This window comes from Caulobacter ginsengisoli (genome assembly GCF_030814835.1).
In the GTDB taxonomy this organism is placed as follows: Bacteria; Pseudomonadota; Alphaproteobacteria; order Caulobacterales; family Caulobacteraceae; genus Caulobacter; species Caulobacter ginsengisoli.
The window spans coordinates 115,344-310,000 of the sequence record NZ_JAUSVS010000001.1; the positions used below are offsets into that span (position 1 = coordinate 115,344).

Below are 194,657 nucleotides of genomic sequence, written 5' to 3' on the forward strand. Positions count from 1 at the left end.
CGGCGGAGCGTCGGCGGCCAGGGCCGGGCCGTACAGCAGCGCGACCGCCGCCATGGCTGCGAGAGACCGAAGAACGCGCATGAAAGCTCCCCCAAATACTGAAACGCGAGGTTGGGCGATCGGGCCGCCGCCGTCCACCCCTCAGGGCGCATCAGCCGCCGGTGGTCCAGGTCTTGTCGCCATCGATGGCCAGGGCCAGGGCGCCGATGATGGCGTCCAGCCAGACAACGTCGCTGACGATTTCGGTCGTCTGCACCTGGTCGCCTGGCCCGGTGGCGTCCAGGGTCAGCACCCAGCGGCCGTCGATGATGATCATGCCGGCGCGATGCAAATCGCCGTCCTTGCGGCTCCAGCGGTTGAAGCTGCGCTTGAGAATGGCCCGCTGCTTGGCGTCCATCATGGTCCGGGTCAGGTCCGGCTGCAGCATGAAGCCCGGATAGGCCGCGATGTCGGCCGCGGTGAAGGCCTTGTAGGCGTCCTTGACCTCGCCCTCGAGGCGGCGGGCGGAGACCGTGACCGTCACCTTGTAGCGCGCGTCATAGCTGCGGCAGGTGGCGACCTCGCCGGCCGTCCCGGCGGCGTCCAGCACGATGCTGTTGGTCTGGGTCTTCACGAACCGGCAGCCCATGCCGCTGGCCCTGTGCCGGGGCATCAGGGTCCGGTCATCGGCCGTCTCGTTGACGAAAAACCCCTGACCGCCGGCCTGGGCGATCAGCCGGTCGGTCTCGGCCCTGGCCGCCGCGATGGCCTCGGGCGAGGCCTTGGGCTCTTCGGCCAGGGCCGAGGCGGCGCTGGTCAGCAGGGCCAGTCCGACCGCCAGGCAAGCAGCAACTCTCACGAGGGCCCCCTATGGCAAGGAGGGGCAAGGTTGAGCGATCTTCCAGGAGCCGTCCAGTCTCAACCCCGCCGCAGGATGAACTCCTGGTCCCGGATCCGCCCGACGGGAAACTCGTATTCGCCAACCTTCTCAAAGCCATAGCGCTGATAGAGCCGCTGAGCCCCCAGGTTCTGCGACCACACCCCGATCCACAGCCGCCGGGGGCCGTCCTTCTCCAGCCAGGCCAGCACCTCGCGCATCAGCCGCGAGCCGGTCCCGTCGCCCTGCAGCTTCCTGAGGACGTAGATGCGTTTCAGCTCACCGCAGTCCGGCGTCACCTCGGGGTGGGGCAGGTCGCAGGGACCGGCCAGGGCGTGGCCGACCACCTCGCCGTCCCGCTCGACGATCCACAGGGCCTTGCGGGGATCGGTCAGGTCGCGGCGGGTCTTGTCCAGGGCGTAGGCGTCGTCGAGGAAGGCCGCCAGGTCTTCGGGCGGATAGAGGTGGGCGAAGGTTTCCTTGAAGGTTTCCGCGCCGATGGCGGCGAGGGCCTCGGCGTCGGCGGGGGTGGCTCTGCGGATCACAGGTGCGGTCATCGTTTCATGCGGCTAGAGTTGGGTCATGAGCCTTGCCCTCTACACGCATCCGGACATGTTCGACCACCACCCGCCGGAGGGTCACGCCGAGCGCTCCGAGCGCCTGGGCGCGGTGCTGGACGCCCTGAACGACGCCGACGCCCTGGACCTGGCGAAGCTGGAGGCGCCGCTGGCCCAGCTTGACGACCTGCGGCTGGTGCACCCGGAGACCTACATCCAGGCCATGCTGGCCGCCGGACCGGTTTCGGGCCGGGTCAAGCTGGACCCCGACACCTTCCTCTCCAGCGGCAGCCTCAACGCCGCGCTGCGGGCGGCCGGAGCGACCACCGCCGCCGTCCGCGCCGTGGCGGCGGGGGAGGCGGAGCGAGCCTTCTGCGCCGTGCGGCCGCCGGGCCATCACGCTGAGCCGGACCGGGCCATGGGCTTCTGCGTCTTCTCCAACGTCGCCATCGCGGCGCGGGCGGCGCAGGCGGCGGGCCTGGCCAGGGTCGCGGTGGTGGATTTCGACGTCCACCACGGCAACGGCACCCAGGCGGCCTTCGAGACCGATCCGACGCTGTTCTTCGCCTCGATCCACCAGCGGCCGCTCTACCCGGGCACGGGCGACGCCTCCGAGACCGGGGTCGGCAATATCGTCAACGGCGTGGTCGGGCCCCACGCCCCGCGTGAGCGCTGGCGCAAGGTCTTCGAAGGCCTGATGAGCCAGGTCGACGCCTTCGCGCCCGACCTGATTCTGATCTCGGCCGGATTCGACGCCCACCGGGCCGATCCGCTGGCCAGCCAGTCGCTGGAGGCCGAGGATTTCGCCTGGGCGACACGCGCGATTGTCTCTGTGGCGAACACACGTGCGAGAGGCCGTATTGTGTCCTCGCTTGAGGGTGGCTACGACTTGGCGGCGCTGGGCCAATCGGCCACAGCGCATGTGCGGGCGTTGCAAGGGGTATAAGGGGAATGGCGAGACGGTTTCAGCTCGCCGCTATCAACCTGGATTCATGGCTGACGTTTTGACCGCCGACCATGCCATCGCCGCCACCGCCGCCACCCGGGTCGGCGCGGTCGTTCTGGCGCGCCATGGCGAACCCGATCTGTCGCGCAAGACCCGGCTGACCGCCGAGGGCTACCGCCAGTGGTGGGACCTTTATGAAACCAAGGGCTTGCGGGGCGGCCAGGCCGCGCCCGACTGCCTCAAGGCCATCGCCGCCAGGGCCGGGGCGGTGATCGCCTCGACCCGCCCGCGCTCGGTCGAGACCGCCGTCGCCTGCACGGCCGGCAAGGCCTTTGCCCAGGACCCGCTGTTTATCGAGGCGCCCCTGCCGCCGCCGCCCTGGCCCAAGTGGGTCAAGCTCTCGCCGCGCATGTGGGGGTTCTGGTCGCGGTTCTGGTGGTGGTTCTTCGACAATCACCAGGGCCAGGAAAGCCGGGCCCAGGCCCAGGCCCGCGCCGACGCCGCCGCCCGCATGCTGGCCGACCTCGCCGCTGGGGGACAGGACGTGCTGGTCGTCGCCCACGGGTTCTTCAACACGATGATCGGTGAGGCGCTGAAGAAGCAGGGCTGGCGCTGCACCGAGGACCAGGGCTTCAAATACTGGCGAGCCCGGACCTTCCAGCGGGGATAGCGCCCTGCCACGCCGCCGCGCGCTTCTCCGCCGCCTGGATCCAGGCCGACTTGGCGTCGTTGTAGGCCATGCTGTTGTCGGGATGCAGGGCGGCGGCGCGGCGTTTCTCGGCCTCGTAGCCGGCGGCCTGGTCCGGATGGGCGCGCATGTAGTCGCGATAGACCAGGTGGCGTTCGATCTCCGGCGAATCCGCCTGGTAGCAATGGGCCTGGATCAGGCGCTTGCCCGTCTCGTCCGCACGGACGCAATAGCGGCGGCCCGCCAGGCCGAATTCGCCGCGCCAGACATAGCCCAGCGCCTCGACCGCCGGTCGGCTGGCGTCCAGCGCCGCCAGGTCGGCCACCACCGGCAACAGGTCGATGACCGGCTTGGCGGCGATGCCGGGAATGGCGGTCGAGCCGATGTGGTGGACGACCAACAGGTTGGCGCCCAGCGCGGCCTTCAGCCGCGCCGCCTCGGCGTCCGCCATGTCCGCCCAGTGCGGATTGTGCGGGACCAGCTCGACTTCTATGCGGTCCTGTGCGGCTTTCGCCCGATCCATCCGCTTCCTCCGCCGTTGCCCCGACGGCGCCCGGCCACTAGGGTGTCGTCAATCCCCGGGGAGCTCAATGACCGAAACCGCCGACATCGCCAACCTCAGCTTCGAGGACGCCCTGAAGGAGCTCGAGGGCATCGTTCAGCGCCTGGAGTCCGGCCAGACCCCGCTGGAGGAATCGATCGGCATCTATGAGCGCGGCGCGGCCCTGAAGGCCCATTGCGAGAAACGGCTCGAGGCTGCCCGCCTGCGGGTCGAGAAGGTGGTGCTTGGCCAGGGCGGTCCCACCGGCGTGGAACCGGCCGAGTTCAATTGATGGCCCCAGACGACGGTTTCGGAGAGCAGAGCCTCTCACAGCGCATCGCCGAAGCGGCCGACCTGGTCACTGTGGCGCTCGATGCGCTGCTGCCGCGCGCCGAGGGGCCCGAATCGCGGCTGACCGAGGCCATGCGCTATGCGGCGCTGGGGCCTGGCAAGCGCCTGCGGCCCTTCTTCGCCATCGAGACCGGCAAGATGTTCGACCTGCCCGAGCGGCCGGTGCTGCGGGCCGCCTGCGCGCTGGAATGCATCCACGCCTACAGCCTGGTGCATGACGACCTGCCCTGCATGGACGACGACGATGTCCGCCGCGGCCGGCCCACCGTGCACCGCCAGTATGACGAGGCGACCGCCGTCCTGGCCGGCGACGCCCTGCAGTCGGCCGCCTTCGAGATCCTGGCCCATCCCGACACCAACCAGGACGGCAACGTCCGCGCCGAGCTGATCCGCAAGCTGGCCATCGCCTCGGGCGCGGCCGGCATGGCCGGCGGCCAGATGATCGACCTGATCGGGGTGCGCGATGACCTGGGGGCCGTGGCCCGCATGCAGCGGCTGAAGACCGGGGCCCTGATCGCCTACGCCTTCGAAATCCCCCTGGTCCTGGCCCACGCCCAGGACGGCGAGCGCCACGCCCTGATGGCCTTCGCCCAGGACCTGGGCCTGGCCTACCAGATCGTCGACGACGTGCTGGACGCCGAGGGCGATCCCGACGTGCTGGGCAAGGCCGCCGGGGCCAAGGACGCGGCCAAGGGCAAGGCCAACTATGTCACCCTGCTGGGGCTGGAGGCGGCCAAGGAGCGGATTCGTCTGCTGGCCGACCAGACCCGGGCCCATCTCGATCCGTTTGGCGAGCGCGCCGCCTTCCTGCGCGCCAGCGTCGATTTGGTGCTGGACCGGCGCAGCTAACCGCGCTTTCGTTACAACTCTTTGGACTCACACGGTCATTTCATGTCCCACCCGACGCCGCTCCTCGACAAGATCGCCTCGCCCGCCGATACGCGGGGCCTCTCCGTAGAAGAGCTGAAGCAGCTGGCCGCCGAAGTCCGGGCCGAAACCATCAGCGCCGTTTCCGTGACCGGGGGCCATCTTGGGGCCGGGCTGGGGGTGGTCGAGCTGACCGTCGCCCTGCACCACGTCTTCGAGACGCCCAGGGACATCCTGATCTGGGACGTTGGCCACCAGGCCTATCCGCACAAGATCCTCACCGGCCGGCGCGACCGCATCCGCACCCTGCGCCAGGGCGGCGGGCTGTCAGGGTTCACCAAGCGGGCCGAGAGCCCCTACGACGCCTTCGGGGCCGCCCATGCGGCGACCTCGATCTCGGCGGCGCTGGGCTTCTGCGCGGCCCGCGACGCCAAGGGCGAGACCAACAAGGTGATCGCCGTCATCGGCGACGGCTCGATGAGCGCGGGCATGGCCTACGAGGCCATGAACAAGGCCGACGAGACCACCAAGCAGCTGATCGTCATCCTCAACGACAACGACATGTCCATCGCTCCGCCGGTCGGCGGGATGAGCGCCTACATGGCCCGCCTGGTCTCCAGCGCCGGCTACACCTCGCTGCGCAAGCTGGGCAAGCAGATGGCCGGCGCCCTGCCCAAGCCGCTGCAGAAGGCCGCCCGCAAGGCCGAGGAATACGCCCGCGGCATGGTCACCGGCGGGACGCTGTTCGAGGAGCTGGGCTTCTACTACGTCGGGCCGATCGACGGTCATGACCTCGACGCCCTGGTGCCGGTGCTGGAAAACGTCCGCGATTTCAGCGGCAAGCCGGTGCTGGTTCACGTGGTGACTCAGAAGGGCAAGGGCTATGCGCCCGCCGAGAACGCGGCTGACAAGTATCACGGCGTGGTCAAGTTCGACGTGGTCACCGGCCAGCAGGTCAAGGCCGCCGCCGGCCCTCCCGGCTACACCAAGATTTTCGCCCAGGAGCTGGTCAAGCAGGCCCGCCTCGACGATCGCATCGTCGCCATCACCGCCGCCATGCCCTCGGGCACGGGGCTGGACATCTTCGCCAAGGAATTTCCCAGCCGCATGTTCGACGTCGGCATCGCCGAGCAGCATGCGGTGACCTTCGCCGCCGGCATGGCCGCCGACGGTATGAAGCCCTTCGCGGCCATCTATTCGACCTTCCTGCAGCGCGGCTATGACCAGGTGGTCCACGACGTGGCCATCCAGCGCCTGCCGGTCCGCTTCGCCATCGACCGGGCCGGCCTGGTCGGGGCCGACGGGCCGACCCACGCCGGCAGCTTCGATGTCGGCTATATGGGCGCGCTGCCGGGCATGGTGGTAATGGCCGCCGCCGACGAGGTGGAGCTGGCCGCCATGGTCGCCACCGCCGCCGCCATCGACGATCGGCCCAGCTGTTTCCGCTATCCGCGCGGCGAGGGCCTGGGCCTGGAGATGCCCGAGATCAGCCAGCCGCTGGAGATCGGCAAGGGCCGTATCGTCCGCGAGGGGACCAGTGTCGCCATCGTCTCGTTCGGCACGCGCCTGGGCGAAAGCCTGAAGGCCGCCGACCTGCTGGCCGCCCGCGGTCTCTCGGCTACCGTCGCCGACGCCCGCTTCGCCAAGCCGCTCGACATCGACCTGCTGCTGCGGCTGGCCCGCGAGCATGAGGCGCTGATCACGGTGGAGGAGGGGGCGATGGGCGGCTTCGGCGCCTTCGTCCTGCAGGCGCTCGCGGCGCATGGCGCCCTGGACCGTGGCCTGAAGGTCCGCACCCTGGTGCTGCCCGACGTCTTCCAGGACCAGGACAAGCCCGACATCATGTACGCCCAGGCCGGCCTCGACGCCGAAGGCATCCTGGCCGGGGCGCTGTCGGCCCTGGGCATGGACAATGTCAGCGCGGCCGGGCGGCGCGCCTGACCGCGATCTGGCCCGATCCCTGCTGTTAAGGTCTCGTTAGGCCTGCGAAGGGACCAGAATGAACCGCCCCCGCCTGTGGACGGTCGACAATGTCGCGCCGCTGATGACCATCGGCGTGGTGCTGGCGCTCGACGTCTTCGTGGTCGCGCGCACGGGGCTGGCGCGGTGGCTGAACCTGCCGCTGGACCCCAACCTGCTGATCGGCGTGGCGGCGTTCAGCGTCGCGGTCCTGCTGCCCAACTGGGTGGTGGTCGAGATGAACATGCTGGAAGCGCGGGTGGCTAAACGGGCGCGGGCGGTCGAGGATTTCCGGGGCCTGCCCTAGGAAATCACCCCCGCCAGGGGTCTCGCACTATTTCGAGCACACCGACACGAACCGCCGCGCCAGGCCTCGGGGAGCCGGCGGGTTCTTCGACTTTTCGCCATAGGCCTCCATGACGATCTTCCCCGTCTGCCCGAAGGCCTGCAGCACCGGCGACTGGGTGGAGACCCGGGCCACCAGGCTGGAGCCGCCGTTCATCTCGTCGGCGTCGACGTCGGCGGTCAGGGTCTCGGTGACCTTGCCGGAGGTGATGGTCAGCTTGGTGGTCCAGGGGCCGGGCTCGCCCTTGGCGTCGAGCCAGCGGCCGGCCTCGTCCTGCTTCACCGCCTCGCGGTGCTCGACGAAGAAGTAGATATCGACATCGCCGCCGCCCGGGCAGCTGAAGCCGGGGCCGGAATCGTCGCTGTCGGGGATGGCGTAGGTCAGGATGGCCCCATCGCCATTGACGGTCAGGGTCCACTTGGTGTCCTCGCTCGGTCCCGCGGCGGGATCGGCCATCACGGGTGTGGCGAGGACCAGGGCGAGGGCGGCGAGCAGAAGGGCGGGTTTCATCCCGCCCTTTTAGCACTGTTCTGCAAGACTGGGACTAGGCGCGGCAGTCGGCGAAGAAGCGGCTCACGCCGGCCTTCTCGCCGCCCTGGGCCGACAGCTGCACCGACCGGCCGCGGTCGATCAGGGTCAGTTCGCCGGTCCTGGCGAACTGGGTCAGGCTGGGGGCGTTGGCCGGGACCTCGACCTGGACGACCTGGCCGCCGCTCATCGGGTCGGTCTGGGCCTGGCCGCCGAAGCTGTCGCGGGCGCCGTTCGAGGCCAGCACCACGCCTTCGCGCTCCGAACCGCCCAGCATGGAGACCTGCACCCGGTTGCTGTCGGGGGCGCAGCTCATCATCAGCAGCACCGCGTCGGACTGCGGCGCGCCATAGGCCAGCTTGGCGCCTTCGCCGTCGTTCTGCTGGTAGTTCCAGGCGAAGCCGCCGACCCCGGCCGGCGGGGTGGCGCAGCTGCCGAGCGCCATGCCCAGCATGGCGAACAGGATCGAGAACGAGAACAGGCGGAACATCGGCGCCTCCTTGGACGGGAGAACGCGGCGGCTCGGCAGGAGTTGCCGGGATGGCGGAGAGACGCGCCCGGGCGTGTCTCTCCTGCATCACTCAGAACGGCGAGTATTTCTCGACCAGAGACTGCCCCGGCGGGGTCTTCTGGACGCGGCTGACATCGCCGCGGCCGCCGTAGCTGATGCGGGCCTCGGCGATCTGGGTGTGATTGATGGTGTTGGCGGCGCTGATGTCCTCGGGGCGGACGATGCCGGTCACCGTCAGCTGGCGGACCTCGTTGTTGGTCCGCACCTCCTGGGTGCCCTGGATGACCAGGTTGCCGTTGGGCAGCACGTTGGTGACGATGACGGCGACGGTCAGGTTGATCTTCTCGGCCCGGGTCACCGCCCCCGCCCCCTGGCTGGAGGTCGTGGAGTTGGTCTCGATCGAACTGGCCGGATCGAAGGCGCCGGGCAGGAACCGGCCCAGGGCGGTTTCCAGGCCGAACAGGTGGGGAATGCCCGCCTTCATGCCGGCGGTGCGCGAGGTGGCGGTGGTGTTCTGGGTGCGGGCGCTGTCGTCGATGCTGATCATCACGGTCAGGATGTCGCCCACCTTGCCGGCCCGCGGGTCCTTGAAGAAGGTGCGCGAGCCGACCTGCCACAGGCTGTTGGCCGAGGCCGCCGGCGGCTGCGGGCCGGCGGGCGGCAGCTGGGCGGGGCTGGCCAGGGCGGCGGGGTAGCTGACGGGGCTCAACTGGGGACCCTTGGCGGCCTCCGAAACGCCGGCGCAGGCGATCAGCGGGGCGGCGAGGAGGAGGGCCAGCGGCAGGGAAAGGGCGCGCATGATGAAGGTCCTAGCGTAACGCAATCTGGGAGGAGCGGGCGGCCTTCAGCCGCTGCGCCTCGGGACCGACCACGGCTTCGCCGGGACCGGATGCGACCGCTTCGATGACCTTCTTCGAAGCGGGATTGATGACATTGAAGGCGTCGCCCACGGCGGCGGCGCCCAGAGCCTTGGCCTGCAGCTTGAGGGTCATGCCCCCGTCGCTCCAGGTGACATTGACGGTGTCGCCGATCTTGATGACCTGCGGGGCCGAGACATCGCGCAGCGAGACGACCGCGCCCTCGCGCAGCGGCCGCTTGGCCGCCATGCCGATGACGACGTCGGAGTCGCGGGGGGCGTCGGCCGGAGCCGCCGCCGCCTTGGCCCAGATCAGGTCGGTGGGCTGGACGATCTCGCCGGCCGACAGGCTGCGGGCATAGACCAGCACCTCGACATTGCCCCGGGAAGCGACGGGGGCGGAACCCCCGGCGTCGCCGGCCCGCACCACGATGCGGCGCAGGCCCTGCGGGTTAGCCCAGGAAAGGCCAGAGCGGGCGGCGAAGGCCTGCACGAGGGCGGCGTCCAGCACCACGCTGGGGCCCTGGCGGGTGGCGACCACGACGCCGGCAGCGCCGCCGGCCCCGTCGAACAGGTCGCCCAGCGTGACCTTGCCGTCGGCGTCGGCGATGTCGGGTTTCAGGGTAACCGTGCCCGCGAGGGCAGGGGTGGCGACGGCGAGCAGGGCCAGGACGGCGAGGAAGCGGCGCATCAGCTTATGACTTCAGCGCCGAGGCGGCCTGCAGCATGTCGTCGGCCGTGGTGATGACCTTGGAATTCATCTCGTAGGCCCGCTGGGCGATGATCAGGGCGGTGATTTCGCTGACCGCATCGACGTTGGAGGCTTCGGTATAGCCCTGCAGCAGGTTGCCGAACCCGGTCGAGCCGGGATTGCCGGTGATGGCCGGGCCCGAGGCGCCGCTTTCCATGAACAGGTTGTCGCCGATGGCTTCCAGGCCGGCTTCGTTGATGAAGTTGGCCAGTTCGATCTGCCCCGCGACGGCCGGCGTCGGCGAGCCGGAGGTGGTCACCTGCACCTGGCCGGTCTTGGAAATGCTCACGTCGGTGGCGTCGCTGGGAATGGTGACGGCCGGCTGGATCAGATAGCCGTCCTCGGTGACCAGCTGGCCCTGGTCGTTGACCGACAGGTTGCCGGCGCGGGTGTAGCTGGTCTCGCCCGAGGGCATCAGCACCTGCAGGTAGCCGCGCCCCTCGATGGCCAGGTCGTAGCGGTTGCCGGTCTGGGTCATGGCCCCCTGCGAGGTGATGCGATAGGTGCTGCCGGCCTTGACGCCGCCGCCGATCTGCACGCCGGTCGGCACCACCGTCCCCTGGTCCGACGACTGGGCGCCGGCCCGTTCCAGGGTCTGGTAGAGCAGGTCCTGGAACTCGGCCCGTTGGCGCTTGAAGCCGACGGTGTTCATGTTGGCGATGTTGTTCGAGATGACCTCGACGTTCAGCTGCTGGGCAGCCATGCCGGTGGCAGCGGTGCGAAGCGCCTGCATGCGATACTACTCCCTTACGCGACCCGCCCCAGCCGCTCGACAGCGCGGCGGGAGAGGTCGGATGTGTTGTCTATGGATTTCGCCATGCTCTCGTAGCTGCGCGAGATTTCGATCAGCCGGGTGACCTGCAGGATCGAGTTGACGTTGCTGCCCTCCAGCATGCCCTGCCGCACCTGAGCGGCGGTGGCGGTGGTGGGCTGCAGGTTGGAGACATTGCGGAACAGGTTGTCGCCGTCCTTGCGCAGGACGGAGAGGTCGGAAAAGTCGACGACCGCGACCTTGCCCACCCTCTGGGGCCCCTGGCTGATCGAGCCGTCCGGGGCGATGTTCACCGGGCCCTGGGCCGGGTCCAGCACGATCTCGCCGCCATCGCCCATGACCGGATCGCCATCCTGGGTGGTCAGCTTGCCTTCGGGCGAGAGGGTGAAGCGGCCGTCGCGGGTGTAGCGCTCGCCATCGGCCGTCTGGATCTTGAAGAAGCCGCGGCCGTCGATCCCCAGGTCGAACGTGCCGCCGGTCTGCTGCATCGAGCCCTGGGTGAAGTCGCGGACGACCTCGTCATCCAGCACGAACTTCAGCGTCTTGGGGCCGTCGGCCATGCGGGCCGGGGCCTGGGTGTCGGTCCTGACCTGCAGGGCCTCGACCTTGAAGCCGGTGGTGTCGGCGTTGGCCAGGTTGTTGGCCACCACGTCCAGTTCGCGCCGCAGGGTCATCTGACGCGACAGCACGACATACATCGCATTGTCCATTTCGACCTCCCTTCAGCCTAAGACCTGCGCCAAATCGCGCACCCATTCCCCTGCAACCTTCGGGCCAACCCAAAAGCTCAATGAAATCAGTAAAAACCTTGGTTAACGCCGACCTCCCGGCGGAGTTTGCCGGGTGAGAATTGCAGCGGCTTCACCCCTCAGAAAAACCGGTCCTTAACCAATGCGGCTCAGTGAGGAGGGGACATAGAATCTAAGGAATCGCGCGCGTGGCCAAGGACAAGGTCAAGGAAGCCGAGGAGGCCCCCCTCGAGGAGGGCGCCGAAGGCGATGTGCCGGCCAAGAAGAAGCTGCCGCTGAAGCTGATCATCATCGGCGCGGTGGCGGCCGTGCTGGTGCTGGGCGGCGGCGGCACGGCGGCGATGTTCCTGCTCAAGCCCAAGCCGGGAAGCGAACAGGTCGCCAAGAACGAGAAGCCGAAAAAGAAGAAGGCCGAAAAGAAGGAGGGCGGCAAGCCCGACCCCAACGCCGCCCAGGTCTCCGATGGCCCGGACGGGGTGGTCTACTACTCGATGCCCGCCCTGACGGTGAACATGCAGTCCTCGGACGGCCGGCCCACGGTGATGAAGCTGAAGCTGACCCTGGAGCTGCCCGACGACGCCCAGGTTGAGGTGCTGAACGAGAACGGCCCGCGCATCCAGGACATGTTCCAGGGCTTCCTCCGCGAACTTCGGCCCGAGGACCTGAACGGCAGCCAGGGCGGCTACCAGCTGCGCATGGAGATCCAGCGGCGGGTCAACCTGGTCATCGCCCCCGCCAAGATCAATTCCGTCCTCATCGAGGAGATGCTGATCCACTAGGGCCCCGTTAGGGTCGTAGTGGGGCTTTTTGCATGGCAGACGAGACCGAAGATCAGGCCGCGATGGCCCAGTGGGCCTCCGAGAACCCGGACAATGCCGACGCCTGGGGTCTCGACGACGGCGGCGACGGCATGCTGGGCGCCGAGCGCATCCTCAACCAGGATGAAATCGACAGCCTGCTGGGCTTCGACCTGTCGGACGACGGCGACGGCGATTCCACCGGCATTCGCGCCATCATCAACTCCGCGCTCGTCAGCTACGAGCGCCTGCCGATGCTGGAGATCGTCTTCGACCGCCTGGTGCGGTTGATGACCACCTCCTTGCGGAACTTCACCAGCGACAACGTCGAGGTCAGCCTCGACAACATCTCCTCGATCCGGTTCGGCGACTACCTCAACTCCATCCCGCTGCCGGCCATCCTGTCGGTGTTCCGGGCTGAGGAGCTGGACAATTACGGCCTGCTGACGGTCGACTCCAACCTGATCTATTCGATCGTCGACGTGCTGCTGGGCGGGCGCCGCGGCACCGCCGCCATGCGCATCGAGGGCCGGCCCTACACCACCATCGAGCGGGTGCTGGTCCAGCGGATGGTCGAGGTCGTGCTGGCCGACGCCAAGCAGGCCTTCGAGCCCCTGACCCCGGTCAACTTCACCCTCGACCGGCTGGAGACCAACCCGCGCTTCGCCGCCATCGCCCGGCCGGCCAATGCGGCCATCCTGGTCAAGCTGCGCATCGACATGGAAGACCGGGGCGGGCGCATCGAACTGCTGCTGCCCTACGCGACGCTCGAACCCATCCGCAAGATGCTGCTGCAGCAGTTCATGGGCGAGAAGTTCGGCCGCGACAACATCTGGGAAAGCCACCTGGCCACCGAGCTGTGGACCACCCAGATGGAAGTCCGCGCCGTGCTGGACGAACAGCAGGTGCCGCTCTCGCGGGTCATCGACCTGAAGGTCGGCGACACCCTGATCCTCAACGCCACCCCCGACAGCCAGGTCGAACTGCGCGCCGGCTCGATCCCCCTGACCCGCGGCCGCATGGGCCGCCGCAACCACAACATCGCCGTCCGCTGCGACGCTCCCCTGAGCCAAGCCGCGAAGAAGGCTGTGCAGAGGCTCAGATGACCCTTCCCGTCCTCGTCATGAATGGACTGCTGACCGTGCTGCTGCTGGCGGCGCTCGCCTTCGGCTGGCGGCTGGATCGCCGGCTCAAGGCGCTGAAGGCCAGCCATGAGAGCTTCGCCAAGGCCGTCGCCGATCTCGACACGGCCGCCGCCCGGGCCGAGCAGGGCCTGGCCGACCTGCGGGGCGCCACCGAGGAGGCTTCCGAAGTCCTGCGCGAGCGGATCGAGACCGCCCGCCGCCTGGCCGGCCGGCTGGACGCCGCCTTCCACGCCACGCCCGAGACCGAAGCCGCGCCCGTTAAGCGAGCCGAGCCCCGCGCCGACCTGCGTCCGGAACTACGTCCCGAGCCGCTGTTCGAGCGCCGCCCCGCCGCCTCCGCCGCCCGTCCGACCCCCGCCGAGCCGACCCGCTCGCGCGCCCGGGTCGACGATGACCTGTTCGAGCCGGACGCCGGCACAAGACTGACCGCCATTCTGGGAGGCCGTCGATGAGCCGCATGCCCCGCATCCTGCCCCTGGCCGGGGTCGCCGTCGTCGGCGTCCTGGCCATCAATGTCGCCTCGGGCGCCAAGACCATCCCCGACATGTTCAGCGGGGCCAAGGCCTGGGCCGAGGGCGTCGCGGGGGCGCCGGCCGTCCCGCCGGTCACCGGCGCCAAGCCCGCGCCGGTCTGCGCCCCGACCGCCGCCGAACTGGCCAAGGAAGCGGGCCTGTCGCCCGCCGAACTGCAGATCCTGCAGAGCCTGGGCGTGCGCCGGGGCGAGCTGGACGCCCAGGCCCAGACCATCGAGACCAACCAGCAGCTGCTGGCCGCCGCCGCCGGCAAGCTGGATGAGCGGGTCAAGGCGCTGGCCCAGCTGAAGACCGACATCCAGGCCCTGCTGGTGCAGTCCGACGCCCAGCAGAAGGCCGAGAACCTGCGGCTGATCACCGTCTATTCGAACATGAAGCCCAAGGACGCCGCCCTGCGCATGTCGCTGCTGGACGATTCCGTCCTGGTTCCCATCGCCGCCGGCATGAAGGAGCGGATCCTGGCCGCCATCATCGCCAAGATGGATGGCCCCGTCGCCAAGAAGCTGACCGAGAACCTGGCCCGCCGCTACGCCGCCGCCCAGGTGATCAAGGACGGTCAGGCCGCCGTCGCCCCCACCCCCATCGCCCAGATGGCCACGGCGCCGCCGCCGACCCCCGCACCGGCCGCGCCTGCCCTGGCCGGCGCCAAGGCCGCCCTCATCCCGCCGCCCGCCGCCGCGCCGGCCGCCAAGGCGCCGGTCCCGACCACCGAAGCGCCCGCCGCGACGACCGCGCCCAAGGCCAAGCCGCCCGCCGCCAAGAAGCCGGTCGTCCGCAAGCCCAAGCCCAAACCGGCGGCCAAGCCAACCACCACGGCCGCCGTCTCGCCGGGCCCGCAGCCCTACAAAGCGCCCGAGAAACCCGCCGACAAACCGACTCCCGCCACCACCGCCGCGGCCGGCGACACCACCAAGCCGCCGCCGCTAATTCCGGCCAAATAGTCCGATGAGCCTGCGCGCCAGTCTCAGGTCCGGGGTCGCGGCGGTCTGTATCGCCAGCGTCGTCGCGCCCGCCGGCATGGCGGCGCCGGCGGCGGCCGCGCGTCCGGTGCTGGACGTGCGCGTCGCCCAGGCCAAGGACTTCTCGCGCCTGGAATTCCACTGGGCCGCGCCGGCCACCGTCACCAGCCGCCGCGAGGGCGATCAGCTGGTGCTGCGCTTCAGTCGCGACGCCAGGCCCGACATCGCCCAGCTGAAGATCGCCCCGCCGCCGCGCATCCAGAAGGTGGAGGCCAGGCACGTCGGCGGCCGGCTGGAACTTTGGCTGACGCTCAGCCCCGACGCCGATTTCAAGCTGGGCTCGGCCGACGGCGCCAGCTTCCTCAACGTCTTCGCCAAGGCCGCCCCCCCGCCGCCGGCCCCGGCCCCGCCGCCGCCGGAAGCGCCGCCCCCGCCGCCGCGCCCCAACCCCGTGCCGGCCAGCGGCGTCGTCGCCCTGCGCCCCGAGGTGGTCGGCGGCCAGGTCAAGCTGCATTTCGACTGGAAGAACCCGCTGGGCGCCGCCGTATTCAGGCGCGGCGAGGCGCTCTGGGTGGTGTTCGACGCCTCCGCCAAGCTCGATATTTCCAAGGCCCCCAAGGGCGTTGGCCAGTACAGCGCCATCCAGGCCCTGCGCGGCTCCAACTGGTCGGCCGTCCGCATCGTTTCGCCCCGCACCACCCCGGTCGCCATCGTCGGCGAGGGCGGCAGCTGGACCCTGCTGCTGGGCCCCGGCCCGATGGGCGCGCGCGGGGGGGCCATCACGGTCAGCCGCGACGAGGAAAGCGCCGAGGCTGGCCTCAGCGCCGTGCTGGCCGGCGCCGGCATCCCGGTCTGGGTCGACGACCCCGCGGTCGGCGACCGCATCGGTGTGGTGCCGGCCCTGGCGCCGGCCAAGGCCCTGGGCTCGCGCCGGGAATATGTCGACCTGGCCCTGCTGCCGACCATCCAGGGCCTGGCGGTCGAGACCTATGCCAGCGACGTGGTGATCAGCGTCGACGGCGACCTGGTCCATATCGGCCGGCCCACGGGTCTGGCTCTGTCGCCCAGCTCCGCCACCGGCCTGCGCCTGGCCGCCCGCGACGGCGCCCCCAAGGCCGCCACCATGCCCGGCCTGATCGGCGAGGACTGGGCCCATACCCGCTCGGGCGGCTTCATCGCCCGCTACAACGCCCTGGAGGCCGCCGCCGCCGCCGAGGACGCCAAGGGGCAGGGCGGCCAGGCGCCATCCACCGAGGCCCGCATGGCCCTGGCCCGCTTCCTGGTCGGCAACGAACTGGCCTTCGAGGCCATCGGCGTGCTCGACGCCGCCGCCAAGGCGCGCGAGACCCTCAAGGGCGAAGCCGAGTTCCGCGGCCTGCGCGGCATCGCCAATGTCATGGCCGGCCGCCTGAAGGAGGCCGAGGCCGATTTCGCCTCGCCCGTGCTGGGCGACGATCCGGCCAGCGCCAACTGGCGCGGCTATATCGCCGACCGCCTGGGCCAGTATTCCGACGCCCGCCAGAAGTTCGACGCCGGCACCCAGGCGCTGAGCCAGTTCCCGACCGTCTGGCGCGTCCGCTTTGCTCGCGCCAACGCCGAGGCCGCCCTGGCCCTGGGCGACATGACCACCGCCAACGCCCATATCTCCGAGGCCCTCAACGAGCGGGTCTCGCCGCTGGAAGAGCTGCAGTCGCGGCTGATCCAGGCCCGGCTGATGGAGGCCCTGGGCGACAAGGGCCGGGCGCTGGGCGTCTATCAGGCGATCAGCCGGGCCGGCAGCCAGCAGGTCGCGGCTCCCGCCCTGCTGCGCGCCACCCAGATCAAGCTGGACGCCGGCCAGATCTCGCCGACCGAGGCGGCCAGCGTCTTCGACGGCCTGCGCTACCGCTGGCGCGGCGACGCCACCGAGCTGGAGACCATCCGCCTGCTGGGCCAGCTCTACCTGCAACAGGGCCGCTACCGCGAGGCGCTGGAAGCCCTGCGCTCCGCCGGCCAGCGCCAGCCGGACTCGCCCCAGGCCATCCAGCTGTCGGCCGACCTCAACGCCGCCTTCCGCGGCCTCTTCCTCGACGGCCTGGCCGACGGGTTGCAGCCGATCCAGGCGCTCGGCCTGTTCGACGACTTCCGTGACCTGACCCCCATCGGCGCCGACGGCGACCTGATGGTGCGCAAGATGGTGCGCCGACTGATCGACGTCGACCTGCTGGACCGCGCCGCCGAGCTTTTGCAGTACCAGGTCGACAACCGCCTGGATGGCGTGCCCAAGGCCCAGGTCTCCACGGACCTGGCCACCGTCTATCTGATGAACCGCCAGCCCGAGAAGGCGCTGGACGCCATCAACGCCAGCCGCACCACCCTGCTGCCGACCGCCCTCAACGCCGAGCGCCGGATCATCACCGCCCGGGCCCTGATGAGCCTGGGCCGCCTCGACGCCGCCGCCGAAATCCTCGAACCCGACAGCTCGCCCGAGGCCCAGGAGGCAAAGGCCGAGATCGCCTGGAAGGGCCACGCCTGGCCCCTGGCCGGCCAGCTGTTCGAAAAGGGCCTGGGCGAGCGCTGGAAAGACGCCAACCCCCTGACCCTCGACGAGGAAGGCCGCCTCCTACGGGCCGGGGTGGCCTACAGCCTGGCCGGCGACGACGCCTCGCTGACCCGCCTGCGCGGCCAGTACCAGGGCTTCTTCCAGCGCGCCCGCAACCCCGACGCCCTGCGCGTGGCCTTCACCGAGGTCCAGACCGGAACCTACAACGCCAACGACTTCAGCCGCGCCGTCGCCGATGACGCCACCTTCACCGGCTGGGTGGTGAAGATGAAGCAGCGGTTCCGGGATCGGCCGGCGCCGGTGGGGCCGGCGACGACCAAGCAGGCGGTCGGCGCCATGAGCAGCGGGGCTAAGGGGTAGGACCTCGACAACCGGCTGCTGAGGGACCTACCGTCTGGCGATGAAGCGTTTCACCGTCAGCCTCGCCGCCTTGATTGCCCTGGTGGCGGTTCAGCACTCCATGGCGGCTCAGCCGCCCCAACCCGGCGCCGCCGTCTCTCCGCCGCCGACGGCCGAGCGGCTGGAGGTCAGGCGGCGGGTGATCGAGGACTCCCTGGCGCTGCACAGCCGGTTACGAGGGGACGCAGGCCTGGTCGTCGATCCGCCGGGGGACAGCGTCATCCGCATCGCTCGAATGCCTGCCGGCGTCGCCGTCGCCACCGCGACCAGCCTGGTGGCCGTGCGTTCGCCGTCGGGGTGGCGGCTGGAGGCTATCTCTGTCGATGAAATGTGCTTCGCATGCGCGAGCCAAGCGCCCCGCATCGTGGCCGTGCCGGACGACGATGGCCGGCGGATCGACGCCCTGCTGGCCGAGCGGGACTTCTACGCCCAGCCCGTCGACATCACCCACCCCGGCGCCTACGACGGCGAGGTCGTGTATGTCGAGGTGCGGACGCCCGCGGGGCGATGGAACGGTATGCAGTTCAAAGGCCTGGAGGGTCAGGCCGGCGCCCTGGCCGAAATCCTCTTCCGATTGGTCGGCTAGTTCTGGGCGCGCTCGACGCCGGGACGCAGGCCGGCCTATCGTCAGGGCATGCATCGCCTCCTTGTCGGACTCTTCGCCTCGCAGATCGTCTGGCTCGCCACCGTGGCGGCGGCGGCTTGCCCGACCCTGGCCAGTTTCGATACCGGCGCCGCTACGGGCCAGTTCGGTTCGGTCGTCCTTGGTCCGTCCCGGGCGCCCGCGCCAGCCCGCCCCTCCGCGCCGATGCCCGAAGGCCGACTGGAGGAAACGGTCGTTAGCCTTGAGCGCTCAGCCTGCTACGGCCGCTGTCCAACCTATCGTGTCGAACTGAGGGGCGATGGCACCGCCCGCTTCGAAGGCGAGCGCGACGTCCTGCTGATCGGCGAGCGCGTCATGCCCCTGGACCCGTCGGCCTTCGCCTGTCTGCTGGATCACCTGCGCGAGGCCGACTTCTGGTCGCTGCCCGACGAGTATGTCGCCAACGTCACGGACGGGCCGACCTATATGCTGACGGTGTCGATCGGCGGTCGCGCCAAGACCGTGAAGGACTACAGAGGTCGCATCGTCGGCATGCCGCGCGCGGTATCGCAGATCGAGGCCGAGATCGACGCTCTGGGGGCCGCGCCCTGGATCAACGGCAACGACCGCACCTTGCCGCTGCTGGAGGCGGCCGGTTTCGATTTCCGCTCACCAGCAGGCGGGAAACTGCTGGCTGGGGCGGTTCTGCGCCACAATGACGCCCTGGCGCTGGCCTTGCTGGCGAGGGGGGCGCCCGCCTGGGGAGATGCGCCTCTGGTGGCGGCCGACAGTGGTAACGCGGTCCTCCTCAAGGCTCTGATCGAGGCAGGCGCCGTGGGGCCGGGCGCCCCGGCCGACATGAAGGAGCGCATCCTGCTCGCCGCGGCGGATTCAGGCGACCTGGAGGTGCTCAAGCTGGCTTTGAGCGTCGGTCCCGATGTCAATGCAAGGAGCGCGCGGGGCACGGCGCTGGTGGAGGTCGTTGATCCCTATTGGTCACGCAGCTCCGGGGCGGGAACTCGGGGTCAGGATCAGGCGACGGCGGTAAAGCTGCTGCTGGACGCCGGCGCCGACGTCAACGCTCACGACGAGGATGGCGGCACCGCGCTTCACCGGGCTGACTATCCGGAGGTTGTCCGGTTGCTCATAGCGGCCGGCGCGAACGTCAACGCGCGCGACAATGAAGGCAGCGCGCCCCTCCACAAGACCTGGAACGCCGAGATTGCGCGGCTGCTCATCGAAGCCGGCGCCGAGGTGGACGCCCGGGACAATCTGGACCGAACGCCGCTTCTGGTCATCGACGACGATGGCGTGGCCCTGCAGCTCCTGCAGGCGGGGGCCGACCCCAGGGCGGCCGACAAGTTCGGGGAGACGGTCCTCAAGCGCGCCCGCTACCATCGATGGAAACAGGCCCTGGCCCTGTTGAAGGCCAAGGGCATTCGCTAACGGCTAGGATTTCGCCCGCGGCGCATAGCTCACCCGCCCGACCTCGCTGACCCGGCCGCCCGCCACCCGGCCCTCGACCAGCTCATAGCCCATCAGGGCGAACACCCGGCCCTTCCAGAAGATCGGCCGGGCGTTGCCGTACCAGTCGACGCAGGAGGCGACGCAACTATCGTCCCTTATGTCGGTGTCACCGGCGGCCAGTTCGCCCAGGCCCGACAGCCTGCGGTCCTGGCGGCGGACGAAGACCATGGCCGTCGAGTTTTCGAACAGCTGGCGATAGACCGGCCGGGCCGGGCGGGCGACCGGCAGGCCCATGATGCCCGAGGCGCCGTCGGGCGAGTCGTCATCGGCGCGGTAGAAGAAGGCGTGACTGCGGCTCTCGGCCTCGCTGGCCTCGGCCCGCACGTAGCGATCACCGACGCGTGGGGCCGCCCCCCGAGGCAGTTCGATGGTGGTGAACACCACCCCGCCCTTCTCGCCGCCGATGACGATGGCGTCGCCGCCCAGGAGGTCGAGGCGGTCGATGCTCTGGCCCAGGGCCAGCTGGGTGACCGGGCCGCCGCGCACCGGGACGACGGTCAGGGTCGAGTCGCCGGCCTGCGGCGAACCCCAGCCGCGTCCCAGGCCATAGAGCAGGTAGTCGCCGGCGAAGCGGTTCTGGAAGGCCCAGGCGTTGCCCTTGGGCTTAGGCAGCAGGCGGTAGCGTTCACGCCGCGCCTCGTAGCGGCCATCGCCGAAGGCGCTGATCGGCAGGCGCAGCAGCGCTACGGTCCCGTTGCTGAACTCGGGCCGCCACATGGCGTCGCCATAGCCCTCGCTGCGGACCAGGACGTTCAGCACGCCCTCGGCGGCGTCCTCGCGGAACGAGAACTGATCGACCGGCGCTCCCCGCGCCTTCACGGCCGACGGCCGGCCGCCGTCCAGGGGCAGGCGGTAGAGGCGCGAACTGGGCGGGCCGCCGCTCCGCCGGTAGTAGTAGCTCTGCTCGATGGTCCACAGATAGATGGCCGAGCCGGAGACATAGAAGTTCCGCGAGGATGAGCCCAGGACGCCGATGGCCTTGCAGTCCATCACCGGGGTGGTGACGTCGCAGGTAGTGACGCTGTGCAGGACCTCGATCTGGGCGCTCGTGTCGTCGCGAAGGTCGCGCGGGATGTAGATCTGCCGCCCACCGGCGATGCGCTTGAAGCCGCTGTTTCCCGTCTGGCCCGACCAGCGGCGCAGGGCCGGCATGACCTCCATCGGGTCCTTGCTCCAGCCCAGCCACAGGGGCGTGTAGAAGACCAGTTTGCGGCCGATCAGCCGCGAGGCGTAGTTGCGGTCGCTGTAATAGTCGTTGGACTTGAGCTGGTACGCGTCAAGGAAGGTCAGGCCGCCGGCGTCGTCGATCCTGAACCGGTTGATCTCGGTCCCGCTCCGCGCATAGCTGTAGCCGATCACCACGACCAGATCGTCGCTGACCAGCATCTCATCATACCAGCTGCCCCGGCCGTCGACGCCCGGCGGATAGGCGTTGATCGCCGCGACCGGCGTCATGGTCCCTCTGGCCACCGAGACCGTGAACAGCCGGCCGCGCCGCAGGATGACCAGGTGATCGCCATGCGTCTTGACGATGTCGCCCTCGTCGACATTGGCCTCCTGGTTGTTGGTGATGCCCGGCGCGGCGACCTTGCTGGCGAGGGCCGGCGCGTCGGCGGCCGGCGCCGCCGCGGCGGACGGCATCACCGCCGGTGGCGGAGGCGGGGCCACGGCGGCCGTTACGACGAGGTCGGCCGGCGCCGACTCGACGTTGGAATAGCGCGCCTCGTCGGCCTTGCGGCGCTTGATCAGGAACTGTCGAAACTCTGCGTCCGAGGCGAAGGCGATCAGGCCGCCCGACGGCGTCGCAGCCGAGGCGCTGAAGTCCTGCGACAGGCCGGCGACCGTGACGAACAGGCCGAGCATCGCGCCGATCAGGACCCGCCTTATTGTCCGCCGTCCGGTAGCCGCCATGGCGCTTCCCCTGATTTCAACCGACGATCCGCGCGGTGCGAGGCGCTGTCAATCGGGCGGCGGTGACAGAAGGGCGGAGCGGCGATACCAATGGCTCCTTCCTGGAGGGGCCAGCATGCGCTCAATCGCGATGATCGCCGCTGTGATGTCGCTGGCCGCCTGCCAGCCCGCCGCCGGGCCGCGCCCCAAAGATCCGCCGCCGCCTCTGACGGCCGAAACCCAGGCGGAACTGGAACGCCAGATTCAGGGCGCCAACGCCTTGGACGCCGACCTGCGCGGCAAGGTCGGCCTTCCCGCCGAGCCGGCCGGCGACACGGTTATCCGCATCGTGCAGGGTTCGTTCATGAACCGCAGCCAGGAAAGCCTGGTCGCGGCCCGGACTTCCGCCGGCTGGCGGCTGGAGTGGGTGGACGGCAAATTCGCCACGGATTCCGACAAAGCCACGCCGGCGCGGCTGCGCGTCATCGCCGTGCCGCCAGCGGATGGCCAACGTCTCGACGCACTGCTGGCCGATCCGGCCCTGTTCAGGCAGTCAACCTACGAGACCCGCCCTGGCTGCATGGATGGCGGCGCCGCCGTGATCGATATCCGCACCCCCACGGCCCGTTGGACCGGCTACCGGCAATGTGGCGGCGATCCGCCGGTCTCGAAGGTGACGGACATCCTGTTCGAACTACGGCCGCCTGAGTGAGGCCTAGCCGCTTGGCGCCCCGCGGTGGAAACTCTCCACCAGGCTCCCCGCCACCAGCCGCCAGCCGTCCACGAGGACGAAGAAGATCAGCTTGAACGGCAGGCTGACCACGACCGGGGGCAGCATCATCATCCCCATGCTCATCAGGACGCTGGCCACCACCAGGTCGATGACCAGGAAGGGGACGAAGAGCAAAAAGCCGATTTCGAAGGCGCGCTTCAGTTCCGAGATCATGAAGGCCGGGGTGACCACCTGGAGGGGCAGGGTCTGCAGGTTGGTGGTCTTGGGGGTCTTGGAGAGGCGGATGAACAGGGCCAGGTCGTCGCGATCCACCTGTTTGAGCATGAAGGTCTTCACCGGACCGCCGGCCGCGTTGAAGGCCGCCGGCAGCTCCATAGTGTGGTTGAGCAGCGGCTTGACCCCCTGGTCGTAGCTCTGCTGGAAGGTCGGGCCCATGACGATGGCGGTGAGGAACAGCGACAGGCTGATGATCACCGCGTTGGGCGGGCTCTGCTGCAGGCCCAGAGCCGTGCGCAGCAGCGACAGCACCACCACGATGCGCACGAAGCTGGTGGTCATGATGACGATCGAGGGCGCCAGGCTGAGCACCGTCATCAGCCCGATCAGCTGCACGACCCGGTCGGTCAGCCCGGCCCCGGTGCCCAGGTCGATGTTCACCGCCTGGGCCGCGGCGGCGGCCGGCCAGATCAGGCTGGCCAGGGTGCAGACCAGGGCCAGCATCGCCGCTCGCCGGGCTTCGGCGGGAGGCAGGCCGGTGACCTTTGCCCAGAGCTTGGCGACAGCGCGCATCATGCGGCGGGCTCCACGGTCTTTCGCGCCGGACGTTTTGTCCGGCCTGTTTCTTGCAACGCGGTGTCGATGAGTAATTGGCCTTCGCCCAGCAGGATCAGCCGCTCGCGGCCGTCCAGGCTGACCAGCACCAGCCGACGGGCGGGATCCAGCGGCAGGCTCTCGATCAGGGTCAGGCGACGCTCGCGCTTGAGCATCGACATCCGGGCGATGGTCTCGGGGCCGTATTTGCGCATCACCACGGCGGCCAGGCCGATCAGGCCCAGCGTCACGGCCAGGGCGAAGACAGCCCGCAGGAGCAGCACGAAATCCATCGCACATGCTGTGCCCGGCAAACCTTAAGTCGCGATTAACCCTGTTCGTTCACGAATGCAGACCATGGACATAGGCGAAATCCCGCTCTTTGCGATGCTGCGCCAGCGCCTGGGCTATCTGGGCGAGCGTCAGCGGGTCATCGGCCAGAATGTCGCCAACGCCGACACGCCCAACTACCGGCCTGTCGACCTCAAGCCCTTCTCCTTCAAGGCCGCGCTCGATGGTCAGACGCAGGGGGGGCGGACGTGGGGCGGCCAGACGCAGGACGGCATGGGACAGGCCCCGCCTCTCACGGGCGGAGCCCTGGTCCTGCAACAAACCGAGCCCGGCCAAATGCCGGGCTTTGCGCCATTGAAGCCCGGCACGACCTTCAAGTCGAAGACCGCCGACGATTCCGAGACCACGCTCGACGGCAATTCCGTCAATCTCGAAGACCAGATGATCAAGATGAGCGACGCCCGCACTCAGTACGACGCGGCGATCGGTTTCTATCAGAAGTCACTCGGACTGCTGCGCATGGCCGCGCGGCGGCCCGGCGGCTAGGAAAGAGTAGGCTATGAGTTCGATCAAAGGGCCCGCCGATACCGCCATGTCGGTCGCCGCCTCGGGGCTGCGCGCCCAGCAGGCGCGGATGCGGATCATCGCCGAGAACCTGGCCAACGCCAATTCCACCGCCCGCACGCCCGGCGGCGATCCCTATCGCCGGCAGATCCCGATCTTCGAGGCCAAGGCGGTCAATGGCGGCCAGGGGGTCAAGATGACCCGGGTCGCGCCGGACACGGCGGACTTCAAGTCGACCTACGATCCCGGCAATCCTTCGGCCGACGCCAAGGGCTATGTGAAGCTGCCCAATGTCGATCCGCTGATCGAGGCGCTGGACATGAAGGAGGCCCAGCGGGCCTACGAGGCCAACCTCAACGTCATCGAGACGGCGCGCGCCATGGAAGCGCGCACCCTCGATCTGCTGCGCAAGTAGGCCGCTAGATGATCACCCCCTTCGCCGCCGCCAAGGCCTATTCCGCCCTGCAGGGCCAGGCCATGGGCGGCATCACCGACACCATGGGCGGCGCGGCCAAGACCGGGCCGGACTTCGGCGACCTGGTCAAATCGGCCATGACCGACGCGGTGCAGTCCTCCAAGACCGCCGAAAGCCAGATCGCCAAGCAGGTGGCCGGCAAGGCCGACCTGATCGATGTAGTGACCTCGATCTCCTCCGCCGAGGCCAGTCTCGAAACCGTGATGGCCGTGAGAGATCAGGTGATCTCGGCCTATCAAGAGATCATGCGGATGCCTATCTAGCTATACGCTAGCTTTCCATAGGCAGCCGAACAGACGTCGACGCACGCTACCGCTCCGGTTGCTGATGACGTTCAGCAACATGAACCCAAGATAACGGCGCGGCTCGGGATCGTTTCAGGCTCGCTGGTGTTTATTTCCAATCATCGCAACCCCTCAAAGGGTCGCGACCCTGAAAGGAGAAGCACCATGAAGAAAATCATCCTTGGTCTTGCCGCCACCGCCGCTCTCGCCGCCGCCATGCCGGCCGCCGCCCAGAGCTTTGCGCCCTCGCTGCGCCAGGTGAACTATCGCGAAGCCCAGCTCAATCAGCAGATTCGCTATGGCGCCCAGCGCGGGGCCCTGACCGGCTATGAGGTGCGCGACCTGCGCATCAAGCTGGCCGAGGTCGACCGGCTGGAACGCTACTACGTCCGCAGCGGCGGCTATGCCAGCTATCAGGAGATCGCCGTCCTGAACCGCAAGCTGGACAACATCGCCTATCTGCTGCGGGTCAACATGCGCGACGACCAGCGGCGTGGCGACGGCTGGCGCGACCGCTACGGCCGCTGGCACGACGGCTATGACCGCAACAACGATGGCTATCCGGACAACGACTGGAACCGGGACGGCTATCCCGACCGTGGCTGGTAAATCAGTCCCGGAAAACTGAAGGAGAGGGCGGTCTTCGGGCCGCCCTTTTCTTCGAGCGCCCGGTTATTCGCCAGATGAACCCAAGATAACGAGCGCCTCAGGATCGTTTCATCCGCCGGGGTGTTTAGTGCAGTCATCGTCTGACCCCACCGGGAAGGACCTGTAAGGAGTTAGACCATGAACAAGTTTCTGCTGACCATCGCCGCCAGCGCCGCCGTCCTGGCCGCCATGCCCGCCGCCGCGCAATCCTACGGCGGCGGCTATCCGCAGCGCCCGACCCCCGCCCCCAACTATGACCGCGGCAACGACAACCGCGGTGATGACCGTGGCGACTATCGTGGCGAGCGCGGTGACCGGGGCGGCTGGGGCCAAGGCCAGGCGATCAACGCCCGTCAGGCCCAGATCCAACGCCAGATCGATATGGGCGTTCGTCGGGGTTCGCTGAACCGCATGGAAGTCCGCGACCTGCGCTTCCGCCTCAACGAGGTCTCCAACCTGGAGCGCCAGTACCGCTTCCGCGGCGGTTCGCTGAGCCGCCAGGAGGCCGCCGTGCTCAGCCGCAAGCTGGACTTCGTCGAGCAGCTGCTGCGCCGCGACCTGCGCGACGGCGATCGCCGTGGCGGTCCGCGCCGGGGCTACTAGTCCCAGCGATCCGAACAAGAGAAAGGGCGGTCTTCGGGCCGCCCTTTTTCATGAACCGAACATAACGGCGACCTCAGCAGCCTGTCAGGCTGGCCAGTGTCTAACGGGGTCAACGTCCGATCCCCCCAACCCACCCCACTGGGACGGCGAGCTGAAGGAGTAACGACCATGAAGAAGATTCTGCTGACCCTGGCCGCCGGCGCCGCCGTCCTGGCCGCCATGCCCGCCACCGCCGCCCCCAGCGTGGGTCCCGGCCCGCGTCCGCGCCCGCCCGTCTCCTCGCCGCCCTTCATCGACGCCAGCCGCGCCATCGACGCCCGCCGCATGGAAATCGGCCGCCGTATCGACATGGGCGCCCGGCGCAGGACCCTGACCCGTCGCGAGGTCCGCGACCTGCGCTACCGGATGAACGACATCGCCATGCTGGAGCGGCAGTATCTGCGCAGCAACAACTTCATGAGCGTGCAGGAAGCCCGCGTCCTGGACCGCAGGCTGGACTTCGTCGAGCAGATGCTGCGCAACAGCCTGCGCGACGGCGACCGCCGCGGCGGGCCGCGCCGGGGCTGGTAAGGCTCAGCGACAGAATGGTGGAAAGGGCGGTCCTCGGGCCGCCCTTTTCATATCGGGCGGCGGGCCTCGTCGAGGTGGAAGGTCAGGTCCGCCCGGCAGCCGCCGGCCAGCATGTGGCGGGTGATGCGCTCGAAATGTTGGATGAAGCGGGCAAGCTCGGCCCGCCGGCCGGGCGGCAGTGGCCCGCCCAGCAGGCCCTCCTCCTGCTCACAGCGCCAGTCGAGCACGGTCTCGAAGCCCGGCGCGGCGAGGTGGACGATCAGATCGAAGCTGTCGAACAGCGCCGCATAACCGGTGGCCAGCCGGTCGTTGATCCAGGTCCGCCAGCGGCCGTCGCCATCGTTATCGCGCTCCAGATCGTTGATGGGCGCCGCGAGGGCTGTCGCATCCTGCGCCGTCGCGCCCAGGCACCAGCCGTCGATGACGATGACGCCGGGCCGAATCTCGAACATCGGACCGGGGGTCCGGTCATCGGCCAGCTTGTCGAAGGCGGGGAGGGCGGTGCGGCCACCCTGGTTCAGGCTGGTGACCGTGGATTGGAGCAGGGCCAGGTCATGCGTCCCCGGTGGCCCGCGCACGGCCAGCAGCGGGTGGACGTGCGCGGCGAGATCGGCCCGCTCGGTCTTGGTCAGATAGACGTCATCCAGCGAGAACTGCACGCCGCCGAGCCGCTCGCTTACGGCCCGGGCCAGGGTGGTCTTGCCCGATCCCTGCGCGCCAGCGATGCCGACGAGCGGTGGACGGCCGCGCCAAGGCAGGGTGGCGATGGCTTCCAGGACGGGGTCGAGAAGCGGCAGGTCCATGCCGCTTCTTCCGCTCTCCCCCGCTTGGCGTCTAGTGCGCCGGCGCCGCTTCCGCTTCGGCCCGCCATCCGGACGGTACCACCAGCGAGCCGATCACCGCCAATACGAACGCCGCCACCAGGGTGACGACGATGGCCGCGCCGGTGGGGAGGTCGAACAGCGAGGAGACCAGCAGGCCGGCCACATAGCCGACCACGCCCACGCCATAGCCGACCCACAGCCTCAGCTTCCCGGCGAACCGTCGCGAGGCCAGGGCCGGGACGATCAGGCTGGCGAACACCAGGTAGACCCCGACCAGCTGCACCGACTGGGTGACCACCAGGGCGAACAGCACATAGAAGCCGATCTGGCCCAGCTTCTGGCGAGCCAGGAACCAGACCGCCAGGGCGACGGCGTAGAAGATGGCGATGGGGATCAGGGTGGAGACCTGGACCCAGAGGATCTGGCCGACCAGCAGGTCCTTCAGATGCTCGCCGCCATGCGGGTTGTTGGCCAGCAGCAGCAGCTCCACGCAGGCGGCCAGCACGAACAGCACCCCGATCAGGGCCTCCTGCACGGCCGGCCAGGCCTTCTCGGTCCAGGTCAGGGCCAGGGCGCCGACCAGGGCGGCGACGCAGGCGGCGACCTGCACGTGCCAGCCCTGCGGCTCGGCCCCGAAGCTGGAGGCGATGGTCACCCCCAGCCCCGCCACCTGGGCGATGGCCAGGTCGATGAAGACGATGCCCCGGCTCAGCACCTGCTGGCCCATGGGGACGTGGGTGGCCAGCACCAGCAGCCCGGCCAGGAAGGCCGGCAGCAGGATGGAAAGCTCGATGGCGTTGTCGGTCATGGGTCTCTTACTTCAGCGCCGCCAGCAGGCGGGTGATGGTGTCGTCGTAAAGCGAATAGAGGTCCTTGGCGCCCGGCGTGCCGCCGATGGTGTAGGGCAGGACCACGGCGGGCTTGCCGGTCCGCTGGGCGATGAAGCTCGAGGAGCGGTCGTCCTCATAGGCCGAGCGAATGATCATCTTGACCGGCGTCTTCTGCAGGATGCCCAGCACCTGGGCCAGATAGCCGCTGGAGGCCGGCACGCCCGGCTTGGGTTCGAGCGCCACGACCCGGCGCAGGCCCAGCCAGTTCTCCAGATAGACCCAGGTCTTGTGCTGCACGGCGATGGGCTGGCCGCGCAGCGGGGCGGCCCGGGCCTGCCAGCGGTTGAGCGCCGCTTGCCATTTGACGGCGAAGGCGGCGTAGCGCTGCTGGTAGAGGGCCGCGTTGGCCGGGTCGATCTGGGCGAAGCGGGCGGCCAGGGCCTTGCCGACCGGCAGCATGACGCGCGGATCGCTCTGGATGTGCGGGTTGCCGGCCGCGTGGATGTCGCCGCCGGCCCGGTCCAGGCTGGTGGGCTTTTCCAGCAGGACGACATAGCGCGTCGCCTCGAAACTGCCGGGGGAGCCGGGGGCGATCTTCTTGTTGGCCGCCTGGGCCAGGATCTGCGGCAGCCAGCCGATCTCCAGTTCCGCGCCGGTGCAGACGGTGATGTCGGCGGCCCGGGCCTTGGCGATCAGGCTGGGGCGGGCCTGGATCTGGTGGGGGTCCTGCAGGGCGGTGGTGGCGGTGTAGGTGGTGACCTTCGGCCCGCCGATCTCGACCGACAGGGCGGCCCATTCCGGCTCGCAGGCAAAGACGCTGATCGCCCAGCTGGGGCTGGAGACCCCGATGGCCATCAGCAGGGCCAGGCCCAGTATTTTCAGAGGCTTACGCATGGGGGGATCCTTAGTAACGGTGGGCGCCGTGGGGGCCGTAGACGACGGTGTACTGCAGCCAGAGCTGGTCGCCGGCGTTCAGGTCGCCCTCGTCGCGGGTGTATTCCAGGCGGAAGCGGCCGAACTCGCTGGAGTCGTATTCGACGAGGGCGCTGGCGTTCCAGGCATTGTGGCCCAGGTCATCCAGGGTCGAGCCGGCCAGCGCGAACGGGACATCGCCGGCGCTCATCCGCGAATAGCGCAGGCCGGCGCTCCAGCGCGGGCGGAACTGGTAGACGGCCTGGGCATACCAGCCGCTGCGGTCGAGATCGGCGTTCAGGCCGTTGAACTGGCCCTTCTCATTGCCGAAGAAATACTCGCCGCTGAGCACCAGGTTGCGCTGCACGACATTGCCGCCGGGCGCCCATTTGAGGACACCGGAAACGATGCCCAGCTTGGTGTCGCCGGTGAAGCTGTCCAGCCCGTTGATGGGATCGAAGGTCTCGCGTCCGTCCGATTTGGCCCGGACATAGGACAGCGCGCCCAGCCAGCTCCAGCTGTCGTTGAAATCGCCGCCGGTGTGGACGAAGACGGTCTGGGTCCCCGCCCCGCGGCTGGCCGCGCCGCCGGCCGGGAAGCTGTCGCCGCGATAGGCTTCAGCGCCGAACTCCAGGAACATGCCGACCGGGGCCAGCCAGCGGATCTGCACCCCGTCATCGCCCAGCTGACCGCCCAACAGGGCGCGGTAGGGCAGGGGCATGTCGATGAATGACCAGTTGTGGGCGTGGCGCTCGTTCAGATAGCCGATGCCGGAGAAGAACCGCCCGCCCTTGAGGGTGAAACCGCCGGGGAGGGCGGTCGACTGGATGTAGGCCTCCTCGACATCGGCCGCGCCCTGGCCATCGAAGCTGACCGTCAGGTTGGCCGACATGTAGGGGTCGACGTTGGCGGCCAGGGTGATTTCCGACTCCGCCAGCGAGAAGCCGCGCACCGGCGGGCCGGCCTCGTCGCCCAGCGGGAAGCCGGCGATGCGCGACGCAGCGGGGTCGCGGGAGTCGGCGAAATAGTTGCCGTTAAGGACCACCGAGACGCCCGGGTTCTGGGCGTTGCCGTTGGCGGTCGGCGCGGCGACGGGCTCGGCGCTGGCCTCGTCGACCGGCGGCGACTGATCTTCCGAGCCGGCGGGCGGGGTGGCGTCGGCCGAAGCATCGGCGGTGTCGGTGGGGACTGCTGCTGGCGCCGCGGCCTGGGCCTGGGCCAGCTTGGCCTCCAGGGCGCTGATCCGGGCCTCGTAGTCAGCCCGCATCTGGGCGATTTCCTGCTGCAGGGTCGCCAGATCCGGCGCCGGTTCGGCCGCCTGGGCGGGCAGGGCGGTGAGGCTGATCGCGGCCACGGCGGCGCAGAGGCCCAGACGACTGACGGCGCGCTTCATGATCCCTCGCACAGGCTCAACGATATAAAGTAACTGTTACAGTATACCGTTTCTGAAGATCAAGCGGCCTTGTCAAATTTCTTGGGTTCCATTTGGGAACCAGATTTCGCCGAACGGGTTACCCGATTTGGGTGGGCTGCAACCTGCTCGCCGGGTTCAGTCCGCGCACCCGGCTGGAACGTCACAACGCTCCCGGGGGAAACATGCCTGCCACCATCACCGCTTCCAACGGCAAGTCCGCCCGCGCCGCGCGCGCCAACGGTCATCACGCCAACGGCGCCGGCCATCATCTGGAAACGCGGGAGCTGCTGGCGGCGCTCAGAGCCTTCCGGCGCGGCGACTTCTCGGTGCGACTGCCGCGCAATCTGGCGGGCGACGATGGCGAGATCGCCGAGGCCTTCAACGACGTGGTCGCCCTCAACGACCACATGACCAAGGAATTCGAGCGGCTGGGCGACGTGGTCGGCAAGCAGGGCAAGATCAACCACCGCGCCCGCCTGCCCGCCGCCACCGGCTCCTGGGCGGCCAGCGTCGAGGCCGTCAACACCCTGATCGCCGACATGGTCCACCCGACCGCCGAAATGGCCCGGGTGATCGGCGCCGTGGCCAAGGGCGACCTTGGCCAGACCATGGACCTGGAGAACGAGGAGCGGCCCCTGCGCGGCGAGTTCCTGCGCACCGGCAAGGTGGTGAACACCATGGTGGGCCAGCTGGGCAGCTTCTCGTCGGAAGTGACCCGCGTGGCCCGCGAGGTCGGCACCGAGGGCAAGCTGGGCGGTCAGGCCCAGGTCAAGGGCGTGGCCGGCACCTGGAAGGACCTCACCGACAACGTCAACCTGATGGCCGCCAACCTGACCGGTCAGGTGCGGAACATCGCCGAGGTGACCACGGCCGTGGCCAACGGCGACCTGTCGCGCAAGATCACCGTCGACGTGAAGGGCGAGGTGCTGGAGCTGAAGAACACCATCAACACCATGGTGGACCAGCTCAATTCATTCGCCTCGGAAGTGACCCGCGTGGCCCGTGAAGTGGGCACGGAAGGCAAGCTGGGCGGCCAGGCCAATGTGCGGGGCGTGGCCGGCACCTGGAAGGACCTGACCGACAACGTCAACCTGATGGCCGACAACCTGACCGGCCAGGTGCGTAACATCGCCGAGGTGACCACCGCCGTGGCCCGGGGCGACCTTTCCAAGAAGATCACCGTCGATGTGCGCGGCGAAATCCTGGAGCTGAAGAACACCATCAACGTCATGGTGGACCAGCTGAACGCCTTCGCCTCGGAAGTGACGCGGGTGGCGCGGGAAGTCGGCACCGAAGGCAAGCTGGGCGGTCAGGCCCGGGTGGAGGGCGTCGGCGGGACCTGGAAGGACCTGACCGACAACGTGAACTTCATGGCCGCCAACCTGACCGGTCAGGTGCGCAACATCGCCGAAGTCACCACCGCCGTGGCCAACGGCGACCTCTCCAAGAAGATCACCGTGGACGTGAAGGGCGAGGTGTCGGAACTGAAGACCACCATCAACACCATGGTGGACCAGCTGAACGCCTTCTCCTCGGAAGTGACCCGGGTGGCCCGCGAAGTCGGCACCGAAGGCAAGCTGGGCGGCCAGGCCAACGTGCGTGGGGTGACCGGCGCCTGGAAGGACCTCACCGACAACGTCAACCTGATGGCCGCCAACCTGACCGGCCAGGTCCGGAACATCGCCGAGGTGACCACGGCCGTGGCCATGGGCGATCTCTCCAAGAAGATCACCGTGGACGTGCGCGGCGAGATCCTGGAGCTGAAGAACACCATCAACGTCATGGTGGACCAGCTGAATTCGTTCTCGTCCGAAGTGACGCGTGTGGCCCGTGAAGTGGGCACCGAGGGCAAGCTGGGCGGTCAGGCCCAGGTGAAGGGCGTGGCCGGGACCTGGAAGGACCTCACCGACAATGTGAACTTCATGGCCGACAACCTGACCGGCCAGGTGCGTAACATCGCCGAGGTGACCACCGCCGTGGCCCGGGGCGACCTCTCCAAGAAGATCACCGTCGATGTGCGCGGCGAAATCCTGGAGCTGAAGAACACCATCAACGTCATGGTGGACCAGCTGAACGCCTTCGCCTCGGAAGTCACCCGCGTGGCCAAGGAGGTCGGCACCGAGGGCAAGCTGGGCGGCCAGGCCCAGGTGCCGGGCGTGGGCGGGACCTGGAAGGACCTGACCGACAACGTCAACTTCATGGCCGCCAACCTGACCGGTCAGGTGCGCAACATCGCCGAGGTGACTACCGCCGTGGCCATGGGCGATCTCTCCAAGAAGATCACCGTGGACGTGAAGGGCGAGATTCTGGAGCTGAAGAACACCATCAACACCATGGTGGACCAGCTGAACTCCTTCTCCTCGGAAGTGACCCGCGTGGCCCGCGAGGTCGGCACCGAGGGCAAGCTGGGCGGCCAGGCGCAGGTGCGGGGCGTGGCCGGGACCTGGAAGGACCTGACCGACAATGTGAACATGATGGCCGCCAACCTGACCGGCCAGGTGCGGAACATCGCCGACGTGACCACCGCCGTGGCGCGGGGCGACCTCTCCAAGAAGATCACCGTCGACGTGAAGGGCGAGATCCTGGAGCTGAAGAACACCATCAACACCATGGTGGACCAGCTCAACGCCTTCGCCTCGGAAGTTACCCGCGTGGCCAAGGAAGTCGGCACCGAAGGCAAGCTGGGCGGCCAGGCCCAGGTGCCGGGCGTCGGCGGGACCTGGAAGGACCTGACCGACAACGTCAACTTCATGGCCGCCAACCTGACCGGCCAGGTGCGTGGCATCGCCGACGTGGTGACCGCGGTGGCCCAGGGCGACCTGAAGCGCACCCTGACCCTGGACGCCAAGGGCGAGATCGCCAGCCTCGCCGACACCATCAACGGCATGATCGAGACCCTGGCCACCTTCGCCGACCAGGTGACCAACGTCGCCCGCGAGGTGGGCATCGAGGGCAAGCTGGGCGGCCAGGCGCGGGTGCCCGGCGCCGCGGGCCTCTGGCGCGACCTGACCGACAACGTCAACGAACTGGCCGCCAACCTGACCACCCAGGTCCGCGCCATCGCCGAGGTGTCCACGGCCGTGACCAAGGGCGACCTGACCCGCTCGATCACCGTCGAGACCTCGGGCGAGGTGGAGGAATTGAAGAACAACATCAACGAGATGATCCGCAATCTGAAGGATCAGACGTTGAAGAATACCGAGCAGGACTGGCTGAAGACCAACCTGGCCCGCTTCACCCGCATGCTGCAGGGCGAGCGCGACCTTTCCACCGTGTCGAACCTGGTGCTGTCGGAGCTGGCCCCGCTGATCAACGCCCAGCACGCGGTCTTCTACGTCTCCAGCCGCGATGACGAAGGCCAGATGGTCATGGACCTGGCCGCCAGCTACGCCTTCAACAACCGCAAGCACCTGGCCAGCCAGTTCAAGCTGCGCGAGGGGCTGATCGGCCAGTGTGCGCACGAGAAGTCGCGCATCCTGCTGACCAACGTGCCCAAGGACTATGTGCAGATCAGCTCGGGCCTGGGCGAGGCGGTGCCGGCCAACATCATCGTGCTGCCGGCCCTGTTCGAAGGCGAGGTGAAGGCGGTGATCGAACTGGCCACGTTCGGCGAGTTCTCGGAGACCCACCAGAGCTTCCTCGACCAGCTGATGGAATCCATCGGCATCGTGCTTTCGACCATCGCCGCCAACATGCGGACGGAAGGGCTGCTGAAGCAGTCGCAACTTCTGACTTCCGAGCTGCAGACCCAGCAGGAGGAGCTGAAGAAGACCAACGACCGCCTCGAATTGCAGGCCACCTCGCTGCGGCAGTCGGAGGAGCTGCTGCGCACCAAGCAGGAGGAGCTGCAGCAGACCAATGCCGAGCTCGAGGACAAGGCCCAGCTGCTGTCGGCCCAGAACCAGCAGGTGGAGGCCAAGAACCACGAGGTCGAGCAGGCCAAGCTGGCGCTCGAGGAAAAGGCCGAACAGCTGGCCCTGACTTCGAAATACAAGTCCGAGTTCCTGGCCAATATGAGCCACGAGCTGCGCACGCCGCTGAACTCGCTGCTGATCCTCTCCAAGCTGCTCAGCGACAACACGCAGGGCAACCTCAGCGCCAAGCAGGTGGAGTTCGCCAAGAATATCCACGACGCCGGCGCCGACCTGCTGGGTCTGATCAACGACATCCTGGACCTGTCGAAGATCGAGAGCGGCACCGTCACCCTGGACATCAGCGAGATGGCCTTCGACGGCCTGCGCGAGCAGGTCGACCGCACCTTCGCCCAGATCGCCCAGGACAAGAAACTCGACTTCGTGGTCGACCTGGACGCCTCGCTGCCACGCTCGATGTACACCGACGACAAGCGGCTGCAGCAGATCATCAAGAACCTGCTCTCCAACGCCTTCAAGTTCACCGAGAAGGGCGCCGTCACCCTCAAGGTCGCCAAGGTCTCGGAAGGCTGGAGCCCGGCCAACGATCACCTCAACCGCGCCGGCCAGGTTCTGGCCTTCTCGGTCACCGACAGCGGCATCGGCATTCCCGAGGACAAGCAGCGGCTGATCTTCGAGGCCTTCCAACAGGCCGACGGCACCACCAGCCGCAAATACGGCGGCACGGGCCTGGGCCTCTCCATCAGCCGGGAAATCACCCGTCTGCTCGGCGGCGAACTGCGGGTCCATAGCGTCCCCGGCGAAGGCAGCACCTTCACCCTCTACCTGCCGCTCAACTTCAGCCCCGCCGCCCAGACGCCCTCGACGGGCCGGCTGATGACCTCGGCCCGGGCGATCGCCCCCACCCTGACCTTCGACGAGGCCGTCGAGCCGCTGGCCGACGACCGCGATCTGGTCGAGACCGGCGACTCGGTCGTGCTGATCGTCGAGGACGACCAGCGTTTCGCCTCCATCCTGCTGGCCCTGGTGCGGGAGTCCGGCTTCCGTGGCGTGGTCACCGGCGAGGGCGGTCAGGCCCTGGCCCTGGCCCGGCGGTTCGGGCCGGACGCCATCATGCTGGACATCGGCCTGCCCGACATCGACGGCCTGGCCCTGCTCGACATGCTCAAGCGCACCAGCGAGACCCGCCACATCCCGGTCCACCTGATCTCGGCCGACGACCAGCGGGGCCTGGGCCTGTCGATCGGCGCCTTCGCCTACACCCACAAGCCGGTCGACCGCGACGTCGTGGTCTCGGCCCTTGAAGGTGTGAAGTCCTTCGTGGCCAGGGTCGAGCGCCGCATCACCCTGGTCGGCGGGGAAGGGGAGGCGGCCGACGTCCTGCGCCAGGCCTTCCCCAATGTCGCGGTCGCGGCCAGCCTGCCGGCGGTGCTGAACCTGCCGGCCGACGAACGGCCCGATGGCGTCGTGGTCGAGGCCAGTCTCGCCCCGCCGGTGCAGATCATCGAGCAGCTCAAGCAGGCGGGCCCCGGCCTGGGTCCGGTGGTCGTCTACGCGCCCACCGAGCTGGACGAGGACGACGACCGGCGCCTGCGGCTGGCGGTGTTCGGCGGCCATGTGCGCCTGGCCCGCACGCCCGAGCAGCTGGTCGACCAGGCCAGCCTGTTGCTGCACGAGAAGATGGACCGCCTGCCCGACGGGGTGCGCGCCACCCTGGCCAAGGGGCGCCACGACGATGCCGTCCTGGCCGGCCGCAAGATGCTGGTCATCGACGACGACATCCGCAACATCTTCTCCCTGGCCAGTGTGCTGGAGGAGTACGGCATCGAGCTCTGCTACGCCGAGAGCGGCCGGGCGGGCCTCGACCTGCTGGACGAGCACCGCGACATGGACTGCGTGCTGGTCGATATCATGATGCCCGACATGGATGGCTACGAGACCATGCGCGAGATCCGTTCGCGGCCGCAGTTCGCCGACATCCCCATCGTGGCGGTCACCGCCAAGGCCATGAAGGGCGACCGGCAGAAATGCATCCAGGCCGGCGCCACCGACTATGTCTCCAAGCCGGTCAATATCGAGCACCTGATCTCGGTGCTGCGGGTCTCCATCCAGCGGACCGCGGCCATGCGGCTGGCCAGCGACGCGGTCGTCTCCCTGATCCCGCAGGCCGGCTGAGGTGAACGCCGCCATCCGACGAGACCTGCACGCCGGCCCCGGCGAGCCCCGCGCCTCCCCGCAGGGCGAGACGGGGCTGGGCCGGCCGCGCGTGCTGATCGTCGACGATGACGAGCGCAACGCCTTCGCCGCCGTCCAGGCGCTGGAAGACCTGGGCTACGAACTGGTCGTGGCCCGTTCGGGCGAGGAGGCGCTGCGGGCCCTGCTGGACGACGATTTCGCCGTCATCCTGCTCGACCTCCATATGCCCGGCATGGACGGTTACGAGACCGCCGCCCTGATCCGCCAGCGCAAGCGCAGTCTCTCCACCCCCATCGTCTTCCTGACCGCCATCTTCCGCGACGAGGCCCATGTCTTCCAGGCCTACAGCGCCGGGGCGGTGGACGTGGTGTTCAAGCCGGTCGACCCCTTCATCCTGCGCTCCAAGGTCTCGGTCCTGGTCGAACTGCACCAGAAGAACGACGAGCTGAAACGCCAGCTGGCCTATCGCGACTGGCTGCTGGCCGAGAACGCCAAGGCCCAGGCCGAGAAACAGAGCGCGCTCGCCGCCCTGGAAAGCTCCAGAGCCCGCCAAGAATGGATTCTGCGCGCCCTGCCCATGGTCTTCCATTCGCGCGGCGTTGAGCATCCTTTCCCCGCCTTGTTCGTCAGCGACGGGGTCGAGGGGATTACCGGCTTTGCGCCGTCCCGCTTCACCAGCGAGCCAGAATTCGGCCTCTCGCGCGTCCACCCCGAAGACTTGGAGCGAGTGGTCGCCGCCCTGACCCAGGCCGCCACGAGCGGCAGCTATGCCTGCGAGTACCGCTGGCGCTGCGCGGACGATCAGTACCGCTACCTGCTCGACCAGGGGGTGCTGGCGGCCGGCGAGGACGGGGAATTCGAGATCTTCGGGGCCATCCTGGACGCCACCGAGCGCCGCTCCCTGGAGGAACAGCTGACCCAGGCCCGCAAGATGGAAGCGGTCGGCCAGCTGACCGGCGGGGTCGCCCACGATTTCAACAACCTGCTGACCGTGGTGCTGGGCAATATCGACTTCCTGGAGCGGCGGGGAGACGACGACGGCCGCATGACCCGGCGCATCGACGCCATCCGCCAGGCCGCCTCGCGCGGCCGCGACCTGACCCGCCAGTTGCTGGCCTTCTCGCGCCGCCAGCAGCTCAACCCCGTCACCCTCGAGGTCGACGCCCTGATCGCGGGCTTCCTGCCGCTGCTGCGCCAGGCGGTGGGCGAGGCGGTGGTGCTGCGCCATCAGGCCTCGACCATCCCGCTGCACCTGCATGTCGACCCGACCCAGCTGGAGAGCGCCCTCTTAAACCTGGCCGTCAACGCCCGCGACGCCATGCCCGAGGGCGGAACCCTGACGGTCGCCACTGCCGCCGAGACCGCGCCGGACGGGACGATGCTGGTCTGCCTGACCGTTTCCGACACCGGCCTTGGCATGTCGGAAGAGGTGCGGGCGCGGGTGTTCGAGCCCTTCTTCACCACCAAGGAGGTCGGCGCCGGCAGCGGCCTGGGTCTCAGCCAGGTCTATGGTTTCGTGCGCCAGTCGAACGGGACGGTGAGCATCGACAGCCGCCCTGGCCACGGGGCCTCGATTCGCCTGACCTTGCCGGCCGCCGAGGCGCCGGCGGCCGGCTTCCCGGAGGCCATCGAGGGCGGCGAGGCGCCGGTGGTCGGGGGGCCTGAGACCCTGCTGGTGGTCGACGACGATCCCGCCGTCCTGGCCATGACCGTCGAGATGCTGGGCGACCTGGGCTATCGCATCGTCACGGCGGCCAATGCGGCCCAGGCCCTGGCCGCGCTCAAGCAGAATCCCGCCATCGACCTGCTGTTCTCCGACGTCGTCATGCCCGGCGGGGTCAGCGGCGTCAGCCTGGCCCGCAAGGCCCGGGTGCTCAGGCCGGACCTGCGGGTGCTGCTCACTTCGGGTTACGTCGGCAGCGCCGCGCCCTTGACGGCGGACGTGCCGTTGATCGACAAGCCCTACAAGCGGGCCGATCTCGCCCAGGCGCTGCGGCGCCTGCTATCCGAAGACGCCCCACCCCCGCGGCCGCGCCGCGCCCGACGCCGTTCCGCTGACCGCCAGGTCGCCGCCGGCTGATTTGGTGACCTGATGACTGATGTGACCCTGCCCCAACCGGCCGCCCCGCCGGCGACCAACCTTTCGGTCTCGCGAGGTCTTGCCGGCTGGCTGGGCGCCAACCGCTGCAGCATCGCCTTCACCTGCTACCAGTCGGGTCAGCTGTTCCTGGTGGGCCTGGCGCCCGGCGGGGTGGTCTCGTTCCACCAGCAGAACTTCCAGCGGGCCATGGGCCTACATGTGCGCCCCAACCGCCTCTATGTCGGGGCGATCTGCCAGATCTGGCGCCTGGAGAACGTGCTGGGCCCCGGCCAGTTGGCCAACCAGCACCACGACGCCCTCTATGTGCCGCGCAATGCCCAGACCACCGGCGATATCGATATCCACGAGGTGGCCGTCGACCGCAGCGGCCGGCTGATCTTCGTCAACACCAAGTTCAGCTGCCTGGCCACGGTCAGTCCGGTCCAGGGCTTCCAGCCGATCTGGAAGCCGCCCTTCATCTCGCGCCTAGCCGCCGAGGACCGTTGCCACCTCAATGGCATGGCCATGGAGGACGGCGTCCCGCGCTATGTCACCGCCGTCTCGCGCAGTGACGTGCTCACCGGCTGGCGAACCCGCCGCCACGAGGGCGGGGTGATCGTCGACGTGCAGAACGACACCATCCTGACCGACCAGCTCTCCATGCCGCACAGCCCGCGCATCCATGACGGGGCGCTGTGGGCGCTCGATTCGGGCCGGGGCAATCTGATCCGGGTCGACCGCCAGACCGGCGCCTCGGAGGTTGTCGCCTTCTGCCCAGGCTTCCTGCGGGGCCTGAGCTTCCACGGCCGCTTCGCCCTGGTCACCGTCTCGCTGCCGCGCCATGAGGCCACCTTCACGGGCCTGGCCCTGGCCGACGCCCTGGCGGCCAAGGACAGCGACCCCTGGTGCGGGGTCTGCATCGTCGACACCGTCACCGGCGACACGGTCGAATGGATCCGGCTGGAAGGGGCCATCACCGAACTGTTCGACATCGCCGTCGTCCCCGACGTGATCTGCCCGATGGCGGTGGGCGTCGACTCGCCGGACCTGCAAACCATGGTCACCTTCGACCCGGAGTTTGGTCCGTTGGCCGTCCCCTCAACCGGTCCGTGAAGGTTGCTATATCTTCTCTCTAAGATTTCATTCGACTTAAATACCCAAATTGGGTTCAATTCCAAGGAATTCGAAGTTTTGATTTAAATGTCGACTACCAGACACGGTATATTTCTCACACCGTGAAAAGAAAATTGGTTCCATATCGACTTAAAAAATATTCTTGCTCAGCCCCCAATTGACTAATGGGGCGCCGCCGTGTCCTAAAGTCGGCCACCGTGGCGCTGAGCGTCAATTTAAGGGCTGATTCATGACATCTACGACTCAGCGGCGCGCGCGCGCCGTTCTGCTGGCCTCTTCGTCGCTGGTTTCCGCGGGCGTCGCCCTGCTGGGCGCAGGCTTCGTGGCTCTGGCTCCCGGCGCGGCCTTCGCCGCCAACGAGTGCGGCGATCCCTCGACCAACGCCGGCGCGGCCGACGTCTTCATCTGTCCGGGCGTGGTCTATCCGACCGGCGTCATCTATCCGCTGACCAACGGCGACCTGACCCTGACCCTGGACGACGGCGCCGGCGGCGCGGTCCGCACCACCACCGGCGGTATTCAAGTGACCGGCGCGCTGGGCAACAACCTGGTGCTGAACCGCCAGCTGACCACGGCCGCCACCGGTGATCCCTCGATCATCAACCTGGCCGGCGCGGGCGTGCTGATGACCAGCCCGGGCAGCAACATCACCGTCGATCTGAGCGACGTGGACGCGGGCGACACTCCCGTCGTCGTCACCGGCTCGACCAGCGGCATCGTTCTGACCAGCGGCGGCGCGGGCAATGTCAGCCTGACCATGAGCAACGGCCAGGTGACCGGCCAGGCCGGCAACGGCGTTACGCTCTCCACCGGCGTCGGCGGTTCGGCCACGGCCAACCTGGGCGCGGCCAATGTCACCGCCTCCAACACCGCCCTGGGCGCCAACGCCTATGGCGTCTCGGTGTCGGGCGGGACCGGCATGACGGTCACCGGTTCGGGGACCATCCTGGCCACCGGCAACAACTACGGCATCGGCATCATCGCCACCGGGGACGGCCCGATCACGATCAACCAGACCGGCTCGATCATCGCCAACGGGACCTACGCCTGGGGCGTTTACGCGCTGGGCACGGCCGGCGGGACGATCAACATCACCACCAACCAGGTCTCGGTGAACCAGCCGGGCGGCGCGCTGGGCGGCGGCGACGGCATCTCGGCCTACACCACCGGCGCGGTCACCATTAACGCGGGCACGACCAACACCACTGGTCCTTATGCGGACGGCATCATCGTAGGCGGCGCGTTCGGCATCGCCGGCAACACCACCGTCACCAGCACCGCGATCACCACCATCGGGGCCAACAGCGACGGCATCGACGTCGGCGCTCACGGCGTGATCGACATCACCAGCGGCTCGATCGTCACCGCCGGCGCCACCAGCAACGGCATCGAGGCTGACAGCGATCTGGCCAACGTGGTCATCCGCTCGACCAGCATCAGCGCCGCCGGCGCCGGCAGCATCGGCATCGCGGCCAACGGCCAGACCGGGGTAGCCATCACCACGGGCTCGATCACCGCAGGCCAGACCGGCATCGTCGCCGCCTCGGCGGGCGGCAACGTGCTGGTCACCGGCGCGGGCGGCACGGTCCGCGGCAATGCCGGCGACGGCATCGACGCGACCTCGGCCACCGGAACAGCCACCGTCGCCCTGGGGACCACCGCGGTCGTCAGCAACAACACCGCTCCGCTCGCCAACAGCTATGGCGTGTCGGTCAACGGCGCGACCGGCATGACCGTCACCGGCTCGGGGGCGATCACCGCCACCGGCGGTAACTACGGCATCGGCATCCTGGCCAGCGGCAACGGCCCGATCGTCATCAACGAAACCGGCCTGATCACCGCCAACGGGACCTACGCCTGGGGCGTCTACGCCCTCGGCACCGCCGGCGGGACGATCAACATCACCACCAGCAACATCCAGGTGAACCAGCCCGGCGGCCTGCTGGGTGGCGGCGACGGCATCATCGCCTACACCACCGGCGCGGTGACGATTAACTCCGGCACGATCAACACCACCGGCCTTTCCGCCAACGGCATCTTCGTCGGCGGCGGCGGCGCCATCGCCGGCAACACCATCGTCAACAGCACCGCCATCACCACCAACGGGACCAACAGCGGCGCCATCCGGGTCGGCGCTCACGGCTCGATCGCCATCACCAGCGGCGCGGTGTCCACCACCGGGGCGACCAGCAACGGCATTCAGGCCATCACGGACCTGAGCACCGTCTCGGTCACCACCAGCGGCCTGACCAGCGCCACCGGCGTCGGCTCGATCGGCATCCGCGCCGTCGGCCAGACCGGCGTCACGGTCACCGCCAACGGCTCGATCACCGCCAACACCAACGCCATCAACACCACGGTGAACGGCGTCGGCTCGGGCGCGATCAACATCGGGGCCGCCGCCATCGTGCGCGGCGCCGGGACCCCGGTCGCCGCCACCCTGAACGTCACCACTCTCAGCGGCTCGACCACCACCATCACCAACGCCGGCACGGTGCGCTCCACCAACGCCACGGTCGTTGGCGCGGCGGGCGATCTGGCCATCAATGGCGTGGGCGGCAACGTCACGATCAGCGACTCCGGCCGGATCGACGGACGGGTCGTCTTCACGGGCCTGACCGGAACCAACAAGGTCACCCTGGGCACGACGGCCACGGGCTCCTGGCACTTCAGCGGCCTCAGCACCCTGAGCGTCGGCAACGACACGATCAACAACGCCGGCCTGATCTCGACCTTCGGCGCCTCGACCCTCGACTTCGACGGCGACACCGCCATCGCGCCGCGTGACGTGTTCAACAACTCCGGCCGCCTGGCCACCGGTGAAGCCGCCGGCGCCTCGACCCTGACGATCACCGGGCTGGAGACCTTCAACAACTCCGGCACGCTGCTCTTCGGCAGCACCAACGGCACGTCCTCGGACGGCGAGACCAACGACCGCTTCGTGATCAGCGGCACGGGCGGCGGCACGGCCTTCGTGGGCTCTGGCAACAGCGCCCTCTTCCTGGACGCCAACCTGGGCATCGCCACCCAGACCAGCTGCGCGGCCGCCACGGTCGCCGACTGTCTCAGCCTGCCGGCCGGCGTGGTCAGCGGCTCGACCAAGATCAAGGTCAACAACACCAACCTCGGCCCGGGCGGTCTCAACACCACCGGCATCGTGGTGGTGGACGCCACGGGCGGTTCGATCGGCGCGGGGACCCTGGTCCTGGATCCGACCTCGACCAACTACGTCACCCGCGGCGGCGTGGGCGGCATCGACACCGGCTTCTTCGTCTACCGGCTGGTTCCGATCGGCACGACCAAGGAAGCCCTGGTCAGCGCCCCCGATAACGAAGCCTTCGAGTTCGTCCAGCTGGGCGCGGCGGCCACCGACGCCTGGTATGCCACCACCGGCGCCTGGTTCGACCGTCAGGCCGACCTGCGCAACACCGTCGGCGGCCTCTCGGACGGCACCCACTCGGCCATCTGGCTGAAGATCCTGGGTCAATCGGCCGAGCGTGACTCCAGCCAGACCTACACCTCGCTGGGCACGCCCTTCACCTTCGACACCAGCTACCAGCAGAACACTTCCTCGCTGATCGGCGGCGTCGATCTGCTGGGCGGCGGCTCGGGCGACCATAACTGGGTCGTCGGGGTCAACATCGGCTTCGTCGACACGGACGTGAACTTCAACGCCTCGAACACCGTCGCCAGCCTGGAAGGCCCCACCTACGGCGCCTACGCCTCGCTGGTCGCCGGTCCCTGGTATGTGGACGCCTCGGTCAACAGCAACATGCTGGACCTGACCTACTCGATGCCGAGCCTCGGCCCGACCGTGAAACCGAGCGGCAGCGCCAAGTCGACCGGCGTGCGCGCCGAAACCGGCTACCGGTTCGGCCTGGGTGATGCCTTCTTCATCGAGCCCATGGCCAGCATCGCCATGGTCAAGACCAGCTTCGACGACCTGACCGTTCCGGGCGGCTCGGTGAACCTGGACGACGTGGACAGCCTGCGCGGCAGCCTCGGCGTGCGGGTCGGCACGCTGATCACCCACGGGACCTTCCGCCTGCAGCCCTCGATCTACGGCCGCGTGTGGGATGAGACCAAGGGCGACAGCCAGACCACGCTGAACAACCCGGGCCTGCCCATCGTTGTCTCCGACAGCTTCTCGGGCACCTTCGGCGACGTCGGCGGCCAGCTGAGCGTCTACAGCGACGGCGGTCTGAGCGCCTTCGCCAACGTCGGCTACAAGTGGAACAGCGACTATCGCGACACCACCGCCAACGTCGGCTTCCGCTTCCAGTGGTAGGCTGACCTAGGCTGAAATGATTGAGCCCGCTCCGGTCCGCCGGGGCGGGCTTTTTCATGCCCTCTTGCGAACGGCCCCAAACACCGCTCCCCTTGTCCCATGCCCAAGCTGGAGCCCCACACCTATCCGGCCATCGCCTTCGACGGCGTCAGCAAGCGCTATGGGGCGACCGCCGCCATCGATGCGGTGACCCTGGAGGTTCCGCACGGCCAGTTTGTCGCTTTGGTTGGCGGCTCGGGGGCGGGCAAGACCACGCTTCTGAAGACCATCAACGCCCTGATCGCCCCCGACGCCGGCGTGGTGCGGGTCGAGGGCCGGCCCACGGCCGAGGTCGAGCCGCCGGAGCTGCGGCGGGGCATCGGCTATGTGTTCCAGGAGATCGGGCTGTTTCCGCACCTGACCGTCGCCCGGAACATCGCCATCACCCCGCGCCTGCTGGGCTGGAGCGAGGCGGATATTGCCGCCCGGGTCGCCGAACTGCTGGACCTGGTCGCCCTGCCGCGCGAGTTCGCCGCCCGCAAGCCCGACGCCCTCTCCGGCGGCCAGCGCCAGCGGGTAGGCGTGGCCCGAGCGCTCGCCGCACGGCCCAAGGTCATGCTGATGGACGAGCCGTTCGGGGCGCTGGACCCGGTGACCCGCGCGGCGCTGGGCGAAGACTATCGCCGCCTGCATGAGACCCTGAATCTCACCACCGTCATGGTCACCCACGACGTCATGGAGGCCGCCCTGCTGGCCGACCGCATCGTGGTCATGAAGGCCGGGGCCGTGGTCGCCGACGACACGCCCAGGGCCCTGCTGGCCGGCCATGCCGATCCGGACGTGGCGGCGATGATGCAGACGCCGCGCCGCCAGGCCGAACGCATAGAGGCGCTCATCCATGGATGAACGCGTCGCCGCCGCCTTCGCCCTGCTGCCCGACTATCTGGGCTGGCACATGGCGCTCAGCGCCAGCGCGCTCGGTCTGGGCATCCTGATCAGCCTGCCGCTGGCGGTGCTGGCCAGCCGCTTCCAGGCCGTCCGCTGGCCGGTGCTGGGCGTCGCCAGCTTTGCCCAGACCATTCCGAGCCTCGCCCTGCTGGCCCTGTTCTTCCCGCTGCTGCTGGCGCTTTCCAGCCTGACCAAGGCCTGGTTCGGGACGACCATTCCCGCTCTGGGCTTCCTGCCCGCCCTGCTGGCCCTGACCATCTATTCGATGCTGCCGATCCTGCGGAACACCGTGGCCGGGCTGCAGGGGATCGACCCCGCCGCCCGCGAGGCGGCCAAGGGGGTGGGCATGACCCCGTTGCAGAGCCTGTTCCAGATCGAGCTGCCCCTGGCCGCCCCGGTGATCATGGCCGGCATCCGCACCGCCGCCGTCTGGACCATCGGCTCGGCGACCCTGGCCACGCCCGTCGGCCAGACGTCGTTGGGAAATTACATCTTCTCCGGGCTGCAGACCGAGAACTGGGTCTATGTCCTGTTCGGCTGCGCCGCCTCCGCCGCCCTGGCCCTGATCGCCGACGCCCTGCTCGGGCTCATCGAAACCGGGCTGGGGAAGGGCGATCCCCGCCGCTGGCTGACCGGCGGGCTCGTCCTGCTGATCGGCATCGCCGCCGGCGTCGCGCCCCTGGCCCTGCACAGTTCAAAGCCCGCCTATGTGGTCGGGGCCAAGAACTTCTCCGAGCAGTATATCCTGGCCGAGCTGATGAAATACCGGCTCGAGAAGGAGGGCGCGGTCGTCACGGCCAAGGAGGACCTGGGCTCCAGCTTCGCCTACAGCGCTCTTCGGACCGGCGAGATCGACGCCTATGTCGACTACAGCGGCACCCTCTGGGCCAACATCCTCAAGCGCACCGACAATCCCGGCCGCATGGCGGTCCTGGCCGGCCTGGGGACCGACCTGAAGACCCGCGACGGCGTCATCGTGCTAGGCACGCTCGGCTTCGAGAACGCCTATGCCCTGGCCATGCGCCGCGACCGGGCCGAGGCGCTGGGCATCCACAGCCTTGACGACCTGGCCCAGCACGCGGGCGAGCTGACCATGGGCGGCGACCTGGAGTTCTTCTCCCGCCCCGAATGGACGGCCCTGGTCGGCGCCTATGGTTTGAACTTCAAAGCCAAGAAACAGTACCAGCCGACCTTCATGTACCGGGCGCTCGGCAGCGGCGACGCCGACGTCATCTCGGCCTTCAGCTCCGACGGCCGCATCGCCGCCGACGACCTGGTCATACTCACCGACCCGAGAGGAGCCCTGCCGCCCTATGACGCGGTCATCCTGCTGTCCCCGCAGAAGGCCAACGATCCCCGCCTGCGTCGGGCGTTGGCGGGGCTGGTGGGGTCGATCCCGGTGAAGGCCATGCAGACGGCCAACTACAGCGTCGACCGGGACGCGGACAAACAGACGCCTCGGCAGGCGGCTTTGGCCTTGGCTAAGGTCATCAAGCGCTAACGACCCCCAGCGGCCTCTCGGAATCCCACGAAGCCGCTAAGCGAGGCGATCGGAATGGTCAGCGAGACTGGTCCCCGCGCTATCATCAACCACAGGTTAGTGAAGACCCCTTGAGAAGTTGGTCATCTCGGCCAAGAATGAAATTTCGAACGAGAGCCGACGAAATGGCTCCGGTCGAAAACGCTTCTGGGGGGCGGATAGAATGACTGAAATCTGGGTTCGCTCGAGCAATCTTGAGAATATCGTGGTCGGTCGAGTTACAGCTCGCTGGAACGCAGCGGGCAATCGGATCCTCCGATATCATCTCGATCTGCGTCACTCGAAGATGAATCTGTTCCGGGAACTCAGCGCACCGGAACTTTTCATACTGCAGAGCAAAGTCGACACTCTTGTCGCCGCTTGGGACGAAAAATGGGTTCAGCATCAAGGGCGACAAGCTGTCCTATCGGGCAAGGAATCTGCTGAAGACCTGACAGCTGCAGCGTTGCTTCGCCTGGATGGGCTCAATCACATCCTCGCTCACACCTTATCCGTCGATGATGCTGTCGACTGGGACGCGCTAAAGGATCGAAGCGCCTATTCGATGCCGAAAGCGTTTCCGAAGGCCGAACCAGTTTACGCGCCGTCATCTGCCCCGGTTTTTACCGCTCCTGTGGTCTCCTTCTGGAAGCGGCTAATGGGCAAGGCGACAGAAATCACTGAGCAAGCTGAGCGTAAACATCGCGAGGCGCTTGTCAGGTGGGAGGGCGTCGAATCCCAACGCAAGTCAGAGCATAAGACGGCGCTTGCGGCGTGGAATTCCGAGAAGGAAGCTTTTTGGGCAGATCATGAACGCGCCCAATCGGCATTCCTCATGGAACAAGCGGCTTCAAACGCCAAGGTCGATGAACTCCAATCCGCGCTTTCGAGCGGAGATCCAGAGGCGGTAATCGAACACGCGACCCTGGTTTTGGAAGCCTCAGACTACGGTGGCTTGTTCGAGAAGTCCTACACAATCCAGTATCAACATGACCAGCGGTTGTTGATGGTGAGTTATGACCTCCCATCGCCGGACATTCTTCCTACGATAAAGGCCGTGAAGTTTATCAAGGCGACTGGTGAATTGAAGGAAACCTCCATCACGGAGCGCGAGCAGAAAGCGAATTTCGAAGCGGTAGCCTATCAAGTTTGTTTGCGCACCGTGCATGAGCTTCTGGAGGCTGACGTAGATCAAAACATCGGGAAAATTCTGTTCAACGGCGAAGTTCAGTTTATCGACCGGCGAACAGGTCAGGAGGCTCGCTCCTGTCTCCTATCGTTGCTGGTTGACCGCGGCACTTTCTCCGCCATTGATCTATCGCGGATCGATCCAAAGGCCTGTTTCAAGAGCTTAAAAGGCGTCTCTGCCGCAAGCCTTGCGTCGCTGACCTCCATCCCGCCGATTATGAAGATGAATAAGGAGGATCGGCGGTTTATTGACGGGCGGGACGTTGTTCACATGATCGACGAGAGCGTCAACCTAGCCAGCATGTCTTGGGATGACTTCGAGCATCTGGTCCGCGAGCTGTTCGAGCAAGAATTCCAGGCGCGCGGCGGGGAGGTCAAGGTTACGCGAGCGAGCAGTGACGGTGGCGTGGATGCAATTGCCTTTGACCCCGATCCAATTAGCGGCGGAAAAATTGTAATTCAGGCCAAGCGATACACACGAACGGTTGGAGTGTCCGCTGTCCGAGATCTGTACGGTACGGTCATGAATGAGGGAGCGTCAAAGGGCATACTAGTGACCACGGCTGACTACGGGCCCGACGCTTACGAGTTTGCAAATGGCAAGCCGATCACTTTGATGAACGGCGCCAACCTGCTTCATTTGATGGAGCGGCATGGTCATCGCGCTCGCATCGATCTGCGTGAGGCCCGGGAGGCGATGGTTTGATTTGTGGGGGGAGGCCTAAGGCGCGCCCCCGTCGCACACGGAAATTATCACTTCATTAACCATGCCGGCGTTGTCTGGAGCCTGATCGCTCCTGCCCGCAATTCACCGATTCCCGAAGGCCCCAATGACTGGCGCTGAAGTCCTCGACATTGGCCGCGACGCCATCTGGCTGACGCTGCAGCTCAGCGCGCCGGTGCTGATCGTCGGGCTGGTGGTGGGGGTGGCGATCGGGCTGTTCCAGGCCCTGACCCAGATCCAGGAAGCCACCCTGGTCTATGCTCCCAAGATCGTCGCCATCTTCGTGTCGCTGCTCATCTTCCTGCCGCTGATGGGCGCGCTGATGGCCGGCTTCATGCGCCATATCGCGGCGCGCATCGCCGGCATGTGACGGGGGGCGGATGGAGGCCTACGCCACCGCCGCCCAGGTCTACGCCGCCGGCCTCGTGTTCGCGCGGGTCGGGGCGCTGGTGATGCTTATCCCGGGCCTGGGCGACCCGGTCGTGCCGCCCCGCATCCGCCTGTCCTTCGCCTTGGTCTTCGCCTTCATCCTGGCCCCGCTGGTCAGCAAGGGCCTCGCCGTCCCCAGCACGGTCGGCGGCATGGGCGGACAGGTGATCCAGGAAGTGCTGATCGGCCTGATGATCGGGGCCATCCTGCGCATGACCATGAGCGCTCTGGCGGTGGCCGGCGAAGTGGTCTCCATCCAGACCACGCTGAGCTTCGCCCAGACCGCCAACCCGGCCATGGGCCAGTCCGGCGCGGCGCTGGGCTCGTTCCTGGGGTTGCTGGGGGTGGTGCTGATCATGACCACCGACCTGCACCATCTGTTCCTCGGGGCGGTCTTCAACAGCTATGAACTGTTCCCGTTTGGGCGCGCCGTGCCGGTCAACGACGCAACGACCCTGGCGGTGCAGACCTTCTCCGGCAGCTTCTCGCTGGGCGTCCAGCTGGCCGCCCCGATCATCGTCTTCTCGCTGGTCTTCAACATCGCCACGGGCCTGGTCGGCCGGGTGATGCCGGCCTTCCAGATCTATTTCGTTTCCTCGCCGCTGGCGGTGATCCTGGGCCTCTCGCTGTTCGCCATTACGCTGGGCGGGGTGGGCATGGTCTGGATGGACCACGCCCGCGACGTCGTCGCCGTGTTCGGAGCCCGTCGCTAGATGGCCGAAGAACCCGCCGGCGACAAAACAGAAGAACCATCGCCACACAAACTTGAGGAAGCCCGCAAGAAGGGCGAGGTCGCCAAGTCGCAGGACGTCCCGCAGCTGCTGTCGCTGGCCGGGGCGTTCGGGGCGATGGCCATCGCCGGCGGGTGGATGTGCCGCGACATCGCCATGCGCCTGTTGCCCTTCATCCAGCACCCGGAGGCCTACGACCTGCACGGCGGGGGCGGCGTCCAGGTGCTGTTCCAGGCGATGATGGCCGGGGCGCCCCTGCTGCTGACCGTGCTGCTGACGGCGGGGGTGGCGGGAGCGCTGGGCCACATCATGCAGAGCGGCATGCAGCTCAACCCCTCGCTACTGGCCCCCAAGTTCGACAAGCTCAACCCGATGGCCGGCCTCAAGAGGTTGTTCGGCATCGACGGGGCCATCCAGTTCGCCAAGTCGGCCCTGAAGGTGCTGGTCACCGGGGCCATCGCCTGGTTCGTGCTCAAGCCTCACGCCTCGGAACTCGAGGGCCTGGTCTCGATGTCGCCCATGGCCATGCTGCCGGCCAGCCAGGTCCTGCTCAAGGCGCTGTTCTTCGCGGTCCTGGCCTTCCTGGCGGTCACCGCCGGGACTGATTACGTCATCCAGCGCCGGCGCTTCATGCAGAAGATGCGCATGACCCGCGAGGAGCTGAAGGAGGAGTTCAAGCAGGCCGAGGGCGACCCGCACGTCAAGGCCAAGCTCAAGCAGATCCGCGCCGAGAAGTCTCGCCGGCGGATGATGCAGAACGTGCCCAAGGCCACCGTGGTGGTGATGAACCCGACCCACTACGCCGTGGCCCTGCGCTACGAGGCCGGCGAGACCGCCGCGCCCGAATGCGTGGCCAAGGGGATCGACGCCCTGGCCCTGCGCATCCGCCAGGTGGCCGAGGACGCCGGCGTGCCGATCATCGAAGACCCCCCGCTGGCCCGCGCCCTCTACGCGGCCGTGGAGGTGGATGAAACCATTCCCCAGCAACACTACGAGGCGGTCGCCAAGATCATCGGCTTCATCCTCGGAGCGGCCCAGAAACGGGCCGCGCGCGCCACGAGCGCGGCGAACCTATAGCGAGTATCCTGTGATGCGTGATTCGCTCGACCTCAAGACGGAAGCCACCCAGATCATGGCCGACACGCCGACCCTAGGCGCGCCGCCCGCCGCCCCTCCAAAGGGGCGGTTCGATCCGCTGGTCATGCTGGCGGGGATCTTCCTGGCCCTGGCTTTCGCTCTCGCCGCCGTGCCGGCCTTCAAGGCCGGCCCCGACAAGCTGGCCGGCCTGCTCCTGCTGATGGGCCTGGGCGCTGTCGCCGTGCTGGTGCTGGTCGCCTTCCGGGGCGGCCGCGACGTGGCGGTCGAGGACGAGGATGGCGTGGACCTGGTCATCCAGGCGCTCGGCGAGCCCGCCGCCGTGGTCGGGGCCGATGGCCGGCTGCAGGGGGGCAACGCCGCCTGGGTGGAGGCGACCGGCGATCTCAAGCGCCTGCCGCGCCACGGCCCCGCCGCCTCCAGCCTGTTCCAGGCCCTGCAATCGGCCCGCCGCGGCCAGACCGGCCAGGCCAGCCTGAAGGCCCTGGGCCGCGACCATGCCGCCTCGGTCGCCCCGCTGGGCGAGGGCCGCTATCTGATCCGCCTGGCCGACAGCGCCGCCGAGCCGCTGCGGCTGACCGGCGAAGCGCCCGCCGCGCTCCAGACCGCCCCGCTGCGCGTCGTGCCGACCGGCCCGGCCGTGCTCGACGCCTACGCCGCCGCCTCGCCCTTCGGCGCGGCCCTGCTCGACGGCGAGGAGGTGTTCAGCGCCCGCATCGTCGAAGCCAATCCCGCCCTGGCCGGCATGGTCGGGGGCAGCGCTGTGGTCGGCCAGACCTTCGGCGACCTGATCTCCCGCGCCTCGCACATCGATGCCGCCCTGGGGGTTTCCGAGGGCCGGGCCGGGCCCTTCGAGGTGCGGCTGGCGCATGACCCGACCCGCGTCGCCCACCTCTACCTGGCCCGCACCGACGGGCGGCTGGTCGCCTTCCTGGTTGACGTCACCGCCCAGAAGCAGATCGAGCTGCAGCTGGCCCAGGCCCAGAAGATGCAGGCCATCGGCCAGCTGGCCGGGGGCGTGGCCCACGATTTCAACAACCTGCTGACCGCCATCCAGGTCCTGCTCGACGAACTGCTGCAGCGCCATCCGCTGGGCGACCCCAGCTACGAGGGCCTCAACGAGATTCGCCAGACGGCGACCCGGGCCGCCGACCTGGTCCGCAAGCTGCTGACCTTCTCGCGCAAGTCGACGGTGCAGCGCGAGGTGCTGGACCTGGGCGAACTGATCACCGGCTTCGAGGTGCTGCTACGCCGGCTGCTGCGCGAAGACGTCAAGATGGTCACCGACTATGGCCGCGACCTGCCGACCGTGCGGGTCGACAAGGGCCAGATCGAGACCGCCGTCATGAACCTGGCCGTCAACGCCAGGGACGCCATGCGCGACGCCAAGGTCGGCGGCACGGTCAAGATCCGCACCGCCCGCCTGACCTACGCCGAAGCCAAGGACCTGGGCTATGCGGGCCTGGCCATGGGCGACATGGCGTTGATCGAGGTCTCCGACGACGGCCCCGGCATCGCGCCCAACGTCGTGGGCAAGATCTTCGAGCCCTTCTTCACCACCAAGGCGGTGGGGGAGGGGACGGGCCTGGGCCTGGCCACCGTCTGGGGCATCGTCAAGCAGTCGGACGGCTGGATCCACGTGCAGTCCGAGGTCGCGCCGAACGAAGGCCATGGCGCGGCCTTCCGCATCTTCCTGCCGGTGCATGTCCGCTCGGCCAACGACGCCCCGGCCCCGGCCGCCACTCCGCTGCGCCCGGCCGCCCGCGATCTGTCGGGCGTCGGTCGCATCCTCTTCGTCGAGGACGAACCCACCGTCCGCAAGGTCGCCGCCCGCCTGCTGCGCGCCAGGGGCTATGACGTGATCGAGGCCTGCGACGGTGAGGCAGCCCTGCTGCTGGCCGAGGAATACGCCGGCAAGATCGATCTGATGATCAGCGACGTCATCATGCCCGGCATCGACGGCCCGACCCTGCTCAAAAAGGCGAGGGGATACCTGGGCGAGGCCCCGGTGATGTTCATCTCCGGCTACGCCGAGGCCGAGTTCAGCGACCTGCTGGAAGGGGAGACCGGCGTGACCTTCCTGCCCAAGCCGCTGGACATCAAGATGCTGGCCGAGCGGGTGAAGGAGCAGTTGGCGGCTTAGCGAGCGGGCGCCTCCGTATGCCCACTTAGGGGATGCTCCCGAATGTTCCCCAGCCTCGGCGGGGAGTACCTCCAGCCTACATAATCAAGTGCCGGAGTAACCCCATGCCCACCGCCGCCCCGCCCGTCGACCTGGGCGTCCACTACCAGCCCGCCGGTCTTTCCGACCGCTTCGCCCTGGGCGTCACCAGGTTCCTGCGCCTGTTCGCCGACACCTTCTTCGCCAAACGCTACGGCCACCGGGCCGTGGTGCTCGAGACCGTCGCGGCGGTGCCGGGCATGGTCGGGGCCACGCTCAACCACCTCAAATGCCTGCGCCGCATGCAGGACGACCGGGGCTGGATCCGCACCCTGATGGACGAGGCCGAGAACGAGCGCATGCACCTGATGACCTTCATCGAGGTCTGCAAGCCGACCGCCTTCGAGCGGTTCATGGTCATCGCCGCCCAGTGGGTCTTCTACCTGTTCTTCTTCGGCCTCTACCTGATCGCCCCCAAGACCGCCCACCGGCTGGTCGGCTATTTCGAGGAGGAGGCGGTGATCAGCTACACCCACTATCTGGCCGAGATCGACGCGGGCCGCTCGGCCAACGTGCCGGCCCCGGCCATCGCCCTCCGCTACTGGGACCTGCCGGCCGACGCCACCTTGCGCGACGTGGTGCTGGTGGTCCGCGCCGACGAGGCCCACCACCGCGACGTCAACCACGGCTTCGCCAACGACCTGGCCGGCCAGCCGCAGGGCCAGATCGCGCCTTGCCCGCCGCACGTGGAACTGCAGCCGACCTGGAAGACCGCCGCCTAGGCCGGCTGGGACTGCGCGGCGATATCGCCGATGAGGACGGTGGTGGCCATGACGACCTGGAGAACGCCACAAACCGTCACGATCGTGGTCAGCAGCGTGGCATGGGTGAAACCCAGGAAGCCGCTGGCGCCCGGGGCGGGCGTCCAGGGTTTGCGCACCAGCTCCTGGTAGACCTCGTGAAGCTTGAACTTGAGGATGGTCTGCAGAAACAGCAGCAGCGCCACAATTCCCCACACCATCGTGACCGAGATCCAGGCCATCCGGAACTGGTACATCTCGTCGATCACCGCCCAGGCCGCGAACGGATAGGCCGCTACGGTTGCCGTCGCGCCCGCCATCAGCGCCGCGCCCTTGGCCAGGCTGGCGCCCAGACGTTCGGCCTCGGACACTAACTCCGGTGTCGCGCGGGCCTTTTTCAGCAGTTCGGACACGTCGCGGGCCTGGGCCTCGATATAGTCGCCGGTCAGGGTCGGCAACCAGGTTACGAAGGCGCCCAGCGTGGTTGGGGCAATGATGCTGAAGAACTCAACGGTGTTCATCTTCGGCCTGGAAACTGGCGTCGAGCGAGGGCGAGATGGTCCGGCTCTCCCAGTCCTGCCACACCTCGCGGCGGTAGCGCATCGCGATAGTGTGGGCCCGGAGGGCGGAGATCGGATCGGCCGAGACCACCTCGCGGTTGCCGGCGACCGGGGAACGGCCGAACAGGCTCAGCTCCAGCTTCCAGGTGGTCTTCTCCGTCTCCTCGCAATCATAGAGCGCCGGACCGATAGGCAGCCTTGAGGTGAGCTCGACCTGATAGGGCAACCCGTTGGTCGTTTCGACTATCAACGTATGCACAAGGCGCGCTTCGTTCGGCGCCTTGCGGCTCAGCAGGGTCCGCAGGAAGAAGTCATCGAAGTAGGCGCCTCTTATTTCGCTGGTTTTTCTAGCCACTACAGTCCTGCCCCTACCTCGTTCTCCAACGCCTCGGCCTCCACGCAGATAGCGTTGAGGATATTGTTCAGGTTGGCGTCGACCGGCCGGCCGGCCTCGAACGCCTCTTCGTGTGTCCGCTCGACCAGGTCGCGGATGTCACCCAGGCTCGATTGAAGCTGTACTCTTTCCAGCGCGACCCCGGCCTCGACACTGTGGGTGACGTCGCGCTTGACCACGTACCAGACCCGCTGGGCGGCGGTGTTGCTGGGCGAGGTCGGCCGGATTTCCATGCTCACCGACCGGGCGTTGGATTTCCAATCCTCAGGCGGATTGGCTGGAATCAGGCCTTCCCCATCGTCTTCGTCTCCCTCGCCGGTCCATTCCTCGAGCAGGACCCGGTCGTCGAAATACATCTTGATTTCCCGCTCGGCGCTCAGTGGCTGTTCGAGCAGCCGCGAGAAATAGCGGGCGAAGTGCGACTCCGGCGCCGAGTGGGGCCAGTAGAGGGTCAGGGTGGCGCAATCAGCCGACACATGGGCCGATACCGCCGGTTCGCCAGGCAGAGCTGTCATCCAGACACCGTTCGGGCTGGCCTTGACCGCCAGGAACGACTGCCGGGGTCTCCAGGCGCCGTTGACCGGATGAGCGCTCCGTCCTTCCGCTCCGCCCTCCATCTGCCCCGCCACGACCGCCCGGACCACCGGATGAAGGTCGTAGCGCCTGCTGGAAGCATCGAACTGCAGCAGGCCGCGCCGCTCCAGGTTGTCGATGACGGCGTCCAGGCCCTCGGGTGGGATTCGATTGGCGGTCTTCTCGTTTCGCATCGCCAACCGCATCCGCTGCGCCTGCCAGAATGCCAGGGCGCGCTGGTGCTCGACTTCCAGCGCGTTGCGCCGATCCGCCGGCAGGCTTGGCCAATCCTCGCGGCCTTCCGGCGCCTCGGGTTCCGGAAGATTGGGGGTGGTTCGACAGATGGCCATCAGCGTGGCGTAGTCGGCGCTGGCCTGAAGCAGGGCCAGGTTCTCAAGGAGGCGCCGGCCCCTGCCGTCGAGACGCTCGATAGCCTGGCGCAGGATGTGATTGCGCCGCTGGCGCAGATCCAGATTCTCGAGGTTCAGGTTACCGCCAGCCGCCGTCTTCCAGGCGTCGAAATTGCCGGGATTGGGCTTGAAGTCGTTGATCAGGCCGGCCAGCACCCCGACCACGAGCGGGTGACAGTCGCAGTTGGTCTGCAGATAGGCGCGGATATCATCAGAGTCGCCTGTCACTCCGCACGACAGCAACAGAGCCTCGGCGTCGGCGGGCCGCAGGCCGGGCAGGATTTCACGCCGCACGCCTGGGAGGGGATTGTGCGACTGGTTGATCAGCGCCAGCGGTGTCAGACGCGATGTGATCAGAACCTTGGAGGGGGCGATGGCGGAAAGTCGCCGCAGGAAGTCGTCATCCTCCGGACGGATGGCGGCGCAGGGGTCGCGCTGGTCCAGTTGGCCGGCCGAGATCTGTTCGTCAGGGGCGGCCAGACTCGCGGCGTCGGAGCGATGATAGGCGACCAGCAGTCGTTCCAGCCCATCCAGAACCAGCACCCAGCGACGCTCCTCCAGCCGTTGGACCAAGGCCGTCGACAGGCTGCGCCAGTCGAGGCCGTGGAAGGCTTCCGGCGCCCTCCCATCCATATAGGCCAGGGTCCGCCGGCAGAAGTCGGCCATGCCGGTGTCAGAATCGTAGAATGAGTACCAGACATAGCCAGCACATCCGCCCTGGCTCCGCTGAGCGTGAGCGCTGACCCATTCCCAGGCCAGGATGCTCTTGCCCGATCCGCCCATGGCCTCGAACAGCATCACCGACTTGGGGTCGGCGTCGGAACACCAGTCGTCCAGGGTCTGGAGTTGCGCGGCCCGGCCGACAAAGGCGTGCGAGGCCAGGTAGCGGGGAAAGGCGGCCAGGCGCGGCGGGCGCGCCACCTCGTCAGGGCCCGGTGGCGGTGGGCGCTCGGCGATATCAATCTTTGGCAGTGTTTCGGCCAGCCTGCGGACCGCTCCCGGGGCGATGGCGGCGAACTCGTCCAGGTTCTCGAAGATATGATAGGCGCCCGGGCTGTCGCCGCGCCCGTAGCGCTGCTTGGCGTGATCGCGGAACTGTTCCAGCTTTTTCCGGCGTCCCGGGTCCAACTCGACCTGCTCGATCGTCACCGGATGCTTGTCGCCCATGATGAAGACCAGGATCGGCAGTCCCTGTTCCAGGGCCTGCTGGTACTCCAGTTCGGCGAGCGAGAGACGATGGGGATTGTACAGCTGCGAAGGAAGAACCTGGCCATACCGATGGCCGATTATGCCCACATAGGCCTGGCTCTCGCCGACCATCCGCATGGCCGCCGCGACGCCGTCACCGTCTTCGGCCGGCGCAGCTTCGGCGCAGGCGATCATCAGTCCCGCCCGGCCGATCGCTTCGGCCAGCACGCGGCGATGCGTTTCCAGTCCGCGAACGACGCTTGACAGCGCGATGGTCGCCGATTTGCCCAACCCGTCCCCAAACCCCGTTAGCCGAGAAGATCCCCGCCCGTACGGCCCGGCCTATCTTTGGTTAAGGCGGCGGAGGAATCAAGCGATACGGGTCTTCCCGCCGAGGGGAGCCATCCACTCCGGGATTCTCTCCTGCCGGAAGGCGAGGGGGTCCGGAGGGATTGAGTCGCCACTTGACAGATCGTTCAACCAAGCGCTTGATTGACTAATCAATCAGGAGCCATCCCGTGTCCATGGATACCCGCCAGCGCATTCTTCTCGCGGCCATGGACCTGTTCTGGGCCAAGGGGTTCGGGTCGACCTCGATCTCGGACATCCTGTCCCGCAGCCAGGCCAACAGCGGCAGCCTCTACCACTTCTTCCCCAGCAAGCAGGACGTGCTGGTGGGCGTGCTGGAGATGTATCGCGACGGCATCTATCCGATGCTGCTGGAGCCGGCCTGGGAGGGGGTGGACGATCCCATCGAGCGGATCTTCGCGCTGCTGAACCACTACCGCGGCTCGCTGCTGGAGACCGAATGCACCTACGGCTGTCCGATCGGCTCGCTGGCCCTGGAGCTGCATGAGCCCGACCCGCCGGTGCGGGCCCTGCTGGCGGCCAACTTCAACGCCTGGACCGCCGCCATCCGCGGGCTGCTGGAGCAGGCGGGGGAGCGCCTGCCGGCCGGGACCGACCTGACGGGCCTCAGCGAATTCATCCTGACTACCATGGAGGGCGGGGTCATGCAGGCCCGCACCCACCTGGAGATCGGCTATTTCGACCGGGGGGTGGCGCTGCTGCGCCAGCACCTGAACCTGCTCATGGAGAGCGCCAAGAAGCCCGCGGCGGCCTGACCGGCCGGGGGCGAACGGGGAGGGTAAAGCATGCCGAGCGTCAACTGGCTGGCCGTCGTGGCGGCCGCGCTGTCGAGTTTCCTGCTGGGCGGGATCTGGTATTCGGTCCTGTTCGCCAAGGCCTGGCAGGCCGCGGCCGGCCTGACCGACGAACAGGCCAAGGGCGGCAACAAGGCCCTGATCTTCGGCGGCAGCTTCGTGCTGGCCCTGATCGCCTCGGCCACCTTCGCCCTGTTCCTGGGCGTGCAGCCGATCATGACAGGCGCCCTCTACGGCCTCTGCGCGGGCCTGACCTGGGTCGCGGCGAGCTTTGGCATCAACTATCTGTTCGAGCGCAAGCCGTTGAAACTGTTCCTGATCAACGGCGGCTATCACACCCTGCAGTTCACCCTGATCGGGCTGATCCTGGGGGCCTGGCATTGATCCGCGCCGCCCTGGTTCTCGCCGTCGCCCTGGCTCTGGGCAGTCCGGCCCTGGCCGCGCCCTCGGCGGTGAAGGACACCTCCTTCGTCGACCAGACCGGCGCGCGGCTGCTGCAACAGCGCGTGGTCATCGCCGCCCCGCCGGCGGCGGTCTGGCGGGCCCTGACCGACCAGGCCGCCTACCGGCAATGGGTTGCCCCCAACAGCTTCATCGATCTGCGGGTCGGCGGCTCGATCGAGGTGGCGCTCAGCGCGGCCGGCAAGCCGGGCGATCCGAGCAACATCAAGCAGGAGATCCTGGGCTATGTGCCCCAGCGCCTGATGGTGTTCCGCAATCTCAGCGTCCCGCCGGTGCCAGGCGGGGCGGTCTATCCCAAGCTGGCCATCGTGCTGGAGCTGAACCCGGCGGGCGAGGGGACCGAGGTGGTCCTCTCCCAGGTGGGCTATGGCGCCGGGGCGGATTTCGACGCCCTCTACGGCTTCTTCAAGCAGCACAATCCGGAGTTCCTGCTGAATCTGAAGGCGTTCGCGGAAAGGTCCTAGGCCGGCGCGTTCATCGGCGCGGCCGACGGCCGGGCCAGTTCCTGGGCGCCGCCCTGCAACAGGATCACCCGGTCGGCGATGGCGATGGTTTCGGGCCGATGGGCGACCACGATGCGGGTGATTTTCAGCCGCTTGAGTTCGGCGTTGATCAGCTTTTCCCGCCCGATGTCCAGGTGCGAGGTGGCCTCGTCCAGCACCAGAAGGCGGGGCTGTTTGTAGAGGGCCCGGGCCAGCAGCACCCGCTGCTTCTGTCCCCCCGAGAGGGCCCCGCCCATGTCGCCGACGAAGGTGTCCGCCCGCATAGGCATGGCGTTGACCTCCTCATCGATGGCCGCCAGCCGCAGGCAGTCCCAGACCCGCTCCAGGTCGACCTGCTCGTCGAAGAAGGCGACATTGTCGGCGATCGAGCCCGGCAGCAGTTCGTCGTCCTGCATCACCACGCCCAGCGCCTTGCGCACACTCTTGGCGCCCCAGACGGTTAGGGGCAGCCCGTCCAGCCGGACCTCACCGCTGGTCGGCGGGTAGAGGCCGCACAGCACCTTCAGCAGGGTCGACTTGCCGGTCCCCGACGGGCCGACAATGGCCACGCAGTCCCCCGGCGCGATGGCCAGGCTGACGTCCTTCAGCACGAACGGATCGGTCGGGCCGTAACGGAAGCTGACATGGTCCAGCTCGATCCGCCCCTCGACATCCGGCAGGCCGGCGGCGGGTTTGTCGACGTCGGCCTCGACCGGGGTGAGCACCACATCGGCCAGGCGGAAGGCGTAGACGTCCATCAGCCGCCAATTGATCAGCTGCTCGAACAGGCTGGTCGTGCGGCCCAGGAACTGGGTCCGATAGGCCATGAAGGCGTACAGCAGTCCCACGGTCATCGATCCCTTGAGGATCGCCTGGACGCCCAGATAGACGATGACCACGTAGGTGAGGGAGTCGAACAGGCGCTGCAAGGCCGAGAAGGTCATCGTGGTCAGGGCGCTGGCCTGGTTGGCCCTGACGCTGTCGGCGAACTTGTTGCCCCAGTCGCTTTCGCGCCGCACCTCGCCGTTCATCACCTTGATGGTCTGGATGGCCCGCAAGGTCTCCAGTCGCTTGCCCTGCTCGGCGATCGAGGCGATCAGCGCATCCGACATGAAGCGACGTGAAATCGGAATGGAAGCGCAGCGCAGGCCGACATAGATCGCCAGGCCGACGAGGGTGACCAGGGCCAGGGCCGGCGAAAAGACCACCATCATCACCGCGGTGACCAGCGACAGGCCTCCATCGATCATCGCGCCCACCAGGCCGTTGGAGATCAATGACTTGATGGGATCCAGCGCCTGGAACCGGCTCTGGGCGTCGGCCAGGCGCCGGCGTTGGAACCAGGGCAGCGGCAGGCGGACCATATGATGAAACAGTCGACGGGACATGTCCCAACTGAGCAGGGCGTTCAGCCGCTGGAGCACCACGCCGCGCAGGGTGTCGGCCACGCCGTTGAAGATGGCGAACAGCACGAAACCCACCGCCAGGCTGCCCAGCAGGTCCAGGTCGCCCTTCATCGCCGCCTCGTCGACGGCCAGCTGGAGGTAGAAGGGGCTGGCCACGACATAGACCTGCATCACCAGCGACAGCACCAGGACCTGGGCCAGGCCGCCCTTCAGATCGGGGGTCCACCGAAACAGGCTGGACAGTTTCAGGGGCGAGCGCTCGATCCGCCGCTGGAAGCTGGGCGTCGAGGTGAGCTCCATGGCCACGCCGGTGAACTTCCGGGAAACCTCGGCCATGGACAGGGTGCAATAGCCCAGAGCCGGGTCGAACACCCGCACCGATCCAGCCCTGACCCTGTCGAGCACAACGAAATGGTTGAGGCTCCAGTGCAGGATGGCGGGCCGCTGCAGGTCCTTCAATTCCGCCATCTCGCAGGTGACGGCCCGGGCCGACAGGCCGATGGCGCCCGCCACCTCGGCCAACTCACGCAGCGAGTTGCCCCGCGAAGAGGCCGGATAGCGCTGACGCAGCCAGGGCAGGTCGATCTGGGAGCCCAGCATGCTCGCGGCCATGGCCAGCGAGGCCAGGCCGCATTCGCTGGCCTCGGTCTGGCGATTGCGGACGGCGCCGTTCACCCGGCCCGCCGCCTGGCCGAGAACAGCGGATCCAGAAGCCACTGCAGGAAGCTGCGCGATTCCAGCACCAGGTCGGCCGTCAGCCGGGCGCCCGGCGCCAGCGGCCAGTCGCGGCCATAGGCCCGGATCGACTGGTCATCCAGCGCCACGGTGATGCGGTAGAGGGCCTCGCGGGTCTCGATCGGCATGGACAGCTCGTCGGGCGCGGTGGGGGCGTCGGCCACGGCGATGACCCGGCCCTTGGCCGCCCCGAACCGCTGGTAGGGAAAGGCGTCGTACATCACCCGGACCTGGTCGCCGGGCCGGACGAAGCCGACGGCCCGCGACGGGGCCCACAGTTCCGCCTCCAGCCGGGCGCCGTCCGGCAGGATGATGGCCAGGGCCGAGGCCGGCGGCGCAGGGGCGCCGGGCCTGGCGCGCAAGGCCGCCACGCGCCCGGCCCTGGGCGCGGTCAGCACCACTTCCCGATTGGCCGAGTAGTTGGCCCGCTTCTCGGCCACCCCGGCCCGGGACACCTGGGCCTGAGCCATGGCTTGGCGCATGTTGGCCTCCAGCCGCTCGGCCTCGACCCGGCTCTGGGTCAGGGAGACGTTGGTCTCCTCGATCTGCCGTTCGATGCGCGAAAGCTCCTGCCGGGCCGCGACCACCGCCTCCTCGCGCTGGCGATAATAGAGGTCGGAATAGAGGCCCTGGTCGTGCAGCTTGCGCGCCGCGTCCAGGGACTGTTGCTGCAGCCGCACGCGCTCGCTCTGCAGCCCCCGGTCCAGGGCCAGCCGTTTCTGGAGGGTCGTCAGGCCATCCCGCCGGGCGGCCAGGTCGTCGCGCTGGCGGGCGATGCCGTCGAGCTGGGCGCTGGACGCCGCCTCGATGCCTCCGGCTTCGGCCCTGGACGCGCCTTCCAGCAAGTCGCCCAGACGTGCGCCGCCGGCGGTCATCGGATCGGAAACCAGGGTGAGGATCGGCTGGCCGGCGACGACGTGCTGGCCTTCGCGCACATGCACCGACCTGATCATCGCCGGCGCGGCGGCCGAGATACGCAGCGCCCCGCTCGCGGGTTCCAGGACGCCCGGCACGGTCTCCTTGCGGGCGTATCTGGCTGTCGCCATGAAGATCAGCGCCGCGGTCATGGTCACCGCCAGGAAGGCGGTGAGCCCCCAGCTTGCCAGGCCCAGCGGCCGCACCGGCGAGCCATACTGTTCGCTGGCCGCCGCGATCGCCTCGGCCCGGAACAGGGGCTTGTCGGCATCCGTCTGCGCCGCCGACTGCTGCAACTCAAACGCCCCCCGCCCCTCGCCGCCCACACAGTTCGGCCGACCTGCGACATCTTGCCCGACCGAACGGCACATGCAAGTCTGAGTTGCCGTTAAGGCTCTCTTCCCACTCGACAGTGATGCGATTGTATTTGCCGAGGCGGAAATTTGAGATTGGATCAACCGGGCGGGGGGCGAGGCCAAGGCCGCCTTCAGGAGACCAGCATGCGGGAACTGACACTTGCGGAATTTGACCTGATCGCCGGCGGCGACACGACCACGGTCTCGGGCGTAACCATCATAGCCTCCTCGGGAATGGGCTGGGGCTGGGGTTGGGGCAGCTGGGGCATCGGCGGCGGCTATGGGGACGGCGGCGGCGTCGATACGTCGCCGCGGGAACCACCGCCCCCGCCGCAGCCGACGGAGAGTCAGATCGATTCCCAGGCCTGCGCCGCGGCCGCTTCCATCCGCGCCCAGGCCCACTACAGCACCCAGGAGTATGGCTACTTCATCATCACGGACGCGGACGGCACGACACGGCTATCGCCGATTTTCACCTCCGGCCTGGGCGGCAAGATCGACTTCGGCGGCGATGGGGCATTGTCGCTCGAGGAGTTGGGGATCAGCGACTGGAGTCAGGTCAAGGGCTTCGTGCACAACCACCCCTACGAGACGGACAGCCCCTACATTCCTGGCGACATCAATCTGATCAACCGCCGTCCGTCCGACGCGGACTGGGATCTGATGAGCCAGATCGTCGGCGCCGGCGGTGGCGGCAATTCCGACTTCCGCCTCTACATCATCGGCCCCGATGGCGTGGCGCGGCAGTACAATCCCGACTCCCCGCACAACCAGACCAGCAACGACACGAGCGGCGGCAACTGCCACTAGACTGGTTTGCGGAAGAGCGCGTTCGCCATGGCTGGGGTCCCTGACGCCAGCCATGGCGCAACCATCGGCGACATGAGTGGAGGTAACCGTGTCTAGTTTGTCCGGTATGACTAGGGCTGTTCTGAGCGGTGTCCTGGGTGCGGCGCTTTTTGGAGTGGTTCAGGTCGCGGTTGCCAGCCCTCAGCCGAAATCCATCGTCGTTGGTCCAGCTCCTCCTGCGTGGAATGAAGCGACCACCGTCACCCAGGCCGGAACCTTCGTCTGCGGCGGCGCCACGGCTGAATACAGCTTCACAATCCAGGCGAAGGTTGGAATCACAGCGCTTTCGGCCAGCGTCTCGGGGCGGCCGGTCGCCGCCGCTGAGTTGGAACGCGTAAAGCGGGAGATCAATGCCCACCCGGGATTCGATTTCGTCAGCTTCAACTGCAACGACCGGAGCTACGTCTTCCAGTTCAACCGTTATGGCGCCGAAGGGCAGGCCGACTGGTCGGCTTCGATCCAGGGTAGCCTGCCCGGCAGCTGACCGGCCTCACCGCCGCGTCTTGAACACATAAACCACCCGCAGGATCGGGCATTCCCGGGACGGCGGCCGGGCGCAGTGCGGGTTGTCGCCGCGGAACCAGCTGACGCGGCCGGGCCTTGGCTGGATCGCCTCGGCGATCTCGACGCCGTCGTCGTCCATGACCAGGGTCTCGCCGCCCCAGTTGGGCTCCCAGTGGCGGTGGGCGTAGTAGACGAAGGTCCACAGCGAGGGGTCCGGGGCGTTGTCGCGGTGGATATCGCCGCCGCCGCCGTAGGTGTGGCCATTGGCGTAGACCCGCACCAGGGTATGGCCCTGGGCCACCGTCTCGGCCAGCCGGTTCCACAGCGACAGGATCGGCTCGACGAACGGGCGATCCAGCAGTTCGGGCAGGCAGTCGCCCAGATTGCTGCCGATATCGCCGGCGAAGTCGCAGTTCCAGAAGGCGTAGCCAAAGCCGGCCCCATTCGACCGCCAGCCGTATTTCCAGATGTTGCGCTCGGCCATGGCCGACAGCCGCTCGGCCAGGTCGGGCGGCGCCAACCCATCCTGGATGCGCACACGCGGCGGGGCGGGGCTGGCGGGGATCGGCGCGGTCATTGCGGCTCCTTCGTCGATGGCTCGCCGGCGGCTGTCGCCGGTTGCGGCCAGCCGTCCGGGACCAGCAGCACGCAGCCCTTGCCGGGACCGCCGCCGGCGCGGTCGGCGGCGTAGAGATTGTTGAAGAACAGGGCGACCTTCAGGGTCAGCACGATCGACACGTCGCAGGGGAAGGGGCGGGCGTCGACGCCGGCCTGCAGCATCACGGCGCGGCTGGCGGCGATCTCGTCCGCCGGCGTCTCCCCTTCGGCCTCGTAGAAGATCACGCAATCCAGATCCTTCGGCGCGGCGACCGCCTGGTCGATGAAGCTGCCGCCGACGATGACCGCCGTGACCCGCGCGCCCACCGCCCGGAAACCGGCCAGGCCCGTCTCCAGCGCCGCGACCAGATGGGCCCGGCGCTCCCCCTGTCCGAAGGCCTGGCGGAAGGCGGTGGCGGCGACCACCACCGGCGAGGCGTTGACGAAGCTGGCCCGGGCGATATCGGTGTTGAACAGGGTGATCTGTCCCTCGTCGAGGGCCGCCCGCGACCACAGTTCGAACTGGCGCGCCAGGATGTCCAGGCCCTCGCCCATCAGCCGACCACCCGGTGCAGGGTGCGCACCGCCTGGCCCAGGGCGACCGCGAAGGCCTCCCAGCGGTCATGAATCTCGGCCCCGCGCATCGGCATCAGCAGGCCGCCCCGGGTCAGGCCGTTCAGTTCGCGCAAGGGCAGATAGGGGCCCGCCGGCCGCACCAGGCTGTTGAACACGATCCGCGAGAGCCGCCCGTTGCCGTCGGCGAACGGGTGGGCGTTCTGGATGGCGACATAGGCGACCACCGCCGCCCGCACGGGATCATCCGGCCAGGTTTGATGCAGAAACGCCCACAGCCGGGCCATCTGATCAGGGACTTCGGCGGCGTCGGGATAACGGACGAACTGGCCCCAGTCGTCCGGTACGGTCTCGGCGGGCCCCGTCCGGAACTCGGCGGCAGGCCGGTCCGACGCGGCGGCGGCGATGTCTTTCAGCAGGGCGATGAAGGCCGCCGGGTCCGCCGCCGCCAGAGAGTCCGCCAGAGCGGCCGCATACCGGTCGCGCAGGCCCCATTCCATCTCGGCGTAGGCCAGCAGCGCCTGGCCATCCTTCTGATCCTCGGCGACGCGCCCGGCGGACAGAGGCTGCAGGAAGACGAACGGGGCCGGCGCGGGCGGCCCGTCCGCCAGCGCAGCCAGCCAACGCCGCAACGCCGTCTCGAACCCGGCTGGCGTCTCGTCGAGAATGCGGCTCAGCAACTGGAGCCAGCGGCGGGCGCCCAGGTCATTCGGTGGCAGCGCCAACAGCTTTCGCTCGATCCCCCGCGCCTGCATAACCCCCCCCCGCACCGCTAAGCGCTATTTCATACTGTCACACAATTGGCGATTGCCAAGCCGCTCCCAAGGCGCTCCAAGCCGCCACATCCGTGGTTGACCCCGCCACGGACCCATGGCTTTGCGGGGCCATGCCCCTCTATCCCGCCACCGACGCCGACCTCGCCGCCATCGCCGCCCTGGTCAACTCCGCCTATCGCGGGGAAACCTCCCGCCAGGGCTGGACCACCGAGGCCGACTATCTGGGCGGCCAGCGCACCGACGAGGCTACTTTGCGGGCCGAACTGGCCGAGCAGCCGGGCGCCCTGCTGCTGACCCTGCGGGACGAACCGACCAGCGAGCTGCTGGGCAGCGTCTGGCTGGAGCCGGCCGAGGCGGGGGTCTGGTATCTGGGCATGCTCACCGTCCGCCCCGACATCCAGGACCGCCAGCTGGGCCGCACCCTGATGGCCGGCGCCGAGGCCTATGCGGCAGGGCAGGGGGCCGGGCGCATCCGCATGACCGTCGTCAATGTCCGCGACACCCTGATCGCCTGGTACGAGCGGCGCGGCTATGCGCTGACCGGCCAGACCCTGCCGTTCCCCTACGAGGACCAGCGGTTTGGGGAGCCGATGCGGGACGACCTGCATTTCGTGGTGATGGAGAAGGCCCTCTAGCGGCCCGCATTACCCAGAATTAACCCCGCCCACCGTTGCCGCGCCGCCCTCGCGGGCCTACCCGTTGCGGTTAATCCGTAACACCTGGGGAATCCCGCCCGTGACCAACCGTCGCCAACTGCTCCTCTCGGCCGCCGCTCTGGGCCTGGCCGCCGCCGCGCCGCGGTTCGCCGCCGCCGCCGATGCGGCCCCCGCCACCGGCGAGGCCGCCAAGCTCAACACCCTGTTCGACCAGCTGATGGCGCGCCAGCTGCGCCAGTCGCCCGAGCTGGCCACGGCGCTGGGCGTCGACACCGGCGCGCTGGCCTGGACCAAGTCGGAGCTGTCCGACGCCTCGCTGCAGGCCCTGGCCGACAACAAGGCCAGCAACGCCGAGGGGCTGGGCAAGCTAAAGGCCATCGACCGCAAGGCCCTGACCGGGACCGACGCCATCAACTACGACACCGTCGAGTTCGTGCTGGCGACCCAGGCCGAGGGCGACGCCAAGTTCAACTACGGGACCGGCGGCTCGGGTTCGCCCTATGTCATCTCCCAGCTGACCGGCATCTACCAGCAGGCCCCGGACTTCCTCGACAACCAGCACACCATCGAGACCAAGGCCGACGCCGACGCCTATCTGGCCCGCCTGGAGGCCTTCAGCCGGGTGCTCGACCAGGAGGTCGTCATCGCCCGGCGCGACGCGGCCCAGGGCGTCATCCCGCCCGACTTCATTATCGACAAGACCCTGATCCAGCTGAAGACCATGATCGCCAACGGGGCCGACAAGTCGCCCCTGGTCGAATCCATCGCCCGCCGGACCAAGGAGAAGGGCATCGCCGGCGACTATGCCGGCATGGCCGCCAGCCTCTACGAGGAGCAGATCCGCCCGGCCCTGGCCCGCCAGCAGGCCCTGATGGAGGAATGGCGGCCTAAGGCCGTGCATGACGCCGGCTGCTGGCGCCTGCCCGACGGCGACGACTACTACGCCGTCTCGCTGCGCAACTACACGACCTCGAACATCACGCCCGACGAGGTCCACAAGACCGGCCTCGACCTCTGCAAGAGCCTGAGCGCCGAGGCCGACAAGCTGATGAAGAAGGCCGGCTATTCCAAGGGGAGCGTCGGCGAGCGCTACCGCGCCATGTACAGCGACCCCAAGCTGCAGTACGAGAATACCGACGCGGGCAAGGACAAGCTGATCGCCGACCTCAACGTCAAGGTCGAGACCATCCAGGCCAAGCTGCCGGCCTGGTTCGGCCAGCTGCCCAAGGCCAAGCTGGTCATCAAGCGGGTGCCCAAGGCCATCGAGGCCGGCGCGCCCGGTGGCTATTACAACGGCCCCTCGCTGGATGGCTCGCGGCCCGGCATCTACTGGATCAACCTGCGCGACACCGCCGAGACCCCCAGCTGGACCCTGCCGACCCTGACCTATCACGAGGGGATTCCGGGCCACCACCTGCAGAACGCCCTCTCCAACGAGGCCGGCGACCTGCCGCTGATCCGCAAGGTCATCTGGTTCTCGGGCTATGGCGAGGGCTGGGCCCTCTATGCCGAGGAACTGGCCATCGAGATGGGCATGTACGAGAAGGACACGCTGGGTCATATCGGCCAGGTCCACGACGCCCTGTTCCGCGCCGTGCGGCTGGTGGTGGACAGCGGCATGCACTCCAAGCACTGGAGCCGCGAGCAGGCGATCAAGTTCTATGTCGACGCCATCGGCGACCAGGAGGCCGGCGCCATCACCGAGATCGAGCGCTACTGCGCCTGGCCGGGCCAGGCCTGCAGCTACATGGTCGGCAAGCTGGACTGGCTGAAGGTGCGGGCCAAGGCCAAGAAGGCGCTGGGCAAGAAGTTCGACATCCGCAAGTTCCACGACGCGGGGCTGCTGTCGGGGGCCATGCCGCTGACGGTGCTGGAGGCGGCGATCGACAACTATATCGCTGCGAACAAGGGCTAAACCCTAGAAGCTACCGCCAGTCGTCCCGGGTCCCCATCCGCCGCGCCGGCAACGGTGCGGCGGCTTCGCGGGTGTCGGGCCATTCCGGGATCGCCATCGGCCGGCCGTAGAGCCAGCCCTGGGCGAAGTCGACGCCTTCGCGGCGCACGACCTCTTCGATCTCGGCGGTCTCGACCATCTCGGCGACGGTGCGGACCTTCAGGTCCTTGGCCAGGCGTACGATGTGGCGGACCAGGGCGGCGTCGCGGCCCTCGCTGGCCAGGTCGCGGACATAGCGGCCGTCGATCTTGATGATGTCCACCGACAGCCTCTGCAGATAGCCCAGCGAGGCGGCGCCGGACCCGAAGTCGTCCAGGCAGACCATGGAACCCATTTCGCGCAATGTCTGAATATGGGCGTTGGCGCGGTCGAAATCGTCGATGGCGCTGCTCTCGGTGAGCTCGAAGATCAGCCGGCCCTTGGACTTGGGATTGCGCTCGATGAGCCGCGTCAGCCCCTCGATGAAGGGACTGGAGATCATGCTGGCCCCGGAGACATTGACCGCCAGCTTCAGCCGGCCGGTGCGGTCGGCGTTGAGCTGGCGCACCGCCTGCTCGGCGATGGCGCGGTCCAGCTCCTCGATCAGTTCGAACTCCTCGGCCATGCGGACCATGGCGAAGGCGTCGGCCCCGTCCTCGAACCGCACCAGCGCCTCATGATGGCTGACCGAGTGGTCCTTCAGGGCCAGGACCGGCTGGTAGGCCAGGGTGAAGCGGCGCTGACTGACCGCCATCCCCAGCTCGCCGGCCCGGGTCAGGGTGCGGCGGACCGAGCGGTTCATGGCCTCGGCCAGCGAGGCCGGCGGGCTGTCGGGAATGCCCTCGCGGGCGAAGTCGTCCAGGGCGAAGCGCAGGGCCTTGCTGAAGCGGGCGGCGCCGGGATTCTCGATGGGCACGGCCAGGGCCGCGGCGGTGACGGCGCCGGCCTGGTCGGAGGTGCGGATGGCGCGGCTCAGTCGTTTGGCCATAACCTCGGCCGCCTCGCCGCGCTCGCGCAGCAGGGCGTAGCGCTCGCCCTCGACGTGGGTGGCGGCCCCGCCGCCCTGGGCTTCGGCCCGCAGCGCGCCGGCCACCTGCTGGTCCAGGGTCGCCGCCTCGGGGGGCGTGAGCGCCTTGCGCACGGCCTCCAGGCCGTTGAATTCGATCATCGCCAGTTCGAAATCCTGGCCGGTCACCCGCGCCGCCTCGGCCAGGCCCTTGGCCAGGTCCTCGAAGACGGCCCGGTCGTGCAGCGCCTGGCCGGCCTTGGGGGCCAGGGCCGGCTTGGCGGCGGGGGCGATGGCGCAACAGATCACGCCGGGGTTCTCGGACAGCATGCGGGCGGTCAGGCTGATGGCGCCGCCCGCCGCCAGCCGAACCTGCACGGGACCGCGCCGGGCGCCGTCGTCGAGCGCGGCGAACATCGCCTCCAGCAACGGCCGGTCGTCGGCGTCGATCAGGAAGCGCCAGCCGCCGCTGATCAGGGCCTGCTCGGTCTTGCCGACCATCGCCTGGGCCGCGCCCAGCACGAAGGTGATGGCCCCGGACAGATCGATCTCCAACAGCAGGTCGGCGCTGGTGAAGGCGAAGCCGGCGAGGCGGCGGACAGCGTTGGACAAGAAGGCTCTCCCCAAAAGCGGCTCCTTTCAACCACAGCGGCCTTAAGGGGCCGTTTCCGGTAGGGTTCGAAAGCGGCCGGGCCTTGCGGCAAGGTGTCGCGAACGGCAGGTTGGCGGCGAGCCTTGGAGAGTTTCATGCGCCGACTGTCGTTGCTGCTGGTCTTGCTCGCGCCGCTGGCCCTGGGCGCCGCGCCAGCCATCCCGGGCGAGTTCGTCCTCTGCGATCTGGAACACACCACCGAGGCCGGCGATTGCCGTCGCGCCGAGCTCGACCGGACGCTACGGATGAACGACATCCAGGTCATCGGCACCCACAACAGCTACAAGCAGGCTATCTCGCCCCCCGAGTTCGCCGGACTGACCGCCGCGGCGCCGCAGGTCGCCGTGACGCTCGACTACAGCCACCCGCCGCTGGGCGAGCAGCTCGACGCCGGCGCCCGGCAATTGGAGTTGGACCTGCTCTACGACCCCGACGGCGGACGCTATGCCGACCCGCTGGGCCGCCGGCTGGCGCTCAAGCAGGGCGCGACTCTGCCGCCCTGGGACGACGCCCCGTACCGCGCCAAGGGGTTGAAGGTGCTGCATGTGCAGGACATCGACTACCGGTCGAACTGCCCGCGCTTCGCCGACTGTCTGGCGCAAATCCGCGCCTGGTCGAAGGCCCACCCCGACCACCTGCCGATCCTGATCCTCATCAACCTGAAGGAGGACGCGCTGCCGACGCCGGGCACGGTCAAGCCGTTGCTGTTCAACGGCGAGGCCATGGACAGCATCGACGCCGAGATCCGGGCGGTCTTCTCCAAGGACGAGTTGGTCACGCCCGATCAGGTGCGCGGCCGGGCCGCGACCCTGGCTGCCGCCATCCGCCCCGATAAGGGTGGAAGCCGGGGCTGGCCCAGGCTTGCCCAGGCGAGAGGCAAGGTGTTCTTCGCCCTTGACGCCCCCAAGGACCAGGTTGACCGCTACCGCGCCGGCCGCAGGAACCTCGAGGGCAGAGTGATGTTCGTCAACGCCGAGCCGGGTGACGCCGACGCCGCCTACATCACCCTCAACGACCCGGTGGCCGACGCCGACGCCATCAAGGCCGCCCTGGCCGCCGGCCTCATCGTCAGGACCCGGGCTGACGCCGACACGCTCGAGGCGCGCAAGGGCGACGTCTTTCGCCGCGAGGCCGCCCTCGGCTCGGGCGCGCAGTATGTTTCGACCGACTACCTGCGCCCGGACCCGCGGTTCGGAGACTATCGGGTAGAGTTGCCGGAGGGCATCGTGGGCTGGACGCGGTGAATTCCAACTTCGTCGACCGGTTCCTGAAGGGCTTCGCGACGACGGGCGTCGTCCTGCTGGTCCTCCTGGGCGCGTTCGTCATCTACAGGCTGTTTCATGTCGCCAGCATCGGCGAAGCCGCCCGCCTGGTCGGGGGTTGGCTGGCCATGTCGTTCGGCGGCGGGCTGGCGGGCGGCGTCTACTACGGCGTCGTCGGCGTCTGGCCGCACCAGTTTCTCTAGAAACTGCCGACGCGAAAAAAGAACATATTGCGAACGAGAACAAACCATGCACAATGCCTGCAACGGGCGAGCGGGTCGCCTATCGAACAGTCCGCCGAGGAGGCGGAATCATGAAACAAGGACGTCCTCAGATGAACCAGGCGGCGTTGCGGCTAGTGGCACGGGAAGATGGCGATAAGCAGCGGGCTCTCGAAGCGGCGCTGACCCAGATCGATCGGGCCTTCGGCAAGGGCTCGGTGATGAAGCTGGGCGAGAAGGGCAAGTTCGGCGAGATCGAGTCGACGCCGACCGGCTCGCTGGGCCTGGACATCGCGCTGGGCATCGGGGGCCTCCCCAAGGGCCGGATCATCGAGATCTACGGACCGGAAAGCTCGGGCAAGACCACGCTCGCCCTACACGCCGTGGCCGAGGTCCAGAAGGCCGGCGGCACCGCCGCCTTCATCGACGCCGAGCATGCGCTGGACCCCTCCTACGCCAACAAGCTGGGCGTGAACCTGGACGACCTGCTGGTCGCCCAGCCCGACACCGGCGAACAGGCCCTGGAGATCACCGACACCCTGGTTCGCTCGGGCGCCGTCGACATCATCGTCATCGACTCGGTGGCGGCGCTGACGCCACGCGCGGAAATCGAAGGCGAGATGGGCGACAGCCTGCCCGGTCTTCAAGCGAGGCTGATGAGCCAGGCGCTGCGCAAGCTGACCGCCTCGATCAGCAAGACCAAGACCACGGTCATCTTCATCAACCAGATCCGCCACAAGATCGGGGTGATGTATGGCAGCCCCGAGACGACGACCGGCGGTAACGCCCTGAAGTTCTACGCCTCGGTGCGGCTGGACATCCGCCGCACCGGTTCGGTCAAGGTGCGCGACGAGATCGTCGGCAACAACGTCCGGGTCAAGGTGGTCAAGAACAAGGTGGCCCCGCCGTTCCGTGAGGTCGAGTTCGACATCATGTATGGCGAGGGCATCTCCAAGCTGGGCGAGATCATCGACCTGGGCGTCAAGGCCGGGGTGATCGACAAGGCCGGCTCCTGGTTCTCGTTCAACAGCGAGCGGATCGGCCAGGGCCGCGACAATGTCCGCGAGTTCCTCAAGCAGAACCCCGACACCGCCAAGGCCATCGAGGACGCCGTGCGCGGCAAGTCCGAGAAGCTGGAAGAAGAACTGCTGGTCGGTCCGACCGCCGAGGACGACGTCGAGGACGACGCGGAGGTTTAGGCCCGAGCCCGTCAGGCGGAAGTGTATGCGGTTCCGCCGCCCGGACGGGCTCGCCACTTAAGAGCTTTCCGCGGTCGCCTATCGCCTCGGCGCGCCCGCGCCACTTCAATGCGCCGAAGCGGCTACCCCGCACGGCGACCGCGACTGGGGAGGACGTTCGGCTTATGCCGGGCGTCCTTTTCGCGTTTGAGAGGCGTCGGTTGACAGGGGACGGTTCCATCGCCTGCCCCTTGTCTGATAAAGCCCGCCCGCGAGCCTTACAAAGTGAACACGACCATGCAGAGCCTGAACGACATCCGCAGCCACTTCCTGGACTACTTCGGGAAGAACGGCCATGCCGTCACGCCCTCGGCTCCCCTGGTGCCGCAGAGCGATCCGACCCTGCTGTTCGTCAACGCCGGCATGGTGCCGTTCAAGAACGTCTTCACCGGCGCCGAGACTCCGGTGAGCCCGCGCGCGGCCTCGTCGCAGAAGTGCGTCCGGGCCGGCGGCAAGCACAACGACCTGGACAATGTCGGCTACACCGCCCGCCACCACACCTTCTTCGAGATGCTCGGCAACTTCTCGTTCGGCGACTATTTCAAGGAGCGGGCCATCGAGCTGGCCTGGACCCTGCTGACCAAGGAGTTCGGCCTGCCGGTCGAAAAGCTGCTGGTCACCGTCTACGCCAGCGACGACGAGGCCCATGGCCTGTGGAAGAAGATCGCCGGCCTGTCGGACGACAAGATCATCCGCATCGGCACCAGCGACAATTTCTGGTCGATGGGCGACACCGGCCCCTGCGGCCCGTGTTCGGAGATCTTCTACGACCACGGCGCCCACATCCCCGGCGGCCCGCCCGGCAGCCCGGACGAGGACGGCGACCGTTTCATCGAGATCTGGAACCTGGTCTTCATGCAGTTCGACCAGCAGGCCGATGGCGCGCGGGTCAGCCTGCCCAAGCCCTCGATCGACACCGGCATGGGCCTGGAGCGCATCGCCGCTGTCCTGCAGGGCACGCACGACAACTACGAGACCGACCTCTTCAAGACCCTGATCGCGGCCAGCGAGACGGCGACCGGCGTCAAGGCCGAGGGTGACCGCATCCCCTCGCACCGGGTGATCGCCGACCACCTGCGCTCGACCTCGTTCCTGATCGCCGATGGCGTGACGCCTTCGAACGAAGGCCGCGGCTACGTGCTGCGCCGGATCATGCGCCGGGCCATGCGCCACGCCCATCTGCTGGGCGCCAGCGAGCCCCTGATGCACCGCTTGGCCCCGGTCCTGGTCCAACAAATGGGCGGCGCCTATCCCGAACTGCGCCGGGCCGAGGCCAACATCGTCGAGACCCTGCGCCAGGAAGAGGAGCGCTTCCGGCGCACCCTCGGGCGCGGCATGTCACTGCTTGAGGAGGCCACCGACGGGATGTCCAGCGGCGGCGTGCTGGCCGGCGACGTGGCCTTCAAGCTCTACGACACCTATGGCTTCCCGCTGGACCTGACCCAGGACGCGGTGCGGGCCATGGGCCTGACCGTCGACACCGACGGCTTCGACGCGGCCATGAAGCGCCAGCAGGAGCAGAGCCGCGAGAATTGGGCCGGGTCTGGCCAGCAGGCCACGGCCGGCGAGTGGTTCAAGCTGCGCGAGCGGGCCGGCGCCACCCAGTTCCTGGGCTATGAGCACACCGAGACCACCGGCCACCTGCTGGCCCTGGTGCGTGACGGCGCCGAGGTCGAGAGCGCGGCGGCCGGCGAGCGGGTCCAGGCGGTGTTCGACCACACCCCCTTCTACGCCGAGAGCGGCGGCCAGGCTGGCGACACCGGTCTGATCGACGGCGCGCACGGCAAGGCGCGGGTGCTCGACACCCAGAAACAGGCCGGCGACCTCTTCGTCCACGACATCGAGGTCACCGAGGGCACATTGACGCTCGGCGACCGCGCCACGCTGGCGGTCGACGCCGACAAGCGCACGACCACGCGCGCCAACCACTCGGCGGCCCACCTGCTGCATGCGGCGCTCGGCCATGTGCTGGGCGCCCATGTCGCCCAGAAGGGCCAGATGGTCGATGACGAGCGCATGCGCTTCGACTTCAGCCACGGCGGCCCGCTGACCGACGCCGAGATCGAGGCCATCGAGGCCGAGGTCAATGCGGTGATCCGCCAGAACCTCGCCGCCCGCACCGAACTGATGGCCCCCCAGGCGGCCATCGAGGCCGGGGCCATGGCGCTGTTCGGCGAGAAATACGGCGACGAGGTCCGCGTGCTGACGCTGGGCCATGCGCTGGGCGGTGAGGGCCCGTACTCGGTCGAACTGTGCGGCGGCACCCATGTGGCGCGCACCGGCGACATCGCGCTCTTCAAGATCGTGTCGGAGCAGGGCATCGCCGCCGGCATCCGCCGCATCGAGGCCCTGACCGGCGAGGCGGCGCGCCGCTTCCTGCTCGACCAGGCCGGCGTGGCCCGCGAGCTGGCCGACCGCTTCAAGGTCCCGGTGGCCGAGGTGGCCGCGCGGGTCGACGCGCTGGACGCCCAGCGCCGTACGCTCGAGAAGCAGCTGGCCGAGGCCAAGAAGGCGTTGGCCCTGGGCGGCGGCGGCGGCTCGGCGGCGGCTGGGCCCGAGGAGGTCGGCGGGGTGAAGTTCATCGGCCGGGTGCTCGATGGCGTCGGCGGCAAGGAGCTGCGCGGCCTGGTCGAGGAGTTCCGCAAGCAGGTCGGCTCGGGCGTCGTCGCCCTGGTCGGGGTGGCGGACGGCAAGGCGGCGGTGGCCGTGGCGGTCACGCCGGACCTGACCGGGCGGTTCAACGCCGCTGAGCTCGCCAAGGCGGCGGTGATCGCCATGGGCGGGCAGGGGGCGGGTGGCAAGCCGGACTTCGCGCAGGGCGGGGCGCCGGATGATAGCAAGGCGGGGGCTGGGGTCGAGGCGGTGAAGGCGGGACTGGGGGGGTAAATTCGCGCTCTACGAGCCCCCTCAGTCGCTCCGCGACAGCTCCCCCAGAGGGGGAGCAGCTAGGTGCACCAGGTCTTCCCCCTCTGGGGGAAGTGGCCCGGAGGGCCGAAGGGGGCTCACGCCCACGGGCCTGACGCTGGCCGCCGCTTGGATAGTGACGAGCGCCCCCTCGACGCTCTCCAGGATATCGCGGGCTACCAGGCGCAGTACCCTGATGCCCTGCTCCCTTAACCACAGGTCTCGCCGCTCATCCTGCGCGACAGTGTAGCCGTGGCTTTCACCATCGACCTCAACAGCCAGCCTGGCTTGCGGGCAGAAGAAGTCGAGGATGAACGGCCCGATCGGGTGTTCGCGGCGGAAACGCAGGCCGCCGAGACGGCGGCCCCGGAGGCCCTGCCAGAGAAGAATCTCCGGCAGGGTCATGGTCTTGCGGAGGGACCGCGCGCGATTGCGGATGACCAGGGATGTGTCCATGGCTTTGTCCCGTGGATGGAGCCCCCTTCGGCCCTTCGAGCCACTTCCCCCAGAGGGAAGAGCTGGAGTTCGCAGTGTCGGCTTTAGACCGCCGCAAACACGCAGATCTTGTTCCCCGTCGGATCCCGCACGTACGCCGCGTAGAACCCCGGCGTGCCCGGTGGCCGGTGCCCCGGGCCACCTTCGTCCGACCCGCCGTTGGCCAAGGCCGCGGCGTGGGCGGCGTCGACGGAGGCGGCGTCCTTGGCCAGGTAGGCGACCATGATGCCGTTGCCGGCTCTGGCGGGCTGGCCGTCGAATGGGGGGCAGATGGCGGTGTGGCTGGCGGCGAAACCTTCGCCTTCAGCGCCGACGTCGCCGTAGCCGATCCAGCCGCCGCCCTCGAGCTTGCGCTCGATGCCGAGCGGGGCGAACACCGCGTCGTAGAAGATGCCGGCCTTCTCGCTGTCCAGCGCGCCGATGGTGACATAACCGATCATGAAAACCTCCCTCGATGTGGAGGCTCACACTACAGCGTTATGTGAACAAAGCAAGAACTCAGAGTGATTTTACCGCTCGTCCGGCGGCAGTTGCACGGCCACCAGCTTCCAGGTGAACCAGCCCTTCCGTTCGAAGATCAGGGTGGTCTTCTTGGATTTCTGGCCCGGCCGGCTGACCGTCAGCCGGGTGCGGTTGGGTCCCCAGTAACTGGGCCGGGCCCAGGGGTCTTTGACGATGGCGCGGGCCTGGCCGCTCATGGTCTTGTCCGGCTTGGCCGCGGGCGGGGCGTGGCCAGGCTGGTAGCCGCGGGTCAGGGCCGAGAGGCCGTCCAGGGTCATGTAGGCGTCGACCTTGGGCTCGGGCGGGGCCAGGGGCTGCAGGGCGTTCTTCAGCGCCCCGATCGGGTCCTGCCAGATGCTGGGGGCTTCGCCGGTCTTGGGGGCGGTGTCGACCAGCTGGCTGGTCAGGCTCTTGCGCAGGGCCGCGTAGTCGACCAGCTCGCTGACCGCCTGCACATCCTCGGCGGCAGTGGCCGCCTTGAGGGCCCGGAAGGCGAAGAAGGGGGCGACCGCGAAGGTGATGCCGCCCAGCGCCAGCAGCAGCACCGCGATCTTGAAAAGGCTTAGACGCATGAGGTGACCGGCCTTTTTAGTATTCCGACCGTTCACCAAACCCCAGTCACGGGGCGAGAGCAAGGCGGCGCCACCCCACGGGCGAGCGCCGCCTCTCTGTCGCTAGGCCTTGGTCATGGCGATCTTCAGGTTCTCGTCGACCTTGTCGAGGAAGCCCTCGGTGGTCAGCCAGCTCTGGGTGTCGCCGACCAGCAGGGCCAGGTCCTTGGTCATGAAGCCGCTCTCGACGGTGTCGACGCAGACCTTTTCCAGGGTGTTGGAGAAGTTCTCCAGGTCCTGGTTGCCGTCCAGCTTGGCGCGGTGGGCCAACCCTTGCGTCCAGGCGAAGATCGAGGCGATCGAGTTGGTCGAGGTCGACTCGCCCTTCTGGTGCTGGCGGTAGTGGCGGGTGACGGTGCCGTGGGCGGCCTCGGCCTCGACGGTCTTGCCGTCGGGGGTCAGCAGCACCGAGGTCATCAGGCCGAGCGAGCCGTAGCCCTGGGCCACGGTGTCGGACTGCACGTCGCCGTCGTAGTTCTTGCAGGCCCAGACGAAGCCGCCCGACCATTTCAGCGCCGAGGCCACCATGTCGTCGATCAGCCGGTGCTCATAGACGATGCCGGCCGCCTTGAAGTCGGCGGCGTAGTGGGCGTCGAAAATCTCCTGGAAGATGTCCTTGAAGCGCCCGTCATAGGCCTTGAGGATGGTGTTCTTGGTCGACAGATAGACCGGATACTTGCGCGCCAGGCCGTATTTCATCGAGGCGTGGGCGAAGTCGCGGATCGAGTCGTCCAGGTTGTACATGGCCATGGCCACGCCGCCGCCCGGGAAGTCGAACACCTTGTGCTCGATCTTCTTGCCGTCCTCGCCGACGAAGGTGATGGTCAGCTCGCCCTTGCCGGGGACCACGAAGTCGGTGGCCTTGTACTGGTCGCCGAACGCATGGCGGCCGACGATGATCGGCTGGGTCCAGCCCGGCACCAGGCGCGGCACGTTCTTGCAGATGATCGGCTCGCGGAAGATCACCCCGCCCAGGATGTTGCGGATGGTGCCGTTGGGGCTCTTCCACATCTTCTTGAGGCCGAATTCCTTCACCCGCGCCTCGTCGGGGGTGATGGTGGCGCATTTGACGCCGGCGCCGTGCTTGAGGATGGCGTGGGCGGCGTCGACCGTCACCTGGTCGTCGGTGGCGTCGCGGTGCTCGATGCCCAGGTCGTAATAGTCCAGTTCCAGGTCGAGATAGGGGAAGATCAGCTTGTCCTTGATGAGCTTCCAGATGATGCGGGTCATCTCGTCGCCGTCGAGGTCGACGACGGGATTGGCGACTTTGATCTTGGCCATTCTATCTCCTTGGCGCGCTCGAAGCGGCCGGCGCACAGGGCCGGCGGCGGCGCGGATTTGCGGGGGCTATAGCGTTTAAGCGGGGAGGGGGGAAGCGCGGCTATTTCACCGAGCGGACGATGGCGCGCATGACCTCGGCAATGAGGTGCTCGCGGGCGCCCAGGTCGGCCCGCGAGGCGGTCAGGAAGACGGCCACGGCCAGCTGGCGGCCGCCCTTGAGGGTGACAACGCCGACATCGTTGGTGGCGGGGGTCAGGTCCAGGTCCGTGCCCGACGTGCCGCTCTTGTGGGCGATGGTCGCGCCGGGGGGCAGGCCGGCCTTCAGGCGGTTCTGGCCGGTCGTGGCGGCGGTCATGATGGCCAGCAGCCGGGCCAGGGAGGCGTTGGAAATCAGCTGGCTGGAGACCAGGTGGCTGAGGAAGTCCAGCATGCCGCGCGGGGTGGCGGTGTCGCGCGGGTCGGAAAGGTATTTCAGCGTAGCGGCGTAGCGGACCTGGGGCGGCACCGCGTCATGCATCTGGCGGTAGATCTCGCCCTTCCAGGCGGCCCGGAACGAGGCCATGCCGTACATGTCGGTCTGGATCTCGCGCTCGTAGCGGTCGATGCGGACGCCCTTGATCCCCTTCAGCTCCAGCCAGGCCTGCACCGCGCCCGGCCCGCCGATGCGCTTCATCAGGACGTCGGCGGCGGTGTTGTCGCTGCCGCCCACCGCCCGGACCAGCAGGTCCTGGTAGCTGTAGGTGTCAGTGATCGGCCAGGCATCGGCGATCGGGCTGTAGGGCGGCGACAGGTTTTCTTCCTTGAGGGTGACGGTTTCGGCAAGGTTCAGCCGCCCGGCGTCGACCTCGGCCAGCACCGCCGCGCCCAGCGGGGCCTTGAAGACGCTCTGCATCGGGAAGGGCCGCTCGCCATTCAACGCCCAGGTCTGGACGGTGGGCAGGTCCATGACCCCCACGCCCAGGATGCCCGGCCTGGCCTGGTCGGCCAGGGCGGTGATCTCGCGGTCCAGCCGCTTGACGTCCAGGGCCTTTGGACTGGCCAGGTTGCTTTCGGCCGGGCGGCAGGCGGTGGCCATCAGGCCGGCGAGGAACAGGCGGCGACGCATCCGGCACCTTAGACCGCTATCGAGCAGGGACGAAGACAACACTGAGAACCCTTCCTCCTCCCCCGGGTCGGGTCTACCGACCCGCCCGAGGGCAGGCTGAGGAAGGGCAGGGTTGGTGGTGAGGGCTCGGAGCCTGGGCGAAAAGCTCAGGTGGCGTGGTCGCCTCCCCCCGTTTTTCCGGAAACGCACTGCCACCACCACCATCCCCGCCCTTCCTCCATCGAGGAGGAAGGGAGAAGAGGAGGGGCTTTCGCGCTCTCGCGAAGGAGCCTAAGCGGGGCCCATGCGACCGCCCGTCATCATCCTCAACGAACCCCAACTGGCCGAGAACATCGGGGCGGCCGCGCGGGTCATGGCCAATTTCGGGCTGTCGGAGCTTCGGCTGGTGCGGCCGCGCGATGGCTGGCCGCAGGACCGGGCCTGGGCCAGCGCCTCGGGGGCCAACTGGCCGCTGGACGAGGCCAGGGTGTTCGACCGGCTGGAGGCGGCGGTCGCGGACCTGACCCTGGTGCTGGCCACCACCGCCCGGCCGCGCGAGACCCAGCTGCCGGTCTGGACCCCCCGCGAGGCGGCCGACGTGCTGCATGACGCGGTGGGCCAGGACAAGGCCGTGGGCCTGCTGTTCGGCGGCGAGCGGGCGGGTCTGGAGACCGCCGACATCGCCCTCTGCCACGGCATTGTCACCGTGCCGGTGGACGAGCGCTTCCGCTCGCTGAACCTGGCCCAGGCGGTGGCGCTGAACTGCTACGAGTGGCGGATGGGGGTGTCGGACCGTCCCCGGGCCGCCTTCGCCCACAACATCGCCGAGCGGGCGCCGCTGGAGGTCCAGGTCGGGCTCTACGAACAACTCGAGGCCGAACTCGACAAGGCCGGCTTCTTCCATCCGCCGGAAAAGCGGCCGTCCATGGTGCGGAACCTGCGGGTGGCGCTGGGCCGGGCGGCGATGACCGAGCAGGAGGTGGCGACCTTCCGGGGGGTGATCACAGCGCTGTCGCGGGGACGCGGCCGGGTGCTGGAGAAGCTGGCGCGCAAGGCGCGGGAACTGGACGGGTTGAAGCCGGAGGGTGGGGAGTAGGCCTCTCTTGCTCACCCGCACGCCGTCCGCTATCAATGAGACCAAGCGGTAACAATAAGCGCGGAGGGCATCATGGACCGGCGAGAGCTTCTGATCGGATCGGGCGCGGGGCTGCTGGCCTTGGCCTTGGCGCGGCCCAGCTTCGCCAGCCCGGGTGTCGACGAGGCCACGGCGCGCAACGCCTGGCTCTACGCCCTGCCGCTGATCGAGATGGCCACCACCCGGGCCCGGCACATGAAGCAGGGGCTGCCGATCAACCGGCTGTTCCACACCCGCAAGCTGGCCGACCACACCGCCCGCACCGTCACCAACCCCAATAACGACACCCTCTATTCGATCAGCTGGCTGGACCTGACGACGGGCCCCGTCATCCTGACCATCCCGCCGATGGGCGACCGCTACTATTCGGCGGCGGTGATGGACATGTTCTCCAACAACAACGCGGTGCTGGGCTCGCGCACCGTCGGCCGTGAGGGCGGGACCTTCACGCTTTGCGGGCCGGGGCAGGCCAGCAGCGGCGAGCGGCCGGTGCGGGTGGCCACGCCCCATGCCTGGCTGCTTCTGCGCACCCTGGTCGACGGGCCTGAGGACCTGGACGCCGCCCATGCCGCCCAGGACGGCTTCAAGCTGGCCGGACCGCAGGGCGCGCCGCCGCCGGCCTACGCGGGCCGCGATGCCGATCCCGCCGCCTATTTCCAGGCCGCCCGCGAGCTGCTGGCCGCCGATCCGCCCCCGGCTAGCGACCTCAGAGCCCTGCGCTCGTTCGGCGCCCTGCTGGGCCAGGGCGAGCGGCAGATCGACCCGGCGGTGCTGGCCCAGGGCGTGGCCAACGCCCGGGCCATCGTGGCCGGGGCCAAGGGCCGGCAGGTCTTTGTCGACGGCTGGTCCTATCCCAGAGCCAACCTGGGCGATTTCGGCCAGGACTATCTCTACCGCGCCATCGTCGCCATGCAGGGCCTGGCCGCCCTGCCGGTGGCCGAGGCGGCCTATCTGCGGCCGCAGGGTGAGGCGGATGGCATCTTCAAGGGCGACGGCCTCTATCGCCTCAACATGCCGGGAAATCTGCCGCTGGACGGCTTCTGGTCCCTGTCGATGTATGAGGCCATGCCCGACGGCCAGGGCTTCTTCACCGACAACCCGTTGGGCCGCTACGCCATCGGCGACCGCACCAAGGGTCTCAAGCGCAACCCCGACGGCTCGGCCGACATCTGGATCGGCCGCGGCGATCCGGGCGGCGATCGCACCGCCAACTGGCTGCCGGCGCCGAAATCTGGGCCGTTCTTCTTGACGATGCGCGCCTATCTGCCAAGACCGGAACTACTGGACGGGCGCTGGCGCATGCCACCGATCAAGCCCGCCTGACAACCGGGGAGAGCCGCCATGAAGACCCGCGCCGCCGTCGCCTTCGAAGCCAAGAAGCCGCTGGAGATCGTCGAGGTCGACCTGGAGGGCCCGCGGGCCGGCGAGGTGCTGGTCGAGATCAAGGCCACCGGCATCTGCCACACCGACAGCTACACCCTGGACGGCCTGGATTCGGAGGGCATCTTCCCCTCGATCCTGGGCCATGAGGGGGCGGGCGTGGTGCTGGAGGTCGGGCCGGGCGTCACCAGCGTGGCGCCGGGCGACCACGTCATCCCGCTCTACACGCCCGAATGCCGGCAGTGCAAAAGCTGCCTCTCGCGCAAGACCAACCTCTGCACCGCCATCCGCGCCACCCAGGGCAAGGGGCTGATGCCGGACGGCTCCAGCCGGTTTTCCTACAAGGGCCAGCCGGTCGCCCACTACATGGGCTGCTCGACCTTCGCCAACCACACCGTCCTGCCCGAGATCGCCGTGGCCAAGATCCGGCCCGACGCCCCGTTCGACAAGGCCTGCTACATCGGCTGTGGCGTCACCACGGGCGTGGGGGCGGTGGTCAACACCGCCAAGGTCGAGGCCGGCGCCAACTGCATCGTCTTCGGGCTGGGCGGCATTGGCCTCAACGTCATCCAGGGCCTGAAGATGGTCGGCGCCAACATGATCGTCGGGGTCGACATCAACCCCGACCGCGAGGCCTGGGGCCGGCGGTTCGGCATGACCGATTTCGTCAATCCCAAGGACGTCTCGGGCGATCTGGTCGCCTATCTGGTGGCCCTGACCGACGGCGGCGCCGACTACACCTTCGACGCCACCGGCAATGTCCAGGTCATGCGCCAGGCGCTGGAATCCTGCCACCGCGGCTGGGGCGAGAGCGTCATCATCGGGGTGGCCGAGTCGGGCAAGGAGATCGCCACCCGGCCCTTCCAGCTGGTCACCGGCCGGGTCTGGCGCGGCACCGCCTTCGGCGGAGCGCGGGGGCGGACGGACGTGCCCAAGATCGTCGACTGGTATATGGACGGCAAGATCGAGATCGACCCGATGATCACCCGCATCCTGCCGCTGGAACGCATCAACGAGGCCTTCGACCTGATGCACGCTGGCGAGAGCATCCGCAGCGTCGTGGTGTTCTAGGGCCGGTGACGGGCGAGCCGGGCAGCCCGGCCCAGCAATGGGCCAAAATCGAGGCCGAGCAGCACCGCCTGGTGTTCCGCCCGGCCCATGACTACGTCATCCGCGCCGCCGCCCGCCTGGCCGAACGCCACGGCGGCGACCTGGTGCAGGGCTTCGTCTGGCTGGCTCTGCTGCAGGCCTGCCGGGGCGCGGAGGAAAACCCGCCCTGGACGCCGCGTCCGGCCGGTCCACGTCCGCTGGCCCGGTCGCTGAACCTGCCCTACGAGACCGTGCGCCGTAAGCTCAAGCGGCTGGAGGCCCAGGGGCTCTGCGTCCAGACCGAGGACGGCGCCTTCACCGTCGATGGCGCGGCGCTGAACGGGCCCGAGCGGCGGGCGCTGGCGGATGTCGAGTTGGCGGTGCTGCGGACCATCATCCAGCGCACCCTGACCACCGGGGTCGACCTGCTGGCCCTGGCCCAGCAGAGCGGCAAGCCCGCCGCCCCTTCGCCCGATCCCGCCCTGTCGGCCCAGGCCCTGACCGACAGCTTCCTGCTGCGGATGATCGAGGTCGGCGGCGAGGCCAACGGCGACATCGTCGACACCTATGTGCTGGGCGGGCTGAACGTGCTGAACGCCGAGGTCTTCACCTATGACGCCGAGCTGGCCCGCCGCTATGCCCGGCCCGACACGCCACCGGAGGAGGGGGTGCGGGCGGCGGTGACCATCGCCCGTCTGGCCGCCGAGTTGCACCTGCCCCGCGAGACGGTGCGGCGGCGCATGCTGCATTTCGAAAGCCTGGGCTGGGTCGAGCGGATCGCCGGCGGCTACCAGATGAGCATGGCGCGCATGCAGCAGCCGCAGATCATGGCGGTCGGCGGGGTGATCGCCCGGCAGTTCGTGGGACTGCTGGCGGGCCTGCGCCAGGTTGGAGCCGCGTTGGGGGAGGCTGCTCCAGACGTGGAGCCGGACAGCGGCGGTTGGATTCTCTGAGCGACGGGCGCTATCCAGGGGGCGCCACCCGCTGGAGCCGTCATGTCCGCCCTCGAAATCACCGCCCGTCACCGCGTCCATGGCGGCGAGCTCTGCTACGCCCGGCACGACAGCGCCGCCACCGGCACGGCGATGAAGCTGTCAGTGTTCCTGCCGCCGGGCGAGGGGCCGTTTCCGTATGTGATCTGGCTGTCGGGGCTGACCTGCACCGAGGAGAACTTCACCGCCAAGGCCGGGGCCTATGGCGTGGCGGCGCGGCTGGGGCTGGCCATCGTGGCGCCAGACACCAGCCCGCGCGGCGAGGGGGTGGCTGACGACCCCGCCTATGACCTGGGGCAGGGGGCCGGCTTCTATGTCGACGCCACCCAGGACCCCTGGGCCCCGCATTTCCAGATGGAGACCTACGTCACCCGCGACCTGATCGCCGCGGTCGAGGCGGTCCTGCCGCTGGACGGCGAGCGGCGGGGAGTTTTCGGACACAGCATGGGTGGCCACGGGGCCCTGACCCTGGCCCTGCGCCATCCGCAGCTGTTCCGGAGCGTGTCGGCCTTCGCCCCCATCGGCTCGCCGACCCGCTGCCCCTGGGGCGAGAAGGCCTTCACCGCCTATCTGGGCGAGGACCGGGGCGCCTGGGCCGCGCATGACGCCTGCCTGCTGATCGAGGCCGGGGTGGGCGAGGGGCGGTTCGACGGCATCCTGGTCGACCAGGGCCTGGCCGACGGCTTCCTGGAGACCCAGCTGAAGCCAGAGCTGCTGGAGGCCGCCTGCCGCGCCGCCGGCCAACGGCTGACCCTCAACCGGCGCGAGGGCTACGACCACTCCTACTTCTTCATCACCAGCTTCATGGCGGGTCACCTGGACTGGCATATGAAACGGCTCGGCAAGAGCCGGGTGAACAGCCGCGTGCCGACCGCGCTGTTCTAGGCTCCGCGTTGACTTTTAGGGGCCCTGCCGTCATAAGCCCCGCTTTCCCGCCGCCAGGTCCGCTTGGCGGCGCTGGGAATTATTACGGGTGATGCGTGCGCCGCCGTTGAGATCGTGGCCCCACTGACGGGGTCGCCGGACCGCATCAACGATTGTGAGATACTGAATGTCCAAGCGCCACAGCGCCAAATACAAGATCGACCGCCGCATGGGTGAGAACCTGTGGGGCCGTCCCAAGTCCCCGGTCAACTCGCGCTCCTACGGCCCCGGCCAGCATGGCCAGCGCCGCAAGTCCAAGGTCTCCGACTTCGGCCTGCAGCTGCGCGCCAAGCAGAAGCTGAAGGGCTATTACGGCAACCTGACCGAAAAGCAGTTCAGCCGCACCTACGAGGAAGCCGCCCGCCGCAAGGGCAACACCTCGGAAAACCTGATCGCCCTGTTGGAATCGCGCCTGGATGCGATCGTCTACCGCTCCAAGTTCGTGCCGACCGTGTTCGCGGCCCGTCAGTTCGTCAACCACGGCCACGTGACCGTCAACGGCCAACGGGTGAACATCGCCTCCTACCGCTGCAAGCCCGGCGACGTCGTCGAGGTCCGTGAGCGTTCGCGCAACATGGCCCTGGTGCTGGAAGCCCTGCAGTCGGGCGAGCGCGACCTGCCCGACTACATCACCCTGGACGCCCGCCACTTCTCGGCGACGTTCGTGCGCGCCCCCGAGCTGTCGGAAGTGCCGTATCCGGTGAAGATGGAACCCAACCTGGTGGTCGAGTTCTACGCGTCGTAAGACGCCGACCAGCAGACGAGTTTGGAAAGGCCCCGGAGCAGTCCGGGGCCTTTTTCAATTCCGGGCGATCGGCGTGAAGCCATACTCCCAATCCCACGGCGCGCCGGTCTCGCCCAGGATGAAGGCGACCAGGGCCGGATAGGCCTTCTCGGCCCGCACATCGTTGCCCAGCAGCACCACGCAGGCCTGGCGCTTCTCGACACAGACCATGGTGTTGCCGGTGATGTCGTCGTGGCCGCCCTTGTAGAAGCCGGGGCCTTGCGGGCCCTTGAACACCACCACGCCCAGACCGGCGGCCAGGTCCGGCCGGCGCTTTTCCGGCGGCAGTTCGGGCTGGAAGGTCAGGAACTGGCTGCGGGTGGTGATGGGCAGGCTGGGCTTCAGCATCTCGGCTCGTGAGGCGCGGCTGAGACCCTCGCCGCGCACCAGGCCGGCGGCGAATTTGGCCATGTCGTCGATGGTGGTGTCCATCGAGCCGGCGGCGCGGACGCGGCTGCGCTCGTCGTGGGGCTGGGGTTTGCCGTCCTCGTCCCAGCCGTCGGCAAGGTTGGCGGCGAAGTCGGGGCGCCACATCATCGAGGTGTTCGCCATGCCAAAGCGGTCGAAGACCCGGCGCTGCATCTCCGCGCCCAGCTTGAGGCCCAGGCCCTGCTCCAACACGAACTGCATTAGGATCATGCCGTCGCCGCTGTAGGCGTAGCGGCTCCCGGGATCGAAATGGATAACCAGCTTCTCGCCGGGATTGTCCCAGTAGAAGTTGGCGAAGCCGGCGCTGTGGGTCAGCAGCATGCGGGGGGTGATCCTTCGCCAGCGCTCGTCGCCGGCCAGGGTCTCGTAGGGGGCGTAGTTGTCGCCAAAGCCCGTGTAGTCGGGCAGAGGCTTTTTCAGATAGGCGGTGATGGACGCATCCAGATCGACCAGCTTCTCATCGACCAACTGCATGACCGTGTAGGCGAACACCGCCTTGGTCAGCGAGGCGCCGTACATCACCGTGCCGCGGGTCAGGGGCTCGCCCTTGGCGTTGCGCTTGCCGTAGGCCTGGACGTAGCGGACCTTGCCCCCGTCGATGACGGCGACGGCCAGGCCCTGGGCGCCGGTCTTCGCCATCTGGCGGGCGACCTCGGCGTCGATCTGGGCCGGGGTCGGGGTCTTGGCCATCGCTGGAGTGGCGGCCAGCAGGGCGAGCGCGATCAGCAGATTCCTCATCGGACCATCTGGCCGTGCGCCGCCGGATCGCGCAAGCTCGACGCATGAACCGACGCCTCGTCCTGCTGGCCGCCCTGGCCCTCTGCGGCTGCGCCACAGTCCGGGTCGCTCCGCCACCGGCGGCGGGCTTCGCCGAGTTGGAACCGGTCTATGCGGTGAGCGCCGGGCGCGAGGCGGTGACGATCCGCGTGGCCTCGAACGGCTGCACGACCAAGGCCGATTTCGCCTTCTTTGTGGAGGTGAAGCCGACGGGGGCGGGGCTGGCGTTCGGGCGGAAGAAGCTGGATTTGTGCAAGTCGTTCGCCATGGGTTCGACGGAGCTGAGCTTCACCTGGGACGAACTGGGGCTGAAGCCGGGGACGACGGTGTTTCTGCTCAATCCGTTGGAACGATGGATGGGGCCGGGCTCCTAGGGCGCCTCAGGCGAACATCGTCTCCATCCAGTCCGGCACCCGGGCCGGCCGGCGGGTGACCGCATCGATCAGCACCCATTCCGACCGGGTCTGGGAGCACATCTCGCCATCCGGCCCATCGATCCGCACGAAGCGGTCGAACCTCGGCCCTCGGCGTGTGCCGACCCAGGTGCGGGCCAGCGCCTCTTCGCCCGGCAGCAACGCCCGGCGGTAGTCGATCTCGTGGCGCAACGCGACCCAGGCCCATTTAGCCTGCTCTTCGGCAGGCGCGCGGCTGACCCAGTGGGAAATGGCGATGTCCTGCATCCAGCGCAGATAGACCACGTTGTTCACGTGGCCGTTCACGTCGATGTCGGCGTCGACGGGCGTGAAGGACTGGGTGAAGATCTGCCGGTCGCCCGGCGGTTCGAAGGGCGTCAGGCCAGCACGCCTTGCGCCTGCAGGAAGGGGGTCAGTTCGCCCGACTGGAACATCTCGCGCACGATGTCCGAGCCGCCGACGAATTCGCCCTTCACATAGAGCTGCGGGATGGTCGGCCAGTCGGAGAAGGCCTTGATGCCCTGGCGCAGCTCTTCGCTCTGCAGCACGTCCACCCCGACGAAATCGACGCCCAGATGGTCGAGGATCTGCACGCAGACCGAGGAGAAGCCGCAGCGGGGCTGCTCGGGCTCGCCCTTCATGAACAGCACGACCGGGTTGGCGGCGACGGTCTGGGCGATGAAGTCCTGGACGGAAGCGGTGGCGGTGTCGGTCACGGGAGAGGCCTTTGCGCGACTTGGAAGGCCTATCAGCTAGGGACGAGGGCCCCCAAGGTCAAGCGCGGCGGGCTTCCGGCGGCTTGACCGCGGCGAAACGCGCCATCTCGATCTGGGCGGCGACGGCGGTGGGCAGGTCGCGTTCAGGGACACCCGCCAGCCGCTCGATCTCGTCCTGCCGCTCGACAACCACCTGCACTGTGCTGAGCGAGGGCTCGGTCAGGGCGTAGGCCAGGCAGATCTCCTCCGGCGTCCAGGTGGGGGTCTCTTCGAGGAAGCGGTAGCCGCCATTGAAGGCGGTTTCGGTCGGCTTCTTGCCGCTCAGGAAGCCCAGCTTGGGGAGCAGGCCGCCCCCCTTGGGCTCGCGCAGGGCCTCGGGCCAGGCCTCGTGACCGATCACCGCCATGTCGTATTTCGAGGCCAGCTTGAGCCGGTTGCGCTCCTTCCAGCCGGACGAGAGGTTGTAGCCGGTGCACAGGGCCTCGAAGGCGCCGCTGCAGATGAAGTCGTCGATGCTGTCGTCGTCGCCCGAAATGCCCAGCATCCGGGTCAGACGGGCCGAGCGGATGGCCTTGAGCGCCTCCAGCCCATCGGCGGGCAGGTTGACGGCCGGGTCCTCGACCACGACCAGGTTCAGGTGGTGCAGGCCGGTGCGGGTCAGCAGACCTTCGACATGGCGGGACAGCGCCTCGCCCGGCTGGCCCGGCGGCGCGCGCCAGGAGACGAAGATCAGGTGGCGGTCGATGGCGCCCAGCGCCTCGCCGACGCCCTCCATCAGGGCCGGGCTGGCCCCGGCGATCTCGAAACAGTTGATGCCGTGCTCCAGAGCGCAGAACAGCAGAGCCCGCCAGTCGGTGGCCTTGAGGCGCGTATGGTCCTGCAACAGCAGCGAGATGACCGACACCGCCGTGCCTGAATTGCCAAAGGGGCGGTAGCGCATGGCCATCAGTCTGGAACCACGGTTTCGAGGGCCAGGGCGTGCAGCACCCCGCCCAGCACATCGGCCAGGGCGCGGTTGACCAACTGATGCTGACGCACGCGCGGCAGGCCCCGGAAGGCCTCGTCGACGATGCGGGCGCGGTAATGGTCGCCGTCGCCGGCCAGATCGGTGATCACGATCTCGGCGGCGGGGAAGGCCTCCCGAAGGCGGCGCTCAAGCTCGGCGGCGGGCATAGGCACGTCGGGCGTGTCCTCTTCAGTCAACTCTGGCATGCGCCATAAAGCTTAACATCCACTGGAGAAGGCCGGGATTTCGGGGGGGGCGGACCATTCCCTGGGGTTTTCACAGCTACTAGCCAATCACGGGAATTCACGACATGCTCACGGCTTCGTGAATGGAGAGTCGGACATGCGCTGGTTCCCGCTTTTGGCCGCCGTCCTGCTGTTGGGCGCCTGCAACCAGATGACCTCCACGCAGCCGCTGTTCAGCGCCGCCGATGCGGCCGGCGCGCCGGCGCTGAAGGACGGGCTGTGGCTGACCGACGAGCCGGACTGCCGGGTCGATGTTCGCAAACCGGTCCAGAAATGGCCTGTCTGCGCGCGCTGGTACGTGGTGCGGGGCGGCGAAGTGCTCAATTTTCACGCTGCTGACCGCGACAGTCCGGCCGAGTGGGAAACCATGTCCTTTCTGTTGGCCTCGGGCGAACCCCGCATCATGCAGGCCGATATTCGCGGTGTGCTGAACCAGGCGGACAAGCCCGTCCCGATGTTCATGTACCTGGCCCTGACCCCGACCGTCCTGGACTCCGAGGGGAGGATCACGGCCCAGAACTGGTGGATGGTCCTGTGTGGGCCGCCGCCGCTGGACGCCAGGGGCAAGCCCGATCCGGCCGCCCAGACCAAGGCGCCATTTGCCGGGATGACCCTGATCAAGGCCGAGGGCGAGAAGGGCTTCGACGCCGACTGCACGGCCAGCGACCGGGGCTCGGTGCGCGCCGCGGCCGTGGCCAGCCAGGCGCTGGGGCCGGTCAAGGCCGATCGCTGGATCCGGGACACGCTGCCCTAGGCGCCGCGGACCGGCATGCTAAGGAGCCGATCATGCGCCGTCTCGCGATCCTGACCGTCCTGCTGCTGGCCGCCTGCGGGCCCGCCCCGCCGACCGCCGCGCCAGAGGGACCGCTGTTCGCCGCCAAGGATGCGGACGGCGCGCCGCCGGTGCGGGATGGCCTCTGGCTGTCGGACGGGCCGGTCTGCGAGGTCGATGCGGCGCAGTCCGCCTATGACTGGCCGGCCTGCGCGCGGTGGTTCGTGCTCGAGAACGGCGAGCGGCGGGTCTTCACCCCCTCGGCCGGCGACCGCACGAAGGGAACCTGGCTGCGCGAACGCTGGATCGTCGCCGCCGGCGAGCCACGCATCATCCAGTCGGCCGGGATCACGGCTGAAGGCAAGCCGGTCTGGGGCTACCAGGCCATGTCCCCGATCGCCACGGACGCCCAGGGCCGGATCACCTCGCTGCAGACCTGGAACATCGACTGCAGCCCGCCGACCAAGCAGGACTTGCGGAACCACTGGCTGCACGAGCACCCCGAAAAGGCCGGCGAGGACCTGGCGACCAAGCCCGAGCCGGAGCCCGACGAGCCGGTCCGCTATCCCGGCTACGACCCGCTGTGCCAGCCCCGCACCCAGGCGGTCGTGCGCGGCGCGGCGGCGGGCAGCCGGACGCTGGCGGTGCGGACGGTGTGGCGGTGGGTGCGGGAAACGCCCTAGTCGACGATCGACGAATAGATGATCGACTTCAGCTGACCCCGGAAGTTGAACGTCGCCGAGGGGATCAACTGGGTCATGAAGACCACGGTGATGTCCTCCTTGGGATCGACCCAGAAGATGGTCGAGGCCGCGCCGCCCCAATAGTAATCGCCCGCGCCCAGCGATCCTGAAGTCACCTCGTCCAGGGTCGAGGCGAAGCCCAGGCCGAACCCGACCCCGTCGTAAGCCGTCTCGGAAAACGCTCCGATGGCCATGGTCCCCAGGTCGCCGCCGCCCTTGAGGTGGTTGCGGTGCATCAGTTCCAGGGTGCGGGGGCCGAGGATCCGGTTCCCGTCCAGCTCACCGCCCCGGCGCAGCATCTCGGTGAAGCGGTGATAGTCGGCCGTCGTGCCGACCAGCCCGCCGCCGCCCGACAGGAAGGTCGGCTTCTTGCGGTAGGCCGACTGCTGCGGATCGTCGATCATCTGCAGCTTCTTGTCCGGTCCGCGCCGGTAGTTGGCGGCGAAGCGGTCCAGCTTGCTGTCCGGCACGTCGAAGGCGGTGTCGACCATGCCCAGCGGCTCGAAGATGTTCTTCTGGAAATACTCGTCGAGCGGCATGCCCGACAGCGCCTCGATCAGATGGCCGCAGACGTCGGTCGAGACCGAATACTGCCAACGCTCGCCGGGCTGATAGCGCAGCGGGACGCGGCTCAGCGCCTGGACGAAGTCCTCCAGCGTCTGGCCATCGCCCCGCCGGACATTGTGGGTGGCATAGGCCTTGTCGACCGGGTTGCCGCTGTCGGGGGCGCCCAGCATGGCCAGCATCGAGCCATAGGTCAGGCCGCCGGTGTGGCAGAGCATGTCGCGGAAGCTGACCGGCCGCTTGGGCTCCTCGGTGACCATCTGGTCGCCGTCGCCGCTGACCCAGACCCTGTGGCCCTTCCAGGACGGGATCACCCGGCTGACCGGGTCGTTGAGCTGGAACAGGCCCTTCTCATAGAGCTGCATCAGGGCGACCGAGGTGATCGGCTTGGTCATCGAATAGATGCGGAAGATGGTGTCGTCGCGCATGGCCTTGCCACGCGACAGATCCATATGGCCGAACGACCTGAAATAGGCCTGGTGGCCGTGGCGGGCGACCATCACCTGGCAGCCGGCGATCTTTTGCGGCTGGATGTAGTTCCGTTCGATATGGTCGGTGATGCGGTCCAGGCGGCCGGCGTCCAGGCCGGTCCATTGCGACTGGGCGTCCATGGCTTTCTCTCCCTGTTTTTTGCATGATGGCGGGCGGGCGCAACTCTGCGCAATCGAAAAATCGGTATGGAGCGGCGAGGATGTTGCGGCGACTGTTGCTGGCGGGGCTGGCGCTGGGAAGCCTGGCCATGGCGTCCCTACCGCCGAAGGATGCCGACCGCCTGATCGACGACGTCCGCATCCTCGCGGCCGACGACATGCAGGGCCGGCTGGTCGGCACGCCGGGCTCGGCCAAGGCGCGGGCCTATATCCTGCAGCGGTTCGCGGAGATCGACATCGTCCCGATCCTGCCGGCAGGCTTCGAGCAGCCGTTCGATTTCTCCCACAGGGGCGAGCCGGGCAAGGGGGTCAACATCGTCGGCCAGATCGTCGGGACCGATCCCAGCCTGCCGGTGCTGGTGGTCAGCGCCCACTACGACCATCTGGGGATCCGGGACGGCGAGATCTACAACGGCGCCGACGACAACGCCTCGGGCGTCGCGGGACTGCTGGCCATCGCCCAGGCCTTCAAAGCCAAGCCGCCCCGACACACGGTGATCTTCGCGGTGTTCGACGCCGAGGAGGAGGGGCTGAAGGGCGCCAAGGCCTTCGTGGCCGCCACGCCCGTGCCGTTGGCGCGGGTGGCGCTGGACCTCAACCTCGACATGATCGGGACCAACGACAAGAACGAGCTCTATGTCTCGGGCGCCTTTCCCTTCCCCTGGCTGCGCGGGCGGCTGGAGGCGCTGGCGGCCGATGCGCCGGTGACTTTGAAGCTGGGCCATGACGATCCCAAGCTGGGCGCCGACGACTGGAGCGACCAGTCCGACCAGGGGGCGTTCGGGGCGGCCGGCCGCCCGTGGGTCTATTTCGGGGTCGAGGACCACCCCGAATATCACAAGCCCGCCGACAAGTTCGCCACCATCCCCCAGCCCTTCTTCAAGGCCGCGGTGGCGACGGTGGTGGCCGCGGCGCTGGCGTTCGAGGCGGACCTGGACGCCATCGCCGAGCGGAAAGGCTAGGCGTCCTCGCCCCTGTCGAGGGGCAGGCCGTAGCCGGTCTTCAGGGCCAGCCGCTCCATGGTCAAGCTCTGGACCAGGATGGAGAAGACGATCACCCCCAGGGTGGCGGCCAGGATCGGCGCCCGCTCGGGGCCGTCGGGCAGGCTGAGGGCCATGGCCAGCGACAGGCCGCCGCGCACCCCGGCCCAGGCCAGGACATTGCTGAGCTTCAGCGGCAGGCGCAGGGCGAGGCCCGGCAGGGCGATGACCAGCCAGCGGGCGGCCAGCACCAGCAGCGGGGCGGCGACCAGCAGGGCCAGCGCCGGACCGGTCAGGTCGAGGCGGAAGGCCTCCAGCCCGACCAGCAGGAAGAGGATGGCGTTCAGGCCCTCGTCGGCCACATGCCAGAAGGGGTGGATGTAGCGCAGGGAGGCGGGGCTCATGCCGCGTTCGGCCCACTTGGAGCCGACGATCAGCCCGGCGCAGACCACGCCGATGGGGCCTGACAGGCCGAGATTGAGGCAGACGGCGTAGGTCAACACGGCGGCGGCGATGGTGACCAGGGTCTCGGTGGCCCAGTCCTCGACCGCGTGGATCACCGCCACGGCGACGGCCCCGACAGCCAGGCCCAGCAGGGCGCCGCCGAACGCCTCGATCAGGCCGTGGCCGATCAGGGCCATGGGCGGCTCGGCGTCGGCCCCTTGCGCAAGGGCGACCGCCAGAGCCAGGCGGAACAAAACCACCGCCAGGCCGTCGTTGAACAGGGCCTCGCCCTCGAGCTGGGCGCGCAGTTCCGGCTGCAGGGCGGTGCGCTTGGTCATGGCCAGGACCGCGATGGGGTCGGTGGGGCTGATCAGGGCCCCGAAGACCAGGGCCCAGGCGAAGGGGATGGGCTGGCCGACCAGGGCGGTCAGGCCCCAGAAGCCGGCGGCGCAGAGGATCAGGGTGGCGGCCGTGCCGAGGGTGGCGAGGGCGGCGGTGGCCCAGCCTCGCCGGGCGAGGGCGGCGAGGTCGACGTTGAGAGCGCCGGCGAAGAGCAGGAAGGCCAGCATGTAGTCGAGGACGAGCTTGGAGAAGTCGATGCTGTCCAGAAGGGTGGCGAAGACGTCGCTCGCCTGCGGCCAGGCCAGCCGCGCGCCCTGCGCGAGGGCGGCGACCAGCAGTCCCAGGATGAGGAGCCCCGCCGCCGCCGGGAGCTTCAGGAGCTTGGCGTTGATCCAGCTGGCGGCTGCCGCGAGGGCGAGGAGGCCGGCGGCGAGCTCGAAGGGGGTGAGGGTCATGGGGGGATACTCACCTGTCCCTGGTCCCGCGTCGATCTAAACTCACCCCCGTCTCCCCAGCTTTCGCTGGGGATATGGGGTTGGATGGGTGGCGGATCAGCCTGCCATATAGGCCGGCATCCAGCCCTCGTGGGCTTCCCGCAGCTTGGTTACCGGAATATCGAACCGGCCCGCATAGCTCAGCGATTCGCCGCCGACCTTCGCCACCGGCGCCGCCCAGAGGCCTGCCGCCAGCGTCCGGTCGGTGACCGCCTGTTCACCGCCGGCCTCGACCGCCACGACGTAGCTGGCCTGGGTCTCGCCGAACAGGAAGGCGTGGTCGGGCAGGGCCGCGCCGGCTTCGATGGCGACCCCCTGGCCGCTGGCCATGGCCATGTCGGCCAGCGCCGTGACCAGACCGCCATCGGAAAGGTCGTGCACGGCATGCACGGCGCCGGCGGCGATCAGGGCGCGAACCGCGTCCCCGGTCCGGCGCTCCAGGGCCAGGTCGACGGCCGGCGGGGCGCCGTCCTCGCGGCCCAGGACCTCGCGCAGATAGAGGCTGGCCCCCAGTTCGCCCCGGGGCGCGCCGATCAGGATCAGGCGGTCGCCGGCCTTCAGGCGGCCATAGCCCATCCGCTTGCCGTAATCCTTGAGCAGGCCCACCGCCCCCACGGTCGGGGTCGGCGGGATCGCCGCGCCGTTGGTCTCGTTGTAGAGGCTGACATTGCCGCTCACGACGGGGAAATCCAGCGCCCGGCAGGCCTCGGCCATGCCGTCGATGGCGCGGACGATCTGGCCCATGATCTCGGGCCGCTCGGGGTTGCCGAAGTTGAGGTTGTCGGTGATGGCGATGGGCTCGGCGCCCACGGCGGTCAGGTTGCGCCAGGCCTCGGCGACCGCCTGCTTGCCGCCCTCGTAGGGGTCGTTCTGGACATAGCGCGGGGTGCAGTCGCTGGTCACCGCCAGGGCCTTCCTCGTGCCGTGGACGCGGATGATGCCCGCGTCATGGGCCGTCGAGCTGTCGGCCAGGGTGTCGGCCATGACGTGGCGGTCGTACTGCTCCCACAACCAGCGCTTGGAGGCGCCGTCCGGGCAGGCGATGACTTTCAGCACCGCCTCCTGCCAGTCCGTGGGGGCGGGGACGTCCTTGAGGACCGGCTGCTTGGCGGGCTCCGTCCAGGGGCGGTCGTACAGGGGCGCGTCGTCCGACAGCGGGGCCAGCGGCAGGTCGCAGACCACCTCGCCCTTGTGCTTGAGGACGATATGGCCGGTGTCGGTGGTGAAGCCGATGACGGCGGCGTCCAGGCCCCATTTCTCGAAGATGGCGTGGCCGTCGCGCTCGCGGCCGGGCTTGAGGATGGCCAGCATCCGCTCCTGGCTCTCCGACAGCATCATCTCGTAGGCGGTCATGCCGGTCTCGCGCTGGGGCACCGCGTCCAGGTCCAGCTCGATGCCGACCCCGCCCTTGCCGGCCATTTCCACGGAGGAAGAGGTCAGGCCCGCCGCGCCCATATCCTGGATGGCGGCGACCGCGCCGGTGGCCATCAGCTCGAGGGTGGCCTCGATCAGCAGCTTCTCGGCGAAGGGGTCGCCGACCTGGACGGTGGGGCGCTTTTCGTCGCTGTCCTCGTCGAACTCGGCGCTGGCCATGGTGGCGCCGTGGATGCCGTCGCGGCCGGTCTTGGAGCCGTAATAGACCACCGGCAGGCCGGCCGAGGGGGCGGCCGAGTAGAAGATCTTGTCGGCGTCGGCCAGGCCCACGCACATGGCGTTGACCAGGATGTTGCCGTCATAGCCGCGGTGGAAGTTGGTCTCGCCGGCCACGGTGGGCACGCCCACGCAGTTGCCATAGCCGCCGATTCCCGCGACGACCCCGGCTACCAGCCGCCGGGTCTTGGGATGGCTGGGATCGCCGAAGCGCAGGGCGTTCAGCAGGGCGATGGGCCGGGCGCCCATGGTGAAGACATCGCGCATGATGCCGCCAACGCCCGTGGCGGCGCCCTGGTAGGGCTCGATGAAGCTGGGGTGGTTATGGCTCTCCATCTTGAAGATGCAGGCCTGGCCGTCGTCGATATCGATGACCCCGGCGTTCTCGCCCGGCCCACAGATCACCCGGGGGCCGGTGACCGGGAACTTGCGCAGGTGCTTGCGGCTGGACTTGTAGGAGCAGTGCTCGGACCACATCACCGAGAACACGCCCAACTCGACCGCATTCGGCTCGCGGTTCAACCGCTTGACGATGACGTCGTATTCCTCCGGCTTGAGGCCATACTCCAGCGCGGTCTGCGCCATGGTCTTGGGCGGGGGATTCGCGGTGTCGGTCATGGGGGCGGCTTCTAGCGTGACCGGGCGATGGGCGCCACCTCGTGCGAGGTCGGCGGGGCGACATCGGGGTCTCGCAGGCGTGATTCCAGGCGCCGGAACGGCCGGACTCGCTCGCCGTTCTGATCCTGCGGCTCGCGGAGGCCGCGCGTAACCAAGGGAGAGCTCGAATGGCCGACAACAACACCCCCCAGCAGCAACCCAACAATCCCCAGCGCCAGGCGCCCGACCAGCAGCAGCAACAGGGCGACAAGCGCCGCGAAGGCGAACTGGACGAGGCCGGCCGCAACCCCGGCGGCGAAGCGAACCAGGGCGACCGCGACGAGCAGACCGACATCGAACGCGACGCCTGACGTCGCTCCTATCAACACGGAAGGAGGGCCGGAGCGATCCGGCCCTTTTTCTTTGAGCGGCGAACGGCCAAGCCCTTCCCCCGCTGGCGGGGAAAGGGCTTTTACTTCAGCGGCACAACCGGCAGCGAAATAAAGCTCCCCTGCGCCCCGCCATGGAACACCCGCTGCGTCGCCTTCTGATAGTCGGCCGGCTGGGCGAAGAAGATGTTGTCCACGAACTTCTGCGGGTTGCGGTCGTAGAGCGGGAACAGGGTCGACTGAATCTGCACCATGATCCGGTGACCGGGCAGGAAGACGTGGTTGGCGTTGGGCAGGACGAAGCGATAGGCCTGCACCTGGCCGGCTGGGATGGGGCTGGGTTTTTCGAAGCTGTCGCGATAGCGGCCCCGGAAGATCTGGATGCCGATGGGCAGCTGGTAGCCGCCCATCTCCGGCTGTGACGGAACCTCGTCGGGATAGACGTCGATCAGCTTGACCACCCAGTCGCTGTCGGTGCCGCTGGTCGAGGCGTAGAGGTTGACCGTCGGGGCGCCGGCGATGCGCACCGCCGTCCCCAGCGGGGCGGTCTGGTAGACCAAGACGTCGGTGCGGTCGGCCACGAACCTCTGGTCGGTCAGCAGCCAGCGCCGCCAGGCGTCGCCGTCGGCAAAGCGCACCGGGCGGGGCAGGTAGGGGACGGGCTTGGCCGGGTCGGAGACGTATTCGTCATAGCCTTCGGCCGCCGGCTGGAAGCCCAGGCCGAAGTCAGCCTCCAGATAGAGTGGCGTCATGGCGGTCGGACAGCCGCTGTCGCAGGCCAGGGGCCAGCGGTCGTAGCGGCCCCAGCGGTTGGCCCCGGTCTCGTAGAAGAACACCGGCGGCGTGGCGGCCTTGGGGGCGCCGTCCTTGAGATACTGGTCGAAGAAGGGTTTCAGCACATCGCGCCGGAACTGCAGGGCCGTGTCGCCCTCGAACTTCAGCGGGCCCAGGGTCGAGCCCTCATAGTTGACCCCGCTGTGGCGCCAGGGGCCGAGCACCAGGAAGTTCCTGCTGTTGTCGCCGTCCTTGGGCTCGGTGGCGGCGTAGCTGTGGACTGCCCCCCACATGTCCTCCTGGTCCCAGATGCCCTGCACCCACATGGTCGGCACCTTCAGCGGCTGAGCGGCCAGGATGCGGTCCAGGGCCTGGCTCTGCCAGAAGCCGTCATAGGCGGGATGCTCGGTGACCTTCTTCCACCAGGGGATCTGTTCCAGCCCCGCCGCCTTGGCATAGGCCCCGGCCGAGCCGGCCCGGCGCAGGGCCTCGTAATCGTCATAGCCGTCGCGGATGATGGGATCGCCCTCGCCCCGGGCAATCATCTGGCGGGTGAAGAAGTCGAGGTTCACCTGCCGGAAGGCCCCGTACTGGAACCAGTCGTCGCCCATCCAGCCGTCGACCATCGGGCTTTCGGGGGCGGCGACCTTGAGGGCCGGGTGGGGGTTGATCAGGGCCATCACCACGGTGAAACCCTCGTAGGACGAGCCGATCATCCCAACCTTGCCGTTGGACTCAGGGGTGTGCTTGACCAGCCAGTCGATGGTGTCCCAGGCGTCGGTGGAGTGGTCGACCTTGGAGCCGTTCAGCGGCCCGACCAGGGGACGGGTCACCACGTAGTCGCCCTGTGACTTGTACTTGCCGCGCACGTCCTGGAAGACGCGGATATAGCCGTCGGCGGTGAACACCTCGTCGCCCTGCGGCAGGGTGGCCAGCATCGAGGGGCTGCGGTTGCGCTCGACCCGCTTCTTGGCGTTGTAGGGGGTGCGGGTCAGCAGCATCGGCGCGGCCTTGGCTCCAGTGGGGATGACCAGCACCGTGTAGAGCTTCACCCCGTCGCGCATGGGGATCATCACCTCGCGCTTGATGTAGTCGGCCTGGCCGGCGGGCCATTCGAACTTGGGCGGGATGTCGGGGGTGAGGGGCGGCGTTTGGGCCGAAGCGGCGCCGCAGAGGATCAGGACCGCGGCCAGGGCGGCGAGGGGACGCGAGAGCATGGGCGACTCCGGAACAGCTGGGCCGGAGCCTAGACCCGCCTACCGCCCCGTGGCCAGCCGGCGCAGGCCCCACACCGCCGCGACCAGGAACGGCGCGACCGTCACCAGGAAGAACAGCCCCGCCGCCGCCATCCCCGGCAGCACGATGCCGCCCGCCCGCACCGGCGGCAGGTTGCCGCTCAGCGCGTTTTGCAGCCAGGGCCAGCCCAGCAGGGTGGCGAACAACAGCCCCGCGACCGCGACCACCAGCCCGGCCACCCGGCCGGGACGCAGGGCCGCCAGGGACGCGACCAAGGCGATCAGGAAGATGCCGCCGGCCGTCGCCGCCAGCATCCAGCCGGACGGGGCGCTGAGCATGCCGAACTGGTAGCTGGTGAGGCTGGGATCGATCATCCCGCGCACCGGGGCGGCGGTGTTCAGCATGGCCACGACCAGGAAGGGCAGGGACACCAGCATCCCGCCCGCGCCGGGCTTGCCCGCCGAGCGGCCCATGAACCAGAGCAGCAGCAGAAGCGCCGAAACGCCCAGCGCGAAATAGCTCCAGTTGAACTGCGACAGGTCCATTTCACGCTCCCCCACTCAGGCGCGAGACCCTGGTCCGCCGCGGCCAGACGGCCAACCGGATTCGCCCATCAGGCGCTTAGAAAGTCAGGCGCTGGCCAGCACGCTCTGGAACAGCAGCGCCCCATCAGCCGAGCCCAGGTCCGGCTCGAACGCCCGGTCGGGGTGGGGCATCAGGCCCAGGACGTTGCCGGCCGGGTTGACGATGCCGGCGATGGCCCGGGCCGAGCCGTTGGGATTGTCCTGGTAGCGGAACACCACCTGGCCCTCGCCCTCCAGCCGGTCGAGGGTGGCGTCATCGGCGAAGAAATTGCCCTCGCCGTTGCCGACGGTCATCACCGCCTCGCGCCGGCCCTGATAGGCGGCGGTAAAACGGGTCTGGCCGTTGACGATGTCCAGCGCCACCGGCTTGCAGACATATTTCAGCCCGGCGTTGCGCAGCAGGGCGCCCGGCAGCATGTGCGCCTCGCACAGGACCTGGAAGCCGTTGCAGATGCCGACCACCGCCACGCCGCGCTCGGCGGCGGCCTTGACCGGGGCCATCACCGGCGACAGCGCCGCCATCGCCCCGCAGCGCAGATAGTCGCCGTAACTGAAGCCGCCCGGCAGCACGATGAGGTCGAGGCCATCGGGCAGGTCGCTGTCGCCATGCCAGACCATCTCGACCCTGGCCCCGGTCGAGCGCTCGATGGCGACGGCGCAGTCGCGGTCGCAGTTGGAGCCGGGGAAGACGATGACGGCGGCTTTCATGGGCGGGCGCTTACCATCGTTTGTGAGTCAGGGCGATCAGAAAGACAACGCAGCGAGATCGGCATTTGGTGCGACGTATGGAGCCGATGAGATTGGAGCACTAGATCCGCCGCATCTTCACCGCACCAGAAAAGTTGCGAAGATTTTGAACGAAATATTTCGGAGAATTTCCCTCAACCAGTTTATCCAAAACAAAAGTATCAAATGCGCTAGTAACGTTCCCAATTATCGGTATAAATCCAAGAGATTGAAAAATAAAAAATCGGATAATCTTGGTCATGGGTCGCTCAAGCGGAGAAATTTTATGAATTATATCCATATACCGTTGGGTATACTCCTCTGGATTTGTGACTATTTGACTCTTAAACCATTCGCGGAATTGAACGGCTTCTGGACTGCAGGTGACCTCGATAAATTTGCGGGCGATCTTCGAGTCACTCATCACGTCAGGCGTCAGGTCAGCGACACCTGCCAAATTGATCAAATTTTGAAGCCCGCTCTTAGTTAGATCGACGGCCGAGTTTGCCAACTTGAGGGATACGGAATCGCCAATTGGGCAAGTTGTGCTCAGGGCATCAGCGTATTCCCTAGATGAGAGATACATCTCCAGATTAGACCGGGCCAAAGCCAGTAGAGTTGTCGCTGCGGATCGAGAGGGAGGCGTGTTTGGACCGTAGATTTGGACGTTTCTGGGGTCGCCTGGCATCTTGAGTAGGTCGGGGTATTGAGTTCTAAACTCATCGCGCCACATCAAGGTTTTTTCAAAATCTGCGTATGTAGCGGATCTAATCTCAGAAAGAAGATCCAAAGTTTGAATCTCTTTGGTGCGTTCCGCGACTATATGAGAGAGCTTAGATGAAGTTGCGTAAGGCAGTTCAAGTGAGTGAATAGACTGTTGAATTGACGCTTCCATTGGCGCGTACGCGGCAACGCGGCGTTGGGCGTCGTGTATTGTCATCAACCCAGCCCCGCTATCTCCCCAACTTAGAGCAAGCGTGCCAATGGTTCTTACAAATCTAACTCGATCATTTTTCAATAGAAGAATAAGATTGTCTGCGCCAATAGATCGCGTAATCGTTCTTAGTACTGTAAAGTCTTCTATCGGGATTACAATTTTGTCGTGTAAGATCAAGAAATCGCAAAGAGCCCGGGTTGACCGAGATAAATTCACGAAATCTTCTGCGACATGACTGCCGTCAACCAGAAATGGTACTGCCAGATCAGCCGCGAATATGATCGTCATTGCTGGAGTTGGTAAATCATTCCACCTCGACCCGGTAGGTCTCGATCACATTGTTGGCCAGCAGCTTGTCGCACATGGCCTTGACCTCGGCTTCGGCGGCGGCCTTGTCGGCGCCGTCCAGGTCGAAGGTGATGGTGCGGCCGACCCGCACCTCCCGGACCCCCGGCCAGCCCAGGCCGTGCAGCGAGGCCTCGACCGCCTTGCCCTGCACGTCCAGCACGCCGGGCTTGAGGAAGATCTGCACGGTGGCCTTCATGGGCGGGTCTCGCGGCGGTGTGGGGTTGGCTGTGGCGTTATAGGATTCACCCCGCCGCGCCAAGGCGAGCTAGTGCAGCCCGCCCTGAATCACCGTCGGCATCTCTTTCATGATGCCCAGCCGGCGGGCCACCTCGGCATAGGACTCGATCACATCGCCCATGTCGCGGCGGAAGCGGTCCTTATCCAGCTTTGTCTTGGTGGCGGTGTCCCACAGGCGGCAGCTGTCGGGGCTGATCTCGTCGGCCAGGATGATGCGGCTGTAGTCGTTTTCCCAGACCCGGCCGAACTCGATCTTGAAGTCCACCAGCGTGATGCCCACCCCGCCGAACATCCCGCACAGGAAGTCGTTGATGCGCAGGGTCATGGCCATGATGTCGTCGATCTCCTGGGTCGAGGCCCAGTTGAACGCGGTGATGTGCTCCTCGGCGACGAGGGGGTCGCCCAGCTTGTCGTCCTTGTAGCAGAACTCGATGATCGAGCGGGGCAGGGCCGAACCTTCCTCCAGGCCCAGGCGCGTGGAGAGGCTGCCGGCGGCGATGTTGCGGCAGATGACCTCCAGGGGGACGATCTCGACCTCCTTGATCAGCTGCTCACGCAGGTTCAGCCGCTTGATGAAGTGGGTGGGGATGCCGATGGCCCCCAGCCTGGTCATCACGAACTCGCTGATGCGGTTGTTGATGACCCCCTTGCCTTCGAGAACCGCCTTCTTCTGGGCGTTGAAGGCGGTGGCGTCGTCCTTGAAATACTGGATCAGGGTGCCGGGCTCGGGGCCTTCGTAGAGGATCTTGGCCTTGCCTTCGTAGATCTTCTTGCGGCGGGTGGTCATGCGTTCTCCTCGCTCACGCGGAGTCGGGGGGCGGGCCGGGAAACAAAAAAGCGCGCGGCGTGGTGGCCAGCGCGCGTGTCCGACTCACGGCCGCTTGGATGTTGGTCAAGCGCGAAAATAGCGGAAGCGGCCCCCCGGCGCAAACAACGGGCTGGGGATATTGCGTCGCAGCATGATTGCCCGGAACCGCCGGGCAGGCTATCAACCCCGCGGCTACCGCCGCTAGAGAGATACATGACCAGCTTCGACGATCGCGAAAAGGGCTTCGAGCGCAAGTTCGCCCTGGACGAGGAACAGGACTTCAAGGCCACCGCCCGCCGCAACCGCATGCTGGCCGAGTGGGCCGCCGGCCTGATGGGGCTGGAAACGCCGGACGAATATATCCGGGCGGTGATCAAGTCCGACTTCGAACAGCCCGGCGACGACGACGTGCTGCGCAAGGTGTTCGGCGACCTGAAGGGCTCCGGCGTCGCCGCGACCGAGGGCGAAGTGCGGATGAAGATGGACGAGCTGCTGGCCGTGGCGCGCGAGCAGATCAAGGCGGGGAACTAGGGCTCCAGCCCTTCCCTCAAGAGCTTCCAAACCGCCAGTTTCTCCGCGAACGGCCTGGTGAAGGCCGGGCTCGATGACGGCAGGTCGATCAGCCGCAGCGGCGTCTCGCCCAGCGCCTTGCGGCCGAGTTTCGCCGCTGTACCGCCGTTAAAGCCGACCATCTGCAGTTCGGGCAGCCGCGCGATCAATCCCGCAAGGTCATTGGCCTCGTGATTCTTGATGGCGGTGTCGAGGCTGCCGACGCGATGCGCCGCGCCGATCACGTCCCACAGCGCCACCCTGCGCTGGCGCAGCCGTTCCAGCCGGGCCTCGTAGGGCAGGGGAACCAGATCCTCGTCCAGCACCGCCCCGATCAGCCGCCAGAAGGCGTTCTGCGGATGCCCGTAATACTGCGCCGCCGCCAGCGACGCGTCGCCCGGCAGGCTGCCCAGGATCAGCAGCCGCGCGTCCGGCCCCGCGACCGGCGGCAGGCCGGCCTTGCGGGTCACGCGCCTTCGCCGAACACCCGGGCGAAGATCGTGTCGACATGCTTGAAGTGGTAGCCCAGGTCGAACAGCGCCTCGAGTTCGGCGTCGGTCATCGCTTTCGACACGACCGGGTCGGCCTTCAGCAGTTCCAGGAACCGGCCCTCGCCCCGCCAGACCTTCATCGCATTGCCCTGCACGGCGGCGTAGGCGTCCTCGCGGGAGATGTTCTTCTGGGTCAGGCCCAGCATCACCCGCTGCGAATGGACCAGCCCGCCCAGGCGGTCGAGGTTCTTGAGCATATTGTCGGGATAGACGACCAGCCGCTCCATCAGGCTGGCGGCCCGGCGCAGGGCGAAGTCCAGATGGACGGTGGCGTCGGGAGCGATGCCGCGCTCGACCGAGGAGTGGCTGATGTCGCGCTCATGCCAGAGGGCGACGTTCTCCAGGGCCGGGACCACCGCCGAGCGGACCAGCCGGGCCAGGCCGGTGAGGTTCTCGGTCAGGATCGGGTTGCGCTTGTGGGGCATGCTGCTGGAGCCCTTCTGGCCGACCTCGAACGGCTCCTCGGCTTCCAGCACCTCGGTGCGCTGCAGATGGCGGATCTCGATGGCCAGCCGTTCGATCGAGGAGGCCGTTACGGCCAGGGCCGCGAAGAAGGCGGCGTGGCGGTCGCGCGGGATGACCTGGCTGGAGACCGGCTCGACGGCCAGGCCCAGCTTCTCGGCGACATGGGCCTCGACGCGGGGATCGACGTTGGCGAAGGTGCCCACCGAGCCGGAGATGGCGCAGGTCGCCACCTCGAAGCGGGCCATGGCCAGCCGCTCCTTGGCCCGCTGGAACTCGGCGTAGTGGCCGGCTAGCTTGAGGCCGAAGGTGGTCGGCTCAGCATGGATGCCATGGCTGCGACCGACGGTGGGGGTGTATTTGTGCTCGATCGCCCGCCGCTTGATGGCGGCCATGAGCAGGTCGACGTCCTCGATCAGCATGTCGGCGGCGCGGCTGAGCTGGACGGCCAGGCAGGTGTCCAGCACGTCGCTGCTGGTCAGGCCCTGGTGCAGGAAGCGCGCTTCCGGCCCCACCACCTCGGCCACGTGGGTCAGGAAGGCGAGGACGTCGTGCCGGGTGGTCCGCTCGATCTCGTCGATCCGATCGGCGTCCCAGATCGCGTCCTTGCCGCCGGCCCAGATCGCTTCGGCCGCCGCCTTGGGGATCACCCCCAGTTCGGCCATGGCGTCGGCCGCATGGGCCTCGATCTCGAACCAGATGCGGTAGCGGGTCTGCGGCGACCACAGGTCGGCCGCCTCGGGTCGGGCATAGCGAGGGATCATGGCGCCCGCTTCGCGCCGTCACGCCCCGATGTCAAGGAAGGGACTGGGGAAAGGCGGGTGACAGACCGGCGTTTGGCGGTTATCGGTCAGGGTGAGTTTTTCAAAAGGACGGGGAAAAGACCATGGGCACTTCGCTGTATGATCTGAGCGTCGGCAACTACCTTCAGACTCTGACCGCCGTGTCGGGCTTCCTGGGGAGGGGCCTCTCGCACTGCCAGGACAACGGCATCGACCCGGCCGAGATCGTCGAGACCCGGCTGCACGGCGACATGCTGCCCTTCCGCTTCCAGATCGTCTCGGTCTGCCACCATTCGCTGAACGCCCTCAAGGGCGTGCAGGCCGGCGAGTTCGGCCCGCCGGGCGCGGTGGGAGAGCTGGACTATGTGGCGCTGCAGAAGCTGGTCGCCGACACCATCGAGAGCCTCAAGGCGCTGAAGGCCGACGACATCAACGCCCTGGCCGGCAAGGACGTCACCTTCGCCCTGGGAACGTTCAAGCTGCCGTTCACCGCCGAGAACTTCATCCTGTCCTTCTCGCTGCCCAACTTCCATTTCCACGCCACCACGGCCTACGACATCCTGCGGTCGAAGGGCGTGCCGCTGGGCAAGCGGGACTATCTGGGGCCGCTGCGGCTGAAGATGTAGGGCTACTCCTCCCCCGGCGGGGGAGGACGACCGCGCCAGAGCGCGGTCCGGTGAGGGTTTCAGGGCCGTGCGGCGGTCAGTTGTGATTATCTGAAAACCTGTGGGCCAGGAGCCAAGCACAACGGCCGGGGAAACTCGGCTGTTGTCACCGCACGGCCTCCGACACCCTCACCTGGCTGCCCACGGGCGCGCTGCATGCGCGCCTCGGGGCGGCCGTCCGCCCCCGCCGGGGGCGGAGCCTTACGCCTTCTGCGCCTCGCCCCGCTCACGCATGTGCTTGGCCAGGCCGATGGCGCCCAGGAAGTAGTGTAGCGAGGCCCACAGGTAGAAGCAGATCGACAGGATGATCCCCTGCCGGGCCGAGTTGGCCAGGGTCGCCGAGCAGGCCGACACCAGGTCGGCGCCCGAGCCCTTGGGCGCGATGCCGCCCGGACAGGCGGTGTTAAAGCTGGCGCCAACGTCGCCGCCGCCGAAAGCTCCTGCCAGAGAAGACAGCACGCCCTGGCCGCCGCCGTGGTTGAAGTTGTACTGGCTCAGGACGTCGATCAGCCAGCCGGTGAAGGGCGGGCCGCCGCCGAGCGCGATCAGGTTCAGGAAGAAGAACAGCAGGGCCGTGGCCGTCGCCCGCCGGCGCGGCTCGACGCTGTTCTGCACCACCCCGAAGGTCGGGCCCAGATAGGTGTAGTGGAAGACGCCCGGGATCAGCAGGATCAGGGCCGCCGCCTTCCAGTCGGGCTGCATATAGGCGGCGATGTAGATGGGCGTGGCGATCATCAGGCCGAAGGCCGGCACCAGCGAGTACCAGACCGGATTGCGCTTGCCGAGGCGATCGCTGGCCAGGCCGCCCAGCAGGGTGCCGATGCCCGAGGAGAAGCCCCCGACCAGGCCGGTGATCAGCCCCACCGCCGCCAGGCCCAGGGCGAAATGGCCGGCCGGGGTGGAGAACACCTGCAGCCAGGTCCACTCGCTTTCGCCATAGCCCTTGCCGAAGGCGGTCAGGAAATAGCGCGGCACGAAGGCGCCCGAGCCGTAGGAGCCGAACGAGGCGATGGTCACGCCCAGCACCATGTTGACCACCGGCCATTTGGTGAACAGCGTCTTGGCGACGCTCAAGAGTTCGGCGAACTCGTGCAGCATGCCCTTGACGAAGCCCAGCCGTTCCGGCGGCGCGGCGGGGGTGACGTCCTCGGCCAGGACCGGGTGTTCGGGCATTTCCGAGTGGCCGCGCGGCGGCTCGCGCATGACCAGCCAGACGATGACGCCCAGGATCAGGCCGGGCAGGCCGACCACCATGAAGGCGACCCGCCAGCCGAATTCCTGCGCCAGCCAGCCGCCAGCCACGGCGCCGAACATGCTGCCCAACGGAATGCCGAACGAATAGATCGACAGGGCCGTGGCGCGCTTGCGGGGTTCGAAATAGTCGGAGATCAGCGAGTGGGATGCGGGCGAGCAACCCGCCTCGCCGATGCCGACCCCGAACCGGCAGAGGGCCAGCTGCACGAAATTGTTCGCAAAACCGCTGAGGGCCGTGAAGCCCGACCAGACCACAAGCGAAATGGAGATGATCTTCACCCGGCTGAACCGCTCGGCCAGCCGCGCCACGGGGATGCCCAGGATCGTGTAGAGCAGGGCGAAATACAGCCCGCCCAGCAGGCCCAGCTGGGTGTTGTCCAGCTTCAGCTGTTCAGCGATCTGCGGGCCGATGGTGGCCAGGATCGTGCGGTCGATGAAGTTGAAGGTGTAGGCCGCCAGCAACAGCGACAGGACCACGCTCTTGTAGCCGGTGGAAAATAGCGGCTTGGCGGCCCCCGGCGCGGTGGCGTCAGTCATGTGGCGTGTTCTCCCCGAACGCTCGTTTTAACCAATGTAGACGGATCGCCCGCCGGGCCGCCATGGGTAATCTAGCTGACCATCTCTTCGCGGATCGTCCGCCGGGCCCACAGGAACAGGCCCACCGAACCCAGCAGGGTGAACGCGTTGATGATCATCGCTGCTCGCAAACCTTCCGCGACGCCCAGGCCGCCGGTCTTGGCCATGAAGTCCGACAGCCAGCCCAGGAAGGTCGGCCCGCCGCCCAGGCCGATGATATTGATGATGAACAGGATGAGCGCCGCCGCCGTGGTGCGGGTCTCGGGCTTTACCAGGCTCTGCACGCTGCCATAGATGGGGCCGTACCACATGGTGTTGCACAGGGTCGGGATGGTCAGCAGGAACAGGGCCGCCGTGCCACTGGGGTGCATGATGCCCAGGATGTAGAAGGGGATGGCGATCGAGGTGGCGATGGCCGGCATGGTGACGTGCCAGCGCAGGTCGCGCCTGCCCAGCCGGTCGGCCAGCATGCCGCCGAACCAGGTGCCGAACACCCCGGCCGTCCCGCCGATCAGGCCCAGGGCCAGGCCCAGGAAGCCCTTGGGCTTCATGCCGAAGTCGGCGGCCAGGCCGGCCAGTTCGGCGGTGTGGTTACGGAAATAGAACGAGCCGATGAAGGCGTTGCTGGCATAGCCCTGGAAGGCCAGCAGGCTGGCGGCGAAGGCCATCAGCCAGAAGGTCTTCTTGGTCGACAGCTCGCGCACGGCGTCCATGATGCTGGGCCCGGCCGCCTGGCGGGCCGCCAGGTCGGCCTTCAGCCTGTTGCGCGGCTCGATCAGGGTGAAGGCGGCGATCAGCGCCACCACGATTCCCGGCGCTCCGGCGATCAGGAAGGCGGCCCGCCAGCCCCAGAGATCGGCGATCACCCCGCCCAGCGCCATGCCCAGGAGCGAGCCGATCGGGGTGCCCAGCGAATAGATGGCCAGGGCCGAGGAGCGCTTCTCGCGGGGGGTGTAGTCGGCGATCAGGCTGTGCGAGGGCGGACTGCAGCCGGCCTCGCCGATGCTGACCCCGATGCGGGCCAGGACCAGCTGGATGAAGTTGGTCGACAGGCCGCACAGCATGGTGAAGCCGCTCCAGGCGGCGATGGCCGTGCCGATGATCCACGGCCGGTTACCGCGCTCGGCCAGCCGGGCGATGGGGATGCCCAGGGTGGTGTAGAAGATGGCGAAGGCCAGGCCCTGCATCATGCCGATCTGCCAGTCCTGCAGATGCAGCTCTTCCTTGATGGACTCGGCCAGGATGTTGACGATCTGGCGGTCCAGGAAGTTCAGCGAATAGACCACGACCAGGAGGGTCAGAGCGTAGCGCCGATAGGCCGTGCTGATGGGGTGAAGCGCATCGGTGACGGACGGGCTGGCCGCCGCGACGGGCGGTTCGGGCACAATGGCCTCGGTCATCGGACGTTTCCTTCGAGCGTTCTTCTGGTTATTGCGGCCAGCCTAGAGCGCGCTTGGCCGAACGCCAACCAATCTGAGGAGATCGCCATGGAACTCGTCATCGGCACCAAGACCTGGTCGACCTGGTCGCTACGGCCCTGGCTGGCGGCCAGGCGGGCCGGCCTGCCGTTCACCGAAACCCTGGTGCCGCTGCGTGAGCTGGAGACCTCGGAAGCCGAGATCGCCCGCCATTCGCCGTCCAACCTGGTGCCGGTGCTGAAGGACGGCGACCTGACCGTCTGGGATTCGCTGGCCATCTGCGAATACCTGGCCGAACAGGCGCCGGGCCTGTGGCCGGCCGACCCCGCCCGCCGGGCCATTGGCCGCTCGGTCGCCGCCGAGATGCATTCGGGGTTCGCCTCGCTGCGGGGCGAGTGCCCGATGGACCTTGGCCTGCGCAGCCAGCCGCCGCTGTCGGAAGCGACGGGCAAGGATATCCGCAAGATCGTCGCCCGCTGGAACAGCCTGCTGGGCCAGTACGGCGGCCCGTTCCTGCTGGGCGAATGGAGCATCGCCGACGCCTTCTACACCCCCGTCGCGACGCGGTTCCGCAGCTATGGCGTCCATCTGGGCGACTATGGCGACCCCGGCCCGGCGGCGGCCTATGGCGCGCGGTTGCTGGAGCAGCCGGAGTTCCTGGAATGGGAAGCCGACGCGCTGAAGTAACCTTGTCGGCCGCCCCGGCGAATGTCCCGCCGACATGGACCGTTGAACCATGCGGCCCGCCCGGGCGTAGACTGGGCGGGGCAACGCCAGAGAGTCCAAGATGCTGATCCGCGACGCCGCCGACCTGACCGAGAACGATGTGACGCCCAAGGGGCTGTACCTGCGCCGGCGCGAGTTCATCGCCGGGGCGGCGCTGGGGCTGGGCCTGCCGGCGCTGGCCGAAGCGGCGCCGCTGCCGGGCCGCAAGAGCGTCTATTCGACCCCCGAGAAGCCCACGCCTCGCGAGGACATCACCACCTACAACAACTACTACGAGTTCGGCGTCGACAAGGATGACCCCGCCCGCAACGCCGGCTCACTGAAGACCCGGCCCTGGACCGTGGTCGTCGAAGGCGAATGCGCCAAGCCCGGGACCTACGACATCGACACCCTGCTGCGCCTGGCTCCGCCGGAGGAGCGCATCTATCGCCACCGCTGCGTCGAGGGCTGGTCGATGATCATTCCCTGGGTGGGCTTTCCGCTCTCGACCCTGCTGTCGCGGGTGGGACCGACCTCGAAGGCGAAGTATGTGGCCTTCGAGACCCTCTACCGCCCCGCGGAGATGCCGGGCCAGCGGCGGGCGGTGCTGGAATGGCCCTATCGCGAGGGCCTGCGCATCGACGAGGCGATGAACCCTCTGACCCTGCTGGCCACGGGCCTGTATGGCGAGACGCTGCCCAACCAGAACGGCGCGCCGATCCGGCTGGTCGTGCCGTGGAAATACGGCTTCAAGTCGATCAAATCGATCGTCCGCATCAAGCTGCAGGCCACCCAGCCGCGCACCGCCTGGAACGTCTCGGCGCCCGGCGAATACGGCTTCTATTCCAACGTCAATCCCGAGGTGGACCATCCGCGCTGGTCCCAGGCGACCGAGCGGCGGATCGGCGAGTTCAAGCGCCGGCCCACGGTGATGTTCAACGGCTATGCCCGGCAGGTGGCGCCGATGTATGCCGGGATGGATCTGCGGAAATACTATTGATGGGCCGCACCTGGCTTGAGCGCCTGAACTACGTCCTGGTCCTGCTGCTCTGTCTCGCTCCCGCCGCCTGGCTGGTCTGGCGGACCGTGCAGGGCGACCTGGGCGCCAACCCCATCGAGACCCTGATCCGCCAGCTGGGCGTCTGGGGTCTGAGGCTGCTGATCGCCGGCCTGTGCATCACCCCGCTGGCGCGCATCTTCAAGAAGCCGCGCTTCATCCGTTTCCGGCGGCCGGTGGGGCTGTTCGCCTTCGGCTACATCCTCACCCACCTGTCGACCTATATCGGCATCGACCAGTATTTCGACTGGCACGCCATCTGGAAGGACATCGTCAAGCGGCCCTACATCACCATCGGCATGCTGGGCTTCACCCTGCTGCTGCCGTTGGCGCTGACCTCGTTCAACGCCGCTATCCGCAAGATCGGACCGAAAACCTGGCGGCGGATCCACAGCCTGATCTACCTGATCGTCCCGCTGGGGGTCACCCACTACTATCTGCTGGTCAAGGCCGACCACCGCCCGCCGCTGATCTACGGGGCTATCGTGGCGTTGCTGCTGGGCTGGCGAGTGGCGGCGAAGTGGTGGCCGGTGGCCGCTAGAGCCCCGCGTCCGTCAGTTCAGCCTTGATGGCCTTGATCTCGGCCAGGACCTTGGGTGACCTGGCGTATTTGCGCAGCAGCCGGGGATAGTCCCGCTTGGCCGCGCCGCAGGTCTGTTTGACGGCCGCGTTGATCTGCCGCTCGCGCTCGGCGTCCCAGCCGGGCTCGCCAGCCCAGTGGATGCAGCCTTCGACATTGCCGCGATAGGCCTCGACGTCCTTGGGCCAGACGATGGCCGCGGCGGCCAGCAGGATGGTCAGCATCATGATCGCGGCTCCCGGACGGTCTCGAAGGAAACCTGACCGCTTCGATAGGCCTTGTCGAGCACGCGGGGGCTGCAGGCTCGCCGGGCGCCGTCATGTGATGGGTTGATTGGCGCTGGCGAACAATCTCGCTGATGACATGGCGCCCTCGAAGCAACCTTGAGGTTGTTTCAATCACTCGCTGTATTCGGCCGGGGCGGCGGCGAGGAGCCCAGGCGTCTGTCCGGGATCAGCGCAGCCAGGGCGTATAGGTCAGGCCGACCAGTATGCCTTCCGGGCTGAGGAGGCGGGCGACGGTCTGGCCCCAGGGCTCCTCGCGCGCCTCGACCAGCAGCCTGTAGCCGCGGGCCTTCAAGGCCTCGCCGGCGGCAGCGACGTCATCGACATCGAATTCCAGCCAGGAATGCGGCTCGGGCGTGTCGGCCGGCCAGGCGTCCAACCCGAAGCAGGACTGCGCGGCCTGGGCCAGCGGCCAGAGGGCGAAGTGGCGCACGCCGTCGAGCTTCTCCGAATGGCAGTAGTCGGGGTTGTCCGCCATTTCCTCCAGCGGCAGGCCCAGCGCCTCGAGGTAGAAGGCCTTGCTGGCCTTGGGATCCTTCACCAGCGGGCCAAAGCCCGCGACGAAGGCGACGTTCACGCCTGCGATTTGCGGCATCGGGTTCCTCGTTCTGTTGTCGCCAGAGCTAGCGGGCGCCAGCGTCGGCGTCTTGAACAAATCGGACAGACGCCGGCCTACCACTCGTCCAGCCAGGCGCCCCAGCCGGACTGGGCGGGGTCGGAGAAATAGGCGGCCGGGGTCAGTCCGGCGATATCGCGGAAGTCGCGTGTCATATGCGCCTGGTCGGCATAGCCAGCGGCGGCGGCCAGATCGCCCAGCCGCGGGGCCGCCATCCCCTGGGCCGCCCGGATGGCGCCATTGAGGCGCATGATCCGCTGCAGGTGCTTGGGCCCGTAGCCGCAGGCCCCGAGGAACTGGCGGTGCAGAGTGCGGACGTTCCAGTCCAGCCGCCGCGCGACCTCGCCGATCGGCAGGATGGACTCGGGTCCCAGCTGGCGGCAGGCGGCGATCACCGCCCGGTCGGCGTCGCTGGCGCCGTGGAGGGCGCCGCGGACCCAGGCTTCCAGCAGCTCCAGCCGGCCGGGCAGACTGCCAGACGCCAGAAGTTGGCGGTGCAGGGTTCTGGCCCCCGGCGCGATGTCGGCCAGCAACAGGCTGCCCCCCACCAGCCGCTCGGCCGGACAGCCCAGGACGGCGCGGCAGGCGCCGGGCCGCAGCCGGATGGCGGTGATCGTCAGCCCGTCCTGGACCTGGGTCCAGCGGGTGACGGCGTCGGGACCGGCGACCCGCGGCGGATGGTCGTCATACACCATGATGTCGGCGCAGCCATCGGGCAGGATGGCGTTGACGGCGCCCGCGCCGGCGGCCCGGCGCACGATGCTGACCCAGGTGCAGGCGACGAATTCCCGCAGGTCCCCCGCCGGCGGAAATTCCCGGTAGAGCGAGCCGCCGATGGCGCCGGCGCGGGCCAGGAAGAGGTCGACCCCGCTGACGTTCATTCAGAATAGACCCAGCGCCTTGAAACTGGCCACGCCCTCGCGGCCGACGACCAGATGGTCGTGCACGCCGATCTTCAGGGTGCGGCCGGCGTCGACGATCTGGCGGGTCATGTCGATGTCGGCGCCCGAGGGGGTAGGGTCGCCGCTGGGGTGGTTGTGGACCAGGATCAGGTTGCTGGCCGACAACTCCAGCGCCCGCCGCATCACCTCGCGCGGATAGACCGGGGCGTGGTCGACCGTGCCCTGGTTCTGGATCTCGTCGGCGATCAACTGGTTCTTCTTGTCGAGGAACAGCACCCGGAACTGCTCGCGCGGCTCATTGGCCAGGGCGACGCGGACATAGGCCAGGAGGGCGTTCCAGGAGGAGATGACCGTCCGTTTGCGCACCGTCTGGCGGCCGATACGCAGCGTGGCTTCCTGCAGCAGCTTCAGATCGGTGGCGACGCCGCGGCCAACGCCCTTGACGGTCATCAGCTCGGCGATCGAGGCCCCCAGCGCCGCTTCCAGAGAGCCGAACCGGGCCAGCAGGGCCTTGGCGGTGGGTTTGACATCGCCGCGCGGGATGCTGCGGAACAGGTAGAGTTCGAGCAGTTCATAGTCGGGCAGGGCGGTCAGGCCGCCGGCCTCGGCCCGGTCGCGCAGCCGCTCGCGGTGGCCGGCGTGAGGAGAGGGCTCGGGTTGGGCCGGCCGCCAGCCCATCTCGGCGACGCCGTCGGTCGGCAGGCTGAGCTGTGCGTCCATCGGCGAACCCCCGCGTTTGGAGGTTCATGATACGTTCTTGTGGCCGGCGTGCAAGCCCCAAGCGTCAGGAGGGCTATGCCTCCGCCAGGATCGCCGGCTGGAACAGGCCCTTGGGCGAGGCGGTGAAGACCTCATAGCCGGTCTCGGTCACCCCGATGGAGTGCTCGCACTGGGCCGACAGCGACTTGTCGCGGGTGACCGCGGTCCAGCCGTCGTTCAGCACCTTCACCTGTGGCTTGCCGGTATTCACCATCGGCTCGACGGTGAAGAACATGCCGGGCTTGAGCACCGGGCCCTGACCCTTCTGGCCGAAGTGGAGGATGTTGGGGGCGTCGTGGAACACCCGGCCCAGGCCATGGCCGCAGAAGTCGCGCACCACCGAGCAGCGCTGCGATTCGACGTAGGACTGGATGGCGTGGCCGACATCGCCCAGAGTCGCGCCGGGCTTGATGGCTTCCAGGCCGCGCTTCATGCCTTCGTAGGTGACGTCGACCAGCCGCCGGGCCCGGGTCGAAACGCGGCCGACGCCATACATGCGGCTGTGGTCGCCGTGCCAGCCGTCGACGATGACGGTGACGTCGATATTGGCGATGTCGCCCTCGCGCAGGGGCCTGTCGCTGGGAATGCCGTGGCAGACCACATGGTTGGGCGAGATGCAGACGGTGTGGCTGTAGCCCTTGTAGAACAGGCAGGCGGGCAGGGCGCCGTGGTCCAGGATGAACTCGCGGGCCAGCCGGTCCAGCTCGGCGGTCGAAACGCCCGGCTGGACGTGGGGGGTCAGCATGTCCAGGCACTCGGCGGCCAGCCGGCCGGCGACACGCATGCCTTCGAACCCTTCGGGGCCATGGATCTTGATCGCGCCGTCACGGACTTCGGCGTCGATGTAGTCGGTATCGGACATCACTGCTCCTGGCGGCGCTATCGAATGCGCCGCATGCCTATGTCATGTTCCTAGCATAAAACTTCAACAGACGCGCGGCGGCCGGCGCACAGATCGAGGGACGCGAGCCATGGGCGACAAGAAAATCCCCGCCGAGGCGGTGGACCTCTACACCCGCTTCATCCACGGCGAGATCAGCCGGCGGGCCTTCCTGGACGGGGCCAAGCGCTATGCCGTGGCGGGCCTGACCGCCACGGCCATCGTCGAGGCGTTGATGCCCAACTACGCTCTGGGCCAGGTGGTGCGGGGCGATGACGAGCGTATCAAGGCGACCTGGGAGACCATCCCCTCGCCGGACGGCCTGGGCTCAATCAAGGGCTATCTGGTCCGCCCCTTCAGCGCCGACACCCGCACCGCCACGCCGGCCAGGCTGCCCGGGATCATCGTGATCCACGAGAACCGTGGCCTGAACCCCCACACCATGGACGTCGCCCGGCGGTTCGCCCTGGAGAACTTCATGGCCTTCGCCCCCGACGCCCTGAGCACGGTCGGCGGCTATCCGGGCGACGACTACAAGGGGGGCCAGGCCTTCGCCAAGCTGGACCGGGCCAAGCTGAACCAGGACTTCGCCGCCGCCGCCCGCTGGCTCAAGGTCCGGCCAGACTGCTCGGGGAAGATCGGGGCGACAGGCTTCTGCTACGGCGGCGGGGTCTCGAACACCCTGGCCGCGATGCTGGGCCCGGATCTGGCTGCGGCCGCCCCCTTCTACGGTTCGCCGACCAAGCCGGAGGACGTGCCGAAAATCAAAGGCGCCATCCTGGTCAACCACGGCGCCCTGGATAAGGGCCTGGCCGACGGCTGGCCCGCCCAGGAGGCCGAGCTGAAGAAGAACAACATCACCTACGAGGGCCACCTGTGGCCGGGCTCGGTCCACGGCTTCTTCAACGACGCCACCCCCGAACGCTACAACAAGGTCACCGCCCCGCAGGCCTGGGCGCGGATGATCGAGTGGTTCAACCAGTATGTGAGGGGCTAGCGGGCGGCGAGCCTGGCCCTGCACTCCCGCGCGCCCGCCGGCGCGCCGGCCAGGACGTAGAGTTCGCCGGCCTCGCGCCAGAGATCGCGCGCCTCATCGCCCGCCAGCGCCAGGGCGGCGAGCCGCAGGGCGTTGGCGAGGTCGAGCGGCGGAGCGTCCGGCAGGGCCCGATAGAGGCTGACCGCCTCGCGGGCTGTGTCCAGGGCGCGCCCGGCGTCGCCCTGCTCGCGAGCCAGATCGCTGACGTGCCGCAGGGCGAAGGCCAGCAGGACAGCGTCGCCGTCTTGCCGCGCCAATTCGCCGGCCCGGGCATAGAGGTCGAGCGCCTCGGCCGGCCTTCCGGCATCCCGGGCCAGGATGGCCTCGGCCAGGACTTGGCGGGTCGTCATCCGGCGTCTCCCATCGCTGCATTGTCCGGGCCGCACGCCGGTCGAGCCGCGATTATTGACTCGGCCGGTCGAATAGGAAACACTTCGCTATATGGTGAAGTATAAAGCCTCGGCCATGGACCGCACGTTCGCCGCGCTGGCCGACCCCACCCGGCGGTATGTCCTGCAGCGGCTGAACGAGGAATCCGGGCTCTCGGTCAGCGAACTGGCCCGGCCGCTGTCGCTGAAGCTGCCCGGCCTGACGAAGCATCTGGATGTGCTGTCCGACGCCGGCCTGATCACCCGGACCAAGACCGGTCGGACCGTGGCGGTCCACCTCTCGGCGGGGCCGATGCGCGAGGCCATGGCCTGGCTCGAACGCTACGAGCGTTTCTGGACGGCCAGTCTCGACCGGCTCGTGGCGTTTGTCGAAGAGGATGGCCAGTCATGACCCTGCCCAGCGTCACGATCGTGCGCCGCATCAAGGCTTCGCCCGCCAGGGTGTGGGCGGCGATCACCCGGCCCGAACAGATGCTGCAGTGGTGGGGGCCCGATGCGGGGCCGACCCTCAGCGTGGTGGCCGACGTGCGTCGGGGCGGCCGCTTCAGCGTCGTGTTCCGACTGCTCAATGGCGACGAGCACAACCCGACCGGGATCTATCAGGAGGTGGTTCCCGAGAAGCGGCTGGTCTTCACCTGGGACCTGCCCGGGGCGCCGGAACCAGAGTCGCTGGTGACCTTCCGGCTTGAGCCGTTCGAGGGTGGAACCGAGCTGACCCTGACCCACGAGCGACTGCCCGACGAAGAGGCCTGCAAAAGTCACGAGGCGGGCTGGAACGGCCTCCTCGACAAACTTCCCGCGTTCCTTGGAGATTTCGAATGAGCGACCTGGTTCTGACCACCTACGACTGGGTTCCCCCGCCACCCCGGGGCCTTGTGCGCGACCTGCGGGTCCGCTGGGCTCTGGAGGAGGCCGGGCTGCCCTACCGCGTCGCCTCGACGCCGTTCAAGGACCGCCAGCCCGAACATTTCGCCCACCAGCCCTTCGGCCAGATCCCGTGGCTGACCGATGGCGACATGACGGTCTTCGAGAGCGGGGCGATCCTGCTGCACCTGGGCGAGAAGAGCGACCGGCTGATGCCGGCCGATCCCAGCGGCCGGAACGAGGTCAAGGAATGGCTGTTCGCGGCGCTCGCGTCCGTCGAGGCCGCCAGCCAGCCCTGGACGCTGTTCAGGTTCATGGGCGAGAAGGAGGACACCACGGCCTGGAAGTTCTTCGACGACTTCCTGACGCTGCGGCTGCAGCGCATGGAGGCCGTCCTGGCTGGGGGCGAATGGCTGGTAGCCGGCGGCTTCTCGGTCGCTGACATCCTGATGGCGGACGTGCTACGGGCGGTCGATAAGTTCGGCGGGCTGGCGGCCTATCCCGCCTGCAAGGCCTATGTCGCCCGCGCCACGGCCCGCCCGGCCTTCAAGAAGGCCTATGACGACCAGATGGCCCACTTCGCGGCGGCGGACTGACTACCGCCGCCAGTCGATCCGCCGGTCGATCCCGATCCCGCCTGTCGTCATCCCGCAGGCATAGACCAGTACCTCGACACCAGCATTCGCCGCCTCGTCCAGGGCGGCGGCGAACTTGGGGTCGATGTCGCGGCAGGCGCTGAAGGCCTCGCAATCCTGGCGCTGGACCGTGAACAGCACCACCGCCCGGTCGCCGGCCAGAACCATGGCCTGCAGCTCGCGCAGGTGTTTGGCCGACCGCGCCGCCACGCAGTCGGGGAACTCGGCCAGCGGGGGGTTACGCGAGAGGTGGCAGTTCTTGATCTCCAGCCAGCAGGCCGGGCGGCCTGGATGGGTCAGCAGGAAGTCGACCCGGCTGGCCTCGCCGTATTTCACCTCGCGGCGGATGGTCTGGTAGCCGGCGAGCTCGGGGATGGCGTCCGCCGCCAGCGCCTCGGCGACCAGGCGGTTGGGGGCCAGGGTGTTGACGCCCACCAGGCCGTTGCCGACCTCGACCAGCTCCAGGGTGTGGGCCAGCTTGCGCTTGGGGTCGTCCGACCTCGACAGCCACACCCCCATCCCCGGCTGGTTGACCCCCAGCATGGCGCCGGGGTTGGGGCAGTGGGCGGTGACCGCGGTCCCGTCGTCGAGGACGACGTCGGCGAAGAAGCGCTTGTAGCGGCTGACGAGGCGGCCGTGGAGTAACAGGCTCGGAAATTTCATTCCCGACCCAAGAGCAATTGATCCCGCGCAGCGCCAAGCCAGTCAGCCATTTCAAGACAGGCGACTGTTCGTCCCTCGAAGGCATGCGCCTCGTTGCGAATGATCTGCGCCGCGTCTTCAATCTCTTGGATGACCACCGCCGGCGCGTCTGGCTCGTCCTTGTAGAATGCGACGGCATCGCTAACGGCGCCTCGTAGGCGGTCAAAGTAGGACGGCTCGATCACCCTATAGGACTGGATGGACATCAACACGTTGATGGACTCGGATTTGATGCGGTCTTCCATCGCTTGGAGGTCGAAAGCGCTCGTCATCAGACAGCTCCTTTGGCGCCGGGCCTTTGCGTAATCTGAAAAGGGGTCGGTGGGCGATACCCACCTGAAAGCCCTTATGCCAGCTGACCAGGACGCCGTGGCTGAGCGGTTGCGGGAATTCCATGGGGCCTCTATCGGATCAGGGGCGCAGATGTACAGAAGCGGAGGTCGCCATGGCGAGCCAGAAACGTGTGACCGCCGCGGTGATGATCATCGGCGACGAGATTCTGTCGGGCCGCACCCAAGACACCAACCTCAACCACATCGCCCGCTATCTGGGCACGCTCGGCGTCGACCTGGCCGAGGCCCGCGTGGTGCCCGACGACGAGGACGAGATCGTCGAGGCGCTGAACCATCTGCGCGGCAAATACAGCTATGTCATCACTACCGGCGGCATCGGCCCCACCCATGACGACATCACCGCCGACTGCGTGGCCAAGGCGTTCGGGGTCGAACTCTACGAACACCCCGAGATCATCGCCATGATGACCGCCCGCTGGGCCGGCGAGCTGAACGCCGCCCGCCGGCGGATGGCGCGGGTGCCGGTCGGCGGCAGCCTGGTCAAGAACCCGGTCCAGGGCCCGCCGGGCTTCCAGATCGGCAACGTCTTCGTGCTGGCCGGGGTGCCGGCCATCATGCGCGGCATGCTGGAAGACGTGGGCCCGCGCCTGGAGGGCGGGGCGGTGACCCTCTCGCGCACGCTCAAGGTCGACGGCTCGGGCGAGGGGGTCATCGCCGCCCCGCTGGAGGCGGTGGCCAAGGCCCATCCGGACCTGTCGCTGGGCAGCTATCCGTTCTTTTCGCAGGAAGGCTACGGCTCGCAGCTGGTCATCCGCGGGCGCGATCCGGCCGAGGTCGAGGCGACCCTGGCGGAGCTGGAATCGGCCCTGGCCGCCGTTGGGGTGGCAAAGATGACTCGGCTCGACCCTGCCCCATAGCGGGTGACGTGACACCAAGTTCACTTGACCGTTAACGCCTGGAAATGGGTATTATGCGGGAATGGGGATGAGCGGCGGTGCCTGAAACTCAGCCGAGTCGTAGTCCAGTTGCATTTGTGGAGATCGTCCGATGCGCCGCGTCGTTCTTATGGCCGTTGCCGCCAGCCTGCTTACCGTTTCGGCCGCCTTGGCCGATCAGCCCGCGTCCAGCCCGACCGCACCCTCGGCCCCGGCGGCCCCCGCTACCCCTGGGGCCAAGCCCAAGGTCGACATGAACGATCCCAACCGGATCGTCTGCACCCGCGAGCACGTGGTCGGCTCCAACCGCCCGCAGAAGATCTGCATGACCGTCGCCGAACGCCAGCGCCTCAAGGATCAGGCCGACCGCGATATGGACATCAGCAAGCACAATATCGACGTCAACCTGAAGGCCACCGGCGGCGACAACTAGGCGCCCGCCGGGCGAGGGCGGCCGCAAGCCGCCCTCGTTAGCCGGCCTCGATCTTTGGAGACCGTACTATGCGTCGTGTCCTCCTTCCGACCCTGATCGCCGCCAGCCTGGCGGTCCTTGGCCTGACCGCCGCCTCGGCGGACCAACCCAGCCCCGGTGCGCCCTCGGCGCCGGCGGTCAAGCCCGACAAGAACGACCCCAACCGGATCGTCTGCACCCGCGAACACGTGGTCGGCTCCAACCGTCCGCGGAAGATCTGCATGACCGTCGCCGAACGCCAGCGCCTCAAGGACCAGGCCGATCGCGACATGGACATCAGCAAGCACAACCTGGACAGCCGCGAGGACCTGAAGAAGGGCTTCTGAACCTTCGCAATCGACGCCGTAACGCCTTTGCGCTAGGCCTGCCTGGCCTGCGCGGGGACGTGGCGGAATGGTAGACGCAGCGGACTTAAAATCCGCAGCCGCAAGGTGTGTGGGTTCGAGTCCCACCGTCCCTACCAGCGCGGCGGAGGGCGATTTGCGGCGGCCGACGGCCCCCGGCGCGCGCTTCGGAAGATCGGGTCGCCTCGAGCAATTCTTGGTTGCGTCGTGGGTAAACTCCCCGCAAAAGATATCCACAGGTTTCTATCGGGGCTAGCATTTTGTCGCGTGGACTATCTCCAAATCGGGACTAGCGTCTCGCCTGTGATCACGCGCAAGCCGTGTAGGAGCGTGATCTCGGGGGGATTTCCAAAGTGGCGCCGGCTCCAGGTGAGAGCGCGAACGACCCAGCGCCGGACAGCGGCCTGCTGTGCCTGACGGCCCTGCTGGGCTTTCTGGGCCGGCCCGCCGAGCCCGACCAGCTTCGCCACCAGCTTGGGGCCGGCGTCGGTCCCACCAAGGCCGCCGACCTGCTGCGCCTGGCCAAGTGGCTGGACGTCAAGGCCCGCACCATCCAAGCCAAGCCCGAGAAGCTGTCGCGCCACCCGCTGCCGGCCATCGCCCGGCTGAACGACGGCAGCTTCGTGCTGCTGCTGCAGGCGGCCGGCGATCGGGTGCTGCTGTTCCGCCCCGACGAGGACGCGCCCCGGGCCGAGAGCCTGGCCGACTTCGGGCAGGTCTTCTCCGGCGAACTGCTGCTGATGACCACCCGCGAGCGCGTCGCCGGCGCCACACGGGCCTTCGACGTCACCTGGTTCATCCCGGCCCTGGTCAAATACCGCCACCTGCTGCGCGACGTGCTGCTGGCCAGCTTCTTCCTGCAGCTGCTGGGCCTGATCACCCCGCTGTTCTTCCAGATCGTCGTCGACAAGGTGCTGGTCCATAAGGGCATCACCACCCTGGAGGTGCTGGCCGTCGGTCTGCTGGCCGTATCGCTGTTCGACGTGGTGATGGGCGGCCTGCGCAGCTATCTCTTCGCCCATACCACCAGCCGGGTCGACGCCGAGCTGGGCAGCAAGCTGTTCAGCCACCTGACCCACCTGCCGCTGGCCTATTTCCAGGCCCGGCGGGTCGGCGACTCGGTCGCCCGGGTGCGCGAGCTGGAGAATATCCGCGAGTTCCTCACCTCCTCGGCCCTGACCGCGGTCCTCGACCTGCTGTTCGCCGTCGTCTTCCTGGTGGTGATGTACATGTATTCGCCCCAGCTGCTGCTGATCGTGCTGGTCACCCTGCCGCTCTATGCGCTGGTGGTCATGCTGGTCGGGCCGATCCTGCGCGCCAGGCTGGACGAGAAGTTCGCCAGAGGGGCCGAGAACCAGTCCTTCCTGGTCGAGGCGGTGACCGGCATCGAGACGCTGAAATCCCTGGCGGTCGAACCGCAGATGCAGACCCGCTGGGAAGGCCAGCTGGCCGGCTATATCAAGTCCAGCTTCAACGCGAGAATGTTGGCAAACTGGGGCTCGCAGGCCATCCAGCTGATCAACAAGCTGGGCACGGTCGGCATCCTGTTCTTCGGGGCCAAGCTGGTCATCGACGGCAAGCTGACCGTCGGCGAGCTGGTGGCCTTCAACATGCTGGCCGGCCAGGTGGCCGGGCCGGTGCTGCGCCTGGCCCAGCTGGCCCAGGACTTCCAGCAGGCCCGCATCTCGGTCGACCGGCTGGGCGACATCCTCAACACCCCCAGCGAACCGGCCTCCTCACCCTCGCGCGCCAGCCTGCCCTCGGTCAGCGGCCATATCATCATCGAGAAGGTCAGCTTCCGCTACCGCCCCGACGGGCCCGAAGTGCTGCGCGATCTCAGCCTGGAGATCGCCCCGGGCGAGGTGATCGGCGTGGTCGGCCCCTCGGGCTCGGGCAAGTCGACCCTGACCAAGCTGGTCCAGCGGCTGTTCACTCCCGAGCGGGGCCGCATCCTGGTCGACGGCGTCGACCTGTCGGTGGTCGACCCGGCCTGGCTGCGCCGCCAGGTGGGCGTGGTGCTGCAGGAGAACATCCTCTTCAACCGCTCGGTGCGCGAGAACATCGCCCTGGCCGATCCGGCGATGAGCATGGAGACGGTGGTCGAGGCGGCCCGCATGGCCGGCGCCCACGAGTTCATCCTGGAACTGCCCGAAGCCTATGACAGCCGCATCGACGAGCGCGGCGGCAACCTCTCCGGCGGCCAGCGTCAGCGGCTGGCCATCGCCCGGGCCCTGGCCACCGATCCGCGCATCCTGATCCTCGATGAGGCCACCTCCGCCCTCGACGCCGAGAGCGAGGAGATCATCCAGGCCAACCTTCGAACCATCTCGGCCGGGCGGACGGTGATCATCATCGCGCACCGGCTGTCGGCCGTGCGCCAGGCCAACCGCATCATCACCGTCGAGCGCGGCCAGCTGACCGAAATGGGCACCCACGAGGAACTGCTGCGCCAGAACGGCCGCTACGCCCAGCTCTACAACAAGCAGATGGGCCTGGGCGCCGGCGAGCCCTCCGAAGCAACAATGGGGGCGGCGGGGTAGGGCGATGTTCGGGGGGATCAAACGTCATCTGGAGGTGCTGTTCGAGAGCTTCCGCCTCGACCGCGACGCGGCGCGCGAACGCCAGGCCAGCGCCGACCCGGGCTTCCTGCCGGCGGCGCTGGAAATCCTTGAGACCCCGCCAAATCCGTTGGGCCGGGCGATCCTGTGGCTGATGCTGGCCTTCCTGACCCTGGCCACGCTCTGGGCCTTCCTGGGCAGCGTCGACGTGGTGGCCTCGGCCAACGGCAAGGTCAGCCCGCGCGGCCAGGTCAAGCTCATCCAGGCCGCCGACGCCGGCGTGGTCCGCGCCATCCGCGTCACCGAGGGCCAGGAGGTCAAGGCCGGCCAGGCGCTGATGGACCTGGATCCCACCGTCACCGCCGCCGATGTCGAACAGGCCCGCCAGGCCCTGCTGTCGGCCCAGATCGACGTGGCCCGCTCCACCGCCCTGGTCGACTACGCCCAGGGCCGCACGCCGCGCTTCATCGCGCCCCAGGGCGCCGATCCGGCCAGCGTGCGCACCCAGCAGGCCTTCGTCACCGCCAAGATCGCCGAGAACTCCACCGCCCTGGCCGGTCTGCGCCAGGAACAGGCCCAGCGCCGCGGCGACCTGGTCATGGTCGACAGCGAGGCCGAGAAGCTCAGCCAGCAGCTGCCCCTGGCCGAGGACCAGCTCAAGGGCCTCGAAAAGCTGCAGGGCCAGGGCTACGCCCCGACCATGCGGGTCTCGGAGGTGCGCCAGCGGGTGATCGGCATCCGCCAGGACCTGGCCATCCGCCGGGCCGAGCGCGACAAATCCATCGCCGCCATCGCCTCGGTCGACGCCCAGATCGGCAAGCTGAAGAGCGAGTTCTTCCGCGAGGCCCTGGACGCCCTGACCGAGGCCCAGGCCAACGAGCGCCTGCGCAGCGAGGAACTGAAGAAGGCCAGCGACAAAGCGGCCCTGACCATCCTCTACGCCCCGGTCGACGGCGTCATCGAACAGATCCAGGTCCACACCATCGGCGGCGTGGTCAAGCCGGCCGACCCCCTGATGGTCCTGGTCCCCAAGGGCGCCGAACTGATCGTCGACGCCCAGGTCCTGAACCGGGACGCGGGGTTCGTGCGGACGGGGCAGTTGGTGGAGGTGAAGCTCGAGGCCTATCCGTTCACCAAATACGGCGTGGTGCCCGGGCGGGTGGAGGCGATCAGCCGCGACGCGGTGCCCGACAAGGAACTGGGCCTGGTCTATGCGGCGCGGGTGAAGCTGCTGCGGCCGTGGATCAAGGTCGACGGGCGGATGATGCTGCTGGAACCGGGCCTGTCGGCGACGGCGGAGATCAGGACCGGGCAGCGACGGATTATCGAGTACCTGCTGAGCCCGTTGGCGAAGCGGGTGCGTGAGGCGGGGAGGGAGCGGTGATGGAAAGCGGCTTCTCAATTCGGGTCGCCTCATCCTGCGCGATCATCGCGTTTCTGGGCGCGGCATTCACGGCTCTTCCTGCTTCGACCCATATGAGGCAACAGTATGCAGAGCTGGATCCGTTAATAGACAGCTTAAATAGCTTGGACGCCGAAGGACGTGTTTGCATTGCCAAGCGACCAACCTACTACACACCTCCAACCGCAGTTGCGGAGATAGACGAGTTTCAAAACTGTATTGAATCTCTTGAGGATGCGCGGCAGGCGGAGGCGACGAAAAAGACATTAGATAACGCGGGTGGGCGGTCAATCGCGGCGGAGTACCTACGAACTTTCTCCACCGGTGATCTGAATAAGGCAGTTGTCGCGAAATACGGCGCCGCGCACCTTCCCGACCTCGAAATCGCAGATGAATGTAGAAGATACAGCGTGTTGGCGCACCAGATTATTGTGCAGAGATCCAGGGCATTTAGGGAAAACAAAAAAGCTGAACTCGGTGCTCTTTTCTATCAATCGGCTATGTATACCTGTAGCTCTACAGTTTTTGAAGAATTTTACAGGCAGAGAATATGTCGTAAACGCGCCGAGTACCTGAGTGACCCGGCAATTTACGGAGCCAAAGCTCCGTTCGGATTCGCGCACGCGGACGGCTTTGTCTGCGAGAATATGCTCTAATTCTTGGGGGAACCTATGACCACGACTTTCACAATCTTGAGAAAGAGCGCCGATAATAAGTATTGGGAAGTCCGGCCTGGGCAACCTCCGAACGGCTATACTGGAAGGCTTCCATACATCCGTTTGTACGGGGCAAGCGACGCTTCGGCGGCTACCTGGGAGAGGTTGCTCGCGCATGCGCTCGATCCGGCAAACAACACGCAATTTGACAAATACATTAGAGAGCAAGCGATAATACAAACTAGAGATGCGCCGACAGGAACAGATTGGGAGCCCGATAGGATGGGCGCCTACATGCGAGTAAATTACCAAGATATCTTGGACGCTGTTGGCGGAAGATTCGTTGACCACGGCGATCCATTAATTCCGGGTCCAAATAATCCGTCTATTCTTGTAGTGCAAGATAGAAATTTTGGAACAGCTGACGGTGCCGAAGATATTACTATAAATATCAGCAATTTTCTTCCGCCATTGCTTTTGCCAACAGATGGATCAGCGAGAAGGGATCCTCGTTATAGTGAAATGATTTCAAGAAGCGGTAGTCGAGTTTTGTACTACGTGCAAGGAAAGTACTATGATCCATATGACTATTTTATTGGTCAAACGTCCGCACCAGACGGAGTAGGGCAATTTGTCATCCTTATTCCGCTCGACTCCGCCACTGACGCGGACTTCCAAAGATCGGGCATCAGAAATCGAGATGCCTACGATGCCATTATTGACATCCACGAGACACTACATGGCGATTTTAATTCGGGGCATACACCTGGGGGGGGTAATTTCGGGGGGCATGCTGGCGTGCTTAGCAGATTCTTTGACCCCGCGCAGTCTAGCAATAGTACAAGAGTAGAAATAAAGCCGTCAGATATACTAAATGATCCACAAGAAAAAGCCATATATGAGACGGCGAAGTCTATGGGTTATTTGACGGGAGATGGCACTGATTACTTAAAAACGAGAGCCCGAGCTTACCAGGCAATGCTCCCGCCGGGCACTATTCATGTTTCAGACCTAAAAGTGGCCGATGGGCAAGGTCTGTTGGAGGGAACCGCATCCACTCCTCAGTCTATTATAGTTATCAAACCGCATTTCGAGATTGAAGGGACCCTCATCAACGCCGTCGGAGGTGCTTTTCGCTTTGATGCGTCGGATTTGCTCGGTGTGCTTGGCTCGACTTTGGGGAAACAGCTCGCGGGAGACAATCCCGTCGCTCAGGTTGTCGCATCGGCTGCGTTTCAGACCATCCTGACAGCTTTCGGCGATTGGATCGAAAAGAAGGTCCCGGCTTTGGGGGCTACTGCTGTCCAACGGGGAAGTTTCGGCGTCGAATTCCTTCACAATCTGGAAAGCGCAGGGATTGGAGCCGTATCGTCGTATCTTGTCGCCGAACTGGTGGAATCATTGGGTTTGGAGGGTGACTTAGCGTCATTTACTCAAACTGTAGCAACAGCCACGATTTCAAAGATTATTTCCAATATTATCGATCCAGATTTGGATTGGAACGACGGAATTACCGAGGGTAGTTATGGGACTTTCTTTATAAATGTTATCGGGTCCTGGATCGGATCTCGTTTGGCCGAGGAGGTCGGCAGCTTTGATACCATCGGAGGGCAGATCGGCTCTTCCTTGGGAAGCGCCTACGGTTCGATAAACGCGGCGGCCTTTCTGGCCTCCAACCCAGGACTGGTGGCGGCAAACCCCGTGCTCGCCCTGGTGGCGGTGGTGGTCATAGTATTTATCGACACCTTGCTGGGCGGTTGGTTGGGGTCACTGTTCAGCGGACCTCCCAAGTCATGGGCGACTGTTCGGTGGGACGAGGCGAAGGGGGAGTTCGACGTCGTCAAAGTCATTACAAAGAATGGAGCGGATGGGGCCGTCGCTCGCGGAATCGGCGAGGCCATCTCTCAGGGCCTGAACGGATTGCTGTCTCGCGCTGGTTCGACTCTTCTGGATCCGGCCGCTGTTCCGGTCGGCGAGTTTGGGCAAAAGAACGAACGCTTTACCTACTGGGACCTGACGCCCGATCCTCTGTTCAAATCGCCTGAGGAACTTGTCGATTTTGCCGTGCTCAATGCGGCATCGACCATGGTTCTGCGCATGGCGGGTGGGGACATCTACGTCAAGCGGGCGATCTTGAACAGTCTGACCAACGGGGGTGTGCTGGGCGGTGGGGTCGTAGAGCGGGCGGACAACTACGGCATCAATGAACTGATGGGCGATATCACCGCCGCTCAGGACTATTCGAAATATATAAGTCAACGCGAATTGATCGACGAACTGGTGCTTTCTGATCCGTTGTCTGAATTCGCGGCTGGTTGGTTGATAACTCTGGTTCGAGCTTCTGAATTGGGATTGGACAAGAGAGCCGCTTCCGATTGGGTGGGCGGTTTTGGCGTGTTCCTCGACCAAGTGAACGGGTACATTGACGGCGATGCCTTATCACCTGCGCTTTTAACCTTCTCATTGGACTCAGCGACTGGAGAGAGACTTTACGATTTCCATGATGCTGCCGGTGATCGCATAGGAATTCTCGGAGATACCATTGACACAGCCTCGAAGAATTCAATTTCGGTCGGAAGTACAGATGGAAATGACAGCATCATCATAATAGGTGATGTCCTTCAAGGAAATAATCTACTCAGCATAGACGGTGAAAACGCTACCGGGGATAATTTCACTATAAGTATAGCGGCAAAAATTTCGGCCGGTAATGGTAATGATCTAGTCCGAGCCGGAGATTTGGGAAACGATGTTCTGGGCGGGGACGGAAATGATACGCTGGTCGGAGGTCGTCTGGATGATTGGCTTTTCGGCGGTAGCGGCGATGACGCCATCTTCGCCGGCAGTGTCTCCAACGTCGGGTTCTCCAGCAGTGACGCAGCAAGTACGGTCGTCGCCCTCAGCGCCATTGGAGGCAGCGGCAACTACCTGAGCGGTGACGAGGGCAATGACCGTCTCTACGGTGGGACCGGCTCGGATTGGCTGAATGGCGGTGCGGGTGTTGACCTCCTCCAAGGCGGCGCCGGGGGAGATGTCCTGGAGGCGGGGGCGGGCGACGATCAAGGCGCCGGCGGCGCCGCCGCGATTCTTGGCGGAGCCGGCTCGGACCAGTACATTTTCCGCTACGGCGATGGCCATGACGTCATCCTGGACGAGGATGGAAGCGTCGCGGCCTCCGTTGCCGATATCACCGGACGCATCGCTACCATAAGCGCCCAGACGTCCACCGATACCGATCATCGCGGCTGGGCCGGCGACGGCGACTACCTGGTGGATGGTTCGGTCGTGGGTGGTGAAGACGCCATCGCCTTCGGCATCGGCATCACCATGGCCGACATCATCCTGCGGCGCTCTGGAACGAGCGGCACTCCCGGCAACGACCTGATCATTCAGCTCACCGCCAAGAACACCGCTGGTCTCGACATCCCCACTGGCGATGAACTGACCATCAAGAACTGGTTCGTGACCGCCAACCGCGTGGAATGGCTGCGCTTCGCCGATGGTGATGAATTCCGGATCGGCGATATCGTCACCTTCATCGTCGGCACCGGCGCCAGCGACGTCATCCTGGGGACCAGCGGGGCCGACTTCATCTATGCCGGCGGTGGCAACGACATCGTGCATGCGCTGCAGGATCGGGATTTTGTCGCGGGCGGGACGGGCAACGACTTCGTCACCGGCGATTCCGACGAAGACCTGGTGATCGGCGGCGTCGGCAATGACGACGCGGTCGGCGGCGGCGGCAACGACACCGTCAGCGGCGACGCGGGCGACGACATCGTCTACGGCGGGGCGGGATCGGACATCCTGTCCGGCGGGAAAGGCAACGACACCGTCGTGGGCGGGGCCGGCGACGACATCATCGAGTTCAAGCGCGGCGATGGCCAGGACACGCTGATCGACGAATATGCCGACAACTGGGAACTGGTCTCCACCGAGTCCGGCGGAACGACCACCTTCTCCAACGGCTACAACATCGACGCCGACGGCCACATCACCAAGGGCGGCGTTACCTATTTCGACGGCCAGACCTGGTCGGGGTCCTTCAAGTTCGACGACAGCGATCACAAGACCTACCGCTGGATCGGGCCGGTCAGCGGCGCCACGGCGGTCAATTCCGGAACCGATGTCCTGGAATTCGGCATCGGCATCGACATCCAGGATCTGCAGTTCCGCCAGTCGGGCAACGATCTGCGCATCGCCATCACCGACGAGAACAGCGAGACCGTGTTCGACGCGGCGACCGACGGCCTGACGATCAAGGACTGGTTCGGGACCGCCGGCCACTCCATCGAAACCATGGTGTTCGCCGCCGTCGGCAAGGTCGGCCTGACCAGCACCGCCGCCCCGACCGGCTACAGCACGCTGAAGGGTGGAACCTCGGGGGCCGATACTCTGACCGGTACGGGCTCGGGCGACTGGATCACCGGCAACGAGGGCGACGACGATATCAGCGGCGGCGACGCATTGGACCTGCTGGTCGGCGGGGCCGGTGACGACCACCTCAAGGGGGGCGCCTCGACCGACGTGCTCTATGGCGGGGCCGGCGACGACATTCTCGACGGCGGCCTGGGCGGCATGACCTCACTCGACGCGACAAACCGCCTGTTCGGCGGCGACGGCTTCGACATGGCCTCCTACCAGTCGGAGCCCGAGCACTGGGCAGGTGAAGCCCCCCTTCTGCCCGAAATCACCGGCGTGACGGTGTATCTGGCCGACACCACCCGGGATTCCAGTCTCAGCGGCGACTGGGTGAACAATGTCCGTGGCTGGTCGCTGGACGGCTTCAACAGCATCGAGGGCCTGGAAGGCTCCAACTACAATGACCGCCTCTACGGCAATGCCGCCGACGATGTGTTGCGGGGCATGGCGGGCAACGATGTACTGCAGGGGGGCGCCGGCAACGACGACTACGAATACAATCGCGGAGACGGCGCCGACACCGTCAAGGACGCGGTGCAAAGCATCCAGACCATAAACTACTCCGATGTCGGCGATATCAGTTCCACCACGCCCTACTACTATGTCTGGAACACGATCGGTTTCGTCGAGGCGATCGAGGGGCAGAGATACCGCTACGAACTCAACATCTACGACCGGGCGACGGGCGAACTCGTCTATGCCGGATGGGAGGAGTATAGCACCCAGTACCGCAATATCACGCGGCCGCCGGCTTCCCCCGGTTCGGTCGTCGCCTACCCCCTGGAATCCGGCGGGGGTTGGTCCGGCGCGGCCGACGTGGTCTCCAGCATCGTCGTTGGCCCAGGCGGCGGCCGCCTGTACCCGGGCAGCGCCATAAGGGTCGGCTCGACGACCGGCAATGCCGGCTCGGACACCTTGCGGATGGGGACGGGCATCGGCCTTTCGGACCTGACCTTCACTAAGACGGGCAATGATCTGGTCATCTCGCTGGGCGGCGGCGATTCCGTCACCCTGAAGGATCAGTTCAATACCGATGGCTCCATCAACGCTGACCGAGCAGTGGAGTCTCTGACCCTGGCCGACGGCTTGGTCATGGACCTCACCCACCTGGTGCTGCCTGGCGGAACCGCCGGGACCAGCAACGATCTGGTCCTGGGCGACAGCGGCGGCAACACCCTGCAGGGCGGAGACGGCAACGACACCATCTACGGCGGCGCCGGCGCTGACGAACTGCAAGGCGGCGCCGGGGATGACGTCCTGGAAGGCGGCGCGGGCGGCGACGCCCTCAAAGGCGGCGCCGACCGGGTGTCGGCTGGACTCGATCCAGTAGGTACCGAGCGCTATGGCGACACGATCCGCTATCTGGGCTCGTCCGCGGCGGTCACCATCAACCTGGCGACGGGCTCGGCCACGGGCGGGGACGCCCAGGGCGACACCATCGAGCTGGACGCCAGCAGCGTCAGCACCATTGAAAACGTCATGGGCTCGGACGGTTATGGCGACAGCCTGACCGGCGACAGCCGCCGCAACCGCCTTGCGGGCATGGGCGGAAATGACACGCTGCATGGTGGCGCAGGCGATGACGTGCTGAACGGCGGCGAGGGAGCGGACAGCCTCTACGGCGAAGATGGCGTCGACGGCATCTCTGGCGACGCTGGCAACGACCAGGCCTGGGGCGGCGCGGGCGCCGATCGCATCGATGGCGGCGCGGGGGACGATGTGCTTCGCGGTGAGGACGATGACGACGTCCTGACGGCCGGCGCCGGTACCGATACGCTCTACGGCGGGGCAGGCGTCGATCATCTCTATGGCGGCGATGGGGCCGATGACCTGCATGGCGGCGACGGCAACGACCTCGTCATTGGCGATGCAGGCAACGACACATTGGCGGGCGAGGCGGGCGATGACGACTATGTCTTCGGGGCCAACAACGATGTCGACACGATCGTGGACGCCTCTGGCGTCAACAAGATCGGCATCACAGGAGTCCAGGCGAACCAGATCTGGCTGAGCCAGAGTGGTAACGACTTGAAGATCGGCGTCATCGGCGGCACGACCCGCATCACCGTCACCAACTATTTCACCAGTGGCGGGGCGGCTCATTTCGATCGCATCGAAATTGATGGGAACACCCTGTTCCTGGCTCACGCTACGGATTTGATCCAGGCGATGACGGCGGTTTCAGTGTCTCCGCCGACAGTGATGTCCGAGCAGATGGTCACCACGATCTCGCCATTTTGGCATGCGGGCAGTGATGCAAGGCCTGCGGTAGCGAACCAGTCTGTGAGCACGCAATGGAATAAGACCCTCGCAGGGGCCGTGTTGGCGACCGACGACGATGACAACATCGCCAGCTATGAAAAGGCCACCGAGCCCCAGTCCGGCACCCTGACTCTCGACTCCAGCGGTTCGTGGACCTACACACCGACCGCCTCCGCCGTCGGCAGTGACTACTTCGACATCAAGGTCACTGACGCCAAGGGCCACTGGGTCATTCAGCGGGTCAATGTCAACCTGACCGCCCCCCCCGCCGCCCCCACGTTCAGCCAGTCCGCCACCATCCGCAACGAGAGCGCCTCAACGACCTCGCTGACCACGGTGGCGACCCTGACCAGCAGCCAGACCGGCGGCACGCCGACCTGGACGCTGGACGATCCGTGGAGCTGGTTCTCGGTCTCGGGCAATGTGCTGAGCCTCAAGGCCGGCCTGACCCTGGATTACGAGACCCTCGCGGCGGGCGCGGCCAGTGGCTACTGGACGCTCGAGGACTCGGATTCCGACGGACTGATGGAGGTGGCCTACACCATCCATGTCCACTCCAACCTGTCGGGCGTCAGCTCGGCGGACGCGGCGATCACCTACCGGCTCGAGAACGTCAACGAGACGCCTGGCGTCGCGGCCCAGACCTTCACGGTCAACGAGAACGCCGGGGCCAATGTGGTGGTCGGCACGGTGCTCTCCACCGATCCGGATACCGGCGCCTGGGCCGATCCGCGCTACGCCATCACGGGCGGGGCGGACGCCTCGGCTTTCACCATCAACGCCACGACCGGGGCGCTGACGCTGACCAGCTCGGCCAACTATGAGGCCAAATCCAGCTACAGCCTGACCGTCACCGCCACCGATCACGGCGGCACGGGCCTCTCGGCCAGCAACACGGTGACGGTCAACGTCACCAACGTGAACGAAGCCCCGACCATCGCGCCACAGACCTTCTCGGTCGCCGAGAACGCCGGGGCCAACTACGTGGTCGGCACGGTGGCCTCAAGCGATCTCGATAGCGGGACCTTCGCCAATCCGCGCTATGCCATCACCGGCGGAACGGACGCGTCGGCCTTCACCATCAACGCCACCACCGGCGCCCTGACGCTGATCAGCTCGGCCAACTACGAGTCCAAGTCCAGCTACAGCCTGACCGTCACCGTGCAGGACACCGGCGGGACGGGCCTGACGGCCTACAACACGATCACGGTCAACGTCACCAACGTCAACGAGACCCCATCCATCTCGGCCCAGAGCTTCAATCTGGCTGAAAACGCCGGCGCCAATGCGGTGGTCGGCACGGTGACCTCGAGCGATCTCGACAGCGGGACCTTCGCCAATCCGCGCTATGCCATCACCGGCGGCGCGGACGCGGCGGCCTTCTCGATCAACGCCACGACGGGGGTGCTGACCAAGAACACTTCGGCCGACTACGAGGCCAAGTCCAGCTACAGCCTGACGGTCACCGTCCAGGACACCGGCGGGACGGGCCTGACGGCCAGCAATACGATCACCGTCAACATCACCGACGTTAACGAAACCCCGACCATCTCGCCCCAGACCCTGTCGGTGAACGAGAACACCGCCGCCAGCTATGCGCTGTCGCCGGCCCTCACCTCGTCCGACCCGGACGTGGGGACCTACGCCAACCCCTACTATACGATCAGCGGGACGGACGCGGCGGCCTTCACCATCAACGCCACCACCGGCGTCCTGACCCTGGTCAGCCCCGCCAACTACGAGGCCAAGTCCAGCTACAGCCTGAGCGTCACCGTGCAGGACACCGGCGGTTCGGGCCTCAGCGCCACCGCCGCGGTCACTGTCAACGTCAACGACGTCAACGAGCAGATCACCGTCACCAGCGGCCAGGCCTTCACGGTCGCCGACGCCGCCTCGGTGGGGACCAGTGTCGGCGTGGTGGCCTGGAGCGACCTGGACACCGCCACGGTCAACAAGTCGCCCTACTTCTCGCTGTCAGGGGCCGACTCTTCGGTGTTCAGCATCAACCAGACCACCGGCGAGATCACCGTCGGCGGGACCCTGACGCCGGGCAAGACCAGCTACACCTTCAACGTCACGGCGGTCGACCATTCCGGGACGGGCACGACTTCGACCCAGAGCGTCACCATCAGCCTGACCGACACCAACCATGCGCCGGCGGTTTCGGCCCAGAGCTTCTCGATCAACGAGAACTCGGCGTTGAACAGCTCGGTGGGCACCGTGGCCTGGACCGACAGCGACACCCTCAGCGGCAACCGCGATCCGCGCTTCGCCATCTCGGGGACCGACGCGGCCTCCTTCACCATCGACACGATGACAGGCGAAATCCGCCTGAACACCGCCCTCAACTACGAGACGAAGAGCAGCTACACCTTCACCGTCACGGTCACCGACCGCGCCGGCCTTGGCCTGGCGACCAGCAACACCATGACGGTCAACGTCGGCAATCTGAACGAAACGCCGGTCATCTCGGCCCAGACCTTCTCGATCAACGAGAACGCCGGCGCCAACGCGACGGTCGGCACGGTCTCGGCCAGCGACCCCGACGCCGGCGCCAACGGCACGCTCAGCTATTCGCTGACCGGAACCGACGCGGCGGCCTTCACCATCAACGCCACGACGGGGGCCCTGACCAAGAACACCTCGGCGGACTACGACACCAAGTCCAGCTACAGCTTTAACGTGGTGGCGACGGACAACAGCGGCTCGGGCCTGTCGGCCAGCGCCCCGATCACCGTCAATATCAACGACCTCAACGAGGCTCCGACGGTTGGCGCCCAGAGTCTGTCGGTCAACGAGAACGTCTCGACCGGCACGGCGGTTGGGACGGTGACCGCCAGCGACGCCGACGCCAACAGCGCCAACCGCAACCTGCGCTACGCCCTCTCGGGCACGGGGGCGTCGAACTTCAGCATCGACGCCACGACCGGGGCGATCACCACGGCCGCCGCCCTCAACTACGAGAGCGCCGCCGCCTACAACCTGACCCTGACGGTCACCGACCAGGGCGGTTCGGGCCTGTCCAGCACCGCGGCCCTGACCATCAATATCGGCAACCTGTCGGAAGCCGGCGTCGATAGCGCGCCTTCCGTCAGCCAGACGGACTACACGCGCAACGAGGGTACGGTCTCTACGGCGACGACGATCGCCACCCTGACCTCGACCCAGACCGGAACGGCGACCTATTCGATCTCGTCCGATCCGCTTGGCCTGTTCCAGATCGTGGGCAACGCCCTGAAGCTGAATGCCCAGACGCTGAACTTCGAGACCCTGGCGGCTAATGGGGCGGCGTCCTGGTGGACGCTCGAGGACTCCGACTCCGACGGGAACATGGAGTTCGTCTACACCGTCAAGGTGCGCAGCGCCGTGGGCGGGGTGAACTCCTTCGAGAGCGCCGTTCAGTACCGGGTCGAGGACGTCAACGAGGCGCCCTCCATCCCCAGCCAGAGCTTCACGGTGGCCGAGCATGTGGCGGCGGGCAGTGTCGTCGGGACCATCAACTGGACCGATATCGACACCCAGGCCAACAACCAGAACCCCTATTTCTGGCTCACCGGCACCGATGCGGCCGCCTTCACGGTCAATTCCTCGACCGGGGTGATCAGCATCGTGAACTCGCCCGACTACGCGATCAAGTCGACCTACAGCGTCACCCTGAACCTGAAGGACAGGAACAACACCGGTCTCTCCGCCACCCGGGTCGTCAACATCACCGTCAGCGACGTCAACGAGGCGCCGACCATCGCCGCGGGCCAGGTGTTCAGTGTCGACGAGAACAGCGGCACCGGCGCGACGGTTGGCACGATCGGCTGGAGCGATCCGGACGTCATCACCGCCAACCGCAACCCGCGCTTCTCCATCTCGGGGACCGATGCCTCCAAGTTCCGCATCGGCACGACCACCGGCATCATCACCACCTTCGGCGGCGGCCTCGATTACGAAACCAAGTCCAGCTACACCCTGACCGTCACCATCACCGACAGCGGCGGCGCCGGGCTCAGCTACAGCCAGACCTTCACCATCAACCTCAACGACCTGGCCGACAGCGCCGACAGCGCCCCGACCTACAGCCAGTCGGTGACGATGCAGGGCGAGGGGGCGACCACCTCGACCACCATCGCCACCCTGACGGCCACCCAGACCGGCGGCACGGCGACCTTCGCCGAATATTCCGACCCCCTGGACTGGTTCACGGTGTCGGGCGGCAACCTGGTTCTGCGCTCGGGCCTGACTCTCGACTTCGAGACCCTGGCCGCCAGCACGCCGGCCGCCTACTGGACGCTCTCCGACAGCGACTCCGACGGCCTGATGGAGTTTGCCTATGGCGTGAAGGTCACCAGCACCGTCAACAGCGTCACCTCGCAGCCCTCAAGCTACATCTGGTACCGGATCGAGGACGTCAACGAGGCGCCTGCCGTCTCGCCCCAGACCTTCAGCATCGCCGAGAGCGCCACGACCGGCGCAGTGGTCGGCACGGTGGCCTGGAGCGATCCGGACACCCAGACCAGCACCCGCGACCCGCGCTTCGCCATCTCCGGCACGGACGCGGCGGCCTTCTCGATCAACGCCACCACCGGCCAGATCACCCTGGCCAGCGGCGTCAACTATGAGGCCAAGTCCAGCTACAGCTTCACCGTAACGGTCACCGACCGGGCCGGCGCGGGTATCGCCACCAGCCAGACGATCACCGTCAACCTGACCGACGTCAACGAAGCCCCGACTATCTCGGCCCAGACCTTCTCGGTCGCCGAGAACGCTGGCGCCAACGCGGCGGTCGGGACGGTGGTCTCCAGCGATCCGGACACCGGGACCTTCGCCAACCCCCGTTACTCGCTGAGCGGGACCGACGCGGCGGCCTTCACCATCAACGCCACCACCGGGGCGCTGACGATGAACAGCTCGGCCAACTATGAGGTCAAGTCGAGCTACAGCCTGAACGTCACCGTACAGGACACCGGCGGGACCGGCCTGTCGCAGTCGGCCGCGATCACCGTCAACGTCACCGACGTCAACGAAACCCCGACCACCACGGCCCAGAGTTTCTCGGTCAACGAGAACGTCTCGACGGGAACCGTGGTCGGCACGGTGACCGCCGATGACCTGGACACTGCCAGCGGCAACCGCAACCTGCGCTATGCGCTGTCCGGAACCGGGTCCTCACTGTTCTCGATCAACGCCACCACCGGCCAGATCAACACGGCTGGAGCGCTCGATTATGAGACGACCGCGTCCTACAGCCTGACCCTGACGGTGACCGACCAGGGCGGCTCGGGCCTCTCGACCACGGGCGCCATCACCATCAACATCGGTAACCTCTCGGAGAGCGGCGTCGACAGCGCCCCGACCTTCAGCCAGACGAACTCGATGCGCAACGAAGGCGCCTCGGCCCTGACGACGGTGGGGACCATCACCACCACCCAGACTGGTGGCACGGCGACCTACAGCATCGCCAATGATCCTCTCAGCTACTTCTCGATTTCCGGCAATACGGTCAGTCTCAAGGCCGGGTTGACCCTCGACTTCGAGACGCTCGCGGCCATGGCCGGCAACGGCTACATCACCCTGACCGACGCCGACACCGACGGCATCAAGGAAGCGACCTATACCATCCAGGTGCGCAGCACCGTGGGCGGGGTCGACTCCCAGACCACCGGGGTCCTCTACAGGATCGAGGACGTCAACGAGGCGCCCAGCATTCCGACCCAGACCTTCTATGTCGACGAATACTCGACCTCGGGGACCTCGGTTGGCACGATCAGCGTCACCGATCCGGACAGCCAGTCGTACAACCGCGACTTCCGCTACAGCCTGTCGGGGGCCGACGCCTCGGCATTCCTGATCAACAACACCACCGGGGAGATCACCGTCAACGGCGCCTTGGCCTACGCCACCAAGAGCAGCTACACGGTGACGGTGACGGCCCAGGATAAGGCGGGGACGGGCCTCACCACCTCCAAGTCGATCATCATTCACGTCAATGACGTCAACGAGGCCCCGACCATCACGTCGGGCCAGGTGTTCGCGGTCGATGAGAACTCGGCCACCGGCACGGTGGTCGGATCGTTGGCCTGGAGCGATCCGGACGTGCTCAACGTCAACCGTAACCCGCGTTTCAGCCTCTCCGGGGCGGACGCGGCCAAGTTCCGCATCGGCGCCACCACCGGCATCATCACCACCTTCGGCGGCGGCCTCGATTACGAGACCAAGTCCAGCTACAGCTTCAACGTCACCATCATCGACAGCGGCGGGACGGGGCTCAGCTACACCCAGTCCGTGACCATCAACCTCAACAATCTGTCGGAAGGCGCGCCGCCCATCGTTCTCGACCTGGATGGCGACGGGGTCGAACTTGTCGCCCCCTCGGCCAGCAGCGCCAGGTTCGACCTGGATGGCGATGGCGACGCCGACCGGGCGGGCTGGGTCGGGGCCGATGACGGCTTCCTGGCGCTCGATCGCAATGGCGATGGCCTGATCAGCGGCATCGGCGAGATCAGCTTCGTCTCCGACAAGGCCGGGGCGAACAGCGACCTCGAGGGCCTGGCGGCCTTCGACACCGATGGCGACGGCTGGCTGGATGCGGGCGACGCCGACTATGCCCGTTTCCGGGTCTGGCAGGACGTCAACCAGGACGGGGTCAGCCAGGCCTCCGAGCTGCGCACGCTGGCGCAGGCCGGCATCACGGGCGTCAGCCTGGCGGGCGTGGCCACCGGGGCCGCCGACGCCGGCGGGCGCGACAACGTCATCCAGGCGACCTCGGTCTACCGCCGGGCCGACGGCTCGACGGGCCAGGTCGGCGATGTCCGGCTGGGCTATGACGAGTTGATGCTGACCCAGGTCCTGGCCCAGGATCTCAAAGCGGCGAACGTCGTGGACGCGGCGACGGACCTGGACCACGCGACACGCCGTCCGGGACTGGGCGGTGGCGGCTACTGGGGCGACTGGCAGTCCCTGGCCTCGATCCAGACCGAGGACGCTCTGTCGGCCTCGGTTGCCGATCAGGCGCCGGCGGCCGCGAGTGCGACTCTCAGGATCGATCCCATGATCCAGAAGGCCGCCAGCCCCACCGCCGACGCGCCCGCCGGTGTTTCGCCGGTGGCGCCCAAGGCCGAGGCCGCCGTCGGCGGGGCGGGGCCATTGGCGTCGGCCAGCCTGAATGTCGACACCGGCGACGCCAGTCCCGGGGCCGTCAACCGCACGGCCAAGAACCGCAGCCCGGCGCAGCAGATCCGCGACGCCCTGGCGCCGATCGATCCGGTCGTTCCGGTCAACGGCGGCGACGAGCTCATGCCATCCGGGCGCGGTATGTCCCAAGCAGCCTTCCAGCTTGGCGGTCAGGCCGACTCGGGGGCCCGCCAGGGGCTGGGCTACGCCTCCTGGCAGGGGCCGGTCGGCGCCGACTATGACGGTCTGGTGACCGCCGGCCAGCAGGGTTCGGCCTTGACGGCGGGTATCACCCTGGCCGAAACCAACCGCTTCAAGATGATCCAGGCGATGGCGTCCTTCGCTCCGGCCGCCTCGGCCGAGATGGACGCCAAGGACAGCAAGCTGCATGACCGCAAGGCCATGGAGTTGCTCACCGCCCTGCCGCAACAGAAAGCCTTCGGATGACCGCCACCGCCAAGAAGCCGACAGGGACGACGCATAAGGTGGAACCGCCACCCGGCACGCCCCGCACCGTCGCCGAGGCCATCGGCCAGATTGTCTGGCTGCTGACCCAGTCGCCTCTGCACCGCGAGTTGAAACTGAAGGCCATCGAGACCACCTTCATGCCGGCGGTGGTGAAGGAGCAGTTCCGTATCTTCCGCTTCGGCCCGCTGCCCGGCCTGGAAAACGCCGATCCCGCCTCGTTCGGGGCGATCGGGATGAGCAAGGAAGGGCTGGAGCAGTTGCCCCTGGGCGTCGCCATCTGGGCCAACCTGTCGGAAGCGGCGGAGGCCAAGGTGGAGAGCGGCGAGCCCCTGGCCATGGACGACTGGAACTCCGGCGACCGGACCTGGCTGCTGGAGATGATCTCGCCGTTCGCCAATGAGCAGAACAAGCTCTCGCACGCGATGCTGCTGGACCTGATGCAGGGGCCGTTCAAGGCCAAGGCCTTCTTCCTGCACCGCACCGATCCCAAGACCGGTCAGCGCGAGAAGATCCGCGTCGATCAGCACCTGCAGGCCGGCTAGCCGACGAAAACGGAGCCGCCGCGGCTGTCCGCGGCGGCTCTCGGCTTTCGGGCGCGCGTATTCCGCCCAAGCCCTGGTCAGGCTTCAACACTCGCGCGAATCTCCATTGCCTTGTGACCGAGCGTTCTCCACTATCCCCGGATTGGTTGCACGTCGCTCGACCTGGGGTGGCCGGGGCGCGGCGGGGGCCGGGGTGGAGATCTGACATGGGAAGCCTTCCGATCCAGTCTGCGCCGGTGCAGCGCAGCCGCTCGATGCGCGCGGCTGAGCCGGCCGGCGGCGTGGGGGCGGCGTCGTGGTCGACCCTGACGCCTCAGCCATTTGCCGCCATCGAGGCCTCCACGATGTTCAATCCCTGGCAGACGCCCTGGCCCTTCGCCGCCGACAGCGGGGTCGAGCCAGCCTGGGCCGGGGCTTTCGGCATTCCGTTCGCCGGCGCCGACGCGACCTAGCGCGGCCGGGTGGTGCGACGACAGGGTTTGGCGGCAAGCCGCCGCCGGGCAGCAGAGGAGACTTGCGATGCGTAATCTTCCGATCCAGTCCGCCCCGGTTCAACGCAGCCGCTCACACCGCGGTGGGCAGGGCGGTCAGCACGGCGTTGCGGCGTCCAGCATTTTCATCCCGTTCACGCCGTTCGCCGACGTCGGCGCATCCTTCGAGTTCATCGGCCCTTCGCCGTTCGCCAGTGTCGAGGCGTCGTTCGGCTTCTTCACCATCCCGTTCGCGGACGCGGCGGCCGACTAGCCGGGCGCCGCCCAGAGCAGACTGCAGGTTTGGCGGCATCCCGCCGCCGGGTGTCAGAGGAGACTTGCCATGCGTAACCTTCCGATCCTGTCCGCCCCGGTTCAACGCGCCCGCTCCATGCGCGGCGCGGCCGCTCCCGCCCAACGCGCCGATGGCGTCGAGGCGTCGTTCGTCGTCCCGTTCATTCCCTTCGCCGGCGTCGAGGCCTCGTTCCTCATCTTCGCGCTGCCGTTCGCGGACGCCGCCGCCGACTAGGCGCGCCTCCGGAATGCGGTGGAAGCCGTGATGCAGGGCCCGGCGGCATGCCGTCGCTGGGCAATTGAGGAGACTTGCCATGACTAATCTTCCGATCCAGTCCGCGCCGGTACAGCGCAGCCGCTCCATGCGGGGCCCTGACGCGGCCCGCGGCGGCGCGGCGCCATCGTTGTTCCTCCAGCCGTTCCAGCCGTTCGCGGGGGTCGAGGCCTCATTCATCATGTTCCCGGCCCCCTTCGCCGGGGTCGAGGCCTCGTTCATCAACTTCTTCGTCCCGTTCGCGGCGAACGAGGCTCGGTAGGGCCCCGGCCGGACAGACCTGGAGCGATCTGGCGCCTGCGGGCGCCGGGTCGATCTTCACTGCGGATGTAATCCCATCGGGGCGGGGATGAGCTTGTCGGGACATCACGGCATCGAAGCGTTGCAGCGCCAGACCACCGGCGATCAGCGCATCTGCATCGCCGTGATCGATGGGCCGGTCGACCTGGCCCACCCGTGTTTCGACGGCGCGGACCTCAGCTATCTGGGCGAGCCGCCCGAACTGTCGCCCAGCGGCCAGATGACGATGCACGGCACCCACGTGGCCAGCGTCATCTTCGGCCAGCCGGGCAGCCCGGTCGAAGGGATTGCGCCCCACTGCCGGGGCCTGCTGATCCCGGTCTATTCCGAAAAGCGCCGGCGCGCCTCGCAGCTGAACCTGTCGGCCGCCATCGACCTGGCGGTGGAGAGCGGGGCCCACATCATCAATATCAGCGGCGGCCAGCTGACCCATGCGGGCGAGTCCGAGGACCTGCTGGCCAACGCCATCGCCTCGGCGCGGCTGAAGAACGTGCTGGTCATCGCCGCCGCCGGCAACGACCGCGACCCCAAGACCGGCCGCCACGAATGCCTGCATGTGCCGGCCGCCCTGCCTTCGGTGCTGACGGTCGGGGCGATGGACGAGGCCGGCCAACCGATGGCGATGAGCTGCTGGGGCCCGGCCTACAAGGCCCAGGGCGTGCTGGCCTTGGGCAAGGACGTTCTGGGCGCCATGCCCGGCGGCGACGGCGTGTCCCGCCAGACCGGCACCAGCCTGGCCACCCCCATCGTCGCCGGCGTGGCGGCCCTGCTGCTCAGCCTGCAGGCCGGGCGGGGCGAAACGCCCGACCCGCACGGCGTGCGGCGGGCCATCCTGAACGGGGCGAAAGCCTGCGATCCCATGCATATCGAAGACTGCAGCCCGTACATGGCGGGCGAACTGGATGCGGTCGGGGCGATGAATTCCTTATCGAGGGAGGCGACTATGTCCGAACCGCGTGAAACCACCGTGGCGCCGCAGGCCGAGCTGGAAACCCTGCCGCCGCCGATGCCGGCCATGGTCGGGGCGGGAGCGGCCGAGATCCGGCCGCAGTATGAGCCGGTTCAGGCCGCGCCCACCGCGCTGGGGGCTCGCCCGTTGGACCTGGGGGTCGCGCCGTCGGCCGGCTGCGGTTGCGATGTCGGCAAGGGGCTGGTCTTCTTCATCGGCCTGGTCGGCTACGACTTCGGCACCGAGGCGCGGCGTGACAGCTTCAAGCAGCAGATGCCGCCGGTCTGGTACCGCAATGTCGATGGCAATGACGAGTTCCGCTACGCCGGCGACGGCGCCGCGATGTCGGACCTGGAGGGGCAGGGTTTCCAGGCCGCCCCCGCCAATCCCTACGACGCCCGCCAGATGGTGGCCTATCTGAGATACCGGCCGGACGAGGCCAGCTCGCTGATCTGGACGCTGAACCTGGAACTGACGGCGGTCTATGCGGTCGAGCCGGTCGGGCCCTTCGCCGCCCGGGTTTACGAGACCCTGGTCGACATGCTGGACGGCCAGTCGCAGCCCGACCTCTCCGACGGCTATGTCGAGCGGGTCAGCGTGCCGGCGGTGCTGACCGGGCGCACGGTGCGGCTGTTCTCGGGCCAGGAGGTCAGCCAGCTGATCGTCGACGCCCCGCGCGGCATGTATGCCTGGAAGACCACCGACCTCTTGGCCCGGGCCCGGCCGGCCATCGTCCAGGCGCTCAAGGACGCCGGTCCCGACCCGGCCGGGGCGCGGCGCGACAGCCCCGAGGACATCCTGCGCCAGGTGCTGAACAAGCTCTATTACGAGTACCGCAACCTCGGCGTCACCTCACCGGACCGGGCGATGAACTATGCGGCCACCAACATCTTCTCGCTGACCGAGGTGCTGGCCGCCGCGCTCGCCAAGGGCAAGTCGCTGGACCGCATCGCGGTGGTGAAGAGCCCCTATGGCCGCATCGACAGCGACTGCTGGGACGTGCAGCTGAAGTTCATGGACCCGGAGAACACCACCCGGGCCTTCACGGTCTATCGCTACACCCTGGATGTCTCCGACAAGCTGCCGGTGACCCTGGGCAAGGTCGTCAGCTACTCGACCACCACCTGAGGCGGACCCGATGCTGCCGCCTTTCACTCCGCCGATCCGAAGGCCCGAGGTCGTTCACCCGTTCCTCACGGTCTCCCTGACCAACGGCGAGACCGTGCACATCCTCGACCGGCTTTTCGATCTGGTGCACGGCATGAACTACAACGACCCGCAGCGGTTCATCAGCCACGGCTATGACCGGCTGAAGACCCAGCAGCTGGGGGGCAGGCGGTGACCCGGGCGCCTCGCAAGCCTGCCGCCAAGCCGCGGGCGGCCGCTCCGGCGCTCGCCCATCCCGGCTGGCGCTACCAGACCGGGGTGATCTTCAACGCCGAGGCCTGGCTGAGGATCGCCGCCCGCTACGCCGAGATCGGCCGCGCCTCCCGCCGTCGCCGCAAGTAGGGGCCCGTGACCGAGGTCCTGGCCATCCCCGGCATGGACGCCCTGCGGCGGCGCACGCTGGGCGATGGGCGGATCTGCATCGCCATCCTCGATGGGCCGGTGGCGCTGGATCATCCCTGTTTCCAGGGCGCCGACCTGACGGTTCTTGACGGCGTCTGGTCGGACAAGTCGGTGGGCGAGGGGGCCGCCGAGCACGCCTGCCACATCGCCAGTGTCATCCTGGGCCAGCCGGGGACCAGCGTGGAAGGCGTGGCGCCGCGCTGCCGGGGGCTGAGCATCCCGGTGCTCTGGAACGTCGAAACCGCCGTCGACCCGATCAGTCTGGCCAACGCCATCGGCGCCGCCTTCCGCGAGGGGGCCGACATCATCCATATCGCCGCCTGCATCCCCAGCATGTCCGGCCAGCCCGACGATATGCTGGCCCGGGCGATCCAGACCTGCCTGGACAACAATGTCCTGATCGTCGCCCCGGGCGGCAATGACCGGGGCGAGTGCTGGTGCTTCCCCGCCGCCATCCCCGGCGTGCTGGCGGTGGGCGCCTCGAACAACGATGGCGACATGGCCCGGTTCAGCAACTGGGGCGGGGTCTACCAGGAGCAGGGCATCGTCGCCCCCGGCTTCGATATTCTGGGCGCCGCGCCGGACGGCGGCACGGTCCTGCAGAAGGGCACCAGCTGCGCGGCTCCCATCGTCACCGGCGTGGCGGGCCTCTTGATGAGCCTTCAGTTGCAGCAGGGCTGGACCCTGGACGCCACCCAGGTCCGCCAGGCCCTGCTGACCACCGCCACCCCCAGCGACGCGGCCGAGCCGGAGGAGCGGGAGCGGGCCCTGGCGGGATTTCTGAACATCGAGGGGGCGGTGCGGGAACTGTTCGCGCTGAACGCCGGCAAGGGGCGGGCGGTGGAGCCGTCCATGGCGGTCGCGCCCGGCCCTGTCTTCTGCCTGGGCCAGATCGGCTATGACTTCGGCACGCAAGGGCGGCGCGATCGCTTCCGCGTCCGTCTGGCAAACCCCGACGACCCGCGCCAGATGGCCGCCTATCTGGAACAGGCGCCGTCGGAAGCCGCCGCCCTGATCTGGACCCTGAACCTGGATGGCGGCCCGCTCTATGGCCTGCTGCCGGAGGGGCCGTTCGCCGGTCGGGTCTACGAGGCGTTGGCAGCCGGGCTCATGGCCGAGGGGGTTGCCGTCCCCGGCGTCCTGACCGGTGGCGCGGCCCAGCTGTTGTCAGGGCAAAGCCTTGCCGTCCTGCGCCTCGGCGATCCGGGGAGGATGACGGCGCTGGACAGGGTCGACCCCGTCCTGGACCGGCTCTACCGCGATTGCCGCAACCCCGGGGTCAGCCCGGCGGACCGCGCCCTGAACGCGGTGGCGGCCGACGCCCCGGTCTTGGCCGGGGTGCTGGCCCGGGCCGGCGCCCGGGTGCTGGACGGCGTGTCGGCGGCCCCGCGGGCCGGCGGCCGTCCCGGCGCCTGGGAGGTGAAGCTCGGCTTCGTCGATCCGGACAACACCCGCCGGCCGGCTGTTATCTACGGCTTCGACCTGGACCTCGCCGAAAACCCGCCCGTCCTGCGGGGCCCGGCGCCCGGATACGTCGCCGACGGCGCGTAGGAAACACCATCGATGGCGCACGAAAAAGCCGCCGCGGTCGTCCGCGACGGCTTCTCGGCCTCTAGCCTCCTGGGAGGAAGCGGCTAGGGCAGGGTGGCCTTCAGCGACAGCACGACGCGGCTGTCGCAGATGCTCGAGCAGAAATCGATGTCGCTGTCGTGGTAGCGCAGGTCGGCCGAGATCTTGTCGGTGAAGGCGTAGCTGACGCCCAGGTTCCAGGTCGTGTAGTCCAGAACGCTGAAATCATCGATGGTCTGGTGTCCCAGCGCGCCGCTGACCGTCCATTTGTCGGCGGGCGAGCCCGAGGCGTTGACCTCGTAATAGAGGGCGTCACCCACACCGCCGAAGAAGTCCGGTGAGTAGTAGGCGGCCGCGCCCAGGGTCAGCGGACCGGCCGGGACCGAGCCGGCGATCTTGCCTTCCCAGTAACCGTAGTCAGAGCCCGAGGGGGCGTTGACGTAGCCGTAGTAGACGGCGCCGATGTCGAGGTTGACCGCGCCGACCGTCGGCTTGACGCCGAAATAGCCGTCGACCTCGGCCGAGGTGTCGTCGCCGAAGTCGACGTTGGAGGCCCAGACGCCGGCGTAGAAGATACCCGAGGTCACGTCCGCGCCGCCGAACACTTGAACGCTTTCGTCGGTCTGGCTGACACCGCGGAACACATAATCGGAGGCCACCCCGACATTGAACGTCACCGCCGGCGCATCGTCGGCCAGGGCGACGCCGCCCATCGAAAGCGAGGCCGCCGCGGCGGCCAGGGCCAGTTTCCAGGTCTTCATTTGGTATATCCCCTTCTTTTTTCGCCGGCCCCGGTTTGCGAAGGGGATCCTGCGTGCGGCTCAAATGTGCCGTGCGCGGAGAGCCTGACCCTACCGCGACGCAGCATGGGCGGGGAAACCTTAACCAACCTGTCGCTGAAACGAGCGTCCCAGCGCGCGGTAGCCCAATTTTTGGGCGCCCTCCTCACGGTGGAACGGGGCGATACGCGCGATACGATTCCCGGCGGTCGCCCGTCAGGGGAAGCGTAAAGGCGGCTACCGCATTCCCATCGGCGCATAGCCCAGATGGCTGCCCGCATCGACCAGCAGGGTCTCGCCGGTGATGTGGCGCGAGGCGGTCGAGCCCAGGAAGACGGCGGAAGCGGCGATGTCCTCGGCCGTGGAGGCCACCTTCAGCGGCGTGGCGGCCGCGGCGCCGGCCCGCAGGCGGTCGACCGAGGCCTCCGGCATGCCCTTGCCGAACCAGGGCGTGTCGATGAAGCCCGGGCAGATGGCGTTGACCCGGATCCTGGGGGCCAGAGCTCTGGCCAGCGACAGGGTGAGCGTAGTCATGGCGCCTTTGGAGGCGGCGTAGGGAACCGAGGAGCCGATGCCGGTGACGCCCGCGATCGAGGCGGTGTTGACCACCGCGCCAGGCTGCGGGGCCGCTTCCAGCAGGCTGCGGCAGGCGCGGACCATCTGGTAGGCGCCGATGACATTGACCCGGTAGAGCCGCATGAAGTCGTCGGCGGTCACCGCGTCGAGGTCGGCGTGGTTGGGGGCGAACTTGGTGACCCCGGCGTTGTTGAACAGGGCGTCGATGCGGCCGCTGGGAGCGGCGGCCTCAGCGATACGGATGCAGTCGGCGTCCTCGCCGACATCGCCCTGGACCAGGACCGCCTTGGCGCCGGCCGCCTCGCACTGGCGGGCGGTCTCGGCGGCGTCGTCAGCACTGGAGGCGTAGTTGACCACCACCAGGGCGGCCCCCCGCTGGGCGGTCTCCACCGCGATGGCCCGGCCCAGGCCCGTCGAGGCTCCGGTCACCACCACTGTCCATCCCGCGAAATCGTTGGCCGCCATGGTCGCTCTCCCTGATCTGGTTGCAGCCTGATAGCGCGGACCACGCGCCTTGTCCCATCCCGCCGGGCGGTCTAAAGCGCCGCCATGGATGAAACGAAGCTGACCCAGCTGGGCCACGCCACCGAGTGGCCAGCCAACCCCGAGGCGGCGGTGCTCGAGCGCGTCGCCAACCCGCAGGCCGGCCAGACCTATCTGATCCGCTTCACCGCGCCGGAGTTCACCTCGCTGTGCCCGGTGACCGGCCAGCCGGACTTTGCCCATCTGGTCATCGACTATGTCCCCGGCGACTGGATCGTGGAGTCCAAGTCGCTGAAGCTCTACCTGGCCAGCTTCCGGAACCATGGGGCGTTCCATGAGGACTGCACCCTGGCGATCGGGCGGCGGATCGTGGAGCTGCTGGACCCGGCATGGCTGCGGATCGGGGGCTACTGGTTCCCGCGCGGGGGGATCCCGATCGATGTCTTCTGGCAGACCGGAAAACCGCCGGAAGGGCTGTGGCTGCCGGACCAGGGCGTGGCGCCGTATCGGGGTAGAGGCTAGGCGCTATCGCCCCAGCGGCTCACCAGCGCGCTGACATCCGGCCGCACGCGTTCCAGCGGAACCTCGCCCGCCTGGCCGATGAACACGAAGCCGGCGACCTTCTCGCCTTCGCCAAGACCAAGCACCGCATTGGCCTCGGCGTCGTAGGCGTACCAGTCGGTGATCCAGTTGGCCCCAAACCCCATGGCCGTGGCGGCGTAGAGCAGGTTCAGGCACACCGCCGCCGCGCTCAGCCGCTGTTCCCACTCCGGGATGTCGCCTGGCAGATAGCGGGAGATGACCGCCACGCCCATGGGCGGGGTCTTCAGCTTGGCGAGCTTGGCCTTCAGCTTGACGCCGTCCTCGCGACCCTCGGCGAGCGCCTCGAGCTTCTCGGCGAAGGCGGTCTTGCCGGCCCCCTCCAGCACCACGAACCGCCAGGGCGAGAGCTTGCCGTGGTCGGGAACCCTGGCGGCCAGGGTCAGCAGTTCGTCGAGCTGCGCCGCGCTGGGCCCGGGCGCCTGCAGGCTGAGGGCCGAGGACGAGCGGCGGCGGGCCAGGAAGTCGAGGACTTCCGGCGTCGCGGGCTGGGGCAGGGGATCGCCGAAGGCGGGGGCGTTGCGCATGCCCCCGTATCTAAGCGATGCCGACGGCCTAGGCGATAGAGGTGGTGCTGCTCTCTTCTTCCGGCTGGATCAGCGGGCGCAGGTTGATGCGGGCGTCCGGGGTCAGCAGGCGGTAGCGGCTGTCGAAATCGGGGCTCATCTCGCCGTCCAGGGTGACGAACGAGACCAGGTCGCCGCTCGCCGCGTCGCGGGAGAAGTGCTCACAGGTCATCTTGCCTTCCAGCGCCGACATCGAGTCGGCCAGCATGGCTATGACCGGGGCCGCGCTCTCCGGCGTGGCCGGCGCGCCGTCCTCGAGCACCACCACGTCCAGGTCCTTGAACTGGAATTTGGCGCAGAGGGCGTCGCCCTCCAGCTGCACGGTCTGGCGCACGATCATCTGCAGGTCGGGCGAGTCGCTGAGCTGGTAACGATAGGTCTGGCGAAAGGTCTTGGCGTCGATCACGTCGATGAAGCCGACGTCCTCGCAGCTGGTGTCGCGGCCGCGCCACTCGGCGCACCAGACATGGTCGCTCTTGAGCAGCTGAGCCAGGTTCTCGCCGGTCACCCGGCCCTCGGCGGGCGCGGCCTGAGTGAAGGTAGCGGGGGCGAGAGCCAGCAGCGCGCAGGCAGCCGGCAGCAGAACTCTGGGCAAGGTCATTCTGGGGTCCCGAACTTGAGATGAACCCAGCATGACGGAAAAACCTTAACCACCAAGCAATACCGTCGTGTTGCGACCTCAGGCCGCTGGCGAAGTTGCTTTTGGATACCCATATGCCCATCAAAGGGGCTGCTGGCAGACGTTCAAGCCGCATCGTGCTAAGGATGTCGCCGGAAACAGGGAGGCCATCGATGGCCAATCATCTGGAAGTGGTGGAAGCCACTTCGGCGCCGCCCGTCTGGGCCTCGCTGCGCAACGAAGCCGAACGCGCCGCGCGCGACGAGCCGGCCCTGGCTTCGCTGCTGAACGCCGTCATCCTCTCGCACACCAACCTGGCCGATGCGCTGAGCTATCAGCTGGCCCGCAAGGTCGCCGACCAGGAGCTGCGGGCCATGAGCGCCCGCGAGTTCGCCGACGAGGCCTATCAGGCCGACCCGTCGCTGATCGCCGCCGCCGAGGCGGACCTCAAGGCGGTGTTCGAGCGCGACCCGGCCTGCAAGGGCTATGTGCAGCCCTTCCTGTTCTTCAAGGGTTTCCTGGCGCTGCAGACCTATCGGGTCAGCCACTGGCTGTGGACCCACAGCCGCCAGACCCTGGCCTTCTACCTGCAGAGCCGCATCAGCGAGGTCTTCCAGGTCGACATCCATCCGGCCGCCGTCATCGGCAAGGGCATCTTCTTCGACCACGGCACCGGCATCGTCATCGGCGAGACCGCCCGCATCGGGGACGATGTCTCGATGCTGCATGGGGTGACCCTGGGCGGCACGGGCGCCGAGCGCGGCGACCGCCACCCCAAGATCGGCAAGGGGGTCCTGCTGGGCGCCGGGGCCAAGGTGCTGGGCAACATCACCGTGGGCGACTACGCCAAGGTGGCCTCCGGCTCGGTGGTGCTCAAGGACGTTCCGCCCGGCTGCACCGCCGCCGGCGTCCCGGCCCGCCTGGTCAACTGCCCGACCTGCGAGGAACCGGCCCGCAGCATGGACCACACGGTTCCGGAAGACTGCTTCAACTATCAAATCTAAGGCTTGCGTCAGGCTCTGGCGCCGCTAGGTATGCGCGCCAGTAGCCAAAGGGGCCGCCCGTGGACGACAAAGACATCCAGAAGATCGAGGCGCACCTGAAGCGCACCTTCGGCAACCCGCATGTCGCCGTGAAGGCGCGCAAGCAGAAGGACTCGGCCGAGGTCGAGCTGAAGGGCGAGTTCATCGGCGTCATCTATGAGGACGAGGACGAGGACGGCTCGTTCCTGTTCGAGATGGCCATCCTGGCGGAGGACCTCGAGGTCTAGGACGAGCGGCGTGACCGGGTCGGCGGATTTTCCCAAAGGCCGGGTCTCGCTCCTGCTTGAGGATATCGGCGAGCCGGCGGAAAACGATCTGCGAATCGTGGTCGTCGAGGCCAAGCCGGGCGCTCCGGAGATGACCGAGGTCGGCGAGGCCCGCCCGGTCAAGCCAGATGAGACCAGCCGCAGGTTCGAGCTGATCTGGTATTGCTATGTCGCCTATGTCGTCCGCAACGAAAGCTACGCTCGGGTAGACGGCGAGGCGCTCGGCGACGACCGGCTGCAGATCCGGACCAACAGCGCCTTCCTGGCCTACGTCGCCGCCGCCACCCTCGCCACCGACGACTATCCCGGCCCGCTGACCCACTGGTCGCTCTACACCGAGTGGCAGTGCATCGACGTGGTCAGCGTCGATCCGCCGGAAATACGGCTGCTTCCTGCGTCGGAAGCATCCGCCGGGCCGAAGAGCCGGAACCGGGTGTTCACGCGCCTGACAAACCCGGAAGGCTAGAGCGGCGCTAGGCGTTGTCCGGCGCGGCGGTCCGCCGGCCCAGGTTCGTCACCCAGGCATAGAGGCCCAGCACCAGCACCGCGAACACCACGGCCCCCAGCTTGATGGCCGTCGGCTCGAAGGCTTCCTGGACCAGGGCCAGCGGGCTCTCCTTGCCGGTGGCCACGATGATGCCGGCCAGCAGCACGCCCATCAGGCTCTCGCCAACGATAAGACCCGAGGCCAGCAGGACGCCCAGCCGCTTCATCACCGCCTCGTGCGGCCCCCGAGCGATGAACTTGTCATAGGCCCAGCCCAGGATGGCGCCGATCAGCACCGGGGCGGTGGTGCTCATCGGCAGGTAGATGCCGATGCCGACCGACAGCGGCGGCAGACGGGTGAGCTTCAAAAGGCCCAGCACCTCGTCGACGATGATGATGCCCACCCCGATGGCGATGCCGATCCAGATCAGGGGCCATTCCAGGTCGCCGGTCAGCACGCCCTTGGCCAGGGCCGAGATCAACGTGGCCTGGGGGGCGGGCAGCGGATCGCCGGAGATACCGGGTGGGCCGCCCACGAAGCCGTAGGCGTGGTTCAGGAGGTCGAGGATGGGCGGGATGACCATGGCCCCCGCCGCGACCCCGACGATCAGGGCCACCTGCTGCTTCCAGGGGCTGGCCTCGACCAACTGGCCGGTCTTCAGATCCTGCAGGTTGTCGTTGGCGATGGTGGCGACCGCGAACACCACGGCGGTGGTGAACAGGGCGAAGGCGACCAGCACCGGTCCCGCTTCGACGCCCAGGGTGGTGCGGGCCATGACCAGCAGCAGGGCCGCGCCCAGCACCGCCAGGATGCCCACGCCCGACAGCGGGCTGTTGGAACTGCCGATCAGCCCGGCCATGTAGCCGCAGACGGCGGCGACGAAGAAGCCTGCGATGACGATGTAGACCAGCGCCCCGACGATCAGTGGGATGGCCTGGGCCGTGGCCATGCCGCCGGCCTGCAGGAAGGTCCACAGCAGCCAGGCCAGCGGAACCATGGCCAGCAGGCTGATCAGGCCGACGATGCCGATGGGGATGTCGCGCTCGGTGATCGGGATATCCTCGGTATTGCCCTCGCCGCGCCGGCGCTGGGCGGCGAGCGCCGAGGTCAGGCCGGTCCACAGCGGGACGGCCAGCTTGCCCAGGGTCCAGATGGCGGCGGTGCCGATGGCCCCCGCGCCGATGAAGCGGACCTTGGTGCGCCAGATGCCGGTGGCGTAGTCGCCGATGGCGCCCATATCCGGGGTGTAGTGGCTGGTCAGCATGGGGGTCAGCACGCCCCAGGCCAGGATGAGACCGGCCAGCAGGCCCAGGCCCACCGAGATGCCGACTAGATGGCCCGCGCCCAGCAGGGCCAGGGAGAAGCTGGTCGAGGCGCCGCCGATCCCGGCCCCGACCCGGAAGAAGCCGCCGATCTCGGTGGCGACCACCTTGGTGGCGGTCAGCAGGGCCAGGCCCGCCGAGACAGCGGAGGCGACGACGACGGTGGCCAGGCCCGCCTTGCCCTCGGCGGCGGCCTCCTTGGCCGTCTCGCGGGAGCCGACGCCGACCTTGAGCACCTCGGCGGCGGCGACGCCTTCGGGGTAGGGCAGGGGACTGTTGGTGACCAGGGCCCGGCGCAGCGGGATGGAATACATCACCCCCAGCAGGCCGCCGATGGCGCAGACCGAAAATGACGTCCAGAACGGAAAGCCGGTCCACCAGCCGACCATGATCAGGCCCGGCAGCACGAAGATGATCGAGGACAGCGTCCCGGCGGCCGAGGCCACCGTCTGGACGATGTTGTTCTCCCAGATGGTCGAACTCCTGAACATCCGCAGCACGGCCATCGAGATCACCGCGGCGGGGATCGAGGAGGCGAAGGTCAGGCCGACCTTGAGGCCCAGGAAGACGTTGGCCGCCGTGAACACCAGGGTGATCAGCACCCCCAGGATCAGCGACCGGATGGTCAGTTCTACGCGGTTCACGAAACGCCTCCCCGAGGGTTAGGGGCGGATAATGACCAGCTTCTGGCGGACTAGGCTAGCCCCGCCCTCGCGCGCCTCGGATGGCATCGATAACCAGTCCGAGGATGGCCGCTTCGCCCAGTCCCAGGTCGGCCAATTCGCCGTCCGCCGCCGCGTCGCAGACCCGCTCGACCTTCAGCAGCGCCGCGGCCAGGTCCGCCGGCTCGCGGCCCCGGTTGCCGGGGGCCTTGGCGAGGTCCCCCAGTTGCTGGCGACGGCTGAGAGTGCGGGCGTCGCGAACCCTCGGTTCCTCCAGAGCCAGAAGGCGCAGGGAGCGGCGGAAGCCGGTCCAGCGAACGTGATGGTCCAGCGAGGCTTGGGCTATGGCCAGGTCCGGATCGGGGGCGCGGGCGGCGGCGCGGACGGCGAGGCGCTCGCTCTCGCGCCAGTCGTCATAGACGGCGATGAACACCGCCAGCTTGTCCTCGAAATGGCGATAGAAGGTCTGGGGCGCGAAGCCGGCCGCCCGGGCGATACGATTGGTGTCCGTACCGAAATAGCCGCCGGCGTTGAAGGCCTGGGCCGCCGCCTCGATCAGTTTCTGCCGCGTGGGCTTGTGCTCGACCTCGATCATGTGATGTAGATATCACAAGCGAGGTGTAAAGTGATAGGAAAATCACAGACGATCGAAGCGGCCGGCGAGCGGCTGTTCGTGCGGCGATGGGGGCGCGGGATTCCGATCCTCTGCCTGCATGCGATCGGCCATGACAGCCGCGACTTCGAGGGTTTGGCCCAGGCGGTCGGGGGCGAGTTCGAGGTCGTCGCCCTGGACTGGCCTGGACAGGGCCAGAGCCCGCGCGGGACGGGTCCGGTGACGGCGCAGCACTATGCGATGGTGGCGACCGACGCCATCGTGGCCCTGGGCCTGGGGCGGCCGGTGGTGCTGGGCAATTCCATCGGCGGCACGGCGGCGATCCTGATGGGCGCGGCCGGCGCGCCGGTGCGCGGGCTGGTGCTGTGCGATCCGGGCGGGCTGGCCAGGATCGACGGGCCGGCGCGGCGGATCATCGGCTGGCTGGCGGCGATGTTCCGGGCCGGCGCGCGCGGGGCGGGCTGGTACCGCTGGGCCTTCGACCTCTACTACCGCCAGGTTCTGCCGCGAGCGCCGGCGCGGCGGCGGCAGATTGTGGCGGCGGCCTATGACATCGCCCCGGTCCTGGCCGAGGCCTGGGCGGGGTTCGCCTCGCCGGAGGCCGACCTGCGGGCCCTGGCGCCGAAGGTGAGCGCGCCGGTGCTGCTGGCCTGGTCGAAGGGCGACAAGATCATCGCCTGGAGCCGCTGCAAGGCGGCGGCCCTGACCTTCCCGCGCCATGAGCTGCGCTTCTATCGCGGCGGCCACTCGGCGTTTCTGGAGGACCTGGAGGCCTTCGCCGCCGACCTCAGGGCTGCGGTGCGGGCGTGGCGCTAGCGGGCCGCTGGATCAGCAGCGAGGCCGCCGCCGCCGCCAGGGCGGTGAGGCCGGCGATGACGAAGGCTTCCAGATAGCGGCCCTCGGCGGCCCTCAGCAGGCCGGCGCTGATGGCGGCGGTGGCGGCGCCCAGCTGGTGGCCGGCGGCGATCCAGCCGAAGACGATGGGGCCGTCGCGCTCGCCGAACGCCTCGGTCGCCAGCTTGACGGTGGGCGGCACGGTGGCGATCCAGTCCAGGCCATAGAAGACCGCGAACATCGTCAGGCTCAGCACGTCGAAGTCCAGGAAGGGCAGGGCGATCAGCGAAAGGCCGCGCAGGGCGTAGTAGACAAAGAGCAGCTTGCGCGGGTCGTAGCGGTCGGTCAGCCAGCCCGAGGCGGTGGTGCCGATCAGGTCGAAGATGCCCATCAGGGCCAGGACGCCGGCCGCCTGGACCTCGGGCAGACCGTGGTCGGCGCAGAAGGCGATCATATGCACCCCGACCAGGCCGTTGGTGGTCAGGCCGCAGACGAAGAAGGCCCCGAACAGGTACCAGAAGGTCGGCTTGCGAGCGGCGCGGACCAGGGCCCCGAAGGCGTTGTTCAGGGTGTCGGCGGCCTTGGCCGTAGGCTGGGCCGGCGTTCCGGGCTCGGCGCCATAGGGGACCAGGCCGATGTCCTGCGGGTGCTCGGGCAGCAGGAAGAACAGGATCGGGGCCATGACGCCGGTGATGACGGCGATGGTCAGCACCAGGGTCTGCCAGCCGGGCCCGGTGGCGATGGCCGCCATGGCCGGCAGGAAGATCAGTGTGCCGGTCGCCGTGCTGGCCGACAGCAGGCCCAGCATCAGCCCGCGCCGCGCCACGAACCAGCGGTTCACGACGGTGGCTCCCATGACCATGGCCACCGAACCGCTGCCGATCCCGGCCAGCACGCCCCAGGTGGCGACGAACTGCCAGGGCTGGCTCATCAGGGCCGACAGGCCGGTGGAGAGGCTCATCAGGATCAGGGCGCAGACGACGGTGCGCCGCACCCCGAACGATTGCATCAGGGCGCCGGCGAACGGGCCGGTCAGGCCGTAGAGGAAGATGCCCAGGCCGGCGGCGAAGGAGATGGAAGCCCTGGACCAGCCGAAGGCCTGCTCGAGCGGGACCATCATCACGCCGGGCGCGGCGCGCAGGCCGGCGGTGACCAGCAGGGCCAGGAAGATGCCGCCGGCGACGACGAAGGCGTAGTTCTGGCCGAACGGGCGTGTCACCGGCGATCCCCTGGGTTGAGCGCGAGAGATAGGTGGGGCGCCGGGCGGCCGCCATGGAAAAAGGGGGGCAGGCCATGCGGCCCGCCCCCCAATTTTACTTCGCCAGGTTCCTGAAAAGCTGGGGCTAGAGCACCCCCAGCATGTCCGCCACCAGCGGATGCCGCACGATGTCCCGCTCGTGCAGCCGCACCACCCCGATGTTCGGCACCGCCTCCAGCCGCGTCGCCACATTGGCCAGACCGGAAATCTCCGGCAGCAGGTCCGACTGGTTGGGGTCGCCCGTCACCACCATGGTCGAGTGCCAGCCCAGCCGCGTGAGTAGCATCTTCAGCTGCACGTAGGTGCAGTTCTGGGCCTCGTCGATGACGATGAAGGCGTTGTTGAGGGTGCGGCCGCGCATGTAGCCGACCGGGGCGATCTCGATGGCGCCCTCGGCCATCAGGGCCCGGACCCGCTTCATCGACATGCGGTCCGACAGGGCGTCGTAGAGGGGCCGCAGGTACGGGGCCAGCTTGTCCTCCATGTCGCCGGGCAGAAAGCCGATGGATTCACCGGCCTCGATGGCGGGGCGGGAAAGCACGATGCGGCCAACCTTGCCGGCCTCCAGGGCTTCGACTGCCTTGGCGATGGCCAGGTAGGTCTTGCCGGTGCCGGCGGGGCCCAGGGCCAGGACCAGGTTGCGGTCGTCGATGGCCTTCATCAGTTCGGCCTGGCCGTCGGATTTCGGTTTTATGGTCTTGAGGTAGCCCTGGTCGCGGCCCTCCTCGTGATTGCGAACATCCTGACCATGCAGCGGCGACCAGCCACCCCTGTCCCCCACGGGAAGCCGGCGCACCTTGCCGTCCTCGGGGTATTGGGCGGAGTCGTAGGCGCCTTCGCGCACCATCCGCTTCAGGGCTCGCTTGGTCATGAGGCCTCCATTTGGACATGAAAAAAGGGCGACGCCGCAATGGCTCGCCCTTGGTGTGGAACGGTCGAAGGAAGGTTCGCGCCGGCGCGTGCGGGTGGCCCGCTAGCGCCCTCAAAACGGTTTGGCGGATCTGGCCGCCGACACCCCAAACGCGACACCCGGTTCTCCGTTCAGACGGGAGACCACGAGCGAACACCGCCCGTGGCGGGATCGGAGAGGACTGGCGTCCCCTCGAATCGCCCGACTAAGATGATGCTAACTTGGTTTCGGACTCGTTAATCAAGCCCTTTGCGCAAAGATACGGGGTGTGCGGATGACTATATATGCTCTGGGCGACATAGCGCCGCACCTCCCTGGCGAGGATGAATACTGGATTGCGCCCAATGCGGCGGTGATGGGTCAGGTGATTCTCAAGAAGAACGCCAGCGTCTGGTGGGGTGCGACCGTGCGCGGCGACACCGATTGCTTGACCATCGGTGAGAACAGCAACGTCCAGGACAATTCTGTGCTGCACGCCGATCACGGCATGCCGCTGGTCATCGGGGCCAACGTCACCGTCGGCCATCTGGTCATGCTGCATGGCTGTACGATTGGCGACAACTCGCTGATCGGAATCGGCTCCATCGTCCTGAATGGCGCGAAGATTGGCAGGAACTGCCTGATCGGCGCCGGCTGCCTGATCACAGAGGGCAAGGAGATCCCCGACAATTCCGTGGTGATGGGCGCGCCGGGCAAGGTGATCCGCTCGGTCGACGACCACCAGGCGCGGGTGCTGGAGATGTCGGCGCTGCACTATGTCGAGAACTGGAAGCGATTCCGGCGGGACCTGAGGGCGATTGACGGACGGTAGGGAAGGGCGCGCCACTTCGCTTCAAAGCAAACGGGAGAAGCGTCCGATGGCCTACGAGTTCATCAAGGTCGACCGCGAGGGGCCGGTCACCGTCATTACCCTCAACCGCCCGGACGTGATGAACGCCCTGCATTCGCCGGCGCATTTCGAGCTGCACGAGGCGTTCGACGCCTTCGCCGCCGATCCGGAGCAGTGGGTTGGCATCGTCACCGGGGCTGGCGAGCGGGCCTTCTCGGCCGGCAACGACCTCAAGCACCAGGCGGGCGGCGGCAAGATGGGCTCGCCCCCTTCGGGGTTCGCCGGGCTGACCTCCAGGTTTGACCTCGCCAAGCCGCTGATCGCGGCGGTCAATGGCGTGGCCATGGGCGGCGGATTCGAGATTGCGCTCGCCTGCGACATCATCCTGGCGGCCGACACGGCGGTGTTCGCCCTGCCGGAGCCGAAGGTGGGGCTGGCGGCGCTGGCCGGCGGGCTGCACCGGCTGCCCCGCCAGATCGGGCTGAAGCGGGCGATGGGGATGATCCTGACCGCCCGGCGGGTGTCGGCGGCGGAGGGGGAGTCGCTGGGCTTCGTCAACGCGGTCGTGCCGGCGGCGGACCTGATGGCCGAGACCCGCAGGTGGGCCAAGCTGATTTGTGAGTGTTCCCCGATGTCAATCCGGGCCTCCAAGGAGGCGGTGATGAAGGGGCTGGACGAGCCGACGCTCGAGGCGGCGATCTCCGGCCAGGGCAAGTTCCCGGCCGTGGCGGCGCTGTTCCGGTCGGAAGACCTGATCGAGGGGCCTCGGGCGTTCGCCGAGAAGCGCGCGCCGCAGTGGAAGGGCAGATAGCCAAAGCGGCGAGGGAACATGTTCGGCCGCAGGCCGATCATGTCCCTTCGCGACCCTTGACGCCCACGCACTACAAATGTAACGAATCGGCGACATGGAGACTCACATGCCGCCCTCCGACACCGAACTGGCCCTGCTGAAACTGTTCTGGCAATCGGGCCCCATGAGCGCCCGCGAGGTGCAGGACGCCCTGCCGGCCGAGCTGGACTGGGCCGCCTCGACGACCCGGACGGTGCTGGAGCGGATGCGGGCCAAGGGGCTCATTTCGCGGCGCTCGGTGCACGGCATGGCCGTCTACGCCCCAGCCCAGGACAAGGTCTCGGTGCTGGGGGCGGCCTTGAAGCGGATGATGCGCGGGGTGCTGGAGATCGACGCGGCCCTGCCGGCGGCGGCCTTCTCGGGCAGCAAGCTGCTCAGCGAGGACGAGCTCAAGGCGCTGGAGACCCTGCTCAACGCCCAAGACGTTCCTGGGGAGGGCCAATGAGCGCGCTCGCCCCCACCATCGTCGTCGCCCTGGCGGCCACCCTGCCGGCGGCGGCCCTGGCCTGGCTGGCCGGAACGCTGGCCGAGCGGCTGGCCCTGACGGCGGCGGCGCGGGCCATGGTCTGGCGGACCGGGCTGGGCCTCACCGTGCTGACGATGCTGGCGACGCCGCTGGGCCTGCTGCGGCGGGTGGCGAGCGCCGCGCCGCAGGTCCACGCCACGATCGCCGCCGCCGGGCCGGCCAAGGCCGCGCCGGCCGCCATCGCCCTGCCGCGCCTGGATCCGGCAAGCCTGATTGACCCGCTGGCGCTGTTGCTGGCGGCCGGCATGCTGGTCGGGCTGGGCGGACTGCTGGTCCGGTCCTGGCGGGTCGAGCGGCTGCGGCGACGGGCCCGGCCGGTGAGCGAGCTGGCCCATATCGCCATCCCGGTCCTGGCCAGCCAGGAGGCCGGGGCGGCGCTGCTGGTCGGGCTGATGCGGCCGGCCATCATCCTGCCCGAGCGGCTGCTGGCCCAGCTGTCGGCGGACGACCTGGCCCTGATCTGCGCCCACGAGCTGGCCCATCTGCGGCGGCGCGACAACTGGCGCATCCTGGCCGACCAGGCGCTGAGCGCGGTGCTGTGGTTCAACCCGCCGGCCCACCTCTGCATTGCCCGCCTGGTCGCCCTGCGCGAGGAGATCTGCGACGCCACCGTGCTGGCCGGCGCCGGCGAGGACCTGCGCCGCCGCTACGCCGTCGTGCTGCTGGCCGCCATGCGGCTGGCGGGAGCGGGGGGCGCCCAGCCGGCCTTCATCCGTAAACAAGGGAGCGAACACGCCATGCGTTTCAAAGCCATTCTCAGCCCCGCCGGCCCGTCCTCGCGGCGCGCCCTGGCCGCCGCCGCCGGCCTCATGGGCGTGGCGGCCGTCTCGACCGGCCTCATCGGCGCGGCCTTCGCCCAGCCCCTGGCCGGGGTGGCGGCCGACGCCAGCCGCCGCACGGTCAAGGCGGGCGACCAGACGTCAGACGCGGCCGGCTACCAGCGGGCCTGCGCGAGCGGCGAGGCGCGGGACAGCGGCTTCTGCACGGGGGTGATCTTCGCGGTGCTGTCGGCCAAGGACAGCGGGGTCTGCCAGCCGACGACCAACGACTATATCGCGCTGGAGAAACAGGCCCGGGCCGCCATCGCCGCCGCCACGCCGGAGGCCGCCGAGACGCCCAGGCTGTTCGTGACCCGGGCGCTGAAGGGGGCCTTCGCCTGTGAAAAGACGGGCGACACATCGTCGGGGATCCAGATCACCTCGGACCGTTCCAGGACCCAGGGCGCGGTGACCACCTTCGAGGGCTCGCCCACCGTGCGGGTGATCGGGCCGCTGTCGCCCGAGTTGCTGCTGGTCAATGGCCGCCGGCCGGCCGAGGGCTTCGACGTCAACGCCCTTCCGGCGGGCAGTATCGAGCGCATCGTCATCACCAACGCCGGCAGCCGCCGGGCCCGGGCGCTGGGCGCCGGGCCGGGACAGTCGGTGATGAATGTGGTGCTGAAGGGGGGGTGACCCCCGCTTCCCACCTCAGTTGACGATCGCCCAGGTCCCGTCCGGCTGGCGGCAGGCGCGGCCATTGCCCTGGCGGGGGCGGCCGTCGATGTAGATGGTCTGGGAGAAGGTGGTGCAGCGGAAACCGGCCGGATCGTAGTAGTAGCCGCCGATCCGCAGGTCGCCCCGGTGGTTGTTGCTGGGGTTGCGCCAGCTGTAGCGGCTGCCCGGCCGGCCGGAATTGAAGCCGTTGTAGTAGGTCCGGTAGGCGTAGCTGCGGTCCTCGCAGTTCATGTCCTTGGTCAGGGCCCCGCCGACCGCCCCGCCGATGATCACCCCGGCCAGGGTCGCCCCGCCGCGGTTGTCGTCGCCGCCGGCGGCGTTGCCGAGCAGGCCGCCGATGATCGCCCCGACGATGACGCCGGCGGGATCGGGCTTGTCACGGCATTCCTGCCAGTAGCGATCGTCCTGGTAGCTGTAGCGCCGGTTGTAGCGGCGCTCCCAGTTCTGCTCGCGCTCGTCGCGATAGACGGTCTGGGCGATCAGGCCGGTGGCGATGGCGACCAGGAAGTAGTTGCTGTCGTTGTAGCGCACCCAGCGATAGCCCCGGGGCGGCGGGCGAAGGCCGCGCTGGCGCCAGTCGGAGACATAGTATTGCGGCTGGCGGTACTGCGGCGGCAGGCGGTCGCCGCGCGACCAGCGCGGGTTGTAGCGCTGATAGCCCTGCGAATCCTGCGGCGGGCGCGGGCCATAGCGGCTGGCGTCCGGCGGGCCCGGCTGGGCCGAAGCGGCCGAGCCGACGAGCAGCGACAGGCTCGCCGCGGCGGTGACGAAGGTTTTCATGGGTCAGGTCCTCTGCTGGCCGAGGCGGCAGAGGCCGTCTCGCTGGACCTGATCACTGTCGGGCAGCCTCCGCCCGGCCGCGTTGACCTGGGTCAAGCGGCCGGGGAGGGCTTGTGACGCTAGGCGAACTGCGCCTAAGCGAACTGAGACCGCCCGCCGCCGTTGCTGCCGCCCTTGCCGCCGGCGCCGCCGCGGTTGCGGCGGCGGGGCTGGTTGCGCTTGGCGTCGGCCACGGTGGGGGCGCCGGCGACGACTTCACCCGCCAACGGGTTGTAAGAGTCGGGGCGATGCTGGCGGTGCGGCTTGCCGGTCGGCTTGGGGGGCTGGTGGCCGTAGGGGGTGCGGCCGCCGTCGTTGCGGCCGTTCCGCCCTTGCGGACGCCCGCCCGAGCGCTCGGGCTTTTCCTTCACCGCCGGTTCGGCCGCCTTCAGGGCAGCCTCGGCCGCGCCCAGGGTGCGGTCGTTGCGGCGGTCCCAGGCGGGGATGGTCTGGCGGGTCACCTTCTGGATGTCGCGCAGCAGATTGCGCTCGTCATCGGCCACCAGGGCGATGGCCGAGCCGCCCGCGCCGGCCCGGGCCGTGCGGCCGATCCGGTGGACATAGCTCTCGGGCACGTTGGGCAGCTCATACTGGATGACGTGGCTGACGCTGTCGACATCGATGCCGCGGGCGGCGATGTCGGTGGCGACCAGGGCGCGGACCTCGCCGGCCTTGAAGCTGGCCAGGGCCCGTTCGCGCTGGCCCTGGCTCTTCTCGCCATGGATGGCGGCGGCCATCACCCCTTGCGTCTCCAGGTGACGGGCCACGCGGTCGGCGCCGCGCTTGGTGCGGGTGAAGACCAGCACGCGCTTGAGCGAGGCGTCGTCGAACAGCTCGCCCAGCAGGGCGCGCTTGCGGGCGCTCTCGATGAACAGCACCTTCTGGTCGATCTTCTCGACCGTGGTGGCCTGGGGCGCGACCGAGACCTTGGCCGGATCCTTGAGCAGCTCGCCGGCCAGCTTGCCGATCTCGGTCGGCATGGTGGCCGAGAAGAACAGGTTCTGGCGGCGGTGGGGCAGCTTGGCGGCGATCTTCCGGATCGGGGCGATGAAGCCCATGTCCAGCATCTGGTCGGCCTCGTCGAGCACGAAGACCTCGACGGCCGACAGGTCGGCGACCTTCTCGTTGATATGGTCGATCAGCCGGCCGGGGGTGGCGACCAGCACGTCGACGCCGGCGGCCAGGGCGCGCACCTGCGGCCCGTATTTGACGCCGCCGAACACCACCGCGACGGTCATGCCCATGTTCTTGCCATAGGTCTTGAAGCTCTCGGCGATCTGGCTGGCCAGCTCGCGGGTCGGCGACAGCACCAGGCAGCGGCAGCCGCGGCGTGGGGCGGGTTTGCGGTCCTCGGCCAGGCGCTGGAGGATGGGCAGGGCGAAGGCGGCGGTCTTGCCGGTGCCGGTCTGGGCGATGCCCAGGATATCGCCGCCCTTGAGCACCAGCGGGATAGCCTGGCTCTGGATCGGGGTAGGGGTGGTGTAGCCCTCTGACGCCAAGGCGCTGAGCAGCGGCTTGGCCAGGCCAAGCGAAGCAAAATCGGTCAAAATATAGTCTTTCGTATGCGGCAAGCGCCGCGTCGCTTCACTGAGCGCGCGGTCGTTCGACGCGGGGTCCAAACGCGACGCCCCGCGTGTCCGGGCGCCATATGAAAGGCGTTCGTGGCCTGCGGCTGGGGAGCTGAAGGAGCTCTTCACGCGGCGGCGGGCCGGATAGCGCGGCGAACCGCACGAGGGGTATGTGGCAGTGCAGCAATTAAAAGTCAATGAAGGGGACGATGAACGGCCTATTCTGTACCACTAGGGCGAGCCACGCGCTCGTAGGATTGGACCTAGGGCCATCGAAACTTACCCTCTCTTTGCGTCCTGTTCGCGCGGAATGCCTTGAACCCAGGCCGTCAACCCTTCCAAGTCACTGAAAATTTTCGACAGTCCGCCGATTAGCATCGGATTGTTGCCTGAGGGGAGGGCCCGCCGGACATCGGTCTGTAGCCCCACACAAACGCGTCCAAGGGCACACATAAAGCCAATTTCGAACGCGACCCCCTCATCGATGTGTCCTCCGTCGAGCACCGCGATCAGTATCTCGGAGCGGCGCATCGCTTCGCAGTCCTGCTGAAATACTCTCTGCTCTGCGACAACGGCCGGTACCCCTGCCGCAATCATGTTGACCAACAGAGTTCCGTCACGTTGCGGCAGAAAGATATCAAGGTTCATCTCCAGCGCGCCAGCAATCTGAAGATTAAAAATCCGCTCTCTGTCATTGAACAAGGGAGCAGCTAGGTAGGCCCTCCGCTTATACGGCATAAGTTCCCGCCTGGACTTGTTTCAGTGTATCTTCGAGGTCCACCGGTCTGTAGTCATCCAAAAAAATGACCTTTGCGATTTCGCGTGCGACCGCCGTCGCATCACGACCCCGCGTGCATATCGTGGTTCGAACCATGGGTCCGTATACTTCATCGATTCTAACAAGAAGTTGTTGATATTGGGAGTCGGTCCAATATTTATGCTTGAGACTATTTCTAATACGAATTTCTTCCATTCCGCATTCCAAGTGAATGATATGACCTTTGCAGATTTCACGTGTTCCATTGTCTGTTATTTGCTCAAGAAGAGCGGCCGACTTCGTTGGCCTTTCCTCTGGAGCGCTAAATGTTAAGGGATCAAGGGGGGCTCTATCGACCAAATGAATTCCCTCTTTAGACGACTGAAGCGCATAGTTTTTCTTGCGAAACTGTTCAGCGATCCAGCGATTTATATCTGGTATTGCGCTCGGGTCCACGTCTTCTTCGGCTTTCGCAAGCTCTGGCTTTCTCTCGTCAATCCATTCGTCATAGGTAATTAGGTTTCTGAAATTAGACGCCGCCGTGCTTTTACCCGACCCGACTGAGCCGACTAGATAATACACAAGTTTTTGTACATGCTGCGCGTAATTCAGATGAAATGGCTCATCTTCCATAGCTATTATGGTGGCCAGAAATTTTATTCCTGCTGAATCCAGGAATATAGTGTAGAGGCCATAAGAGGAAAAGTTCTGCCTGAACAGCGTCTTCATTGCCTCACTATCGGCGGCACCGAAGTCGGGCACAAAATGCACAACGTAATGAATATTTCCCGGGTTTGCGATAGAGTTTTGTCGAAGTAAACTTTGAAGGGTAGGGTCTTCTAGCGATAAGCCAATAAGAAGGCACGTATTTCTAAAAAGATGGTTTGAGAGGTGAACGTATTTGCCGGTGGCGGCGCTGAGCAGTTGATCCTGGAATGCCTCGTCTGAAAAGATCACGTCAGCGCTTGTGCCGTCCTCGAAAGTGGACGGTAGAAATCCGTTTGGATGGTAGACGACACTGTTGTCTTTTTGGAATTGTGAGTTCGGTTTATCGGCTACCTCGTAGCCGCGGGTGCTTTCACGCTCAACATCATTTCGCGCAAGAAGAAGCATACGCTCCAACGTGTCGTCGAAGTTATAATTTACGGTTATTGGAGATCGTTTTATTATTTCTAAGAAAGAAGAAAGATAAGGATGGTTCTTTATTTTTTTCAACCGCTCCTCAGTGGTAAGGCCGCTATATAACTCGTGGTGTATTAGGCGGAGCCAATCTGTTTTGATTGTTTGCTCGGCAAAAAACGTCAATGGCGTGGAGAGCTTTTGAGTCTCAATCTTATTCAGTCTGTATATTCCAAATAGAAGTTGCGTAACCGACGCTAAAGATCGTGTCAGAACAAAAGCAGGAGAATTTTCTAGCCTGTATCGCTTAAGCTGCTCAACGCCTTTAACTTCCGGATGGGCAGCGAGTCTATCAACCAGCTCTGTCCAATTCGGAAATCCAATATCCTTGCTCACCCCTGCGCCAAAGATGAGGCCGAGGCGCTTGCGCTTCAGCTGAGCGCGCAAATGAGCAACTGGGCGTCCGCATCGCTTTAGGATTTCGATCTGTTTCGCGGTGGCGGCCAAATCAGTTCCCCTCCGAAAACAATGTTAGTTGATCGATGCCTGCCAAGCGATGCGGCTGCTTGTCAACCAACTGGGCGGCCTCGTCTTGAGTGACGCGACCTAGTGTTAGGTCTACATATACCTTAAGCACGTCCAGAAATTTGGCATCTGGTTTCAAGAAGAGGTGGTCAAGGTTCCAAAGGCCACTCACCGATATTCTCCATTCGACGCTGTAATGACCAAGCCACTCCTTGGTGGTTGTTGGAGATAGCAGGCCAAGTCGAGACAAAAGCCCTATTGAATTCCGTTCTATAAACGCCCTGTCGCTTTGAGCACCGGGATCATCCGGAATGTCGATCCACAAAAGACGCATGCCACCCAGCGTATCGCTTACCTTACGCTCAAGCTCCTGCTCCTGGTCCCGAATGTCTTTCGGAGCGCTTTGTCCCTGCCCCCAGGTTGAAAAATCTAGCCCATCCCGAGCCATCAATGCACGCCCAACGTGCGAGCGGAAGATGGAAGATCGATGGCTGCCGCTTCCAACGGTGGTCCCTCGGTGCGTGCTTAGACGATCCCACAGGGTGGTTTTCGAGCCCGCACTCACTGCGTGTGTGCCAACGCGAACGATTCGAGGCATTCGGCCCGAGGCCGCAGCCACGGTGGAGTCCAGCACGAAGTAGACCCCTCGGCGGGGCCATGACTGTTTGCCCGTTGTCTCGGATATTAACCGTCCACCCGCCTGGCCAATCCAAAGGTTGTGTAGAATACGGTCAAAGCGGCTCTTCAGCCTGCGGTGATCCTCCTCCTCGATCATTTCGCGCAGCGTTCTTAGGCGCTGGCCGAGTGATTGTCCGACGAGTGGATTATGCACGGAATACCGGTGGCGACTGAAGCTTGCTCGAAGCGGAGTGATATATTCCTCCCCGCAAAATAGATTCACCGCGCTGCGGGAGGGCACGTAAAGGTCTAGCGTTCTGTCGATATCCTCACCCCAGCGGCTCCGCTCCGCCTGCGGCATCCGTTTCAACGTCGTATCGTAAGGCTCTATGCGATCAGATAGGCGTAAGACTCCGTGTTTGGCCGACAGTATGAAAACAGACTTAGCGCTATCCAGCGCCGCTAGTAGGGACTTCCGGTAGAGCGGTGACGCATAGAGGGCTGCGGCCGCCAGAGGACGATCCGCTTTTGTCTTCGAACAGGCAACAAAGGCCGCATCTCGCTTCACGCCAACTCCCGCCAAGCATGCTCGTGGAGAACGCAGGCGTCACATGTGTGGCAGGGCTCTACGCCCGAGGTGGAGATTTGCGGCCGATAACAGCTCCACGTATCGAATTCGCCGATCCCGAGCGCCTTGGCGCGTGCAGCGATTTCGACTTTGGTCATCGTCAGAAGGGGGGCGACGATTGCCGGTCCGCCCGGATTTGCGATCTGCATCATGGCCTTAAACGATTCAAAGAACTCAACGGTGCAGTCCGGATATCCTGAGAACTCCACACAATTCAGTCCAGTATGGACCTCCTCGGCGCCGATTCCGCTAGCGTGCGCGCACGCCACTGACAGCAGAAGAACGTTGCGCGCCGGCAGAAAAGCCGTGGACACAGTTTTGCTCATCTCGGCCACGTCACGGCCGAGCGGAATGTCGCGATCGGGCTTTTGCCATGCGACGCTTACCACCTCGCGCGGCACCCCTAGCTGTGTGCAATGCTGGGCGGCATACATGAGTTCGACTGAGAGACGCTGCCCGTAGTCGATGCCGAGACTAAAGACTTCCGCGCCGTCGGCCACTGCCTGATAGAGGCACGTGGTTGAATCCATGCCACCGCTGTGAAGGATCAGAATTCGCTTGGCCATGGCATATCTATCCAAATCGAGCGCCTAAGGTAGGCCGCTCTTGGTGCAAAGCAACTGTTGGCTGCGGTGCCGTGGAGAGAAGGGATGCCATCTCTATCTCCCGCCGGGTTGACCTCGCCGCACCTCCGCTGCCGCACCCCTCCCGCATCCCGAGAGGCTCGATCCTCAAGGGAGATAGGTGGGCGAATAAGGGAGGAGATGGGGGACGCTATGCTTATTTTCCATTGGGCCAGTCTTCTCCCTCCAACGCGCGCGCGCGCGCCCACGCAACTGCCCCCTCACCCAGCCGTTGCTCCCTGTCGCAGGAGAGCAAACGATGATCCTTCCCAATGGCGCCCTGGTGGCGGTGGTCGATGGCGAGCAGCTGGTGCTGTTCAGGAATACCGGTCACGCCGAGCCTGTGCTGACGGCGGTGGAGGTTCCGGCCATGGCGGAGCGGGTCTCCGGGGCCTCGGCGCATCGGTCCAGCGCCGCCAATCCCGATAACGACACCCAGGCCGAGGACGGCTATGCGACGGGCGTGGCCGAGCTGTTGAACGGCTGGGCGCTGGCCGGCCGGTTCGAGGGGCTGCTGGTCATCGCCGCGCCCCGGACCCTGGGCGAGCTGCGCAAGCATTGGCATAAGGATCTGCAGGCCAGGCTGATCGGCGAGATCAACAAGGACCTCACCGGACAGACGGCGCAGGACATCGCGGCGGCGATCGACAAGGCCTAGCGGCCGCCGGGCCGTCGCAGGGCCGCATAGACGCCTTGCTGGAACACCGGCAAGGCCCGGCGGCCGGCCGCGCCGCGCCCCGTGGCGATGGTCGCCCCCGAGCCCGCCGAGACCGGGACCTGATGCTGGATCAGGTAGATCAGGATCAGGTCGTTGACCGGATCGGCCTGCCACCAGGTGCCGAATATCCCCGGCCAGGTCATCGAGCCGGGCGCGCCGCAGGCATAGGGGTTGTCGGCCGGGTTCTCGGCGATCGAGACTCCCAGTCCGAACCCGTTGGTCTGCCACAGCGGCATGCCCGCGAAGGGGACCTGCCGCTGCGCCTCGGTCAGCCGGTTGGTCCGCATCAGCCGGACCGTCTGGGGCCGCAGCAGGCGGACCCCATCCAGGGCCCCCTCGCCAAGCAGCATGCGGGCGAACCGATGATAGTCGGACGCGGACGAGATCAGCCCGCCGCCGCCCGGCGTATAGGCCGGCGGCGCGTCGTACATCTCCGGCTCGACCTTGCCGAGCCCGCCGGCCTGGTCATCATAGGCATACAGGCTGGCGAGACGGCCGCGCTTGTCGTGGGGAAGCCAGAAGTCGGTATCCGCCATGCCCAGCGGGACGAAAATCCGCTCGCGCAGGACCTGGCGCAGCGGCCGGCCTTCGACCCGGCCGATCAGGAAGCCCAGCACGTCGCTCGAGTGGCCGTAGTGGAACCGCTCGCCCGGCTGGTAGGCGAGCGGCAGGGCGCCGAGCGCGGTCAGCCACTGGTCGGGCGTGAGGCGGTTCATGGCCGGATCGCCGATGGCGCTGTCGTAGGCCTGCTGCAGCGGGCCTTCCGAGAAGAAGGCGTAGGCCAGGCCCGACCGGTGGGTGAGCAGGTCCTCGACAGTGATCGGCCGCCGGGCGGGGACCGTATCGTGCAGCGGCCCGGCGGCGTTGCGCAGCACCCGTGGTTCGGCCAACTCCGGGACCCAGCGCGAGATCGGATCGGTCAGGGCGATCCGGCCTTCCTCGATGAGCATCAGGGCGGCTACGGACGTGACCGGCTTGGTCATCGAGGCGATGCGGAACAGGGTGTCGGACCGCATCGGGGTTCCGGCTTCGATGTCGCTCCAGCCGATGGCGTCGGCCTGGACGACCGCCCCGCCCCGCGAGACCAGGGTCACGACACCCGCCAGCTCGCCCCGATCGACGAAGGCCTGGAGAGCCGGCCTGATCGTGGCGAGCTTCGCGGGATCGAAGCTGTCGGCGCGAGCGGACATATCACCGGCCGCGCCGGCCGATTTACTCAGCATAGTCAGAAGGATTTTCTCAGGTTGAGCCCGACGAAGCGGCCGATCGGATTGTAGGCGCCGCCGATGCCGTCCGTTGCCGGGAAGAACGGCGGGTCCTGATCGAAGAGGTCATTGACCTGCAGGGCCAGCACCGAGCCTTTCGTCCAGCCGACATCCGGCAAGGTCCAGGTCACCCGCAGATCGACCGTCATGTAGGGATCGGCCTCGTAGGCGCTCACCCCCGTCGGCGTCGTGAAGTTGTTCGTGATCCCCGCGCGGTAGTTCACGAAGGTCGCCACCGCCAGCGCGCCGGCGTCGAGGCCCAGCGTGCCCCTGGCCGTCCAGCGCGGCGTGCCGAGCTTCAGGCTGTCGGTGACGGCGGCCCCCGGCGAAAACTGGGTGTCGAAGTTGAGGATGTAGTTCCCGGCCAGGTCGGCGAACACCGCCCCGAACCGCGTCGACCATCGATAGTTGATGTCGAAGTCCAGGCCGTCGGTCTTGCGAATGCCGAAATTGTTGAGACGCAGGTCCAGCACGTTGCCGATGGTCGGCAGCGGCGCGGGCAGGTTCACCGGCGTCGCGATCGCCAGGAGGCTGTTGAGCTGGGTCGCGTTCGGGTTCCGGTAGACCAGGGACGCGAAGGTCGGATCGGTGAAGACGTATGGGACCGTCGGCGTGCCGATCACATTGGTGTACTCGATATTGTAGTAGGTCAGGCTGGCGCGCAGCGCCGGCAGGGATACGGGCTGCAGGTCGACGCCGAACGACCAGGTGGTGGCCTCTTCGGGCTGAAGGTCGCGATTGCCGCCGAGCAGATAGACGGTGTTGACCTGGGACGCGCCCCGGGTCGGGTCGTTGGCGTAGGTGGCCGACTGGCTGGCGCTCAGATAGTAGGACCCCACCGTCGCGCCGACCTGACGCAGGCCCGGCGCCCTGAAGGACGTGCCGTAGGAGCCGCGAAGGCTGACGCCCTCGGCCGGTTCCCAGGTCAGACCGACCTTGGGGTTGCTGGTCGATCCGAAGTCGCTGTAGTCGTCATACCGGCCCGACAGCGACAGCGTCAGGCTCCGCAGCAGGGGCCTGGCGTTCCCCTCACCGAAAATCGGAATGAAGAGCTCGCCGTAGACTGACCGGATGTCCCGTTCCAGGTTCTCCGGAACCGCGGTCGCCCCGACAAACCCGCGCTGTTCGAACGTCTCGCGCCGGATCTCGCCGCCGACGGCGAAACGCAAGGTTCCGCCAGGAAGGTCCAGGAGCGGTCCGTCGAGCTTTGCCGCCGCGAGGCTGGCGCGTTGCTCGATGTTGACGTCCGTCGCCGAGTCCAGAATGGCGGCGCGCACCGCGGGCGAAGTGCTGGACCCGAAGGGATCCAGCGCCGTGGCCGTCGTCGTCCCGGCCGCGGCCGTCGCGAGCGCGGTGGCGTTGATCTGGGGGATGTAGGCGTCGTTGCCGGCCCAGTCGTATGTGCCGTAGACGCTCAGGTTGAGATCGCGCGGCAATGCAAAGTCGACGCCGAGCGACGAATTCCCGGCCGTCCGGTCGTCGGTGTTGGTGAAGTGGTCCGATCCGATGAGGTTGTCCGGACGGAACAGCACATACTCGTTGGTGGCTCCGGGGGGACCCTGGAAGAAGGGGTTGGTGTTGAAGATGAAAACTGTCTGGGCCGGCGGGGCCGCGCGAAGCTCGTCCTTGCGATCCGAATAGAGCACCTCGCCCCACAGGGTGGCCTGGTCAGTGAGCTGCTGGCGGCCCGACACGAACAGGCTGTGGATGCGCGAACTGGGCACGAGGTCCGCCACGGCGCCGTTGTCACAGTGGTTTGCCGCGCCGAATGTCGGAGCGCCTTGCAGCACCGACCAGAATGAGGTGTTGGCCAACACGTTCGGCGAAGGACAGGATGTGGCGCGGGTGTCGATGCCGCCGTAGGGCCGGAAGTCCTGCAGGCGATAGTCCCTGTCGCCGCCGGTGATGTTGCCATTTTCCGTGTACTGATAGGCCGCGAGCAGCGATCCGCCGCCCCAGCTCCAGCCGGCCAGACCGCCGATGTTTCCCGAATGATAGTCGTCGGCCACGCCGTAGCTGGCGGAGACCTCGACGCCCGAAAAGTTCCGCCGGGTGATGAAGTTCACAACCCCCGCGACGGCGTCCGAACCGTAGACCGAGGATGCGCCGTCCGCGATGACCTCGATGCGCTGGATCGCCAGGCTGGGGATCAGCGGGAAATCGGGGTTGGTTTCATTGGCGGCCGCGGCGACCAGGCGACGGCCGTCCATGAGCGGCAGCGTCGCGCTCGCGGGCAGGCCTCGCATCCCGGGCGCGAAGGAACCGAACCCCGAGAGACTGGGCTGGGGCGCGGTGTTGAAGCTGTTGAGCTGCGGGATGGTCGCGACCAGGTCGGGCGTGTTGGCGGCGCCGATGGTCTCGATGTCGTCACGCGTGACGCTGATGAGATTGGATCCCGTCGGCGGGACGCCCCGGATGCTCGATCCGGTCACGATCACCGCATCGACCGTGGTGTCGCCGCCGTCTTGCGGCGGCGGACTGGCGGTCTGAGCCCATCCGGGACCCGCCGCGAAAAACATCGCCGCCGCGAGCGCCGTTCCCGCCAGCGCGATCTGCCTTGTGCCTCTCCCAACCTTGACCACGAAACCCTCCCTTTTTCGTTTGCTTTCCACAGGGCTAACCCGAAGAGAGGCGGGTCGTCAATTTCATTTATTTAGCACTAAATTAAATTGTGAGACGGCAATGCCCTCGCTTGACCCGCCAGGGCCGCCGCCCCATCGTCGGAAGTGATTTCAGCGAGTGGACGGCGCCTGGCTCGGACGCGTCCGATCAGGGAACCCGATGGCGGCAGGTGTGAAAAAGGAGGGTCGCCGCACGCGCGCCGAGCAGCGGGCGGCCAGCGTGAAGCTGATCCTCGACACCAGCGAGGACCTGTTCGCCCAGCTCGGCTATTTCGGGGTGACCATCAAGGACGTCGCCGACCGGATGGGCATCCATCCGGCGCTGATCCACTACTATTTCGATGGCAAGAAGGCGCTGTTCGACGCCGTCTTCGAGCGGCGGGTCGAGTACGCGGTCACCGCGCGGACGGCCGGGCTGGACGCCTATGAGGCCGAGGTTGGCGACCATCCCACCCTGGAGGGCGCGCTGCGGGCCTATTACGACGGGGCGTTCGATGTCTACGTCAACGACGACGAGGGCTGGCGCAACTTCGGCCGCATCTTCGCCCAGGTGAACAACGCGCCAGGCTACGGCGCCGAGAAGATGGACACCTATTTCGATCCGCTGGTGCTGCGGCTGATCGGCCTGTTGCAAAAGGCCCTGCCGGACGCCGCGCCCGAGGATCTGTTCTGGAGCTTCCAGTTCACATCCGGCGCCTACTCGCTGATCCTGTCCCGGACCGGGCGCATCGACCGCCTGTCGGGCAATCTGTGCAAGTCCGATGATTTCGAGGCGGTCCGTGACCGGTTCGTGACCTTCATGGCCGCCGGCTTCGAGGCCCTCTACAAGCGCAACAAGCCAGCGCCGCCAACTGCCAAGGACTCCTGATGCTGAAACTCTACTCCGGCGACCTCAGCCCCTATTCCGCCCGCGTCCGGATGCAGATCTACGCTAAGGGGATCACCGACATCGCCATCGAGCGACCGCCGAACTTCGGCATGCCGGCCTTCCGCCAGGAGCATCCCATCGGCCGCATTCCGGTGCTGGATATCGATGGCGACATGATGCCGGAGTCGGAGGTAATCGCCGAATATCTGGAGGCGGTCTATCCCGAGCCGTCGCTGCTGGGGACCAGCCCGCGGGAGACCGCGCATATCCGGACGGTGGCGCGGATTGGCGACATCTATCTGATGAACAACATGTTTATGCTCTCAGCTCAAAGCCGGGCTTCGAGCCGCAACCAGGGGATCGTCGATCTGCTGGGCGGGCAGGTGGTGCGCAACGTCAAGGCGCTGGACCGGATGATCGGGCGGGACGGGTTCGCCTGTTGCGGGCGGCTGACCCTGGCCGACTGCGCGCTGGTCCCGGCGCTGTTCCTGATCCAGAACGTGCTGCCGACGGTGGGGATGGACGATCCGATCCCGAAAGCTGGGCATGTCGCGGCCTATTGGGCGGCGATCCAGACCAACGAGCATGCCGCCCGGACGCTGGCGGAGCTCTATCGCGGGCTGGAGGAGCGGCGCGAGCTGATCCGCTCAGGGGCGTTCGAGAAGATGATGGCGGCCGCCGCGGCGGCGCACGCGGAAGCGGAGAAGCAGGCATGAGCACGACCCGTCAGATCCATCTGGTCCGCCGCCCGCAAGGCGCCCCGGTCGCGGAGGACTTCGCGGTTGTGGACGCCGACCTGGCCGAGGCCGGGGAGGGCGAGGTGCTGCTGCAGGCGGTGCTGCTGTCGGTCGATCCCTACATGCGGCCCCGGCTGAACGCCGACCAGCCGCTGGGGGCGCCGCTGCTGGGCGGCGGCATCGCGCGGGTCGTGCAGTCGCGGCATGCGACCCTGCGCGAGGGCGATCTGGTGCGGCACGGGGCCGGGATGCAGGAGCGGTTCGTGTCCGACGGCCGGGGGCTGCGGGTGCTCAAAGCCGACCCGGACCTGCCGCTCAGCGTCTACATGCACGCGTTGGGGGGCACGGGGATCACCGCCTATGGCGGCTTGCTGGAGACGGGGGCGCTGAAGGACGGCGAGCAGGTGTTCGTCTCGACGGCGGGCGGGGCGGTCGGCTCGGTGGCGGCGCAGATCGCTAAGATCAAGGGCTGCTATGTCGTCGGCTCCACCGGCTCGGCGGAGAAGGCGGCCTGGCTGCGCGATGTGGCCGGGCTGGACGCGGTGATCAACTACAAGGCCGAGGCCCTGGCCCCGGCCCTGAAGGCGGCCACGCCCAAGGGCATCGACGTCTATTTCGAGAATGTCGGCGGCGCGCATCTGGACGCCGCCCTGCCGCGGATGAACCTGCGCGGCCGCATCCCGGTCTGCGGGATGATCTCGACCTATAACGGCGGGGGCGAGGGGGTGCGGAATCTGTCGGCTCTGATCTACAGCCGGGTGCGGATGGAGGGGTTCGTGGCCAGCGACTTCGGGCATCTGAACGAGCGGTTCGAGGCGGAGATGACCGGGTGGCTGAAGGGCGGGCAGGTCAAGTACCAGGAGACGATCCTGCAGGGGTTCGAGCGGGCGCCGGAGGGGCTGATCGGGCTGTTCGAGGGGCGGAATGCTGGGAAGATGCTGATCGCCGTTGCTGATTGAGTTCGGCATTGGGCGTGGGATTAAATTGGGAAGACGAGAAGTTAGAGAAGAAGAGGAAGGGACGGCGCTGGCGCGAGCCAGGGCCGTCAAAGCCTGGCGATCTTTTTCGAGGCGCTTTGCGCCTCAGTAAGTCCCCGGTCGAGCGTGGCCCAGGCGGGGGCGAGTCACTGCCCCTTGCTCTTCTTCTCTAACTTCTCGTCTTCCCAGTTTAATCCCACGCCGGATACCGCCCACGGAGACGCCGATGGATCTCGCCGAGACAGACCTCACCCAGCGCCTGGACGCCGCCGCTCTGACGGGGATGCAGTTCGCCGTCTGGGCCGGGCGGATCGGCGACAAGCCGGCGGTTATCGATCCCGACGGGACGGCCCACAGCTTCGCCGCCGTGAACGCCAACGCCAACCGCTTGGTGCGGCTGCTGCGCGCGCGGGGGCTGGGCGTGGGGGATTCGGTGGCGCTGGTCTGTTCCAACCGGGTGGAGTTCGTCGAGGTGCTGGCGGCGACCCTGCGGTGCGGGATGCGGCTGACGCCGGTCAACTGGCATCTGTCGGCGGACGAGATCAGCTATATCATCCGGGATTGCGAGGCCAGGGCGGTGATCGCCGAGGCGCGGGTCGGGGCGGTCCCTGAGGCGGTGGCGGGATGTCCGGGGCTGAGCGTGAAGCTGGCGGTCGGCGGGGCGATCGAGGGGTTCGAGGACTATGCGGCGGCCCTGGAGTCGTTCGACGGGGCCGACATCGCCGACCCCGTGCTGGGCAACGGCATGATGTACACCTCCGGCACCACCGGACGGCCCAAGGGGGTGTATCGTGCCGTTCCCGTGGTGACGCCCTTCGCCACCTATCTGGGGCGTGCCTACGAGCCCGGCGCCTCGATCCAGATGTGTGCGGGGCCGGCCTATCACGCCGCGCCCCTGGCCTTCGACGTGCGGGCGGCAATGGCGGCCGGGGCGGCGCTGGTGTTTATCGACCGCTGGGATTCCGAGGGCGTGCTGCGGACAATCTCCGAGCGCGGGGTGACCCACTTCCACTTGGTGCCGATCATGTTCCAGCGGCTGCTGGCCCTGCCGGACGCGGTGAAGGCCCGCTACCCCATCGATCATGTGAAGTTCATCGTCCACGGCGCCGCGCCCTGTCCGCCGGAGGTCAAGCGGGCGATGATCGACTGGTTCGGGCCGGTGCTGACCGAATACTATGCCGGCTCCGAGGGCGGGGCGGGGTTCTTCATCGACAGCCATGAATGGCTGAAGAAGCCCGGCAGCGTCGGCAAGCGGCCGGCCCTGCTGGGGGTGCGCATCCTGGACGAGGCGGGGCGGGACCTGCCGAACGGGGAGGCGGGGGCCATCTATCACCAGCTGCCGCCGGGCGGCGGGTTCAGCTATTTCAAGGACGAGGCCAAGACGGCCGCCTCGCGGGTCGACGACTATTTCAGCATGGGCGACGTCGGCTATTTCGACGAGGACGACTACCTGTTCCTGACCGGCCGCAACGCCGAGACCATCATCTCTGGCGGGGTCAACATCTATCCCCAGGAGATCGACAACGAACTGGTCAAGCACCCCGCCGTGGCCGACTCGGCCACCGTCGGCGTGCCGCACGACGAGTGGGGCGAGCAGGTGAGGGCGGTCATCCTGCTGAAGGACGGCCATGAGCCCGGCGACGCTCTGGCCGACGAAATCCTGGCCTTCGCCCGCGCCAACCTGCCTGGCTTCAAGGTCCCGCGCGGCGTCGACTTCGTCAGCGACCTGCCCCGGTCCGAGGCCGGCAAGATCCAGCGCGGCAAGGTGCGGGCGCCCTACTGGGAAGGCCGGGCGCGGCAGATCTGACGGGGCCTTGCAACGGCGGGGCCCAGGGCCGACCTTAACCCTGCCATCGCCTGGGGCGGCGGCGGCGTTCGGGGGACCAGTGCAGATCATCGAGAGTTCGGTCATGGGCGTCCGGGCCGCGCGCTGGCGGCTCAGGCGCCACGGATCGCCGGTCGAGGTGACCCTGTTTCCGATGATCCATGTCGGCGAACCGGCCTTTTATCGCGAGGTCTTCGACGACGCCTTCACCCACGACGTGGCGCTGACCGAGGGGGTCAATTCGCCGATCGTGCGCCGGCTGACGACCTCCTATCGCTGGATGCTGAAGTCGCCGCGCCTGGACCTGGCGCTGCAGCCCCGCACCCCGCCCGACACTGCCGCCCGCATCGTCCATGCCGACCTGACCGAGGAGGAGCTGGCCGAGGCCTGGCGCAAGGTTCCGCTCTGGATGCGGCTGCTGATGGGGGTGATCTCACCCTATATCGGCCTACAGCGCCGCTGGTTCGGCACACGGGCGAGCCTGGCCAAGGGCATGGGGATGGACGACGCCCCCAGCCTGGAAGAACTGCTCGGCTTCAGCCCGGCGGCCGAAGGGCTCAACGAGGTCATCGTGCAAATCCGCGACCGCCGGCTGATCGAGCGACTGGGCGAGGTGCTCGACGCGGCAGGCGAGACCCCCAGCCGCATCTCGGTGGTCTATGGCGCCGGTCACATGCGGGCGGTGCTGAGATTCCTGATCAAGACGCGGGGGTTCCAGATCGAGGACGGGCGCTGGAACACGGTGTTTTCGCTGTAGCCGACCTCAGCCGGGTCGCAGGCCAGCCACTCGCCGGCGGCCCAGAGCCGTCGGCGTGACCTCGGTCACGGCGCTGGCGGCGGCTGGCCGGCAGACTGGGTCTGTTCACGGAGAACATTTCCCATGGCCTACGCAATCGAACTGGAGTTCCGCTCCAGCCTGACCCAGACCCAGCGGTCGGCGTTCGAACGGGCGGCCCGGCGCTGGATGTCGGTGATCGTCGGGGATCTGCCCCGCATCCAGATCAACGGCCGGACCATCGAGGGGCTGCTGATCAGCGCCGAGGTCGTGCCGATCGACGGCCGGGGCAACATCCTGGGACAGTCCGGCCCGACCTTTCTGCGCGGCGAGGCGGCGGGTGTCGCCGCCTATCTGCCGGCCCAGGGCGAGATGAAATTCGACATCGCCGACGTTGCCGACATGGAGGCGAAGGGCACCCTCGACGATGTGATCGCCCATGAGATGGGGCACGTCATCGGCTTCGGCATGATCTGGGCGCAGAAGCGTCTGTTGAAGGGGGCCGGCTCGGTCAACCCGCTGTTCCTCGGCGCCCAGGCCATGGCGGCCTACCGCGCCCTGGCCGGCCCGGGCGCCTCGGCGGTGCCGGTGGAGGAAGGCGGAACCCTGGGCTCGCGCGACGCCCACTGGCGGGACGCGCTGTTCGGCAATGAACTGATGACCGGGGCGCTGCTGACGCCCGGAAATCCCCTTTCGGCCCTGACCGTCGCCAGCCTGGGCGACCTCGGCTACGGCGTCAATTCGCAGGCCGCCGAACCCTATGCCCTGCCCGACCATGCAAAGCTGGTGGCCAGCGCCGCCCTGGCCAAGGCCGAGAAGGCGGAGCGGGGCAAGATGTGGTCGACCGTGCCCAGCGTGCTGCCCGACCAGGCTTTGGTCGATTGAAGCGGGTTTTCCGGCCCGCCGTGACGGGCGTCACGGCGGGCGGCCCCTAGGCCGGCCATGCTGCGGAGCAAGATGCAATTCCTAGGAGGGGATCATGAAGCGCAAGTGTCTGACCGTGTCGAGCCTGGCCCTGCTGGCCGGGATGACCGCCGCCTGTGGCACCAGCTCGATGGTGCGGTCCAGCCAGGGGGCGCTGACGCCCGGCAAGGGCGAGCGCTTCTATGTCAGCTATCCGCTGGCCATCACCCAGCTGAAGGTCACGCTCGGCCCCGCCGCGGAAGCCGAGGCCCCCGCGCCGGAGGCTGAGACGCCGCCGGCGGCCGATGCGGCCGGAACGGCCGGAGCGGCCACGCCGGCCGCGGCGGGTGACGCCGCCGCGGCGCCCGCGGTCACGCCGCCGGCCAAGAAGCCGGCCGCCAAGACAGCGAAGACGGCGACACCCGCGACAACTCCAGCCGCCGGGCCGCCGGCGTCGGACAACTGCCAGGCGCTGAAGAAGGCCTATTCGACCAAGGCCGACGAGCAGACGGCGGGGCTGCTGGCCTACCAGGCCGACCTGGCCAAGCTCTACGCCCTGGCCCTGGGCCCGCCTGGCACGCTGGACAGCCTCAAGGAACAGACGGCCGCCCGCACCCTCGACAAGAGCCTGGATGCGCAGGTCAAGCTGGCCGATCTGCGCGCGGCCCAAGGCGCGGCGCTGGTCCAGGCCTACAGGGACGCCAACTGCGTCAAGCCCTTCGTCCTGTCCTTCGCCACCAAGGCGGTTCCCTCGCCGGACAATGTCGTCGCCCTGTATGTGAAGGACGACGGCTATTCCTCGGACAAGATCGACATCAAGTTCGACGACCAGGGGCTGCCGACCATGGTCAGTTCCTCGGCGGCGGACCAGTCCGGAGAGGCGCTCACCCAGGCGTTCAAGACGGTCGGCGCGGTGGCCGGCCTGGCCAATCCCAGTCTGGGCGGGGTCGCGGTAGGCGGGGCCGCATCGGTCGTGGGCGCTGACCTCAATCCGCCACACCGGGTCGCCAACAAGCTGGTCGCCGAACCGGAGATCGCCTTCAGCATAGCCCTGAAGGCGCGCGCCGACGCCTATCTGGCGACCAAGCTGCGGACCCTGCCGGCCCTGGAACCCAGGGCGCCGGCCCAGCCCTATGTCATCAACATCAACAGCCCTGATCTGCTGAACGCCGGCGCTTCGGCCTGGGTGGAGATGTTCCCGGGCCAGGGCTACTGGCTGCAGGTCAGCTGCGCCACCCCGCCGGCGGCCGGCGGTGGCGGCTCGGGCGCCACGGGCTTCCTGGTTTCGCGGCCGCGCGGCTGCACCGCCTGGGTCAGGCGCGTGGATCCCACGGCGCCGGCAGCAGCGGCGCCAGCGGGGCCGCCGGTGGGTTCGGACGCCAGGGTGGCCTTCCTGGCCCTCGATCCGCGCGATCCCCAGGCCCTGCCGTTGATGCGGACCCGGCAGGTCACCCGGGTGCAGAAATACGAGCTGAAGGACGGGCAGGTGCAGTCGGTGGCCTATGACAAGCCCAGCGACGCCGCGGCGGGCTGGACGCTGGTCCCGAAACTGGTGCCGGCGGCCATTTCCGGGATTTCGGAATCGATCAGGGGCCAGAAGGGCCTGGTCGACGACCGCAAGGAACTGCTCGCCTCGCAGAAGGCGCAGATCACCTCGCAGCAGGAGCTGCTCAAGGCGCAACAGGACCTGATCCAGGCCCGCAAGGACGCCAAGAAGCCGCCGGCGAAAGAGGAGCCGGCGCCCGCCCCGGCCTCCTGACGGTTCGGGCCGCCGCGGACAGACCGTCCCGGCGGCCCTTTCTCGCGGTTAACCTGCCGGTTGTTCGCTCTTCACGCGGGGGCGCGCCCGTCGCATGTTGGCGGCGGGACTGTGAGGGGGCGTAGCATGGCTGACGAGAGCAACGACGAGGGGGGGCTGTTCATCCAGCCCCGGACGACCGGGGCCCGCAAGGCCGCAAAGGCGCGCAAGGGCGGGGTGCCGGTGTGGCTGGCCTTTCTGGCTTCGCTGGCGACGGCGGCGGCCTCGGCCATGGCCAGCTCGGCGACCACCAGCTTCATCGACCGCGACATCGCCTCGCGCCAGCAGAGCCTGAAGGCCTTCGAGGGGCGGCGGGCCAACCTCAACCGCTTTACCGACAAGGTGATCATCGACCGCATCAACGCCCTGGACAGCGCCTTCGATGTGCTGAGCTCCCCAGCCGGCTGGCGCGACGCCAACGAGGCCCTGGCCGAGGCGCGGGCCGCCCAGCAGGTGTTCCAGGAGACCGAGGGCCAGTTCCGCTTCGACATCGGCGACTATGACAAGGCGATCTACCGGCCGATCAACAACACCCTGGTGCTGGCCATCATCCCGTCGTTCGACCGTCTGGAAGGGTGCCTGCGCCAGACCCGCAATGTCCGCTTCTCGGTCGGCCCGGCGGCGGCGCAGGGGGCGATGGACAGCTGCCTGACCAACGCCGCCGGTCAGCCGCTGAAGGTCGAGGGCGAGCTCAAGCGTTTGCGGACCTGCGTGCGCAGCTTCGCCTACAATCTGAAATTCCCGCAGCAGTCGATCGCCGAAAGCCTGACCGTCAACCTGCAGTCCGGCTTCTGGCAGCGGGCCGTGGCGGTGATCAAGAGCCGCCAGCCGGGCGGGGTCGCCGACCAGGTCGGCCTCTCGCGCCTGGTCAGCGACGAGAAGATGAGGGCCTTTGCCGCCGCCCTGCCGGCTGAGCTGGACAACAACTGCGGCCTGCTGAAGGTGAAGAACTACGGGGCGATGAACGTGCCCCCGCCGCCGCTGATCGCGCCGCCGGCCCCGGTTCCGCTCGTGCCGCCGCCGGTGGTCATCGAGCCGTTGCCGAACGTCGCGCCCGCCACCCACTGAGGGAACCCGACTCGGCCTCCTGCCGTTGCCTAGGGGCAATCGAGGAGGTGCGTCATGGATCATATCGCGCTCAGCCCAGCCTTCGAGTCCGACCTGGATGAGGTTTTCGCCTTCGCCCAGGCCCCTGAGGGCGAGGCCGACGACCATCGGGTCATGGAGGTGCTGGAACGCTTTAGGGCCGGCTACGAGGCCCTGTCGGCCGCCGCCGCTCGCTCGCCCACCGTGGCCGAGAAGCTGGCCGAGCTGGACAGCCACATCCGCGATGTCGCCGAGCGCCGCGAGACCGAGCGTCACGCCAACGACATGTCCCACCCGCCCGGCCAGGACGGGGTAGGGCCGCTACTGGGCTGGGATGTGCGCGGAGCCTAGGTAGCGCCCCGCCAGCGGGGCGGCTACGAAACGCAATGACGTTTCGCCGGGCCGCCCTCGTCGTCCTGATCCTGGTCCTGCTGGCGCCGCTGGCCCTGGCGGGCGGGTGGCAGGCCTTTCTGCGCTTCCAGCCTGACCGCCAGCGCTATCCGGTGCGGGGCATTGACGTCTCGCATCACCAGGGCGCCATCGACTGGCCGGCCGTGGCCGCCGACGACGTGGCCTTCGCCTACCTCAAGGCCAGCGAGGGGGGCGATCATCGTGATCGCCAGTTCGCCATGAACTGGCGGGCCGCGCGGCAGGCCGGGGTGAGGGTGGGGGCCTATCATTATTTCACCCTCTGCCGCCCCGGGGTCGATCAGGCGCGCAACTTCCTGGCCACCACGCCGCCGGACGTCGACGCCCTGCCGCCGGTGGTCGATCTGGAGTTCGGTGGCAACTGCGGGACCCGTCCCGACGGCGCGGCCCTGCGCCTCCAGCTGGACGCCTTCCTGGGGCCGGTCGAACAGCGGGCCGGCCGTCCCGCCGTCCTCTACATGACCGACGAATTCCGCCGGGCCTATGGCGGCGTCCTGCCGGACCGCCCGCAATGGCGGCGCTCCATCGTGTTCAAGCCTTCGGGCCGGACGGCCTGGACGATCTGGCAGTTCCACAACCGCGGGCGGGTGGCCGGGATCAAGGGGCCGGTGGACCTGAACCTGTTCGCGGGCGACCGGGCGGCGTTCGACCGCTGGGCAGGGCCCTAAACGTACGCCGACTGCCGGTCGATGATCGGCGGCGGCATCACCAGGCCTGGGCTCGGCCGCCGCAGCAGGCGCTGGACGCGGCTCAGCACGTCGGCGCCGCTGAAGGGTTTGGCCAGGCAGTCGCGGGCGCCGTGCTTGACCGCCTGCTGCACCTGTTCGGCCGAGAGGCCCCTGCCGGTCACCAGGGCGGGGACGGCGAACGGGGCCCGGGGATTGATGAACTGCAGCACTTCCAGCCCGCTTAGGTCGGGCAGGTTCAGGTCGATGACCAGGGCGCTGGGGCGGAGATTGCGCAGCACCTCCAGCGCCTGGCGGCCGGTGCGGGCGACCGTGGTCGAATAGCCGACCACGTCCAGCCGGATCTGGACCATCTCCAGAACCGCCCGGTCGCTCTCCACGACCATTACCTGCAGACCTCGCGTATCGTATTCCATGGTCAGAACAGGTCCAGGTCGCCAGGGTCACTACGGTCTTGGAGCCCGGCCTCTTCGCCGCCCAGCGCCACATGCATGCGGTCCGCCAGGTCGCCCAGGGTGATGTCCGCCAGGGCCGGGCCGACCGGGGCCACGGCGTCGGCCGGGGCGTCGCCGCCCAGCCGGCGGGCGAAAGCCGACAGGCTGGTCAGGTGCTGAGCCAGCAGATCGACGGCGTGCATGCCGACGATCAGCCGCTCGCGCTTTTCCGGCGGCACGGTCGGCATCAGCTCGCCGATCAGCGTGTCCAGGAAGATGCAACGGGCCCCGGCCAGCTCGATCTCATTGGAGAGGACATCGAACGTCGCGGCGACGCTCGGCTCCAGGGTCGGGGTCACACGGGCGGGGGCGCTCAACGCGGTTCTCCAATCTTACGCGGTTATCCTGGCGGGATGAGGCTAACGAGGCATGAACATTGTGCGTGGGCGCGGCAAATCGTCCAATCTTAACCCAGATTGGGGTTGGTCCGTTTACGGAGTAAAAAACCGGTTGCCAAAGCGGCGCCAGACGTTCACCTAAACACTTGAGGCGGCGGGTGAATCCCGCTGGGGGATGGCCTATAGGAGGACTCTGAAAATCGGCGTTACCCTGACCCTGATTGACCTGGCCGGGTTCGTCGCCCTGCTGCTGTGGGGCGTGCATATGGTGCAGACCGGCGTGCAGCGCTCGCTGGGCGCGCGGCTGCGCGGCATCCTGGGCGCGGCCCTGCGCAACCGCTTCAAGGCCTTCCTGGCCGGGCTGGGGGTGACGGCGGTCCTGCAGAGCAGCACGGCCACCGGGCTGATGACGGCCGGGTTCGTGGGCGAGGGGCTGGTGGCGCTGGTCCCGGCCCTGGCGGTGATGCTGGGGGCCAATGTCGGCACGACCCTGATCGTCCAACTCCTTTCTTTCAATATCAGCGCCGTGGCGCCGGTGCTGGTGCTGATCGGGGTGGTGCTGTTCCGGCGGGCCGATGCGGGGCTGCGGGATTTCGGGCGGGTGATGATCGGCCTGGGCCTGATCCTGCTGGCTCTGCACCAGTTCATCGACCTGTTGCACCCGCTGACCGGCTCGAGCCTGGTGCGCGAGGTGATGGCCCAGCTTTCCGGCCAACTGGTCTTCGTGGCCCTGATCGGCGCGGTGCTGGCCTGGGCGGCGCATTCCAGCGTGGCCATCGTCCTCTTGGCCATGTCGCTGGCCGGGCAGGGGGTGATGCCGGTCGAGACGGCTTTCGCCCTGGTGCTGGGGGCCAACCTGGGCGCGGCGATCAATCCGGTGGTCGAGGGGACGGCCGGCGCCAGTCCCGAGGGCCGCCGGCTGCCGCTGGGCAATCTGTTCAACCGGATCTTCGGGGTGGTGGTCGCTCTGGCGGTCTTCCCCTATGCGGCCGCTCTGGTGACCGGGTTCGCCCATGATCCGGCCCGAGCGGTCGCCGACTATCACACCGCCTTCAACCTGGTGCTGGCGCTCGCCTTCTTTCCCTGGCTGAAGGCCTACGCGCGGCTGCTGGAAAGGCTGCTGCCGGCCCGGCCGCAGGCGGCGGACCCTGGCCGTTCGCTCTATCTGGACAGCCTGGCGCGCGAAACGCCGGTCATCGCCCTGGGCGGCGCCACGCGCGAAGCCCTGCGGATGGCCGACGCGCTGGAGGCCATGCTGGTGGGCCTGAAGGCCGCTTTCGAGAAGGCCGACAAGCGAGGCATCGGCGAGTTGCGGCGGACGGACGATGTGCTGGACCGGCTGAACCGGGCCATCAAGGCCTATGTCACCTCGCTGGACCCCGAGGCCTCCAACGCCGACGACCACCGCCGCATCGCCCAGATCCTGACCTTCGCCACCAATCTCGAGCAGGCGGGGGACGTGGTCGACAAGGGGTTGCTGGCCCTGATCGCCAAGGGGCTGAAGCGCGACCTGATCTTCACCGCGGCCGACCGCGCCGAGCTGGTCGCCCTGACCGACCGCCTGATCGCCAACCTGCGCACCGCCGGCTCGCTGTTCGTCAGCGGCGATGAGCGCGGCGCGCGCCTCTTGATGCGCGAGAAGGAAGCCTTCCGCGACATCGAGGCGGCCGCCACCGCCGCCCACTTCGCCCAGCTGCGCGGGGCGACCACCCAGACGGTGGAGACCTCGGCGCTGTATGTCGACGCGCTGCGGGATCTGAAGCGGCTCAACGCCCACCTGGTCGAAGCGGCGGCGTATCCGATCCTCGAGGCTAGCGGAGAGTTGCTGTCGAGCCGGTTGAAGGCGGAGGCCTAGCTTCCGGCGAATCCTCCTCCGGGTGAGGATTTTTTGGTGGTCCTGTCGGCTCCGGGCATAGTGGCGCGTCCTAGGCACGAACTCGGAGCGCGGCCATGCTGTACGCCATCTTCTGTTACAACGACGAGCGGGTCATTGGCTCCTGGAGCAAGGAGGAGGACGCCGCCTGCATGGTGCGGCTGCGCAACGTGCAGGACGGCCTGACCAAGGCCGGCAAGCTGGGCCCCGTGGCGCGGCTGCTGCCGACCACGGCGGCCACCACCCTGCGCAAGAGCGCCGGCGAATCCATCGTGCTGGACGGGCCGTTCGCCGAGACCAAGGAGCAGCTTCTCGGCTTCTACGTCGTCGACTGCGCCGACCTGGATGAGGTGCTGGCCATCGCCAGGGACCTGGCTGTGGCCAATCCGGGTACTGGCTCCTATGAAATCCGCCCGATGGCCATCTTCGATCCGGGCGTTCCCATGCCCGCCCTCGACCTGGATGGGCCGGGCATGCCGGGCCTTAACCGATGAGTGATCTGGCCTGGATCGGGGCGACGATTACCGCCGCCCGCCCCCAGGCCGTGGGGGCTCTGCTCCGCTATTTCCGCGATCTCGACACCGCCGAGGAGGCCTTCCAGGAGGCGTCCCTGCGGGCCCTGAAGTCCTGGCCGCGCAACGGCCCGCCCCGCGACGCCGCCGCCTGGCTGATCCTGGTCGGGCGCAACGCCGGGGTCGACGCGGTGCGGCGGGTTTCCAAGCTGACGGCGCTGCCCGAGGAGGAGACCATCTCCGACCTCGACGATGTCGAGGCGCCGCTGGCCGAGCGGCTGGACGGCAGCCATTACCGTGACGACGTGCTGCGGCTGATGTTCATCTGCTGCCACCCCGATCTGCCGGCCACCCAGCAGGTGGCCCTGGCTCTGCGCATCGTCTCGGGCCTGACGGTGAAACAGATCGCCAAGGCCTTCCTGGTCGGCGAGGCGGCCATGGAGCAGCGCATCACCCGGGCCAAGGCGCGGATCGGGGCGGGCAGCATCGCGTTCGGCGCCCCCGACGCCGTCGAGCGCACCGAGCGTCTCGGCGCGGTGGCGGCGATGATCTACCTGATCTTCAACGAGGGCTATTCGGTCAGCGCCGCGGTCGAAGGCGACCGGGCCGCGCTCTGCGACGAGGCCATCCGGCTGGCCCGGCTGCTGCTGGGGCTGTTCACGGCCGAGCCGGAGATCATGGGGCTGACGGCGCTGCTGGTCATTCAGCACAGCCGCTCGGCGGCCCGGTTCGACGCCGACGGCCAGGTCATCCTGCTCGACGACCAGGACCGTTCGAAATGGGACCGCGCGCTGATCGGCGAGGGTCTGGCCCTGATCGACAAGGCCATGCGCCATCGTCGGCCGGGCCCCTATCAGATCCAGGCGGCCATCGCCGCGTTGCACGCGAGGGCCGCCACGCCGGCCGAGACCGACTGGGCCGAGATCGATGCCTTGTATGCCGCGCTGGAGCGGCTGCAGCCCTCGCCGGTGGTGACGCTGAACCGGGCGGTGGCGGTGTCCAAGGTCGCGGGGCCGGAGGCAGCGCTGGCAATGATCGAACCGCTGGGCGAGCGGCTGGAGGCCTATTTCCACTTCCACGGCGCGCGCGGGGCGTTCCTGCTGCAGCTGGGCCGCAAGGACGAGGCGCGGGAAGCGTTCAGCCAGGCCATCTCGCTGGCCAACACGGCGGCGGAGGCGGCGCATATCCGCCAGCATCTGGACCGGTTGATGGAAGGGTAGGGCTTAGGCTGCCGGCAGCGTCATCGTGATCGTCGTGCCCACGCCCTCGGTGCTGTCGATACTTACCGACCCGCCCGAACGGCTGACGATCCCGAATACCTGCGCCAACCCAAGCCCCGTGCCCTTGCCGACCCCCTTGGTGGTGAAGAAGGGCTCCATGGCTCGCTCGGCTACGGCCGGAGGCATGCCCTGGCCGGTGTCGCGAACGGTGAGGTCGATGCCGCCGGGCTGGCGGGCCGGGCGGGCGGCGATGGTCAGGGTTCCGCCGTCCGGCATGGCGTCCCTGGCGTTGACCGCCAGGTTGATCAGGGCCAGTTCGAGCTGGGCGGCGTTGCTGGTCACCGTGGCGGCGGCCGGGTCGATGTCGATGACGAGGGTGATGGCCGGGCCCAGGGTCTGGCCCAGCAGGCCCGAGAGGCTGGGCAGCAGGGCCGCCAGGTCCACCGACTCCAGGTCGACGGGGCCGGCCCGGGCGAAATCGAGCAGCTGGCGGGTCAGGGCCGCGCCGCGGTCGGCGGCGTCCTGGGCGTTCTTCAGCGGCCGGACCAGGGCCGGGTCATCGGTGCGTTTGCCGATCAGCTGCAGGCTGCCGGTGATGACCATGAGCAGGTTGTTGAAGTCGTGGGCGACGCCGCTGGCCAGCTGGCCGATGGCGGCCAGCCGCTGCGACTGTTCCTGGCGCTTGAGCTCGCGGCTCTGTTCGGCGAGGCGCCGCAGGGTGAACCAGGCCAGGGCGGCGGCCAGGATCAGCACCGCCAGGGTCGAGACCCCGTTCAGCAGCCAGGCCCCCCGCAGCGGCGCCGACAGGCGGGCGGCGCTGGTGGCGATATGGGTCGACCAGCCCGATAGCTCGGAGGTGTCGAAGGTGGTGACGCTTTTCAGCCCCTCATAGGTCACGCCGCGATAGGAGCCGTCGCGGGCGGTGGCGATGGCCCGGCGCACATAGATGGTGGCGGGTTTTCCGGCCTTGCCGCGATAGTTCAGGGTGCGGGCCAGGAACCGCCCCTTGGTGTCGACGATCGCCGAGACGCCGGTTTCGGGCGCGTGGCTCTTGAGGATGGCCTGGAAGTCCTCGGTGCCCATCTCGACCGACAGCACATAGGTCAGGACGCCCTTTTCGAGGACGGGAACGTGGAGGGTGACACAGGGACAGCCCGGCGAGGTCATATCGCCGACACCGTCGATCTGGGCCTTGGCCCCGCCGCCGGCCAGGTAGGCTCGCACCGAAGGGCGGGCAGGGCGGTTCTTCCCCAGGGCGCTGCGGGTCTCGAAGATCTCGCGACCGGTCGCCGTGTCGGTGAGGATGACGTTCTTCCAGCGCGGGCGGGCGGCGACCACCCGGCTGATGCGGTCATAGGCGCCGGGCCAGTCGCGGGCGATGAGGAATTGCGAGGATGAGAGCACCTCCAGGGCGCTGCGATCCGACCACAGCTGGCCATCGACCTGGGCGTTGATCTCGCGGGCCCGGCCAGCGGCGTCCTGCTCGATCGAGCGCCGCTGGGCCTGCATGGCGAAGGCGCCCTGCAGGGCGACGAACAGCACCAGCGGGAGCACAAGCGCCGCCGCGAGCGTCAGAAATGTCCGCCAATCCGATCTCGGCATAGCCCCGGCCCCTGGACGGGCACACTAGGCGCCGGTTGGAGAAAGGCGAGGGCCGGCTTACCCGTTCGGGCTGAGTGCGACCTTATGTCCCCAGTTTGGGGCGAGTAGCCGACAGAAAACTTTCGAGCGAATGTCGGGGCCGAACGAGGCCGTGCGTCGTTCCATCAGAGACCGACGCCAACCCTGCGAGATGGAGACCCCGATGAAACCCGTCCTGATGGCCACGGCCGCCATGCTTGTCCTGGCCGCTTGCGCCCCCGCCCAGAATGCCAAGGCTCCCGCGCCGGCCGCCGCCGCCGCGCCGGTGGTGACCGCCCCGGCCGGCCAGTACCACACCGACCCGATGCACAGCAGCCTGAACTTCCGGGTCAATCACATGGGGATGAGCCACTACACGGCCCGCTTCCTGAAATTCAACGCCACCCTGGACTTCGACCCCAAGAACATCTCGGCGATGAAGGTGTCGGCGACGATCGACCCAGCCTCGCTGCAGACCAACTATCCCGAGCCGGAAAAGCTCAACTTCGACAAGCAGATCGCGGGGCCGGAATTCTTCGACGCCGGCAAGTTCCCGACCATGACCTTCGTCTCGACCAAGGTCGTGCAGACCGGGCCCGACACCGCCGACATCACCGGCGATCTGACCATGCACGGGGTGACCAAGCCGGTCGTGCTGCACGCCAAATACAACGGCGGCTACGACAAGATGGCCATGGATCCGGGCGGCTCGAGGATCGGCTTCTCGGCGACGGGGACGCTGAAGCGGTCCGATTTCGGGATGGGCTTCGGCGTTCCGGCCCCGGGGACGACGATGGGCGTCTTCGATGAGGTGGAGATCATCATCGAGACCGAAATGCTGCGGCCGCTGGATAAGTAGGTTTACCCAACTCTCCTCCTCGCTTGCGAGGAGGAGCGAGGGACACGCCGAAGGCGGCGTCCCACGGAGGAGGAGCCTTGCGGCGGTTCAGCATTCCGCCGGCGCAGGATGTTTCCCCCGACACGTGGCCGCTGGTTGTCTCCTCACCCGCTCGGCGGGCTGACGCCCAGCCGAGTCGACCTCTCCTCTGAGAGGAGAGGAGTTGGGTGTCAGTTCCCGTTCGGCCGGCTGACGTAGAAGGCCGCGTTGTTCCCAACCGCCGTTGATACCCCGTACAGGCTCCGCGACGTGCCGCCGACCGTGATCGACGAGGTCGCCGCCACGTCGCCCTGGTTCACCTGGCGGCTGTTGACGTTGACCGTCCCGGCACACTCCGAGCAGGCATAGGCGGTGGCGTCGTTGCCGATGGCGTTGGCGCGGACGGTGGCGTCGTAGCCTTCCTGGCCCTGGAAGCTGGCGATGGCCTCGACCCCGCCCGCGCCGTTGAACTGGTCGTTGTTGAGCACGACCTCGGGGCCGTATTCGCCGGCCAGGACCGAATTGCCGGTCGCCGTGGCGTCCACCGTGGCGCCGCCGAACTGGTAGGAGGTAGCCTCCGACTGGCTGCGCACATAGGCGGCGTTGATCTGGGTGTTGTCGACGTCCAGCAGGGCGCCCTGGTTGATGGTGGCGGTCTGGTTGCCGGTCGCCACGGTGCTGGTGGTCGAGAGGTTGGAGTTGCCATAGGCGGTGAACTTGCTGGCCTGGACCAGGGCGCCGCTGTTGGACTGATAGATGGCCAGCCGCTCGGCCGATTCATTCTGGCCCACCGAGATGACGCTGTTGCCAGTGGCCTGGCCGCTGACATCGGCCGTGCCGGCCACGTACTGCACGATGGCCCCGCCGTCGGCCAGCACCGAGGCGCCGCCGGTCTGGTTGACCCGCACCCCACCGGCGCTGTTGTCGAAACTGAGCGTGGTGGAGTTGCCTGCCGCGCTGGTCACCTGCGTGACGTCGCCGGCCTGAGCGTCGGCGCCCTCGATCTGGCTGATGGCGGTGATGGCCGGCGAGGCGTCGGTCTGTTGGGTAATCACCCCGGTCAGCGTGGCCGCGCCCTGGATCGAGGCGTCGGCGGCGTTGCCAGTGGCGGCGTTGGAGACATAGAGGCTGTCGGGCTGGGAGGTGGTCATGTCGACCACTGTCTGGCTGATCGCCGAGCCGGCCATGGTCTGGTTGGAGGTCACGGCCATGTCGGCCCCGTCGGCCCCGGCCACCACGGCGTTGCCGGTCGAGCTGGCCTGGGTCTGGACGTCGGTGGCGGTGACGACGGTCAGGGTTCCGGACGAGAAGACATCGCCCAGCTGGATCTGGTTGTTGATGACCTGGCTGGGAGGCGGGGTCTGAGCCTGACTAGTAGCGGCCGCGCAGAGTAGGCTTAACAGCGGGATCGCGCTTATCGCTCCAGCGAGCAGGGTCTTCGCGGGTCGTGCCATTGTTCGTCCCCGTATTGTTGTAGGCGGGGACATAGCCCCCGGTCAGGCCGGTGGTGGAGCCGCCCAGCGGATCGCTGGTCAGGCAGCTCTGCGGGCCGGGCATGCCGTAGAGGTTGGCGGTCATCTCCACGACGGCCCGCTCGATCAGCGAGCGCACGGCCAGCTGCAGGGGTTCCAGCGCGCCGGAGCCGCCGGAGACGTCGAAGACATTGCCATTGAGGAAGTCGAAGAGGCCGATGCCGACTTCGCGGCCGACCACCTGCTTCTGGTAGGAGATCACGTCGACCACCTCCAGCGTGCGGGTGTTGATCAGGCGCAGGTCGATGGCGACGTTCATCACGAAGATGGAGTTGCGGAAGCGGCCCTTCAGGCCATCGGTGTCGCGATCGCCGGCGGCCAGGTCCGCGCCGTTGGAGCGGATGTTGTAGTTCAGCTCGGTAATGCCGCCGGTGACGTAGAAGTCGGAGCCGGGCACCTGGCCGGCGAAGATCTTGCGCGGATCGGACGGGCCGTCGGCGGCCGGGTTGGGGTCGTCCGAGATCAGCTTGTTGTTGGTGTATTTGAGTTCCAGTTCCGACACTGACGTGTCGAAGCGTTCCACAAGCGGCATGCCGGCCTTGGCGAAGGCGCTCATGGCCATCAGCGAGGCGCCTTGCGTGACCTTGCGGCCCGAGCCGTCGCTTTCTTCCTTGCCGGTGTAGTCGGCGATGCGGCCCACGGCGATGCGGGGCGCGCCCAGCTTGTACTGGCGGGCATAGTTGCCGAGGCAGACCAGGGCGGTGGAGTAGGGGGTCGGGTTGGCCGTGACCGTGGCCGTGCCGATAGGCTTGGCGTAACGACCGTCGGCCCCCGCGATGGGCGTCGCGCAGGCCGAGAGCAGCAGAGCCGAAACCGAGACCGCCGCGATGACGCGGCGGGGGACGCTGGTTGCCATTGCTAGTTCCCCACCCCGCCGCTCGTCGTCGAGCCGGCCGTGACGTTGCCGTTGTTGGTCTGCACCGAGGTGATGACCACAGTGTTGTAGTTGCCCTGGGTGATGACGATCAGATTGTTGCCGATCGCCGTCGAGGAGCCGCCGATATTGCCCACCCCGGAGGTGTCGCTGAACACGCCGCCGCCGGTCTGGGAGGCAAAGACGCTCTGGTCCTCCCCGGCAAGAATGACCCCGTCGACGATGACCCGGTTGCCCTGGCCCGTGCCGCCGACGCTGACCGGGCGGTTCTCCTGGCCGGAGACGCGGCCGTAGCCGGCGTTGTAACCGGCTGAATTCGTTGAGATCGACTGAGCCGTCGCGGCGCCGGCGACAGCAAGGGCGGCCAGCGCGAGCGAGGCGGTGATCTTCAGGTCGGCCATGAGAAGCTCCACGCGGCGAATTCGGCTTGGCGGGGCCAAGCAACGGCCGTGCCAAAACAGGACAGACTTCATCCTGAAGGCGAACCTCTGGCGATTTGGTTAAGGAGAAGTGGGCTGGGCGCCCTGCGGCGCCTCCGCTACCGTCCGTTGGACGGCGGGCGGAGCGGGAAGATGAAGCTGAGCATCCTGGCGATAGCCGCGCTTCTGCTGGCGGCGCCCCTCGACAAGTCTATCCCGATGGGCGGAGGCGGCGACGAGCTGATCGTGCCGGGCGCCAGCCTGGTGAAGTTCGAGGGGGTCGACGAGGACCTCGTCGCCCATTTCGACGGCCGCTTCCTGCTCAAGGGCCAGTTCCACTACGCCTGCTTGTACGAATGCACTGGGAGCGGAGACGAGGCGGTGCTCTCCGTTACGCCCGATCCGGTGATCGCCGGGCGGCTTCCGCGCCTGAAGTCTCGCAATCCGGTCAGGGTCGATCGCATCCTGATCTATGGCGGCGAGGCCTTCGCCCTGGCCAACATCCCCGCGGCGAAGCGGGCGGCCGTGATAAGCGGCACGCTGGCTGAGGTCACGGGCCGCGCCGAGTTTATGGTCGACGCCTACGCCGCCTCGCTGGAGTGCGATGGCTCGCTATATACGGCGAGGTTCGTGGGGACCGCGAGGCCGGAAACCCTGCCCAAGCCCGTGGCTGGGCAGTTTGGGTGTGGTGGTTGAGGCGCAGCCCAACAGGCGCCGGTGTGGTGCGGCTTCAGGCGCCCCGGCCGGTCACTTCCCCGGCAAGTGGTTGATTCTCCGGCCCGATAGGCAGAGGCTTCTCCCCAACCAGTACCTAAAAGGGAGAGACGTGCATGCTCGTATCCCAGATCCTGAAGGACAAGGGCGACCTGGTTTTCACCGCCGGACCGGGTGAGACGGTAGGGGCGGTGGCGGCTCTGCTGCACAGCCGGCGCGTCGGCGCCATGGTGGTGGTCGATGACAGTCACATGGTGATCGGCATCGTGTCCGAGCGCGATATCGTCAAGGCGGTGGCCAGCGAAGGTCCCGGCGCGCTGAACCGGCCGGTGGAAATCTGGATGACCCGGGACGTGGTGTTCGCCTCGCCCGGCGAGACGGTGGACAGCCTGCTCAGCCGCATGACCGACCGCCGCATCCGCCACCTGCCGGTGATCCGCGACGGGCGGCTGGCGGGGATCGTCTCGATCGGCGACCTGGTGAAGCACAAGATTTCCGAGGTCGAGGCCGAGGCCGACGGGCTGAAGGCCTATATCGCCGCCGGCTGAACCCGGTACGCGCAACGCCGCGCGCCGGCCAGGATGTGGTCGGTGCGCTCGATGCTGACTCCGTCGCCCAGCATCAGGCGGAACAGGGCCAGTTCCGAGCGGCAGAAGCCCTGGCAGGCCCGCGCCGCCGCGCAGATGGGGCAGTGGTTCTCGATCAGCAGCCAGCCGCCGTCCGGGTGAGGCTCGACCTTCGCCATATATCCCTCGCGCGCGCGCGCGAGGGCCAGCTGCTCCAGCCGGGCCTCGAGGTCGGGGGCGGTGAGCTGTTCGCCATAGCTTTGCGCCGAGGCGGTTTCACGGGCGGCGATAAGCCGGTCGAGGCCTTCCTCGCCGAATGCGGACCGGGCGGCGGCGATCAGCTCCAGGGTCATCTGGGCGTGGCTGTCGGGGAACCGGGCGTGGCCGGCCCCGGTGAGGCTCCAGACCTGGCCGGGACGGCCGACGCCGGCCTTTTCGCTGACATGCTCGACCAGGCCCTCGGCGGACAGACGTTCGAGCATCTGGCGGGCGGCCTGGCGGGAGACACCAAGATGTGCGGCCAGAGCGCCGGTGCGCTGGGCGCCGTGAGTCTTGAGCCGGAGGAGGAGGGGTTGAGTCGTCACTTTGACAATCTGGAGCTTGCGAAATCGCTGGGGGCGGTTTACCGCTTCCCGGAATTGCAAACAAGAAGATTGTCAAATGAGTGATTCAAACTGGGGGGAACTGCTGAAGGGAGCCTTCTTTCCGCGTTTTGCCCTGCTCTGCCTGGGCGTCTGGCTGAACGCCGCCGACTCTCTGGTCACCGCGACCATCATGCCCAGCGTCGCGGCGCAGCTGGGCGGCTATGCCTATTTCGGCTGGGCGGTGGCCATCTACACGCTGGGGGCCATCGTGGCAGGGGCCAGCTCGGGCCGGCTGTCGGCGCACCTGGGTTTGCGCACGGCCATGGCGGTGGCGGGCCTTACCTATAGTGTCGGGTGCCTCGCCAGCGCCCTGGCCCCTGGAATCGCTGTCTTTCTTATAGGGCGGCTGGTGCAGGGAATCGGGGCCGGCTGGATCGTCGGCTTGGTCTATGTGGCCGTCGGGCTGGTCTTCCCCGAGCGGCTGTGGGCGCGGGTCTTCGCCTCGACCACCAGCGTCTGGGGCGTGGCCACCGTGCTGGGGCCGCTCGTCGGCGGCGTCTTTGCCGAGGCGGGGCATTGGCGGAGCGCCTTCTGGTTCTTCGCGGTCCAGGGCCTGGCCTTCAGCGCGGCGGCCGCGGTGCTGCTCTCCTCGAAAGCGCCTGAGTCGGCGGCCGAGAAGGGGGCGGGCCTGGCCCTGCCGCAACTCTCTCTATTGGCGATGGGGGTGATTCTGATCGCCAGCGCCGGACTGATCGACTCACCCGCCGGGTCGGTCGCTCTGGTCGTCGCGGGGCTGGCCATGCTGGCCTTCATGATCCGCTTTGACGCCAGCCAGGCCGTGCCGCTGCTGCCCCGGGACGCGCGGCGACTCACCACCGCGGCGGGGGCGGGCTACGCCGTCATCTTCTGCATGGCGGCCGGCACGACCACGCTGGGGGTCTACGGCGCGGCGATTCTGCAGGCGGTGAACGGGGTAGGGCCCCTGACCGCCGGCTATGTGGTGGCGGCCGAGGCGCTGGGCTGGACGCTGGCCGCCCTGCCGATCGCGGGCCTGGCCCCCCGCTGGCACGGCCTGCTGATCCGGGTGGGCGGCTCGATGATTCCCATAGGGGTGGCCGCCATGGCCCTGACTTTCGGCCGACCGGGCCTGGCGGGGCCCATAGCGGCGGCGACGCTGACCGGGGCGGGGTTCGGGATCTGCTGGGCCTTCCTGGCGCGAAGGGTGCTGGCCAGCCTGGACGATACCGAGCGGCCGTTGGGGGCGTCAGCGATTCCCTCCACCCAGCAGGCGGGCGGGGCGACAGGGGCGGCGGCGGCGGGGGCGCTGGGCACGGCCCTGGGCCTGGCGCATGGAATCGATGCGGCCCAGGCGAGCGCCGCGGCGCCCTGGCTGTTCGGGGCCTTCCTGCCGGTGGCGCTGTTGGGGGGATTTGCGGCCTGGCGGCTGGCCGATTGCGCGCCGGCGGAGGCGGTGCCCTAGCCCCTTGAGTCCTTACGGGAAAGGGCTTTGCCGCGATCGCCGGTCGGCGAATAAAACGCCGCACCGTGACGTTTTTTGCGCAACCGGGGTTGCCACCCCGGGAGGCCGCGTCTAGAAGCCCCCCTCGCTCGGAACGGCGCCGCCGCCGAGGGAACCAAGGGCTCCAAAAAATCCCTTGAT

General features: G+C 67.6%; 188 protein-coding genes, 1 tRNA gene and 1 pseudogene (1 of these 190 only partly in view). 109 read left to right on the top strand and 81 right to left on the bottom strand.

All coding sequences use genetic code 11. The features are described 5' to 3' along the window. The 3 genes from QO010_RS00500 to QO010_RS00510 form a co-directional block, all read right to left on the bottom strand. Positions 1–81: the 5' portion of a hypothetical protein gene (locus QO010_RS00500; RefSeq protein ID WP_307344591.1), read on the bottom strand. Its footprint begins 588 nt before the window's first position; 81 of the gene's 669 nt are visible here — the first part of the coding sequence; its start codon is at positions 79–81; its stop codon lies beyond the left edge, outside the window. A gap of 70 nt (positions 82–151) precedes the next feature. After that, positions 152–838, bottom strand: a complete 687-nt coding sequence (locus QO010_RS00505; RefSeq protein WP_307344592.1) for a hypothetical protein — start codon at positions 836–838, stop codon at positions 152–154. A 59-nt stretch (positions 839–897) separates the two neighbouring features. Next, the gene (locus tag QO010_RS00510) at positions 898–1,413 is read right to left on the bottom strand and encodes a GNAT family N-acetyltransferase (protein ID WP_307344594.1); all 516 of its coding nucleotides are present in this window, start codon (positions 1,411–1,413) and stop codon (positions 898–900) included. A gap of 25 nt (positions 1,414–1,438) precedes the next feature. Between QO010_RS00510 and QO010_RS00515 the strand changes: the two genes are divergently transcribed. Together QO010_RS00515 and QO010_RS00520 are read left to right on the top strand one after the other, a co-directional pair. After that, a complete protein-coding gene (locus tag QO010_RS00515) occupies positions 1,439–2,359 on the top strand; it encodes a histone deacetylase family protein (protein WP_307344596.1) in 921 nt (306 codons plus the stop codon). A gap of 46 nt (positions 2,360–2,405) precedes the next feature. After that, complete coding sequence (locus QO010_RS00520; protein WP_307344598.1) at positions 2,406–3,029, top strand: histidine phosphatase family protein; 624 nt, start codon at positions 2,406–2,408, stop codon at positions 3,027–3,029. Here the strand turns inward: QO010_RS00520 and QO010_RS00525 are convergent. Then, positions 2,992–3,570: a GrpB family protein gene (locus QO010_RS00525; protein ID WP_307344601.1), complete on the bottom strand. Its 579-nt coding sequence runs from the start codon at positions 3,568–3,570 to the stop codon at positions 2,992–2,994. The genes QO010_RS00520 and QO010_RS00525 overlap by 38 nt on opposite strands. Before the next feature lie 67 nt (positions 3,571–3,637). On the opposite strand from QO010_RS00525, the gene QO010_RS00530 reads away from it, so the two are divergent. From QO010_RS00530 to QO010_RS00545, 4 genes are read left to right on the top strand one after another with little or no spacing between them, the layout of a single operon-like run. Further along, positions 3,638–3,880, top strand: coding sequence for an exodeoxyribonuclease VII small subunit (locus QO010_RS00530; protein ID WP_307344603.1), 243 nt, complete (start codon positions 3,638–3,640; stop codon positions 3,878–3,880). After that, positions 3,880–4,788, top strand: a complete 909-nt coding sequence (locus tag QO010_RS00535; RefSeq protein ID WP_307344605.1) for a polyprenyl synthetase family protein — start codon at positions 3,880–3,882, stop codon at positions 4,786–4,788. Before QO010_RS00530 ends, QO010_RS00535 begins: the two co-directional genes overlap by 1 nt. Before the next feature lie 42 nt (positions 4,789–4,830). Continuing rightward, entirely contained in the window at positions 4,831–6,747 is a 1,917-nt protein-coding gene (dxs, locus tag QO010_RS00540; protein ID WP_307344607.1) for a 1-deoxy-D-xylulose-5-phosphate synthase, read from the top strand. A gap of 58 nt (positions 6,748–6,805) precedes the next feature. After that, positions 6,806–7,072, top strand: coding sequence for a hypothetical protein (locus tag QO010_RS00545; protein WP_307344609.1), 267 nt, complete (start codon positions 6,806–6,808; stop codon positions 7,070–7,072). Between the two features lie 27 nt (positions 7,073–7,099). Here QO010_RS00545 and QO010_RS00550 read toward each other — a convergent pair whose 3' ends face one another. From QO010_RS00550 to flgF, 6 genes are all read right to left on the bottom strand, one after another. Continuing rightward, entirely contained in the window at positions 7,100–7,621 is a 522-nt protein-coding gene (locus QO010_RS00550; protein ID WP_307344611.1) for a hypothetical protein, read from the bottom strand. A 34-nt stretch (positions 7,622–7,655) separates the two neighbouring features. Beyond that, positions 7,656–8,129 carry a hypothetical protein gene (locus QO010_RS00555; RefSeq protein WP_307344613.1) on the bottom strand — a complete coding sequence of 158 codons (474 nt, stop codon included), beginning with the start codon at positions 8,127–8,129 and terminating at the stop codon, positions 7,656–7,658. Positions 8,130–8,220: 91 nt separating this feature from the next. Further along, positions 8,221–8,949 (bottom strand): flagellar basal body L-ring protein FlgH, encoded by a 729-nt coding sequence (flgH, locus tag QO010_RS00560; protein WP_307344615.1) that lies wholly within the window; start codon positions 8,947–8,949, stop codon positions 8,221–8,223. Positions 8,950–8,959: 10 nt separating this feature from the next. Further along, positions 8,960–9,697, bottom strand: coding sequence for a flagellar basal body P-ring formation chaperone FlgA (flgA, locus tag QO010_RS00565; RefSeq protein ID WP_307344618.1), 738 nt, complete (start codon positions 9,695–9,697; stop codon positions 8,960–8,962). A 4-nt stretch (positions 9,698–9,701) separates the two neighbouring features. After that, on the bottom strand, positions 9,702–10,490 hold the full coding sequence (gene flgG, locus QO010_RS00570; RefSeq protein WP_307344619.1) for a flagellar basal-body rod protein FlgG: 789 nt from the start codon (positions 10,488–10,490) through the stop codon (positions 9,702–9,704). Between the two features lie 14 nt (positions 10,491–10,504). After that, the gene (flgF, locus tag QO010_RS00575) at positions 10,505–11,239 is read right to left on the bottom strand and encodes a flagellar basal-body rod protein FlgF (RefSeq protein ID WP_307344621.1); all 735 of its coding nucleotides are present in this window, start codon (positions 11,237–11,239) and stop codon (positions 10,505–10,507) included. Positions 11,240–11,466: 227 nt separating this feature from the next. On the opposite strand from flgF, the gene QO010_RS00580 reads away from it, so the two are divergent. Genes QO010_RS00580 through QO010_RS00610 form a run of 7 tightly spaced genes read left to right on the top strand, consistent with a single transcriptional unit; the run spans position 11,467 to position 19,682 of the window. Continuing rightward, positions 11,467–12,057, top strand: coding sequence for a flagellar basal body-associated FliL family protein (locus tag QO010_RS00580; protein WP_307344623.1), 591 nt, complete (start codon positions 11,467–11,469; stop codon positions 12,055–12,057). 32 nt (positions 12,058–12,089) lie between these two features. After that, positions 12,090–13,181 carry a flagellar motor switch protein FliM gene (fliM, locus tag QO010_RS00585; RefSeq protein WP_307344626.1) on the top strand — a complete coding sequence of 364 codons (1,092 nt, stop codon included), beginning with the start codon at positions 12,090–12,092 and terminating at the stop codon, positions 13,179–13,181. After that, positions 13,178–13,672, top strand: coding sequence for a DUF6468 domain-containing protein (locus QO010_RS00590; RefSeq protein ID WP_307344628.1), 495 nt, complete (start codon positions 13,178–13,180; stop codon positions 13,670–13,672). The genes fliM and QO010_RS00590 overlap by 4 nt, the downstream gene beginning before the upstream one ends. Continuing rightward, a complete protein-coding gene (locus QO010_RS00595; RefSeq protein WP_307344630.1) occupies positions 13,669–14,694 on the top strand; it encodes a MotE family protein in 1,026 nt (341 codons plus the stop codon). The genes QO010_RS00590 and QO010_RS00595 overlap by 4 nt, the downstream gene beginning before the upstream one ends. 4 nt (positions 14,695–14,698) lie before the next feature. Continuing rightward, positions 14,699–17,614, top strand: a complete 2,916-nt coding sequence (locus QO010_RS00600) for a tetratricopeptide repeat protein (RefSeq protein WP_307344632.1) — start codon at positions 14,699–14,701, stop codon at positions 17,612–17,614. Positions 17,615–17,654: 40 nt separating this feature from the next. After that, positions 17,655–18,239 carry a hypothetical protein gene (locus QO010_RS00605; RefSeq protein WP_307344634.1) on the top strand — a complete coding sequence of 195 codons (585 nt, stop codon included), beginning with the start codon at positions 17,655–17,657 and terminating at the stop codon, positions 18,237–18,239. Between the two features lie 48 nt (positions 18,240–18,287). Further along, a complete protein-coding gene (locus QO010_RS00610; protein WP_307344636.1) occupies positions 18,288–19,682 on the top strand; it encodes a DUF6438 domain-containing protein in 1,395 nt (464 codons plus the stop codon). 3 nt (positions 19,683–19,685) lie between these two features. Here QO010_RS00610 and QO010_RS00615 read toward each other — a convergent pair whose 3' ends face one another. Further along, positions 19,686–21,674 (bottom strand): beta-propeller domain-containing protein, encoded by a 1,989-nt coding sequence (locus QO010_RS00615; protein WP_307344638.1) that lies wholly within the window; start codon positions 21,672–21,674, stop codon positions 19,686–19,688. Between the two features lie 115 nt (positions 21,675–21,789). Between QO010_RS00615 and QO010_RS00620 the strand changes: the two genes are divergently transcribed. Then, on the top strand, positions 21,790–22,365 hold the full coding sequence (locus tag QO010_RS00620; RefSeq protein WP_307344640.1) for a hypothetical protein: 576 nt from the start codon (positions 21,790–21,792) through the stop codon (positions 22,363–22,365). Positions 22,366–22,368: 3 nt separating this feature from the next. On the opposite strand, the gene fliP is transcribed toward QO010_RS00620, so the two are convergent. Together fliP and QO010_RS00630 are read right to left on the bottom strand one after the other, a co-directional pair. After that, positions 22,369–23,106 (bottom strand): flagellar type III secretion system pore protein FliP, encoded by a 738-nt coding sequence (gene fliP, locus QO010_RS00625; RefSeq protein WP_370873716.1) that lies wholly within the window; start codon positions 23,104–23,106, stop codon positions 22,369–22,371. A gap of 68 nt (positions 23,107–23,174) precedes the next feature. Further along, a complete protein-coding gene (locus tag QO010_RS00630) occupies positions 23,175–23,489 on the bottom strand; it encodes a flagellar biosynthetic protein FliO (RefSeq protein ID WP_307344641.1) in 315 nt (104 codons plus the stop codon). 64 nt (positions 23,490–23,553) lie between these two features. On the opposite strand from QO010_RS00630, the gene QO010_RS00635 reads away from it, so the two are divergent. The 6 genes from QO010_RS00635 to QO010_RS00660 all read left to right on the top strand — a co-directional run bounded on the left by QO010_RS00635 (position 23,554) and on the right by QO010_RS00660 (position 26,631). Further along, positions 23,554–24,033: a flagellar biosynthesis protein FlgB gene (locus QO010_RS00635; protein ID WP_307344643.1), complete on the top strand. Its 480-nt coding sequence runs from the start codon at positions 23,554–23,556 to the stop codon at positions 24,031–24,033. Positions 24,034–24,046: 13 nt separating this feature from the next. Then, positions 24,047–24,466 (top strand): flagellar basal body rod protein FlgC, encoded by a 420-nt coding sequence (gene flgC, locus QO010_RS00640; protein ID WP_307344645.1) that lies wholly within the window; start codon positions 24,047–24,049, stop codon positions 24,464–24,466. An 8-nt stretch (positions 24,467–24,474) separates the two neighbouring features. Next, positions 24,475–24,789, top strand: a complete 315-nt coding sequence (gene fliE / locus QO010_RS00645) for a flagellar hook-basal body complex protein FliE (protein ID WP_307344647.1) — start codon at positions 24,475–24,477, stop codon at positions 24,787–24,789. A 186-nt stretch (positions 24,790–24,975) separates the two neighbouring features. Beyond that, on the top strand, positions 24,976–25,419 hold the full coding sequence (locus tag QO010_RS00650; RefSeq protein WP_307344649.1) for a hypothetical protein: 444 nt from the start codon (positions 24,976–24,978) through the stop codon (positions 25,417–25,419). 177 nt (positions 25,420–25,596) lie between these two features. Further along, entirely contained in the window at positions 25,597–26,061 is a 465-nt protein-coding gene (locus QO010_RS00655) for a hypothetical protein (RefSeq protein ID WP_307344651.1), read from the top strand. A gap of 168 nt (positions 26,062–26,229) precedes the next feature. Beyond that, positions 26,230–26,631, top strand: coding sequence for a hypothetical protein (locus tag QO010_RS00660; protein WP_307344653.1), 402 nt, complete (start codon positions 26,230–26,232; stop codon positions 26,629–26,631). A gap of 47 nt (positions 26,632–26,678) precedes the next feature. Here QO010_RS00660 and QO010_RS00665 read toward each other — a convergent pair whose 3' ends face one another. From QO010_RS00665 to QO010_RS00680, 4 genes are read right to left on the bottom strand one after another with little or no spacing between them, the layout of a single operon-like run. Beyond that, on the bottom strand, positions 26,679–27,434 hold the full coding sequence (locus tag QO010_RS00665) for a kinase (protein WP_307344655.1): 756 nt from the start codon (positions 27,432–27,434) through the stop codon (positions 26,679–26,681). 31 nt (positions 27,435–27,465) lie between these two features. Beyond that, on the bottom strand, positions 27,466–28,263 hold the full coding sequence (locus QO010_RS00670) for a metal ABC transporter permease (RefSeq protein WP_307344657.1): 798 nt from the start codon (positions 28,261–28,263) through the stop codon (positions 27,466–27,468). 7 nt (positions 28,264–28,270) lie between these two features. Next, positions 28,271–29,179 (bottom strand): metal ABC transporter substrate-binding protein, encoded by a 909-nt coding sequence (locus QO010_RS00675; RefSeq protein WP_307344659.1) that lies wholly within the window; start codon positions 29,177–29,179, stop codon positions 28,271–28,273. Positions 29,180–29,189: 10 nt separating this feature from the next. Beyond that, positions 29,190–30,590 (bottom strand): putative porin, encoded by a 1,401-nt coding sequence (locus QO010_RS00680; protein ID WP_307344661.1) that lies wholly within the window; start codon positions 30,588–30,590, stop codon positions 29,190–29,192. A 203-nt stretch (positions 30,591–30,793) separates the two neighbouring features. Here QO010_RS00680 and QO010_RS00685 point away from each other — a divergent pair, with 203 nt between their 5' ends. From QO010_RS00685 to QO010_RS00740, 12 genes are all read left to right on the top strand, one after another. Beyond that, positions 30,794–36,658, top strand: a complete 5,865-nt coding sequence (locus tag QO010_RS00685) for a HAMP domain-containing protein (protein ID WP_307344663.1) — start codon at positions 30,794–30,796, stop codon at positions 36,656–36,658. 1 nt (position 36,659) lies between these two features. Further along, positions 36,660–38,759, top strand: coding sequence for a PAS domain-containing hybrid sensor histidine kinase/response regulator (locus QO010_RS00690; protein WP_307344665.1), 2,100 nt, complete (start codon positions 36,660–36,662; stop codon positions 38,757–38,759). A 12-nt stretch (positions 38,760–38,771) separates the two neighbouring features. Then, positions 38,772–39,872: a TIGR03032 family protein gene (locus tag QO010_RS00695; RefSeq protein ID WP_307344667.1), complete on the top strand. Its 1,101-nt coding sequence runs from the start codon at positions 38,772–38,774 to the stop codon at positions 39,870–39,872. A gap of 250 nt (positions 39,873–40,122) precedes the next feature. Next, on the top strand, positions 40,123–44,181 hold the full coding sequence (locus tag QO010_RS00700; protein ID WP_307344669.1) for a beta strand repeat-containing protein: 4,059 nt from the start codon (positions 40,123–40,125) through the stop codon (positions 44,179–44,181). 99 nt (positions 44,182–44,280) lie between these two features. After that, entirely contained in the window at positions 44,281–45,066 is a 786-nt protein-coding gene (locus QO010_RS00705; RefSeq protein WP_307344670.1) for an ATP-binding cassette domain-containing protein, read from the top strand. Next, on the top strand, positions 45,059–46,609 hold the full coding sequence (locus tag QO010_RS00710; RefSeq protein WP_307344672.1) for an ABC transporter permease/substrate-binding protein: 1,551 nt from the start codon (positions 45,059–45,061) through the stop codon (positions 46,607–46,609). Before QO010_RS00705 ends, QO010_RS00710 begins: the two co-directional genes overlap by 8 nt. A gap of 202 nt (positions 46,610–46,811) precedes the next feature. Beyond that, positions 46,812–48,521 carry a restriction endonuclease gene (locus QO010_RS00715; RefSeq protein ID WP_307344674.1) on the top strand — a complete coding sequence of 570 codons (1,710 nt, stop codon included), beginning with the start codon at positions 46,812–46,814 and terminating at the stop codon, positions 48,519–48,521. Between the two features lie 124 nt (positions 48,522–48,645). After that, positions 48,646–48,909 carry a flagellar biosynthesis protein FliQ gene (gene fliQ / locus QO010_RS00720; protein ID WP_307344676.1) on the top strand — a complete coding sequence of 88 codons (264 nt, stop codon included), beginning with the start codon at positions 48,646–48,648 and terminating at the stop codon, positions 48,907–48,909. A gap of 10 nt (positions 48,910–48,919) precedes the next feature. Further along, positions 48,920–49,681 carry a flagellar biosynthetic protein FliR gene (fliR, locus tag QO010_RS00725; protein ID WP_307344678.1) on the top strand — a complete coding sequence of 254 codons (762 nt, stop codon included), beginning with the start codon at positions 48,920–48,922 and terminating at the stop codon, positions 49,679–49,681. Continuing rightward, positions 49,682–50,776: a flagellar biosynthesis protein FlhB gene (gene flhB / locus QO010_RS00730; protein ID WP_307344680.1), complete on the top strand. Its 1,095-nt coding sequence runs from the start codon at positions 49,682–49,684 to the stop codon at positions 50,774–50,776. 55 nt (positions 50,777–50,831) lie between these two features. Continuing rightward, a complete protein-coding gene (gene cckA / locus QO010_RS00735) occupies positions 50,832–52,937 on the top strand; it encodes a cell cycle histidine kinase CckA (protein ID WP_307347013.1) in 2,106 nt (701 codons plus the stop codon). 104 nt (positions 52,938–53,041) lie between these two features. Beyond that, positions 53,042–53,737 carry an alternative oxidase gene (locus tag QO010_RS00740; protein WP_307344682.1) on the top strand — a complete coding sequence of 232 codons (696 nt, stop codon included), beginning with the start codon at positions 53,042–53,044 and terminating at the stop codon, positions 53,735–53,737. On the opposite strand, the gene QO010_RS00745 is transcribed toward QO010_RS00740, so the two are convergent. The 3 genes from QO010_RS00745 to QO010_RS00755 are packed head-to-tail and all read right to left on the bottom strand — an operon-like array spanning position 53,734 to position 57,171. Beyond that, positions 53,734–54,276, bottom strand: a complete 543-nt coding sequence (locus QO010_RS00745) for a hypothetical protein (RefSeq protein WP_307344684.1) — start codon at positions 54,274–54,276, stop codon at positions 53,734–53,736. The genes QO010_RS00740 and QO010_RS00745 overlap by 4 nt on opposite strands. Further along, on the bottom strand, positions 54,263–54,670 hold the full coding sequence (locus QO010_RS00750; protein ID WP_307344686.1) for a hypothetical protein: 408 nt from the start codon (positions 54,668–54,670) through the stop codon (positions 54,263–54,265). Before QO010_RS00750 ends, QO010_RS00745 begins: the two co-directional genes overlap by 14 nt. After that, entirely contained in the window at positions 54,670–57,171 is a 2,502-nt protein-coding gene (locus tag QO010_RS00755) for a DUF4062 domain-containing protein (RefSeq protein WP_307344688.1), read from the bottom strand. Before QO010_RS00755 ends, QO010_RS00750 begins: the two co-directional genes overlap by 1 nt. Before the next feature lie 233 nt (positions 57,172–57,404). Here QO010_RS00755 and QO010_RS00760 point away from each other — a divergent pair, with 233 nt between their 5' ends. From QO010_RS00760 to QO010_RS00770, 3 genes are read left to right on the top strand one after another with little or no spacing between them, the layout of a single operon-like run. After that, positions 57,405–58,004, top strand: coding sequence for a TetR/AcrR family transcriptional regulator (locus QO010_RS00760; protein WP_307347016.1), 600 nt, complete (start codon positions 57,405–57,407; stop codon positions 58,002–58,004). Positions 58,005–58,034: 30 nt separating this feature from the next. Next, positions 58,035–58,427, top strand: coding sequence for a DUF1761 domain-containing protein (locus QO010_RS00765; protein WP_307344690.1), 393 nt, complete (start codon positions 58,035–58,037; stop codon positions 58,425–58,427). After that, positions 58,424–58,969, top strand: a complete 546-nt coding sequence (locus QO010_RS00770; RefSeq protein WP_307344692.1) for an SRPBCC family protein — start codon at positions 58,424–58,426, stop codon at positions 58,967–58,969. The genes QO010_RS00765 and QO010_RS00770 overlap by 4 nt, the downstream gene beginning before the upstream one ends. Here the strand turns inward: QO010_RS00770 and QO010_RS00775 are convergent. Together QO010_RS00775 and QO010_RS00780 are read right to left on the bottom strand one after the other, a co-directional pair. After that, on the bottom strand, positions 58,966–61,068 hold the full coding sequence (locus QO010_RS00775) for a peptidase domain-containing ABC transporter (protein WP_307344694.1): 2,103 nt from the start codon (positions 61,066–61,068) through the stop codon (positions 58,966–58,968). The two genes, QO010_RS00770 and QO010_RS00775, sit on opposite strands and share 4 nt — an antisense overlap. Beyond that, on the bottom strand, positions 61,065–62,339 hold the full coding sequence (locus QO010_RS00780) for a beta-barrel domain-containing protein (protein WP_307344696.1): 1,275 nt from the start codon (positions 62,337–62,339) through the stop codon (positions 61,065–61,067). The genes QO010_RS00775 and QO010_RS00780 overlap by 4 nt, the downstream gene beginning before the upstream one ends. 204 nt (positions 62,340–62,543) lie before the next feature. Here QO010_RS00780 and QO010_RS00785 point away from each other — a divergent pair, with 204 nt between their 5' ends. Beyond that, entirely contained in the window at positions 62,544–63,209 is a 666-nt protein-coding gene (locus tag QO010_RS00785; protein ID WP_307344698.1) for a hypothetical protein, read from the top strand. A 106-nt stretch (positions 63,210–63,315) separates the two neighbouring features. Then, on the top strand, positions 63,316–63,732 hold the full coding sequence (locus QO010_RS00790) for a hypothetical protein (protein WP_307344700.1): 417 nt from the start codon (positions 63,316–63,318) through the stop codon (positions 63,730–63,732). Positions 63,733–63,738: 6 nt separating this feature from the next. On the opposite strand, the gene QO010_RS00795 is transcribed toward QO010_RS00790, so the two are convergent. Genes QO010_RS00795 through QO010_RS00805 form a run of 3 tightly spaced genes read right to left on the bottom strand, consistent with a single transcriptional unit; the run spans position 63,739 to position 65,647 of the window. Beyond that, positions 63,739–64,329, bottom strand: a complete 591-nt coding sequence (locus tag QO010_RS00795) for a 2OG-Fe(II) oxygenase (protein WP_307344702.1) — start codon at positions 64,327–64,329, stop codon at positions 63,739–63,741. Continuing rightward, positions 64,326–64,904, bottom strand: coding sequence for a DUF6932 family protein (locus tag QO010_RS00800; protein ID WP_307344704.1), 579 nt, complete (start codon positions 64,902–64,904; stop codon positions 64,326–64,328). Before QO010_RS00800 ends, QO010_RS00795 begins: the two co-directional genes overlap by 4 nt. Then, on the bottom strand, positions 64,904–65,647 hold the full coding sequence (locus QO010_RS00805; protein ID WP_307344706.1) for a Fic family protein: 744 nt from the start codon (positions 65,645–65,647) through the stop codon (positions 64,904–64,906). Before QO010_RS00805 ends, QO010_RS00800 begins: the two co-directional genes overlap by 1 nt. Before the next feature lie 161 nt (positions 65,648–65,808). Between QO010_RS00805 and QO010_RS00810 the strand changes: the two genes are divergently transcribed. Both QO010_RS00810 and QO010_RS00815 read left to right on the top strand, forming a co-directional pair. After that, complete coding sequence (locus tag QO010_RS00810) at positions 65,809–66,333, top strand: GNAT family N-acetyltransferase (RefSeq protein WP_307344708.1); 525 nt, start codon at positions 65,809–65,811, stop codon at positions 66,331–66,333. Between the two features lie 100 nt (positions 66,334–66,433). Continuing rightward, positions 66,434–68,269 (top strand): DUF885 domain-containing protein, encoded by a 1,836-nt coding sequence (locus QO010_RS00815; RefSeq protein ID WP_307344710.1) that lies wholly within the window; start codon positions 66,434–66,436, stop codon positions 68,267–68,269. A 10-nt stretch (positions 68,270–68,279) separates the two neighbouring features. Here the strand turns inward: QO010_RS00815 and QO010_RS00820 are convergent, their stop codons facing one another. After that, the gene (locus QO010_RS00820; RefSeq protein ID WP_307344712.1) at positions 68,280–69,905 is read right to left on the bottom strand and encodes an EAL domain-containing protein; all 1,626 of its coding nucleotides are present in this window, start codon (positions 69,903–69,905) and stop codon (positions 68,280–68,282) included. Between the two features lie 135 nt (positions 69,906–70,040). Here QO010_RS00820 and QO010_RS00825 point away from each other — a divergent pair, with 135 nt between their 5' ends. The 4 genes from QO010_RS00825 to alaS all read left to right on the top strand — a co-directional run bounded on the left by QO010_RS00825 (position 70,041) and on the right by alaS (position 75,552). After that, on the top strand, positions 70,041–71,189 hold the full coding sequence (locus QO010_RS00825; protein WP_307344714.1) for a phosphatidylinositol-specific phospholipase C1-like protein: 1,149 nt from the start codon (positions 70,041–70,043) through the stop codon (positions 71,187–71,189). Continuing rightward, on the top strand, positions 71,186–71,410 hold the full coding sequence (locus tag QO010_RS00830) for a hypothetical protein (RefSeq protein WP_307344715.1): 225 nt from the start codon (positions 71,186–71,188) through the stop codon (positions 71,408–71,410). The genes QO010_RS00825 and QO010_RS00830 overlap by 4 nt, the downstream gene beginning before the upstream one ends. A gap of 131 nt (positions 71,411–71,541) precedes the next feature. Continuing rightward, on the top strand, positions 71,542–72,627 hold the full coding sequence (recA, locus tag QO010_RS00835; protein ID WP_307347018.1) for a recombinase RecA: 1,086 nt from the start codon (positions 71,542–71,544) through the stop codon (positions 72,625–72,627). Positions 72,628–72,903: 276 nt separating this feature from the next. After that, positions 72,904–75,552 (top strand): alanine--tRNA ligase, encoded by a 2,649-nt coding sequence (gene alaS, locus QO010_RS00840; protein ID WP_307347021.1) that lies wholly within the window; start codon positions 72,904–72,906, stop codon positions 75,550–75,552. Between the two features lie 21 nt (positions 75,553–75,573). Here alaS and QO010_RS00845 read toward each other — a convergent pair whose 3' ends face one another. The 5 genes from QO010_RS00845 to bla form a co-directional block, all read right to left on the bottom strand. Then, the gene (locus tag QO010_RS00845; RefSeq protein ID WP_307344717.1) at positions 75,574–76,026 is read right to left on the bottom strand and encodes an endonuclease domain-containing protein; all 453 of its coding nucleotides are present in this window, start codon (positions 76,024–76,026) and stop codon (positions 75,574–75,576) included. An 83-nt stretch (positions 76,027–76,109) separates the two neighbouring features. Beyond that, the gene (locus tag QO010_RS00850) at positions 76,110–76,505 is read right to left on the bottom strand and encodes a VOC family protein (protein ID WP_307344719.1); all 396 of its coding nucleotides are present in this window, start codon (positions 76,503–76,505) and stop codon (positions 76,110–76,112) included. Between the two features lie 69 nt (positions 76,506–76,574). Next, entirely contained in the window at positions 76,575–77,138 is a 564-nt protein-coding gene (locus QO010_RS00855) for a DUF2939 domain-containing protein (RefSeq protein WP_307344721.1), read from the bottom strand. Positions 77,139–77,240: 102 nt separating this feature from the next. Beyond that, positions 77,241–78,458 (bottom strand): NADP-dependent isocitrate dehydrogenase, encoded by a 1,218-nt coding sequence (locus QO010_RS00860; protein WP_307344723.1) that lies wholly within the window; start codon positions 78,456–78,458, stop codon positions 77,241–77,243. 100 nt (positions 78,459–78,558) lie between these two features. Then, positions 78,559–79,563, bottom strand: coding sequence for a class A beta-lactamase (gene bla / locus QO010_RS00865; protein WP_307344725.1), 1,005 nt, complete (start codon positions 79,561–79,563; stop codon positions 78,559–78,561). Positions 79,564–79,846: 283 nt separating this feature from the next. Between bla and QO010_RS00870 the strand changes: the two genes are divergently transcribed. The 6 genes from QO010_RS00870 (at position 79,847) to rpsD (ending at position 85,807) form a co-directional block, all read left to right on the top strand. Then, positions 79,847–80,638, top strand: a complete 792-nt coding sequence (locus tag QO010_RS00870; RefSeq protein WP_307344727.1) for an RNA methyltransferase — start codon at positions 79,847–79,849, stop codon at positions 80,636–80,638. A 72-nt stretch (positions 80,639–80,710) separates the two neighbouring features. Continuing rightward, a complete protein-coding gene (locus QO010_RS00875; protein ID WP_307344729.1) occupies positions 80,711–82,000 on the top strand; it encodes a DUF1254 domain-containing protein in 1,290 nt (429 codons plus the stop codon). 18 nt (positions 82,001–82,018) lie between these two features. Continuing rightward, positions 82,019–83,128 carry an S-(hydroxymethyl)glutathione dehydrogenase/class III alcohol dehydrogenase gene (locus QO010_RS00880; RefSeq protein ID WP_307344731.1) on the top strand — a complete coding sequence of 370 codons (1,110 nt, stop codon included), beginning with the start codon at positions 82,019–82,021 and terminating at the stop codon, positions 83,126–83,128. 5 nt (positions 83,129–83,133) lie between these two features. Further along, entirely contained in the window at positions 83,134–84,099 is a 966-nt protein-coding gene (locus QO010_RS00885; RefSeq protein WP_307344733.1) for a hypothetical protein, read from the top strand. A gap of 42 nt (positions 84,100–84,141) precedes the next feature. After that, positions 84,142–85,023 carry an S-formylglutathione hydrolase gene (gene fghA / locus QO010_RS00890; RefSeq protein WP_307344735.1) on the top strand — a complete coding sequence of 294 codons (882 nt, stop codon included), beginning with the start codon at positions 84,142–84,144 and terminating at the stop codon, positions 85,021–85,023. A 166-nt stretch (positions 85,024–85,189) separates the two neighbouring features. After that, positions 85,190–85,807, top strand: a complete 618-nt coding sequence (gene rpsD, locus QO010_RS00895; RefSeq protein ID WP_307344737.1) for a 30S ribosomal protein S4 — start codon at positions 85,190–85,192, stop codon at positions 85,805–85,807. Between the two features lie 54 nt (positions 85,808–85,861). Here the strand turns inward: rpsD and QO010_RS00900 are convergent, their stop codons facing one another. Then, on the bottom strand, positions 85,862–87,013 hold the full coding sequence (locus QO010_RS00900; RefSeq protein ID WP_307344739.1) for a serine hydrolase domain-containing protein: 1,152 nt from the start codon (positions 87,011–87,013) through the stop codon (positions 85,862–85,864). Positions 87,014–87,057: 44 nt separating this feature from the next. On the opposite strand from QO010_RS00900, the gene QO010_RS00905 reads away from it, so the two are divergent. Then, on the top strand, positions 87,058–87,426 hold the full coding sequence (locus QO010_RS00905) for a hypothetical protein (RefSeq protein WP_307344741.1): 369 nt from the start codon (positions 87,058–87,060) through the stop codon (positions 87,424–87,426). A 6-nt stretch (positions 87,427–87,432) separates the two neighbouring features. Here QO010_RS00905 and QO010_RS00910 read toward each other — a convergent pair whose 3' ends face one another. The 4 genes from QO010_RS00910 to QO010_RS00925 are packed head-to-tail and all read right to left on the bottom strand — an operon-like array spanning position 87,433 to position 89,360. Beyond that, positions 87,433–87,846, bottom strand: coding sequence for an acyl-CoA thioesterase (locus QO010_RS00910; RefSeq protein WP_370873717.1), 414 nt, complete (start codon positions 87,844–87,846; stop codon positions 87,433–87,435). After that, complete coding sequence (gene grxD / locus QO010_RS00915; RefSeq protein ID WP_307344743.1) at positions 87,843–88,181, bottom strand: Grx4 family monothiol glutaredoxin; 339 nt, start codon at positions 88,179–88,181, stop codon at positions 87,843–87,845. The genes QO010_RS00910 and grxD overlap by 4 nt, the downstream gene beginning before the upstream one ends. 58 nt (positions 88,182–88,239) lie before the next feature. Beyond that, the gene (locus QO010_RS00920; protein ID WP_307344745.1) at positions 88,240–89,121 is read right to left on the bottom strand and encodes an aldo/keto reductase; all 882 of its coding nucleotides are present in this window, start codon (positions 89,119–89,121) and stop codon (positions 88,240–88,242) included. A gap of 5 nt (positions 89,122–89,126) precedes the next feature. Continuing rightward, on the bottom strand, positions 89,127–89,360 hold the full coding sequence (locus tag QO010_RS00925) for a BolA/IbaG family iron-sulfur metabolism protein (RefSeq protein ID WP_307347028.1): 234 nt from the start codon (positions 89,358–89,360) through the stop codon (positions 89,127–89,129). A 169-nt stretch (positions 89,361–89,529) separates the two neighbouring features. Here QO010_RS00925 and QO010_RS00930 point away from each other — a divergent pair, with 169 nt between their 5' ends. Beyond that, a complete protein-coding gene (locus QO010_RS00930) occupies positions 89,530–90,186 on the top strand; it encodes a hypothetical protein (RefSeq protein WP_307344747.1) in 657 nt (218 codons plus the stop codon). A 32-nt stretch (positions 90,187–90,218) separates the two neighbouring features. Continuing rightward, positions 90,219–90,887, top strand: a complete 669-nt coding sequence (locus tag QO010_RS00935) for a hypothetical protein (RefSeq protein ID WP_307344749.1) — start codon at positions 90,219–90,221, stop codon at positions 90,885–90,887. Here QO010_RS00935 and QO010_RS00940 read toward each other — a convergent pair. Next, positions 90,884–92,122: a serine hydrolase domain-containing protein gene (locus QO010_RS00940; RefSeq protein WP_307344751.1), complete on the bottom strand. Its 1,239-nt coding sequence runs from the start codon at positions 92,120–92,122 to the stop codon at positions 90,884–90,886. The two genes, QO010_RS00935 and QO010_RS00940, sit on opposite strands and share 4 nt — an antisense overlap. 80 nt (positions 92,123–92,202) lie before the next feature. On the opposite strand from QO010_RS00940, the gene QO010_RS00945 reads away from it, so the two are divergent. Then, positions 92,203–93,123, top strand: a complete 921-nt coding sequence (locus QO010_RS00945) for a M20/M25/M40 family metallo-hydrolase (RefSeq protein ID WP_307344753.1) — start codon at positions 92,203–92,205, stop codon at positions 93,121–93,123. On the opposite strand, the gene QO010_RS00950 is transcribed toward QO010_RS00945, so the two are convergent. Further along, on the bottom strand, positions 93,120–94,382 hold the full coding sequence (locus QO010_RS00950; RefSeq protein WP_307344755.1) for a cation:proton antiporter: 1,263 nt from the start codon (positions 94,380–94,382) through the stop codon (positions 93,120–93,122). The genes QO010_RS00945 and QO010_RS00950 overlap by 4 nt on opposite strands. A gap of 96 nt (positions 94,383–94,478) precedes the next feature. After that, positions 94,479–96,689 (bottom strand): phosphoribosylformylglycinamidine synthase subunit PurL, encoded by a 2,211-nt coding sequence (gene purL, locus QO010_RS00955; protein WP_307344757.1) that lies wholly within the window; start codon positions 96,687–96,689, stop codon positions 94,479–94,481. A gap of 167 nt (positions 96,690–96,856) precedes the next feature. On the opposite strand from purL, the gene QO010_RS00960 reads away from it, so the two are divergent. Continuing rightward, entirely contained in the window at positions 96,857–97,039 is a 183-nt protein-coding gene (locus QO010_RS00960; RefSeq protein WP_307344759.1) for a hypothetical protein, read from the top strand. Between the two features lie 101 nt (positions 97,040–97,140). Here the strand turns inward: QO010_RS00960 and QO010_RS00965 are convergent, their stop codons facing one another. From QO010_RS00965 to purC, 6 genes are all read right to left on the bottom strand, one after another. Beyond that, positions 97,141–99,048: a CocE/NonD family hydrolase gene (locus QO010_RS00965; RefSeq protein WP_307344761.1), complete on the bottom strand. Its 1,908-nt coding sequence runs from the start codon at positions 99,046–99,048 to the stop codon at positions 97,141–97,143. A 39-nt stretch (positions 99,049–99,087) separates the two neighbouring features. Beyond that, positions 99,088–99,612, bottom strand: a complete 525-nt coding sequence (locus QO010_RS00970) for a hypothetical protein (RefSeq protein ID WP_307344762.1) — start codon at positions 99,610–99,612, stop codon at positions 99,088–99,090. Between the two features lie 84 nt (positions 99,613–99,696). After that, a complete protein-coding gene (purQ, locus tag QO010_RS00975) occupies positions 99,697–100,359 on the bottom strand; it encodes a phosphoribosylformylglycinamidine synthase subunit PurQ (RefSeq protein ID WP_307344765.1) in 663 nt (220 codons plus the stop codon). A gap of 100 nt (positions 100,360–100,459) precedes the next feature. Beyond that, positions 100,460–101,602: a hypothetical protein gene (locus QO010_RS00980; RefSeq protein ID WP_307344767.1), complete on the bottom strand. Its 1,143-nt coding sequence runs from the start codon at positions 101,600–101,602 to the stop codon at positions 100,460–100,462. 16 nt (positions 101,603–101,618) lie between these two features. Then, a complete protein-coding gene (purS, locus tag QO010_RS00985) occupies positions 101,619–101,858 on the bottom strand; it encodes a phosphoribosylformylglycinamidine synthase subunit PurS (RefSeq protein ID WP_307344769.1) in 240 nt (79 codons plus the stop codon). A 69-nt stretch (positions 101,859–101,927) separates the two neighbouring features. Beyond that, the gene (purC, locus tag QO010_RS00990) at positions 101,928–102,686 is read right to left on the bottom strand and encodes a phosphoribosylaminoimidazolesuccinocarboxamide synthase (protein ID WP_307344771.1); all 759 of its coding nucleotides are present in this window, start codon (positions 102,684–102,686) and stop codon (positions 101,928–101,930) included. 234 nt (positions 102,687–102,920) lie between these two features. Between purC and QO010_RS00995 the strand changes: the two genes are divergently transcribed. Next, on the top strand, positions 102,921–103,238 hold the full coding sequence (locus tag QO010_RS00995; protein ID WP_307344773.1) for a DUF1476 domain-containing protein: 318 nt from the start codon (positions 102,921–102,923) through the stop codon (positions 103,236–103,238). On the opposite strand, the gene QO010_RS01000 is transcribed toward QO010_RS00995, so the two are convergent. After that, entirely contained in the window at positions 103,235–103,726 is a 492-nt protein-coding gene (locus QO010_RS01000) for a DNA-deoxyinosine glycosylase (RefSeq protein WP_307344775.1), read from the bottom strand. The two genes, QO010_RS00995 and QO010_RS01000, sit on opposite strands and share 4 nt — an antisense overlap. After that, positions 103,723–105,033 carry an adenylosuccinate lyase gene (purB, locus tag QO010_RS01005; RefSeq protein WP_307344777.1) on the bottom strand — a complete coding sequence of 437 codons (1,311 nt, stop codon included), beginning with the start codon at positions 105,031–105,033 and terminating at the stop codon, positions 103,723–103,725. The genes QO010_RS01000 and purB overlap by 4 nt, the downstream gene beginning before the upstream one ends. Positions 105,034–105,155: 122 nt before the next feature. Between purB and QO010_RS01010 the strand changes: the two genes are divergently transcribed. After that, entirely contained in the window at positions 105,156–105,677 is a 522-nt protein-coding gene (locus tag QO010_RS01010; protein WP_307344779.1) for a DUF1993 domain-containing protein, read from the top strand. Between the two features lie 240 nt (positions 105,678–105,917). Here the strand turns inward: QO010_RS01010 and QO010_RS01015 are convergent, their stop codons facing one another. Both QO010_RS01015 and QO010_RS01020 read right to left on the bottom strand, forming a co-directional pair. Beyond that, on the bottom strand, positions 105,918–107,507 hold the full coding sequence (locus QO010_RS01015) for a spinster family MFS transporter (protein ID WP_307344781.1): 1,590 nt from the start codon (positions 107,505–107,507) through the stop codon (positions 105,918–105,920). A gap of 71 nt (positions 107,508–107,578) precedes the next feature. Further along, positions 107,579–108,946, bottom strand: a complete 1,368-nt coding sequence (locus QO010_RS01020; protein ID WP_307344783.1) for a spinster family MFS transporter — start codon at positions 108,944–108,946, stop codon at positions 107,579–107,581. A gap of 87 nt (positions 108,947–109,033) precedes the next feature. On the opposite strand from QO010_RS01020, the gene QO010_RS01025 reads away from it, so the two are divergent. The 3 genes from QO010_RS01025 to msrQ all read left to right on the top strand — a co-directional run bounded on the left by QO010_RS01025 (position 109,034) and on the right by msrQ (position 111,295). Next, the gene (locus QO010_RS01025; protein WP_307344784.1) at positions 109,034–109,651 is read left to right on the top strand and encodes a glutathione S-transferase family protein; all 618 of its coding nucleotides are present in this window, start codon (positions 109,034–109,036) and stop codon (positions 109,649–109,651) included. A gap of 100 nt (positions 109,652–109,751) precedes the next feature. Continuing rightward, positions 109,752–110,669 (top strand): protein-methionine-sulfoxide reductase catalytic subunit MsrP, encoded by a 918-nt coding sequence (msrP, locus tag QO010_RS01030; RefSeq protein ID WP_307344786.1) that lies wholly within the window; start codon positions 109,752–109,754, stop codon positions 110,667–110,669. Further along, the gene (msrQ, locus tag QO010_RS01035; RefSeq protein WP_307344788.1) at positions 110,669–111,295 is read left to right on the top strand and encodes a protein-methionine-sulfoxide reductase heme-binding subunit MsrQ; all 627 of its coding nucleotides are present in this window, start codon (positions 110,669–110,671) and stop codon (positions 111,293–111,295) included. Before msrP ends, msrQ begins: the two co-directional genes overlap by 1 nt. On the opposite strand, the gene QO010_RS01040 is transcribed toward msrQ, so the two are convergent. The 5 genes from QO010_RS01040 to map all read right to left on the bottom strand — a co-directional run bounded on the left by QO010_RS01040 (position 111,264) and on the right by map (position 114,729). Continuing rightward, positions 111,264–111,533 carry a hypothetical protein gene (locus QO010_RS01040; RefSeq protein ID WP_307344790.1) on the bottom strand — a complete coding sequence of 90 codons (270 nt, stop codon included), beginning with the start codon at positions 111,531–111,533 and terminating at the stop codon, positions 111,264–111,266. The genes msrQ and QO010_RS01040 overlap by 32 nt on opposite strands. A 226-nt stretch (positions 111,534–111,759) precedes the next feature. Further along, a complete protein-coding gene (locus tag QO010_RS01045) occupies positions 111,760–112,185 on the bottom strand; it encodes a VOC family protein (protein ID WP_307344792.1) in 426 nt (141 codons plus the stop codon). 77 nt (positions 112,186–112,262) lie between these two features. Then, positions 112,263–113,087: a helix-turn-helix domain-containing protein gene (locus QO010_RS01050; protein ID WP_307344794.1), complete on the bottom strand. Its 825-nt coding sequence runs from the start codon at positions 113,085–113,087 to the stop codon at positions 112,263–112,265. Then, entirely contained in the window at positions 113,088–113,786 is a 699-nt protein-coding gene (radC, locus tag QO010_RS01055; protein WP_307347031.1) for a RadC family protein, read from the bottom strand. It abuts the gene before it with no gap. Positions 113,787–113,901: 115 nt separating this feature from the next. After that, a complete protein-coding gene (gene map / locus QO010_RS01060; protein ID WP_307344795.1) occupies positions 113,902–114,729 on the bottom strand; it encodes a type I methionyl aminopeptidase in 828 nt (275 codons plus the stop codon). A 109-nt stretch (positions 114,730–114,838) separates the two neighbouring features. Here map and QO010_RS01065 point away from each other — a divergent pair, with 109 nt between their 5' ends. Continuing rightward, positions 114,839–115,744, top strand: a complete 906-nt coding sequence (locus QO010_RS01065; RefSeq protein ID WP_307344797.1) for a dienelactone hydrolase family protein — start codon at positions 114,839–114,841, stop codon at positions 115,742–115,744. Here the strand turns inward: QO010_RS01065 and QO010_RS01070 are convergent. Then, positions 115,741–116,133, bottom strand: coding sequence for a tetratricopeptide repeat protein (locus QO010_RS01070; RefSeq protein WP_307344799.1), 393 nt, complete (start codon positions 116,131–116,133; stop codon positions 115,741–115,743). The genes QO010_RS01065 and QO010_RS01070 overlap by 4 nt on opposite strands. Positions 116,134–116,248: 115 nt before the next feature. On the opposite strand from QO010_RS01070, the gene QO010_RS01075 reads away from it, so the two are divergent. Genes QO010_RS01075 through QO010_RS01085 form a run of 3 tightly spaced genes read left to right on the top strand, consistent with a single transcriptional unit; the run spans position 116,249 to position 117,632 of the window. Beyond that, positions 116,249–116,563, top strand: coding sequence for an ArsR/SmtB family transcription factor (locus QO010_RS01075; protein WP_307344801.1), 315 nt, complete (start codon positions 116,249–116,251; stop codon positions 116,561–116,563). Further along, the gene (locus QO010_RS01080) at positions 116,560–116,994 is read left to right on the top strand and encodes an SRPBCC family protein (protein WP_307344803.1); all 435 of its coding nucleotides are present in this window, start codon (positions 116,560–116,562) and stop codon (positions 116,992–116,994) included. The genes QO010_RS01075 and QO010_RS01080 overlap by 4 nt, the downstream gene beginning before the upstream one ends. Next, complete coding sequence (locus QO010_RS01085; RefSeq protein WP_307344805.1) at positions 116,991–117,632, top strand: glutathione S-transferase family protein; 642 nt, start codon at positions 116,991–116,993, stop codon at positions 117,630–117,632. The genes QO010_RS01080 and QO010_RS01085 overlap by 4 nt, the downstream gene beginning before the upstream one ends. On the opposite strand, the gene sfsA is transcribed toward QO010_RS01085, so the two are convergent. Together sfsA and QO010_RS01095 are read right to left on the bottom strand one after the other, a co-directional pair. Continuing rightward, positions 117,633–118,334 carry a DNA/RNA nuclease SfsA gene (sfsA, locus tag QO010_RS01090; RefSeq protein WP_307344807.1) on the bottom strand — a complete coding sequence of 234 codons (702 nt, stop codon included), beginning with the start codon at positions 118,332–118,334 and terminating at the stop codon, positions 117,633–117,635. Further along, positions 118,331–118,645, bottom strand: a complete 315-nt coding sequence (locus tag QO010_RS01095) for a hypothetical protein (RefSeq protein ID WP_307344809.1) — start codon at positions 118,643–118,645, stop codon at positions 118,331–118,333. The genes sfsA and QO010_RS01095 overlap by 4 nt, the downstream gene beginning before the upstream one ends. Before the next feature lie 173 nt (positions 118,646–118,818). Between QO010_RS01095 and QO010_RS01100 the strand changes: the two genes are divergently transcribed. From QO010_RS01100 to QO010_RS01130, 7 genes are all read left to right on the top strand, one after another. Further along, positions 118,819–119,583: a competence/damage-inducible protein A gene (locus tag QO010_RS01100; protein ID WP_307344811.1), complete on the top strand. Its 765-nt coding sequence runs from the start codon at positions 118,819–118,821 to the stop codon at positions 119,581–119,583. Positions 119,584–119,713: 130 nt separating this feature from the next. Further along, the gene (locus QO010_RS01105; RefSeq protein ID WP_307344813.1) at positions 119,714–120,034 is read left to right on the top strand and encodes a hypothetical protein; all 321 of its coding nucleotides are present in this window, start codon (positions 119,714–119,716) and stop codon (positions 120,032–120,034) included. Positions 120,035–120,102: 68 nt separating this feature from the next. Continuing rightward, the gene (locus tag QO010_RS01110; RefSeq protein WP_307344815.1) at positions 120,103–120,399 is read left to right on the top strand and encodes a hypothetical protein; all 297 of its coding nucleotides are present in this window, start codon (positions 120,103–120,105) and stop codon (positions 120,397–120,399) included. Between the two features lie 53 nt (positions 120,400–120,452). Beyond that, positions 120,453–120,536 (top strand) — tRNA-Leu (locus tag QO010_RS01115). Positions 120,537–120,770: 234 nt separating this feature from the next. Next, positions 120,771–122,957 (top strand): type I secretion system permease/ATPase, encoded by a 2,187-nt coding sequence (locus QO010_RS01120; protein WP_307344817.1) that lies wholly within the window; start codon positions 120,771–120,773, stop codon positions 122,955–122,957. Positions 122,958–122,961: 4 nt separating this feature from the next. After that, positions 122,962–124,359 carry an HlyD family type I secretion periplasmic adaptor subunit gene (locus QO010_RS01125; RefSeq protein ID WP_307344819.1) on the top strand — a complete coding sequence of 466 codons (1,398 nt, stop codon included), beginning with the start codon at positions 122,962–122,964 and terminating at the stop codon, positions 124,357–124,359. Then, positions 124,359–125,033 carry a hypothetical protein gene (locus tag QO010_RS01130; RefSeq protein WP_307344821.1) on the top strand — a complete coding sequence of 225 codons (675 nt, stop codon included), beginning with the start codon at positions 124,359–124,361 and terminating at the stop codon, positions 125,031–125,033. The genes QO010_RS01125 and QO010_RS01130 overlap by 1 nt, the downstream gene beginning before the upstream one ends. A 1,791-nt stretch (positions 125,034–126,824) precedes the next feature. Here QO010_RS01130 and QO010_RS01135 read toward each other — a convergent pair. Beyond that, complete coding sequence (locus QO010_RS01135; protein ID WP_307344823.1) at positions 126,825–127,442, bottom strand: hypothetical protein; 618 nt, start codon at positions 127,440–127,442, stop codon at positions 126,825–126,827. On the opposite strand from QO010_RS01135, the pseudogene QO010_RS23955 reads away from it, so the two are divergent. From QO010_RS23955 to QO010_RS01190, 11 genes and pseudogenes are all read left to right on the top strand, one after another. After that, positions 127,443–127,997: pseudogene (locus QO010_RS23955) on the top strand (calcium-binding protein); the annotation flags it as partial. A gap of 321 nt (positions 127,998–128,318) precedes the next feature. Then, positions 128,319–139,325 carry a cadherin domain-containing protein gene (locus QO010_RS01145; protein WP_307344827.1) on the top strand — a complete coding sequence of 3,669 codons (11,007 nt, stop codon included), beginning with the start codon at positions 128,319–128,321 and terminating at the stop codon, positions 139,323–139,325. Then, on the top strand, positions 139,322–139,888 hold the full coding sequence (locus tag QO010_RS01150) for a toxin-activating lysine-acyltransferase (RefSeq protein ID WP_307344829.1): 567 nt from the start codon (positions 139,322–139,324) through the stop codon (positions 139,886–139,888). Before QO010_RS01145 ends, QO010_RS01150 begins: the two co-directional genes overlap by 4 nt. A gap of 206 nt (positions 139,889–140,094) precedes the next feature. Next, positions 140,095–140,340, top strand: coding sequence for a hypothetical protein (locus QO010_RS01155; RefSeq protein ID WP_307344831.1), 246 nt, complete (start codon positions 140,095–140,097; stop codon positions 140,338–140,340). 67 nt (positions 140,341–140,407) lie between these two features. Continuing rightward, positions 140,408–140,632, top strand: a complete 225-nt coding sequence (locus QO010_RS01160; protein WP_307344833.1) for a hypothetical protein — start codon at positions 140,408–140,410, stop codon at positions 140,630–140,632. A 69-nt stretch (positions 140,633–140,701) separates the two neighbouring features. After that, complete coding sequence (locus QO010_RS01165; protein WP_307344835.1) at positions 140,702–140,887, top strand: hypothetical protein; 186 nt, start codon at positions 140,702–140,704, stop codon at positions 140,885–140,887. Between the two features lie 79 nt (positions 140,888–140,966). Continuing rightward, on the top strand, positions 140,967–141,188 hold the full coding sequence (locus tag QO010_RS01170) for a hypothetical protein (protein WP_307344837.1): 222 nt from the start codon (positions 140,967–140,969) through the stop codon (positions 141,186–141,188). Between the two features lie 87 nt (positions 141,189–141,275). After that, complete coding sequence (locus QO010_RS01175) at positions 141,276–143,303, top strand: cyanobactin maturation protease PatG family protein (RefSeq protein ID WP_307344839.1); 2,028 nt, start codon at positions 141,276–141,278, stop codon at positions 143,301–143,303. A 10-nt stretch (positions 143,304–143,313) separates the two neighbouring features. Further along, positions 143,314–143,517, top strand: a complete 204-nt coding sequence (locus QO010_RS01180; protein ID WP_307344841.1) for a cyanobactin biosynthesis system PatB/AcyB/McaB family protein — start codon at positions 143,314–143,316, stop codon at positions 143,515–143,517. Beyond that, positions 143,514–143,684 carry a hypothetical protein gene (locus QO010_RS01185; RefSeq protein ID WP_307344843.1) on the top strand — a complete coding sequence of 57 codons (171 nt, stop codon included), beginning with the start codon at positions 143,514–143,516 and terminating at the stop codon, positions 143,682–143,684. The genes QO010_RS01180 and QO010_RS01185 overlap by 4 nt, the downstream gene beginning before the upstream one ends. Positions 143,685–143,690: 6 nt before the next feature. Further along, positions 143,691–145,295: a S8 family serine peptidase gene (locus QO010_RS01190; protein WP_307344846.1), complete on the top strand. Its 1,605-nt coding sequence runs from the start codon at positions 143,691–143,693 to the stop codon at positions 145,293–145,295. A gap of 83 nt (positions 145,296–145,378) precedes the next feature. On the opposite strand, the gene QO010_RS01195 is transcribed toward QO010_RS01190, so the two are convergent. Next, positions 145,379–146,074, bottom strand: a complete 696-nt coding sequence (locus QO010_RS01195) for a TorF family putative porin (RefSeq protein ID WP_307344848.1) — start codon at positions 146,072–146,074, stop codon at positions 145,379–145,381. A 255-nt stretch (positions 146,075–146,329) separates the two neighbouring features. After that, a complete protein-coding gene (locus QO010_RS01200; protein WP_307344849.1) occupies positions 146,330–147,133 on the bottom strand; it encodes an SDR family NAD(P)-dependent oxidoreductase in 804 nt (267 codons plus the stop codon). Positions 147,134–147,217: 84 nt separating this feature from the next. On the opposite strand from QO010_RS01200, the gene queF reads away from it, so the two are divergent. Continuing rightward, complete coding sequence (gene queF, locus QO010_RS01205; protein ID WP_307344851.1) at positions 147,218–147,673, top strand: preQ(1) synthase; 456 nt, start codon at positions 147,218–147,220, stop codon at positions 147,671–147,673. Here queF and QO010_RS01210 read toward each other — a convergent pair. Both QO010_RS01210 and QO010_RS01215 read right to left on the bottom strand, forming a co-directional pair. Beyond that, positions 147,670–148,278: a nitroreductase family protein gene (locus QO010_RS01210; protein ID WP_307344853.1), complete on the bottom strand. Its 609-nt coding sequence runs from the start codon at positions 148,276–148,278 to the stop codon at positions 147,670–147,672. The genes queF and QO010_RS01210 overlap by 4 nt on opposite strands. Before the next feature lie 28 nt (positions 148,279–148,306). Then, on the bottom strand, positions 148,307–148,918 hold the full coding sequence (locus QO010_RS01215; RefSeq protein WP_307344855.1) for a hypothetical protein: 612 nt from the start codon (positions 148,916–148,918) through the stop codon (positions 148,307–148,309). Positions 148,919–149,109: 191 nt separating this feature from the next. Here QO010_RS01215 and cysE point away from each other — a divergent pair, with 191 nt between their 5' ends. Genes cysE through QO010_RS01230 form a run of 3 tightly spaced genes read left to right on the top strand, consistent with a single transcriptional unit; the run spans position 149,110 to position 150,711 of the window. Further along, positions 149,110–149,940, top strand: a complete 831-nt coding sequence (cysE, locus tag QO010_RS01220; RefSeq protein WP_307344856.1) for a serine O-acetyltransferase — start codon at positions 149,110–149,112, stop codon at positions 149,938–149,940. A 59-nt stretch (positions 149,941–149,999) separates the two neighbouring features. Then, positions 150,000–150,206, top strand: a complete 207-nt coding sequence (locus tag QO010_RS01225) for a DUF3126 family protein (RefSeq protein ID WP_307344858.1) — start codon at positions 150,000–150,002, stop codon at positions 150,204–150,206. A 10-nt stretch (positions 150,207–150,216) separates the two neighbouring features. Beyond that, positions 150,217–150,711, top strand: a complete 495-nt coding sequence (locus QO010_RS01230; RefSeq protein WP_307344860.1) for a hypothetical protein — start codon at positions 150,217–150,219, stop codon at positions 150,709–150,711. 7 nt (positions 150,712–150,718) lie between these two features. Here the strand turns inward: QO010_RS01230 and QO010_RS01235 are convergent, their stop codons facing one another. Next, positions 150,719–152,698 (bottom strand): OPT family oligopeptide transporter, encoded by a 1,980-nt coding sequence (locus QO010_RS01235; RefSeq protein ID WP_307344862.1) that lies wholly within the window; start codon positions 152,696–152,698, stop codon positions 150,719–150,721. Positions 152,699–152,753: 55 nt separating this feature from the next. After that, positions 152,754–153,311, bottom strand: a complete 558-nt coding sequence (locus QO010_RS01240) for a TetR/AcrR family transcriptional regulator (RefSeq protein WP_307344863.1) — start codon at positions 153,309–153,311, stop codon at positions 152,754–152,756. Positions 153,312–153,341: 30 nt separating this feature from the next. Here QO010_RS01240 and QO010_RS01245 point away from each other — a divergent pair, with 30 nt between their 5' ends. Continuing rightward, positions 153,342–154,145, top strand: coding sequence for an alpha/beta fold hydrolase (locus tag QO010_RS01245; RefSeq protein WP_307344865.1), 804 nt, complete (start codon positions 153,342–153,344; stop codon positions 154,143–154,145). Here the strand turns inward: QO010_RS01245 and QO010_RS01250 are convergent. Both QO010_RS01250 and QO010_RS01255 read right to left on the bottom strand, forming a co-directional pair. Beyond that, the gene (locus tag QO010_RS01250) at positions 154,117–155,382 is read right to left on the bottom strand and encodes an MFS transporter (protein ID WP_307344867.1); all 1,266 of its coding nucleotides are present in this window, start codon (positions 155,380–155,382) and stop codon (positions 154,117–154,119) included. The genes QO010_RS01245 and QO010_RS01250 overlap by 29 nt on opposite strands. 124 nt (positions 155,383–155,506) lie before the next feature. Then, positions 155,507–156,292 carry a PhoH family protein gene (locus tag QO010_RS01255; protein WP_307344869.1) on the bottom strand — a complete coding sequence of 262 codons (786 nt, stop codon included), beginning with the start codon at positions 156,290–156,292 and terminating at the stop codon, positions 155,507–155,509. A 313-nt stretch (positions 156,293–156,605) separates the two neighbouring features. Here QO010_RS01255 and QO010_RS01260 point away from each other — a divergent pair, with 313 nt between their 5' ends. The 4 genes from QO010_RS01260 (at position 156,606) to QO010_RS01275 (ending at position 159,987) form a co-directional block, all read left to right on the top strand. Further along, positions 156,606–157,142 carry a gamma carbonic anhydrase family protein gene (locus tag QO010_RS01260; protein ID WP_307344871.1) on the top strand — a complete coding sequence of 179 codons (537 nt, stop codon included), beginning with the start codon at positions 156,606–156,608 and terminating at the stop codon, positions 157,140–157,142. 46 nt (positions 157,143–157,188) lie between these two features. Next, positions 157,189–157,971 (top strand): enoyl-CoA hydratase-related protein, encoded by a 783-nt coding sequence (locus tag QO010_RS01265; RefSeq protein WP_307344873.1) that lies wholly within the window; start codon positions 157,189–157,191, stop codon positions 157,969–157,971. 106 nt (positions 157,972–158,077) lie between these two features. Beyond that, a complete protein-coding gene (locus tag QO010_RS01270) occupies positions 158,078–158,455 on the top strand; it encodes a BlaI/MecI/CopY family transcriptional regulator (RefSeq protein WP_307344875.1) in 378 nt (125 codons plus the stop codon). Then, entirely contained in the window at positions 158,452–159,987 is a 1,536-nt protein-coding gene (locus QO010_RS01275; protein WP_307344877.1) for a M56 family metallopeptidase, read from the top strand. Before QO010_RS01270 ends, QO010_RS01275 begins: the two co-directional genes overlap by 4 nt. 15 nt (positions 159,988–160,002) lie before the next feature. Here the strand turns inward: QO010_RS01275 and QO010_RS01280 are convergent, their stop codons facing one another. The 6 genes from QO010_RS01280 to QO010_RS01305 form a co-directional block, all read right to left on the bottom strand. Further along, positions 160,003–160,809: an RT0821/Lpp0805 family surface protein gene (locus tag QO010_RS01280; protein ID WP_307344879.1), complete on the bottom strand. Its 807-nt coding sequence runs from the start codon at positions 160,807–160,809 to the stop codon at positions 160,003–160,005. Between the two features lie 134 nt (positions 160,810–160,943). Then, positions 160,944–162,395, bottom strand: coding sequence for a DEAD/DEAH box helicase (locus QO010_RS01285; protein ID WP_307344881.1), 1,452 nt, complete (start codon positions 162,393–162,395; stop codon positions 160,944–160,946). Positions 162,396–162,695: 300 nt separating this feature from the next. Further along, complete coding sequence (locus QO010_RS01290; protein ID WP_307344884.1) at positions 162,696–163,154, bottom strand: nucleoside 2-deoxyribosyltransferase; 459 nt, start codon at positions 163,152–163,154, stop codon at positions 162,696–162,698. Beyond that, a complete protein-coding gene (locus QO010_RS01295; protein WP_307344886.1) occupies positions 163,144–164,799 on the bottom strand; it encodes an SIR2 family protein in 1,656 nt (551 codons plus the stop codon). The genes QO010_RS01290 and QO010_RS01295 overlap by 11 nt, the downstream gene beginning before the upstream one ends. A 1-nt stretch (position 164,800) precedes the next feature. Next, positions 164,801–166,003, bottom strand: a complete 1,203-nt coding sequence (locus tag QO010_RS01300; protein ID WP_307344889.1) for a GIY-YIG domain-containing protein — start codon at positions 166,001–166,003, stop codon at positions 164,801–164,803. Beyond that, complete coding sequence (locus tag QO010_RS01305) at positions 166,000–166,629, bottom strand: 7-cyano-7-deazaguanine synthase (protein WP_307344892.1); 630 nt, start codon at positions 166,627–166,629, stop codon at positions 166,000–166,002. The genes QO010_RS01300 and QO010_RS01305 overlap by 4 nt, the downstream gene beginning before the upstream one ends. Before the next feature lie 316 nt (positions 166,630–166,945). On the opposite strand from QO010_RS01305, the gene QO010_RS01310 reads away from it, so the two are divergent. Continuing rightward, complete coding sequence (locus QO010_RS01310) at positions 166,946–167,344, top strand: host attachment family protein (protein WP_307344895.1); 399 nt, start codon at positions 166,946–166,948, stop codon at positions 167,342–167,344. Here QO010_RS01310 and QO010_RS01315 read toward each other — a convergent pair. Continuing rightward, complete coding sequence (locus QO010_RS01315) at positions 167,341–168,594, bottom strand: serine hydrolase domain-containing protein (protein WP_307344897.1); 1,254 nt, start codon at positions 168,592–168,594, stop codon at positions 167,341–167,343. The genes QO010_RS01310 and QO010_RS01315 overlap by 4 nt on opposite strands. 35 nt (positions 168,595–168,629) lie before the next feature. Further along, complete coding sequence (locus QO010_RS01320) at positions 168,630–171,188, bottom strand: TonB-dependent receptor plug domain-containing protein (protein ID WP_307344900.1); 2,559 nt, start codon at positions 171,186–171,188, stop codon at positions 168,630–168,632. Between the two features lie 262 nt (positions 171,189–171,450). Here QO010_RS01320 and QO010_RS01325 point away from each other — a divergent pair, with 262 nt between their 5' ends. The 10 genes from QO010_RS01325 to QO010_RS01370 all read left to right on the top strand — a co-directional run bounded on the left by QO010_RS01325 (position 171,451) and on the right by QO010_RS01370 (position 181,356). Next, positions 171,451–172,158 carry a TetR/AcrR family transcriptional regulator gene (locus QO010_RS01325; RefSeq protein WP_307344903.1) on the top strand — a complete coding sequence of 236 codons (708 nt, stop codon included), beginning with the start codon at positions 171,451–171,453 and terminating at the stop codon, positions 172,156–172,158. After that, positions 172,158–172,874 carry a glutathione S-transferase family protein gene (locus tag QO010_RS01330; RefSeq protein ID WP_307344906.1) on the top strand — a complete coding sequence of 239 codons (717 nt, stop codon included), beginning with the start codon at positions 172,158–172,160 and terminating at the stop codon, positions 172,872–172,874. The genes QO010_RS01325 and QO010_RS01330 overlap by 1 nt, the downstream gene beginning before the upstream one ends. Then, positions 172,871–173,854, top strand: coding sequence for an NADP-dependent oxidoreductase (locus QO010_RS01335; RefSeq protein ID WP_307344909.1), 984 nt, complete (start codon positions 172,871–172,873; stop codon positions 173,852–173,854). The genes QO010_RS01330 and QO010_RS01335 overlap by 4 nt, the downstream gene beginning before the upstream one ends. Positions 173,855–174,098: 244 nt before the next feature. After that, on the top strand, positions 174,099–175,679 hold the full coding sequence (locus QO010_RS01340) for an AMP-binding protein (RefSeq protein ID WP_307344911.1): 1,581 nt from the start codon (positions 174,099–174,101) through the stop codon (positions 175,677–175,679). 79 nt (positions 175,680–175,758) lie between these two features. Then, positions 175,759–176,454 carry a hypothetical protein gene (locus QO010_RS01345; protein WP_307344914.1) on the top strand — a complete coding sequence of 232 codons (696 nt, stop codon included), beginning with the start codon at positions 175,759–175,761 and terminating at the stop codon, positions 176,452–176,454. Between the two features lie 123 nt (positions 176,455–176,577). After that, positions 176,578–177,357 carry a leishmanolysin-related zinc metalloendopeptidase gene (locus QO010_RS01350; protein ID WP_307344917.1) on the top strand — a complete coding sequence of 260 codons (780 nt, stop codon included), beginning with the start codon at positions 176,578–176,580 and terminating at the stop codon, positions 177,355–177,357. Positions 177,358–177,451: 94 nt separating this feature from the next. Beyond that, on the top strand, positions 177,452–179,134 hold the full coding sequence (locus QO010_RS01355; RefSeq protein WP_307344920.1) for a hypothetical protein: 1,683 nt from the start codon (positions 177,452–177,454) through the stop codon (positions 179,132–179,134). 126 nt (positions 179,135–179,260) lie between these two features. Next, entirely contained in the window at positions 179,261–180,241 is a 981-nt protein-coding gene (locus tag QO010_RS01360; protein WP_307344921.1) for a hypothetical protein, read from the top strand. Between the two features lie 54 nt (positions 180,242–180,295). After that, the gene (locus tag QO010_RS01365; protein ID WP_307344924.1) at positions 180,296–180,610 is read left to right on the top strand and encodes a hypothetical protein; all 315 of its coding nucleotides are present in this window, start codon (positions 180,296–180,298) and stop codon (positions 180,608–180,610) included. Between the two features lie 35 nt (positions 180,611–180,645). Next, on the top strand, positions 180,646–181,356 hold the full coding sequence (locus tag QO010_RS01370) for a GH25 family lysozyme (protein WP_307344927.1): 711 nt from the start codon (positions 180,646–180,648) through the stop codon (positions 181,354–181,356). On the opposite strand, the gene QO010_RS01375 is transcribed toward QO010_RS01370, so the two are convergent. After that, positions 181,353–181,790 carry a response regulator transcription factor gene (locus tag QO010_RS01375; protein ID WP_307344930.1) on the bottom strand — a complete coding sequence of 146 codons (438 nt, stop codon included), beginning with the start codon at positions 181,788–181,790 and terminating at the stop codon, positions 181,353–181,355. The genes QO010_RS01370 and QO010_RS01375 overlap by 4 nt on opposite strands. A 2-nt stretch (positions 181,791–181,792) precedes the next feature. Beyond that, positions 181,793–182,185 (bottom strand): DUF8776 family protein, encoded by a 393-nt coding sequence (locus tag QO010_RS01380; protein WP_307344933.1) that lies wholly within the window; start codon positions 182,183–182,185, stop codon positions 181,793–181,795. 196 nt (positions 182,186–182,381) lie between these two features. On the opposite strand from QO010_RS01380, the gene QO010_RS01385 reads away from it, so the two are divergent. From QO010_RS01385 to QO010_RS01395, 3 genes are all read left to right on the top strand, one after another. Beyond that, positions 182,382–184,061 carry a Na/Pi cotransporter family protein gene (locus QO010_RS01385; protein WP_307344936.1) on the top strand — a complete coding sequence of 560 codons (1,680 nt, stop codon included), beginning with the start codon at positions 182,382–182,384 and terminating at the stop codon, positions 184,059–184,061. Positions 184,062–184,156: 95 nt separating this feature from the next. Next, positions 184,157–184,573 carry a YciI family protein gene (locus QO010_RS01390; protein ID WP_307344939.1) on the top strand — a complete coding sequence of 139 codons (417 nt, stop codon included), beginning with the start codon at positions 184,157–184,159 and terminating at the stop codon, positions 184,571–184,573. After that, a complete protein-coding gene (locus QO010_RS01395) occupies positions 184,570–185,811 on the top strand; it encodes an RNA polymerase sigma factor (RefSeq protein WP_307344942.1) in 1,242 nt (413 codons plus the stop codon). The genes QO010_RS01390 and QO010_RS01395 overlap by 4 nt, the downstream gene beginning before the upstream one ends. Before the next feature lie 3 nt (positions 185,812–185,814). On the opposite strand, the gene QO010_RS01400 is transcribed toward QO010_RS01395, so the two are convergent. Next, positions 185,815–187,413: an ATP-binding protein gene (locus tag QO010_RS01400; protein WP_307344945.1), complete on the bottom strand. Its 1,599-nt coding sequence runs from the start codon at positions 187,411–187,413 to the stop codon at positions 185,815–185,817. 202 nt (positions 187,414–187,615) lie between these two features. Between QO010_RS01400 and QO010_RS01405 the strand changes: the two genes are divergently transcribed. Beyond that, on the top strand, positions 187,616–188,290 hold the full coding sequence (locus QO010_RS01405; protein ID WP_307344947.1) for a YceI family protein: 675 nt from the start codon (positions 187,616–187,618) through the stop codon (positions 188,288–188,290). A 209-nt stretch (positions 188,291–188,499) separates the two neighbouring features. On the opposite strand, the gene hfaD is transcribed toward QO010_RS01405, so the two are convergent. From hfaD to hfaA, 3 genes are read right to left on the bottom strand one after another with little or no spacing between them, the layout of a single operon-like run. Beyond that, a complete protein-coding gene (hfaD, locus tag QO010_RS01410) occupies positions 188,500–189,762 on the bottom strand; it encodes a holdfast anchor protein HfaD (RefSeq protein WP_307344950.1) in 1,263 nt (420 codons plus the stop codon). Beyond that, a complete protein-coding gene (gene hfaB, locus QO010_RS01415) occupies positions 189,680–190,696 on the bottom strand; it encodes a holdfast anchoring protein HfaB (RefSeq protein ID WP_307344953.1) in 1,017 nt (338 codons plus the stop codon). Before hfaB ends, hfaD begins: the two co-directional genes overlap by 83 nt. A 2-nt stretch (positions 190,697–190,698) precedes the next feature. After that, positions 190,699–191,115 carry a holdfast anchoring protein HfaA gene (gene hfaA / locus QO010_RS01420; protein ID WP_307344956.1) on the bottom strand — a complete coding sequence of 139 codons (417 nt, stop codon included), beginning with the start codon at positions 191,113–191,115 and terminating at the stop codon, positions 190,699–190,701. Positions 191,116–191,286: 171 nt separating this feature from the next. Here hfaA and QO010_RS01425 point away from each other — a divergent pair, with 171 nt between their 5' ends. Both QO010_RS01425 and QO010_RS01430 read left to right on the top strand, forming a co-directional pair. Next, on the top strand, positions 191,287–191,829 hold the full coding sequence (locus QO010_RS01425; protein WP_307344958.1) for a hypothetical protein: 543 nt from the start codon (positions 191,287–191,289) through the stop codon (positions 191,827–191,829). A gap of 134 nt (positions 191,830–191,963) precedes the next feature. Further along, a complete protein-coding gene (locus tag QO010_RS01430) occupies positions 191,964–192,395 on the top strand; it encodes a CBS domain-containing protein (protein ID WP_307344960.1) in 432 nt (143 codons plus the stop codon). Here QO010_RS01430 and QO010_RS01435 read toward each other — a convergent pair. Further along, a complete protein-coding gene (locus QO010_RS01435) occupies positions 192,377–192,895 on the bottom strand; it encodes a helix-turn-helix transcriptional regulator (RefSeq protein WP_307344963.1) in 519 nt (172 codons plus the stop codon). The two genes, QO010_RS01430 and QO010_RS01435, sit on opposite strands and share 19 nt — an antisense overlap. Between QO010_RS01435 and QO010_RS01440 the strand changes: the two genes are divergently transcribed. Then, positions 192,857–193,081, top strand: a complete 225-nt coding sequence (locus tag QO010_RS01440; RefSeq protein ID WP_307344966.1) for a hypothetical protein — start codon at positions 192,857–192,859, stop codon at positions 193,079–193,081. The genes QO010_RS01435 and QO010_RS01440 overlap by 39 nt on opposite strands. After that, positions 193,074–194,477, top strand: coding sequence for an MFS transporter (locus QO010_RS01445; RefSeq protein WP_307344968.1), 1,404 nt, complete (start codon positions 193,074–193,076; stop codon positions 194,475–194,477). Before QO010_RS01440 ends, QO010_RS01445 begins: the two co-directional genes overlap by 8 nt. The last annotated feature ends 180 nt before the right edge of the window (positions 194,478–194,657 follow it).

Bases quoted from the DNA above. Each gene is read 5' to 3' on its own strand.
- QO010_RS00510 (WP_307344594.1), bottom strand. From the start codon at position 1,413: ATGACCGCACCTGTGATCCGCAGAGCCACCCCCGCCGACGCCGAGGCC.
- QO010_RS00515 (WP_307344596.1), top strand. From the start codon at position 1,439: ATGAGCCTTGCCCTCTACACGCATCCGGACATGTTCGACCACCACCCG.
- QO010_RS00520 (WP_307344598.1), top strand. From the start codon at position 2,406: ATGGCTGACGTTTTGACCGCCGACCATGCCATCGCCGCCACCGCCGCC.
- QO010_RS00525 (WP_307344601.1), bottom strand. From the start codon at position 3,570: ATGGATCGGGCGAAAGCCGCACAGGACCGCATAGAAGTCGAGCTGGTC.
- QO010_RS00530 (WP_307344603.1), top strand. From the start codon at position 3,638: ATGACCGAAACCGCCGACATCGCCAACCTCAGCTTCGAGGACGCCCTG.
- QO010_RS00535 (WP_307344605.1), top strand. From the start codon at position 3,880: ATGGCCCCAGACGACGGTTTCGGAGAGCAGAGCCTCTCACAGCGCATC.
- dxs (WP_307344607.1), top strand. From the start codon at position 4,831: ATGTCCCACCCGACGCCGCTCCTCGACAAGATCGCCTCGCCCGCCGAT.
- QO010_RS00545 (WP_307344609.1), top strand. From the start codon at position 6,806: ATGAACCGCCCCCGCCTGTGGACGGTCGACAATGTCGCGCCGCTGATG.
- QO010_RS00550 (WP_307344611.1), bottom strand. From the start codon at position 7,621: ATGAAACCCGCCCTTCTGCTCGCCGCCCTCGCCCTGGTCCTCGCCACA.
- QO010_RS00555 (WP_307344613.1), bottom strand. From the start codon at position 8,129: ATGTTCCGCCTGTTCTCGTTCTCGATCCTGTTCGCCATGCTGGGCATG.
- flgH (WP_307344615.1), bottom strand. From the start codon at position 8,949: ATGCGCGCCCTTTCCCTGCCGCTGGCCCTCCTCCTCGCCGCCCCGCTG.
- flgA (WP_307344618.1), bottom strand. From the start codon at position 9,697: ATGCGCCGCTTCCTCGCCGTCCTGGCCCTGCTCGCCGTCGCCACCCCT.
- flgG (WP_307344619.1), bottom strand. From the start codon at position 10,490: ATGCAGGCGCTTCGCACCGCTGCCACCGGCATGGCTGCCCAGCAGCTG.
- flgF (WP_307344621.1), bottom strand. From the start codon at position 11,239: ATGGACAATGCGATGTATGTCGTGCTGTCGCGTCAGATGACCCTGCGG.
- fliM (WP_307344626.1), top strand. From the start codon at position 12,090: ATGGCAGACGAGACCGAAGATCAGGCCGCGATGGCCCAGTGGGCCTCC.
- QO010_RS00590 (WP_307344628.1), top strand. From the start codon at position 13,178: ATGACCCTTCCCGTCCTCGTCATGAATGGACTGCTGACCGTGCTGCTG.
- QO010_RS00595 (WP_307344630.1), top strand. From the start codon at position 13,669: ATGAGCCGCATGCCCCGCATCCTGCCCCTGGCCGGGGTCGCCGTCGTC.
- QO010_RS00600 (WP_307344632.1), top strand. From the start codon at position 14,699: ATGAGCCTGCGCGCCAGTCTCAGGTCCGGGGTCGCGGCGGTCTGTATC.
- QO010_RS00605 (WP_307344634.1), top strand. From the start codon at position 17,655: ATGAAGCGTTTCACCGTCAGCCTCGCCGCCTTGATTGCCCTGGTGGCG.
- QO010_RS00610 (WP_307344636.1), top strand. From the start codon at position 18,288: ATGCATCGCCTCCTTGTCGGACTCTTCGCCTCGCAGATCGTCTGGCTC.
- QO010_RS00615 (WP_307344638.1), bottom strand. From the start codon at position 21,674: ATGGCGGCTACCGGACGGCGGACAATAAGGCGGGTCCTGATCGGCGCG.
- QO010_RS00620 (WP_307344640.1), top strand. From the start codon at position 21,790: ATGCGCTCAATCGCGATGATCGCCGCTGTGATGTCGCTGGCCGCCTGC.
- fliP (WP_370873716.1), bottom strand. From the start codon at position 23,106: ATGCTGGCCCTGGTCTGCACCCTGGCCAGCCTGATCTGGCCGGCCGCC.
- QO010_RS00630 (WP_307344641.1), bottom strand. From the start codon at position 23,489: ATGGATTTCGTGCTGCTCCTGCGGGCTGTCTTCGCCCTGGCCGTGACG.
- QO010_RS00635 (WP_307344643.1), top strand. From the start codon at position 23,554: ATGGACATAGGCGAAATCCCGCTCTTTGCGATGCTGCGCCAGCGCCTG.
- flgC (WP_307344645.1), top strand. From the start codon at position 24,047: ATGAGTTCGATCAAAGGGCCCGCCGATACCGCCATGTCGGTCGCCGCC.
- fliE (WP_307344647.1), top strand. From the start codon at position 24,475: ATGATCACCCCCTTCGCCGCCGCCAAGGCCTATTCCGCCCTGCAGGGC.
- QO010_RS00650 (WP_307344649.1), top strand. From the start codon at position 24,976: ATGAAGAAAATCATCCTTGGTCTTGCCGCCACCGCCGCTCTCGCCGCC.
- QO010_RS00655 (WP_307344651.1), top strand. From the start codon at position 25,597: ATGAACAAGTTTCTGCTGACCATCGCCGCCAGCGCCGCCGTCCTGGCC.
- QO010_RS00660 (WP_307344653.1), top strand. From the start codon at position 26,230: ATGAAGAAGATTCTGCTGACCCTGGCCGCCGGCGCCGCCGTCCTGGCC.
- QO010_RS00665 (WP_307344655.1), bottom strand. From the start codon at position 27,434: ATGGACCTGCCGCTTCTCGACCCCGTCCTGGAAGCCATCGCCACCCTG.
- QO010_RS00670 (WP_307344657.1), bottom strand. From the start codon at position 28,263: ATGACCGACAACGCCATCGAGCTTTCCATCCTGCTGCCGGCCTTCCTG.
- QO010_RS00675 (WP_307344659.1), bottom strand. From the start codon at position 29,179: ATGCGTAAGCCTCTGAAAATACTGGGCCTGGCCCTGCTGATGGCCATC.
- QO010_RS00680 (WP_307344661.1), bottom strand. From the start codon at position 30,590: ATGAAGCGCGCCGTCAGTCGTCTGGGCCTCTGCGCCGCCGTGGCCGCG.
- QO010_RS00685 (WP_307344663.1), top strand. From the start codon at position 30,794: ATGCCTGCCACCATCACCGCTTCCAACGGCAAGTCCGCCCGCGCCGCG.
- QO010_RS00695 (WP_307344667.1), top strand. From the start codon at position 38,772: ATGACTGATGTGACCCTGCCCCAACCGGCCGCCCCGCCGGCGACCAAC.
- QO010_RS00700 (WP_307344669.1), top strand. From the start codon at position 40,123: ATGACATCTACGACTCAGCGGCGCGCGCGCGCCGTTCTGCTGGCCTCT.
- QO010_RS00705 (WP_307344670.1), top strand. From the start codon at position 44,281: ATGCCCAAGCTGGAGCCCCACACCTATCCGGCCATCGCCTTCGACGGC.
- QO010_RS00710 (WP_307344672.1), top strand. From the start codon at position 45,059: ATGGATGAACGCGTCGCCGCCGCCTTCGCCCTGCTGCCCGACTATCTG.
- QO010_RS00715 (WP_307344674.1), top strand. From the start codon at position 46,812: ATGACTGAAATCTGGGTTCGCTCGAGCAATCTTGAGAATATCGTGGTC.
- fliQ (WP_307344676.1), top strand. From the start codon at position 48,646: ATGACTGGCGCTGAAGTCCTCGACATTGGCCGCGACGCCATCTGGCTG.
- fliR (WP_307344678.1), top strand. From the start codon at position 48,920: ATGGAGGCCTACGCCACCGCCGCCCAGGTCTACGCCGCCGGCCTCGTG.
- flhB (WP_307344680.1), top strand. From the start codon at position 49,682: ATGGCCGAAGAACCCGCCGGCGACAAAACAGAAGAACCATCGCCACAC.
- cckA (WP_307347013.1), top strand. From the start codon at position 50,832: ATGGCCGACACGCCGACCCTAGGCGCGCCGCCCGCCGCCCCTCCAAAG.
- QO010_RS00740 (WP_307344682.1), top strand. From the start codon at position 53,042: ATGCCCACCGCCGCCCCGCCCGTCGACCTGGGCGTCCACTACCAGCCC.
- QO010_RS00745 (WP_307344684.1), bottom strand. From the start codon at position 54,276: ATGAACACCGTTGAGTTCTTCAGCATCATTGCCCCAACCACGCTGGGC.
- QO010_RS00760 (WP_307347016.1), top strand. From the start codon at position 57,405: ATGGATACCCGCCAGCGCATTCTTCTCGCGGCCATGGACCTGTTCTGG.
- QO010_RS00765 (WP_307344690.1), top strand. From the start codon at position 58,035: ATGCCGAGCGTCAACTGGCTGGCCGTCGTGGCGGCCGCGCTGTCGAGT.
- QO010_RS00785 (WP_307344698.1), top strand. From the start codon at position 62,544: ATGCGGGAACTGACACTTGCGGAATTTGACCTGATCGCCGGCGGCGAC.
- QO010_RS00790 (WP_307344700.1), top strand. From the start codon at position 63,316: ATGACTAGGGCTGTTCTGAGCGGTGTCCTGGGTGCGGCGCTTTTTGGA.
- QO010_RS00795 (WP_307344702.1), bottom strand. From the start codon at position 64,329: ATGACCGCGCCGATCCCCGCCAGCCCCGCCCCGCCGCGTGTGCGCATC.
- QO010_RS00800 (WP_307344704.1), bottom strand. From the start codon at position 64,904: ATGGGCGAGGGCCTGGACATCCTGGCGCGCCAGTTCGAACTGTGGTCG.
- QO010_RS00810 (WP_307344708.1), top strand. From the start codon at position 65,809: ATGCCCCTCTATCCCGCCACCGACGCCGACCTCGCCGCCATCGCCGCC.
- QO010_RS00825 (WP_307344714.1), top strand. From the start codon at position 70,041: ATGCGCCGACTGTCGTTGCTGCTGGTCTTGCTCGCGCCGCTGGCCCTG.
- recA (WP_307347018.1), top strand. From the start codon at position 71,542: ATGAACCAGGCGGCGTTGCGGCTAGTGGCACGGGAAGATGGCGATAAG.
- alaS (WP_307347021.1), top strand. From the start codon at position 72,904: ATGCAGAGCCTGAACGACATCCGCAGCCACTTCCTGGACTACTTCGGG.
- QO010_RS00845 (WP_307344717.1), bottom strand. From the start codon at position 76,026: ATGGACACATCCCTGGTCATCCGCAATCGCGCGCGGTCCCTCCGCAAG.
- QO010_RS00850 (WP_307344719.1), bottom strand. From the start codon at position 76,505: ATGATCGGTTATGTCACCATCGGCGCGCTGGACAGCGAGAAGGCCGGC.
- QO010_RS00855 (WP_307344721.1), bottom strand. From the start codon at position 77,138: ATGCGTCTAAGCCTTTTCAAGATCGCGGTGCTGCTGCTGGCGCTGGGC.
- QO010_RS00860 (WP_307344723.1), bottom strand. From the start codon at position 78,458: ATGGCCAAGATCAAAGTCGCCAATCCCGTCGTCGACCTCGACGGCGAC.
- bla (WP_307344725.1), bottom strand. From the start codon at position 79,563: ATGCGTCGCCGCCTGTTCCTCGCCGGCCTGATGGCCACCGCCTGCCGC.
- QO010_RS00870 (WP_307344727.1), top strand. From the start codon at position 79,847: ATGCGACCGCCCGTCATCATCCTCAACGAACCCCAACTGGCCGAGAAC.
- QO010_RS00875 (WP_307344729.1), top strand. From the start codon at position 80,711: ATGGACCGGCGAGAGCTTCTGATCGGATCGGGCGCGGGGCTGCTGGCC.
- QO010_RS00880 (WP_307344731.1), top strand. From the start codon at position 82,019: ATGAAGACCCGCGCCGCCGTCGCCTTCGAAGCCAAGAAGCCGCTGGAG.
- fghA (WP_307344735.1), top strand. From the start codon at position 84,142: ATGTCCGCCCTCGAAATCACCGCCCGTCACCGCGTCCATGGCGGCGAG.
- rpsD (WP_307344737.1), top strand. From the start codon at position 85,190: ATGTCCAAGCGCCACAGCGCCAAATACAAGATCGACCGCCGCATGGGT.
- QO010_RS00900 (WP_307344739.1), bottom strand. From the start codon at position 87,013: ATGAGGAATCTGCTGATCGCGCTCGCCCTGCTGGCCGCCACTCCAGCG.
- QO010_RS00905 (WP_307344741.1), top strand. From the start codon at position 87,058: ATGAACCGACGCCTCGTCCTGCTGGCCGCCCTGGCCCTCTGCGGCTGC.
- QO010_RS00920 (WP_307344745.1), bottom strand. From the start codon at position 89,121: ATGCGCTACCGCCCCTTTGGCAATTCAGGCACGGCGGTGTCGGTCATC.
- QO010_RS00930 (WP_307344747.1), top strand. From the start codon at position 89,530: ATGCGCTGGTTCCCGCTTTTGGCCGCCGTCCTGCTGTTGGGCGCCTGC.
- QO010_RS00935 (WP_307344749.1), top strand. From the start codon at position 90,219: ATGCGCCGTCTCGCGATCCTGACCGTCCTGCTGCTGGCCGCCTGCGGG.
- QO010_RS00940 (WP_307344751.1), bottom strand. From the start codon at position 92,122: ATGGACGCCCAGTCGCAATGGACCGGCCTGGACGCCGGCCGCCTGGAC.
- QO010_RS00945 (WP_307344753.1), top strand. From the start codon at position 92,203: ATGTTGCGGCGACTGTTGCTGGCGGGGCTGGCGCTGGGAAGCCTGGCC.
- QO010_RS00950 (WP_307344755.1), bottom strand. From the start codon at position 94,382: ATGACCCTCACCCCCTTCGAGCTCGCCGCCGGCCTCCTCGCCCTCGCG.
- purL (WP_307344757.1), bottom strand. From the start codon at position 96,689: ATGACCGACACCGCGAATCCCCCGCCCAAGACCATGGCGCAGACCGCG.
- QO010_RS00960 (WP_307344759.1), top strand. From the start codon at position 96,857: ATGGCCGACAACAACACCCCCCAGCAGCAACCCAACAATCCCCAGCGC.
- QO010_RS00965 (WP_307344761.1), bottom strand. From the start codon at position 99,048: ATGCTCTCGCGTCCCCTCGCCGCCCTGGCCGCGGTCCTGATCCTCTGC.
- QO010_RS00970 (WP_307344762.1), bottom strand. From the start codon at position 99,612: ATGGACCTGTCGCAGTTCAACTGGAGCTATTTCGCGCTGGGCGTTTCG.
- purQ (WP_307344765.1), bottom strand. From the start codon at position 100,359: ATGAAAGCCGCCGTCATCGTCTTCCCCGGCTCCAACTGCGACCGCGAC.
- QO010_RS00980 (WP_307344767.1), bottom strand. From the start codon at position 101,602: ATGACGATCATATTCGCGGCTGATCTGGCAGTACCATTTCTGGTTGAC.
- purS (WP_307344769.1), bottom strand. From the start codon at position 101,858: ATGAAGGCCACCGTGCAGATCTTCCTCAAGCCCGGCGTGCTGGACGTG.
- purC (WP_307344771.1), bottom strand. From the start codon at position 102,686: ATGACCACCCGCCGCAAGAAGATCTACGAAGGCAAGGCCAAGATCCTC.
- QO010_RS00995 (WP_307344773.1), top strand. From the start codon at position 102,921: ATGACCAGCTTCGACGATCGCGAAAAGGGCTTCGAGCGCAAGTTCGCC.
- purB (WP_307344777.1), bottom strand. From the start codon at position 105,033: ATGATCCCTCGCTATGCCCGACCCGAGGCGGCCGACCTGTGGTCGCCG.
- QO010_RS01010 (WP_307344779.1), top strand. From the start codon at position 105,156: ATGGGCACTTCGCTGTATGATCTGAGCGTCGGCAACTACCTTCAGACT.
- QO010_RS01015 (WP_307344781.1), bottom strand. From the start codon at position 107,507: ATGACTGACGCCACCGCGCCGGGGGCCGCCAAGCCGCTATTTTCCACC.
- QO010_RS01020 (WP_307344783.1), bottom strand. From the start codon at position 108,946: ATGACCGAGGCCATTGTGCCCGAACCGCCCGTCGCGGCGGCCAGCCCG.
- QO010_RS01025 (WP_307344784.1), top strand. From the start codon at position 109,034: ATGGAACTCGTCATCGGCACCAAGACCTGGTCGACCTGGTCGCTACGG.
- msrP (WP_307344786.1), top strand. From the start codon at position 109,752: ATGCTGATCCGCGACGCCGCCGACCTGACCGAGAACGATGTGACGCCC.
- msrQ (WP_307344788.1), top strand. From the start codon at position 110,669: ATGGGCCGCACCTGGCTTGAGCGCCTGAACTACGTCCTGGTCCTGCTG.
- QO010_RS01040 (WP_307344790.1), bottom strand. From the start codon at position 111,533: ATGATGCTGACCATCCTGCTGGCCGCCGCGGCCATCGTCTGGCCCAAG.
- QO010_RS01045 (WP_307344792.1), bottom strand. From the start codon at position 112,185: ATGCCGCAAATCGCAGGCGTGAACGTCGCCTTCGTCGCGGGCTTTGGC.
- QO010_RS01050 (WP_307344794.1), bottom strand. From the start codon at position 113,087: ATGAACGTCAGCGGGGTCGACCTCTTCCTGGCCCGCGCCGGCGCCATC.
- radC (WP_307347031.1), bottom strand. From the start codon at position 113,786: ATGGGCTGGCGGCCGGCCCAACCCGAGCCCTCTCCTCACGCCGGCCAC.
- map (WP_307344795.1), bottom strand. From the start codon at position 114,729: ATGTCCGATACCGACTACATCGACGCCGAAGTCCGTGACGGCGCGATC.
- QO010_RS01065 (WP_307344797.1), top strand. From the start codon at position 114,839: ATGGGCGACAAGAAAATCCCCGCCGAGGCGGTGGACCTCTACACCCGC.
- QO010_RS01070 (WP_307344799.1), bottom strand. From the start codon at position 116,133: ATGACGACCCGCCAAGTCCTGGCCGAGGCCATCCTGGCCCGGGATGCC.
- QO010_RS01075 (WP_307344801.1), top strand. From the start codon at position 116,249: ATGGACCGCACGTTCGCCGCGCTGGCCGACCCCACCCGGCGGTATGTC.
- QO010_RS01080 (WP_307344803.1), top strand. From the start codon at position 116,560: ATGACCCTGCCCAGCGTCACGATCGTGCGCCGCATCAAGGCTTCGCCC.
- QO010_RS01085 (WP_307344805.1), top strand. From the start codon at position 116,991: ATGAGCGACCTGGTTCTGACCACCTACGACTGGGTTCCCCCGCCACCC.
- sfsA (WP_307344807.1), bottom strand. From the start codon at position 118,334: ATGAAATTTCCGAGCCTGTTACTCCACGGCCGCCTCGTCAGCCGCTAC.
- QO010_RS01095 (WP_307344809.1), bottom strand. From the start codon at position 118,645: ATGACGAGCGCTTTCGACCTCCAAGCGATGGAAGACCGCATCAAATCC.
- QO010_RS01100 (WP_307344811.1), top strand. From the start codon at position 118,819: ATGGCGAGCCAGAAACGTGTGACCGCCGCGGTGATGATCATCGGCGAC.
- QO010_RS01105 (WP_307344813.1), top strand. From the start codon at position 119,714: ATGCGCCGCGTCGTTCTTATGGCCGTTGCCGCCAGCCTGCTTACCGTT.
- QO010_RS01110 (WP_307344815.1), top strand. From the start codon at position 120,103: ATGCGTCGTGTCCTCCTTCCGACCCTGATCGCCGCCAGCCTGGCGGTC.
- QO010_RS01125 (WP_307344819.1), top strand. From the start codon at position 122,962: ATGTTCGGGGGGATCAAACGTCATCTGGAGGTGCTGTTCGAGAGCTTC.
- QO010_RS01130 (WP_307344821.1), top strand. From the start codon at position 124,359: ATGGAAAGCGGCTTCTCAATTCGGGTCGCCTCATCCTGCGCGATCATC.
- QO010_RS01150 (WP_307344829.1), top strand. From the start codon at position 139,322: ATGACCGCCACCGCCAAGAAGCCGACAGGGACGACGCATAAGGTGGAA.
- QO010_RS01155 (WP_307344831.1), top strand. From the start codon at position 140,095: ATGGGAAGCCTTCCGATCCAGTCTGCGCCGGTGCAGCGCAGCCGCTCG.
- QO010_RS01160 (WP_307344833.1), top strand. From the start codon at position 140,408: ATGCGTAATCTTCCGATCCAGTCCGCCCCGGTTCAACGCAGCCGCTCA.
- QO010_RS01165 (WP_307344835.1), top strand. From the start codon at position 140,702: ATGCGTAACCTTCCGATCCTGTCCGCCCCGGTTCAACGCGCCCGCTCC.
- QO010_RS01170 (WP_307344837.1), top strand. From the start codon at position 140,967: ATGACTAATCTTCCGATCCAGTCCGCGCCGGTACAGCGCAGCCGCTCC.
- QO010_RS01175 (WP_307344839.1), top strand. From the start codon at position 141,276: ATGAGCTTGTCGGGACATCACGGCATCGAAGCGTTGCAGCGCCAGACC.
- QO010_RS01180 (WP_307344841.1), top strand. From the start codon at position 143,314: ATGCTGCCGCCTTTCACTCCGCCGATCCGAAGGCCCGAGGTCGTTCAC.
- QO010_RS01195 (WP_307344848.1), bottom strand. From the start codon at position 146,074: ATGAAGACCTGGAAACTGGCCCTGGCCGCCGCGGCGGCCTCGCTTTCG.
- QO010_RS01200 (WP_307344849.1), bottom strand. From the start codon at position 147,133: ATGGCGGCCAACGATTTCGCGGGATGGACAGTGGTGGTGACCGGAGCC.
- queF (WP_307344851.1), top strand. From the start codon at position 147,218: ATGGATGAAACGAAGCTGACCCAGCTGGGCCACGCCACCGAGTGGCCA.
- QO010_RS01210 (WP_307344853.1), bottom strand. From the start codon at position 148,278: ATGCGCAACGCCCCCGCCTTCGGCGATCCCCTGCCCCAGCCCGCGACG.
- QO010_RS01215 (WP_307344855.1), bottom strand. From the start codon at position 148,918: ATGACCTTGCCCAGAGTTCTGCTGCCGGCTGCCTGCGCGCTGCTGGCT.
- cysE (WP_307344856.1), top strand. From the start codon at position 149,110: ATGGCCAATCATCTGGAAGTGGTGGAAGCCACTTCGGCGCCGCCCGTC.
- QO010_RS01240 (WP_307344863.1), bottom strand. From the start codon at position 153,311: ATGATCGAGGTCGAGCACAAGCCCACGCGGCAGAAACTGATCGAGGCG.
- QO010_RS01255 (WP_307344869.1), bottom strand. From the start codon at position 156,292: ATGACCAAGCGAGCCCTGAAGCGGATGGTGCGCGAAGGCGCCTACGAC.
- QO010_RS01260 (WP_307344871.1), top strand. From the start codon at position 156,606: ATGACTATATATGCTCTGGGCGACATAGCGCCGCACCTCCCTGGCGAG.
- QO010_RS01265 (WP_307344873.1), top strand. From the start codon at position 157,189: ATGGCCTACGAGTTCATCAAGGTCGACCGCGAGGGGCCGGTCACCGTC.
- QO010_RS01270 (WP_307344875.1), top strand. From the start codon at position 158,078: ATGCCGCCCTCCGACACCGAACTGGCCCTGCTGAAACTGTTCTGGCAA.
- QO010_RS01275 (WP_307344877.1), top strand. From the start codon at position 158,452: ATGAGCGCGCTCGCCCCCACCATCGTCGTCGCCCTGGCGGCCACCCTG.
- QO010_RS01280 (WP_307344879.1), bottom strand. From the start codon at position 160,809: ATGAAAACCTTCGTCACCGCCGCGGCGAGCCTGTCGCTGCTCGTCGGC.
- QO010_RS01290 (WP_307344884.1), bottom strand. From the start codon at position 163,154: ATGCCGTATAAGCGGAGGGCCTACCTAGCTGCTCCCTTGTTCAATGAC.
- QO010_RS01305 (WP_307344892.1), bottom strand. From the start codon at position 166,629: ATGGCCAAGCGAATTCTGATCCTTCACAGCGGTGGCATGGATTCAACC.
- QO010_RS01310 (WP_307344895.1), top strand. From the start codon at position 166,946: ATGATCCTTCCCAATGGCGCCCTGGTGGCGGTGGTCGATGGCGAGCAG.
- QO010_RS01315 (WP_307344897.1), bottom strand. From the start codon at position 168,594: ATGTCCGCTCGCGCCGACAGCTTCGATCCCGCGAAGCTCGCCACGATC.
- QO010_RS01320 (WP_307344900.1), bottom strand. From the start codon at position 171,188: ATGTTTTTCGCGGCGGGTCCCGGATGGGCTCAGACCGCCAGTCCGCCG.
- QO010_RS01325 (WP_307344903.1), top strand. From the start codon at position 171,451: ATGGCGGCAGGTGTGAAAAAGGAGGGTCGCCGCACGCGCGCCGAGCAG.
- QO010_RS01330 (WP_307344906.1), top strand. From the start codon at position 172,158: ATGCTGAAACTCTACTCCGGCGACCTCAGCCCCTATTCCGCCCGCGTC.
- QO010_RS01335 (WP_307344909.1), top strand. From the start codon at position 172,871: ATGAGCACGACCCGTCAGATCCATCTGGTCCGCCGCCCGCAAGGCGCC.
- QO010_RS01340 (WP_307344911.1), top strand. From the start codon at position 174,099: ATGGATCTCGCCGAGACAGACCTCACCCAGCGCCTGGACGCCGCCGCT.
- QO010_RS01350 (WP_307344917.1), top strand. From the start codon at position 176,578: ATGGCCTACGCAATCGAACTGGAGTTCCGCTCCAGCCTGACCCAGACC.
- QO010_RS01355 (WP_307344920.1), top strand. From the start codon at position 177,452: ATGAAGCGCAAGTGTCTGACCGTGTCGAGCCTGGCCCTGCTGGCCGGG.
- QO010_RS01360 (WP_307344921.1), top strand. From the start codon at position 179,261: ATGGCTGACGAGAGCAACGACGAGGGGGGGCTGTTCATCCAGCCCCGG.
- QO010_RS01365 (WP_307344924.1), top strand. From the start codon at position 180,296: ATGGATCATATCGCGCTCAGCCCAGCCTTCGAGTCCGACCTGGATGAG.
- QO010_RS01370 (WP_307344927.1), top strand. From the start codon at position 180,646: ATGACGTTTCGCCGGGCCGCCCTCGTCGTCCTGATCCTGGTCCTGCTG.
- QO010_RS01375 (WP_307344930.1), bottom strand. From the start codon at position 181,790: ATGGAATACGATACGCGAGGTCTGCAGGTAATGGTCGTGGAGAGCGAC.
- QO010_RS01385 (WP_307344936.1), top strand. From the start codon at position 182,382: ATGGCCTATAGGAGGACTCTGAAAATCGGCGTTACCCTGACCCTGATT.
- QO010_RS01390 (WP_307344939.1), top strand. From the start codon at position 184,157: ATGCTGTACGCCATCTTCTGTTACAACGACGAGCGGGTCATTGGCTCC.
- QO010_RS01395 (WP_307344942.1), top strand. From the start codon at position 184,570: ATGAGTGATCTGGCCTGGATCGGGGCGACGATTACCGCCGCCCGCCCC.
- QO010_RS01400 (WP_307344945.1), bottom strand. From the start codon at position 187,413: ATGCCGAGATCGGATTGGCGGACATTTCTGACGCTCGCGGCGGCGCTT.
- QO010_RS01405 (WP_307344947.1), top strand. From the start codon at position 187,616: ATGAAACCCGTCCTGATGGCCACGGCCGCCATGCTTGTCCTGGCCGCT.
- hfaD (WP_307344950.1), bottom strand. From the start codon at position 189,762: ATGGCACGACCCGCGAAGACCCTGCTCGCTGGAGCGATAAGCGCGATC.
- hfaB (WP_307344953.1), bottom strand. From the start codon at position 190,696: ATGGCAACCAGCGTCCCCCGCCGCGTCATCGCGGCGGTCTCGGTTTCG.
- hfaA (WP_307344956.1), bottom strand. From the start codon at position 191,115: ATGGCCGACCTGAAGATCACCGCCTCGCTCGCGCTGGCCGCCCTTGCT.
- QO010_RS01425 (WP_307344958.1), top strand. From the start codon at position 191,287: ATGAAGCTGAGCATCCTGGCGATAGCCGCGCTTCTGCTGGCGGCGCCC.
- QO010_RS01430 (WP_307344960.1), top strand. From the start codon at position 191,964: ATGCTCGTATCCCAGATCCTGAAGGACAAGGGCGACCTGGTTTTCACC.
- QO010_RS01440 (WP_307344966.1), top strand. From the start codon at position 192,857: ATGCTCGACCAGGCCCTCGGCGGACAGACGTTCGAGCATCTGGCGGGC.
- QO010_RS01435 (WP_307344963.1), bottom strand. From the start codon at position 192,895: ATGCTCGAACGTCTGTCCGCCGAGGGCCTGGTCGAGCATGTCAGCGAA.
- QO010_RS01445 (WP_307344968.1), top strand. From the start codon at position 193,074: ATGAGTGATTCAAACTGGGGGGAACTGCTGAAGGGAGCCTTCTTTCCG.